The sequence below is a fragment of the Arthrobacter sp. 9V genome (assembly GCF_902506065.1).
GTDB lineage: Bacteria > Actinomycetota > Actinomycetes > Actinomycetales > Micrococcaceae > Arthrobacter.
This window is the reverse complement of the sequence record NZ_LR732912.1, coordinates 963401-1194086: the sequence shown is the minus strand read 5'-3', so window position 1 is coordinate 1194086 and position 230686 is coordinate 963401. Positions and strand designations below refer to the sequence as shown.

The following is a 230686-nucleotide window of genomic DNA, read 5'->3' as shown; positions in this document are numbered from 1 at the left end:
ACTCTTCGATGGTGATGCGGCCGGCTGCTTCAGCAATCGGTGCGACACCCTTCGGAGTACGGGCTTCGAAGAGCTCCTGGATACGGGGCAGACCCTGGGTGATGTCGTCGCCACCACCGGCGGAAACAGCACCACCGGTGTGGAACGTACGCATGGTCAGCTGGGTACCGGGCTCACCGATGGACTGTGCGGCAATGATGCCCACGGCCTCGCCGATGTCCACGGTCTTGCCAGTAGCCAGCGAACGGCCGTAGCAGAGCGCACAGGTGCCGACCTTGGACTCACAAGTGAGCACGGAACGGACCTTGACCTCGGTGATGCCTGCAGCCAACAGCTGGTCGATCACGACGTCACCGCAGTCGGTGCCGCCGGCAGCCAGGACGTTGCCCTGGGCATCGACGACGTCGACAGCCAGCGTACGTGCGTAGGCGCTGTTCTCGACGTTCTCGTCCAGGACGAGCTCACCGTTGGAGTCCGGCACGGCGATAGGGGTGACCAGACCGCGCTCGGTACCGCAGTCTTCTTCACGGACGATGACATCCTGCGAAACGTCCACCAGACGACGGGTCAGGTAACCCGAGTTGGCGGTACGCAGGGCGGTATCGGCAAGACCCTTACGGGCACCGTGCGTGGCGATGAAGTATTCCAGCACCGACAGGCCCTCGCGGTAGGAGGACTTGATCGGGCGAGGGATGATCTCACCCTTCGGGTTGGCCACAAGACCACGGATACCCGCAATCTGGCGGACCTGCATCCAGTTACCACGTGCACCGGAGGACACCATGCGGTTGATGGTGTTCATCGGGGACAGGCTGTCGCGCATCGCCTGGGCGATTTCGTTGGTGGCCTTGTTCCAGATCTCGATCAGTTCCTGGCGACGCTCGTCGTCGTCGATCAGGCCCTTGTCGTACTGGCCCTGGATCTTGGCAGCCATGTTCTCGTAACCCGCCAGGATGGCAGGCTTGGACGTAGGTACCTCGATGTCGGAGATGGCAACCGTGACACCCGAACGGGTGGCCCAGTAGAAGCCGGCATCCTTCAGGTTATCCAGCGTTGCCGCGGTAACAACCTTCGGGTAGCGCTCTGCGAGGTCGTTGACGATCCGGGACAGTTCGCCCTTGTCAGCAACAGCCTCAACCCAGGGGTAATCCTCAGGCAGCGTCTGGTTGAAGATGACCTGTCCCAGGGAGGTTTCAACGAGAGCCGGCTGACCGGGCTCCCAACCTTCCGGAGCTTCCCATCCTGCGTAGGGCACGAAGTCGTCCAAACGGATCTTCACCTGGGAGTTCAGGTGCAGATCGCGGGCATCGTAAGCCATGATGGCTTCCGAAACCGAGGAGAAGATGCGGCCTTCGCCGGCAGAACCGACGCGCTTGGTGGTCAGGTGGTACAGGCCGATGATCATATCCTGCGAAGGAAGGGTCACCGGACGGCCATCGGACGGCTTCAGGATGTTGTTCGAGGACAGCATCAGGATGCGTGCTTCGGCCTGGGCTTCCGGGCTCAGCGGCAGGTGGACTGCCATCTGGTCGCCGTCGAAGTCAGCGTTGAAGGCGCCACAAACCAGCGGGTGAAGCTGGATTGCCTTGCCTTCCACAAGCTGGGGTTCAAACGCCTGGATGCCGAGGCGGTGCAGGGTAGGTGCACGGTTGAGCAGCACCGGGTGTTCGGTGATGATCTCTTCCAGCACGTCCCAAACCTGGGGACGGTAACGCTCAACCATGCGCTTTGCCGACTTGATGTTCTGGGCGTGGTTGAGGTCAACCAAGCGCTTCATCACGAACGGCTTGAAGAGCTCCAGCGCCATCTGCTTGGGCAGACCACACTGGTGCAGCTTCAGCTGCGGGCCAACGACGATGACCGAACGTCCGGAGTAGTCAACGCGCTTGCCGAGGAGGTTCTGGCGGAAACGACCCTGCTTGCCCTTGAGCATGTCGCTCAGGGACTTCAGAGGACGGTTACCCGGACCCGTGACGGGGCGGCCACGACGACCGTTGTCGAAGAGGCTGTCAACAGCTTCCTGAAGCATGCGCTTCTCGTTGTTGACGATGATCTCCGGAGCACCGAGGTCAAGCAGGCGCTTGAGTCGGTTGTTGCGGTTGATCACACGGCGGTAGAGGTCGTTGAGGTCGGAGGTCGCGAAGCGGCCACCATCCAGCTGGACCATCGGGCGCAGTTCCGGCGGGATCACCGGAACGGCGTCGAGAACCATGCCGAGCGGGCTGTTGTTGGTGGTCAGGAACGCGTTGACAACCTTCAGACGCTTCAGGGCGCGGGTCTTACGCTGGCCTTTGCCGTTCTGGATGGTGTCGCGCAGTGACTCAGCTTCAGCCTGCATGTCAAAGGTCTCGAGGCGCTTCTTGATGGCCTCGGCACCCATGGAGCCTTCGAAGTACAGTCCGTAACGGTCGCGAAGTTCGCGGTACAGGCCTTCGTCACCTTCAAGGTCAGCGACCTTGAGGTTCTTGAAGCGGTCCCAAACCTGCTCAAGGCGCTCGATGTCGGCGTCGGCACGCTTGCGGACGTTCGCCATCTGGCGGTCAGCAGAGTCGCGGGCCTTCTTCTTGTCGGCAGCCTTGGCGCCTTCGCCTTCAAGACGGGCAAGCTCGTCCTCAAGGTCGCGGGCGATCGTGGCGATGTCGCTGTCGCGGTTGTCCACCATCTGCTTCTTCTCGAGGTCATGCTCAACCTGGAGGTTCGGCAGTTCGGCGTGACGGCTTTCGGTGTCAACGCTGGTGATCATGTAGGCAGCGAAGTAGATGACCTTCTCAAGGTCCTTCGGTGCCAGGTCCAAAAGGTAACCCAAGCGCGAGGGAACGCCCTTGAAGTACCAGATGTGGGTTACAGGCGCGGCCAGCTCAATGTGGCCCATGCGCTCACGGCGCACCTTGGCGCGGGTGACTTCAACGCCACAACGCTCGCAAATGATGCCCTTGAAGCGGACGCGCTTGTACTTGCCGCAGTAGCATTCCCAGTCGCGGGACGGGCCGAAGATCTTCTCGCAGAAGAGGCCGTCCTTCTCAGGCTTGAGCGTGCGGTAGTTGATGGTTTCCGGCTTCTTGACCTCACCGTAAGACCATCCGCGGATGTCTTCCGCGGTGGCGAGGCCGATCTGCATGAGGCCGAAGGAGGATTCGCTGGACATATGGTCCCTGTTCTCTCTTGTTCTCTAAATTCTGAAGTCTTGGTTACGGGAAGAGGGAGTTGTTCCGACGGACAGCTGATGAAGCCATCCGCCGGAACAGCTGCTAGACCTCTTCTACGGAACTGGGCTCTGCACGAGACAGATCGATGCCCAGTTCTTCCGCAGCCGTGAAGACTGCGTCATCAGAGTCACGCATTTCGATCGTTGTTCCGTCGGTGGAAAGAACTTCCACGTTCAGGCACAACGACTGCATTTCCTTGATCAAGACCTTGAAGGACTCGGGAACGCCAGGCTCAGGGATGTTCTCGCCCTTGACGATGGCTTCGTAGACCTTCACACGACCATGAATGTCATCGGACTTGATCGTGAGGAGTTCCTGAAGGGTGTAAGCGGCACCGTAAGCTTCGAGCGCCCACACTTCCATTTCACCGAAGCGCTGGCCACCGAACTGAGCCTTACCACCCAGCGGCTGCTGCGTGATCATGGAGTACGGGCCGGTGGAGCGCGCGTGGATCTTGTCGTCCACCAAGTGGTGGAGCTTCAGGATGTACATGTAACCGACGGAGATCGGGTCCGGGAACGGCTCGCCGGAGCGGCCGTCGAACAGACGGGTCTTGCCGGAGGAGTCGATCAGGCGGTCGCCGTCGCGGGTCACGTTGGTGGAATCAAGCAGGCCCGTGATTTCTTCTTCGCGGGCGCCATCGAACACCGGGGTGGCAACGGTGGTCTGGCCGGTTTCACGGGGCAGGTTGGGCAGGTTCTTGACCCACTCCGGCTCGCCTTCGATCTTCCAACCGGTCTTGGCAACCCAACCGAGGTGGGTTTCCAGAACCTGTCCAACGTTCATTCGGCCCGGAACACCAAGCGGGTTCAGGACGATGTCCACCGGGGTACCGTCTGCAAGGAAGGGCATGTCCTCGATCGGGAGGATCTTGGAAATAACACCCTTGTTGCCGTGACGGCCGGCGAGCTTGTCGCCGTCGGTGATCTTACGCTTGGCTGCAACGTAGACGCGGACCAACTGGTTCACGCCCGGGGGCAGTTCGTCGTCGTTGTCGCGGTCGAAGACGCGCACGCCGATGACCGTACCGGACTCGCCGTGGGGCACCTTCAGGGAGGTGTCGCGCACTTCGCGGGACTTCTCACCGAAGATTGCGCGCAGGAGGCGCTCTTCCGGGGTCAGTTCGGTTTCACCCTTAGGGGTGACCTTTCCGACCAGGATGTCGCCGGCTTCAACCTCGGCACCGATGTGGATGATGCCGCGTTCGTCCAGGCCTGCAAGGACTTCCTCGGACACGTTGGGGATGTCACGAGTGATTTCCTCGGCACCAAGCTTGGTGTCGCGGGCATCAATTTCGTGCTCCTCGATGTGGATGGAGGAAAGAACGTCCTCAGCAACAATGCGCTGGGACAGGATGATGGCATCCTCGAAGTTGTGGCCTTCCCATGACATGAATGCCACGAGCAGGTTCTTACCGAGGGCAAGCTCACCCTGGTCCGTTGCGGGACCGTCAGCGATGATGCCGCCAACTTCCAAGCGCTGGCCTTCGTTGACCAGGACACGGTGGTTGTAGCAGTTGCCCTGGTTGGAACGGGCGAACTTGTTGATGCGGTAGTTGGTCTCAGTACCGTCGTCGTTGATCATGACAACCAGCTCGGCGGAAACCTCGGTGACCACACCTGCCTTCTTCGCGATGACAACGTCACCGGCGTCGACGGCTGCTGCGCGCTCCATGCCGGTGCCCACGAAAGGAGCCTCGGAACGGACCAGCGGCACTGCCTGACGCTGCATGTTGGCACCCATGAGTGCACGGTTGGCATCGTCATGCTCGAGGAACGGGATCAGGGCGGTTGCCACGGACACCATCTGACGCGGGGAAACGTCCATGAACTGGACGTCTGCAGCGGGAACCAAAACAGGCTCGCCTCCACCACCGCGGGCACGGACAAGGACGGTCTCTTCCGAGAACTTCTTGTCAGGGTCCAGAGGAGCGTTGGCCTGGGCAATCAGGACCTCAGCCTCGTCATCGGCCGTCAGGTACTGGACTTCGTCGGAAACGACGCCCTCGGAAACCAGGCGGTACGGCGTCTCGATGAAGCCGAACGGGTTGATGCGTCCGTAGGATGCCAGCGAACCGATCAGACCAATGTTGGGGCCTTCAGGGGTTTCGATGGGGCACATACGTCCGTAGTGGGACGGGTGAACGTCTCGAACTTCCATGCCTGCGCGGTCACGGGACAGACCACCCGGGCCAAGTGCCGACAGGCGGCGCTTGTGGGTCAGACCCGAGAGCGGGTTGTTCTGGTCCATGAACTGCGACAGCTGGGATGTTCCGAAGAACTCCTTGATTGCTGCCACGACGGGACGGATGTTGATCAGTGTCTGCGGCGTGATGGCCTCGACGTCCTGCGTGGTCATGCGTTCGCGAACGACGCGTTCCATGCGGGAAAGACCGGTGCGGACCTGGTTTTCAATCAGTTCGCCCACGGCGCGGATGCGGCGGTTGCCGAAGTGGTCGATGTCATCGACGTCGACGCGGAGCTCGTGGTCTTCGCCGTCGCGCTTGCCCATGAGGGTCTTCTCGCCGGCGTGAAGCGCAACGAGGAACTTGATCATGGCAACGATGTCTTCAACGTGCAGGACCGAGGCTTCCTTGTCACCAAGGGAGCGGTCGATGCCGAGCTTGCGGTTGATCTTGTAACGGCCAACCTTGGCAAGATCGTAACGCTTGGCGTTGAAGTACAGGTTGTCCAGCAGCGACTGGGCAGCCTCGACTGTGGGCGGCTCGCCCGGACGCAGCTTGCGGTAGATGTCCAGAAGCGCATCTTCGCGGGTTTCGGTGGCGTCCTTCTCCAGCGTTGCACGCATGGAGTCGTACTGGCCGAACTCTTCCAGGATCTGGCCTTCGGTCCAGCCGAGGGCCTTGAGGAGAACCGTGACCGACTGCTTGCGCTTACGGTCGAGGCGAACGCCGACCTGGTCGCGCTTGTCGATTTCAAGTTCAAACCATGCACCACGGGACGGGATGATCTTCGCAGTGAAGATGTCCTTGTCACTGGTCTTGTCAGCGGTGCGCTCAAAGTACGCGCCCGGTGAACGGACCAACTGGGAGACAACAACACGCTCGGTGCCGTTGACGACGAACGTTCCCTTTTCAGTCATGAGGGGGAAGTCGCCCATGAACACGGTCTGCTGCTTGATTTCGCCCGTGTTGTTGTTCATGAACTCGGCCTTGACATACAGCGGTGCCGAGTATGTGGCGTCACGGTCTTTACATTCGGCCATGGTGTACTTCGGGTCAGCGAACTCCGGCTCGGAGAAGCTCAGGGACATGGTGCCCTGGAAGTCCTCGATGGGGGAGATCTCTTCGAAGATGTCGGCAAGTCCGGAGGTGGTGGCGACGCTGAGGTCGCCCTCCTCGACAGCCTTCGCTACCCGCGCCTGCCAGCGTTCGTTTCCGACCAGCCAGTCAAAGCTGTCTGTCTGCAGGGCGAGAAGATTCGGAACATCAAGGGGTTCGTGAATCTTTGCGAATGAGAGGCGGCGGGTGGCACCATCGGTGCTTGCCGTGTTAGCGGTTTCGTTATTAGAGGTGCTCGAGGCGACCAAGAGGGATCCTTCCACAGACCTTCAGGCGTTTTCAGATCTCCCCCGTTTGCATTCTGCAGAGTGCTCCGCAGAATACTTTTTCCGGTTCCGCTATATGACCCGGACCCAGACCGCTTATGACAGTGCACGTTTCGGAACGGCACGTCAAGGACGCAGCTGAGAGGTAAAGCCCACCGCTATATGAAGGCTGAAGGTTAACAGGGAAGACGCAAATATCTACAATACGGCAAAGCAGCCTTCCTGTCTACCCCAGATCGTCCGTGATTGCAAGCACGGTTGCTGCAGGCACCAATGCCCGGGCATGTCCCCCGGAAATCCGCGCGTAAGGCGGGAACCCCGGCCAAGGAATGCGACGAACGGCACAATTGTTGAAGAAATGGGCTGGGGCGCGCTCCGCGATAGCCTTGCTACACCACTCCCGGATCGGAAGAGAGACCATGACCAACTCAGCTGACGACAATGACGTTGTCATCCTTGCTGCTTCCCGCACCCCACAGGGTCGGCTCAACGGACAATTGGCGGGTTTCACCGCCGTCGATCTCGGTGCTCATGCCATAGCTGCCGCGCTGGCAGCCAGCGGGGTTAGGGCCGAACAAGTGGACGCTGTGATCATGGGCCAGGTGCTTCAGGCAGGTGCAGGTCAAAATCCGGCCCGGCAAAGTGCCATCGCCGCCGGTGTTGGCTGGAACATCCCCGCCGTCACCATCAACAAGGTCTGCCTCTCCGGGCTTACCGCAGTCATAGATGCCGCACGCATGATCCGCGGCGGCGATGCCACAGTAGTTGTTGCCGGCGGCCAGGAGTCCATGACCAGGGCCCCGCATCTCCTCCCCGGTTCCCGCCAAGGCTGGACGTACGGAGCCATCCAGGCACTGGACGTCGCCGCCCATGATGGCCTCACCGATGCGTTCGACGGACAGTCCATGGGATTGTCCACGGAAACGAAGAACGTCACCCTCGGCATCGACCGCAAGGCCCAGGACGAAGTTGCCGCGGCCTCGCACCAGCGCGCCGCGGCCGCAATCGCAGACGGAATCTTCGACGTCGAAATCGCTCCGGTAAGCGTCAAACAGCGCAAGGGCGATCCCCTGGTGCTCACCACGGATGAAGGCGTCAGGCCCAACACCACCGTGGAAACGCTGGCACCGCTCAAGGCCGCTTTCGCCACCGACGGCACCATCACGGCCGGCAACTCCTCTCCCCTGTCCGACGGCGCCTCCGCACTGGTACTGACCAGTCGCCGCTTTGCCAAGGACAATGGACTGGACTACCTCGCCGTCGTTGGCAAGCCAGGACAGGTTGCAGGACCTGATAACTCGCTCCATTCGCAGCCGTCGAACGCGATCGCCCAAGCCTTGAAACGTGCGGGATGGACGGCGGAGGACCTGGACTTTATTGAAATCAACGAGGCCTTCGGTTCGGTGGCCGTTCAGTCCCTCAAGGACCTCCGCTACCCCCTGGAAAAATGCAATATCCACGGCGGTGCCATCGCATTGGGCCACCCCATCGGGGCCTCCGGCGCACGGCTTGCGCTCCATGCAGCCCACGAGCTCAAGCGCCGGGGAACCGGAAAAGCCGCTGTCTCGCTCTGCGGAGGCGGAGGTCAGGGTGAAGCCCTCCTCCTGTACCGCGACTGATGGCTGGGGAATTGGCTGCAGCCGGGATGGACGGCGCCGAACGGTTCTTGTCCGACGCCGCCGCACGCGGACTGGACGTTGACGTCGTCGAGCGCCCTGCTGCCCGCAGCTTGGAAGAGGCCGCCGGAATCCTGGGGATCAGCCCCGCAGACATCGTGAAGTCGCTGGTGGTCAAGCACCGGGACGGCAGCTTCTTGTTTGCACTCATTCCCGGGGACCGGCAAATCTCCTGGCCCAAACTGCGAGCCTTGGTGGGGGTCAACAAGCTTTCACTCCCCCACGCCGATGTTGCCCTGGCCGCCACAGGCTATGAACGCGGCACTATCACTCCGCTGGGCAGCACCACACCCTGGCCCGTGTACGCCGACGCCAGCATCACGGGTCGTCGGATCTCCATGGGTGCCGGGGCACATGGCCGGAGTGCGTTTGTGGATGCGGATGCACTCACCACAGCCCTGGGCGCGATCGTCGCGGACATCAGCGAACCCAACTGACTGCGCCGGAGCCATCTAACCCAAGTAGGGGACAGCACTTGCTCCAATGAGGTCTCATAAGAGCAAGTGCTGTCCCCTACTTGGGTGGTTAAACGCAGGAAGCCCCGCCCGGCGAACCGGACGGGGCTTCCACAAGCAAAACGAGTTACTTGAGGGTAACCGTTGCGCCAGCTTCTTCGAGCTGAGCCTTTGCCTTCTCGGCAGCTTCCTTGGTGGCGCCTTCGAGAACAGCCTTCGGTGCGCTGTCAACCAGGTCCTTGGCTTCCTTGAGGCCGAGGGAGGTGATGGCGCGAACTTCCTTGATCACTGCGATCTTCTTGTCGCCAGCAGCTTCGAGAACGACGTCGAATTCGGTCTTCTCTTCAGCAGCTTCAGCAGCACCGCCGGCAGCGGGGCCAGCAACTGCAACAGCAGCAGCCGTAACTTCGAAGGTCTCTTCGAAGAGCTTGACGAACTCGGAGAGCTCGATGATGGTCAGTTCCTTGAAAGCTTCAATGAGCTCTTCGTTGCTGAGCTTCGCCATGGTGGCGTCCTTCCATTAGTTGGTGCAGATCCGGGCTAAACCAGTCCATGCACCAGAGTTTGATTGAGGGGAGAACTTAGTTCTCTTCGGTTGCAGCTTCAGCGGCTTCGGCCGGAGCCGCAACCTCTTCAGCAGCAGCCTCTTCAGCGGCCGGGGCTTCTTCAGCGGCCGGTGCAGATGCGCCGCCCTCTTCTTCAAGCTTGAGGCGCAGGGCGTCAATGATGCGTGCAGCAGCGGATGCGGGAGCCTTGAGGACACCAGCAACACGTGCAAGCTGCAGCTCGCGGGACTCGAGGGCTGCCAGTGCGGCAACTCCTGCTGCGTCCAATGCCTTGCCTTCGAAGACGCCGGTCTTGATAACCAGCTGCTTGTTGGCCTTGGCAAAGTCCGTCAGGCTCTTGGCAGCAGCAACAGCGTCACCCTTGATGAAGGCGATTGCAGTAGGGCCGGCGAGCTGATCGTTGAATGCTTCAACTCCAGCTTCCTTGGCTGCAATGGCGCTCAGGGTGTTCTTGACGACCGAGAACTTGGTGTCCTGGCCGAGCGCAACACGCAGTTCCTTGAGCTGTGCAACAGTGAGCCCGCGGTATTCGGTCAGGACAGCCGCGTTCGATTCCTTGAAATCGTTGGTGATCTCCGCAACAGCGGAAACCTTGCTAGGCGTTGTCATAACCCTCCTTCCGGGGAATAAAGCCGGTCTTCCGGGTCCCCGCTCACGAGAGCTAAAACTAAAAACGCCCCGCGCAGATGCACGGGGCTTGGCTCAACACAGTTTGATCCGTGGAGACTTGCTTCGTTCACCTGCGCCGGCCGCCCTATGTTCAGGGTCCTTCGTCAAGGAATTCACTTTTATCTCACAGGCGCAGCTACAGAATTGAGCTGTGCTCGAAAGAGTGGATTCCCATCAACCGACGGTCTTTGGTACTTCAAGGTTACGGGAGAGTGTTCAGCAAACCAAATCGGCCCTGGCTACTCCGACGAAGATGCTCCCGACAACCTGCCCGGAAGTTCCTTCTGCCACAGTCCCGTGACGCCGGCAGTAGTGAATCCCAGCTGCTTGTTCACGGTCAGGAGGTACCTGTTCTCCGGCGCATTCCACGTATAGATGACGCGTGCGTCCGGGAACTGCTCGCTCAGCCGTTGCATGTTGGCAAGCTTGATCAACAGCCCAAGCTTGTTGCCCCGGTGCTCCTGCAGGACCAAAGTATCGTCCTGGAAAACAACGTCCTGGCGGTGGGCAAGGACGCTGATGGTAGTCAGGCCCACCAGCCGCCCGCTCTCAACATGCTCGACGGCGGTGACCACCGTCCGCCGGCCCTGCGCCAAAGCGGCGTCCTCGGTTTCGCGCAGAACTGCTGCATCGAAAACCATTCCACTCGCTTCAACTTCGGGAGCGTCTTCTTCCCCCTCTTCACGGACCACTTCGCCGGCAGCGTTTTCCAATTCCGCCACAGCTTCCAGCCAAGGCTCGGGGCAACGGTCTGTCCAGTGGTGCAGGGTGTACCGGCCACCGTTGGCTTCCTCGGCTTCAAGCTGCAGATCCCCCACAAGCTTCGAATCCAGGGGCAGCACGCAGGAGCTGAACTGCTCAATGTGCTGCAGCGTGTATCCGGCCCGTTTGGCGAAGTCCACTTCCCTGCTGCTGACAGGCACAAAGCCGGCACCGCTGCCAGGTATCAACTGGTCCTCAGGTATTTCAGTAAGGGACGTTGCCGGATGATTGGTATCCACCAAAGCCATGATGCGTCCCTCAGCCCGGGCGAGCTGCTCCGCGGCTTCCAGCAACTGACGTCCGACGCCCTGGCCTTGGAACTCAGGAAGGATGTCCAAGGTGAATTCAGCCAGGTCAAGGTTGTCCGCCAGTGGCAAGGCGATGTCCACCGTACCCACAATGACGCCGTCCACTTTGGCCACCAGGATCACTTGACGCTCATAGGGGTCAGAAAGCTCCAATAGCTTTTCCAAGGGCGTATAGGCGAGGTCGTCGCTCCCCCAGGTCTCCATGCGGACCCGGCGTCCTACTTCCACGGCATCCAGGAAATCAGCGGCATCGGGGCTGTCCAAGGTGTCAGGCACCCACAGCTGCTCGACGTGAACGGTCTTCGCCTCGTCTAAAGTCATTCCAACCGTTTCTGCCATTCGCCGTCAAAACCGGAAGGCTTGAACCCCAAGGCGATATTAATGGCCAGCATATGCTGGTTTTCATTGGCGTTCCATGTCATTACCGACGTGGCGGCGGGCCACAATTCCTGGATACGCCGGAGATTCGCTATCTTGACCAGCATGCCCAGGCGATGGCCCCGGTGCCTTGGGGCCACCAGAGTGTCCTCCTGGTAGACCATTCCCGGGGTAGCCTCGCGGTGGGTGAGCGTGGTGTAGGCGGCCAGCTCCCCCGTGGAATCGTGGCGGGCAACGGCCACACTGGAAGAGACCCCGCCTGCCAGCCAAGTGGATTCCTCATGTCGGACGCGGGTGGCATCCCACTCCTCGCCCTCCCAACCCAGCCCCGCAATGGGTACCTCGGTGCTCATGAGGCTTTTCAGCTTGGCGAACGCCTCTACAAGATCATCAGGGCAATGGTTCCGCCACCCTATAACGCCATAGCCGGCCGCCCGCTGCGTTGCCTGCGCTTCAAGTTCCTGCAGGAGCGCCTCTCCCACCGGAACGGCCAGCGTGCTGTTGGTTTCCACCTGTTCCAGGGAATACCCGTGGTGGAGGGCAAAGCGCGTGGAGGCCGAATCCAGTGGAACACCGCCCGCGCCGGACTTTGCCTCCAGCAATTCACTGCCCTGAATCAGGAGCCCCAGAGGCTCGGAGCAAAACGCGTCAAAGGACACCCTGTTCCGTCCACGGGCCTGCTGCTCCAGCACTTCGAGGATCTTCGTCCCAATGCCGCGCCGACGGTAGGCGGCGTCTACACGGACGTCCACGCCCGCCGTCGTCGTGTTTTCGCTCAACGGCAACGTCAGGGTGCCGCTGCCCACCACAGATCCGTCGAGGCGGGCCAGGAAGACATGCCGTTCTTCGTATTCGTTGCCCTGCCAGAAGAGCACAGCCTCAGCCAGGGTGGAACAACGGTCCAGGTTGCCCCAAAGATCCAGGTGGTGGGCAACGTCCAGATCATGAAAGGCCCGGAAATCCGTTGCCATGATCGCGTCGGGGTCTTTGGGCACTTGAATCCGTTCTACGGACAGCCCGGCAACGGCGGAAAAGTTCGACGACGACACGCACCACAGCCTACGGCGCACCTCTGCCGGTGAACAGGGAAGGAGGCAAGAAAAAGGACCGCCCGGCAAAGCCGGACGGTCCTTTTATCAGAGCAAGTGCCCGCGAAGCTTACGCGTCGACGAGGACCTTGGTGACGTTCGGGTCAACGGTGATGCCCGGACCGAACGTGGTGGCAACGGTAGCCTTCTGGATGTAGCGGCCCTTGGAAGCGGACGGCTTCAGACGAAGCACCTCTTCCAGTGCAGCTGCGTAGTTCTCAGCAAGCTTGTTGACGTCGAAGGACACCTTGCCGATGATGAAGTGCAGGTTGGAGTGCTTGTCGACGCGGAAGTCGATCTTGCCACCCTTGATGTCGTTGACAGCCTTGGTGACGTCCGGAGTAACCGTACCGGTCTTCGGGTTCGGCATCAGGTTACGCGGGCCGAGGACCTTACCCAAGCGGCCAACCTTGCCCATGAGGTCAGGGGTTGCCACTGCGGCATCGAAGTCGGTCCAGCCGGCTGCGATCTTTTCGATCAGGTCATCGGAACCAACGAAGTCGGCGCCGGCAGCGATTGCTGCTTCTGCTTTGTCACCGGTTGCGAAAACGAGGACGCGGGCGGTCTTACCGGTGCCGTGCGGCAGGTTGACGGTGCCACGAACCATCTGGTCAGCCTTACGCGGGTCAACGCCCAGGCGGAAAGCGACCTCAACGGTTGCGTCGAACTTGGAAGGATTGGTGTCCTTCGCGAGGGTGATGGCCTCGATCGGGGCGTAGACCTTGTCTGCCTCGATCTTGGCTACGGCTGCCTCATATGCTTTGCTGCGCTTTGCCATGCTGCTATTTCTCCTTGTGCAGTTGTGGTCTGCGGACCGCGCTGGGCCCTGCCACAAGCCGCGGATCCGGCAAGGATCCTGCGACATTTCAATGTTTCAGATGCCGGTTGCCCGGCGGGTGAAGGCCACAAGGGCCCTCGAAGGTTACTAGCCTTCTACAGTGATGCCCATGGAGCGGGCGGTGCCTGCGATGATCAGGGCGGCTGCCTTGATGTCGTTGGCGTTGAGGTCTTCCATCTTGGTGGAAGCAATTTCCTCAACCTGTGCCTGGGTCAGCTTGGCAACCTTGACGGTGTGCGGGGTAGCCGAACCCTTGGCAACGCCTGCAGCCTTCTTGATGAGCTCTGCAGCCGGCGGGGTCTTGGTGATGAAGGTGAAGGAACGGTCCTCGTAGACCGTGATTTCAACCGGGATAACGTTTCCGCGCTGGGATTCCGTTGCAGCGTTGTACGCCTTGCAGAATTCCATGATGTTGACACCGTGCTGGCCAAGCGCAGGACCGATCGGCGGAGCCGGGTTAGCGGCACCTGCCTGGATCTGCAGCTTGATGAGGCCGGTGACCTTCTTCTTGGGAGCCAATGTAGGGTCCTTCTCTCAATAGCTTCCTGGGACACAGGAGCGCGTCCCAGGTTGGTGGCCGCCATGGCGAGGCGGCCGGCCGCTCCCGAACTGCTAAGCAGGCAGGACTGGAGCGAAACTTTGGAATCAGCTAGATCTTGGTGACCTGGTTGAATGCGAGCGTAACCGGGGTTTCGCGCTCGAAGATCGAGACCAGAACCACAAGTGTCTGGGACTCGGGCTTGATTTCGGAGATCGTGGCCGGGAGGGTCTCGAACGGACCTTCCTTGACGATGACCGATTCGCCCACCTCGAAGTCGACAGCCACGGGGGCCTGGTTCTGCTTGTTGACGGGCTTGCCCTGCTCTGCCTGCTCTTCTTCGAAGACCGGGGCGAGCATGGAGAAGACCTCATCGAGCCGCAGCGGGACAGGGTTGTGTGCGTTGCCCACAAAGCCGGTGACACCGGGGGTGTGGCGAACGGCGCCCCAGGAAGCGTCGGTCAGGTCCATACGGACAAGGACGTAGCCGGGGATGCGCACGCGGTTGATGACCTTGCGCTGCGCGTTTTTGATCTCGACGACCTCTTCCATGGGCACCTGGATCTCGAAGATGTAATCTTCCATGTCCAGGGTCTGGATGCGGGTCTCAAGGTTGGCCTTCACGCGGTTCTCGTAACCGGCGTAGGAGTGAATGACGTACCAGTCACCCTCCTGGCGGCGCAGCTTGCCCTTGAATTCTTCCGCCGGGTCGGCCGGCGCTGCAGCAGCAGCGGCTGCAAGGTCGTCGGCGTCGGACTCTTCCGAAGCATCGTCGCCGTCAGCATCGGCCTCGGACGAGTCATCAGACTCGGCGTCCACGTCAGCTTCGAAGTCCTCTTCGGAATCTTCGGCGTCGGCAGATTCGGGCGCAGCAGAATCAACCTCGGACTCTTCCACAGCCTCAGCCGTAGCGCCCTCAGTTTCTTCCAGCTCAGTCTCGTTTACCTCGAGCTCCTGCTCAGACACTTGGTCTCCTGCTTCCTCATTGCCTAACATGCCTAGTTAAATGGCTCAATTCCGCAAACCCCGCAAAATCCCTGAATCAACAAGGAATTTCACACAGTTTGCGGACAGATCCGCTTATTGGTCCGTAGCCCCGGAGCCACCAAAGACCCAACTGACTCCTGTGCCAAAGGCCAGATCCAGCAGAGTGACGATGAGCATCATGATGGCCACGAACACCAGCACCACGAGCGTGTAATTGATCAGTTCCTTGCGGGTGGGGGCAACGACCTTCTTCAGTTCGCCAATGACCTGGCGGACAAAGAGTGCAATACGGGCGAAGAAGCCGCGATCGGCTTTCTTGGCGGGACGGCCCTTAGAGCTGCTGGCAGCTGTTTCGGTCACCTGGTCCTCACTCACCTTGCAAAGTCGTTGACCCGACTCTGATCAGAGCCATGGTTGCTGCGCGTGCCCCGGCGTTTCCGCCGGAACAGCTTGCGCAGGGCAGACAGGACTCGAACCTGCAACCTGCGGTTTTGGAGACCGCTGCGCTACCAATTGCGCCACTACCCTATGGATCGAATCCATGTTTCAGGCCGCACTTCAGCCTGTGGTGCTTTTCAACACCGGTGAACCAGTCTACGCAAGAATTTCGCGATAGTCGAACCGGCCCGATTCCGAGCCTCCTGGTCCTAAAAAGCCTGTGACCAGCATTATCAGTCACAAAGTTCTGCAGGCACCCGGGAGCTCCGCAGAACAGCATAAGGTAGTTTACGTCGAATCCCATCATCCAGCCCTCGAGCTGCCTGCGAAGAACGGTACATAGATGTCTGCCGGAACAACTACCGCCCGCATTTCACAGCGAATCTCCGCCATTGCAGAATCCGCCACCCTTGCCGTTGACGCCAAGGCCAAGGCACTTAAGGCCGCGGGACGTCCCGTGATCGGATTCGGGGCAGGTGAACCCGACTTCCCCACCCCCGACTACATCGTCCAGGCAGCCATTGAGGCAGCACGTCAGCCGAAATACCACCGCTACTCCCCCGCCGGCGGTCTTCCGGAGCTGAAGAAGGCAATCGCAGAAAAGACGCTGCGTGACTCCGGCTACCAGGTTGACCCTTCCCAGGTCCTGGTGACCAATGGCGGCAAGCAGGCGGTTTACAACACGTTTGCAACATTGGTGGATCCGGGCGACGAAGTGATCATCCCCACCCCCTTCTGGACCACGTACCCGGAGGCCATCCGCCTTGCCGGCGGCGTGCCGGTTGAGGTCTTCGCCGGACCCGAACAGGGCTACCTGGTGACAGTCGAGCAGCTTGAGGCCGCGGTGACTGACAAGACCAAGATCCTGCTGTTCGTTTCTCCGTCCAACCCCACCGGCGCCGTTTACAGCCCCGAGCAGGTTGCGGAGATCGGCAAGTGGGCCGCATCCAAGGGACTCTGGGTTGTTACCGACGAGATCTACGAGCACCTGACATACGACGGCGTGGAGTTCACCTCCATCGCCACTGCCGCACCGGAGTTGGGCGACAAAGTTGTCATCCTCAACGGGGTGGCCAAGACCTATGCCATGACCGGCTGGCGCGTGGGTTGGATGATCGGCCCGGCCGACGTCATCAAGGCCGCCACCAATTTGCAATCGCACGCGACCTCAAACGTCTCGAACATCATGCAGATCGCTGCCGCCGCTGCCCTCACCGGTCCGCTGACCGCCGTCGATGAAATGAAGGTAGCTTTCGACCGCCGCCGCAAGGCAATTGTTGCCGGCCTGAACGCGATCGAAGGCGTTGAATGCCCGACGCCGACCGGCGCCTTTTACGTGTACGCGGACGTTCGCGGCTTGCTGGGTAAGGAATTCGAGACCTCCAACGGTCCGGTCCGGCCGCAGACTTCGGCTGAGCTTGCCACGCTCATCCTCGACGAAGTTGAAGTTGCCATAGTTCCGGGCGAGGCTTTTGGCCCGTCCGGCTATGTGCGGCTCTCCTACGCACTGGGCGATGACGACCTCGCCGAGGGTGTTCGCCGCATCCAGGAGTTCCTGGGCAAGGCCAAGTAGCTTTCCAGCCAACGCAAACGCTCTTCCACCTTTGGCAGGTGGAAGAGCGTTTGCGTTTAAGCGACGGGATGTGAGTGAGGGTCCGGGAAAAACCAGCGGGATGTGAGGGAGCGTCAAAGGAGGCGGCGTTCGGCCGCCCACTTGGTGAGTTCGTGGCGGCTGGAAAGCTGGAGCTTCCTGAGGACCGCAGAAACGTGCGTTTCCACAGTTTTGATGGAGATGAACAGCTCCTTGGCCACTTCCTTGTAGCTGTAACCCCGGGCGATCAGCCGCATGACCTCGAGTTCACGGGCGGACAGTTTGTCCAATTCGTCGTCGGCGATGTCAGCCGGTGCAGTACCGAAAGCGTCCAGAACGAAGCCCGCCAAACGGGGAGAAAAGACGGCATCGCCATCGGCTACGCGGATGACGGCGTCGGAAATTTCCTTGCCGGAAATGGTTTTAGTGACGTACCCGCGGGCGCCCGCCCGGATGACCGAGACCACGTCCTCGGCTGCGTCCGAGACACTCAGCGCCAGGAAACTGGTGGTGCCCAACAGGGCCGAAGATCCTGCGATGACTTCACGTCCGCCACCGCCCAAACCGCCGGGAAGGTGCACATCCAGGAGCACTACTTCCGGGCGGGTCCCGGCTATGACTTCAATGGCCTGTTCCACGGTTCCGGCCTCACCCACAACATCCATGCGTTCGTCCAGATCGGCCTTCAATCCGGAGCGGAAAATGGTGTGATCGTCCACGATGACCACGCGCACCCGGCGTCCGGCACCGTTCTCAGGGCTGTTGTTCATTGCTTCGCTTCTCCATTCCGCTGTTCGCCGTTGCGCTGCTCCCCGGCATCCGCATGTATCGACGGAAGGGCCAACCGGACTTCCGTACCGTCACTGCTGCTGTTGATGACCGCTGTGCCGCCATGCCGCTTCATCCGGCCGATGATGGACTCCTTGACGCCCAGCCTGTCATCCGGGACAGCGTCAGGATCGAAGCCCGGGCCACGGTCCTTGATGAAGACCTCTGTACTGCCGGCGGTGCTCTCCAGATACACCGATACTGTTCCACCGCCGTGCCGGGCAGCGTTGAGCATGGCCTCCCTGGCCGCCTGGATCAAGGCCTCGTGCCGATCCGTCATCTCGGTGTCTCCTACTGTCACGACCTCCACGGCATGCCCATGGGAGTCCTCCACTTCGGCCGCGACAGCCTTGATCCGGTCTGCCAGAAGGCCCGACTCCTTGGCGGGATCACTGAACAGCCAGGAACGAAGCTCGCGTTCCTGGGCCCTGGCGAGGCGCACGACGTCCTGTTCAGAACCGGCCCTGCGCTGGATGAGCGCCAGGGTTTGAAGAACGGAGTCGTGCAAGTGCGCTGCGATCTCCGCGCGCTCAGTTTCGCGAACGCGGCCTGCGCGCTCAGTTTCGAGGTCCTTCCAGAATTTCAGGCCCCACGGCAGCAGCACCAAGGCAACTCCACCCAGGACAGCCACCGATGCCAGCAATGCCAACCAGGTCTGCTCCCACGATCCCGAGCCGGACACCATCACCAGGACGCCTGCCACCACCAAGGCCAGTCCCGCTGCCAAGCGCGTCCATCCACCTGCCTGATCGGCCTTTGTCTTGTTGACCAAGCCGGCTCGTCGGGTCTCGTCGAGCTGCATCCAGGCGATCGCAGCACCACCCAGGATGGCGGCGGCTGGAATGAGTGTTCCCAAGGGGACGTCAACACCGAACTGGCGGGCGATCAAGATTGCAGCCACCAGGAGCAGCGCCGCTCCGAGCAGGATTTCCTTGCCGTATTGGATCTTGCGGAAAGAGAACCAGGACGCAAGAGTGCCTGCTCCATCCGGGACAGAACCGTTGCCTGGCCTCACACCATTACCGGGAACAGGAAGGTCGCCAGGGACGTTCCCGGGTACCGGGGGTGCGCCGGCCACCGCCGGAGACGCTCCGGCGTCGTACATTTTTGGCGCCATGGAAGAACCGGAAGTTGGGACGGACGCCGGCGGCAGGCTCACCGCAGGAGCAATGGGCGACGCCGGCCGGCGGGCGTTGCGCTTGGCGTTCTCGTCAGCAGTGGGAACCATGGTCCACAGCCACGCGTAAAAGGCCACGCCTGCACCACCAGCGAAACAGGCCAGGATCATGCCCAACCGGACGAACTTGACCGGCCAGCCCAAGTGATCCGCCAGTCCACTGCAGACGCCCGCGATCATGCGGTCGCTGCTGCGGACCAGCGGGGGGCGTTGCACAGCGGTTGTCATGTACCAATCCAAACACGGATCAGGGTGACCCGGACCGGAAACCAGCCTCGTTCGGGGCTCTCTCAGGGATCATTCAGGGTATCCCCCAGTAGAGGGCAGGGTGGCTCGGACGGCAGGATCGAAGTATGAACGCGAACAGCATGAACCCAGAGGAACCCGGAACGCCAGGCACCGCCGGCGGATCCGGCTCCAGCGCCTATACCGGCGCTTCCACCGGTGCCACGGGTGCCACGTCCGGAACGCCTTCGGGGACACCTGGAGAGCCCGGAGCTCCTTCGGGAAGCGGCGCCACCGGCAACACCTTCCCACCGGCCGGCAGCGCGCCTGCCGGTTCCCAACAGAACTTCTTCGACTGGATCCGCAACCAAGGCATCCGCCGTGGGCCGGACCGTTGGATCGGCGGCGTGGCGAGCGGTGTGGCCCACCGGTTCGGCATCGATCCCCTGATTGTGAGGGGCATCTTCATTGTCCTGGCACTCTTTGCAGGCGTGGGCGTGCTGCTTTACGGCGTGGCCTGGGCGCTCCTGCCCGAGCCTGACGGCCGGATCCACGTACAGGAAGCCGCTGCGGGCCGTTGGTCAGGGGGCATGACCGGTGCGTTGATCACCACCATCATCGGACTGCCGAGCCTGGGCCGCGGATTCTGGGGTTGGGGCTGGAACGGACTGCCGGGCCTGTTCTGGACGCTCTTCTGGATGGGCGGCGTTTTCTACCTCATCTACTTCCTGGTTCAACGCAACAAGGCTTCCAAGGGAACTCCCGGCATGGGACAGCAAGACTTCGCAGCCGCTCCCGGCAGCACCACCTACGGCAGCACCGTGTACGGCACGCCAACGTCCTATGCGTCCACCACTACCACCGGCACTAACACCGGAGTGCCTGTCTACGGTGCAGCGGCGCCCGGCACCAAGCATCAAGGACGGCCCAATCCCTCCGGCGGCTACGGTTCCGGTCCGGTTCCGCCGTCGGGTCCCTTTACCTCTTACGGCCCAGGTGCGCCCTCCGGTCCGCGTCCTCCTTACGGCCCTACTCCTCCGCAAGGTTGGCAGCCAAAGCCGGCGGCACCGAAGAAAAAGGGCCCCGGTCCTGCGATCGTGGCAGTCTCTGCGGGCGCTGCACTCCTCGCCGGCGGCACCTTGAAAGCGCTCGACGCCGGCAACGTCATTGAGCTGGGCAACTCGGGTAACGCCGTGGTGTGGGCTGCAGGCGCAGCCGTACTCGGCTTGGGCATCCTGGTGGCCGGGCTTCGCGGGCGGACCTCAGGGTTCCTTGGCTTCCTCGCAGTGGCAGCCCTGATCATTGGCGGAATCTTCAACGTGGTCCCGAGGAACGGCGACCGCTTCACCTTCCACGACGTGAACTGGGCACCTACGAGCCTGGAGCAGGCGCGGCAAGGAATCGACGTCACAGGGGCGCAAGGACGCTTGGACTTGAGAGAGATTGCCCTGAAGCCGCCGCTGATCTCCGAGGTCCTGATTCCGGTTGATGCCACGGCCAGCAACGTCACCGTGATCATTCCCGATGATGTGCCCGTGGAGGTCAGGGCCGACATGACGTTCGGCAACCTCAACGAACGCGGATCAGACCGCGGTGGACGCCTGCAGGACCAGAGGACGCTCTACAACACTGAAAAGCCGGGAGCCAACCTCGTGGTGGAAATTGACGGCACGTTCAGCAACGTGACCATCCAGGAAGGAAACTGACATGAACACCAACGAGCCCGGCAAGGCACGCCCCACGCAAGCAACAGAGCCACTTGACGCGACAGAGCCGCTTCAGGCAACGGAGCCGCTGCCCCGGGAAGCGCTGCCCCGGGAACAGCGTCCCGCTGAAACCCGCCCCACGGACGCGCTGCCGAAGCCAGGCCTCCAGCAGATCCCGCTCACGCCACCGCTGGAACCCAGCTTCACAGTGGAGCACACGGACGACGCCGAACCCCGGCAGGCGCGCATTGGAACAGTGGTGTGGGGGTTGATTGTGATCGCCCTCGCGGCCCTGATCGTCATCTCCACACTTGGCTGGGTCACGCTGAACGGCACGTACGTATTGATCGGTTTGATGATCGGCGCGGGGGCAGCACTGGTGGTCGGTGGGCTCCTGTCAGCCCGTAAGGGTCCGGGCACACCAAAGGGCCCGGCCAAGTGACCGGACGCAACAGCGTGACAAAGCAACCACAACACGGAAGGGTGTAGCCATGGACAAGTTCTTCAGCATCGTCAGGGGCCTCGGCCTGAAGCGTGGTCCGCAGCGTTGGATCGGCGGCATCTGCGGAGGAATCGCAGCAAAGCTCAGGGTGGACGTAGCGTACGTTCGCGTGGCCTTCCTGCTCTTCTGCCTGCTGCCCGGTCCCGCATTCGTGGTCTACATTTTGGGCTGGCTGATCCTTCCGGACCAGAACAACAAGATCGCACTGGAGTCCTTCATCAGCCAACGCTCGCGGTAAGTGACGGTTACATCGAGCCGAACTGCACGAAACGCCCTGCTGACCAGCGGGGCGTTTCGTTGTTTTCATCCAGGTTTCCAATACCGCACGGCCAGGGTCAAAAGTAACCGTTTGTGTCCCACCCCACATGCGCGTCTACAATCATGGGGAGCTCAGCGTGGCGCTCTGCACGTATTCCTCCAAGCCATGAGTGAGCAAACATGAAAATTGGCATTCTTACCAGCGGTGGCGACTGCCCCGGCCTCAACGCAGTGATCCGTGGATCAGTCCTCAAGGGCATTGCCATCCACGGCCAGGAGTTTGTGGGCTTCCGCGACGGTTGGCGCGGGGTTGTAGAAGGTGATGTGATCGACATCCCCCGCACCATGGTCCGCGGTATCGCCAAGCAGGGTGGCACCATCCTGGGTACTTCCCGCACCAACCCGTTCGAAAACGGGGGCGGCCCTGAGGTCATCAAGGCGCACATGGAACGCCTTGGGATTGACGCCATCATCGCAATCGGCGGCGAGGGGACACTGGCAGCGGCAAAGCGCCTCACCGATGCCGGCCTGAAGATCGTCGGCGTCCCCAAGACCGTGGACAACGACCTCGACGCCACTGACTACACTTTCGGTTTCGATACCGCCGTGCAGATTGCCACCGAGGCCATCGACCGCCTCCGCACCACCGGCGAATCCCATCACCGCTGCATGATCGCCGAAGTCATGGGACGCCACGTCGGCTGGATCGCCTTGCACGCAGGCATGGCGGCCGGAGCCCACGCCATACTGATCCCGGAGCAGAAGGCAAGCATCGAACAAATCACCGAATGGGTCCAGGAAGCCCACGATCGCGGCCGCGCCCCGTTGGTAGTGGTTGCCGAAGGGTTCGTTCCGGACCACATGGAATCACCGCACTCAGAACGCGGGTTGGACACCTTCGGCCGTCCCCGCCTGGGCGGCATCGCCGATCAGCTCGCTCCCGAAATCGAAGCCCGCACGGGCATCGAAACCCGGGCTACGATCCTGGGCCACATCCAGCGTGGTGGCGTCCCCACTGCCTACGACCGCGTTCTGGCGACACGCCTGGGCATGGCCGCCATTGACTCGGTGGTGGAAGGCCGTTGGGGCACCATGGTGGCCCTGAAGGGTACGGACATCTCCCACGTGGGCTTTGAGGAAGCCTTGGGCAAGCTCAAGACCGTGCCTCAACACCGCTACGACGAAGCGTCCGTGCTCTTCGGCTAGGCTGAATCCATGACTCTAGAGCCCACGTCCGCTGCCATTATCCAGCTGGCGTGGGCTCGTCGTTTAGGGCTCGACGACGACGCTTTCGCCACCGCTGCAGCCCGGCTCGCCACGTCAGCGGCTGACCCCGGGGACATCAGCAACCGTATTACCCGTGTGGATGATTCAGCGGGAACCCTGGTTTTCCTTCGCCTCTTCGGCATCTCAGCACTCCTGGGACCGCAGTGGGCACTTGACGCGGCAGCATCCATCCCCGATACGGAGCTCGCCCAACACGTGACGTTGTTGACCATCACGCGATCACACGGCGGACACGGGCTTGGATCCTCCGCCTTGTTTTTTGCCGACGATCTGCCACTTCAACAACCTTCCGAAGAGCTCACGGTTTCCCATGGCAACCCCGAAGCTATCAGCCTTGAAAGCTTGTGCCCCCCGGATGACATCAACGAGGTTGGCCTTCAAGGTCTCGAGCATCGTTTTACCATCATGCATCCGGAGGAAGATCAGCCCACGCCCGTGGCCTGCGGCGCCTATTCCGAGTGGGAAGGCATCCTGGCCAATATGGGAGTTCTTGTTGCACCTCCCTGGCGGCGACGCGGACTGGGCACCTTGGCTGCCTCCATCGCTGCGCACGAAGCACTGGCGTCCGGCCTGACCCTGCAGTGGAAGGCCGATGTCAGCAACACAGGGGCGCTCGCGATGGCCCGCAGCCTTGGATTTGCCACAGGCGGGCTCCACGCCAGCGTCATCCTCGGCTGACAAGGAACCGAACCGGCCCATTTTTCAACCCGATGGACTGATTCTGCCCTACAAACACGTCAGGACCAGCCCAAAAGTGGGCTGGTCCCGCCGAATTGCCGGACTACTTGCCTACAGTTTCCTCCACAGCCGGCACTCCAGTGGCCTTCCCGCCCCAACCGCTGACGGACTTCGGCTTGCCAAAGAACAGGGCCACCACGGCGCCCAGCAGAATCGCGCAGGCGGGCAGGATGATGGACTGGCTCATCGCCGTCGAGAAGCCTGCGTGCAGAGCTTCCGGCAAGACGCCGTTCATGGAAGCTTCACCAACAGGAGCACCCGCAGGAGCTGCAGGCAATTCTGCTGCCAGCCGCGACTGGATCAGGGCCGCAATGGCTGCCGAACCCAGGACAGCGCCGATCTGGCGCGTGGTGTTGAAGACGCCGGAACCGGCGCCTGCCTGACGTGGTTCCAGGTTGCGGGTGGTCGCGTTGGATACCGGACCCCAGATGAAGGCGTTGGCAATACCCTGCAAGGCGCTGGGCAGCAGGAACATCCAGATGGGGGTGTCCGGTCCCAGCAAGGCCGCGGTCCAGAACAAAGCTCCGGCCATGCAGACGAGGCCGAACGCCGCAAAGTACCGCGGGTTGGCACGGTCAATGAGCTTGCCAACAAACGGCGCAAGCGCACCCGAAATGACGGCCATGGGAATCATCAGCAACGCCGACTGGGTGGGCGTCAGGCCGCGCACGGTCTGGTAGTAGAAGATGGTGGGCAGCGGGAACGCCGTGACCGTGAAGCCCACGGCCATGATGGTGGTGTTGCCCAGCGAGAAGTTGCGGTCCTTGAACAGGCCAAGGGGCAGCAGGGGTTCCCCGCCCCGACGTTCCAGGAGCCACTGCCAAACGACAAAGAGAACCAGCACAACAAGCCCGGTGACGATCAGTCCCCACACGGAAATGAAGCCGGTGACCGTTCCCCACTTGTACGTCTGGCCCTCCTGGATGCCAAAGACCAGCAGGAACATGCCGACGGCGGAAAGCACCACGCCTACGACGTCGAACGTGTGGCTGTGTGTTGTCAGTTTCGGCACGAAACGGGTGACCAGGATGAACGCTACGATGCCGATGGGAACGTTGACGAAGAAGATCCACTCCCAGCCCAGGCTGTCCACCAGGACACCGCCGAGGATGGGGCCCACGAGCACCGCCATGCCTGCTGTGGCTCCCCACAACCCCATGGCTGCGCCACGGCGGTCCGGAGGGAAGATGCGGGTAATCACGGCCATGGTTTGGGGTGTCATCATGGCAGCGCCCAGGCCTTGCACGGCGCGGGCAGCGATCAACATGGTGACGTCACCGGAGAGCCCGCACCAGAGTGAGGCGAGCGTAAAGACCACCAGGCCGATCAGGTAAAGGTTCTTCGGCCCGAATCGGTCACCCAGCCTGCCGGTAATCAGCAGGGGTACTGCGTAGGCCAGCAAGTAGGCGCTGGTAACCCAAATCACGGCGTTGATGTCCGTGTTGAGGCCCTCCATGATCCGCGGGTTCGCCACCGACACAATGGTGGTGTCGATGAGGATCATGAAGAAGCCCACCACAAGTGACCACAGCGCTGGCCACGGCTTAGCTACGTTTTCCAAGGGATTCCTTTGGCTTGTTTGAAAGTTCAGTTGGAGCTGGCCGGGGTTCATCCCAGGGCAGGCGCCCGTTGCCCAACTCCTCAAGGAGACCGCGGATCCACGCGATCTCGGTTCGGCGCATTGCTTGTTGATACGTGATGTCGATCCAGTACTTGCGGTCCAACCCCTTGGCCGTCACCGTGGCTTCGGCGTGAACGAGGAAATCGAGATCGTCATTCAGGGCTGCAAGCCGCTCCTCCAACAGACCCGTCACCACAGCCGCGGGAAGGTGGTGTGCCTCTGCGATTGCATGGGGAAAGACCGGGTATTCGTTGACGGGAGTGGAGAGCATGGCCTTTAGCCGCGCGTCGAGCGCAACATGTCCGGCAGGGGTGATGCGATACGTGGTCCGTTCGGGACGGTTGCCTTCCCGCTCCGTTCCTGTGGCCTCCACCAGGCCGTTCTCCTCGAGCCGTCCCATTGCGTGATAGAGCGTGCCGGGACGTACTTTTACGAGGCGATCTTCGTGACGAGCCATCAGCAACTGGTACATCTCGTACGGATGCATGGGTTCCTCGGCAAGGAGCGCCAGTGAGGCCACCCCGAGTGGGGTTAGTTCAGCGACCTTGGGCAAAGGAACCCTTTCTCATCGAATATTCCACAACAACTATTCCACGTGGAGTATTGGAGCGCAAGAAAGCCCGGCCGCTAAGCGACCGGGCCGTCCATGCAAGAGCTTCGTTAGCCCAGCAGGGCCTGGATCTCTGCCCTCGCGAACATCGTGGCGGCATCGCGCGCGGAGGGCGTCCCGGCGTCGGGATCCGCTCCCGCATCCAGCAAAACCCGGGCAACGCCGGTATATCCCTTGAAGACAGCCCCGGCCAGAGGTGTCTGTCCGCGGTCGTTGGCGGCATTGGCGTCCGCGCCGTGATGGAGGATGAGCTGCACCGCCTCCTCATGGCCGTGGTAGGCCGCAAGCATCAGCAGGGAGTCGCCGGCGGCGTTGGTGAGCGTGGCAGGAGCACCGGCCTTCAAGTAGCCACGCAGCAACTCGGTGTCACCTTCGCGGGCGGCATCGAACAGGGCATGGGCCAGGGCCAACGTTTCGTCGTCGGGGCCTGTTGCTTGGCTCATCGGTGGGGTCCCTTCAGGAATCCGGTCTGGCGCCCGACTACCTGGCCGGCGTCGGGGGCGACGATCACTTCCTGGGCTGCGATGTACGGCTCTTCACCGTCCATCACCGTCAGGGTTTCCTCCGCCGAAATGGACCGCTTGATCACGGCCAGAGCAACAGGTCCCATCTCAAAGTGCTGCGCCACCGATGTCAGAGTACCTACCTTGCGCTCCCCGGCAAATACGACACTGCCAACAGCCGGCAAGGTGTGCTGTGAGCCATCAAGTTGCAGGAACACGAGGCGCCGCGGTGGATGACCGAGGTTATGGACGCGCGCAACGGTTTCCTGGCCCTTGTAGCAGCCCTTGTTCAGATGAACCGAGGTCCGCAGGAGATCCAACTCGTGAGGGATGGTTTTCTCGTCGGTCTCCGCACCCAAGCGGGGTCGCCATGCAGCAATCCGCAGTGCATCCGCGGCCATGGCACCTGCAAGGGGCAGGCCTTCCACAGCTTGTTCCAGTCCGGCAGCAGGAACAAGGTACTCGAACCAAGGGCGCTCGAGGCCGGGGTGCGATTCCTCAGGGACGATGCTGTAGGCATAGCCGCCGGGGCTGACGTGCGGCCACGGATCTTCCCACACCAAGCCACCGGAAAGCTGTTCCACCGGCTTGGTGGCACCCACCACGGCCCATTGCTCAGAGACGTCCTGGATCTCGACGCGGAGCATGAACTTCATCTTGTTCAACCACTCGGCCAAAGGACCTGCCTCTGCGGTCTCCACAATCAGCCAGGCAGTGCCGCCGTCGTCAATAACGCGGGCATCGAACTCGATCCGGCCCTGGACGCTGAGCAGCAGCAGTTCGCTGGCGACACCGGGCTGAAGGTTGGTGAGCTGCTGGGATGAAAGCGTGTTGAGCCAGCTAAGCCGATCCGGGCCCGCCACCGTCACTACGCCCCGGTGCGAAAGGTCCACGACGGCGGCACCGGTTGCCAAGGCGCGCTGCTCACGCAACGGTTCACCATAGTGGGCCGCTACGCCGGCATCGAGGCCGGTATCTTCAACGGCGCCAGGGCGCGACAACAGGGGGCTCTTGTAAGTCATATGTAGTAGAAGTCCTTGTGGCTCAGCGGTATTCCGGGATCAGCGGTATTCCGGGTTCTCGAAATCGAATCGGGTGCCCGCCTTCCACTCCTCCGGCAGGTTGCCGTAGGCAGGAATTCCCCCGGCATCCCGCAGAAGCTTGGCCATATGCAGCAGGTTCCAGGTCATGAAAGTGGCGTTCCTGTTAGTAAAATCACTCTCCGGCCCGCCTGATCCTTCGTCAAGATAGCTGGGTCCGGGTCCTACGGGGCCGATCCACCCGGCGTCAGCCTGGGGCGGGATGGTGAAGCCGATGTGCTGCAGGCTGTACAGGACGTTCATGGAACAGTGTTTGATGCCGTCCTCGTTGCCGGTGATGAGGCAGCCGCCCACCTTGGGGTAAAACGCCCATTGGCCCTTGCTTGTCAGCTGACCCGAGTGGGCGTAGAGCCGTTCAATGAGCTTCTTGGTTTGGGACGAGTTGTCCCCCAACCAGATAGGACCTGCAACCACCACGATGTCGGCGTCCCGGACCTCAGGGTAGATCTCGGGCCACTCGTCTGTCTTCCAGCCGTGCTCACGCATGTCCGGATACACGCCGCTGGCGATGTCGTGGTCAACGGTGCGGATGAGGCGGGTACTGACGCCCTGCTTCTCCATGATGTCGCGGCTGATCTTGATCAAGCCGTCGGTGTTGCTGAGCTGCGGCGATGGTTTCAGTGTGCCATTGAAGAAGACGGCCTTGAGGCCCTCGTAACCTTCCGGCTTGAGGTGGGTGTTCACTTTCTGCTCCTTCTGCTGGTTGCTGTGGAACGTGCAGTGAGACCTCGGGTCAGGAAACCTTGTGGAGGAACGCGGAGGCGTGAGCTTCAAGGGCCTTGCCGCTGGCGGCTACATCCCAGCGCCACAACAGGTTGCCGTCCACCAGGCCAAAAATCCGTGTTGCGGCCGTGTACTCCTTGGAGTGGCTTCCACGCATCACCATGTCGGTGCTCAGCTGGATCTGGGGCCCCTTGATTTGGCCGTAGTAGAGCTCCGTAATTCCGCCGGGGTGGGAGATCGACACTGAAATGTCGAAACCGCCCTCCTTGTTGCGGCGCTCCTCGACTTCGTCGGCCGTCTTGAGGACGGGAACGATGTCGGCCGGGATCAGGCCCGGGCCGCCGTCGCCCTCTTCAAGCTTCCGTTCCAAAGCCCAGAAGCCCGTCTCCACGGTCAAGGGCCGCAACTTTTCGCCCGCGTCATCGCTGAGCCAGGTCTCGGCCCGGTACTGCAAGTACGGGAGCCCGTTGTGGGTGAATGACACATGCTGGACGAAATGCTCGGAATCCTCGTCTCCGCTGCCGAGCCGGCCGCGGCCTTCCCACTCACCAATGAGCCAGGAAAGAGGGACGAGTTCAGGCGTCAGATCTGTAGGGATCTCAATAGGCACAACGATTACCTCTGTTGGGCTGCAGGACCGGAAGTTTTACTTCTGGCCCTTGAAAAGGCGGTAGACGACAAAACCCGCAAACCACGCCATGGCTACGCTGGCCAGGCCAAGGAGAACGAGGAAGAAGATTTCAAATGCGAGTACAGACATGATGCAATCCTAACCGTTAGTAGATGAGTAGTTTGTCTATGAAGTAAGCCAGGGCCCCCACAGCCCAAACAGGCGCCACGCCCATTCCTACGGCTGCCGGAATATTCAGGCGTCCCCGGCGGAGGGTAGTCATCCGACGGAAACACACCAGGACCGATCCCACCACCGCGCCCACCAAGGCGGCAGGAAGCACGGCGATGTCCGAGAAGACCAGGCCTGCCAGGGGTCCCATCAGTCCGGCCATCACCACTCCGAGCGGAGCCACAATGCGATCCGGCCAGCGAATGATTCCCACCAGAAGGGCCACAGCCGCACTGAGGCCGGCCACGAGCACCATCTCCTTGACGCCGTTGAACCGCGCACTGGCGATCCACCCTGCGCCCAGGCAGTTGAGCAGTACACCGGCCGAGCAGCCCAGTGTGGATTCAAGGCGTTGCGCCTGCCCGGTGCCCCGGATCAGTTGAACCACGAACACCGCCATCACGCCCAGTGCGACGAATGCCGGCGTACCGTCCAGGAAACCGGGCGCCGGCATGTACGCGGCAGCCACAGCCGATCCTGCTCCGGCAAGACCAATCACTGCGGCCAGCGTCTTCTTGGCCGGAACAGCCAGGAAATGCGGCCAGCCGATCCCCACGGCCGCGGACGCCGCAATGCCGGCACCCACCATGGCTTCCCGGGAAACGAAGGTGCTGGCCACGATGGCTGCGAGCGCCACGAGTCCGAATACCCCGATGCTCCAAGACTTCACTGTGTGCCGACCTCAATCCGATGTGCCTTACGACCTCCCGACAATCCTGCCTTAAGCCGGCCCAATATGTCGTAATTCCAGCGCTTGCCCGTCACGAATCCATGTGTCCCAAGGCACTGATGGGTATACTCAGACTTCAACAGCGCACCGTGTTTGTCGCGATCCCGTTACAACGGGAGAGGCCGGACATGCGCTGTGACCGACCGGTGAAACTCCGGTTTCGACGCCCGATGATGCGCGTACAGCCCATTGGAGGAACTATGTCGCACATCCTGCTCCTAACGAACAGCACCGGCTCGTCGGTGGACATTTTGCCTGCCTTGGAGTTGCTGAACCACCGCGTGCACATCCTCCCGGCAGAACCCACCGCGCTACTGGAAACCGATCCCACGGACATCGTCTTCCTGGATGCCCGCAAGGATTTGGTGGGCGCCCGCTCGCTCACCCAGTTGTTGAAGGCCACCGGCCTTAGCGCCCCGCTCATGCTGATCCTTACCGAAGGCGGCATGGCAGCCGTCTCGTCCGCGTGGGCAGTGGATGACATCGTGCTGGACTCCGCAGGCCCGGCGGAAGTTGAGGCCCGCATCAGGTTGGCAATGGCTCGTGCCGTGCCCGGCGAAGAGGAAACCCAGACCGAAATCCGGGCGGCCGGCGTCGTCATTGACGAGGCAAGCTACACCGCCCGCGTGAGCGGACAGCCCCTCAACCTGACTTTCAAAGAGTTTGAACTTCTGAAGTACCTCGCGCAGCATCCGGGCCGGGTGTTCACCCGCCAGCAGTTGCTGACCGAAGTGTGGGGCTACGACTATTACGGAGGCACCCGGACGGTGGACGTCCACATCCGGCGGCTTCGCGCCAAGCTCGGCGTGGATCACGAGAACCTGATCAGCACGGTCCGCAACGTCGGCTACCGGCTCACTCTTGTCCGTCTCACGGACGAAGAGTTGTCCGAAGCGTAAACGGCTTCCGAAGCGCGGACTGAACAAACTCGATCCAAGAAAAAGGCCAGGATCCACACGGATCCTGGCCTTTTTTCTTTCTTGGTGGAGGACATACGGGTCGAACGTATCGAGGCCACCCCACTGGTGGATCCCCCCTGCGCTGACTTGCCGATAATCCGGAAAGCCGAACGAGATATTGAGACTACCTGCCATTTCCGGGGACATCAAATCACGCGCCTTGCACCGGACGTATAGCCTTGCATCATGAGTCACGCGCAACCGGAAAACTGGCCCGTACTGATCATCGATGGCGCCTTGGACGCAGAACTGCTGAGGGATGTCAGGGCCCTGGCCGCCGCCGCCGGGGAGTCCGACGGGAATCCCCCGTTCTCCGAGCAGACGTTGGTCATGCTTCGCGGTGTTGACGCCGGAGACCACTCTGTTTTGTCCTTCGTCCTGTATGCCCCCGATGAAGATTCAGATCCGGCCACCGCCGAAGACCTGGCCGGCGTGGCCGTCGTCGTCGAAAGTGAAGACGGCAGCGGGGTCCTGGAGTTGGCGGTCCATCCCAGCTACCGCAACCAGGGTGTGGCCGGAAGGCTTCTGGACGCCCTGCAGGGCAAGCGGGGCCTGAAGGGGTTGAGTGCATGGTCGCACGGTAACCACGAGGCCGCCGCCGATCTCGCCACACGCTTCGGCTACGGCCCGGTGCGTGAATTGTGGAAGATGCGGTTGATGTCTTCGACTGCCGAGCTGCCCGACGCCGGACTTCCGGACGGTGTTTCCCTCCGCGCCTTTGTCCCGGGCCAGGACGAGCAGGCATGGCTGGCCGCCAACAGGGCTGCGTTTGCCCACCACCCCGAACAGGGGGCCATGACGCTGGCGGACCTTGAGGCGCGCAAGGCCGAAGAATGGTTTGATCCCCAAGGTTTCCTGTTGGCCGTGAATGCCGACGGCGGGTTGCTGGGATTCCACTGGACCAAGGTCCACCCCCGGCAGGGCCCGCACCCGGCAATCGGGGAAGTCTATGTGGTGGGAGTGACGCCGGCAGCGCAGGGTCTGGGCCTGGGCAAGTCCCTCACCGTTGCGGGCATCAAGCACCTTCAGGACCAAGGCCTGCATGCAGTGATGCTTTACGTGGATGCCGACAACGAGGCAGCAGTAGCTCTATATCAGAAACTCGGCTTCGTTCGTTGGGACACCGATGTGATGTATGGGCCTTTAACCAAAAATTAACCTCGCGTCCCCACTTGCCGGAAAGCAGGTGACATCTTGGATTCGAGCGCCGGAATTGATTGTAATGTGGGAGGAAACCCCGTCCTGAGCTTAGGAGAACCCCATGCAGCCGGACCCCGTCGGCACCGCCGGATCCACCTCGAAGGGCGCAACACTGCCCCCGCGCTTCGGATCATCGGAAGTGCCGGCCTCGCGAGCCACCCAGGACCGCATCGATATTCCGGAATTCGCACCGAGCCTTGAGCCCGAAGGCGATATCTCCGCAGACCGGTTCCTGGACCGCGAACTGAGCTGGCTGGCCTTCAACTCCCGGGTTCTGGAACTCGCCGAGGATCCTGACCTTTTCCTGCTGGAACGCGTCAATTTCCTCTCCATCTTCGCCTCCAACCTTGACGAGTTCTTCATGGTGCGCGTGGCGGGCCTCAAGCGCCGTATCGCAACCGGACTGGCCGTCCCTTCCCCTGCCGGCCTGAGCCCCATTGAGGTACTGGAACAGATCAGCGAAGAGGCCCACAGGCTCCAAGAACGCCATGCCCGGGTCTTCGCCGAGCAGATCCGTCCTGCCCTGGCCTATGAGCACATCCACATCATGCACTGGCATGAACTGGATGAGGATGCCCGCCACCGGATCAGCATCATGTTCCAGGAGAAGGTTTTCCCCATCCTGACGCCGCTGGCTGTAGACCCGGCACACCCGTTCCCCTACATTTCGGGCCTTTCCCTCAACCTCGCGGTGATCGTCAGTAACCCGATCAGCGACAAAGAGCTGTTCGCCCGTGTCAAGGTTCCGGACCAGCTTCCCCGCCTCATTTCCGTGGACGGACCGCGGGCAGGCGCCATCCCTGGCCGCGTGGCCCGTTTCATCGCCTTGGAAGAAGTGATCGCTGTCCACCTGGACAAGCTCTTCCCCGGCATGGAAGTCCTGGAGCACCACACCTTCCGCGTTACCCGCAACGAGGACCTGGAAGTGGAAGAGGACGACGCCGAGAACCTCTTGCAGGCTTTGGAGAAGGAACTCCTGCGCCGGCGCTTCGGCCCGCCGGTGCGCCTCGAGGTCACCACGGACATCAACCCGAACATCAAGGCACTGCTGATCCGTGAACTTGGTGTTGAAGAGTCCGAGGTCTACTCCGTTCCTGCCCCGTTGGATCTACGTGGCTTGTCCGCAATCAGCGGCATTGACCGGGCGGACCTCCACTACCCCAAGCATGTGCCGCACACGTCCCGGTACCTCAACGAGTCTGAAACATCCAAGGCAGCCAACGTCTTTGCCGCCATGCGCCGCAGGGACATCCTCCTGCACCACCCGTACGACTCCTTCTCCACCTCTGTTCAGGCCTTTCTGGAGCAGGCGGCAGCAGATCCCAAGGTGCAGGCCATCAAGCAGACCCTGTACAGGACATCCGGCGACTCCCCCATTGTTGATGCCCTGATCGACGCCGCGGAGGCAGGCAAGCAGGTTCTGGCACTTGTGGAGATCAAGGCCCGCTTTGACGAGCAGGCCAACATTTCCTGGGCACGGAAGCTGGAGCAGGCAGGCGTTCACGTGGTGTACGGCATCGTTGGCCTTAAAACCCACTGCAAATTGTCTTTGGTGGTTCGCCAGGAAGTGGACGGACTGCGCCGTTACTGCCACATCGGCACCGGTAACTACCATCCGAGGACAGCCCGCTACTACGAAGACCTCGGTTTGCTGACCGCCAACGAGCAAGTGGGCGAAGACCTGTCCAAGTTGTTCAACCAGCTCTCCGGCTATGCCCCGAAGTCCACGTTCAAAAGGCTGCTGGTGGCACCCCGCTCGGTGCGTGCCGGCTTGGTGGAGAGGATCGAAACCGAGATTCGGAATGCACGCACCGGTGTGCCCGGATTGGTTCAGATCAAGGTCAACTCCATGGTGGACGAAGCCATCATTGATGCCCTCTACCGTGCCTCGCAGGCAGGCGTGAAAGTGGACGTTGTGGTCCGTGGCATTTGCTCGCTGCGCCCGGGCGTGCCGGGACTCAGTGAGAACATCACGGTCCGATCCGTGCTGGGCCGGTTCCTGGAGCACTCGCGCGTCTTTGCCTTTGGCAACGGCGGTGAACCCGTGGTGTACATCGGCTCCGCTGACATGATGCACCGCAACCTGGACCGCCGTGTGGAAGCACTGGTCCAACTGGCCAGCAAGGAAGACACAACCACGGTCATGGACCTGATGCGTCGCTATGTTGACGACGGCACAGCCAGCTGGCACTTGGACAACAGCGGACACTGGACCAGGCACCATTTGGATGAGGAGGGCAAGCCCTTGCTGGATATGCAGTCCTGGCTCCTGGCTTCGCGCTCGCGCCAACGTGCTGCGGCCCGGCGGTAAGGACACCATTGAACAGCGATACTCCCGTGGCGGATCAAACAGACCACCCCGGCGAGCCGGTGGCCGTTGTGGCCGCCGGTGCCATTCCTTGGCGCGTTACCAAGGGTGCCCTTGAGGTCCTCCTGATTCATCGCCCGCGTTATGACGATTGGTCTTGGCCCAAAGGAAAGCTCGACGCCGGGGAAACAGTTCCTGAGTGCGCTGCCCGTGAAGTGTGGGAAGAGATAGGCCTGCAAGCCCCGCTGGGCATACCTTTACCGCCAATTCATTACCACGTCAGTGCAGGCCTGAAGGTTGTCAGGTACTGGGCAGTCAAGGTCAACGGGGCACCGCTTCGCCCTGACGGCAAAGAAGTGGACAGTGTCATGTGGTGCAGCCCGGAACGGGCAGCGAGCTTCCTGAGCAACCCAACAGATGTGGAGCCGCTGGAATATCTTCAGAAGGCGCACGTCCGCGGCGAGCTGGATACGTGGCCGCTGATATTGATCCGCCATGCCAAAGCGAAGCCGCGGTCTTCCTGGACCAAAGCCGAGGGCGACCGCCCCCTGGCCGCCACCGGCCAGCGGCAGGCAATTGCCGTCCAGCGGCTGTTGGAGGTGTGGAAACCGCAACGTGTTGTGACCAGCCCCTGGGCGCGTTGCGTTGCCACCATCGCCCCCTATGCCAAGGCCAGCGGAGCCAAGGTGAAACTGGTGGAGGCCCTCACCGAGCACAACCACCAGCGTTCCCCCAAGAAAACTGCTGCCGCGGTGGAGGCTTTGTTCGACAAACAAGTACCGATCGCAGTGTGCACGCATCGTCCGGCCCTGCCCACGGCCATGAAGCAGCTGGGCCAGCACATGTCCCAGGCGCTGCGTGCACTGCTTCCCTCCGCCGACCCCTTCCTTTCTCCCGGAGAAGTGATTGTGTGCCAGGTGGCACGGGGATCCGAGCGAAAAATTGTGTCCGTGGAGCAGGTCAAGCCGTTCGACGACTGACACCCGCTATGGCTTGACCCTCACGTCTTTGTATCAGTAGGTTGATACAAAAGATGTGGGGGTCTTGCCGTGGTTGTTGCGCCATCGATGTTTTTCCTGGGACCGGTAGTAGGTGCCATCATCGTGTACCTGTTCCTGAGAATGCAGGTCTGGTCCAAGCCGGATGCACAATCCGTTGCCTCACACGGACTCTGGGTGGGCATCATTGGCTGGATGGCCAGCTCCCTGCAGGGGGCCATGAGCACGGGGATTATCCGCGCGAATTCCCTGGGATCAAACGCTCCTGCAACTCCGGACCAGATCGCCAACGCCCTCGCTTGGCCGATTGTGGCCAGCCTCACCGTCCATGCGCTCGGTCAGCTGAGCTACCCCGCACCTAAGGCACCCCGACGGTACGCAGAGCTCAAGGTCCGGAAAATCAGGGACTTCCTTCCCCGCAAACTCGCTTGGACTACGGCCGCCATCTTCGGATACGCAGCTGTGACCATTGCTTGGATCGCAGCCTTGCCGGCGTACACAGCCGTGCCGCCTACGCCTCCTCCGCCACCGGTGGACCCCCGGACACCTACCACCCCTCCCGGCCCCGGCCCGTTCCAGGGACAGGACGGCCGGATTCCGGGATCCGAACTGGCCTTTTGGCTCGGCGGGGCTCTACTTGTCCTGGCCGTGGGAACGTGGCTGGTGCTCGTCCTGATCGCCCGCCGTCGCCAATTGGAAACGCTCGACGGCGAGGACAACCGGACGATTCGCACCGTCGCCACCAACCGGCTGCTGCGGACCGTGGCAACCATTGCTGCAGGCCTGGCAACCGTTGCCGGCAACTTTGCATCACAGCCGGCCCCGGGAGTCACTTGGCAGCAGTCCTGGTTCAACATGCCGGGGCTCATCAACGTGGCAGTTCTGGCTGCAATGTGGTGGTGGCGGGTCCCCGAACTCCCTTCGATCCTCAATGTTCCGCAAGCCACGAGCGCTAAAACACTCCGCGCCGATCCCCATACCCACGGCGCCGCCCGGCTGAGCATCTCCCTCGGCGCAGTGTTGGGCGTAGTGGGCGGTGTTGCGCTTGTGGCGGGAACTGTGACGATCCTGGTCACCTCACGCCCCTTGGAGCCTTGGGCGTTTCCCGTCGTGACCGCCCTTGCCGCGGCCGCGCTCTTGCTGGTTATTGCAGCCGGCGAGCTGCTGATGGCCCGGAATTACGGAGAACCACAAGCGCAGGTGCATTGGCCCCGCCAGCCTGTTTCGCGGGGGCTGCTCTCCTTCGCGATCGGAAGCGCCTTGATTTTTGCCGTGGCCGTGGCTTTCGCCGTGGCCGCGGAAGCGCAGAGTTTCGCCAACAAGACCTGGCCGGCAGCCCTTCTGCTCTCCGCGGTAGTGGCCGCTTCAGGCGCGGCTGCCATCATTGCCGTGCGCCGTCGTCGTGGAATCCCTGAAAGTGGGGCTGACGCAGGCTTGGACGCCGCACTGAGGGCCATCAGCCTGTACAGAATCGTGAGGACGCTGGCAGCTTACTGCCTGGGGCAGGCTGCAGCGCTGCTGATGATCACCGGCGATGCTTGGTACAGCGTGTTTCCACCAGGCAGCGGCGAATATCCGTTGGCACCCAGCCCGGCGAACACGGTGGGCATGGTGTTGGCTGCCATCGCGGTGATCGTCGCTGTGGTGCCGGTCCGAAGCCTGCTCGGCGCCATACCCCGTGGTGAGCCCGCCAACCTTGGCGAACGAGCACAATGACTGCCGGAATCACGGTGGACCTTACCGATCCTGTGCCACCCTTCGAACAAATCCGCCGGCAGCTCAGATCCCTGATAGCCGTGGGTGTTCTGGAACCAGGAAGCCGCCTGCCCACGGTACGGAGCCTGGCCGGGGACCTGGGAATCGCCGCAGGAACAGTGGCACGCGCCTACAAAGAGCTCGAGCAGCAGGGATTGATCGAATCACGACGACGGAACGGGACTGTCGTCGTCGGGCCGCCTCAGGTGCCGCACGGCACTGTCCGGGGAGACGCTGCGGTGATGGCCGCCGTCGACGGTTTGATCCGGACGGCACGTGAGGCGGGCATTGGTGACGAATCGCTCGTGGACCTGCTTCGGGGTCGACTTGCCCAGACCAGTAAGCTGGACTCGTGAGCATCCCCACCCCTTATGAAGACCTCCTGCGCGATGTCATGGCCAACGGCACACACAAGTCGGACCGCACCGGAACCGGGACGCGCAGCGTTTTCGGCCGACAGTTAAGGTTCGATCTTGCCCGGAGCTTTCCGCTGATCACCACCAAGCGGGTCCACTTCAAATCCGTGGCCGTAGAGCTCCTGTGGTTCCTTCGCGGCGATTCGAATGTGAAGTGGATGCAGGATCAGGGCGTCTCCATCTGGGACGAGTGGGCGGATGCCGACGGCGAGCTGGGCCCGGTTTATGGCGTGCAGTGGCGGAGTTGGCCCACACCCGACGGCGGACACATCGACCAGATCTCCGAACTCATGGCCAACCTGGCGGCCAACCCGGATTCCCGGCGCCACATCGTCTCGGCTTGGAACGTGTCCGAACTCAAGGACATGGCGTTGCCCCCGTGCCATGCGTTCTTCCAGTTCTATGTGGCCGACGGTAAACTCTCCTGCCAGCTGTACCAGCGCTCCGCGGACACGTTCCTGGGCGTCCCCTTCAACATTGCCTCCTACGCACTGCTGACCCGAATGGTGGCGCAGCAGCTTGGACTTGAACCGGGTGAATTCGTTTGGACCGGCGGAGACGTCCACATCTACGACAACCATGTTGACCAGGTTGCCGAGCAGCTCAGCCGTGAGCCGTATGAGTATCCGCAGTTGAAGATCCTCCGCAAGCCGGACTCCATTTTTGACTACACCGTGGACGACTTTGAGGTTGTGGACTACCGCCACCACCCCACCATCAAGGCGCCGATCGCAGTATGAGCACATCCTCTCCCGAGACTCCCTCGCAGCTTCCCGGCGTCATCTTTACCCAAGAGACAGCGGCCCGCATGACGGGCATCGGCATGGTGTGGGCGCAGACGAAGTCCGGCGTGATCGGCAAGGACGGCTCCATGCCGTGGCACCTGCCCGAGGACTTGAAGCACTTCAGCCAGCTCACCACCGGCCATCCCGTCATCATGGGCCGCAAGACGTGGCTGTCCTTCCCCGAAAAGTACCGTCCGCTCCCGGGTCGCACCAACATTGTGGTGACCCGCAACGCTGACTGGGCTTCCACACCCGAGGCGAAGGGCGCCGTCGTGGTTTCCTCCCTGGACGCTGCACTGCTGGAATCGCAGTTCGCGCCCGGTGGCCAGAAAGTATGGATCATTGGCGGCGGCGAAATCTTTGAACAGTCCATGGGCATCGCCAACCTGGCGGTCATCACCATCATCGACGCCGACCTGGAGGGTGACACATACGCCCCCGAACTTGGTGATGATTGGACTTTTGACGCCGTAGCCCCGGCCGAAGGCTGGCTCACCGCAAAAAACGGCACCAACTACCGGTTCACCACATGGCGCCGGAACGAAAGCCAGGAAGACTAAGCATGCTGAAAAAACCTGAAACCTTGTTCGTGCTGGGCTACATGCTGCTGCCGCTTTTCGCCCTCATCTCCGCCATTGTGGGACTCACCATGATTCTGGGCGGCAACAAAATTGCCGGGATCATTGTGCTGATCGTTGTCACTCAGGTGTTTACCTTTGGTGCGTTCTTCGCCCTGCGCAAGCGCAAGGCTGTGCTCCTGCAGGAACATGACGCGTCGTAGCGCAGTGCGTGCGTGACGTAACCAACAGCGGCAGATCGCTGCGAAAGTTTAGACTTGTTCAATGACTACAGCAGCTAATCCGTCCGTTGGACTGGTCGGTTGGCGTGGCATGGTCGGCTCCGTCCTAATGCAGCGCATGCAGGATGAGAACGACTTCGCCAACATCAACCCGGTATTTTTCTCCACCTCGAACGCAGGAGGTGCCGCCCCCTCCTTCGCTGAAGGGGCCGGCAAGCTCGAGGATGCGTTCGATATTGAGACGCTGGCCAAGCTGCCCATTATTGTCACCGCGCAAGGTGGCGACTACACCAAACAGGTCCACGGCGAACTCCGCAACCGCGGCTGGGATGGCCTTTGGATTGACGCTGCGTCCACTTTGCGCATGAACGACGACTCCATCATTGTGCTGGACCCCATCAACCGCGACGTCATCGACGCCGGCCTGTCCGGTGGTGTGAAGGACTTCATCGGCGGCAACTGCACGGTCTCCTGCATGCTGATGGGCCTCGGCGGACTGTTCAAGAACAACTTGGTTGAATGGGGCACCTCCATGACCTACCAGGCTGCCTCCGGTGGCGGTGCCCGGCACATGCGTGAACTCCTCAACCAGTTCGGCACACTCAACAATGAGGTCAGCAGCGAACTGCAGGATCCCGCCTCTGCCATCCTGGAAATCGACCACAAGGTCCTGGCTGCCCAGCGCACCGGCGTTGACGCCACCCAGTTCGGCGTGCCGCTGGCCGGCTCCCTCATTCCGTGGATCGATGCCGACCTCGGCAACGGCCAGTCCAAGGAAGAGTGGAAGGCCGGGGTGGAAACCAACAAGATCCTCGGCACCGGAAACGGCACCGCAGGCAAGGACCACATAGCCATGGACGGCCTGTGCATCCGTATTGGCGCCATGCGTTCGCACTCCCAGGCCCTCACGCTCAAGCTGCGTGAAGACCTTTCAGTCACGGAAATCGAGAACCTCCTGGCCAAGGACAACGAGTGGGCCAAGGTTGTTCCCAACACCAAGGAAGCCTCCATGGCTGACCTGACCCCCGTGGCCGCTTCCGGCACACTGGACATCCCCGTAGGCCGTATCCGCAAGCTCGAAATGGGCCCGGAATACATCAGCGCCTTCACTGTGGGAGACCAGCTCCTCTGGGGTGCGGCCGAGCCGCTCCGCCGCATGCTCAACATTGTGACGGGCAAGCTCTAGTCCTGCCCGGCCTAGTACGTCGCGGCCTAGTACGTCGCTAACCCGCTGTTCCGTTGCTGCACGGCAACGGAACAGCGGGTTTTCCACGTTGTTGGCGGTTCCCCTCAGGGCTTACCTGTTCAGCCGGCCATGAACTTCAGGTATTCGCGGCCCTGGGCTTGGAACGAGCGCTCAGCGGATGGTCCCAGCTCCCCCGCAAACGGCTCCGGCACGACGCCTATGGCCTTGCCGGCTCCGGTCCGGGCCCACGTTCCCACCACTTCGCCTCCGGAGACAATGATCCGCTTGAACACCCCGTTCTTACCCGGCACCACCAGCTCCGCAAACCCGGGGGCCAGCACCAGGCTTCGGTCCTGGTAGCCGAGCAGGAATTCATCGAACCCCGGGAGCGCCAGCAACGCACGCGAGCCGGGGACGCCGTCGTCGAGCATGGCTGCCGTCTCCGGTAAGAGCCAATAGCTGGTACCGCCGAGCTGCACGTCCACCAAACGGTCCTGCACCTCTGTGAGGGCCTTGCGCGCTTCGGTAAGGGGAATCTGGCTCCACCAGGAAAAATCCTTGATGGTGGCAGGGCCGTGGCTCCGGACATAGCGGAACAGCAGCTCGGCAATCCCTTCCTCCCGATCCAGCTGCCTGGAGTCCGGAATCCACTGGTCGAACGGCACGAACAGCTGCTGGACGCCCACTTTGCCGTTGGTCCCCGCCATGGGCCCTTGTACCAGCCACGCGCGCTGGCAGAGACTCCCCAACAGGTGTATTCCCCGCTGCGCTTTGGTGATTTGGCCGGCGTCCTCGAAAGCTTGGAACAGCTGCTCCCGGCTTGCTCCCGAGGCACCCGCCGCTTTGAGTTCCTCAGAGGTTTTGAAAGCAATGTCCCGGCAATGGCTAATGTCCTCGGCCGTGATGCCGAGTTCCCGATGGCGACCAGCTACCGCCTTCATCAGCTTCTCGCCCGTGATGCCCAGAATCCAGCGGAGATCCTCGGGAGCGAGCAGATGCAGGGTGCCTCGCATGGGCCATGACCGGACCACGGTGCCGGAGTCGAGGGCCGCACGAACATCTGAGGCAGCCGTTCCCGGTACGCGCTGCCCAACCGCCCACAATGCTGATCCGAGGTCCTGCGCCTGCATGCAGGTCATCCACCGAACAGCGTCTGGCACGGTGGAAAAACCGCCACCCAACAGCCCTTGGCTGGCAAGCCGCAGCCGGCCCATCACACGCGGAGCGGGGTTGGATCTCTGAGCAAGCATGCTTCATCCTAAAAGCACCTGCCAGTACAGGGAATCTTGCCGTGCCTCCCAGCCGTCACCCAGCACCGGATCCTAGGATGGGTTCATGCTTTTTGGTGACCTTGCTCCGTTTGTGCGGCCGATGAGCCGGTGGTTGGCTACCGCCGGCTGGTTCTGCACGCTCGCCGGGCTAGCCGCAGGGCTGATCGTAGCCGTAGGAACAGGGGTGAGCCTTTCCCCTTCAATGCAGGCAATCCAGACCATCAGCCTGGTTGCAACTGCAGCTGCCGCGGTTCTCATTGGAACCGCTGCCGCCACCCAACCTGTATCCGACCGCGACGACGACGCCCCGGAGCCATGGTTCTACCCGGCAGCTGCAGCGCAGGTCCGCAGTTTCCTCCTCGGAGCGATCGTGCTGCTCCTGGGCCTTGTCGGTTTCGCCACTGCCGGGCTGTTCATGCCCAGCGGACCGTCGCCGCAGAGTATTGCGTTCAGCCAGATTTTCCTGCTGGGAGCCGTCAGCTGCGGGCTCACGTTCCTGCTGCTCAACAAAGTCCTGCCGATCGCGGAGCGGCGCACCCGCTAGAGGCTAACGCCGATCAGCAATGGTTCCGGGTGCAGTTCAATACCAAATCGCTTCACGACGCCGGCACGCACCTCACGCGCAATGGCCACCATGTCCGTGGCCGAGGCTGAACCCCGATTGGTGATGGCGAGAGTGTGCTTGGTGGACAGGGAAGCCCGCCCACCGGAGACACTGGAATCCTCGAGCCCGAAGCCTTTGCCGAAGCCTGCCTGATCGATCAGCCAAGCAGCGGAGAGTTTCACCAATCCGTTGTCCCCGGCAGGGTATTTGGGCGCATCTTCGGGCAAAGTGGAGGCAAGATCAGCAGGCACAATCGGGTTGGTAAAGAACGAGCCCGTGGAGTAGGTGTCCCGATCCGCTGCGTCCAGGACCATGCCCTTGGACGCGCGGAGTCGGAGGACTTCCCTGCGCACATCGTTGGAGTACGCACGTTTGCCGGCTTCGACACCCAGCACACGAGCCAGTTCCGCGTACCGGATGGGGGCACTCATCCGGCCCAATGGCAGCTGGAACTCCACCGTCAGCACAACATAGCGGGGCGAGCCCTCAACGGTGGTCTGCTTCAAGATGGAGTCGCGGTACCCGAATTTGAGTTCGGAGTTGGTAAAGGTATGCACCGCATTGCGTTCACGGTCCCAGGTGCGGACGGCAGCAATGGTTTGCGAAACGTCGGCGCCGTAAGCTCCCACATTCTGAACGGGGGTGGCACCGGTTGCTCCCGGGATTCCGGACAACGCTTCGAGCCCGGACCAGGCGTGCAGCACTGAATGTTCCACCAAGGCGTCCCAGTTGTGGCCCGCCTGTACTACCACCGACACGCCCCCGCAACTGTCTTCGGAATTCACGGTGAATCCCTCCGAGGCGACCTTCAGGACGGTACCGGGGTAGCCTTCGTCCGAAATCAGGAGGTTGGAGCCACCACCGATGATCAGGAGTTTTTCGCCGGCAGCGTCGGCAGACCTGACGGCGTCGATGATCTCTGCCTCGGTGCGGGCCTCAATGTAGTTGCCCGCGGGCCCGCCAACGGCAGCAGTGGTCAGTTCAGAAAGCAGCGTTTGGGTCACCAATCAAGCCTAACGGGCTTCTTTGGGCTGCGCAGACTTGGCCGGCTTCCCGCCAGCCAAGGGTGCCAGGAAGAAACTGACCACCAGCATCACCAACGGGGCGAGCAGCGAATGCAGGATGCCAAAGTGTTCAGCCAACAGTCCCAAGAGCGGAGGGCCGCATAGGAACGCACCGTAGCCAATGGTGGACACTACCGACACGCGGGCCGCTGCGTGCACCGGGTCATCGGCGGCTGCAGACATTCCCACGGGAAACCCCAGGGAAGCGCCCAGGCCCCACACCGCCAACGCCACAAAGGCTAGCCAAGGAACAGGAGAAAACACAAAAAGGGACAGACCCACGACGGCGGTGGCCGAGCACCAGCGCATCACCACCACACGCCCAAAACGGTCCAGGATGACCGTCCCGGTGAAGCGACCGATGGTCATGAACGTCACGAAGAGCCCATAGCCCACAGCGCCTGCGGCGTCTGACTGGCCGTAGCCGTCGGCCAGTGCCAGAGCCACCCAGTCCCCCGCGGCTCCTTCGGCCAGTGCCAGGCCGAGGACCAGGACGCCGATCAGCAGAGTCCGCCGGTCACGCCATGCAAGAGCCACGAGCCGCTTATTGTCCAGCGGAGGGGCTGGTTTCCCGGTGTCCGGCTGAGCACCGGCCGACTGAGCACCGGCCGGCTCGCCGGAGAGGACGGGCAGCGGACCCGTGGAGGGATCCTTGAAGGTGTCCGTCTCTTCAGGGCGGTACGCCGGCGTAGCTGCAGCGGTCTTTTCCGCCCGGAACCAGAAGGTTGCCGAGACCACCGAGGAGGTGACAACCACACCCGCAATCAGGAAATGCCAGAACACCGGCATGTGGATGGCAGCTGCCCAGGCACCGAAACCTGCAGCGGCCACAGTTCCTAGGCTGAAGGCACCGTGCAGATGCGGCATGATGTGCCGCTGCAACTCGCGTTCCAGCGAGGCCCCTTCCACGTTGGATGCAGTGTTCCAACTGGCCGTCCCCAGACCCAGAACCACCAAGCCCGCAGCCACCGCCGGAGGACTGGCTAAAAGTGAGGTGCCCACACCCACTGTGACCAGGCCCGCACCCACCATGCTGCTGCCGATCCTGGTGGTCAGCTTGGGGCCGAAACGCAGCACAATCAGGCCTGAAGCTGAGATCGAAATGAACGAGGCCACCGTCATGCACATCAGCAAGAGGCCGATGCCGCCCGGCGTGAGGTTCAGTCCGTCGCGAATGGCGGGCAGGCGGGATACCCACGTGGCGAAGGCAATGCCGCTGGCCGCATAGGAGGCAAGAACAGCGGCGCGCCACCGCGACATTTCAGTCGATGTGGCGCCCGGTTTGCTGCGATGTTGCCAGGTGTTCGCTTGGTTCAAGAGACCTTCACAACCACCTGTGACTTCATGAGGACCTTCTGCCCGCCCGCAACAACCGTGAGGTCGACGCGCGCGGTGCGGGCATCGGCGTCGAGCGCTCCCACAACACCGGTGACGTCAATGACGGCCCCGGCCTGATCGGTGCCGGTGGTGTCCGTGACAAGGATGGGCTTGGTGAAGCGCGTCTGGTAATCGATCACGGCGGCGGGGTCGCCGGCCCAGTCGCTCACCAGCTGCACTGCGGCGCCCATGGTGAACATGCCGTGGGCGATGACGCCCGGCAGTTCCACGGAAGTAGCAAATGCCTCGTTCCAGTGAATGGGGTTGAAGTCGCCCGATGCTCCGGCGTACTTGACCAGGTCCTGACGGGTGACCTCAATGCTGCGGGTGCCGATTTCCTGGCCGACCGTCAGTTCTTCGAATGTAGGGCTCATGGTTACTGTCCCTCTCCGCGGACCAGGATGGACGAGGTTGTGGTGGCCACCTTTTCGCCGGCTTCAGTGGAAATCTCGGAGCGCGTGGTGATCATGGCTCCCCCGCCCATGGCCCGGACGCCGTCGACGTGCAGTTCGGCAACCAGGCGATCCCCGGCGACTATGGGCCGGTGGTGGGTGAATCGCTGGTCTGCATGAACCACCCGGGAGAAGTCGATGCCCGACTCCGGGTCCTGGACCAGCTGGGCATCGGCACGCTGGGCGACGATGATGGCAAATGTTGGAGGGGCAACGAGGTCGCTGTGGCCAAGGGCCCTGGCTGCCTCAACATCGAAGTGAGCCGGGTTGCCGGCTTTTACAGCCTTGGCGAACTCGCGGATCTTTTCACGGCCGACGTCGTATACCTCTGCGGCAGGGTAGCTTCGGCCCTGCAAGTCCGGATTGATACTCATGCTCCAACCCTATCGGCCCCGGGAGCCCGGATGCAGCGCACTATGCCGGGACGTTACTTCTTGTAGCTCTTGCGGATCTTCTGGCCACGAACCACCAGTCCGGTGACATGGAGGAGCAGGCCAACTCCAATGACGGGCAGCGACGCAAGGGCCAAGGCCTGGTTCCCGGAGGTGTTTCCCACAATGGACAGGATTAGCCCAACGGCGATCAGCCCCATGGCGCTGAAAACCAGCACTTTGTACGACGTAGAGGCAGTAGCCCAAAATTGTTCCAGCACCGTCCAAGTCTACCGGCGTGCGTTGCGGGGCCCACTCTGCGGGCCAAAACCCACGAATACCACGCAAAGCGGCCCCACAACGCGATGGGTGTGCGGTTTAGAACAAGGAGTCCTGCAGCGCCGGGATTTCCGTGGTGTGGGGGCCGAACTCGATCTTGCGGCCCTTCAACGCCCCGAGGTCTGCCACGAAGCTGCCCTCCACTTCGTTACCCGCGGCATCGGGGAGCCCGGCCAAGGCGATGGGGCCGGACAGTGAGCGTATCCGCAAACCGTGCCCTCCGGCGTCGAACGTTGCCGGGTACGGATGGCGACGCGCTCCCGCGGCACCACAGAGCTGCTCCGCCAAAGCGGGCCGCTCCCACTCTTCCTCCACAACGGCGTATCCGGTCACTGCCAGGCCACCGAGCAGCTCCCGCACTCTTCCGGAGTGCTGCCGGTTCAGTGCCAAAAGCTCGACGCCGGAACGCGGCTCCACGAGGCCCGCAGCTTTGGAAGCGGAACGGACTTGCTGGACAAGACCGAGCTCGCGCGTGACCATGTCCTCAAGAACACGAACAACACGGCCATCTTCAGCGTGTGCCACATAGGAAGCGTGCACAGCACCCTGCTCAGCGAGCCGGTTCCATTTTCTGGGGGCGGAGGCCGTTCCTACTTTGGTGGCACCGTTCGCAAACGTGGCCACGTAAAGCCAGTGTGGCTGCATCAGGTAAGCACGGAGGCCAGTGGGAACGGAGGTGCCACGGTGGAAGTCGTGCATCAGCCGGGAGTCGTCCCGCGCAAAGCAGGCCCCGCATTGCTTACCGCGCTCGGCCGCAGATCCACTGCGGCACGGCACGTGCGTGCGGTCCCCCGGGCCATGAACTTTGGTGTGCCCCAGGCACCACAAACCGGGGATAACGCGCAAGCCCAGGGCTGAGCCCTGGGCCAACGCAACATCAGTGAACTCCGAGTCAGCCGTGAATAACCGCAGCGTAGGGGACGGAGAATCCCACGCGACTCCGTGGACAAGCACGTTTACCTGACCAGCATGCTTACAAGGAGGGCTGAACTCCGAAGGCTACTGCGAGCTTCATGATCTTCTCGGCACGCCCCAAACGCGGGAGGTCCGAGCCATCACGGATGACTCGACCGTTGGCTTCGAAGTCGCTCATGAAGTCCGTAGCCCAGGCAACGTCCGACGGCGTGGGGCTGATGACCTCATTGATCACGGTGGTTTGGTCGATGGCCAGGCAGAGCTTGCCGGTCATGCCCATGGTCACGGTGATGCCCGTCTGCTCGCGCAGGATGGGGTGGTTGGTGCCAACGGTGGGGCCGTCGATGGGACCCGGCAGATTGCCGACGCGGCTGGCGACAACCAGCTTGGCGCGCGGATAAGCCATGGCTTCCGGAGTGGCCGCCATGCCGGTGTCGCGGCGGAAGTCACCGGAGCCGAAAGCAAGGCGGAAAGCACCTTGAGCACGCGCAATGTGGTTGGCTTCCTCGATGCCCAAAGCGGACTCAACAAGTGCAACAACGGGAGTCTTGCCGTCCATGCGGTGGTAGGACTCGGTGACCTGGTCCGCGGACTCGGTCTTTGCGAGCATCACGCCGAGCAGGCCCGGGGTGCCGCGCAGCCCCGCGAGGTCGTCAGCCCAGAACGGGCTGGTGGCGTCATTGATGCGAACCCAAGCCTTGCCGCCGGCGGTCAGCCAGTTGACCACGTTCTCGCGGGCGATGTCCTTTTGGGAAGGGTCCACGGCGTCTTCGATGTCAAGGATGATGGCGTCTGCCCGTGAACCCGCGGATTCGTCAAAAAGCTCCGTCTTCATGGCATTCACAAGGAGCCATGAACGGGCGATGTCGGCGGGAATATTGCGGGTAGGCCGAACCGATTCGGCGGCGATGCTAGACGTCATGTATCTACCGTATCCGCCCTGCAGCCCGCACAGCGAAGAATTGCGCCCGGTTGTGAGGATCAATACGAACTAAACCCCATATGACTGTGGGGTCCGGCAGTATGAACGCCCGACGGCGGTACCCGCCAGTCATATCCGGCCCTCCTGTAGCTGTTGTTCACAGGGCTCAACACGGCGTCTTTGTGTCCCCGGGTTGCCGGGAATGGCCTCGGATTTCGTTCCGTTTCGGGCTGTTTCGCAGCATTTCCGGCCGTTACCCGGGCACTTCCCACACGCCGTCGGGATGGGTTTACATCGTTCCCAAGCCGTTGCAGGTTCCCAAACCCTTACCTAAGCCGGCCACCCAACACATCCCTACCCATTCGAAAGTAGCTCCCATGAAATTGCACCTGCCCCTGCTGAGCGTCGCGGCCGCCGTCGTACTAGCGCTGACGGTGTCCGGCTGCGGCGGTGCAGCCGAAGCCGGACAAGGCGGCCAAGCCGGCAATGAAGTCACCGAACTCCGTTACCAAGGCTCCGCCAACAACGTCACCTTTCCTGAGCTCGCAGCAGATCTGGGGTACCTCGGGGACCTGAAGTTGAACTGGGTTGGCAACACCACCAGCGGGCCGCAGGACATCCAGTCCGCGGCCACCAACCAGACGGACTTCGGCGGCGCCTTCTCCGGAGCGGTAGTCAAGCTGATCGAAGCAGGCGCACCGGTCAAGGCCGTCACCAACTACTACGGGTCCGATGAGAAGACCTTCAGCGGCTACTACGTCAAAGCCGGGAGCCCCATCAACGAACCCCGGGACCTGATCGGCAAGAAGGTCGCCGTCAACACCCTGGGTGCACATCACGAAGCCGTCATCAACACCTGGCTGACCAAGAACGGGCTCAGCCAAGACGAAATCAAGCAAGTCCAGTTGGTCCCGCTGGCACCGAACGATACCGAGGAGGCCATTCGCCGCGGCCAAGTGGACGCCGGAACACTTGGCGGCGTGCTGCAGGACCGGGCCATCGAGGCTGGAGGACTGAGGTCGCTGTTCAGCGACGTGGAGCTGTTCGGGGCATTCGCCGGAGGCCAGATCGTGCTCCGCACCGACTTCATTCAAAAGAACCCCAACACCACGCGCACCTTCACCACGGGCGTTGCCAAAGCGATCAAGTGGGCAGCGGAAACTCCCCGGGATGAAGTCATTGCCCGCTTCACCAAGATCATCGAAAGCCGTGGCCGCAACGAAAGCACGGCAAACCTGAAGTTCTGGAAGAGCCCCGGGGTCCCGGACGCAGGCGTGATCAAGGACGAAGACTTCACCAAATGGGAGGCCTGGCTCAGCTCGGCAGGAATCGTCAAGGACAAGCTCACACCCTCCAAGTACTACACCAACGAGTTCAACGAGCTCGCTACGAAGAAGGGATAGCAATGACCGCGAAAATCAGCCTCAGGAATGTCACCAAGGAGTTCACGGTCCGGGCCACCAAAACAACCAGCGCCACCCGGCTCACCGCCATCGATTCCCTCAGCCTGGACGTCCGCGACGGCGAGTTCCTCACCCTGGTGGGGCCCAGTGGTTCGGGCAAGACCACGCTCCTGGACCTTCTGGCCGGGCTCTCCACCCCCACCTCGGGCGAGGTCCTGGTGGACGGCAAAGCCGTCACCGGGCCGGGCAAGGACCGTGCCGTGGTGTTCCAGCAGTACGCGTTGTTCCCATGGCGCACTGCGTCGGCGAATGTCTCGATCGGCCTTGAGGGCGTGGGCCCGGACGGCAAGAAGTTGAATCGCCGCGAACGGGCAGCGAAAGCCAGCGAATATCTTGCGTTGGTGGGGCTGGCGGGCTTCGAGGACCGCTACCCTCACGAGCTCTCCGGCGGCATGAAGCAGCGGGTGGCGATCGCCCGCAGCCTGGCTTACGAGCCGGATGTGCTGCTGATGGACGAACCGTTCGCCGCCTTGGACGCCCAGACCCGCGAGCAGCTGCAGGATGAGCTCCTGCGGATCTGGAAGGCCACGGGCAAGACCATCGTCTTCATCACGCACGGCATAGACGAGGCCGTGTACCTCGGCGAGCGCGTGGCTGTGCTAAGTGCCAGGCCCGGACGTCTCAAGGAAATCGTGGACATCAACATCCCGGACCGTGCCGGCGAGGAGGACATCCGCTCCCACCCCGCGTTCGTTGAGCATCGCCACCAGGTGTGGACGCTCCTTCATGACGAAGTCCGCAGGGCCCAGAACGCCGGTCACCGCAAGATTCTGCCCGATGGCAGCGCGCCGGATGAACCCGCAACAACTGCCACTGAAAGGAGTGCGGCCTGATGACCACCACACTGACTCCAAGAGAAGCCGCACCTCAGGCGGGCCGTTCGCCTGAGGCAAGTACCGCCGTCGAACGTTCCCTTGGTTCCCCGGCAACTGAAGAAGGCACGACGCCGGCGCCTGGCTTGGCGCGGCGAGTCACCGGGGCGGTGGGGTCGGGTCTGTGGAAGTCTGCGGCGATCCTGGCGTTCCTGGCCCTCTGGGAGCTTGGGCCGACGTATTTGGCGAGTCCATCAACCCGGGTGTTCCTCCCTCCGCTGCATGAAGTGCTGTTGGCTTGGGGCAAGCTCTTTGAAGCCGGCACCATTCAAGGGCACATCGCGGCCAGCCTCACCCGCTCCGTCACCGGCTTCGGCGCAGCGTTGCTGGCAGGTGTTTCGCTGGGCCTCCTGATCGCTTGGTACGGGCGCCTGAATTCTGTCCTGAACCCCCTGCTGGAGCTTTTCCGCAACACGGCAGCGTTGGCTCTGCTGCCGGTGTTCACGCTGCTGCTGGGTATTGGTGAGGAATCCAAGATCAGCATTGTGGCCTACGCGGCGTTCTTCCCGGTTCTCCTGAACACCATTGCCGGGGTGAAGACCGTGGATCCGCTCCTGATCCGGGCAGCCCGTTCCTTGGGGCTCAACAGCTTCAGGCTCTTCCAGAAGGTCATCCTGCCCTCCGCAGTTCCCACCATCTTCACGGGAATCCGCATGGCCGGCACCGCATCCATCCTGGTGTTGATCGCCGCTGAAATGGTGGGAGCCAAGGCCGGTCTGGGCTATTTGATCGTGAACGCGCAGAGCAGCTTCCTCATCCCGGACATGTACGCCGGCATCCTCACGGTCTCCCTGCTGGGGCTCGGCGTGAACTTCCTGCTGGTAGCCCTTGAGCGGCATTTCTCCCGCTGGCGGACCGCCGTGGGCGCTGCCGCTTCCTGACCCACCCCGCGGCACCTGCCGCATCCATCGCAACAAGATCCATCACAACAAGTAAGGAAAACGTCATGACCGTCATTACCGAAACCAAGCTCGAGTTCGCCAAACTCGGTTCCCGCATCGGCGCCGAAATCCGTGGCTTTGATATCAGCGGAGACCTCAGCGAAGAAACTGTGGCTCAGATCAGGGCAGCGCTGAACGAGCACAAGGCACTGGTATTCCGCGAGGCCAACATTCTGACCGACGAAGCCCAGGTGAAGTTCGCTTCGCACTTCGGGCCGCTGACCAAGGCGCACCCCACGGTTGCTTCGGTGGACGGAGAAGAGAATGTCCTGCCCGTGGACAGCGAGAACGGTTCGGCCAACAACTGGCACACTGACGTCACTTTCGTGGTCAACCCGCCGCAGGCCTCCACCCTGCGCAGCATCGATCTCCCGGCGTACGGTGGCGAGACCCTGATCGCGTCCTCGGCCGGCGCGTACCAGGACCTCCCGGAAGAATTGCGCAGCTTTGCGGACAATCTGTGGGCCATCCACACCAACGATTACGACTACTCTGTGCCCAAGAACCTTGAGCACGCCAACGCCGATGAACGGCGCAAGGAGTTCACCCGCCTGAAGTTCGAAACCGCCCACCCCGTGGTGCGGGTCCACCCTCTGACCGGCGAGCGCGGATTGTTTATTGGGGGCTTCGCGCAGCGGCTTCGGATTGTGGGTTTGTCCAACACCGAATCAAAGGACATCATCCGTCTGTTGCAGGCGTATGTGACGCGTCCGGAAAACGTGGTCCGGGTGAACTGGGAGCCCAACCAGGTGGTCCTGTTCGATAACCGCATCACCCAGCACTATGCCCCGGACAACTACGACGGCCAGCCGCGCAAGCTCAACCGCGTGACCATTGCCGGGGACATTCCGGTGAGCATCGATGGCAAGCCCAGCCAGGCGCTGCAGGGTGACTCGAGCACGTACTCCGTGGTTGCTCCGGCCAGCTCCGCCTCGTAGTCATGTGTTGCTGTCCGCACCCAACTGAGTCGCAGTTCAGGACGTTCTGAGCCTTCCAAACGTCCTCAACTGCGACTCAGTTGGGTTAAAAAGGGATTAGGGGATGTTGTTTCCCCGTGCTGCCACCCACAGTCCGTACCACTGGGCACGGGTCATATGGTCGGCAACGGAGGCGGCGTCAGCGCAGGCCTGGATGCGTCCGGTGTTGGTGGTCCCAATGACCGGCGAGATCCTGGCCGGGTGCTTCATCAGCCAGCCCAGCAGCACTGATTCCGGGGTGGTGTTCTTCTCCCCCGCCAACTGTTCAAGCATCTGCGCCGTAGCCGACTCGGCCGGCGAAAACTCCGCGGACGACGCACCTGTGTACCGTCCTTGAGCCAGGGAACCGTAGGCCTGCAGTTCAATCCCCGTGGCCATGCAGTGCTCAAGGGTCCCGTGCGGGAAGCTGTATTCCAGCCCCTCTGTATGGTTGACCAACACCGTGCTCTCCAGCCAATCCCTGCGCAGCAGGCTCATTTCCAGCTGGTTGACCACCAAGGGCGTCTCCAACTCTTCCTGCAGGTACGCGATCTGCGCGCCGGACATGTTGGACACACCCAGCTGCCGCACCTTGCCTTCGGCCATTAACTGCCCGACGGCGTCCGCCACCTCGCGCGGGTCCATCAGGGGATCGGGCCGGTGGAGGAGCAGCACGTCCACGTACTCCGTTTGGAGCCGTTTCAAGCTCTGGTTGACCCGTTCAAGGATGGCTTCGCGGCTGAGGTCGTAGTGGGTCTGCAGCCCGCGCTCCCCCAGCCGGATCCCGCATTTGGTCTGCAGCAGGATCTTTTCGCGCAGACCCTGCGAACGGGCAAGGACTTCACCAAAGACGGCCTCGGACTTTCCGCTGCGATAGATATCCGCGTGGTCGAAAAGCTCAATGCCGATTCCCTGCGCGGCTTCGATCACCGCGGCTGCCTCATCGATCTCCGACGATCCATAGGACGTTCCGTCCCACGGGCCGCCGAGTCCCATGCAGCCGTAAATGAGGCGTCCCCGCCCGTTCGCATTAGTCATACTTCAGTATTGTCTGCAGCTTCCTTGTTCTGTCGCACCTGTTCAGGCGTTGCTGAGAATCCACGCCGTGGTGTCCGAAGGCAGCTTGCCTTCCTCCAGCGGGCCGCTGGCTACTACGACTTTTCCTTCCGGGAGCTCTACAGGCGTACTGCCGAAGTTGGTCACTGTGTGCCAGCCCCCGGGGCGGCTGAAGTGCAGCACATCCTGGTTGCCGGTCTCCACCCATTGAAGTTCCTCATCGGTTTGGAGCTCGCTGCGCAGGTGCAGGGCCTTCCGGTAGAGCTCCAGGGTGGAACCTTCCGCGCCCTCCTGCTTGGAGACGGCGTAGTCTTTGAACCACTCCGGCTGCGGGAGGTGGGCCTCGCCCGCACCGAAACCGAAGGATGGACCTTCCTCGGTCCACGGCAGCGGAACGCGGCAACCGTCCCGGCCGATTTCGACGCCGGGATTGCGGAAGAAGGACGGGTCCTGGCGTTCGGAGTCCGGAATTTCCGCGACTTCACGCAAACCTAGCTCTTCACCTTGGTAGAGGTAGGCAGAACCGGGGAGCGCCAGCAGCAAGAGCGTCGCGGCGCGTGCACGACGCAAGCCGAGTTCGACGTCGAGCTCTTCAGCCGGCGCACCGGCCAGCAGCCAGCCTTTGCCGTCCTGGCCCTTGGGCTCTCCGCCGGTGATGTCCTGCGCGGCGTTGGTTCCCTGCGCGACGGATCCTCCCTTGGGCAGACCGTAACGGGTGGCGTGACGGACGACGTCGTGGTTGGAGAAAACCCATGTGGATGAGGCCCCGGACTCCTTGGCCGCCACCAGGTTGTCCGTGATGATTTTCCGGAATGAGGAAGCATCGTAGTCGGACTGCAGGAGGTCGAAGTTGAAGGCCTGGCCCAGTCCCTCGGGGCTGGCGTAGCGGGCGCGGCGGGACTCGTGGACCCAGGCCTCGGCGACGGCGGTACGCGGCGGGTTGTACTCGTTGAAGAGTTTGCGCCACTCGGCGTAAACCTCGTGCACTTCGTCGCGGTCCCAGAACGGGTGGGAACCGTCGGTGAAGCCATCCGTACCGTGCGCCTTGGCTTCCAGGTCCGCCTTCATGGGCAACGGCTCGGAAAGGTCCTTGGCCATGCCATGGGCTACGTCAATCCTGAAGCCGTCCACGCCACGATCCGACCAGAAGCGCAGCGTCCTCAGGAAGTCTTCCCTGATCTCCGGGTTTTCCCAGTTGAAGTCCGGCTGCTCCTTGGCAAAGATGTGCAGGTACCACTGGCCGGGCGTGCCATCAGGCTCGGTGATTCGCTCCCAGATGGGACCGCCGAAGACTGAGTCCCAGTCCGACGGCGGCAGTTCCCCGTTCTCGCCCCGGCCATCGCGGAAGATGTAGCGGTCGCGGGCTGCGGAGCCCTTGGGTGAGGCGAGCGCTTCCTTGAACCATTCGTGGCGGTCCGAGGAATGGTTGGGAACAATGTCCACCACGATTTTGATCCCTGCTGCGTGCAGGGCTGCAGCCATCTCGTCGAAGTCCTCAAGTGTTCCCAACTTGGGATCCACGTTGCGGTAGTCGTCAACGTCGTAGCCGCCGTCCGCGAGCGCCGAAGGGTAGAAGGGACTCAGCCAGACGGCGTCGATCCCCAAGTCTTTCAGGTACGGGACTTTGGCCGTGATGCCCTTGATGTCGCCGAGGCCGTCCCCGTTGGCGTCGTAGAAGCTGCGCGGGTAGATCTGGTAGACAGCCGCCTGGCGCCACCAGTTCGGATCGGACATGCGGTCTGTGTCGGTACGGTGTGCCTGAGTGGCGGAAGTGCTCACGAAACTCCTTTGATTTAGAATCTAAATTTATCTCCGGGACCAGTATGAAACGGCGGTCCGGTGAAGGTCAACAATGGTTAGCCCTTAACAGCGCCCTGTGTCACGCCCGCCATGACCCACCGCTGGGTGAACAGGTAAGCAACGATCGCCGGCGCCATGGCCATCAGGTAAGACGCGAAGGACACGTGGTAGTTGTTGCTGAACTGCGTCTGAAAAAGGTTCTGCCGCACGGGAAGCGTCTGCATGGCCGGATCGGAAATAATCAGCGACGGCATCATGAAGTCATTCCACGCATAAAGGAAAGCGAAGATCCCCACGGTGGCGCTCATAGGCGCCAGCAACGGGAAAATCAGCTTCCAAAAGGTTTGCCATGTGGTTGCGCCATCGATCCTGGCGCTTTCCTCCAATTCCATCGGAATAGAGCGGAGGAACGCGGTGAACAGCAGCACGCTGAAGCTCAACTGGAACATGGTGGCCAGGAGGATGACCCCGAAAGGGTTGTCCAGGCCAAGGCGGCCCGTGAGCTGGATCTGAGGCAAGGCAACCACGGGGAACGGAATGAACATGGCTCCCAGAAGGTAGAAGAACGAGTACCTGAACAGCCGCCGTTCCCAGTTCCGCACAATCGCATAGGAGGCGAAAGCAGCAAGCACGATCGTGGCAAGGACGGTACCGGCTGTCACCAGCAAAGACATTGCCGCACCCACCGGGAAGTTCGTCAAAGTCCATGCTTGGATAAAGCCGTCCAGACTGAACGGGGCGGGGAAGGAAAAGGCGTTACCGTCCACCGCCTGGCCCTGGGTCTTGAACGCCATTGAAACGGTGACGTAGAGCGGAAGCAGCACGGTCACGGCGCACAACAGCAGAACTGTGGTTGCCGGCCAGTTGACGCGTTCAACGGTGGAGCCGGATTTCTTGGTGATTACCGGGCGGGTGGTCATGGATTCGTTGGTCATTACAGTGCATTCCGTCCGCGAGTCAGCGAAAGCTGCAGGAGAGAGATCAGGATGGCCACCACAAAGAAGATGGTGGCGTTGGCCATCTGGTAGGCGTAGTCGCCGCCGTTGAAGCCGGAGATCACCGTCATGGCGATGCTCCGGGTAGAGGTTCCGGGGCCACCGTTTGTCAGTCCCACGATGATGTCGTAGGCGTTGAGGAAGCCCTTGAACCCGAGAATGATGTTGATGACCACGTAACCGGCCACCAGCGGGAGCGTGATCTTCACAAGCTGCTGGAACTTGCTGGCGCCATCAATCTCCGCGGCCTCATAGACATCTCCGGGCACCGCAACAAGGCCCGCGATGTAGATGAGTAAGGCCCCTGGAACTGCCTGCCAGGCCGTAACCAGCACAATTGCTATCCACGCCAGGTCAGGGTTGGCGAGCAGGCTGCTTTCCAGCCACGGAATTCCTGCAGCCGCACCCAGGGAGGGCAGGGAGTTCGAAAACAGGAAGTTGAAAACGTAGGCAATGATGATGCCCGAGACCACCATGGGGATCACGAAGATGGTCCGCAGGGCCGACTTCATCCGGATTCGCGAGGTGAGCCCCACGGCAAGAAGGAAGGCCACTACGTTCACAGCGATCACTGTGACGATGGAAAATCCGAACGTGAAGAGGTAGCTCTGCAGGATGGCCGGATCACTGAAAATTGCAATGTAGTTGGTCAGCCCTATGAACTTCCAGTCGCCGATGCCAATGGAGTCCGTGAAGCTGAAAAAGATGCCGATGATGCCCGGGATGGTGATGGCAAGGGTGAAGAGGATCAAGCTGGGCACCAGGAACAAGTAGAAGATGGGTTCCACCCGCCGTTTCCTGTTCTGGCGTTGCGGGCTCCGATCCTGGCGGCCCGGGGTCTGACGAACCCGGGATGGGCGACTCCGGGATGAGCGATTTTCAGGGCCGGTGTGCCCGGAGGTGGCTGGGGTGCTGATGCTGGACATATATCTGACTCCCTATGGCTGCACTACTGGCGGAAGGCCAGGCGCGCCCAATCTGCGTCGAGGGTGCGGAGGGTTGCTGCAGGGGACGCGCCGAACACGATTGCCTGCGTGTAGTTCATGATGGGGATGGTCCGGGGCACCAGCACGGATGGCCCTTGGTACACCTTGCCGTCGTTGTAGTACTCAACCATTCCTTCAATCCGGGGATCGGGGGTGTTTTCCGAATCCTTGGTTGGCGTGAAGCCCAGCTGCGACTTGTTGTAGGCATCAATCACCTCCGGCTGGTACAGGTACTCAAGGAAGTCACGCGCAGCGTCTTTGTGCTTTGAGGCCTCCGGAATGCAGGCCGCGAGGTCCACGTTGACGCGGACGCGCAAGTCCTCAGGATTTTCAGTCATGGGCAGCGGGAAAGTACCCAGCTTCACGTCGGGTGCGGTCTTGGCGATCTCGCTGAAGGCCCAGGGCCCCTGCAGATACATGGCAGCCTTGCCCTGTGAAAATGCCAGGTTGCCATCACCGTACGCCCTGCTTGCAGCATCCTTGTTGACGTATTCCTTGGCCAGGGTCAGCATCTTTTGGACGGGCTGATCAAAGTCCTTTTGGAATGAGGCCGAAGACTCCGGCCCTACATTCACACCTTCGGCATCAAGCTTCTTAAAGAAGTCCAAGGTGTCCAGCTGGCCGCCCACGGAGTAGTCAAACCATCCCTGGGCGATGGTCCAGTCATCCTTCCACGTAGCGTAGAACGGTGTGACCCCAGCGGCTTTCAGCGCTTCGCAAGCGGCGATCAGCCCGCTCCAGGTAGTGGGCACCTCAATGTTGTGGGCAGCGAAAATTTCCTTGTTGTAAATCACGGAGGATGCCATGACCGAGTACGGCAGCGCACTGGTCCGGCCGGGATAGGAGCCGTATTGATCCATGAGCGGCTTGAGGTCCTCACGGATGCGGGCGGAGGCTGCCGTTCCTGAGAGGTCACTCAACGCGCCGCGCTGGACGAACCGGGAAGTCTCCATGTTGTAATTGGCGAGCGCAATGTCCGGCGGATTGCCGCGGACGAAACTCGCGGACACGACGTCCACTCCGGAGGTGTCAAGAACCACCTCAGTGTCATCCTGCGAAGCATTGTAGTCAGCAACAAGTTTGGTCATGAACCCAATGGCTTCACGTTTGCTGAACGTGAAGCGGATGGTCTCTTTTCCCCGTCCTCCTGCGCCCGGGCCTCCCGATCCCGGGTCTCCGGTGCAGCCGGAGACAAGGCCTGCAACCAGCGCCAGGGCAAACCCCGCCGCTGCCATGTGTTTCCAGCGTGTCAGTTTCACAGACACCGTAGCCCTTTCTTCTTGCGGACCTCAGTGGCCGCCTTGCATCGGGCAGCGCAGCAAGCGCATCGTCACCCGGAAGTTTAGATAGGTTCTAAATTTATGGCCTATCGCTAACCATGGTGAGTGATACACGCCACAGCGTCAAGCACGCTTTGAAATGCGTCGTCATATAAATTTATGTACTAAATTTAGGTTTACCGTTCAACGTTCCGATGGACGGCCGAACAATGGGAGCCTTCGAATGCAGCCCGGGACCGCACCGTCAACTCAACTGGTACGCAGGGTCAACGCCAGCGCAATGCTCAAGGCCATGCGCGGGGCCGGCATCGTGACCGGCACAGAACTCATGGCTGCCACCGGACTCTCGCGCGCCACCGTCATCTCCATCTGCGATGAACTGGTCCGCCTCGGCTGGCTCGAAGAACTGGAGAACCAACGAGGAGGCGGTGACTACGTCAAGGGCAGGCCTGCACGGCGCTTCGCTTTTGATGACGGCGCCGCCAGCGTGATCGGGATCGACATAGGCGCCAACAAGATGACCGCGATCGTGGCCGATATGGCCGGAACGTCCTTGTCCCGGGTCACCATGCCTTTCCGCGCCTACAACGTCCCCGCAGATGAACGCGCCGACGTCCTGGACAGGATAGCGGCCGACGCCTTGGAGAAAGCCGGCGTTTCCGCAGATTCTGTTCTTGCCGTCTCTGTTGGGGTGGCCGCCCCGGTCAGCCGACAGGGCGAGGTCCTCACAGCCCAGGAATTCTGGAAATCCTTTGATGTGCGCCGGATCGTGTCCGAGCGCCATGGGTGGCACGTGCTCCTGGAAAATGATGCCAACCTCGCCGCCCTGGCAGAACGGTGGCAGGGCAGCGCGCGGGGAGTGGACAACCTCGTGGTCATGCTCGCCGGTGACCGCTTGGGATCCGGCATCCTCGAGTCAGGCCGCCTGCTCCATGGGCAGGTTGGCGGTTTTGGCGAGCTGGGGTACTTGGACAACGTGGATGGTGTGGGTGACACCTACGGCATAGCCCACTACGCAACGCTGTGGGGCCGGGAAGTCCTTGACTCCGGCACGGAAACTACGTTGCGGGCCCTATCCGGTGGCGAGCCTGAAGCCCTCACGGCAGAAATGGTTTTCAGGGCAGCAGCGGAAGGCGATCAAGCAGCCCGCAACGTCCTGGACCGCATGGCACACCGCATGGCCCGCGTTATTGGATCCATCAGCACGTTGGTCAATCCTGAGCTGGTGGTCATTGCCGGCGCCGTTGCAGCATCTGCCCATGCCCTGATCCCGGCCATGGAAAAGCAGGTTCAGGAGTTCACCTTCACTCCCCCGCGCCTGGCAACTTCCGAGCTCGGCGACGGCATTGTGTCCCTCGGCGCGATCCGCCACGCCTTGGACTACGTGGAAGAGCACGCCCTCGATCTCTATCCGGCATCATTGCCAAAACGGGTCACAGCGGGCTGACTGACTCCGTCCGGAATGGACCTAGTCCGGCATCGACCCTATTCCGGCATGGACATCGTCCGCAGGTCCAGCTGCCGGAGGACCCTGTCAGCTACTTCCGGATCAGTGCCGGGCTCATTGCGGGCTGCCACAACTTCCTGGCGCGCAGCATCCAAGGCGATGGTCTGCACGGCGATGGAGAGTTCCCGTCCACGCTTGCGTTTCTCGGCAACGGATTCGTTCTTTAGCGTTCCGTCCAGCAGCTCCGCATGGAGGCGCCGCATCTTTTCCTTCACCAGGGTGACTTTTTCGGCCGGAAGTTCCTTCATGAGGTCGTGGTCCTTCAACGCAGCCACTGCAGCCGACTGGGCCCGCTTGGCCAGGACCTTGGCGGCGTCCTGTTCATGTGATCCGTCTTCTGTAGCATCCAGTACGCGCATGAGCCACGGCAGCGTCAGGCCAGGGAGGACCAAGGTGGCCAGGAGCACCGCGCAGGCAATCACCAGGATCTCGTGGCGGGCCGGGAAGTCGTTGCCATCCGGCAGCGTCATGGGGAGCGCCAGGGCCAGCGCCAGGGTGGCCAGGCCGCGCATGCCGCACCACGTCAGGATCAGCACTTCCTTGGGCGAAGTTGGTTGCAACAGGTTCCTGCGTTTTTGTGCGGTGAGCGCGAGGAGGCCCAGCCACAGGAAGCGCACCACGAACACCAGGATGCAGACCACCACGGCCATACCGATCATGCCGAAAATGGCTGTGCCTTCATCACGGATGACGTGCCGGATTTCCAGACCCACCAGACCAAAGGCAAGCCCCGTGGCCAGCAGCTCCACCACGTCCCAGAAGGCGGTCCGCGTAATGCGTTCGGCGGCGTCCTGCGGCCGCGTGTGGCGCTGCAGTTCCAAGGCGGTAACGACGACGGCCACCACACCTGAGGCGTGCAGCTCTTCGGCGAGGATGTAGGCGGCGAAAGGAACCACCAAGGTCACAGCACTTCGGGCAACCATTGACGTCACCAGTGTGGTGATGAACCTGGTCAGCCAACCCATCGCGATGCCGATCACCACAGCCAGCGCAGCGCCGATGACAAACTGCGGAATAACCTCAGGACCCACTTCCTTGCCGGACATGGTTGCCGCCACCGCTGCCTGGAAGATCACGATCGCCGGCGTCGTTGAAGAGCCCTTCGCTTTGGAGGACCGTGATAAGCCGGCGCGGCATGTGCACACGGCCCGCCACGGACTCCACAGCAACAGGGTCCGGCGGCGCCACCATGGCACCCAGGGCGATCGCCGCAGGAATGCCGATGCCCGGGACCATAAGCCAGGCAGCACCGGCTACTGCTGCAGTGGACACCACAACCAAAGCCACAGCCATCAGCAGGAGTGTCCGCCAGCGCACCCGGAAAACCGCCCAGGAACTCTTTTGGGCCGTAGCGAACAGCAAGGGCGGAAGGAAGATGGGCAGGATCAGTTCAGGTGAGATCTCGAACTCGGGGAAGCCCGGAATGAACGTGAGGCCAACGGCCAGCAGCAGCATCAGGACCGGATAGGGAAGCCGAAGCCGGTCCCCCAAGCCCACTGCCACCACCGTGGCAAGCAGCAACCCGACAATGAGCGCCAACTGATCCATTTTCCTGCTTCCCCTGATGTTGCACGGCACTTCCCCACCCCGGCCGAAAACCCGGATTCAGAAGAAAAGTTCCCTACCAACATATCCCGGAGCGCAGACAGTCCAGGCGAGACGACCAGTAGGACGGCCCGGCCACATCCCGGCCGGGTAACTGCACCGGCTCAGTCCTCCGTAAGCGCGTCCACCACGTCTTTGGTTCCGTCTTTGAATGCGATGGTCCGGTGGATGGTGCCCGGAAGCTCCAGCACTGCCGCGGCCACCAAGGCAACGTTGGCCCGTGAGGTCTCCGTGCCGTTGCCCGGATTCTCCGGAGCAGTCTGGATCAGACCCGTGGCGGGCTCGTTGGTCAGCGTTCCCGGGCCAAGGACGGTCCAGTCGAGGTCGGTAGAGCGCAAGTAGTCATCTGCAGTCGCTTTAGCCTCGGCGTAGGCAAAGAACGGGTTGTCCGCGGGCACGCCGTGGTCCCTGGCAGCGCCAATGTAGGAAACCATCACGTACCGCTTGACTCCGGCCTCTGAAGCAGCATCCATCGAGCGGATGGCTGCATCACGGTCAACGGCATAGGTCCTGGCAGGATTCCCCCCGCCGGCTCCGGCTGACCAGACCACGGCATCGTGGCCTTTGAACGCTTGGGCGAGTTCCGCCGTCGTCGAATTTTCCACATCCAGCACCTCAGCGGAGGCGCCGGTGTCCGTGACATCTGCCACATGATCGGGATTTCGGATGAAAGACGTGACGTCGTGACCTTCGCCACTCAGAATGCGGGACAGATGCAGGGCCACTTTCCCGTGGCCGCCAATGATTGCGATTCGGCTCATGGACCCATTCTGTCCCACCAAACGAAAAAAGACCCCGCAGGCGAAAGCTGCGGGGTCTTGCTCTGTAGCGGTGGGGAGGCTCGATCTCCCGACCTCACGATTATGAGTCGTGCGCTCTAACCAACTGAGCTACACCGCCACGAATGAGAAAAACCTGTGTCAAGCCGGTCAAAACCGCCTTGACACAGGCCCTCATCCAGAGCCCCCCACCGGAATCGATCCGGTGACCTCGTTCTTACCAAGAACGCGCTCTACCACTGAGCTAGGGGGGCAACGAGTAAATACTCTACCGGACGTTTTCAGAAGCTACAAATCGGCGAAAAATCGCGGAAAAACGGCGCCGACACAATTTGCGAAGACGCCGGTTTCCTGATCTATTTTCCGCTCCAGCGGCTGCCGCCGTTTGCTCCTTGGACGCTCGACGTCAGGGTAGCCGGAGCACCTGTCCGGGGTAGATCCGGTCCGGGTTCGGGACGGTATCCGCGTTGGTGGCGATCAGGGCGCCAAGATCCACGCCGTACTGTGCAGCGATGCCGTTCATGGTGTCGCCCTGCTCCACCACAACCTCCGTGACCCTTGGTGCCACGGGCCCTGGCTGTCCGGTCCCTGCGGCAGCCTCCGCAGCGGCTTCCTGCGCTTGTGGGCGGACTTCCGGGGCCTCGGGCTCCAGCCCCTCATTTGCGGCCTCCTGCGCTGCTGCAGCGTCCGCAGCCTCCTGCTGTCGGGCCGCCTGTGCGGCAGCAGCTTCCGCCGCGGCGTGATCCGATGCAGAAACCTCGACGGCGGCCGCATCCTCGGCTGCTTGGCTCACCGCGGTCCCGTCTACCGGAGCCGCCCCACTCCTCTCCCCGGCGTCCTTTCCGCCAAAGCCCAGGTTCTTCTTCACGTTGTCCAGCAATCCCATGGAGCACCCTCCTGTGTTCTGCGTTGCGTTCAGTAGTGCCGTTAGGTCGTGCCTCGATGGTACGGCGGTGTGATGTCCCACGGAACCCGGTCTTGTTCGATGTCCCCGCAGTACAACTGCGGGGAAATCGGACGGGCCCTGGAAATAGCGGGTTAAACACGTCAGGGGGCCGGCTCGAAAGCCGACCCCCTGACGGGAACTACCTAGTGTTTACCACCAAGCAAGTGTTTACCACTTGCCAGTGTTTACCACTGGCGAGTGTTTACCACTTGCCCTTGCGGTTGAAATCGCGGTGTCCGCCTTCGCCGCCAGTGCGGGGCTTGCGAGCGCCGTCACCGTGGCCGCCGAAGCGGGATCCGCTGGCCTGGCCGCGATCGCGGTCGCCGAAGCTGCCTGCGGTGCGCTCGGAGCGGTCGCTGTAGGAGCGGCCGCCACGGTCAGCGGAAGTACGCTCGCCGTCGGACTTGCGGAAGTCCTTCTTGAATCCGCCGGCACCCTTGAAGTTTCCGCCGCCACGGTTTTCGCGGTCGCCGTAGCCGCCACGACCACCAGCGCCACCACCCTGGTAGCTGCCACGGTCGCCGCTGGGCCTGCGGCCGTTATCCAACTCGAGGTTGATCAGCTCGCCACCGATGCGGGTGCGGGACAGTGCGCGCAGCTGATCGGCGCTCAGGTCTGCCGGGAGCTCCACCAAGGAGTGATCCGAGCGGATGTCGATCCCGCCGATCTGTGCGGAGGAAATGCCGCCTTCGTTGGCAATGGCGCCAACGATGGAGCCCGGCATGACGCGCTGACGGCGTCCCACGGAGATCCGGTAGGTGGCGTTGCCTTCGGTCAGTGCGCGGGTAGGCCCACGGGAACCGAAGCCGTCCTTGGAGCGCTCGCGCTTCTGGTACTCAGGAGCGGCAGGCAGTTCCTTGACCAGCAGCGGCTGTCCGCCCTGTGCCATGACGGCCAAGGCTGCAGCGATCTCGGAAGCCGGAACGTTGTGCTCTTCCTCGTAGGAGGAGATGAGGTCGCGGAAGGCCGCAACATCCTCGGACGCGAGGGTCTCGGTGATGCGCTCGGCGAACTTGCCCAGGCGCAGCGTGTTCACGGTCTCGGCAGTGGGCAGGTGCATCTGCTCCACCGGCTGGCGGGTTGCCTTTTCGATGGAACGCAGCAAGTACTTCTCACGCGGCGTCATGAAGAGGATCGCATCACCGGAACGACCGGCACGGCCCGTGCGGCCAATGCGGTGCACGTAGGACTCGGTGTCGTGGGGGATGTCGTAGTTGATCACGTGGCTGATGCGCTCAACGTCAAGGCCACGGGCCGCGACGTCGGTGGCCACGAGAATGTCAATGCGGCCTTCCTTCAGCGCGTCAACGGTGCGTTCGCGCTGCTGCTGCGGGATGTCGCCATTGATGGCGGCAGCCTGGAAGCCGCGGGACTTCAGCTTGTCAGCCAGGTCCTCGGTAGCCATCTTGGTGCGCACGAAGGCAATGACGCCGTCGAACTCTTCAACCTCGAGGATACGGGTGAGGGCATCGAGCTTGTGCGGGCCCATGACCTGCAGGTAGCGCTGCTTGGTGTTGGCGCCCGTGGTGGTCTTGGACTTCACGGAAATTTCAGCCGGGTTGTTCAGGTACTGCTTGGACATGCGGCGGATCTGGCCCGGCATGGTGGCAGAGAACAAGGCAACCTGACGGGTATCAGGGGTCTGCTGGAAGATCTGCTCCACGTCATCGGCAAAGCCCATGCGCAGCATCTCGTCAGCTTCGTCCAGTACCAGGTACTGGAGCTCGGACAGGTCCAGGGAACCCTTGGCGATGTGGTCGATCACACGGCCGGGGGTACCCACTACAACCTGTGCACCGCGGCGCAGGCCGGCCAGCTGGGGGCCGTAAGCGGAGCCACCGTAAACCGGGAGGACGGTGAAATCGTCAATGTGCTTGGCGTAGGAGGTGAAGGCCTCGGCAACCTGGAGGGCCAGTTCACGCGTGGGAGCCAGGACCAGAGCCTGGGTCTTGCGGGACGGGCCGTTGAGGTCGTGGAGCTCAGCCAGGCGGGAAAGGGCCGGAACAGCGAAAGCTGCGGTCTTGCCGGTACCGGTCTGGGCGAGGCCAACGACGTCGCGGCCTTCGAGCAGCAGCGGGATGGTGGCAGCCTGAATGGGGGACGGCTTTTCGTAGCCGACGTCCTGCAGGGCGGCCAGAACGCGTCCATCGATACCAAGATCGACGAAGCGGACGCCTTCTTCTTCCTCTTCTTCTGCCTTCGGGGCAGGAGCTTCGGTGAAGGCGGGGGCTGCAGTCTGAGCTGCAGGAGTCTCGACGGGGGCAGCGGCAGCGGCCGGTGCTTCAGCTTCGGCGGGTGCGGAGGTCTCTGCTGCAGCAGTGAACTCGGGGGCAGCTGCGTCAGCGGCCTGGGCGTCGAAGTTTTCGTTGAGATTTTCGGTCATAGGGGGAAATTCCTCATCCATAGGGCAGTCGGCGCGGCCCGGTTGGGCTTGGCCGCATTACTCGTCGCAAGAAACAGGAAAAGGTGCCCTGCTCTCGCAAGAAGTCCGGCGCTATCGCAATCCCATGGCAGGACTTCCCGCTGCATCTCTTGGCTGCTATCCCAGCAGTCTGTACAGCGTTTTCTTTAGCCGGCTCTCCCTATGAAAATGCCCGCACACATTTGCGGGCCCCAACACTTACCAGTCCTGCCTCAAGAATTGGGCAGGATAAAGGGATTTCCGGAGTGGGGGATATTACAAGTGTAGGGCACAGAGGCCCATCACCGCGAGTCGAGAGGCAGCAAAGCATGGGTGAGCTTATTCACACCGGACTTTCAGGCCGGCCTGCAACGGTTTTAGAGCCCGTTTCTGCGCAGAACCTTTTCGAAGACGGGGTGGTAGTCCTCCTGCAAACGGATCTCGCCGTCGGCATCAGCATCCAGCAGTATCTGCACCAGTTCCGGGCTGGGTTCGCTGAACCACTGGCCAACGGTAATGCCGTGCCGGGGCACGAAAGTCCGGTGGATGTGGTCTTCTGCAGAAATGGTGCCCGTCTTGATCACCCGGAGGTAAGTGCCTACCCGGCCGGCCTGCGTGAAGCGCTTCACCCACTGCGGCTCGTCGATCACCCGTTGAAAAGTGGCGCACGGGACGCGGGGGGATGTGACTTCCAGTTCCACTTCCAAGCCGATCTTCCAGCGTTCGCCAATGACAGCGCCCGTAGTTTCGATTCCGGCGACGCGCAGGTTCTCGCCGAAAACCCCGGCCGGCATCTCCCGCTTCAGCTCACCTGACCAGTAGTCCGCATCCTCCTGCGAATACGCGTACAGGGCCTGGTCTTCCCCGCCATGATCCAGCCGGTTTGCCTGCACATCCCCGTGCAGCCCCAGCTTGTGAACCTTCACCGGTCCCTCCACCGGGCGTTTGTCCATGCCGGTGACGCCCACGCTTCCCAGGGGGTCGGGCAGCAGCTGGTGCACACGGCAGACGGCAAGAAGGGATGCGGTGTTCATGGACACCAGTGTACGGAGGTGCGAAGCCGAAACGGGTCAGGACTAAGGATCAAAACGGTAGCCCATGCCCGCTTCCGTGTGCAGGTGCCGGGGCTCGGCCGGATCCCGCTCCAGCTTCCGCCTCAACTGGGCTATATATACGCGCAAGTACTGCGTTTCCTTCGCGTAGGCCTGCCCCCAGACCTGGGTGAGGATCTGCTGCTGGCTCACCAGTTTCCCCTTATTACGGACCAGCAGCTCCAGGATGTTCCACTCCGTGGGAGTCAAGCGCACTTCCGAGCCATCCTTGACGATCTTCTTGCCCGCCAGGTCCACCATGAAATCCGTGGTGGCCAGCGTTGGTTCCTCATGTTCGGTAACAACCCGGCGTGAGGCGACCCGAAGCCGCGCAAGCAGCTCATCCAAACCGAAAGGCTTGGTCACGTAGTCGTCAGCACCGGCGTCGAGCGCTTCAACCTTGTCCTCCGAGGCGTGCCGTGCGGACAGCACAATGATGGGCATACTGCTCCAGCCGCGAATGCGCCGGATGATCTCCACCCCGTCCATATCCGGCAAGCCGAGGTCCAGCACCACAATCTCCACGGGGTGTTTGGCGGTGGCTTGCAGGGCGTCCACCCCGTTTCCCACAGTCAACGCCTGGTAGCCATGCGCTTGGAGGGTCACCTGCATGGCGCGGGCAATGCGGGCCTCATCCTCCACAATGAGCACCAGCGTCATTGCGCACCGCCGCTCCATAGCGGCAAGGTGACCACCATGGTCAAGCCGCCACCCGGCGTCGGCTCCGCAGCGAGCCTGCCACCCATCGCCTCGGTGAACCCCTTCGCAACAGCCAATCCCAATCCGATTCCACCGCCGGCGCTGATCCCGCCTCCGGGCGATAGCGACGGCGAATCACCGAAGCGCTGGAACGGCTGGAAAATATCCACCACTTCCTGGTGCCCTACTCCCCTGCCGTGATCAATGATCCGCAGTTCGCTGGCGGGCCGGTCTCCCAAAGTGATCCCCTCTCCTGCACGGGCGGTCAGGACAACATCGGAGTCGGGGGCATATTTCAGGGCGTTCTCCACAATGTTGGCCACCACACGCTCGAGCATTCCGGCGTCGGCCTGAACCGGCGGAAGATTGGGCGGCAGTTCATTGCGCAGCCGCTCCTTTGATACTCCCCGCAACGCCTGCGGCAACACCTCCGCCCACACGATGCCCGTCAACAGCGGATTGACCGCGTCCGCCGTAATGCGCGACATATCCAGGAGGTTGTCCACCAAATGGTCCAAGCGGTCGGCATACTCCTCGATGGTCTCCAGCAACTCGCGTTCCACCTCCTTCGGGAAATTCACATCCTCCTGGCGCAGGCTGCTGACAGCGAGCTTGATTCCGGCCAGCGGAGTCCGCAGGTCATGGGAGACAGCGCGCAGGATGGAGGTGCGCATCTTGTTGCCCTCAGCCAACCGCACATTGTCCCTTCGGCTTTCCACCAACTGCTGCCTGTCCCGGACAGCCACCACGAAAGCCCCGAACGCGGCAAGCATCCGCTGCTGGTGGGCTGACAACGGACCGCCGCGCAGCAACAGGGTGTAGTGGGGATCGACGACGGCGGCATGGTCTGCGGCGGCATGGGTCACCGGCGGGTTCGGGCCGGCACCCGCCAGAACGCGCCACTCCGGCTGCGAACGGGCAGCAGCTTGGGTAGTCAAACCTTGCTGTGAAGCACCCGAATGGGAAACACCCAGCAGCGTCACCGCTTCCATGCCCAGGTTGCTGCGCACCTTCTCAAGGAACGATTCCAGGCTTCCGTCCGAGCTAAGGATGCGCAGGGCGAGTTCGCTCAGGGCCGTGGCCTCCGCCCCGGAGCGGGCTGCTTCCTGGGCCCTGCGGCTGGCAAGGCCCACTGCCAGCGCGACGCCGCAGGCCACCGCAAGGAAAACCACCAACGTGAACAAGGTGGTGGGATCGGCTATGGAGAGGGAACCCACCGGGTCCGCGGAAAAGTAATTAAGGAGGAAACTGCCTAACACGGCGGCCACTACCGCGGGCCAAAGACCACCGATTGCGGCCACTGCAACAGCCACAGCCAACTGCAAGAGCATGATGATCGCGAAATTACGGAAACCCAGGATCGTGACCATCAGTTCGATCCCGGGCGGCAGCAGAACAGCCAGGACCAATCCCGTGATGACCCGTCCGGCGCCAATACCGCGGACCGGCGGGAGCCGCAGCAGCACGCCGTCGTCGCCGTTGCTGTTTGCTTCAGGTCCCGCCATGGCTACATCCTTACATGCTTCCCACCATGGGGACTTATCCCCATTCGCGGCCCTGAGCCGTGCCTGCGGGGCACACAGCGACTAGGCTTGCTTTCAGTATTCTGGTCCGGCGTGGCGCCGGACACTTCAACGGTCTATCCAGGGGGATATACATGGGCCCGAAAGACAGCCCTGATGCAGCCGGCAACAACGGCGGCAGCAGGGACAACAACGACGACTTCGCGGCGGGGAACAATCCGCCCAAGCCGCCTCCGTGGCAGGTGCCCAAACCCGAGCTCCACCCTGAGCTGTTCACGCCCGTTGAAAAAGAGCCCGCGCAGGGCAGCACCGGCAAGCGCAAGAAAATGCCCGCCGGAGGACCCCCTGCAGGGGCCGAAGCACCCAGGCCCGGCCAACCACTCCCCGTGGTTGATCCATTCGCCAAAGAACGCGAACGCGGTGAGGCCGAGGCAATCAAGAAGAAGAAGCGTCTGCAGCGCCGCACCGTAGTGGTGGGCTTGGGCGTGACTGCCCTCCTGGCGGGAACCATCACGGCAATCGTTGCAAGCAACGAGCAGGAAGCCGACTACGCACAGGTCTGTTTCAATGAGGAAACCGGCGAACGCGTTGATGACAACCAGTGCGACAACAGCAGTTCCGCGGGCCGCAGCTCGGGGGTTTACGCATGGTACTTCTATTCCCGCGGAGCCAGTGTGCCCGCCGTGGGACAGAACCGCAGCTCCTACCCCAGCTACACCAAGAACGTCCCTTCCGGGGCGAAGTCCTCAACGGGTTACAGCACCAAGGGCGGCACTGTCAGCCGCGGCGGCTTCGGAAGCAGCTCCAAAAGCGGCGGAAGCTCGGGAGGCTAGGCGTGCGTCGACTGCCCTCCGAGCCCAGGCCGGACTGGAAGCAAAAGATCGAAGAACAGGGCCTGGTATTTTCCACTACCACCATGCCCGATGGCCGGAAGATCGAGTACTGGAACGAATCGGCGTACTACGAGTTCACCGTGGACGAGGTGGAAACCCTCGAGAAAACTGCCGAGGACATGCACATCATGTGCTTGGAGGCCGCGAAGTACCTGGCCACCGGGGCCATGGGAGATATCGGCATCGGGCAGCAGGCTTTGGAACTTGCCGGGGAGTCTCTCCTGGCCGCCGACATGGACATTTACGGCCGCTTCGACTTCATCTATGACGGCAACGGCGGTCCGGCCAAGATGCTGGAGTACAACGCCGATACCCCTACCGGGTTGATCGAGGCTTCCGTGGCCCAGTGGTTCTGGCTGCAGGACGTCTTCCCTGAGAAGGACCAATGGAACGGAATCCATGAGGCCCTGATCCGTCAGTGGAAAAAGCTGCAGTTCCGCACCGGCATGTCCACCCTGCACGTTGCCCACTCGGAGGCGGAGGAATCGGGCGAGGACTGGATGACCGCCGCCTATATGCGGGACGTTGCGAGCCAAGGTGGCTGGACCACCATAGGCATCAATATGTCCGATATCGGCTGGGACCCCAACCTGAACCGGTTCGTGGACCTGGATAACTTCATGATCAGCACCATGTTCAAGCTGTACCCGTGGGAACTGATGATGAAAGAACCCTTTGGTCAACGTCTCCTCCAGCGCGCCCACAACCCGCGCTGGGTTGAACCGGCGTGGAAGATGCTGCTGTCCAACAAGGCCTTGCTGGCTGCGCTGTGGCACCTCTACCCCAACCACGAGAACCTGCTGCCTGCCTACCTTGGCGATCCCGGTCCGCTCAAGGAATGGGTGGCCAAGCCGCTCCACGGACGCGAGGGCGACAACATCCGCATCCATGCCCCGGGCATCGAGATCCAGCAGCCCGGTGGTTACGGCCGCGAAGGCTGGTGTTTCCAGCAGTACCACTCCCTCCCCGACTTCGACGGCAACCATCCTGTCCTGGGCCTCTGGGTAGTGGATGGCGAATCCGTGGGCTGTGGAATCCGGGAATCCGACGGACCCATCACGGACTACTTCTGCCGCTTTGTCCCCAATACCATTGACGCCCCGGCGCCCATCGCGCCCCCTGCTACTTCCTACGGAGCTGCACTATGAGCACTGAAACCTCGACGCCGGGTGGCGGCTCAGCGGGCGGCGACCGTACCGCCGTCGTACCTTCCAAAGGCCTCCACGCCGGGATCCTGGACCTGGGCGACTCCGTCATGCTGGGACTCGCCTCCACGGCGCCCGTCTATTCACTGGCGGCAACGCTGGGGCTCATTGTTGCCGTCAACGGCAATTACACTCCCCTGATCCTGATCCTCGGCTTCATCCCCGTACTGTTCATTGCCTACGCGTTCCGTGAGCTCAACAGCGCCATGCCGGACTGCGGTACTACATTCTTCTGGGCCCGCAAAGCGTTCGGTCCGTGGGCTGGTTGGCTGGGTGGCTGGGGCGTGGCCTTGGCGGGTGTGGTGGTGCTGGCAAACCTGGCGCAGATCGCAGGCAAGTATGTGTGGCTGCTCATTGGCGACGGTTCCCTGGCTGACAACACCTGGCTGGTGACGGCAACGGGTGTGCTGTTCATTGTGTTCATGACGTATGTGAATCACCGGGGAATCCGGCTGGGCGAGCACGTCCAGCGCACCCTGACCTACATTCAGTACATTTCGCTGGGCATTTTCGCGGTGGCCATTGTTTTCCGGATCGCAGGTGGTGCGCCTGAAGGGCAGGCCTTCGACTTCGAGTGGTTCAATCCTGCCGGCGCCTTTGCCGATCCCGGGGCCGTGGTTCACGGGGTCCTTCTGGCACTCTTCATTTACTGGGGCTGGGACACCTGCCTGGCATTGAACGAAGAAACGGAAAACCCTGCCAAGACCCCCGGCCGTGGCGCCGTTATCTCGGCCACCGTCCTGCTGGCGATCTACGTCTCGGTGGCCCTCCTGGTGATGATGTACGCCACGATCGGCACCGACGGCATCGGGTTGGGCAACGAAGCAAACCAGGACGACGTCTTCCTGGCCATGAAGGATGTTGTGTTGGGGCCTTGGGGCTGGCTGATCATTGTGGCCGTGCTGGCGTCCGTCCTGTCCTCCACGCAGACAACCATTCTGCCCACCGCCCGCGGAACCCTGTCCATGGGCGTCCACGGCGCGCTGCCTCCCCGGTTCGGCAAGGTCCACGAGCGCTTCATGACCCCCGGTTTCTCCACTCAGGTGATGGGTGCCGCTGCCGTGGTGTATTACGTTGCCATGAGCTTCCTGAGCGAAAACCTGCTCTCGGACTCCATTAGTGCCATCAGCTTGTTCATCGCGTTCTACTACGCACTGACCGGTTTCTCCTGCGTATGGTTCTTCCGCTCCACGCTCCGGGACTCCGCCAGGAACTTGTGGTTCCGTGGCATCCTGCCGTTCCTGGGTGCTCTGTCCCTGACTGCGGCGTTCTTCATCTCCGCAGTCCAGATGTGGGACCCGGCTTACGGGGACACCCAGATCTTCGGCATCGGCGGGGCGTTTGTCAGTGGCGTGCTGTTGTTGGCTCTGGGCGTTGTTTTGGCTGTTGTGTGCCGTTTCGCACCCTCCACACGTGGTTACTTCACGGGCGAGCGTGCCGAGGTTGGGGTGGTCCGCGGCGAGTAGGCTGCGCTCCTTCCCGGCGGGTTGGCCGCTTAGGATTCTGGAATGAGCGATTCAACGACGAACACCTCCGACGTCCTTGCCCTCGATTCCCTGCTGAGGGCGGACGAGCTGGCCCTCCGCCAGCGGGTCCGCGACTTCACCGCGCAACGGATCCGCCCTAACATCGCCCGCTGGTACGAGGACGCTCATTTCCCGCGCGCGATTGCCCCGGAGTTGGGCGAGCTCGGTGTCCTGGGCATGCATCTGGAGGGTTACGGTTGCCCCGGCCGGACCGCCGTCGAATATGGCCTCGCAGCGATGGAACTGGAGGCCGGCGATTCGGGGATCCGCACGTTCGTCTCGGTTCAGGGCTCCCTTGCCATGACGGCTATCCACAAGTGGGGCTCTGAGGCGCAGAAAGAGCAGTGGCTGCCGCGGATGGCCGCAGGAGAGCTGATCGGCTGTTTCGCGCTGACGGAGCCGACGGCGGGGTCTGATCCGTCGTCCATGACCACTTTTGCGCGCCAAACTGCCGATGGCTGGGTTCTGGACGGTGCCAAACGCTGGATCGGCCTCGCATCCATTGCGGACGTCATGGTGGTGTGGGCCAACACTGATGATGGCATCCGAGGGTTCCTGGTTCCCGCTGGAACGTCCGGTGTGACCGCGACGCCGATTGAGCCGAAACTGTCCATGCGCGCTTCCATCCAGTGCGATGTGAAGTTCGACGGCGTGAGGTTGGCTTCCGATGCCATCCTCCCGGGCGCCTCGGGGCTTCGGGGACCGTTCTCTTGCCTGAACGAGGCACGTTACGGGATCGCGTGGGGTGCCATGGGAGCTGCCCGCGACTCCTACGAAGCTGCGTTGGAGTACGCCGGAACCCGACTCCAGTTCGGCCGGCCGCTGGCTGGCTACCAGCTGACGCAGGAGAAACTGGTGAACATGCTGGTGGAGATTCAGAAGGGCACCATGCTGGCCCTTCACCTGGGCGGCAACGGTGTCACTCTGGATTACTCACCGCTGCGGCACGCCAACAATCTGGAATCCGTGCGGACCTATGAGGGAACGGATGAGGTTCACACCCTGATTCTGGGGCAGCACATCACGGGCATCGGGGCCTTCCGCGGCTAACCCCTGGTGCTGGACCTACGTTGTGGGGCCCACTCTGCGTGCCTTGGTGAGGAAATAGAGCGCAGAGCAGGCCCCGCAACACACTGGACCTACGTTGTTGGGCCCGCTTTGCGCGCCTTGGTGAGGAAATAGAGCGCAGAGCAGACCCCACAACACACTGGACCTACGTTGTTGGGCCCGCTTTGCGTGCCTTGCTGAGGAAATAGAGCGCAAAGCAGGCCCCACAACACACTGGACCTACGTTGTTGGGCCCGCTTTGCGTGCCTTGGTGAGGAAATAGAGCGCAAAGCAGGCCCCGCAACGTTCAGGGAACCGCGACGGGTGCCTTCTTCACCGCGTCCTTGCGGATGGTGGCGCTGATGACCGCGGCCACTGTGCACATGGCGGCCGCTCCCAGCCAGGCGTAGTTGTAGTGCCCGGTGGCGTCGCGGATGAACCCGGCGGCGAGCGCAGCAGCTGCGGCACCGAGTTGGTGTGCTGCGAAAACCCAGCCGAAAACCACGGAACCATCGGCACCGAATACCGAGCGGCAGATAGCTGCAGTGGGCGGCACGGTGGCTACCCAGTCGAGCCCGTACACCACCACGAAAATGATCATGCTCGGCTCCACCGACGAGCCCAGCAAAAGCGGCAGCACCAGCAGGCCGATTCCCCTGAACTGGTAGTACACGGCCAGCAGCACCTTGGGGTTGAACCGGTCGGTCAGCCAACCGGACGCGATGGTCCCAACAATGTCGAAGATCCCGACAACGGCCAACAAACCTGCCGCCGTGGTCTCAGGCATGCCGTGATCGTGGGCAGAAGGAATGAAGTGCGTGCCGATCAGCCCGTTGGTGGTGGCGCCACAGATCGCGAAGCCCGCTGCCAAAGCCCGAAATGTGCGGACCTTGCTGGCACGCTTGAGCACTTGGAGGGCTCGGATGGCGGCGTTTGGAGAATCCCCCAGGACGGGCGACGCTGCTACAGCGGCAGGCTTGCCCGGCGTCGCCGCGGTTGTTCCGACGTCGGCTGCTGCGGCGACAGATTCCTCGGCTCCATAAGGCAGGACCCCGACGTCGGCGGGCGAGTTCCGCAGCCAGCGCAGCACCAGCGGGACCACGGCGAGCGCCCCGGCAGCGATCAGCAACGAAGCACCACGCCAGCCCGGGTTCTGTGCGAGCGCTGCGATGAAGGGCAGGAACACCAACTGGCCGGCCGCACTGCCTGCGGTGAGGATGCCGATCACCAATCCGCGGCTCTTTGCGAACCAGGTATTGGCGACAGTCGCGGCGAAGACAAGGGCCATGGAACCCGTGCCCAATCCGATCAGCAGCCCCCAGGTCAGCAGGATCTGCCAGGACTGATTCACGAACACAGTCAGCGCTGAACCGAGCCCGATGAGGCAGAGAGCCAACGACGTGACCCTGCGGATGCCGAAGCGCTCCATCAGGGCCGCCGCAAACGGGGCCGTCAAGCCGAACAGGACCAAGTTAATACTCACTGCCAGCGACAGCACCGTGGTGGACCAGCCGAACTCTTGCTGCAGCGGAACCATGAGCACACCGGGAGCGGCACGGAATCCTGCCGCCCCAACCAGTGCAAGGAATGCAACTGCTGCCACCATCCAGGCCGGGTGGAGTCGGCGCTTCTTGTTTGCAGGCGGTTCGCCGGCAGGAGCTGCTGTTTTCTCAGGAGTTGTCCCAGTGACGTCGGGAGCGGTCATGCGGGGATCTCCGTTTCAGGGAAAGATGTGATGCCGGGTGCAACCGCGAGCGGGAGTGGATGGTCGCTGCGTTTGAAGCTGTGCCAGCTGGTGTTGGCGGCAGTCAGTCGGGCGCCACAGTTGGTGCAGGTATCCGCTGACATTGTGGCTTGCCCGCAGTCGGTGTGGATGACCTTCATGTGGGACACCTCGTTGGGAGCATCCAGATGTTTCTCAGCCCAGATGATGATTGCGTTGAGGACGGGCAACGCGTCCTCCCCTTTGGGGGTAAGCACGTATTCCTGGCGAGTGCGGGCGCCGTCCTGATACGGGCGCTGGGCGAGTAGTCCGGCGTCGAGCAGCCATCCCAGGCGCTTGCTGAGCACATTGTCGGCTACTTCGAGGCGTTGCTTGATGGCGTCAAAGCGGCCGTTGCCGAAGAAGATCTCGCGAAGGACCAGGCTCCCCCAAGGATCGCCGAGGACATCCAGGCCACGGGCAAGGCTGCAACTGCGGGCAGACCAGTCCGAACGAAGAGGCATGCGCCTAAAAGTAGCTGACTTCCCTAAAGAAAGCTAGATGTTGCTGCGTCGTCCAACAGAAAATCCGGCCCTTGTTCGAACTCCCCGGCGTAGAGCGGCGAGGAGTGCGAACAAGAGCCGGATTGGTCAGCCTTGGTTCGGAGGGGCTAGCTGATCTTGGCGAACGCCTGCTCGAGGTCCGCGATCAGGTCCTCAGCTTCCTCTATACCGCAGGAAAGACGCAGCAGATTGACCGGAACAGCCAGCTCGGTACCCTTCACTGAGGCGTGGGTCATTTCCGAGGGGTAGTTCATAAGGGACTCAATCCCGCCCAGCGACTCCGCCAGCGTGAACACCGAGGTGGATTCGGCAACCGTGCGGGCTGCCGCTTCTCCACCCTTGAACTGCACGGAAACCATGCCGCCGAACTTCTTCATCTGCTTGGCAGCAAGCTCGTGGCCGGGGTGGTCCGGGAGGCCCGGGTAGAGCACGGCTTCAACCTCGGGACGCTGCAGCAACCACTCGGCTACCGCCTGCCCGTTCTCGCTGTGGCGGTCCATGCGAACACCCAGCGTCTTCAAGCCGCGGGTGGTCAGGAAGGCATCCATCGGACCGGACACGGCACCCACGGCGAACTGGATGAAGCCGATCTTCTCGGCAAGCTCAGCGTCCTTGACCACAATGGCGCCGCCAACAACATCGGAGTGGCCACCGATGTACTTGGTGGTGGAGTGGACCACAACATCGGCACCCAAAGCGAGCGGGGTCTGCAAGTAGGGCGAGGCGAAGGTGTTGTCCACCACCAGGAGGGCACCGGCGTCGTGCGCTACGGCGGCGAGGGCCTCAATGTCGGTGATCTTCATCATCGGGTTGGACGGCGTTTCCACCCACACAAGGCGCGTCTTGTTGGCCGCCACGGCGGCAGCCACGGCGTCGAGATCGGACATGTCCACCGGGGTGTTGCCGATGCCCCAATCCCCCAGCACGCGGTTGATCAGGCGGTACGTGCCACCGTAGGCGTCATTGCCCAGCACAATGTGGTCACCAGGCCGGGCAACCGCGCGGATCAGTGAATCCTCAGCTGCCAGGCCCGAGCCGAAGGAGAAAGCAGCCGCGCCACCTTCAAGGGCGGCGAGCTGCTCCTGGAGGGCGTCGCGGGTGGGGTTGCCGCCCCGGCCGTATTCGTATCCGGAGCGAAGGTTGCCAATGCCGTCTTGGGCGTAGGTGGTGCTGAAATGAAGCGGGGGGACCACAGCGCCGGTCACCGGTTCGAAAGCCTGTCCGGCATGGACGGCGCGCGTGTTGAACCCGGCGTTGTTGGTGGCAGACATGGAAGCTCCTCTAGGTTTGATTGGTTGGATCAGCAATTGGATCAAGCGCCGGGCGCTAGTTGCTCAGATACGCCAGGAGATCGTGGCGCGTCAGGATACCCACCGGGGCGCCGGCGAAGGTCACCATGACGGTATCGACGTCGGACAACAGCTCCCGCGCGGCGGAAATGGTTTCCAGTGAGCCGATCACGGGGAGCCGGTCCCCCATGTGCTCGGAGACCTTGTCCGCCAGCTTCGCTTCCCCACGGAAGAGCTTGCTGGTGAGGCTGCGCTCATCCACGGCTCCCACAACCTCACCCATCACCACAGGTGGCTCCTGAGAGAGCACCGGGATGTGGGAGACGCCGAACTCGTTCATGATGTTGATGACATCGCGGACGGTTTCGTTCGGGTGGATGTGGACCAGGTCCGGCATCTCGCCCGTCTTGGATTTGAGCACCTCACCTACGGAAGCTTCCTCGCCGCCGGACAGGAAGCCGTAGGAGCGCATCCATTGGTCGTTGAAAATCTTGGCCAGGTAGCCGCGGCCGGAGTCGGGGAGGATCACCACCACCACTGCGGATTCGTCCAAATCCTTGGCAACGTGCAGCGCAGCAACCACGGCCATGCCGGAGGAACCGCCTACCAGGAGGCCCTCTTCACGGGCAAGGCGGCGGGTCATGGCGAAGGAGTCAGCGTCAGTCACGGCGATGACCTCATCCGGCACGGCGGGATCGTAGTTGCCGGGCCACATGTCCTCGCCCACGCCCTCCACGAAATAGGGCCGCCCGGTGCCGCCGGAGTAGACCGAACCTTCCGGGTCCGCGCCGATGACCTTGACCAGGCCGCCGTCGGACTCCGCGCGGTCCGCCGAAACCTGCTTGAGGTACCGGCCCGTGCCGGTGATGGTGCCGCCGGTTCCGGCGCCGATGACCACGTGCGTGACCCGGCCGTCCGTGTCCTGCCAGATTTCCGGGCCCGTGGACTCGAAGTGGCTGCCAGGGGCGGCGGGATTGGAGAACTGGTCCGGCTTGAAGGCGCCCGGGATCTCCTGGACCAGGCGGTCAGAGACGCCGTAGTAGCTCTGCGGGCTGTCGGGGGCCACCGAAGTGGGCGTCACCACAACTTCAGCACCGTATGCCTTAAGCACGGCGCGTTTGTCCTCGCCCACCTTGTCCGGCACCACAAAGACGCACTTATAGCCTTTTTGCTGGGCTACAAGGGCCAGCCCCACTCCAGTGTTGCCCGACGTCGGCTCAACGATTGTTCCGCCCGGCTTGAGCCGACCGTCCTTCTCCGCGTCCTCGATCATCTTCACGGCGATCCGGTCCTTGATGGATCCGCCGGGATTGATGTACTCGAGCTTTACGAGGACCGTGGCTCTGATGCCCTCGGTGACGTGATTGAGCTTGATGAGCGGCGTATTGCCGATGAGGTCCAACACGGACTGGGCATACTTCATAAGTACAAAGTTACCGTCTGGTCGCTAAGGAACCTGACCCGACGTGGTCCGGGGTTACGTGCCGGCGGTGGTGTCGGTCTGCCACACGCCCAGGACGTTGCCCTCGGTGTCCTTGAAGTACGCGTACCAGCCCATGGTGGGTACGGCGTCCTTGGCCTGGACCACGCTGCCACCTGCCGACTCGATCTGGCCCAGTGCTGCGTCAATATCGTCCACATGGATGGTGAGGATGGGAGTCTTCAGATCTTCCGTTCGGGGAAACAAGGCCCCGTTGATGGCCCCCGGCTCGTTGGGAGCGCCCGTCTCTTCGTTGGTGGGCGCCGTGATCGCGGCCGTATACTCCATGCCCTCCATGGGCCTCAGGGTCCAGCCGAAGGCACTCTGGTAAAAAGTGTTGGCCCGCTCATTGTTGTCCGCGGGGATCTCGAAATGCACCACTCCACCCATGGTTCGCGCTCCTTGATGTTGGCAGTTATTCCTTGGATATGGCGCGGCCCACCCACGCCACATGAGGGAGTCTAGCTCCGTGCCGTCGCTGCCGTTAGGGGTGCCCGGCTGCAGATTGTCAGCCGGGCGTGGGACCATGAAAACATGACCATCGCAGAAGCCCCGCCTGTTGTTGTGGCCGCGGCAGATGCGGCCATCCGCTGGCATCCGGGCGGTTCCTTCCGCTTGGACCAGACCATGTTTCCGCTGATGCGAGGCAATGCGGATCCGTCCTTTGCAGCCCACTCCAGCGGTTTCTGGATGGCCTTCACTACGGATTCGGGGCCGGTCACCTTGAGGTTGTCGGGAGGCGGACTGGGAACCGGGTCCTTCGTGGATGCACAGGCATGGGGACCAGGAGCAGAAGACGCTGTGGCCGGTGTGCCCCGGCTGTTGGGCGCTCACGACGATTGGTCCGCCTTTGATGACCCCGACTTCCATTCCACCCTCCCCCGGCTGGTCACAGAATCACGACGCCGGAACCTGGCTCTCCGGCTGCCTTCCACAGGGCGGATGGTTGACTCACTGGTGCCCACCATTTTGGAGCAAAAGGTCACCACGTTGGAGGCCAGGCGGGGCTACCGGTATTTGATGTATCGCTATGGAACGCCGGCACCGGGCAAGGCCCCTGCCGGGCTCCTGGTCCCTCCCACCGCGAGGCAGTGGCTGGCCGTTCCCTCCTGGGAGTGGCACAAGGCCGGAGTTGGACCACAGCGTTCGGCCACGGTGATGCGGGCGCTGCAGTCCGCCGTCGCGCTTGAACGCCTGGCCAACCTTGACTCCGCACAGGCCGGTGCCAAGCTGCAGACCATTCCGGGCATCGGCATTTGGACCGCAGCCGAAGTAGTCCAACGTACCCACGGCTGCCCGGACTCAATTTCCGTGGGCGATTACCACCTGGCCGCCTACGTGGGATACGCCCTGACGGGTCAAAAGACCGATGACGCAGGCATGATCGAGCTCTTGGAACCGTGGCGTGGACAAAGGCAGCGGCTGGTCCGGATGCTGTACCTCAGCGGCTTCCGCAAACCCACTTTCGGGCCTCGGATGACGGTCCAGGATCATCGCGGCCACTAACCATCAAAAGCAACGGCCCCTAGAGGTGAAGGCGGGACACCGCGTCCTGCCGCATGTCCACCTTCCGTACCTTCCCTGAGACCGTCATGGGGAAGCTTTCGCGGACGTCCACGTAGCGCGGAATCTTGTAATGAGCCAGCTTCCCCCGGCAGTATTCGGCCAGATCCTCAACGGTCAGGGAGGGCGCGCCAGGCTTGAGGATGATGCAAGCCATCAGCTCTTCGCCGTACTTCCGGTCCGGAACCCCAATGACCTGCACGTCCTGGATGGAGGGGTGCAGGTACAGGAATTCCTCGATCTCGCGCGGGTAAATATTCTCCCCGCCCCGGATCACCATGTCCTTGATCCGGCCTTCGATCACCAGATAACCGTCCTCATCCATGCGGGCAAGGTCGCCGGTGTGCATCCACCCTTCAGCGTCAATTGCCTCAGCAGTTTTGTCCGGCTGGCCCCAGTAACCCTGCATCACCGAGTAACCCCGCGTACAGAGCTCGCCGATCACGCCGCGCTCCACCACGTCCCCCGAACCCGGGTCAATGATCCGGCTCTCCAAGTGCGGCATGGTCCTGCCCACAGTGCCGGTCCGCTGCTCCAAGGTGTCCCCCGCGCGGGTCATGGTGGACACGGGTGAGGTTTCAGTCATCCCGTAGCAAATGGCGACGTCAACCATGTGCATTTCATCGATCACCCGGCGCATCACTTCGATGGGACACAGCGAGCCTGCCATCACTCCGGTCCGCAACGTGGAGAGATCATAGGAGGCGAAATCCTCCAGCGCGAGCTCTGCGATGAACATGGTGGGCACCCCGTACAGGGATGTCCCGCCGAAGTCCTGAACCGCTTCCAACGCCGCCGATGCACTGAACCCACGCCCCGGGATAATGGTGGCCGCGCCGAAGCTCAGCGCATTCAAGTTCCCGATCACCATACCGAAGCAGTGGTAGAACGGCACAGGTATCACCACACGGTCGTGCTCGGTGTAGTTCAGGCGCCGGCCGATCGAATGTCCATTGTTGAGGATGTTGTGGTGCGTTAACGTGGCACCTTTGGGGAATCCGGTAGTGCCTGAGGTGTACTGCAGGTTGATGGGATCGTACGGGTCCAGTGCCGCCATGCGGTCACGCAATGCTGAAGGCCCGACGCCGTCCGCCCGGGTGAGGAGTTGACCGTACGTGAGTTCGTGGTTGGTTTCCGGGACGCCTGCAGTAAGTCCAAGCTCCGGTGCCCCCGGGAGGAAGACGATCTCCCGGAGATCGGGACAACTGCGGGCGGCATCCCTGGCCATGCCAACGTAGTCGCTGTTCTTGTCCGATGGTGCAACCACCAGCATCCGCATGCCGTTCTGTTTCACCACGAACTCCAGCTCATGGCTCCGGTACGCCGGGTTCACGTTCACCAGCACGGCGCCGATCTTGGCTGTGGCGTACTGAAGGATGGTCCACTCGGCGCAGTTGGGACTCCAAATTCCTATCCGCTCACCCTTGTCCACACCCATGGCGAGCAGCGCACGGGCGAGGTGGTCGACGTCGTCGTTAAGCTTTTGGTAGCTCCACCGGCGGGCGTCACCACCTGGCACAGCAGCGGCCTCAATCAGCGCATCCCGCAAAGGAAAGCGGGCGGCGATGCGCTCAAAATTGGCACCAATGGTCTCTTCAAGCAGCGGGACGTCAGTGTCTCCGGCAGTGTAGGACAACATGACGGAACGCTACCAAGGGACGGCCCGCAACAGAACCGTAACCACCTCCAGCGGCGCCGTGTCCTGCCGGTAGTGTTGGAGCCATGAGTGAACCCATTGACCTGCAGGCCACGTTCATCCCCAACGAAGGCGAGTTCTTCCGTGTGAAGCTCGCTTTGGAAATCGCGATCGACGAGGTCGTCAACGAGCCCGGCTGCATCCGTTACGAACTGACCGAAGCCACTGAGGAAAAGCTCGTCCTCACTGAGCGCTGGGAATCAGAGGAGCTTCTGGAGAAGCACTCCAAGGGCATCGCTGTCCAGGACCTGAACGAGTCCCTCAGCGCTCTTCTGGCCGAGCCGGTCAAGCTCGAGCGGCTCTAGCCACCGTCATCCGGCGAAATCGCGGCAAGCCTGCGGGAACGCCTTAAAAGCATCGAGGTCGCCGGAATTTTCCGGCGACCTCGATGCTTTCCGGCGCTTTCGATTTCTCAAAAGCCGCCGAGTGGTCTTAGTTTTCCTGAGCCTCGGCACGTGCCTTGGCAACGTGGGCGTGGACCTCATCCATGTCCAGGCCCTTCACGGCCTCGATGACCTGCTCCAGCTGCGGACCGTTGAGGGCTCCCGGCTGCGAGAAGACGAGGACCTTTTCGCGGAAGGCCATGAGCGTGGGGATGGAGGTGATCCCGGCTTCGGCGGCGAGCTGCTGCTCAGCCTCGGTGTCAACCTTGGCGAACACCACGTCAGCGTGCTTCTCTGAAGCGGCCCCGTACGTGGGGGCAAACTGACGGCAGGGGGCGCACCAGGCCGCCCAGAAATCCACCAGGACAATGTCATTGTCCTCGATGGTCGATGCGAACTGTTCTCCAGTGATGTCAACTGTAGCCATGCTTCCACGGTACGCGACCCCGCCCTTGAAGTCCCGCCCTGTTCGCTTCCCGCGTCACCGGGAATAAACGGTGGGACGGGGTTTTCAGGTACCCCTTGTCTGCCATTGAACAAGTGTTTAGTGTATTAAACATGCGTTCAGACGCAGAGGATTTAACCACCCGGGCCCGCATCCGCGACGCCGCCATCCGGCACTTCGGCCGTGACGGATTCGCCCGCGCCACTATCAGGGACGTCGCTGCTGCCGCCGGCGTAAGTCCCGGTCTGGTGATCCATCATTTCGGGACCAAAGCCGGGCTTCGGGATGCCTGCGATCAGCATGTCCTCGCGCAGACAGCTACCCAGGGCCGCGAAAAGGCCGATCCGCGATCCACGGGGCACCTGATTCAGGACTACTTGAACCACCCGGACCAGTACACCGACGAAATCACCTATATCCGGCGAACCCTCAGCGATGAATCCGAGGCCGGCGATGCTTTCTTCGACGCCGTCGTCAGGCAAACCGAGGACATTGTTCGCGCCGGGATGGACGCCGGAACCATCCGGAAGTTCGACGACGTCCGGTCCACCGCCGTCGTCATCGCCTCCAACAGCCTCTCAATCCTCATGCTGGGCCGGCACCTCTCCCGGACGCTGGGAACGGCTGGCCCGGAAACTCACGGCATAGGCCCGGACCTCCTCCGGCAACTGGCCCTGCCCGCCTTGGAAATTTACACGCACGGCTTCTACACCGATTCGCAGTTCCTGGACGCGGCCCGCGATGCCCTACAACAAAACACCAACCCCGGAAGGGAGCATGCCCCGTGACCCAGGCAATCGTCGTGGAGGGTTTGCGAAAGAAGTTCGGGTCCCGGGAAGTCCTCCACGGACTGAATTTCTCGGTGGAACCCGGGACGGTCTTCGGCGTCATCGGGCCGAACGGAGCGGGAAAGACCACCACCATGCGATGCTTGCTGGACATCATCCGGCCAAGTGCAGGGACCATTTCCGTCCTTGGACATGATCCGCGTTCGTCGGGCACCGCGCTGCGCCGGAGGATCGGCTACCTTCCCGGTGAACTGCATCTGGAAAACAGGACCACCGGACGCCGGGTGTTGGAGCATTTTGCGGCGATCAGCGGGCCCGTTGATCCCAAGCACGTCACTGACCTCGCCGAACGGCTGAACCTCGATCTGGATCGCCAAACCCGGAAGCTCTCCAAGGGAAACAAGCAAAAGCTGGGACTGCTCCAAGCTTTCATGCATAAGCCCGAACTCCTGGTATTGGACGAACCCACCAGCGGCCTGGATCCCTTGGTCCAGCAGGTATTCCATGCCATGGTTCGCGAGGCCGTGGATGATGGCGCCACCGTGTTCCTCAGCTCGCACGTCCTCAGTGAAGTCCAGCAGGCTGCGGACGCCGTAGCCATTCTCCGCGACGGCGAAATCGTCACCGTCTCCACCGTTGAGGCGCTCAGGACGGCGGCTGTCCGGCAGTTACGGTTCAACAGCACCGGCACGGAACCGCACGACGTCGGCGCGTTGCTGGCCCGGGTGCCCGGCGTCACCAACGTGGCGGTACGGGAGCTGAATACCGACGGCCACGCCGCAGGAACAGTGGAGGCCACAGCGGCGTTGTCCGGTCACGTTCAGCCGTTGGTCCAGGCGTTGGCAAGGTTGAACCTCACTGATCTGGTCCTTGAAGAGCCGGACTTGGAGGAAGCCGTTTTGACGCTTTATACGGCTCAGACACCTCGGCTTGGCCAAACTGAGGGCGCCGGCCCATCTCCCGGAAATGCTCCGGCAGATGATCAAACTCATGGCCGGCACGCGGAAGGAGCACACCGTGCCTAAGATCCTCCCCCTGTTCACCAAGGCCCTGACCGACTCGTGGCGTTCAACTCTGGCGTGGGCAGTGGGTTTATCGGCGGCCTGCATGCTGTACCTGCCGCTGTATCCCTCGATCGGGGGCAGTGCCCAAATGCAGGACCTGATCAACGCGCTGCCACCCGAAATGACCAAAGCCCTGAACTACGATCAAATCGCCTCCGGACCCGGCTATACCCAAGCCACCCTGTTCGGGCTGATCGGTTTCATGCTGATGTCCATGGCTTCGATCGGCTGGGGCGCCGCGGCGGTAGGTGGGGACGAGGAATCCGGATTGCTCGAACTGACGCTCGCCCACAGCGTTACCCGCGTGCAGGTAGTCCTCGAACGTGCTCTGGCAATCCTGATCCGTATCGCCTTGCTTTCCGCCCTTATTTTCCTGTTGGTGCTGGGACTGAACGGACCCTCCCAACTGGGCATCGACGTCGGACATCTCGCCGGAGCAGTGTTGCTGTTCGCCGCGTTGGCACTGCTGAGCGGGACAGCTGCCCTCCTGGCCGGGGCGTTGAGCGGCCGGAAGGTGTACGGGATCGCGGCGGGCGCGGCCGTGGCTGTCCTCGGGTACGTGTTCAACGCAGTTGGACGGCAAAGTCCCGACGTCGAGTGGTTGCTGAACCTCTCCCCGTACCATTGGGCTTATGGCAATTCCCCGGTGGCCAACGGCGCGGACTGGGGAGCAACTGCGGGCTTGTACGGCATCTCGGCAGCACTGATCGTGTTGGCAGCAGTGGCCTTGCAGCGACGCGATGTGGGGGTCTAGCTCCAAACGTGCGGGGCTGGACGCCGCGCTCCGGGAAGTGCATTGTTTTCGCGCCACTCGTGGATCCACTCGGGAAGCTCAAGGTCAGCCGGTGGCGCGCCGAACTCAGCGATGATCTCTTCCTGCGTTACCGGCTTGCCCTTATGGACCAGGCGGGTGGCGATGTGCGCCCGCGCATAAATTTCACCGTCCACCACCATGCGTTGCTCGAAGTAGATGGCTTTGGTGTCCAGCCCGATAATGCGGGTTTCAATGGTGTACTGCTGCCAGAGCCGGAGGGACTTTCTGAAAGCGATGGTTTCGCCGGCAGCCACCGGGCTCCAACCCCGCTTGCGCATCCGCGTCCAGATGCCGCTGCGGACCATGAGGTCGAATCGGCCGAGGTCCATCAATGAGAAGTACATGCCGTTATTGACGTGCATGGCGATGTCGATGTCAGTTGGGAGAACCCTCAAGGGCAGCGACGATTCCTCCCAGACGCCGAGCGGCGAGCGCTTGGAGGACGTGAACAGCAACATGAGAGTGCGGAGAAGCAGATGCATTCCTCAATGTTACCCATCAGTAACTTTCTTGGGAATGCCGGGACCGCATAGTGGACCCCCTTCCGGCAAAACGGTTTATGTCCAACGTTTGCACTAACGTTTACCGCTGGTTCATCAAAGACGTGCACAATATCTGAAACTCATATTGATGGAATATACAAGGGGGACCCCTTTTGAGCACGCTGCAAACCGCCATCCCGCAAGGCGATGTTTGGCCTGAACTCTCCCGCCACGAGTACGTGGTTCTCCAGGATGCCCGCGGCAACCGGATCGAAGGAACAATCGACGGCATGACCAACGACCGCAGCACTCTGTGGATCCAGCTCAAAGGTGGCCTGGGGCGCCAACTGATTCACCACCTGGACGGTTACTGGCTGGAAACGCCGGCCGCCTGATCGGTTTGCAGTCAGGGCAGGCCTTTGGCTGTGGCTAGTATTCCCGTATGACTCAAGCGCGATACAGGGATCTGGTTGAATGGCCCCTCATGGCCACCGCACTGATTTTCCTCACGGCCTACGCGTGGCAGGTCATTGGTCGTGTCAATGGCGCCGAGGCAACTCCCTTCGAGGTCGTCCTCTGGATCACGTGGGGCATTTTCGCCGTGGATTACTTCGTCAATCTCTGGCTTGCCGAGGACCGGATGCGGTGGTTCCTGTGGAATCTCCACGAACTTCTGATCGTGGTGCTTCCCTTCTTCCGGCCCCTGCGATTGCTGCGGCTGGTCACTTTGCTCTCCGTCCTGCAGCGCACAGTTGGCGAGACACTGCGTGGACGCGTTGCCACCTATGTTGCCGGTGCAGCTGCCATGTTGATCCTCATCGGGGCCCTGGCGGTACTGGACGTGGAGCAAAGCGCCCCCGATGCCAAAATTCAAACTTTCGGGGACGCTGCTTGGTGGGCCATCACCACCATCACCACCGTGGGCTACGGCGACCTCTACCCTGTGACACCGATCGGCAGGATGGTGGCCGCCGCCTTGATGATGAGCGGGATCGCGGTCCTGGGTATTGTCACAGCCTCCATTGCTTCCTGGCTCCTGCAACGTATTGAGGAGAACGCCGAGGACGTGGCAGCTGCTGCGGAAGTCAAGGCTGCCGCTGCCGAGGAGCCGGTTCGCGCCGAGCTGGCGGACCTTGTGACGGAAATTGCGGCTTTGCGGATGGAGATCGCGGAACTTCGGCAAGCCACGGAGCACCGGCAAAGCACCGAATTCAGGCAGGGGCGCGAGGCCTAGCCCGGGCTCACGCTCCAGCCCGTACCCCCACCACCTACTTTGAACATCCCTGTGGCATGACACGCCGTGGATAGCGGCGTGCCCCTCGGCTTGCCGGTTCAATGTGGGCGGTAGCCGAACAGACGAGGCGGGTCAGCCGGCAGAACATTTGCCGGGCATACGAAAAATCCCCGGAACCAGTGGTTCCGGGGATTTTCCTTGGGTGGCAGATGAGGGATTCGAACCCCCGTAGGCGTTGCCAGCTGATTTACAGTCAGCCCCCTTTGGCCGCTCGGGTAATCTGCCGAACTTCAAAAGAAGATCACTTCCGGAGACCGTTTCTTTTCGATCCGGTAACCGAAGGCAGAGACAACCTTACAGAACTTTCAGCGAAGAATCTAATCGGGACTTAGCGCCTTGGATTTCGCGGTATTTCAGGCTTCTCCGAGGATCCGTCCAGCCAGTTTGGCCTCGAACTTTTCGGCTTGCTCGGCGGTGATCTGGTTGAGCTGCACGGCTCGCAGCAAATCCGCGTGCACGCCGTCCATCCTGGAAGCAGCATCGGGAACGGGGCTCAGCACGATCGACGCCGCAACAGCTGCCGCAGCTACAGCACTCGCGGCAGCAACAGCGGCCGTGCCAAGGGTACCTGCTGCTGCAGATGCGGTTTTGCTGATGGACTGGACGGCCTTGCTGCTCATGCTGATCCTCCGGGGATGCGTTCTTCCAACTGGTACAACTCTCAACTGCCAGCCTCAGTTCCAACCCTGCATGCGCTGTGAGCGAACTGTGAAAGAACTCCCCGGCCCCAACGCCCGCCTTCCGTACTAGGCTGGATGCCAGACCAACCCGCCCTCACAGGGCCCCCAACCTAAGGAGAGTCATGGCAGGCGAATCCACATTCGACGTCGTAAGCAAAGTAGACAAGCAAGAAGTCGCCAACGCGCTCAACCAGTCGCAGAAGGAAATCGCCCAGCGATACGACTTCAAGGGCGTTGGCGCTGAGATCGACTTCAGTGGCGAGAAGATCCTCATGAAGGCGAACTCGGAGGACCGGGTCCTGGCTGTCCTGGATGTCTTCCAGTCCAAGCTCATCAAGCGCGGCATTTCCTTGAAGTCCTTGGACCAGGGTGAGCCTTTCCCTTCCGGCAAGGAATTCCGCCTGGAGTGCACCATCAAGGAGGGCATCGCCCAGGACATCGCCAAGAAGATCAACAAGATCATCCGCGATGAAGCTCCCAAGTCCGTCAAGTCCCAGATCCAGGGCGACGAACTTCGCGTGACCTCGAAGTCCCGTGATGACCTGCAGGAAACCATGAACATCCTGAAGAAATTCGAAGAAGCCGACCTTCAGTTTGTGAACTTCCGCAGCTAGCACCCGCGAACAGGCGTCGAGGCGCCTCAGGCTGCAAAGCCGGGATGCACCCGTTACCGGGGCCGCGTCCCGGCTTTTTTGCTGCCTCATGTACATCGATTGTCGTAATGAGCGGGCGCATTAGCGCATGATTAGTTTGCGTAATAGCCAAGTCAAAGTATCCTTTTTCCTTAGGTGAGCCTAAGTACGCCTCCCCTTAGCGAAAGAAAACCCATGACCGCCAATTACCTGATCGGCCTGCGCGAAGGCCTCGAGGCATCACTGATCGTGGTCCTCCTGATGGCCTACCTCATCAAGACTGGCCGACGACACCTGATCCCCCGTGTATGGATGGGTGTGGGCCTGGCAATTGCCATTTCGCTTGGTTTCGGCGCAGCGCTGACGTTCGGCCCCCGCGGCCTGACGTTCGAGGCCCAGGAAGCGATCGGCGGCGGCCTGTCCATTGTGGCCGTCGCACTGGTCACCTGGATGGTCTTCTGGATGGCCCGTACCGCGCGCAGCCTCGGCGGTGAACTCCGCTCGCAAGTAGACAAAGCTGCCGACGGCGCCGCCTGGGGCCTTGTGGTGGTGGCGGCACTGGCCGTGGGCCGCGAAGGCCTGGAAACCGCACTCTTTATTTGGGCCGCTGCCCAGGCCACGGGCGAAACTACGCTCCCCCTACTCGGTGCGCTGTTGGGACTGGTTACGGCAGCCGGCTTGGGGTACCTGCTGCACCGGGGTGTGCTTAAGGTGAACCTTGGCCGGTTCTTCACGTGGACCGGAGTAGGACTGATCATCATTGCCGGTGGCGTTCTGGCATACGGCATTCATGATCTCCAGGAAGCCGGAATCCTGCCTGGCCTGAACAACCTGGCCTTCGACGTCTCCGGCGCCGTCCCGCCGTCGTCCTGGTACGGCACGTTGCTCAAGGGCACCCTGAACTTCTCCCCCGCAACTACGTGGCTCGAGGCCGCCGCCTGGCTGCTGTACGTGGTCCCGGTGCTGTTCCTTTACATCCGGGCCAACCGTTCGTCACCTCCCAAAGTTTCCAGCACCGTCCCCGTCCCCGCTGTCGCTACGCAGGCATAGGACCACCACTGTCTTTCCGGGTACCTCCCGTCACGCCACTCCCTCAACATAAGGACCCACCATGCTCGGATCCCCCAAACTTCGCAGGACCCTTGCCGTCATCGGCGCAGCCGCGGCCGTGCCGCTGGCACTTTCAGGCTGCACTGACAACGCAAAGGCCACAGGTGCCGCGGACGGCCCCATCCAGGTCAGCAGCACCGCCAACGAGTGCAAGGTGTCCACAGGCACAGCGTCGAGCGGCAACCTCACTTTCGCTGTGAAGAACGAAGGCACCGAGGTGACCGAGTTTTACCTGCTGGCCGAGGATGGCCTGCGGATTCTGGGCGAAGTGGAGAACATCGGCCCCGGCATCACCCGGAACCTGGTGGTCACTGCTCCTGCCGGCAAGTACAACACGGCCTGCAAGCCGGGCATGCAGGGCGATGGCATACGTGCTTCGTTCGAGGTCACCGAGTCCGGCAACAAGCCCAGCGTCGACGCGGACCTCCAGAAGCTCCTGGACAACGGCTCCCAGCAGTACGCCGCCTACGTCAAGGATCAGACGGAGCAGCTCATTGTGGGGACCAAGGCCTTCGCCGAGGCGTTCGCCGCAGGTGACGCCGCCAAAGCCCGTGAGCTTTATGCCTCCACCCGCATGCACTGGGAGCGGATCGAACCCGTAGCTGAATCTTTCGGCGACCTCGACCCCAAGTTGGATGCACGCGAGGCGGATCTTGAGCCAGGACAGGAATGGACGGGCTGGCACCGCGCCGAGAAGGATCTCTTCCCGCCGGCTGAGTACACCGCCATGACGCCGGCCGAGCGTACGGCCATCTCCACGCAACTGGTAGCAGACACTGAAGACCTTGTTACCCGCACCCGCACGGTTGAACTGACCCCGGACAAGCTCGGCAACGGCGCCAAGGAGCTCTTGGACGAGGTTGCCACCGGCAAGGTCACGGGCGAAGAGGAAATCTGGTCCCACACCGACCTTTGGGATTTCCAGGCCAACGTTGACGGCGCACGCATCGCCTTTGAGAACCTGAGGCCGGCGCTGGAGCAGAAAGACGCCGAGCTGGCCACGTCCTTGGACGAGAAGTTCACGGCCCTTCAAACCGAGCTCAAGAAGCACGCCAAGGGCGACGGTTTTGTTTACTACAACGAGCTGAGCCAGGACCAGGTCCAGCAGCTCGCAGCTTTGGTCGACTCGCTGGGTGAGCCCCTCTCCAAGCTCACCTCAGCCGTGGTGCTGTGAGCGGCTGCCCTTTCGGGCACACCGGTGAGCCCGCTGAGCATGACCGCGGGCGGGACGGCGCTCCCGGTGAGGCTGCCGCCGTCGTGACCTCACGGGAAGCCGACGACGGCGGTGCGGCCGCTGCCGCTGAAAGCCGCCGCAAAGGTGTCTCCCGCCGTGGCCTGCTCTCGCTCGCGGGAGTGGGCGGCGCGGGCGCGGTTGCCGGCCTGGCTGCAGGATTCCTGGGGCATGACGCACTGTCCGCCGCCGCTGCATCCACGCCGGACACCGAGGCCGGCGAAGCAGTGGTTCCGTTCTTTGGCGACCACCAGGCCGGCATCACCACTCCGGCCCAGGATCGCCTGCACATGGCCGCTTTTGACGTCACCACCGAGGACCGCAAGGAACTCATCAAGCTCCTCAAGGAGTGGACTTCAGCGGCACAGGCCATGACCACCGGGGTGCCCACCGGCACCACGGGCGCTGTGGACGGTCCGTACGATGCTCCGCCCGAGGACACCGGCGAAGCTTTGGATCTTGCGGCTGCAAAATTGACGCTGACTTTCGGTTTTGGTGCCGGACTGTTCGAGAAGGACGGGAAGGCGCGCTTCGGCCTGGAGGGTCGCCGTCCGGAAGCCCTGATCGATCTCCCGCACTTTCCTGGAGACGATCTGCAACCGGGCCGCACAGGTGGCGACATCGTCATCCAAGCCTGCGCTGACGACCCCCAAGTGGCAGTCCACGCCATCCGGAACCTTGCAAGGATCGGCTTTGGCAAAGTCCGGGTCCGGTGGTCCCAGCTGGGCTTCGGGCGAACTTCCTCCACGTCCCGGGCACAGGTGACTCCCCGGAACCTGTTCGGGTTCAAGGACGGCACCAACAACCTCAAGGTCGAAGACAACGCACTGCTTGATGAGCACGTGTGGGTAGGAGCGGGCGCCGCAAAGGAAGCCTGGATGACCGGCGGTAGCTACCTGGTGGCCCGCAGGATTCAGATGCACATAGAAATCTGGGACCGGACGTCACTGCGCGAACAGGAAGGGCTGATCGGCCGCACCAAGGGGGTTGGCGCGCCGCTGTCCGGTGGGGAAGAGTTCAGCACACCCGATTTCTCCTTGGCGGGCCGCAATGGAGATCCGCTCATTCCCATGGACTCACACATGCGACTCGCCCACCCGGACCAAAACGGCGGCGTGAGGATGCTGCGCCGTGGTTACAACTTCACCGACGGCTCGGATGGGCTGGGACACCTCGACGCCGGGCTGTTCTTCATTGCCTTCGTGAAGGATCCCCGGACCCACTATGTCCCCATGCAGCTGGCCCTGGCCAAGGGTGACACCCTGTCCGTGGAGTACTTGAAGCACACCGGCTCGGGCCTCTTCGCGGTTCCGCCGGGTGTCCAGGCGGGCGGTTTCATCGGCGAAGGGTTGTTCTCCTAGCCTTGGGCCGGCAACTACGTTGTGGAGCCGCTGTTCCGTTGATGGCCACCTCAGTTGATGGCCCGCAACGGAACAGCGGGTAACCGACCTGCTGAGCGGCTCAGGAATATGGAGCTCAGGAAAGCGGGCGCCCGGCCATCCGTTCCAGTCTGCTGATCCGTTCCTTCATGGGCGGGTGCGTGGAGAACATCCGCCGCATGCCGCCGCCGCGGAAGGGGTTGGCGATCATCAGGTGTGAGGCGTTGACCAGCCGCTGGTCCTGCGGGAGCGGCAGCTGGGTGACGCCGGATTCAATTTTGCGCAGGGCTGAGGCGAGCGCCAGCGGGTCCGCGGTGAGCTCCGCCCCGTCCTCATCGGCGTCGAATTCGCGGGTGCGTGAGATGGCCATCTGAATCAGTGACGCAGCGAAGGGCGCCAAGAGGGCCATCGCTATGGTGGCCAAGGGGTTGGCGTTGCGCCGGTCCCCGCTGCCGAAAATCAGCAACATCTGCCCCACGGAGGTAATCACGCCGGCAACGGCCGCCGCTACTGACGACGTGAGGATGTCGCGGTTGTACACGTGCATCAGCTCGTGCCCCAGGACGCCCCTAAGTTCGCGGGCATCCAGCAGGTGAAGGATGCCTTCGGTGCAGCACACGGCAGCGTTCTTGGGGTTGCGCCCGGTGGCGAAGGCGTTGGGCGTCATGGTGGGTGTAAGGTAGATCCGCGGCATTGGCTTGTTGGCACGCACGGACAGCTCCCGAACAATCTGGTACAGCTGCGGTGCCTGCGCCTCGGTGACCGGATAGGCAGCCATGGACCGGATGGCAATCTTGTCGCTGTTCCAGTAGCCATAGGCAGTGGTCCCAACGCCGATCAGCGCCATGATCCAGATGGGCGTGGTGCTGCGCGTTCCGGCCGCGATTATGGCGCCCAAACCCAACAACACCGCCCACAGCACACCGAAGAGCGCCGCGGTCTTGAGTCCATTGTTGTGTTTATGCACGGTTGTTCAGGTCGCTTTCCTCGGCTTTTGTGGCGGTTCTGTACGGATTAACGCCGACGACGCCCGCCATGTTCCGTTGTCAGCCTACGTCGGCGCGGGCCCGGCGGATGCCCGGCAAGCTCAGGGCAACGGGTGTTTGGCGTCGTATGCCACGAATCCGGGCTGCATTCGTGAAGCCACCCAAGCGAGGACAATGCAAAGAAGTCCGCCAAGGAGCAACACCCCTCCTTCACTCAGGAACCGGGCGACACCGCCGGCCAGCATGTCCCCCACCCGGGGCCCTCCGGCCACCACCACAATGAACACCCCCTGGAGCCGGCCCCGCATGTGGTCCGGCGTGGCTGATTGCAGGATGGTGGTGCGGAAGACAGCGCTGATCGAGTCCGAGATCCCGGCGAGGGCACAGCACAAGGCAGCCGGGATCAGCCAGGCCGTGACGCCGTCGCGCCCTGAATCCCCCGCCAGCAGGACCACAAGCCCAAAGCCGGCAATGGAAGCGCCCCAGCCAATCACTGACCACACTACGGCGCTGCCCTGCTTGCGGACCCTCCCCAAGGGCCCGGAAAACAGCCCGGCAAGGAAAGCCCCCACGGCCGTGGACGCGAGCAGCACGCCCACGGTGGTTTCGCCGCCGCCAATCATCACCGCCCCGATTGCAGGCATCAAAGCCCGGGGTTGGGCGCAGATCATGGCGATGAGATCGATGATGAACGTCATGCGAACATTTGGACGTGTCCCCAAGAAGCGGAAGCCCTCCACCACCGAGCGGAGTCCTGGCCGCACGGCATCCTTGGACGGCGGCAGGGGCGGGAGTTTGAAGAGCCCCCATAGTGCGAACGTGAAGCTGATGACGTCAATGGTGTAGGTCCAGCCGAAGCCGATGGTGGCCACAAGGACGCCCGCCAGGAGTGGCCCCGCAGTCATGGACAGGCCAAAGGTCAGCATGCTCAGGGCGTTGGCTGCCGGCAGCAGATCCTTACGGACCAAGAGGGGGATGATGGCGCTGCGGGCCGGGCCGTTGATGCCTTGGGCGCCGCTTTGGACGGCCACCAGCGCGTAGAGGAGCCAGATGTTGCCGATTCCCAGCCACGCCTGCAAAGCCAGTGCGGCCGTGGTGACCCATAGGACCAGAGAGGCAATGAGGGCAACTTTGCGGCGATCGTACGCATCGGAAACGGAACCCCCATAGAGCCCGGCAATGACCAGTGGAACCAGTGCAAAGATGCCCAGGAGGCCTACGTAGAAGCTCTCCTGCGTGAGCCGGTAAACCTCCAGGCTGACAGCTACCAGGGTGAGTTGGGTCCCGATCGCAGCCACCGAGGCCCCCAGCCAGAGTCGCCGAAATGCGGGGCTTTCCTTCAATGGGGTGATGTCTGCCAGTAGTTTCGCCACCGTCCTACCTTAACGAGCATTGCGGCAAGCTCCCGCAACTCTCCCTGGCTGTGGGAACTGCTTGGTAGGCTCAGCCGGGGGAAGGAGTTGACATGGGCTTGGAGCGACGTTTGCTGTACCGTTCGGGTTTTTGGGAAATCGCCCGGCCCCGTCATCCCCTCACGGCCGGGCACATTCTGATCAGGCTGTCTGATCCCTCCATCGAGTTCGCGCAGCCCTCAGCGTCCGACTGGCTCTTCTGCCACAACCTTGTACGCGCCGCCCTCCACGATGTCCTGGGGGCGACCCGCTATGCCGTGATGTTCGCCCACCAGTGGCACCCGCTCGGCTCCGCGATAGGCGAGCCCGTGGCTGAGTCTTCAACACCCACCTTCCATCTGTTTGGGCGCTGGAGCGGAGAAACCACGACGCCGGGAGCTCAGCTTTCGCTGCCGGCCCACCGTCGCCTCGGGGAGCCTGAACACCACCTGGAAGCAACCGATGCCGCCCTGCGGGAGGCGCTGCGGCGAAGGCGGCCCGAGGCCGCCGTGAGTTCCGGACCTGAGGCAGGCGACGCCGTCGGGCCTTCAACTGCCCTTGGTTCGCTGGTGCGGGCGTTTGAGGCGGGACCCCGCCATACAGTGATCGAACCCGTTCGGGCTGTGGCATCGGTGCGTGAAATCTTCGCGGCGGAACTGCTGGCCATGGGCGCTGCGTTGGCTGGGCTTCCCCTCAGCGGGGGCCTGAGCGGTTTCAGTTGCCTGGCCTTGGAATCGGAGACAGCGGGTGCACGCCTGCGGGTTCATGCCTTGGGCCGGTCCGCCGCTGAGACGGTCAATCCGCTGGAGGTTTTGCTCCGTTCACCGGAAGTTAGCCTTGCCTTATTGTGAACTCCTCAAAATAAGTGTTTCAATGAATGCATGACAGATCACACCGCCGAGCAAGCAGGATGGGCAGCAGCCCTGCATGCCCATGGCCGGCGTGTGACCAAACAGCGGCTGGCAGTGCTCGCCGCTGTTCAGCACCATCCACATTCCCCGGCAGAAGGCATCCTTGCCGCTGCCCGCAAAGAGCTCCCTGAACTGACGGCGCAGTCCGTTTACGTGGTGCTCAGCGACCTCACGGACTTGCAGATGCTGCGCCGCTTTGAACCTCCGCACTCCCCGGCGCTCTATGAAACCCGGGTGGGCGACAACCACCATCACGCCGTCTGCATCAGCTGCGGCAAGGTGGAAGATGTGGATTGCGCCGTGGGCCACGCACCCTGTCTCACCCCGCATTGGGACGAAAATTCCAAGCCCATGACCATCCAGATCGCAGATGTCCTGTACCAAGGCATCTGCCAGGACTGCCAGTCCAAACAACAGCTTCCCGTAACTTCCGTAACTCAGAAATAAGAAAAAGGAGAACAATGACTGCCATTTCAACAACTCAGTCAGGTGCCCCCGTAACCTCCGACGCGCACTCGAAGTCCGTCGGCGCTGACGGTGCCATCATCCTCACCGATCACTACCTGGTGGAGAAGCTCGCGCAGTTCAACCGCGAGCGGGTCCCGGAGCGTGTAGTACACGCCAAGGGTGGCGGCGCATTCGGTACGTTCAAGACCACCTCGGACGTTTCTGCCTACACCAAGGCAGCTTTCCTGCAGCCGGGCGTCGAGACGGACATGCTGATCCGTTTCTCCTCCGTTGCGGGCGAGAACGGTTCTCCCGATACCTGGCGTGACCCCCGCGGTTTCGCCGTGAAGTTCTACACCTCCGAGGGCAACTACGACCTCGTTGGCAACAACACCCCCGTCTTCTTCATCCGCGACGGCATCAAGTTCCCGGACTTCATCCACTCCCAGAAGCGCCTCCCGGGCAGCCACCTGCGTGACGCTGACATGCAGTGGGACTTCTGGACCCTCTCCCCCGAGTCCGCCCACCAGGTCACCTGGCTCATGGGCGACCGCGGCCTCCCGGCTTCCTGGCGTGAAATGCAGGGCTACGGCTCGCACACCTACCAGTGGATCAACGCCGCCGGTGAGCGTTTCTGGGTCAAGTACCACTTCAAGTCCAACCAGGGCGTCAAGACCATCACGGGCGACCAGGCTGAGCAGCTTGCCGGCTCGGACGCTGACTTCTACATCCGCGACCTCCAGGAGAACATTGCCGACGGCAACTTCCCCTCCTGGGAGCTGCACGTCCAGGTCATGCCTTACGAGGATGCCAAGACGTACCGCTTCAACCCGTTCGACCTCACCAAGGTCTGGCCGCACTCTGACTACCCGCTGATCCACGTGGGCACCATGGAGCTGAACAAGAACCCGGAGAACTACTTCGCGCAGATCGAGCAGGCCACCTTCGCGCCGTCGAACTTCGTGCCGGGCATTGCTGCTTCCCCGGACAAGATGCTGCAGGCCCGCATCTTCTCCTACGCAGACGCACACCGCTACCGCGTGGGCACCAACCACGCACAGATCCCGGTGAACCAGCCCAAGAACCAGGTGAACAACTACAGCCAGGATGGCCAGGGTCGTTTCCTGTTCAACTCCCCCTCCACCCCGGTCTACGCACCGAACTCTGTTGGTGGCCCGGCTGCTGTTGAGCCCACGTCGCCTGCCGGTGGTTGGGAGAACGACGGCGAGCTCACCCTCTCCGCCCACACCCTGCACGCTGAGGACGACGACTTCGGCCAGGCCGGTACCCTGTACCGCGAGGTTTACGATGACGCTGCCAAGGCCCGCCTCCTGGACACCATCACCGGTGCCGTTGGCGGCGTGAAGAACGCCGACATCAAGGAACGCGCCATCCAGTACTGGACCAACGTTGACTCCGAGCTTGGTGCCAAGCTCCGCGCCAACCTCGGTGCAGGTCAGACCGAGTCCGACGCCGAAGCAGCCAACAAGCTCTAAGCGTCTTTGCTCTACAGCATTTCCTGGAACACCCCGTTGCGGATTCTCTCCGCGGCGGGGTGTTCTTTTTGTTTTCCACATAGCTCACCCCGGCTATGGCTGGGGTGGCGTTGCCGTCCCTAGGATCCTTGTATGAGCACATTCGAAGGTATCCCGGCTGCAGCGTTCCATTTCTACGCCGAGCTTGAAGAGAACAACAACCGTGAATGGTGGCTGGAGCATAAAGCCACGTACGACGCCGAGGTGAAGGAACCGCTGGTTGCGCTCCTTTCGGAGCTGGAGCCTGAGTTCGGGCCGGCCAAGATTTTCCGGCCCAACAGGGACGTCAGGTTCTCCCAGGACAAGTCTCCCTACAAGACAGCCCAAGGGGCTTTCGCTGCCGGCCAGGAGGGGGTGGGATTCTATCTCCAGATCAGTGCCGACGGCCTGCTGATCGGCGGCGGGTACCATTCCCACACGCCTGCCCAACTGGCACGTTTCCGCGCTGCGGTAGATGCTCCCGAGAGTGGATTGGAGCTCCGGAATATTGTGGATGCAGTGGCGGGGGCAGGTTTCACCATTCAAGGCGAAAAGCTCAAGACCGTTCCGCGGGGCTTCGATAAGGACCATCCGCGGGCGGAACTGCTCAAGCACAAGTCGCTGTCAGCCGGCGTGGAGGTGGGTCAACCCGATTGGCTTTCCACTCCTGCAGCCAAGGACGAGGTTGCGGCCCGCTGGGAAGTCCTGAGGCCGCTGGTGGAGTGGGTTGGTGAGCATGCAGCGCCGTAGCTGACGCTGGCCCTGCTGAGACGTTTCGCCGGCGCTGGCGGGCAGCACGCAAAAGCGCCCGGAAACCTATGGTTCCCGGACGCCCTTGGAGCTAATCAGACCGCTACTACCACGAGATCAGCCAGCTGTCAGACAAGCTGCTCGCATTGGTCTATACCTTGGTAAAGGTATCTTCGTCCTCGTCGCCCTTGCTCTGGCGGCTCTCGGGCGTGCTGTTAACAGAGGCCTTGGCCGCGGCGAACTTCTCATTCAGCCGGGAATGACGCTGGCCGTAGGCGAAGTAGATGCCCATGCCAATGACCAGCCAGATTGCGAAGAAGATCCAGGTTTCAACGGCGAGGTTGGTCATGAGGTAGAAGCAGAGTACTGCGGAAACCCACGGCAGAACCTTTCCGAACGGCACACGGAAGGCCGGTTTCAGGTCCGGACGCTTCTTCCGCAGCACCAGGATGCCCAGGCTCACCATCACAAACGCCGAGAGCGTTCCGATGTTGATCATTTCTTCGAGCAGATCCACCTTGGTTACGCCCGCCACCACGGCCACAGCCGCACCACAGATGATCTGCAGACGGGCCGGCGTGGAGCGCTTTTCGCTGGTTTTGGACAGTGAGCGTGGCAGGAGTCCGTCGCGGCTCATGGCAAGGACCACACGGGACAGGCCCATGAGCAGCACCATGATCACGGTGGTCAGGCCCACCAGGGAACCGAACGCGATGATCTTGGCAGCGTCCGTATTGCCCACGGCCTCGAAAGCTGTGGTCAGGGTGGGGTTCTTCACCTCGGCCAATTGCGTGTAGGAGACCATGCCGGTCAGGGCCAGGGAGACGAGGATGTAGAGCAACGTGACCACTGCGAGGCCACCGAAGATACCGCGGGGCAGCGTCTTCTGCGGGTTCTTCACCTCTTCTGCCGAGGTTGCCACCACGTCAAAGCCGATGAAGGCAAAGAACACCAAGGCTGCACCGGCGAAGACACCCAGAGTTCCGTACTGCGCCGGAGCGGCACCGGTGAGGAAGCCGAAGAACGACTGCTTCATAACGTCCGCGGCACCGGAGTCGGTGGGCTGGGAGGCAGGAATGAAGGGGGTGTAGTTGGAGAACTTCACGTAGCTGAAGCCCACAACGATCACGAAGAGCACCACGGCGATCTTGATCAGGGTGAAGACGTTGCCGACGCGGGCGGACAACTTTGTCCCCAGCACCAGCAGCACGGTGAAGATGGCAACAATGAGGAACGCACCCCAGTAGAGGTCAACACCGGCCACCTGGATTGACGGCGGCATCTCCACGCCCATCAGCCCAAAGACCGTGCTGAGGTAGATGCCCCAGTACTTGGCGATCACGGCTGCGGCGGTGAAGAGTTCAAGGATGAGGTTCCAGCCGATGATCCATGCCAGGACCTCGCCCATGGTGGCATACGTAAAGACGTAGGCCGAGCCCGCAACCGGGATCGCGGTGGCGAATTCGGCGTAGCACATGATGGCCAAGGCACAGGTGACGGCGGCGATGGCAAAGGAGATGGTGACGGCGGGGCCGGCAAAGTTTGCAGCAGCTTTGGCACCGACGGAGAAAATCCCGGCGCCGACGGCAACGGCGACGCCCATGATCATCAAGTCCCAGGTACTGAGGCTTCGCTTCAGCTTGCGCCCGGGCTCGTCGGCATCGGCGATCGACTGCTCGATCGGCTTGGTCCTGAAAATGTTCATAAAAATGCCACATTCTGGAGGGGGGTGGTATAGGACTCATCAAGAATAGTGTCCGGCCAATGGACGGCCATATTTATCCCAGATAGTGAGACGAACCACGAAACGCCGTGACGGGTGTGACTGGTGGGACGAAGGCCGGTTAGCCTCGTCACACCAGTCGACTACCCCTAAACGCTGGGTACGTCCCAGTCCATGAGGGTGGAACGGATAAGGAACCGCTTGCCCTCGGGTGACTCCACCGAGAATCCACTACCGCGTCCAGGGACCACGTCAACCGTTAGATGAGTGTGGGACCAATAATTGAACTGTTCTTTGGACATCCAAAACTCGAGGGGCTGTGGCTCCCCGCCGGTTCCGATATCGAAGCGGCCCAAGAGGACGTCGGAGTCACCGGTGAGAAACTCCCCCGCCGGGTAACACATGGGCGCAGAGCCATCGCAGCAACCACCGGACTGGTGGAACATGAGCGGCCCGTGCTGCTCCCAGAGCTTCCGGAGGAGTTCCACGGACACCGCGGTGAGCGCCACCCGGGAAAAGTCTTCCCCGGGCAGCGTCACCGCAGCTTCCACGCTGATGTTGTGCATCAGAACTTCAGCACCACACGGCCGTCGATCTTGGCGTGCTTCATCTCGTCAAGGACTGCGTTGACTTCGTGGAGCTCCCGGGTGGAGACCGTTGGCTTGATCTTCCCCTGGGCGTAGAACTCCAGCGCTTCTTCGAGGTCCTGCCGCGTTCCCACGATCGAGCCGCGGACCGTGAGGCCCTTCAGGACGATCTCGAAGATGGGCGCCGGGAAATCTCCCGGGGGCAAGCCGTTGAACACGATGGTTCCACCACGACGCGCCATGCCGATTGCCTGCCCGAACGCCGATGGGTGGACCGCGGTCACCAGGACACCGTGGCAGCCGCCCGTTTCACGCTGGATGACCTCCGCCGGATCTTCATGCAGAGCGTTGACCGTGAGCTCGGCGCCGTGCTCCCGGGCCAGTGCCAGCTTGTCATCGGCAATGTCCACAGCCACCACCCGCAGCCCCATGGCCACGGCGTACTGGACAGCGATGTGCCCCAGTCCGCCGATGCCGGAGATGGTGACCCACTGTCCCGGCCTGGTCTCAGTCATCTTCAGGCCCTTGTAAACAGTGACCCCGGCACACAGTACCGGCGCAACTTCCACGGGATCCGAACCTTCGGGAATCCTCGCGGCAAAACGCGTATCCACCAGCATGTACTCGCCGAACGAACCATCCACGCTGTAACCACCGTTTTGCTGGGACTCACAGAGAGTTTCCCAGCCGGTACGGCAATACTGGCAGTCTCCACAGGCGGACCAGAGCCAGGCATTTCCCACCAGCTGGCCAATCTCAACGTCTGTGACGCCCTCGCCCAGAGCCACCACTTCGCCCACACCTTCATGGCCGGGAATGAACGGGGGCGTCGGCTTGACCGGCCAGTCGCCTTCGGCGGCGTGCAGGTCCGTATGACATACCCCCGAGGTGATGAGGCGGACCAGCGCCTGGCCGGGACCCGGCGTCGGGCGTTCCACCTCCTTGACCTCAAGGTCGCTTCCGAATTCCGTAACTACTGCTGCTTGCATGGTGCTCATTGACGATCTCCTTTGATCTGTACGAATGATGGGAGTTTTTGTACAGCTGATGCCCCTAAAACCGGCTCAAAGGGGCATCTGCTGTACAAGAACTTTTAGAAGAAGCCGAGCTTGTTCTCGTTGTAGCTGACCAGGAGGTTCTTGGTCTGCTGGTAGTGGTCCAGCATCATGGCGTGGTTCTCACGGCCGATACCTGAGGACTTGTAGCCACCGAAGGCGGCACCTGCCGGGTAGGCGTGGTAGTTGTTGACCCACACGCGGCCGGCCTGGATCTCCCGGCCTGCACGGTAGGCCACGTTTCCGTTGCGTGACCAGACGCCGGCACCCAGCCCGTAAAGGGTGTCGTTGGCGATGCCGATTGCGTCGTTGTAGTCACTGAACTTGGTCACGGACACCACCGGGCCGAAGATCTCCTCCTGGAAGATCCGCATCCGGTTGTGACCCTCGAAAATAGTGGGCTGGACGTAGTAGCCGCCGGCCAGGTCACCGGACAACTCAGCCCGGGCACCGCCGGTGAGCAGCTTGGCGCCCTCCTGCTTTCCGATGTCAATGTAGGACAGGATCTTCTCCAGCTGGTCATTGGATGCCTGGGCACCAACCTGCGTCTCGGTATCCAGCGGGTTGCCCTGAATGATGCTCTTGGTCCTGGCCACCACATCGGTCATGAAGGAGTCGTAGATGCCTTCCTGGACCAGCGCACGGGATGGGCAGGTGCAGACTTCGCCCTGGTTGAAGGCAAAGAGCGTGAAGCCCTCCTGGGCTTTGTCGTAGAAAGCGTCGTTCTGGTCAGCGACGTCATCGAAGAAGATGTTGGGGCTCTTACCGCCAAGTTCCAGCGTGACCGGAATGAGGTTGTTGGACGCGTACTGGCTGATCAGGCGTCCGGTGGTGGTCTCACCCGTGAAGGCGATCTTGCGGATCCGGGAGCTTGAAGCGAGCGGCTTTCCCGCCTCCACACCAAAGCCGTTGACCACGTTCACCACACCGGCCGGGAGGAGATCGCCAATGAGTTCCATGAGGACCAGGATGGATGTGGGCGTCTGCTCTGCAGGCTTGAGCACTACGGCGTTGCCGGCTGCCAGCGCCGGTGCCAGCTTCCAAACGGCCATGAGGATGGGGAAGTTCCAGGGGATGATCTGGCCAACAACGCCCAACGGTTCCTTGAAGTGGTACGCAGTGGTGTCCTCATCCAGCTGGGAGAGGTGGCCTTCCTGTGCACGGACGGCGGAGGCGAAATAGCGGAAGTGGTCCGCAGCCAGCGGGATGTCAGCGTTGAGGGTCTCACGGACGGGCTTGCCGTTGTCCCAGGTTTCCGCCACTGCGAGGAGCTCCACGTTCTCGTCAATGCGGTCGGCGATCTTGTTCAGGATCGCAGCGCGTTCAGTGGCAGAAGTCTTGCCCCAGGAGGGTGCAACCTTGTGCGCGGCGTCCAACGCCAACTCGATGTCCTCGGCGGTGCCGCGGGCAACTTCGCAGAAGGCCTTGCCCGTAACGGGAGTGATGTTCTCAAAGTAGGCGCCCTTGACGGGGGCAACCCATTCGCCGCCAATCCAGTTCTCGTAACGGTCCTTGAAAGTGACCTTCGAGCCCTCTGCACCCGGCTGTGCGTAAACGGTCATTGCTAGCTCCTTTGCTGCGAATCACGGTGGCTATCGCCATTGATCCGAGCCTAGGAGCCGGGAGGTTGCAGCTACGTTGCAACCATGTGAGTCAGCTCACTCGCTATGGTTCACAACGTCAGGTCCGCTTCGATCCGTTCCAAGTCAGCCACGACGGCGGCCCGCTTGGGTGAGCGCGGCGGCAGCAGCTTCAGGACGGCAAGGCGGAGATCGACGTCGTACTTCGCCTCCGGCAGCTCAGCGTACTTCAGGAGCGATTCGACGCTCCCGTCGCTGAGCAGCGCCTCCCGCAGAAGGTGCGAGACCCTCTCACGCAACTGCACGACGCCGGGCGCCTCCGAACGCGGCAACAGCCCACCTTTGTAGATTTCCAAGGCAATCCGGTGCGCGCCGCGCTGGAGGCAACTCAGGACCTGGCCGGAATCCGGCAACAGCTCCACTGGCAAACGGTACGGACGGGACTCCGGGACAGCGTCCGGGCTGAGTTCCTGCATGACTTTACGGAGGCGCACCATTTCCGCCCTGAGGGTCACGGCCGAACCATCCCCGGGGTACAGCAGGCTGCAAAGATCTTCAGCACTGAGCCCAGCCGGGTGACTGCTGAGGATGGCCAGGATCTCGCTATGCCTCGCGGACAAAGAAACCGTCCTGCCATCGATGCTGAGCAAGGCCTGATCGCGGCCCAGTAATTGCAGACTGTTCCGGTACAGCGTGTGACCGGAGACGGCGGCCGCACTCCGGCGTCGAGGTTTGTCCTTGACGGCGGCGGCCAGCGTCAAACGTTCAATGCGCAGCTGCGCCTGGGCCGCGGCAACCGTTGCCTCCACCAAGGAAAGGGTATGCGCGGCCACCGCGGTTTCGGTGCCGGTGATATCCACAACGCCGAGTACCGCGCCGGAATCGGGATCGTGGAAGGGCACAGCAGTGCAACTCCAGGGGTGGACGGAGCGTTTGAAGTGTTCCGCGCCCGAGATCTGGATGCTACGGTCCAAAGCCAGCGCGGTGCCGGGTGCGCTGGTGCCAACAGAGGCCTCGGACCAGTCAGCACCGGCCACGAACATCATGCCTTCAGCGCGGCGTTGCATCACCGGATCGCCATCAACCCACAGGAGTCGGCCGACGTCGTCGCCCACCGCAACCAACAAGCCGCTGTCATGGCTCGGTTGAACCAGGAGCTTCTTGATGACAGGCATGATGGTGGCCAGGGGATGCTGCCGGCGGTACTCCTCCAGCTCATCCCGGTCCATGGCAAGAGGTGCCTCGGCTACATCCGGGTTTGCTTGCAGGCTCGCCGAACGTTGCCAGGACTCACGGACCAACCGGCGTAACCCGGCGATGTCCTCAGGCACACCAAGACGCAAAGAATCCAGGCGCTCATGCCCGGTGAGGGCGTGCTTCTGCAACAGTTCCGCGGCCTCGCTGCTTGGAACCGGCGGATGAATTGGATTCCTCATCGAACTCCCTGATAGTCCGCAACAACAGTGCGCTGCACGTGTGGTGGGCGGGACAGTACCGTGAAGTCTAGTTCGGAAATCGGACTTTTTGTACAGCTTAAGCCCCTAAAACGGCTGCATAAGGGCATCACCTGTACAAAAACTCCCCGGTTAGCCGCGGGAGATCCTGATCATTTCCTCACGCGGAACAACCTTGATGCGCTCGCGGACCACACCGTTGCCGTTTTCCTCGCCGCCGTGCTCTCCGGCGGAGGTCCATGCAGCACCCAGGGCGGCTTCGTGGGCATCGAGCCTGTTCCAGCCCTCCCAGGTGGTGTACTCGATTCCGCGTTCCTCAAGGAGGTCGATAATGGCCTGCGGATCCGGGTTTTCAGCCGGGGGAAGGTTGAGCCTGTCCTCCAGGAGGAAGCCAATGGTCTCCAGGGCGTCGCCCTTGGTGTGCCCGATCAGCCCCACCGGTCCGCGCTTGATCCAGCCTGTGGCATAGATTCCCGGAACGGGCTCGCCGTCGGCATCCAGGACGCGGCCGCCGTCGTTCGGTATGACGCCGCGGCGGGCGTCGTACTCCAACTCCTCCAACGGCGAACCGTGGTAGCCGATTGCACGGTACACAGATTGGACCGGGTACTCGATGAACTCCCCCGTGCCTTTGACGTTGCCCGTTCCATCCAGTTGCATGCGCTCGAACTTGATGCCGGACACTTTTCCAGGCGTTTCGGGCGAGTCCAGAATTTCAACGGGGCTGTGCAGGAAGTGCAGGTGAAGTCGCCGGGAGGAAGGCTGCTCCGATTCTGCGTGATCCTCCACCAGCCAGTTGGTCATGGTGTTGACCATGGTCTTGATCTGGTTGTTTGACTTGATGGCCTCATCCGAAGCTTCGTCGAACTCGAAGTCCTCCGGGTACAGGACAATGTCCACATCCTTGCAGTGGGACAACTCCCGCAACTCCAACGGCGTGAACTTCACCTGCGCAGGACCTCGCCGCCCAAAAACGTGCACGTCAGTGACCGGCGACTTTTTGAGCCCTGCATAGACGTTGTCCGGGATCTCGGTGACCAGGAGTTCCTCGGGGTGCTTGACCAGCATCCGGGCCACATCCAAGGCCACGTTTCCGTTGCCGATCACTGCGATTTCCTTGGCATGGAGCGGCCAGTCGCGGGGAACGTCCGGGTGACCGTCGTACCAGGAAACAAAATCGGCGCCGCCAAAGGAACCCTCAAGCTCAACGCCCGGGATGTTCAGGTCGGCGTCCTTAATGGCCCCGGTGGAGAAAATCACGGCGTCATAGAAAGCACGGAAGTCGTGCAGCGTGAGGTCCCTGCCGTAGGTGACGTTGCCCAGGAAACGGATATCGCCGCGGTCCAGGACCTTGTGCAGCGCATTGACGATGCCCTTGATCCGCGGGTGATCCGGAGCCACGCCGTAGCGGATCAAGCCGTACGGCGCCGGATACGCCTCGAAGAGATCAATGCTGACCTCCACATGCCCGTCCTTGACCTCGTTGGATTTGGTCAGGATATCCGCGGCATACACGCCTGCGGGTCCCGCGCCGACGATCGCAACGCGAAGCGGACGATTGGGGGTTGTTGCGGCTGAGTTGGACACCGTTAGCCCTTCCGAAGCAGTGAGCCACGCCATTGTTGGGGCGCGCAGATTCCAATTCTAGATGTCCGCCCAACACCGGACCGCTTATATGGCAGGAGTCACAGAAATTGGCAAAGATTGCGGAATATTGCGGGGGCAGCTGGTGTTGGCGACAATGTGTCGACTCCGGATCAGATAGCTGCCAACTCACCCACGTCAAACCAGCCAACGACGACAGCCGGGGGCGGTACCGGCGGTTCCGGCGGCTCGCCGAAATCGGGCGGCAAGCCTGTGAGAAGCGAGTCGACGGCGGGAATCCTGTTTGGCATCGGCGCGTACGGCCTGTGGGGCCTGCTTCCCCTGTACTTCTTCATCCTCATGCCCGCCAGTGCACTCGAGATCGTGGCCAACCGGATCGTCTGGTCCTTGATCTTCTGTGCTTTGCTCATCACTATCACGCGGGCTTGGCGGGTTTTCGGCGCTGCAGTGAAGGACCGAACTGTTTTCGGCCCACTTGCCGTGGCCGCGGTGCTCATTGCCATCAACTGGCTCACATACACCTTCGGCGTCACCACAGGGCATGCCGTTGAGACGTCATTGGGTTACTTCATCAACCCCCTGGTCTCAGTTTTGCTGGGAGTGTTCGTCCTCAAGGAAAAACTGCGGCCCCTGCAGTGGGCAGCAGTTGGCATCGGGTTTGTGGCAGTCGGCGTTCTGACGTTCTCCTATGGCCAGCTCCCCTGGATTGCCCTGATCCTTGCGTTCAGCTTTGGCCTCTACGGCTTCGTGAAGAAACGTGTTGGCCCCAAGGTTGACGCCCTCACCAGCCTCAGCGTGGAGACCGTTGTGTTGGCGCCCTTCGCCGCCATCACCATGGTGGTCCTGGGAGCCACCGGCGTTGCCACCTTGACCACCCAGGGAGCGGGGCACCTATGGTTGCTGGTGGCCTCCGGCATCATCACAGCCGTGCCGTTGCTCTTCTTTGGCGCTTCAGCCCGTCGTTTGCCGATGACGACCATTGGCCTGCTGCAGTACTTCGCCCCCGTCCTCCAGTTCATTGTGGCGCTGACGGTGTTCAACGAGACCATGACCACGGCCCGCTGGATCGGTTTCTGCGTGGTGTGGTTGGCCCTGGTTCTGCTGACTGTGGACATGCTCCGGACAACGCGGAAGAACTCGGTCCTCAAAAAGCAGGCCCGCCGCGAGGCGGCGTCCACAGCGTAGTCCCATGGCCGCCTGCCTGCCGCGCCGGGAGAGTTAAGCAAAGGAGGGCCGGGTTCACGATGTGAACCCGGCCCTCCTTGTGCGAAGCGGTGAAGCTTACGCGTGTGCCTTGATGGCCGCTGCGAGGACCTCGAGGCCATCGATCAGCAGTTCGTCGCTGATGACCAGCGGCGGGAGCAGGCGGATGACGTTGCCGTAGGTGCCACAGGTCAGGATGATGACGCCTTCCTTGAGGCAAGCGGCCGCAACGGCCTTGGTGAGCTCAGCGTTCGGCTCCTTGGAACCGGGCTGGACCAGCTCAATGGCCAGCATGGCGCCGCGGCCACGGATGTCGCCGACCACGGAGACTTCGCCAGCCAGTTCGCGGAGCTTGCCCAGGGCGAGCTCTTCGATGTGGCGGGCGCGGCCGTTGAGGTCGTGCTGCTCCATGGTGTCGATTGCTGCAAGTGCTGCAGCACATGCCACCGGGTTGCCACCGTAGGTGCCGCCGAGGCCGCCCGGGTGAACGGCGTCAAGGAGATCGGCGCGGCCGGTGATGGCGGACAGCGGGAGGCCGCCGGCGATGCCCTTGGCCATGGTGATGATGTCCGGGACAACACCTTCGTGGTCAACAGCGAACCATTCGCCGGTGCGGCAGAAACCGGACTGGACCTCGTCAGCGATGAAGACGATGCCCTTTTCCTTGGCCCACTCGGACAGTGCCGGCAGGAAGCCTTCGGCCGGGACAATGAAGCCACCTTCACCCTGGATGGGTTCAATGATGATCGCGGCAACCTGGTCGCCACCGATCTGCTTCTCAATCATGGTGATGGCACGCTTGGCGGCCTCTGCACCGGTGATTTCCGGGTTCTCTTCACGGAACGGGTAGCTCATGGGCATGCGGTAAACCTCGGGCGCGAACGGGCCGAAGTTGGTCTTGTACGGCATGGCCTTGGCAGTCAGCGCCATGGTCAGGTTGGTGCGACCGTGGTAGGCGTGGTCAAAAGCTACGACGGCGTCGCGGCCGGTTGCCAGGCGTGCAACCTTGACGGCGTTCTCCACAGCCTCTGCACCGGAGTTGAAGAGCACGGTGCGCTTGGCGTGGTCGCCCGGGGTGAGGCGGTTGAGCTGCTCGGCAACTGCAACGTAGCCCTCGTACGGGGTGACCATGAAGCAAGTGTGCGTGAAGTGCGCAGCAGCTTCCTGAACAGCGGCGACGACGGCGGGATCGGACGCGCCGACGCTGGTCACGGCGATGCCTGAGCCGAGGTCAATGAAGGAGTTGCCGTCGACGTCGCGGATGATGCCGCCGTCGGCGTCTTCAACGTAGACAGGAACGCCGGAGGCGACGCCGGCAGCAACGACGGCGGAGCGGCGCTCGGCCAGTGCCTGCGACTTGGGGCCGGGGAAGGCGCCGTTGATGTTGCGCTTCTGCTCGATGCGGTACGAGAGTTCGTTCGCGGTTGTAGTCATGGGAAATTAGCCTTTCTGGGAAGCTCTGGTGAAGGTACGGGTTACGCGAACGCGTTATGCATTCGGGTTATGCATCGAGTGCAGACATCACGTGCTTGATGCGCGTGTAGTCCTCGACGCCGTACATGGAGAGGTCCTTGCCGTAGCCGGACTGCTTGAAGCCGCCGTGCGGCATTTCTGCCGTGAGGAGGATGTGGGTGTTGATCCAGACGGCACCGAAGTCAAGGTCGCGACTCATGCGCATGGCCGTGCCGTGGTCGGTGGTCCAGACGCTGGAGGCCAAGGCGTACTCGACGTCGTTGGCCAGCTCGAGCGCTTCTTCTTCAGTGCTGAACTTCTGGACGGTGATAACAGGGCCGAAGGTTTCCTTCTGCACAATGTCATCGGTCTGCTTGGCGCCGGAGACGATGGTGGGCTCGAAGAAAAAGCCCTTTTCCCCTGCGCGGTGGCCGCCGGTTTCGATCTTGCAGTTGGCCGGCAGGTTCTCCACTACGGAGGTCACAGCGTTGAAGTGGTTCACGTTGTTCAGCGGTCCGAAGTAGTTGTCTTCGTCGTTCTGCGAGCCGGTGTGCAGGGTCTTGGTGTGCTCCACCATTGCTGCCACGACGTCGTCGTGAACCGAGTCTTCCACCAGCACACGGGTGATGGCCGTGCAGTCCTGGCCTGCGTTGAAGAAGGCGAACTCGGCGATAGCCGCGGCGCTCTTCTTGATGTCGGCATCCTTGAAGACGATTGCCGGTGCCTTGCCGCCAAGTTCCAGGTGAGCACGCTTGAGGCCCTTGGCTGCGCCGCTTGCCACGGCGATGCCTGCGCGGACGGAGCCGGTGATGGACACCAGGCCGGGGACCTTGTGGTCAACCATCATGGCGCCGGTTTCGCCGGTGCCGAGGACAACGTTGAGGACGCCGGCCGGGAAGATCCCGCCGGCGAGGCGTGCCAGCACCAGGGTGGACTCGGGGGTGGTGTCCGAAGGCTTGAGGACAATGGTGTTGCCTGCGGCCAGGGCGGGGCCGATCTTCCAGATGGCCATGAGGAACGGGTAGTTCCACGGGGCAACCTGGGCTACCACGCCGATCGGTTCGCGGCGAACGTAGGAGGTGTGGCCTTCGAAGTACTCCCCAGCGGACTTGCCTTCCATGATGCGTGCTGCACCAGCGAAGAAGCGGAGCTGGTCTGCACCTGCAGCAACTTCTTCGGAGGCGATCAGGGAACGGACCTGTCCGGTGTTGCGGTGCTGGGCTTCGACGAGTTCCTCGCTGTTGGCCTCAACGGCGTCGGCGAGCTTGAGGAGCATCAGCTGGCGCTGGCCCGGGGTGGCCTTCTTCCAGGATTTAAAGGTCTGGTTGGCCGCGGTCATGGCGGCATCCACATCGGCCTGCACCGAAATGGGCGACTTGGCAACGATTTCCCCGGTGGCGGGGTTCACGATGTCCAGAAGACCCGTACCTGCCGGCGTAACGAATTCGCCGTTGATGAAGTTCTGCAAGGTTTGAACCACGGTGTGCAACCCTCTTTCGGAGTCTGGGCATGGGTTTAGCTGATCAGAGCCTATGCCAGGGAGGGGGTCCAAGGAATAGCCAGCTGCACACACAAGAACCCCCCGCTTAGTGCGCTTGACCAGTGCCGGGTTACGCTTTAAAGCATGGCAATGTCCCTCGCTTCGCTCGTAGCTGTCCCCTCCCTGAAACTCCGCCAGGCCGGCCTTGCCGAAACCACCTGGAACCAGGACATCAGCTGGGTGGCCGTAACGGAACTGGAAGATCCGCAGCGCTTCCTTAGCGGCGGGGAATTGGTCCTGACCACAGGGCTCCGCCTCAAGAGCGCCGCGGACCAGCGGCGTTTTGTTCGTCAGGCCCAACGCGCCGGCGCAGTGGGGATCGGTTTCGGCATCGGGCTGACCCACGAGTCCGTTCCGGAAGCACTCATCGCCGAAGCCAACCGCTGGGGCCTGCCCCTGGTGGAAATCCCTTATGAGATTCCGTTCATTGCAATCGGCAAGTTGGTGGCGGAATCGCATTCCGCGGACCATTACTCCAATTTGGAGCGGCTCCTCGCCGGGCATCAGATTCTGGCTCGCTCCCTCCTGACCGGCGGCGGGCTGAATGAACTCCTCAAGCAATTGGGCAGCATGCTCCGCACTGACGTAGTGCTCACCCAGTTCAGCGCCCAGCTTTACAACAGCGTGGCGGGTAAACCGGCTCCGACGGCGGAGGGCTGGGCTTCGTATCCGATTCCCACCGGCCGCAGGGATGCTTGCACGCTGTGGCTCCGGCAGCCTTTTGTTGACTCCGGAATCGTCAGCTACGCGCAAAACCTCATCAGCGTTGAGCTCAACAACATGGTCAAACAACGCCAAGCGCAGCGAGCCATGGCCGGGCAGGTGCTGGACGACGTCATCCACGGCACGTTGGAGAGCATCGAGGCCGCCCGGCGTTTGGCCGGCGTCGGCATCAACAGCACCCGCAAGAACGTGGTGCTCGTTGCGGAGTCCGCGGCACACCATAAACAGCTGATCAGTATTTCCCTGCCCCAGACACTGGAGGCCGGCGTCAGCGCCGTCGTCGGGAAGGACCTGGTGACCGTCATCAACGACGACGGCAGCTCGGCCACCGCTCTGGCCAGGAGCCTGAGTGATCATCTGCAGGAAGCCGGCATCCACGCGGTCATTGGTATCGGCGGCGCCTACACGAAGCCGAACGGCCTTCGGTGGAGCTACTTTGAAGCGCGCGACGCCGTGGCGCACGGCTTGCCGGTCAACGAGCCGGAGCGCCTGAGCCTGACGTCGCTTTTGCTGGCCAGCGAGGACGTTCCGTTGGCGGACATGGCCAGCGAATCCCTCACCCCATTGCGGAAATTCGATGCAGCACATGGGGCCGAACTGGTGGCCACACTGGAAAGCTACCTGAACCACAACGGCTCCGTTGCCGCCGTGGCCGAAGCCCTGACGCTGCACCGCAACACGGTGCGTTACCGCTTGGCTCAGATCACCGAGCTAACCGGCTACGACCCCTCCCAGACTCCGGACCGTGTACAGCTCTGGCTCGCGTTGGCGGTCCAGAGACTGGGTTCGCGCAACCCTCGGTAGTCTCTCCGCGAAGGGAGCCTGGAGAGCTTCGCCACAAAACCCTAGACATTAGACGTCAAACGTCTAACCTTTATTTATGGCCGCGACGACTCCCTATACTCCCAGCACTGGAAACATCCCTACTGTGAGCCCTGCCCGGGTTGCTCCTGCCCAGGTGGCCGCCGCCCAAGCAGGCGCTGCGCTCCCGGCAACCTCGGCTGTTCCCAAGACGCGCGTCGTGGCCGTCGTCGGCATCATCGCCGTGGTGCTCATCGGGCTGAACCTGCGCGCGGGCATTACCAGCGCCGCTGCTTTGTTCCATGACCTGCAGCAGGTGCTCGGTTACGGCGCCCTGGTGGCGTCCATCCTGCCCTCCATTCCCCTGTTGTGCTTTGCGGTTGCGGGCATGGGAACGTCCTGGCTGACGCGCCGCGTTGGCGTGGAAAAGGCAATTGCAATCGCCCTTGCACTGCTGGCCGGCGGCTTGCTGGTGCGCGGCGTTCCGGTGACCGGCGCGCTGCTGGGTGGCACAGTCCTGGCGATGTCCGGCCTGGCTGTATGCAACGTGGCCATGCCCTCCTTCATCCGTGAGCACTACTCCGAGCGAACGTCCATGATGACCGGCCTCTACACGTTCACCATGTCCGGTGGTGCTACCTTCGCTGCGGTGGTCAGCGTTCCGTTGGCACAGGAGCTCGGCTCACCCTCCATGGGCCTGGCTGCCTGGGGTCTGCTGGGTGTCGCAGCCCTCCTCGGCTTCCTGCCCATAGTCCTGCACACGCACAGGAACGCCACAAAGATTGATCGGCCCCGGGTCTCCATGTGGCCACTGCTGCGTACCCGCCTGGGAATCCTCATCACCGCAATCTTCACTTTCCAGGCTTTCCTCGCCTACGCCGTGATGAGCTGGTTCGCCTACATTCTTACCTCGCAGGGACTCAGCGCTTCGGACAGCGGCCTGCAGTTCGGCGTGATGCAACTGGTTTCCGTCGCTGCCGGCATGATCCTGCTCGCCTTCGGTTCCCGCCCCGGCATGCTCCGACCCGCGCTGTATTTGGCCAGTAGCTCCACATTGCTGGCCATCGCCGCCATGGTCTGGCTGCCGACGTCGTTGGCGGTTGTTCCGGCCATCCTGTTCGGCTTTGGCTTGGGTATCTTCCCGCTGGTTCTGGTGATCATCAGCCGCAGCGGGCGCTCGACGGCGGAAACCACCGCGCTCTCCACCATCGCCCAGTCGCTGGGCTACTTGATTGCAGCAATCGGACCCTTTGGCATGGGCCTGCTCCACAGCGCCACCGGCGGCTGGGTGTTGCCGCTGAGCCTGCTGTCCGTGGTGGCCGTGGCGCTCATGGTTACCTGCCACCTGCTCACCAGCAAGCGCACTGCCACCAAGACCGGACCGAGGACAGCATGACCCTGACCCCTTCGCATCGCCCGGCCCTTGCCGAGGAGATCACCGCCAAGCTGCGGGACATGATCAAGTCCGGTGAGTGGCCGCTTCAGGAGCGCATTCCTGCCGAGCCTGAGCTCATGTCCACTTTGGGTGTTTCGCGGGGAACCCTGCGCGAGGCCATCAAAGCCTTGGCACACTCGGGCATGTTGGAGGTCCGTCGCGGGGACGGCACCTATGTGCGGGCCAACAGCGAAATGTCCGGCGCCGCCCAGCGGATGTACCTGGAACACACCCAGGAACACATTGTTGAGGTTCGCCTCGGCCTGGACACCCAGGCCGCCCGTCTGGCCACGAAGCACGCCACCATGGAGGATCTGGACGAAATGCGCCGACTCCTGGCACTCCGCCACGACGCCTGGCAGGCCGGGGACTACCCCACATGGGCCAGCTCAGACTGGGAATTCCACGAGCGCGTGGCCCTGGCATCAGGGAACCCTTTGCTGCATCAGTTGTATGTGTCCTTTGGCGGCGTGTTCCACAACGACCTCCTTCGGCAGCAACGCAAAGGTGGCTTCAACGGGATTCCCCGCGAAGGCCATGACGAACTAGTGGATGCCTTGGAAGCCCACGATCCCGATGCCGCAGTTCAGAGCGTGTACCGGAACCTGGATTACTGCTCGGACCAGTCGCCGCGTTAGCCCTGCTGGTGTTACGGCGCCATTTCGATCCCGGCCCCAGTTGCGTCCTTGAACCTCGCATTGATCAGCACAACATCGCGCCCGGCCCGGTCCAAGAGGCTAGCCGCAACGCTCGCGCGGTATCCCGTGGCACAGTGCACCCATAACCTGGCGTCCGGCAGTTTGGTGATTCTGCCGGGGAGCTCGTAGACAGGAACGTTGAGCGCGCCCGCTACGTGCGAAGCCGCGAATTCGTCCGGACGGCGAACGTCCAGCACCACCTCCCCCGACTTCCGCTCCGCCAGCAAGAAGCTCCAGTCCCCGTGCGGATAGCTCGTCCTCGGAGACTCCGGTGACCACTGACCAGGATCAGGCCCGACGGCGGCATCCGGGTTATCGATGCCGATCCTCGCCAGATCACGGATCGCCTTCTCAACCTCCTCGCGTTGCCCCAACAGCGTGAGCGGCTGGTTCCACGGGATCACCCAGCCAAGGTAGCTGGTGAAATTCTCCCCGCGGCCGTACTCGAAGCTCACGCTGCCTTGAAGATGAGCGTCAGCGAAAGCTACCCGATTCCGGAGGTCCACCACCCACTCCCCTGCGCTCAGCCGCCGGCCCAGTTCCTCCGGAACAACAGAGTCGGGCACGTCCAGGTTCGCCGGACCCACACCCGCCGCATTGAGTGGGCTCATGTGGGCGTAGTACGCGGGATAAGCCGTGAGGTTCGCCAGCAACTCTGAAACGAAGTGGTCCTCATTGGAATCCGTCAGCGCATGATTTGAGCTCACTTGCTCGCCAAGGGTGGAGGCGTCCTGATGACTCGCCGGGCCGATGGAACAGAACGATCCAAAGCCGTGGGTGGGGTAAAGGGCAGCATACGGCGCCGCCGAATCCACCAAGCGCCGGACTGAGGAGTACTGATCATGGGCCAGCCGGGCGGTGTCATGTGGCGAGACCAGGTCCGTCCGCCCCACTGAACCGTAGAGCAAGCTGCCACCGGAAAACACGGCCTCAGCGCCGTCGTCGTGCGCTTCATCCCGCACCACGTACGAAAGGTGCGTGTGCGTGTGGCCCGGCGTGGCCACCACAGTGACAGCAAGCCGGCCAACGCGAAGAACCTGGCCGTCTGACACCGGGACACGGGTGAAGGAGACTTCGTCAGAGGCGTTCACCCAATACTCAGCGCCGTGCTTCTCCGCCAGGATCAAACCGCCGGTGACGTAGTCGTTGTGCAGGTGCGTTTCGGCTACGTGGGTGATCCGGACGCCGGCATCCCGGGCAGCGGCTTCCACCCGGTCGATGTCCCGTTGGGGGTCGATCACCAAGGCCACAGAGCCGTCGTGCACCAAGTAGCTGCGATCGCCCAACGGGGGAGTTTCCATGACAACGACGTCCATGCTTCAGGTTAAAGCAACGCGGGGTCACTTATGCACCTTCCGGGTGCCCGGAAAGGTGCATAAGTGACCCCGCGTTGTTGTTAGACCTGTGCGGCTACGCCATCGCGGGAGATGTTGACCATGTCCTCGCGCGGCACCACCTTGATGCGCTCACGCTTGACCTCCACACCGTGGGAGGTGCCTGCCTCGGTTGCTGCTGCGCCGAGAGCGAGCTCGTGTGCATCCAGTGCCAGCCAGCCTTCCCAGCTGGTGAACTTCACACCACGGGAATCGAGAAGATCCACGACGGCATCTGCCGCGGGAACCTCTGCGACCGGCAGGTTTTCGCGGTCCTCCAGCAAGTACGTGACGGTTTCGAGGGCATCGCCCTTGGTGTGCCCGATCAGGCCTACCGGACCGCGCTTGATCCAGCCCGTTGCGTAGAGGCCCGGCACGTGCTGGCCGTCGGCATCCAGGACGCGACCGCCGTCGTTGGTGACTACGCCCTTCTTGTGGTCAAACTCGACGTCGGGCAGGGCCGAACCGAAGTAGCCGATAGCGCGGTACACGGCCTGGACCGGGTAGTCGATGAACTCGCCGGTGCCGCGGGCGTTGCCCGTGCCGTCCAGTTCGGTGCGCTCGAACTTGATGCCCGCAACCTTGCCCGGAGTTTCGGCGGAGTCCACGATCTCCACCGGGCTGTGCAGGAAGTGCAGGTGCAGTCGCCGGGAAGCCTTGAGCTCGGAGAGGTCCTCGGGCTGCTCGGCGATCCAGTTGGTGAGGGTGCCAACCATGGTCTTGATCTGGTTGTTGGTCTGAACCTGGCGGTCGGACTCTTCATCGAATTCGAAGTCCTCGGCGTAGAGGATGATGTCCACGTCCTTGGAGTGCGAGAGTTCACGGAGTTCCAGCGGGGTGAACTTCACCTGGGCAGGGCCGCGGCGACCAAAGACGTGCACGTCGGTGACCGGTGAGCTCTTCAGGCCTGCGTAAACGTTGTCCGGGATTTCGGTGACCAGGAGGTCATCGGCGTGCTTGGACAGGACGCGGGCCACGTCCAGGGCCACGTTTCCGTTGCCGAGGACTGCGATTTCCTTGGCCTCAAGCGGCCACTCACGCGGAACGTCCGGGTGTCCGTCGAACCAGGAAACGAAGTCGGCGCCGCCGAAGGAGCCCTCAAGTTCAATGCCCGGGATATTCAGGTCCGCGTCCTTGATGGCACCCGTGGCGAAGATGATGGCGTCGTAGTGCTTGCGGAGGTCCTCGATTGAGATGTCCGTGCCGTAGTCCACGTTGCCGAAGAAGCGGATGTCGCCGCGGTCCAGCACCTTGTGAAGGGCGTTGACGATTCCCTTGATGCGGGGGTGGTCCGGTGCCACGCCGTAGCGGATCAGGCCGTAGGGTGCGGGGTAGCGGTCAAAGAGGTCGATGCTGACGGTGAGTTCGCCGCTCTTGACGGCTTCGCTCTTGGTCAGGATGTCCGCTGCATACACGCCGGCAGGGCCGGAGCCGATGACGGCGACGCGAAGCGGACGGTCCGCAGAACCTACGGGGGTGCTAATTGACACGGCTGTGTTCCTTCTTCTTCTCAGTTACTGCGGACGCGGGGACGATTTGGGGTGATGGTGCTGTAGTCAGCGGTCTTGAAATGCTGCGGTGCAAAGGGGCTGACACGGACAACATCGCCGATCACGATGACCGCCGGGTTGGCCACGCCGACGGCTTCCGCCTGGTCCGCGATGGTTCCCAGAGTGCCGATGGTGACGCGCTGGTCCGGCAAATACCCGCTCTCTACGATACCTACTGGTGTGTCCAAAGGCAGACCCGAGGCGGCAAGCTCAGCCGCGGAATCGCGCAATTGGCCCACTCCCATGAGCAACACCACAGTGTGATCCGGACGCGCGGGGACCTCGGACAGCTCTTCATGGCCGGTCACCACGCTGAAGCCCTTGGCCAGCCCGCGGTGCGTCACGGGGATTCCTGCGGCAGCCGGCACGGAAATCGCGGACGTCACGCCGGACACCACTTCAACCTCGACGCCGTTCTGGCGGCAGAACTCTGCTTCCTCGCCGCCGCGGCCCAGCACGTAGGGGTCGCCGCCTTTGAGTCGGACCACACGGTTGCCCTTGAGGGCTTCGTCCACAAGGATCCTGTTGATCTCCAACTGCGGCACAGGGTGGTGGCCGGGCGTCTTGCCAACCTCGATCACGCGGACATCCGGCGCGAGTTCCTTGAGCAGCTCACGCGGGCCAAGACGGTCCGTAACAACGACGTCGGCCTGGCCCAGGAGGCGCCGGCCGCGGACTGTGATGAGGCCCGAGTCGCCGGGACCGCCCCCCACCAAAGCAACCGAACCAACGGGCGTCTTGCCGTCGGTTCCCGGTTTGCGGTGCCGACGGAGCGGCAGGTCCCCGGTTTCCAATGCGGTGGCCACTGCGTTCCGAAGTGCCATGGCGCGGCGCGGGTCTCCCCCGGCGTTGATGGCGATCTTGACGTCGTCCACCACGGCAACGGCCGGTGTCCACGCGGCGGAGGCTTCGTGGTCCGAAGCGTTGACGCACCAGATGCGCTGCGCTTCGGCGTCGGCCGCTACTTGGGTGTCCACAGCGGCTGCGCCGGTGGCGGTCTGAACGAACCAGACGCCGTCGAGGTCTGATGTGCAGTACTCGCGCTGCGCCCAGGTGAGGAGGCCGGAGGCGGCGAGTCCGCGAAGTGTTTCGGTGGCAACGGGAGCGACCACGGTGACTTTCGCACCGGCGTCGAGCAGCCCCTTGGCGCGGCGCTGCGCAACGGGCCCGCCGCCAACCACCAGCACCGGGCGGCCGAGCAGCCGCAGCGCGGTGGGGTAAATGTCCTGTATTGCCATGAAAAAAACTGTAGGGCGGCGTCGTAACATGCTTCAAAGGCTCGGAAACACCCGGTAACGCTGGGTAATCCAACGTCACATAGTTCCCGCCTTAGTTCGGGGAAACTGTGTCCTTGAGCCGTAAGTAATAGGCCCGCTGCTCCTTGCCCAGATGCTCGATCGCGTAACGAAGCGCCGTCCGGGGCATGGTGGCCGCGTGTTCGTCGAGGAACGCCAGCAGACGTTCACGGCTGCTCCGCCCGGCATCGCGGACCCAACCGCCCACTGCTTTGTGGATGAGGTCTTCCGTGTCTCCAAGAAGGATTTCGGCGATCGCGAAGGTGTCATCCAGCTGGCCTTCACGGATGAACGCGGACGTTGCAACAATCGCCGTCCGCCGCTCCCACATGTTCTCCGAACGAGCCAGCTCATACAGTGGATCGCGTGGCTTATCCATGAGCCAACCCCCCACTACCCGCCCTGCGCCCAAGTCCACCAGGTCCCAGTTGTTAATGCGGTCATGCCTGCGCAGATACAGCTCGTACAGTTCCCTGCGCCGATCTTCGGTGGTCTTCTTTTTCTGCGCCTGCAAGGCCATGATCTTCACAGCCCCCGCCCGGGCCTCGTGAATATCCTCCTCCAGGAGTTGCTCAATCTCCTCCGGAGGCATGGCCGCGAACTCCTTGCCGAGCGTGAAAACCTCGCCCATGCGGACGCCCAGAAAGAGATCTCCCTCGGCATAGTCACCCTTGCCGGTCTTGAAGTACCGCTGGTACTTCACCTGCTCCACGTCGGATTGCCTCGCATGGAGCCGCGAAAGGAACTCGACGGCGGTGGGTTGGGTACCTGTCATCCCTCAATCATGCGCCTAAAAAACGGACCAGCCAGTACGGGTAGTGAATTCGTCCAGCGCGGCCACCCCCGCCACGGAATTTCCGGACCGTCCCAGGCCAGGGCTCCACACACTGATGGAGCACTTGTTGGGTACAACGGCCACGATCCCTCCGCCCACTCCACTCTTCCCGGGAAGACCAACGCGGTAGGCGAACTCGCCCGCAGCATCGTACGTTCCACAGGTGAGCATCACGGCATTGATCCTCTTGGTCTGCGCCGGTGAAAGCAGCAGGGTCCCATCGGTCCCCAAACCGTTGGCGGCCAGGAAACGGGTTGCGAGCGCCAGGTCTTCGCAGGTCATGGCCAGCGCGCACTGTTCCGCGTAGGAATTCAGTACTTCCTCCACCGGGTTTTCCAGGTTGCCGCAGCTCGCCAGGAAATGCGCCAGCGAGGCATTGCGGTGACTGTTGGCCAGTTCCGAGCCGGCCACGTGGTGATCGGTATCGATGCTTTCCTTGGTGGTTTCCTGCCGCATCAGATCCCTCACGGCGTGTGCGGCGTTTCCTGTAATGCTGAGCAGCCTGTCCGTCACCACGATCGCACCGGCGTTGATGAAGGGGTTCCTGGGGATTCCTTCCTCACTTTCGAGCTGGATCAGGGAATTGAAGGGGTTGCCGGAGGGTTCCCGGAAGACGCGCTTCCAGATTCCGTCGCCGTCGAAGGCCAGCACCAGGGCGAGCGCGAAGACTTTGGAGATGCTTTGGATGGAGAAGTCCACATGGGCGTCGCCGGCTGAATAGACTTCCCCCTCCCGGGTCGCCACCGAGATACCGAACTGTTGGGGGTCAACGGCTCCGAGCTGCGGAATGTAGTCAGCCACGTTGCCTTGGCCGACATGCGGCTGCACGGCCCCGACGATGTCGTCGAGGAGATTTTGGATGTCCACGGTCCTAGCCCTTGGTCCCTGCGTAGGTCCAGAGCCGGATCTGGAGGTGGGCAAGCAGCCGTTCGTCGGCGGAGTGGAGGTCCAGGCCCGCCACTTCGCAGGCACGGCGAAGCCTGTAGTGGACTGTGTTGCGGTGGACAGCCAGTTCTTCGGCGCAGCGGTTTACATCGCCAAAGAACTCCAGGTAGGTAAGGAGTGTCAGCGCGAATTCCGGGTAGCGGGTGCACAGCCGGGCGATTCCTGCATGCCTTAGGGTGGTCCTTGATTCGAGCAGCTCCAGCAGTTCCTTGGTCAGCACTGTTGTTTCAACGTCACTGTAGGAGGCCACGCGCACTGTTGGCGTTGCTTCCATGACTTTGAGGACGCTGCGGACGTGATCAAGGGTGGCATGCAACGCATCCAAGCGCGGAACGATGGGCCCGACGGCTGCCTGCACTTGAAAATGAAGGTGGGTGGTGGCGTCACGAACAATGGTGTTGACCAGCCTGTTAATGGCAGGGAGGGACTTGAGCGGGTCCAGATCGGGCAGGATAATGGCCGTCTCCATGCCGAGTGCGCCCACCACGGCGCCCGGCCGATACGCCGCTGCGTGGATCGATGCAACTTTGGAAAGCTCGCCCCTGCGGAGTTGAAGTCCCGCGGCGCTCTGGCTCAAGCCACCAGCGGAGATCAGGACCAGGGCAGCGGGTTTGGACGGATCAATGCCTGCCGACTGGGCCTGCGAATGCACTTGGGCCGTGCCGCTCAGGAGGCTGGACACCCGGTCTTCGCGCATGGATTGGGACTGCTCATTGCGGTGCCGGACCAACTCGATCGCCGCGTGGCGGGCCGCTCCCACCATGATGCGGTCCGTGTTCGCGGCCAAAGGTTCAGCGCCTTCCTGCAGCCAGATGTACCCCATCACGCGGCTGCCGGCATGAATGCCGATCGCCACGCGCTCGCGGAGCCCGGCATCCGGGTTGGCTTCCACGTGAACAGGCGCTTCAGTGGCCTGCAAGTGCTTGTAAACCCCTGATTCCTTGAGGAGCTTTTGGTATTTTTCAGGCCCTCGCCGCGCCAGGATGGACAAACGGCGGAGCTCGTCAACATCATTGGAGGCCGGCGAATAGGCAAGAACTTTGTTCCCCGGATCTTCAATCACCACGTGGCCGTTGGTAAGGGTGGCAGTAGTTTGCGCGATCGCGAAAAGATCCCGATGCACTGCCGTGGGGCTGTCCCCCGGCACATCGCTGAAACGGCCGTCATTCTCGCGGACACGGTTTTCATGGACACGGTCCAACGCGATGCCCTCAAATTTGTCCCACCGCAGGCCGGGCGCCACCGCTACCAGTCCTATGCCCGTAGGTTGCAGCAACTCCGCGGCGGCTTCCAACTCCCGTTCGTTGCCCTTCACTGCTACAGCTGCGGGGCGGTGGGCAATGATCCGGCGCAAGGCAGGCAGCGCCGCGCGCCCCCGGACGCCGATCAGCATAACCAAGGCGCCGGAACGGATGGCATCCTCGTCTTCAGCGTCAACAATCACTGTTTCGCGAACGTTCCTGTTGTCCTCGGCCGGGGCCACCAGCAACCGCGCGTTGTCCACGCCAAGGTCTTCAAGGACATCGCTCAATAAGGTGACGACGCCGTCGTCGTCAATTTCCAAAGCTTTCAACGAAGCTATCGCTTCCTCTCCTCATCAGTTCACAACAGCCGAGCGCGCCCTCGCCATTGAGGGGCTCGCCGGTACCTGTACGCAGGCACGCACAGCGAGAAACATTACCGGCCCTTCAGAACACCAGTGTTGTCCCCCCGGCACAAGAGCCGGGCCCTGAATTTGGTTCGCCAGCCAATTTGTTGGACGCGGCGGACACCTAGAGTTGGTGACTGTCCCAAACACCACAAAGACTGCCTGCAGCGCGGCCAATTTCAGGCGCAGTAGTCAGCAGTCAGCCCCACGTTTTGGAGTATTGAGCCACCCCGCGTGGCACCGGAGTCAAAGGAGACCCCCGAAGTGATACCCACCCCTGCATCCACCAAAACCCTTCCCTCCCCCACAGACCTGGCCGCCGCTCCGCCGTCGAGCGCTTTCGCCCAAGAAGAAGCCGGCTACCGGAAGACCCTCAAGCCCCGGCAGATCCAGATGATCGCCATTGGCGGTGCAATCGGCACAGGGCTTTTCATGGGCGCCGGTGGCCGCCTCAACGGATCCGGGCCTGCCTTGGTCCTTGTTTATGCCGTCTGTGGATTCTTTGCCTTCCTGATCCTCCGGGCACTGGGCGAGCTGGTGCTGTACCGTCCCACGTCCGGCTCGTTCGTTTCCTACGCCCGGGAGTTCTACGGCGAGAAAATGGCTTACACCGCAGGTTGGCTCTACTTCCTGAACTGGGCCATGACCTCCATAGTGGACGTCACCGCAGTTGCCCTGTACGTGAAATTCTGGGGCCAATATTGGGCACCCATCAATGACATCCCGCAGTGGTTGATCGCACTCATAGCGTTGGTAGTGGTGCTGTCCCTGAACCTGGTATCCGTGAAGATCTTTGGCGAGATGGAATTCTGGTTCGCCCTGGTCAAAGTGGGCGCGCTGGTGGCGTTCCTCGTGGTGGGCATCTGCTTCATCGTCTTTGGCGGCCGGACAGATGTTGGTGTTCCGGGTTTCAACGTCATTGCAGAGCACGGCGGCATGTTTCCCATGGGCGCCGTGGCACCGTTGCTGGCCATCAGCGGCGTGGTGTTTGCCTACGCTGCCGTGGAACTTGTGGGCACTGCGGCCGGTGAAACAGCCAACCCCCACAAGGTGATGCCGAAAGCCGTGAATACGGTGGTGATCCGCATTGGAATCTTCTACGTGGGTTCGGTCCTGCTGCTTTCGCTCCTGCTTCCCTTTACGTCCTACAAAGCCGGGGAATCTCCCTTTGTCACGTTCTTCTCGCACCTCGGCGACCCACAGGCAGGCGCCATCTCCGCGTCCGTGATGAACTTTGTGGTCCTCACCGCAGCACTCTCCAGCCTCAACGCGGGCCTCTACTCAACCGGCCGCATCCTGCGCTCCATGGCGGTCAACGGCTCGGCTCCCCGGTTCACAGGCCGGATCAGTGCGTCCGGCGTGCCCTACGGCGGCATCCTGCTCACCGCTGTCATCACCCTTGCCGGCGTTGGGTTGAACGCCGTAGTCCCGTCCCAGGTGTTTGAAATCGTTTTGGAAATTTCTGCCGTGGGCATCATCGGCGGCTGGGCCACCATCATGCTTTGCCACATCAAGCTCCAATCGTGGGTACGCAGCGGCAAGGTTGTCCGTCCCGCGTTCCGGCTGTTCGGTGCACCGTTCACGTCCTACCTCACCCTCGCCTTCCTGGCCTTCGTCCTGGTGACCATGGGGTTCTCAGAGACCGGCCGATGGGTGTTGGCCTCCTTGCTGGTACTGGCTCCCGTGCTCGTTGCCGGGTGGTACGCCTACCGCGGCCGCATCCAGGCAGCCAAAACACACCCCTAGTTTGAAAGTGAAACCCATGAGCAACCCTTCCCCGTCCCTCAAAATCGGCACTCCCAGCCGGGCCTGGCGGTCCCGTGCCGATGCGTGGGAGTTCCTGGGATACGCCCTCAGGCAGCTTGCCTCCACCCGTGACCAGGAGACCGGCTTGCTGCCCCAGATCGAACGGACTTTCGCCCTCCTGGAGGCGGTGGAACCGTATTGGGCTGAGCCCGGGGTTGATGCCGTGGCGCAGTTGCGCCAATTGATCGACGACGGCGAACCCCAGGCCGCGTTCCAGCTTCTGGGCGGCTTGGCCAACCTTCCGCTCGCCTCCTCCGGGGAAACGGCTGCCGTGCCGCGCGGAGAAACAGTTGACGATGAAGCTGTTGACCAGGCCGAACCATCCGAGCGCCCCCGCTTTGAGGTACTGGTGGTGGACAGCGTTGAACCTGAAGAGGCCGAGGCACTCAAGAACACCATGGCCGCCCAACGGCGCCCCTCCGACTCTTTTACCTACACGGTGAACGTGGTTCCCAGCTACGAAGACGCCTTGGTTGCCGTCATGCTCAACCCCGCCATCCAGTCAGTTGTCCTTCGTCCGGGCTTCGCCATCAGCAGCTCACATCTGCTGGGCAGCGACCTCCGGAGATTCCTTGCCCGGCATACCTCCACGGAGCTGCAGGACTCGCGGCCCATCAAGCGGATTCTTGGCTTGGCCGAGGCTATCTCCGGGCTGCGTCCCGAGCTGGACGTGTATCTGGTGGCAGGGGTTTCCATCGAATCGCTGGCGGGATCGCTCACCAGGAAGTTCCGGCGGATCTTCCGGAGGCAGGATCATTTGGACCTGCATCTGTCTCTTCTGTCCGGGGTTGCCGAGAGGTACGAGACACCGTTCTTCACGGCGCTCCAGGACTACAGTCGCCGCCCGGCCAGTGTCTTCCACGCGCTGCCCATTTCCAGGGGTGCGTCCGTTGGAAGTTCTCCATGGATCCGGGACATGGCCGATTTCTACGGAACCAACCTCCTGCTGGCTGAAACGTCCGCCACATCCGGCGGACTGGACTCTTTGCTCGATCCCCACGGGTCCATCAAGCAGGCGCAGGAGCTCGCAGCCCGCGCCTTCGGTGCGCAACGAACCTACTTTGTCACCAACGGCACGTCCACGGCCAACAAGATCGTGCACCAATCGCTGCTTGCTCCGGGAGACGTAGTCCTGGTTGACCGTAATTGCCACAAATCGCACCACTACGCTTTTGTGCTCGCCGGTGCCCGCGTGTCCTACTTGGACGCCTATCCCTTGGACAAGTACGCCTTTTACGGTGCCGTGCCGCTGGCCAGCTTGAAGCGCAGGCTCCTGGAATACCGGCGGGCGGGCCGGCTTCACGAAGTGAAAATGGTGACCCTCACCAACTGCACCTTTGACGGCGTCGTGTATGACGTGGAAAGGGTCATGGAGGAATGCCTGGCCATCAAACCGGACCTGGTTTTCCTGTGGGATGAGGCGTGGTTTGCCTTCGCCCGCTCCCATCCGGTGTACCGGCGTCGAACCGGCATGGCGGCTGCTGCCGCCTTGGAAGCTTCGTTCGGCAGCCCGGCCTACGCTGCCAGGTACGCCGAACAAGCCGCTGCCCTGCATGACCCTGTTAGCGGAGAACCTGCGGACGACGAAGCGTGGCTCAACACCCGCCTGATTCCGGATCCATCGAAGGCTCGAATCCGGGTCTACTCCACCCAATCCACCCACAAGACCCTGACGTCACTGCGCCAAGGTTCCATGATCCACGTCTATGACCAGGACTTCGCCGGGTCCAACCAGGAAGCCTTCCGCGAGGCGTACATGACCCACACGTCCACCTCCCCCAACTACCAGATCCTGGCTTCCCTGGACATTGGCCGGCGACAGGTGGAGCTGGAAGGTTTCGGCCTGGTTCAGCGGCAATCCGACCTCGCAGTGTCCGTGGCCCAGGCCGTGGCCCGGCACCCGCTCCTGAAGAAGTACTTCCGGGTACTGACCTCGCGGGACCTCATCGCTTCGAAATACCGTGAAACCGGTTCCAGCATGCCGCTGCGGGACGGGCTGGCTGAGCTGGAAGATGCCTGGCAGCGGGACGAATTTGTGATCGATCCCAGCCGCCTAACGCTGGACATCAGCAAAACAGGGATCGACGGCGACACTTTCCGTCACAGCTACCTCATGGACGATCACGGCATTCAAGTGAACAAGACGTCACGGAACACGGTGCTGTTCATGACCAACATCGGTACGTCCCGCAGTTCCGTGGCGTACCTGATCGAGGTCCTGGTGAAGCTCGCCGAGGGTTTTGAGAACCCGCACCCCTCGGCACGGCGCCGGACTCTTCCCGCCTCATCCGATGCACCCCGCCCCACTCCCCCGCTCCCGGATTTCAGCACCTTCGCCGAGCGCTTCCGTACCGACGATGCCTGCGAGGACGGGGATATCCGGGCCGCGTACTTTGAAAGCTACAAGCCCGACTCCACGGTGTACCTGTCCACGGCCGAGGTAGCTGCGGCCGTGGCTGCGGGGCAGGAAGTGGTCTCGGCAGGATTTGTCACGCCGTATCCGCCCGGGTTCCCCATCCTCGTCCCGGGTCAAGTAGTCACCCGGCAAACGCTCGAATTCATGGCTGCCTTGGACACCCGCGAAATCCACGGGTTCGATCACGAACGGGGGTACCGGGTATTCGTGGAGCCTGTATCGTCTTCGGTTGCCGGTCTGGTGGCGGTGGCTTCCTAGGGTTTTGTCAGTGCTGAGCGCTCCAGCCGAAGGCGGGGGCGACGTGTTTCGCGACGTTGCCCAACAGCTTGGCGTTGTAGTCTACGCCAAGCTGGTTGGGCACCGTGAGCAGGACCGTGTCGGCTGCCTGCACGGCGGCGTCTTTGGCCAGCTCCTCGGCCAGTTGATCCGGCTCGCCAATGTAGCTCTTACCGAAACGGGACAACGCGCCGTCGAGAATTCCTACCTGGTCCTGGCTGTCCGCTTGGGCGCGGAGCCCGAAGTAGTGGTTATCGATGTCGTCAACGATGGGGATTACACTGCGGCTCACGGAAATCCGTGGCTCAAACTCGTGCCCGGCAGCTGCCCACGCTTCACGGAACATCCGGATCTGCTCTGCCTGGAGTTCATCAAAGGGCACACCAGTGTCCTCGGTGAGGAGGGTTGAGCTCATCAAGTTCATGCCTTGCTCGGCTGCCCATACAGCGGTTTTCCGGGTTCCGGCACCCCACCAGATCCTCTGTGGGAGACCAGGCGACTGGGGCTGGATAGGCAGCAGGCCTGTGGCCCCGCCGGCGTAATGCGGATCCGCTTCGGCCACCCCGTGCCCGGCGATTGCTCTGCGGAACAGAGCAGTGTGGCGGCGGGCCATGTCTCCGCCGTCCTCACCGTCCCCGGGCACGTAGCCGAACTTTGCGGCACCGTTCCGGGCAGGTTCGGGTGAACCACGGCTCACGCCGAGCTGGAGTCGGCCGTCACTGATGAGGTCAGTAGCTGCTGCTTCCTCGGCCATGTAGAGGGGGTTTTCGTAGCGCATGTCGATCACGCCGGTACCCATTTCGATCCGGCTGGTCCTCGCTGCGATGGCTGCGAGCAGCGGGAACGGCGAAGCTTGCTGCCGGGCGAAGTGGTGGACGCGGAAGAACGCTCCGTCAATACCCAGTTCCTCCGCGGCCACGGCGAGTTCGATTCCCTGTTTCAGGGCATCGCCGGCCGTTGGGACGAGGGAGCCTGGGACACGTGCCCAATGTCCGAAGGAAAGAAAGCCGATCCGTTTCTTGTGCATGTTGAGGACAACTCCGCGAGGGGTTACGGAATTCCACATACGCTGGTTTGGCCTTCGAGAAGATACCCACCCGGGGTATCCTGAGATGAAGGGTCGCTTAGGTGGGACTGTCGGCAGAAAGGGGCACAGGATGACCAAACCAGAACCTCTGGCGCTTCTTCGTCATGCTTCGTTGTTTCTGCTGGTGGCCGCCGTGATTGCCGGAATTTTCGGCATGCATGTGGTGACGGGTTCGCATTCGGCGCATTCGGTTCCTGCTATCGCCCAAGCCGCAGCTCTCCCAGCCGATCATCACGGGCATTCCACGGCGGGATCCCTGAACATCACTGCGCCCCATGACGCTACGGCTTCCGTCAACGATTCCGAGTCCTGCTCTTCCGGCAGCTGCCCAGGTGCGGGCTCAGCCGAAGAACACTGCATCCCGTCGCTGAAGACAGGTTCTCTGACCGCTCCCCTTCCGGGCACCGGAGTTGCATCTGTGGCTGCTGGCCCGACGCTGCTTCTGGAGTCGCCGAGCACGTGGACTTACACCCCGTCCGGGCCGTCCCTGAACCAACTTTCGATCAGCAGAACATAAGCAACGCGCGCAGGAGGCCCCGCAGTTTTGTGCCTTCGCCGCGTCTCGCCTCCGGCCATTTCCCGGCCCAGGAGGCCACCACCATGCTTATCGCCAGGATGGCTCGCTGCTCCGGCCGTCCCCTGATCGAAAGACCACAATTCTCATGAACAAAACCCAACTCACCTTTAGCGTCACCGCTTTTGCAGGCCTCCTCGCCATGGCCGGCTGTGCCTCACCCGCAGGCTCCGGCTCCATGCAGGGAATGGATCACGGCAACGCCAGCATCAGCGCGACGCCCAACAGTACCTCTGCCCAGCACAACGCGGCCGATGTCATGTTCGCCCAAATGATGATCCCCCATCACTCCCAAGCAGTGGAGATGTCCGATTCCATGCTGGCGAAAGCTGACATTCCCACTGAGGTACGTGACCTTGCCGTCAAGATCAAAGAGGCTCAGGCACCCGAAATAGAGAAGATGACCGCTTGGCTCAAGAGCTGGAACATGCCGGTGATGGCATCCTCCGGACACGGTGGTCACAGCATGGACGGCATGCTCACCGAGGCCGATCTCCAAAAGCTCGATTCCGCTCGAGGCACTGAAGCTGCCAAGCTCTTCCTGACCCAGATGATCGGGCATCATGAAGGCGCCGTGGCCATGGCCAAAACTGAAATAGCCCAAGGCAAGAACCCTGAGGCCGTCCAGCTCGGCAAGGACATCGTCACGTCCCAGGAAGCAGAAATTCAGGAAATGCGGGGGCTCCTGGCCGGACTCTAGCCGCAGGGTTCCCCCACGCAGACGCCCGACGGCGGGAGGTCGCCGTCGGGCGTTTTGCAGTGGTGCTGCCCGCAGCACCGCACCTGTTTCCGCCAATTGCGCCCGTAACCACTGGTGCGGATGGCGCGAAAGGGAGCGACCCCGGAGCCGAAGGGGTGCCTCCGGCGGGAACGGGTGCCTTCGGCGCGAACTGGTGGGGACCCGACGTCGAAATTGGTGTGTGCGGTGAACGGGAGCGAGTCCGCGATATTGGCCTGTGCGGGTGAACCCTCACGCCGCGCGTCGGTAGTGCATGGAAACCGCGCCGTTGCTGAGGGGCTCTGCCGAGATCAGTTCGAGGCGACGTGTGCGGGGCAGTCCACCCTGGTAGAGGGTTGGGCCGTGGCCCGTGATCATGGGGTGAACAAGGAATCTGTACTCGTCGATCAGATCCAACCGGTCCAGTTCTGTGGCAAGTTTGCCGCTGCCCACCAGCACCCCCTCGGGAGTGCTGTCCTTGAGTTCCTGCACCGTGGTACGCAGATCGCCAACCAAGTGGTGGCTATTGGTCCAGGGGAAGTTTGAACGCGTTGCCGATACGACGTACTTGGGCATTGTTTCCAGTTTCAGAGCCCACTCCCGCAATGCCGGCGGTGCATCCACCTCACCGCTAGCGACCAATGGCCAATAAATCTCCATCATTTCGTAGGTAGTACGGCCCCACAGCATTGCCCCGCTCTGCTCCAGTAGGTTAGTGAAGAGGGCATGCGTCTCGTCGTCGGCGATGCCCTCTTGATGATCGACGCAGCCATCGAGCGTGACGTTGATGCTGAACGTTAGTAGGCCCATTGCACGATTCTAGGCCGGGTGATCAGAAAGGGTTAGCGGCTGCTACCAGCCAGCAACCCCCGGCGCTGGAGCAAACGCTTCTCGATCGGCCCGAACACCAGGAGCTCGATCAGGATGCCCACAAACAGGATCAACAGGATCGCGGACATCACAATGGTCATGTCGGAGAGCAAACGGCCCTGGTCCAGCAACGAACCCAACCCGAAACCAATGGTGCCGCCCACTGCGATGATTTCCGCGGCCATGAGCGAACGCCAGGAGAAAGCCCAGCCCTGCTTCAAGCCGCCGATGTAGCCCGGGAGCGCCGCGGGCAGAACAATCTGCAGGGCCATCTGAAGACGGTTGGCGCCAAGGACTGTGCCCACGCTGCGGTACTGCGGCGGGATCTGGTCCACACCGGAAATGAGCCCGTTGATGATGGACGGGATGGCACCCATGAACACCACGAAGTAGACGGTGGCGTCGGTCAGGCCGAACCAGATGATCGCGGCGGGGACCCATGCCACCGACGGGAGCACCTGCAACCCGGAAATCAACGGACCAAAGGCACGGCGCAAGGGAGCCACCTGAGCCAGGATCAGGCCCACGGGAGTAGCGATGACCACTGAGATCAGGAAGCCGATCACACCACGTTGCAGCGATGTCCACACTGCTTCCTGGACTTTGCCTTCGCCCCACATGGACACGAACTGGGTGAGGACATCCAGCGGCCCGGGAACGAGGTCACGCCGTTTGAACTCAAGGGAAACGTAGAACTGCCACGCGAGGATCAGGACCACCAGAGCGGCAACGGGCAGCAGCACCCGCTTCCATTCGATGCCGGCTTTGCGTCCACTGTCCGACTGAAGATTGTCCAGCCCGGCTTCGAGGTCACGGAGTTCGGAGGCATTGCCTTTCAGCGACGGGGAGGTGATGTGCTCTTTGGATTCAGTCACGGGAAGGGTCCGCTCGTCAGTGGTAATGGGGTTACTTGGCATGGCGGCGGATCTCCTCGCGAAGACGGCGGGTAATAACTCCGGTCAGCTCCCCGGCGCGGCCGGCATCGGTTCTGTGTTCTTCGGTAACATCCCATTCGGCCACCACACGGCCGGGGCGGGAGGACAACAACAGCACTCGCTGGCCCAGACGGACGGCCTCGCGGACGTTGTGCGTGACGAACACGATTGTCCGGCCGGTTTCCTTCCAAATCCGCTCGAGCTCGTCGTGCAGAAGGTCACGGGTGATCGCATCCAGTGCAGCGAACGGCTCGTCCATCAGCAACAGCTGCCGGTCCTGGGCCAGCGAACGGGCCAAGGCCACGCGTTGCCTCATACCGCCGGACAGTTCGTGGGGACGCTTGTCCCCCGCGCCGCCCAAGTGCACCAGTTCCAGGAGCTCGGTGGCGCGATCACGTCGGCTCGCCTTGGTGCTGGTCTTGTCCGCAAGCTGTAGCGCCAACTCGATGTTGCCGCGAGCGGTCAACCACGGAAACAGGGACGCGTCCTGGAACATGAAGGCGGCACCGTCGCTGGGTACTTCAAGAGCGCCCGACGTCGGCCGTTCCAGTCCCGCCATGATGTTCAGCAGGGTGGACTTGCCGCAGCCGGACGCACCGAGGAGGGCGACGAACTCGCCTTGAGCGATGGTGGCGTTGACGTCGTCCAGCACCGGGGCGCCGTCGCCGAAGCGCTTGCCCAGGTTCTCGAGTACGACTGGCATGGTCCCGTCCTTCATGTTGATGGGTAGAGCTGATGTGGCCAAAGGCCGGTCCGCTTCCCCTGCAAAAGAAGGGGGAAGCGGACCAGCCTGTTACTGCTTAGTCCTGGCCGAGTCCTGCAGCCGAGGTTTTCTTGCCTTCAACCTCGTTCAAGGTCCGGAGGTCGAAGATGCCGTTGATGTCGGCCTGCTTGGTGGTGCCGGCCTTCACTCCGTCTTCAAGGAGCTTGGTGTACGTTCCGGCCAGCGGGTCGGTGGTGAACTTGATGTTCTGCAGCGCCCGTTCAATCACGTTCGCCGGAAGCGGCTTGCCGGCAGTGTCCTTGAGGACCGCGTTGATGGTGGTGGCCTTCTCCGCAGCAGAAGCCGAGTTGAGCCAGTTCACCGATGCCACGTGACCCTTCAACAGGGCCTTCACGGTCTCGGGGTGTTCGGCGGCGAACTTCTTGTTCACGATCAAGATGGTGGTGGTGAAGTCACCGTTCTCCCACAGATCCTTCTCATCCACCAGGACCTTCGCCCCGGCTTCGAGCACCAGGCGGGAGGCCCAAGGCTCCGGCAACCACGCGCCGTCGAGCTTTCCGTCGGTGAAGAGCTTCAGCGACTGGGCGTTTTCCGTGGGGTTGATGTTCACGTCGCCGCTGCCATCGGTGTTGGTCTTGAAGCCTTGGTCACCGAGCCAGGCGCGGAGGGCCACGTCCTGGGTTCCGCCGAGCTGCGGGGAGCTGAGGACCTTGCCCTTGAGGTCGGCAGCGGAGTTGATCTCCGGCTTGACCACCAGCTGGGCACCGCCGGACGCTGCACCGGCGATGATGCTGATGGACTCGCCCTTGCTCTTGACGAAGGAGTTGATGGCCGGGTTCGGGCCGATGTACGTGGCGTCGATGGCGCCGGCGTTCAAGGCTTCGATCGCGGCGGGGCCGGCATTGAAGACCTGCGTGCTCAGCTTGGTATCGCCAAGTTCCTTGGCGATCAGGCCCTTGCTGGTGCCTACCAGCGCCGGGCCGTGCGTGACATTGCTGAAGTAACCGAGTTTGAGCTCAGCAGCCGGGGACGTGGTGGGCGCCGGGGCGGCCTGGTTGTTCTGCGAAACAGCGGAAGCAACTGCAGCGCCTGCGCCGATGAGGAGCACCAGGCCGACGGCCAGGGCGATCTCTACTGTGCGGCGGCGCTTGGGCTTGGCTGTGGTCTCACCGGCGACGATGCGGGTGGTGCCGGTGTTGGGCGACTCGGGTGTGTTAGCCATGGGGGTGGGTCCTTAGGGAGGTGGGATGCGAGCGGGGCGAAGATCAGGCCCCGTGACATCGCCCGTCGAGGGCAAGCAAGGACCATTCCGGAGAGGTCATGCCTTCACAGTAGGGACTGTCATATTTCCGCTTCAATCCCGCAGAAACCAAGGTTCACGAAGGTTCACGTGGCGTCATATTCGCTGCCAGGCCTTCAATGTCGCGCGGAGTTGTGCGGCAGCATCCACCTATGAGATGGGCGCCGCGGTTCTGCCAAGCTGCTGCGTTGCCGGCCAAGGTTCCGTTGCCCTGAACACCCGCCGACGGGCTCCAGGTTTTAGTCACAGCATCGTAGGTCTCCCCCGAATTCGGGTACGCCACCAGCGGTTTGTCCGAGGCTTGCTGGAGGGTGCCCAGCGCTTCGGTCACCAGTTCCAGCGGCACACAGTTGATGCCGACGGCGGCCACCCGCGGTTCCGCGCTGAGCAACGCAGCCACGTCCGCGAGTGGCGTCCCATCACTGATGTGGCCGCTGTCCCGCAGCGTGAACGTAAACCAGGATTCGACGTCGAACTCCGCCACGAGCGCCAACAGGGCCTCCGCTTCGGCGTAGGACGGCAGGGTCTCGCACGCCAGGAAATCTGCCCCGGCTTCCACCAGCGCAGCAATCCGTGGGCGGTGGAAGTCCTGGAATTCCGCGGCGGAAAGGGTGTAATCGCCGCGGTATTCGGAGCCGTCGGCAAGGTAGGCGCCGTAGGGACCTACGGATCCAGCCACCAGCAATGGCCCGTTTGCTGAGCCCTCCGCCAAGGCTTCCTGACGGGCTTCGTCGGCCAGCCGGACACTCAACGCCACCAGCTCCAAGGACTCTTCAACGGACAACCCGCGCCGGGCAAAACCCTGCGGAGTGGCCTGATAGCTGGCCGTGATGGCCACGGAGGCACCGGCGTCGAAATAGTCCCGGTGAACCTGCTTGATCAGATGCGGCTGCTCCAGCAGGACCTTGGCGGACCATAGCGCGTCTTCGAGGTCGCAGCCATGGGCTTCCAGTTCCGTGGCCAACGCACCGTCCAGGACAAGGTCCTTGCCGGCGTTGAGGAGCGTGCTGAGCGTGGTGTTCTGTGGCATGGGTCCTTCCCAAAAAGAAAACCGCAGCTTGTCCGAAATTCCCGCCGTACAACGTGAGGAGTCGCGAACAAGCTGCGGTTTTGTGACTACGTGGGACCCTAGATGACGTAACGTTCGTCTTCATGGTCGCCCGGGTGGTCCTTCACCAGACCGGCAGCAAGGGTGTTGCCGTCAATGGGATCGATCACCAGGAAAGCGCCAGTGCGGCGGTGGTGCAGGTAGTTCTCCAGCGGCAACGGAGCGGACAAGCGCAACTGGGCGTGTCCGATGTCGTTGAGCTCCAGGTTGGACGCCGGCTCCACGTTGAAAGTGGCCAGGTCCAGCTTGCCCGTGACGTTGCGGACCAGTGCCTGGACCGTGCGTGTACCGTGTTTCACCAGGACCTTCTGACCTTCACGGAGCGGCTTCGGGGAGAGCCAAGCCAGCGACGCATACAGGTCTGCCGTGCTTTCGCGGACCGTTCCGGCTGCAGCGATGGTGTCGCCACGGGCGATGTCGATCTCGTCAGCCAAACGGACGGCCACGGACTGCGGAGCAGCGGCCTCCTCCAGCGACTGGCCGGCAAAATCAATGCCGATCACCGTGGTGGTGCGCGGCTCGTGGCCCGGGCTGATGACGGAAACTTCATCGCCAACCTTGACCGAGCCCTCAGTGATCTGGCCGGCGTAGGCGCGGTAATCGCGGTACGCCTCAACATCCAGCCCGGCAGCAACAGCATCCGGAGCCAGGGCACCCTGGGGACGGATTACCAGCTGGACCGGGAAGCGGAAGCTCTCCAGTTCGGCCTCGAGCTCGTCAGCAGCCGGGAGGGTCTCGAGGACCTCCAACAGAGCAGGACCGGTGTACCAGGGGGTGCGCTCGGATCGGTCCACCACGTTGTCGCCGTCAAGGGCTGAAACGGGAACCACCAGTAGATCTGCAACGCCGTCGGAACCCAGACCGAGCTCGCGGGCAACCTTCTGAACATCAGTCTCGATGTCGCGGAACACCTGCTCGCTGAACTCCACCAGGTCGATCTTGTTCACGGCCACAATCACGTGGGCAACACGCAGCAGCTGCAGAACAGACAAGTGACGACGGGTCTGCTCCAGCACACCCTTGCGGGCGTCAATGAGTACGACGACGGCATCCGCAGTAGACGCCCCGGTCACCGTGTTCTTGGTGTACTGAACATGGCCGGGGCAGTCCGCCAGGATGAAGCTGCGGCGATCCGTTGCGAAGTAGCGGTAGGCGACATCGATGGTGATGCCCTGTTCACGCTCGGCACGCAGGCCGTCAGTCAGGAGGGCGAGGTCAATCCCGCCCTTTTCGCCGCCGAAGCCGCGGTCCGCGGAGGTGCGGGCAACGGCGTCGAGCGTGTCAGCAAGAATCGCCTTGGAATCGTGAAGGAGGCGGCCCACCAAAGTGGACTTGCCGTCGTCCACTGAACCTGCGGTAGCGAAACGGAAGAGGGTTGTGGGCAGGGCTGTTTCCAGTCCGGCAGCCAATGTTTCGGTGCTCATTTAGAAGTAGCCGTCCTTCTTGCGGTCTTCCATGGCTGCCTCGGAGATGCGGTCATCTGCTCGGGTGGCGCCACGTTCGGTCAGGGTGGAGGCAGCGACTTCAACAACGACGTCGGCCACGGTGCGGGCGTCAGACTCGACAGCACCTGTGCAGGACATGTCGCCCACCGTGCGGTAGCGCACAAGCTTGGTGATGACTTCCTCGTTAGGCAGCGGCTGGGAAACCTCGCCCACAGCCCGCCACATGCCGTCGCGGGCGAAAACTTCGCGCTCGTGGGCGTAGTACAGGCCGGGGAGCTCGATGTTCTCGCGCTCGATGTAGCGCCAGATGTCCAGCTCGGTCCAGTTGCTGATGGGGAACGCGCGGACGTGCTGGCCCACCGTGTGGCGGCCGTTGTACAGGTTCCACAGTTCGGGGCGCTGGTTGCGCGGATCCCACTGGCCGAACTCGTCACGGAGGCTCAGGATGCGCTCCTTGGCGCGGGCCTTGTCCTCGTCACGGCGGCCGCCGCCGAATACGGCGTCGAACTTGTTGTTCTGAATCGCATCAAGCAACGGAACAGTCTGCAGCGGGTTCCGGGTGCCATCGGCACGCTCAGCCAGTTCGCCGCTGTCAATGAACTCCTGCACGGAACCCACCACCAGCTTCAAACCAAGTCGCTCAACGGTGCGGTCCCGGAAATCGATGACCTCAGGGAAGTTATGGCCCGTGTCCACGTGCAGGACGGGGAACGGAACCTTGCCCGGCCAGAACGCCTTGGTGGCCAAGTGCAGCATGACCACGGAATCCTTGCCGCCGGAGAACAGCAGCGCAGGCTTCTCGAACTCGGCAACCACCTCGCGGATGATGTGAATTGCCTCGGACTCGAGTGTGTCCAGGCTGGAGAGACGCTCGGCTGCGGGCGCGTCGACTGCCGCTGCAACTTCCACCGTGGACTCCTCTGTTGTGTACGTGCTCATGTGTGTAGTCCGCATTCTGTCTTGTCGGATCCTGCCCAGCGGCCGGCGCGGGGGTCTTCACCCGGGGCCACTTTGCGGGTGCAGGGCTGGCAGCCGATTGACGGGTAGCCCTGGCTCAGGAGGGGGTTGACGGGAAGGATGTTGTCCTCGGAGTACTCGATCAGCTGATCGAAGGTCCAGTCCACCATCGGATTCACCTTGACCAGGCCGAAGCCCTCGTCCCAGGTGATCACCGGCGTGTTGGTGCGGGTGGGGCCCTCGTCGCGTCGGACACCGGTGAACCACACCTCGTAGCCGGCCAGCGAGCGGCGCAGCGGCTGCACCTTTCGCAGCGCGCAGCACTGTGCGGGGTCGCGGGCGAACAGGTCCTTGCCCAGGAGGCGGTCCTGCTGTTCCACGGTGTTTTCCGGAAGGACGTCCACGACGTTGACGCGGAGATTCGCCGCGACTTCGTCGCGGGTCTCGTACGTTTCCTTGAAGTGGTAGCCGGTTTCCAGGAACAAGACGTCGACGCCCGGAAGCTGGTCCGCCACCAAAGCCGGGAGAACGGCGTCGGCCATGGAGCAGGCCACCGTGACCGTGGGCAGCTCGAAGTTGCGGGCCACCCAGGCGATGACATCGCGGGCAGGTGCGTTCCAGCCGAGCTCAGCGGCGCCCTGTTCGGCCAAGGCCTTGAGTTCCTCGTGGGAGCGCAAGGCAGCGGCAGGCGATGCCGCCCCCGCCCCTTCGCCGCGCGGCTGATCTCCGATCAGCCCAGCGCGCGGCTCCGACAGGCCCGATGCCACTCCCTGGGCGGCATCGCCTGCCACTCGCTGATTTGTGCTCATTGGAGATCTCCTTCATCTGCCGAGTGTGCCCACTCTGCGAAGGTCTGGCCCTCTGCGCCTACAGCGACGAACTTACGGACAACGCGCTCCACATAATCGGGCAGGTCTTCCACCGTGACCTTGAGGCCGCGGACGGTACGTCCCAAGCCGGCTTCCTCGCGCTCGTTGTTTGCCAGCCCGCCACCGAGGTGGACCTGGAAACCCGGGGTGGGGTCGCCGTCGGGCGTTGGCAACATCATGCCCTTCAAGCCGATATCGGCCGTCTGGATGCGAGCGCAGGAGTTCGGGCAGCCGTTGATGTGGAGGGACAGTGCCGACGGCAGCTGCTTGGTTTCCACGAGGTCGGCCAGACGGCGTTCCAGCTCAGCGATGGCCGTAGCTGCAGTGACCTTGGTTTCCACAATGGCCAGCTTGCAGAATTCGATACCCGTGCAGGCAATGGTGCCGCGGCGGAACACGGACGGACGGGCGGAGAGGCCCAGGGTGTCCAGCTCTGCAATGAGCGGCTCAACCTGTTCCTTGGCCACGTCCAAGATGACGAGCTTCTGGTGAGGAGTAGTGCGCAGGCGGTAGCTGCCGTGCTTCTCCAAAGTGTCCGCCAGCGTAACAAGTGCCTCGCCGGACGTGCGCCCAACAGTGGGGGTCACGCCGATGAAGAACTTGCCGTCCTTCTGCTCGTGAACGCCGATGTGGTCGCCGGGAGCCGTGGGCTTGGGAGCGGCAGGGCCGTCCGGTAGCTTGAAGCCGAGGTACTCGTCCTCAAGGATCTGGCGGAACTTGGCCGGACCCCAGTCGTTCATGAGGAACTTCAGGCGGGCCTTGGTGCGCATGCGGCGGTAACCGTAGTCGCGGAAGATGCTGGTGACGCCGAGCCACACTTCAGCGGCGACATCAGCGGAGACGAACACCCCAAGGCGTTCGGCCAGGCGCGGGTTGGTGGACAATCCGCCGCCGACCCAGAGGTCATAGCCGGCACCGAGTTCGGGGTGCACGACGCCAACCAGGGCGAAGTCGTTGATCTCGTGCACCACGTCCTGGGACGGGTGGCCCGTGATGGCGGTCTTGTACTTGCGCGGCAGGTTAGCCAGCTCGGGGTCACCGATGAAACGCTCAGCGAGCTCGTGGATCAGCGGCGTGGGATCGATGATCTCGTCCTTGGCGATTCCCGCAACCGGGGAGCCAAGAATGACGCGGGGGACGTCGCCGCAAGCTTCAGTGGTGGAGAGTCCGATGCCTTCAAGGCGGCGCCAAATCTCCGGCACATCCTCAACACGGATCCAGTGGAGCTGAATGTTCTGGCGGTCCGTGAGGTCCGCCGAGCCGCGGGCGAAGTCCACGGAAATCTGGCCAATGACCCGGAGCTGCTCGGTGGTGAGTGCACCGCCGTCGATGCGAACGCGCAGCATGAAGTACCTGTCTTCGAGCTCGTGCGGTTCAAGCGTTGCCGTCTTGCCGCCGTCGATCCCGGGCTTGCGCTGGGTGTAGAGACCCCACCAACGGAAGCGGCCATGAAGATCAGTGCCATCGATCGAGTCGAAGCCCTCTTTGGAGTAGACAGACTCAATACGCTCACGGACGTTCAGCCCGTTGTCTTCCTGCTTCCAGGTTTCGTTGGCGTTCAGTGGAGCGGTGCCGTCAACCTTCCACTGGCCGTGGGGCTTGGCGGCAGGGCGGGTGCGCGCCGGACGCGAAGGGACTGCGGCGTCCGCGGACGCACCGGCTACAGCTGTATCTGTCATACATCGACTGTAGGTCTGGCCAGTTTTCGCCAGCAAAGGTCCGGAAACGCGAAGTCACCTAGGGAAACATTTCGTCACGAAGGCTTCATTGGCCTTGTTGCTGAGGGCTTCTTGTGCAGGTTCCTATTGTGGCGCTGTGGCCCGTTTCGTGACGTTTTTCGGGGTCCCAGCGTGTGACAAGACGGATTTGTCCAATCGTTGTAGCGTCTTTCGGGGACCGGCCTAGTCCGAGGACACTATTGGGGGAACCATGACGCTTAACTGGAATATTGATACCGCTGGCACTCACGCCGTGCTGACCACGGCGGCCTCCAACATAGACGCCCAAAATGACGCGGCTAACGGTCTGGGGAGCGCCCTGGCCGATGTCGGGGCGACGCTCGGCACGGGCCTTGTATCTCAGGCGCTAACTGAGTACGTAGAGCAGTCGCTGGCACTCAAGCTCAAGTTCATTTCCGGTAGGTCCACAGCAATCGTTCAGGGAACCAACGACGCCCTGGTGGCCTACGTGCAAGCAGACGGCATCATGGCGCAGCAGGCCCAGGCATCAGCTATCTCTGCCGGTAACCACGCGTACGACGCCGGTCCTCCTCCACACCGGGCAGGTCATCGTCCGGCGCAACTCGGCTAAAGGGACGTCATGACTACCTTTAATGACGTTTGCGTTGCCCCTGGTGGTGGGGTCCCGGGCCTCGACCTCACGGCGCTGCCAGTTGTGCCCAATCCCGAGGCTTTGGATGCGCAGGCTGCCGCCTTATCAACTGCCGGAGCGACTTATCAGGCATCAGTTGAGGCCACAGCCTCGGGCTGGAATGCCTTGGCCGGGCCCTTTCACACACCCGAGCAGCCACAACTGCTGGCGGCATTTTCGCCAGTAAAAACCATGGCGGAAGATCTCAAGAGCGGAGTTTCGATGGTTGCCTCCGCGCTGTCGGCCTTCGCTTCAGCTTGCCGCGACATCAAAACGAGAAGCGACCTTCTGAGGAGCGATGCCGGAAATCTCAGTTCGCGCATTGAGCTCAAGGGCGACGAGTGGGCCACCGTGCCCGAACTCGTCAGCGAGCAGAACCGGCTATTCGCTGAGCTCAACAACATTAAGGCTCGGTTCATAAAGGCCGAGCAGGAGTGTGCTAATAAGATCACGGCCCAGTACGGCGGCACACAGTATGTGAACATCAACGATTCCCACGCGAAGCCGGATGGATCCAACGTTCATGCCGTTGACGCCGGCACTCTGAATGCCTTGGCAGCGCAGGGCGATCTCCCGTGGGGTGCACCAGTGGATCGGGCTAGACACCGGGGCTGGATGGGTGCCGGCCAGGGCTTGGCGGAATCGGGCTGGGAGTTAGTGGCCGGTGCCTACTCGTTGACCCCCCTGTCGCTGGCGTGGAAACCCGAGATCAAGGAAATGGGCCTCACCACCCAAAATTTCGGCGATGCGTGGAGTGGCGTGGGCAGCATGCTCTGGAACGTCGGCATGTTTGTATCCCCCGGCATCTGGCTGGACCGGGCAATTACGGGGAAGCAAGAGGAGCAGGACGCTGCGGCCCAACAGTTGGGAAAGGTCATCCCGGACTTGGTCCAGGCGGACGCATGGTCAAAGGGCGAATGGGAATATGCCCTGACCCGCAACTCAGCGGATGTTGGCGCCTTCGTTGCCTCCTTCGGTACGGCTGGCGTCCTGAAAGCCGGGTCCCTCGCCGAACGGCTGGGTTTGCGACTTGCCACTGCGGGTAACCTGGCAAGCCTGCCCGGCACACTGCCGGGCCTTGCCAAACTCGGAGAACTCCGGTCAGTCACGGTAGCCAAGATCACTGACGTGATGACTACGGTCAAGGTGGCCACCTGGGAGAACCTGATCAAACCACCGTTGCAGGGATCCGCGGACCTCCTCAACCACCTCGACGACGGTGCCGGCGCAGTCCGCGTGGCGGACGGCGTCTCCGGGATGGGACGTGGGCCTTTGGGTGGCTTGGCTGACGAGGTCCTTCATGGCATCGACCGCCTGGACCAGGCCGCCTACCGACCCCCGGCAATGGGCACCCTCGGCAGGGCCGCGGAGCATCACGAAGTCATCGCCCAACTCGAACCTTCGCCGCTCCACGACGCCTCGAACCCTGCAGTGCAGCAAGTGGTTCGTGTCCCCGATTCCATGGTTCCCGGACCCAGGACACCCTGGACCAAAATCACCGAAGGCTTTGCACCCAACACGGAATACAGGGTGCCCGGCCGCGGTACGTTCATTACGGATGCGAACGGGACCATCAAAGAAGCCGTCATCACCAAGGTTAAGGACAAACTGAACCCTGACCTAAACAACCCGCTGCCGGACATGACGTACAAGGTGGAGGGGCTCAAGAGTGAATTCACCTACAAGACCAATGACGAGGGACTCACAGAGTACGCGAAGGTTAAGGGTCTCGAACTTGGCGACGGACGCCGGTCTGGCTGGATTCAGGGTTTGGTCGGCCGCGAAGCGATGGAGGAGTTGCGCCGCCTGAATCTACTCCCGCCAGGCGTGAAATACGACGGCGGACACCTCATCGCGCGGCTCTTCGACGGAATCGGAGAACGCATCAACGTGATCGGCATGCTACGCGAACTGAATCAGAACTCGGCCAACGTTGATAGCTTCTACATGTTCGAGCAGGCTTTGAAAGAAAAGGCGTCCCGGATTCCCCCTCCTACGATTGATGCCGAGATCACCTTGATTAGGACCCCTGGTTTGAAGACCCCTGAAACAATCAGCGTGCGGGCCCGGGTAGACGGAGCGCTCGTCGCCGATGAAGAATTCGAGAACATCATAGGAAGTTGGAAACCTTGACTGAAGCAGATATCGACGAGGCATTTGAAGAGGCCCAGGAACAAGAGCGCATCATCGCCGAAGACATGTGGTCGCTCCGGCCGCTGGACGCTCAGTGGGACGCTATGGAATACGTTCGGTCTCAAATTGGCGGCCGCGGCAGCTCGGTTGCGAAGGTCTACGTTGATGGCAAAGAAATTGATCGCAAGGGCACAACTCCGGCCGTCATTTTTGCTGTCAAGAGACTGCGTGAACTGATGTATCTCCCCGGAAAGGGTACTTGGTTCTCGATGCGCTTGCGCGTCGAGCCCACCGGCGATGGCTGGGAAGCTTCCTACAATTACAACGACAGGCCGCATTGGGAGCTCGGCGAACCGTCCGCTGACTCTTATGCTCAGGAACTGTACCTCTATCCCCGGGACGATAAACACATCCCCGACTGGTTCAAAGAAGAAATGAAGGGCGCCACCTGGACCCCGGATTCCGACTAGGGCTTCCAGAATGACGCAAGGAGCCGCCTCAAAGGACACTTTCGAATCGACTCGAGAACTAGAGAGAACCATTGCGGAAGGACTTTGGACGGCACGGCCTTTTGACATTGAGTGGGACAGCTTTGCTTATGTATATATGGAGACCGGCGGTACGGGCGGCGCCATCGCAAAGCTCTACCGGGACGGCCTGGAGTTGGAACGCGCCCGTCCACGAAAGGATGTGCTCGTATCAGCTATGAAACTGCGGGAAGTTACCTACCAGCCTGGCAAGGGCGCGTGGCTATCGATGACGCTGACAATCACCCCCACTGGCGACGGCTGGGAGACCAGCTACAACTACACCGACAAACCGGACTGGGAACTCGGAGACCCGGGACCCAGTGCATACGCCCAAGAGCTGTACCTCTTCCCCCGGGACGAAGACCACATCCCCGACTGGTTCAAGGAAGAAATGAAGGGCGCCACATGGACCCCGGAGGATGCCTAACCGCTGTGGTCAGCGGCTAGCCAACACTGCGTCGTACCGTTCCAGCGCGATCTCCGCCAACACAGGAGACGGCAGCAGGGGTGCCGCCACAATGTCTGCGCCTGCCTTGGCCAGCTGGTCGTGGAAATAGCCGGTTGCCAGCAGGTAGGAGGCAATGAAAACCCGGCCGGTCCCACCGTCAGCGGCGAGCTCGGCACGCAAGGAGGCGACGCCGTCGGGCACTGTCGGTTGGGCACTGGCGCCATAGGCGACCCGCACTTTGTTGGGCAGCAGCTCACCGAGGAGCCGCCCCTGCTCTTCAGAGTCAACCGAGCCGTCCGGAAGGGACGATCCCGCGGCGGCCAGCAGCACGCCGTCGTTCTCCTGCAACCCGGCCGCACGCAGGTGGGTGGCCAACAACTCGGCCAGACGCGGGTCCGGACCCAACGGCCTGGCAGCAACTACCTCAGCGCGGCTCTTGATGGCCTTGGGCACGTCCACCTTGATGTGGAAGCCGGTAGAGAGCAAAAGCGGTACGACGACGGCGGCAGTCCCCTCCGGCAGGCCCTCCACCACGCCGCCCAACTCGGGTTCCTGCACGTCCACGTAGGCCTCAACAACGCGCAAACCGGGGCGGAGAGTTTCAATTTCCGCCATCACGCGCCGGATGGCAGCTTGGCCTTCGGCATTGCGGGTTCCATGGGCGCAAGCGATCAAAACAGGGCTGTTCATGGGAGCTAGCGTAACGTTGAGCCAGCACCTGTTGTTAAGCACGTTAAGAAAGAACCCGTCCACTTGATTTCCTTTGACATTGTTCTTCTTTGGCTTGACCTCATCGGCGTGTTCTTTTTTGCTGTGTCGGGCTCGTTGTTGGCCGCCCGGAAGCAGTTCGACTTTGTCGGATCCATACTGCTCGCGTCCATTGCAGCGCTGGGCGGTGGCGTAATCCGCGACATCGTGATCAACGCCGGTCCCCCGATCGCCTTCACAAACCCCGCCTACCTCGCCCCGCCTGTGCTGGCAGCCTTGCTGGTCTACTACCTTTTCTCGTCGGTGCAGCGTTTCACGTCCCTGTTGACGCTGTTCGATGCCGGTGGATTGGCGTTGTTCTGCATCACCGGCACCCTGAAGGCCATTAGTGCGGGCATGAACCCGGTGGCCGCGATCCTCCTGGGTGTGACCACAGGAGTGGGCGGCGGACTGCTCCGTGACATCACGGCAAACGAGATTCCTACCCTGTTCAACAACCGCGATATCTATGCGCTGCCTGCCTTCGTGGGCGCCGGTTTGACCACGTTGCTTTGGCATCTTGGCCTGTTCAGCGGGCTTACGGCGTGTGTCATTGCCGGTGTTGTTTTCACTTTCCGGGTGACCGCCTGGCGCCGCGGCTGGTACGTCCCCCTGGCTGTCCGGGGATGGCATCGCGCAGGGACCGGTGGGGGCGCAATTTCCGGTGTCCGGGATTAGCTAGGATAAGAGCATGACTGACATGTTCCTCGAGAAGTTCCGCGCGCTGGTCCCAAAGTATCTCGAGGATGAATGGCAGGAAGAAGACGGCCTCACGTCGGATGAGCTGGACGACGCCCTCTCAGATCACTCCTTCACCATCCCGCTGGTCCTCCGCGAGTTCTACCTTGCTATCGGCGGCTGCGAGGACCTCATGGAGGCCTACCACTACTTCTGGGACCCCGAGGAACTCGAGGTGGACGACGAAGGATTCCTCATGTTCCTTGAGGATGAGGACGAACAGTTCACCTGGGGCTTCCGCACCGCCGATCTCAGCATCCCGGACCCCATCGTCTGGCGCCGCAACAACGCCCGCGGCCAGTGGAAGAGCGAGGAGGGCACGTTCTCCGAGTTCGTGTTCGACATGTTCGAGTGGGCATTCAACGACGACGAAGACTAACTTCCAGGCCCCCGTGGCTTCCTGACCCTGTTTGAACTGCTTTCGGCCTCTACGCAACCTTTATTGCTTGCATAGAGGCCGTTTTGCTTTTAAAGAAGGTCACGATGCCACCGGGTTTTGAGGTTAAACGGAATGGCCCCGGCTCGCTGCAACGTTACGAGTCATACGCTGCACCGAACCGGGACCACAATCTCCGTTCGCATCAGACCCACCGGAGGCATTTAGTGGATCCGTGAATAGCTTATGACAATCCTGTCACATGTGCAACTCTCTGGGTCAACGTAAATTCAAGTTGCAGCGTCCTCTTTACGGCCTCGTGGAGTTATCCACATAGGCCCGCAGGCAGGCGCGGAGCAGTCTCTAACACCGTAACCATGGCTTGATGGACCTCAACGACTTCCTTCGATCCAGACACGGTGCTGCCAGGACCGCTGACCTGAAGCGCGCGGGCTTCTCCGAAAGGACGCTGGCAACAGCTGTGAGTTCCGGGATGATCACCAGATTGCAGCGCGGCGTCTTCGCTACCAAAGGAGCGGACGCCGACGTCGTAGCCGCCTTTCGGGCAAACGGCCGCCTCACATGCATCTCGGCAGCCAGGTTCTACGGCCTTTGGATTCTTCGCGAACCGGAGGCTGTACACCTAAGCTGCGGGAATGGACTCCCCCATCAAGGGATTGTTGACCATGCCTCCGGGACCCATCCGCAGCATCCCTACCTACCTGTTGCCGGGGTTGCTGACGCTCTGATCCACGCACTCCGCTGCCCCCCGGAACTGGAGTCTCTGGTGATGGTGCAGAGCGCTGTTAGTCAGGCGTTAGTCAGCCCGGAGTACTTGAGGTCGAAGCTGGCGGGAACCCGAAATGGCCGGGCGCGGGCAACTTTGGGATTGATCATCCCACGGGCAGATTCTTTGCTGGAGGTTTTGGCGCATATCCACTTCATCAGGGCGGGGCTGAGCGTAAGGATGCACGTGCAGCTACCCGGCGTCGGTGAAGTCGACTGCCTCATCAACGATTGCCTGGTGATTGAGCTCGACGGTGGTACTCACTTTGAGGGCAAACAAGTAAAGAAGGACCAGTACCGGAACAATGCCAGCATCCGAGGCGGACTTCTCGTCCTTCGCTATTACTACTCCGACGTCGTCTACCACCCGGGGAAGATGGTGGCCGAGGTCCTCGCAGTTCTGGGCAACAGGGATGCCGGCCACTTCGGACCGTCGCGTTGGACGCAGAAGTGGGTACCGGCGTCGTAATTCAAACGTTTGCCGTGGCGTCCTGACCTTCTTTGGAAAGAGAACGGCCGCTATGCAACCTAAAAAGGGTGCATAGCGGCCTACATAGCCTCAAACAGGGTCAGGAAGCCACAACCCAAGGAGAGAAACCTAGCTGCTGCGGTCCACCACAGCATGGGCGAAGTTGGTCAGCGACGCCTTCACAACGCCCTCGGGCAGCGGGTCCAAAGCTGCAACGGCCTCGGCGGACCACTGGCGTGCAATCTTCCATGACTCGTTGGTGACGGGGTGCTCACGGAGTCCGGCCACAGCCTCAGCAAGAGCCGCGTCGGAGGATAGGTCGCCGTCGATCAGTTCCAGGAGTGCAGCAGCGGAGGCATCCCCCGCGGCAGCATCCCGGCGAAGCAGCAGGACGGGCAGGGTGGGAACGCCTTCGCGAAGGTCGGTGCCCGGTGATTTGCCGGACTTGACCTTTACACCGGTGACATCAATGACGTCGTCGGCAAGCTGGAAGGCAACGCCAACTTTCTCGCCGTATTCCACCAGCAGGTCCTCGTAAGACTCGTCGGCTCCGGCGAAGATCGCGCCCAGCTGGCCGGACGCTGCCACCAGCGAGCCGGTCTTGTCAGCGATGACGGAAAGGTAGTGCTCCACAGGATCTTCGTCTTCGCGCGGACCAACTGTTTCGTGGAGCTGGCCGAGGCACAAGCGTTCGAAGGTGCGTGCCTGGATGCCCAGTGCGCGGGAACCGAGCTCGGACACCAGGATGGAGGCTCGGGCAAAGATGAGGTCGCCGGTAAGGATGGCCACCGAGTTACCCCACACTTCGTGGGCGGTGGGAGCACCGCGGCGGAAGGGCGCGGAGTCCATCACATCGTCGTGGTACAGCGTGGCCAGGTGGGTCAGTTCCACCACAACAGCGGCCTGGACAACCTCCGGACGTGAAGCATCACCGAGGTGCGCACACAGCAGGGTCAGCAGGGGGCGAATGCGCTTGCCACCGGCTTCCACCAGGTGACGCGACGTCGCGTCAGCCAAAGGGTCCGAGTTGGAGATGGCTTCGCGGAGCTTCTTCTCAACCCGGGCAAGGTTGGTGGTAATGGCCGGTCCGAGCTCGGCATCGCCGGCAATCGCTGCGAATCCGGCGGGCAGCTGGAGTCCCGTTGCGATCGCGGTGGTGTTGGGAGCAGGCTCAACAGCCTGCGGCAAGCCGTGCCCGGCATGCGTCCAGCTGTGTTCGGCAGAGTTCGTCACGGGTTAACCCTAACTAGTTGTTGCGGAAACCGCGGTGTTGGAGCCTGCCGGCGTAAGGGCGCGGGCGGCGGAAGTGTTGGAGGTAGCGGGAACCAGCATCTCGAGGACCCGAATAACCCGGTCTTCGAAACCCTTCGCGGAAGGATCCGTGAGGTTCGCGAGCATTCGAACCACAAAGCGCATGAGCACAGGAATAGGCATGCCTGTGCGCAGTGCCAGCTTCATCACGGCAGGCTTCCCGATCAAAGACGCAAACATGCGGCCCAGTGTGAAGTGCGAACCCCACTGGTCCCGCACATAGTCCGCGTACCGCGCGAGGTGGGCATCGGCGTCGCGCGTGGACCAACCAGCCGAAGCCGAGCGCGACGAAGCGTCAATCAAGAACTCGGCCGCGAACCGGGCTGACTCCATGGCGTAGGAAATGCCCTCGCCGTTGAACGGGGACACCATGCCGCCAGCGTCGCCCAGCAGGAGCAACCCGGGTGAGTAGTGCGGTGTGCGGTTGAAACCCATGGGCAGAGCTGCGCCGCGGATCTCCCCCACCTGGTTTTCCGGACTAAACCCCCACTCCGAGGGCATCCCGGCGGTCCATTCACGGAGGACCTGTTTGTAGTCGAGTTTGCCGAATTCCTTGGAAGAGTTCAGGATTCCGAGGCCAACGTTGGAGGTTCCGTCGCCAACCCCGAACACCCAGCCGTATCCGGGCAGCGGCTTTCCGGACTTGCCGGGGAGTTCCAGCCAGCCTTCCATCCAATCGTCCTCGTGCCTCGGGGAGGTGAAGTACGTGCGCACAGCGACGCCAAGAGGCCGGTCGTCACGCTTGTGCATCCCCAGCGACACAGCGGTTCGCGTCGAGTTGCCGTCGGCGGCGAGTACGACGTCGGCATGGAAGTCGCGTGTTTCACCGGTCTTGCGTCCGGACTCGTCCAGGATGGAAGACCGGGCTCCGATCACGCGGCCGTCCTCTGCGGTCAATGCGGAGGTGACGCTGTGGCGTTCAAGCACGACGGCGCCCGCGGCCTCAGCGTGGCGGGCCAGGTCCTCGTCAAAACCGAGCCGGGTCCGGATCAGTCCGTAGCCGGGAAAGTCGGCCACCTCGGGCCACGGCAGCTCGATGGTGCGGCCACCGGCGATCAGGCGAAGGCCCTTGTTCCGCCGCCAACCTTCCGAGGCAGCGTGAGGCAGGCCGAGCTTCTGAATTTCGCGAACGGCGCGGGGAGTCAGGCCATCGCCGCACACTTTTTCACGCGGAAAGGAAGTCTTTTCCAGCACCGTGACATCGATGCCCGACTGGGCGAGGTAATACGCAGCGGTGGACCCGGCGGGACCCGCGCCAACTATCAGTACTTTCACGTCGTCCTAAATCAGCAGGCAGTACGAAGTCAGCCGGCTTGGTGGCGCGGCTTGATCTGGCGGCGGAGCTTGGCCACGGGAACACTTTCGCGGTGTTCGGCGGGCTTCTGCGCACGGTGCACGGCAACGATGCCGCCGCTGAGGTTGCGGTAAGTGACATCCGTCCAGCCGGCATCCTGCAGCCACTGGGCCAGGTGGTCCTGGTCCGGCCAGGCGCGGATGGACTCGGCGAGGTACACGTAGGCGTCCGGGTTGGAAGAGACCTTGGTGGCGATGGCCGGGAGCGCGCGCATCAGGTACTCGGTGTAGAGGTTGCGCCACAGGGGAACTACGGGGTGCGAGAACTCGGCAATGACCAGGCGGCCGCCGGGCTTGGTAACGCGCAGCATTTCCTCGAGGGCCTTGCGGGGTTCCACAACGTTGCGGAGGCCGAAGGAGATGGTGGAAGCGTCGAAGCTGTTGTCAGCAAACGGCAGGTTGGTGGCGTCACCGGCAATGAAGTCGATGTCCGGGCGGCGGCGCTTGCCCACCTTGAGCATGCCCAGGGAGAAGTCGCAGGCCACTACGTCCACGCCCGCATCGGCGTAGGGTTCGCTGGATGTTCCCGTTCCGGCGGCGAGGTCAAGGACCTTCTGACCTACCTTCACATCCATGGCATCAACCACGATCCGGCGCCAACGCCGTGTCTGCCCCATGGACAGGACATCATTGACGACGTCGTATTTTGGGGCGACATCATCAAACATCGTCGCAACTTCGTCCGGACGCTTTTCCAAGGATGCTCGGTTCACCTTGTAATTGTCTCAGACATTCAACCGACTTTGCTGCGTTGTAGAAGTCGGCTCAGATTCTGGCTGCGCGCGGGAGTACTGTTGTTCCATCATGACGAGCACGCTCCGTACCTTGACAGTCCCCCTCGATGTTGAATCATCCTCAGGGGGGCTGCCGTCGTTTCTGGTCCGGGACGACGTCCTGTGCTGGTCCCGCCGCGAGGCCGGCTTGGTTGGCTACGGCGAGCTGACCCGTTTCAACGCCACCGGCCCCGACCGATTCCTTGAGGCCGATATTTGGTGGCGGCACCTCATAATTGAGGCGGAAATCACGGATCTGGTAGAGGTTCCGGGTACTGGTCCGGTGGCTTTCGGCTCCTTCGCCTTCTCCAAAACCTCCCCGCATGTTTCCCGCTTGATCCTCCCCGAACTCGTAATCGGCATCCGGGACAGCGTTGCCTGGGCCACGCAGTTGACGTTCGACGACGCCCCCCTCACCGAGGCGACCGTCCTCGCCTCGGTGGACCGTTGGCTTACCGAACCGGAGCCCAACGGCGACAGTCCAGAGACCGGAGGGCCCGACGTCGGGCTCTCACCGGACGCTATTGCCGCGGACGGCTCGGCTGGTCACCTCAGCCGCGGTTCCCTGACTGAAGCCGATTGGATGCAGGCCGTTTCCAACGGCGTGGAGGAAATTCGCGCCGGAAAGCTGGAGAAGCTCGTGTTGGCGCGCGACGTCGTCGCTAACCTTCCGCAGGGCGTCAACGCGGCAGAGGTTCTTCGGCAGCTTGCCGCGAGGTACCGCGAATGCTGGACCTATGGTGTGGACGGCCTGGTGGGCGCCACGCCGGAGATGCTGATTCAGGTGGAGGGCCGCACCGCCCAGGCGCGCGTGCTGGCAGGCACTCTGGATCGACGCGACGCGGACGGCATGGACGGATCCCCCATGGAATACGCGGAACGGGTCCTGGCTGGCTCGGAAAAACAGCGGCACGAGCACGAGATTGCCATTGATTCGCTGACACGGCAGCTCGCCCCCTTCTCGGAAGCCATGAATTCCCACAGCGAGCCCTTCATTCTGGAGCTGCCCAACGTGTGGCATCTGGCATCGGATGTGAAGGCTGAGTTGGCTGACATCGAGGGACACGTTCCTACTTGCCTGGCCCTGATCAACGCGCTGCATCCCACGGCGGCAGTCTGCGGAACACCTACGTTGGTAGCCGGTGCCCTGATCCGCAAACTTGAGCATTTGGACCGTGGACCATACGCGGGGCCGGTGGGCTGGCTGGACGCTGCCGGGAATGGCGAATGGGGAATTGCACTCCGCGGTGCTGTGATCGAAGACGCCAATACAGTCCGCTTGTATGCCGGCTGCGGAATCGTGGAAGGCTCCGTGCCTGAGGCCGAATTAGCGGAGACCTGGGCCAAATTCCGGCCAATGTTGGAAGCACTGGGCATCAAGCGCTGAATCTGGGATTCCGGACAGCACCCCTTCTGGCGGGCTTGATAAGTAGGTAAACTTGTTATCCAATAGTGAAACTTAGTTTCCTGTGATGCACATCTCACGTTCGGCGCTACACTAAAACCGACTCAGTTCAGCATCCACCGCAACAAAAGGTAAACAACATGCAGATCTCCCGTTCGGTACTGTCCGGCACCAAGATGGCCGCCGTGCTCGCCGCCGGCGCCCTGGCCCTGACCGCCTGTGGTGGTTCCTCCACCCCGGCCGCGTCCTCGGACTCGGGCCTCAAGCTCATCAACGCCGGCAAATTCACTGTCTGCTCGGACGTTCCCTACGAGCCTTTTGAATTCCAGAAGGACGGCAAGATCGTCGGCTTCGACATGGACATCGCCGCCGAGATCGCCAAGGACGTCAAAGCCGAACTCAACGTGGTGGACAGCTCCTTCGAAGCAATCGAGACCGGCACCGCGCTGACCGGCTGCGACGTCTCCATCTCCTCGATCTCCATCACGGACGTCCGCAAGAGCGTCATGGACTTCTCCACCCCGTACTTGGACGACGACCTGACCCTTGTGGCCACCTCCTCCTCCGGCATCACCAACATTGACGGCGCCAAGGGCAAGAAGGTGGGCGTCCAGCAGGCAACCACCGGCGCCCAGTACGCCAAGGACAAGGGAATCGACGCACAGCAGTTCGAAGACTCCGGGCTCCTGGTCCAGGCCCTCAAGGCCGGCACCATTGATGCCGCAGTCGGTAACCAGTCCGTACTTGGCTACGCCATCAAGGACGATTCCAACCTCAAGCGCGTTGAAGACTACGCAACAGGCGAGAAGCTGGGCATCTCCATCAAGAAGGGCAACACCGCCATGGCCGATGCCGTGAACGCCACGCTCAAGCGCATCACCGACGACGGCTCCCTGAAGAAGTTCGAGACCACCTGGTTCGGCGAAGCCACCAAGTAGTCCGGGCTCCGGCTCCCAAGATCACGTAGGCGGGCCCCGAAACGATCTGTTCAGGTCCTTTCGGGGCCCCACCTGCGCAACATGAATGTGAGAACCCCATGGCAATGACTGCACGTCAACGAGCCAAAGTCAGTTTGTACGTCCAGGCCGGAATCTTCGTAGTGGCCGTGGTCGCAGTGATCCTTGCTGTGGACTGGAAGACCATTGGTACCAGTGTCTTCAACTTCGCCAAGATCGGGCCGATGTTCCCCGACATCTTCCTGGTGGGCCTCAAGAACACCCTCATCTACACGGCTCTGGCATTCGTGGTTGGTTTGTCGGGCGGCCTTCTGCTTGCCCTGATGAAGCTCTCCTCCTTCCCGCTGTACCGCTGGCTCGCCACTGGATACATCGAGTTCTTCCGCGGTGTTCCCGCACTGCTGGTCTTCATCGCTTTCGGTTACGGCGTGCCGTTGGCCTTCGGTGTCCAATGGGACGTCAACATCGTGGTGATGGTTTCACTGGGCATGGTTGCCTCGGCCTACATCGCCGAAACATTGCGCGCCGGCCTTCAGGCTGTCCCCAAGGGGCAGATGGAAGCAGCACGCTCCCTGGGCATGCCGCACTGGCGGGCCATGATCTCAATCGTCATCCCGCAGGCTTTCAAGATCGTCCTGCCGCCGCTGACCAACGAGATCATCCTGCTCACCAAGGACTCCTCGCTGATCTACGTCCTGGGCCTCACCGCTTCCCAGTACGAGCTCACCAAGTTTGGCCGCGACGGCATCTCCAGCCTCGGTGCAGGCCTGACGCCACTACTCGTGGCCGGCGCCTTCTACCTGGTCATCACCATCCCGTTGAGCCTCTTGGCACGGAAGTTCGAAAGCCGCTCCGCGCGGACCAAGCGATAGGCAGGACAGTCATGAATAACTCCACCGGGAGCACGTCCACCGTTCAAGCCGCCGGCGTAAACATCAAGGATCTCCGCAAGTCCTACGGCAGCAACGAGGTCCTCAAAGGCATCTCCCTCACCGTGGAACCGGGCCAGGTTGTTTGCCTGATCGGGCCTTCGGGTTCGGGCAAATCCACCCTCCTGCGCTGCGTCAATCTGCTCGAACAGCCCAACGGGGGCACCATCAACGTGGGCTCCTTTGAAGCCACGGACCCTGATGTAGACCTCAACAAGATGCGCCGCAACGTTGGTATGGTGTTCCAGCACTTCAACCTGTTCCCGCACCTGAGCGTCCTGGACAACTGCACCATCTCCCAAATGAAGGTCCTTAAGCGGTCCAAGACCGAGGCTGGCCAGGTAGCGCGCCACAACCTGGAACGCGTTGGCTTGGGACACCTCGCCGACCGTTTCCCGGACCAGCTCTCCGGTGGCCAGCAGCAGCGCGTAGCCATTGCACGCGCACTGTCCATGGACCCGCAGCTCATGCTTTTTGATGAGCCCACGTCCGCGCTCGACCCCGAAACCGTGGGCGATGTCCTGGCCGTCATGCGCAAGCTGGCACATGAGGGCATGACCATGCTGGTGGTCACCCACGAGATGGGCTTCGCACGCGAAGTTGCTGACCGAGTGGTGTTCATGGACGCCGGCGTTGTGGTGGAAGAAGGACCCGCTGAGAACGTCATCAGCGCCCCCACCCAGCCACGCACCAAGGAATTCCTCCGCCGTGTCCTGGACCCCACGCATATTGACGTGGTGGAAAACTAACCCCTTCGCTTGGCTGAGGGGCGGGCGGCACCCATCTTCGGGTGCTGCCCGCCCGTTTTTGCGTTCGGCGCACGGTTCGTTTGCTCGCCCGGCGCACCCTTTCGCGCCTTTCGCGCCACTCCTTCGTGGGCAGCGCACCCTTACCCGCCATTCGCACCAGAGGTTACGGGCGCGATCCGCGGAAACGGGAGCGACACCCATTCCCACACCGACAACCCGCCGAGGCCGGGGTTAGTCCGAGGTCAATACCTGGCCCACTGCGGCCGAGATGGCCTCCTTGATCCGGGCATGAAGTTCGCGGAGACTTGCCCGGTCCACACGCACCTCCACAATGGTGCGGCCCTTCACCGGTGACTTGAGCGCAGAGGCGAGTTCCGCCGTCGTGGTTACTGCTTGGTGTCCGACGCCGTAAGCCGCCGCGAGTGCCGAAATGTCCACTGTGTGCGGGGTTCCAAAGAGGCGCTCGACGGCGGTGCCGTAGGCCCCTGAGTCCTCCACCGCGCCGTGTTCGAGAAGACTGAAAATGGCCCCGCCGGAATCATTGAGCACCACGATCCGGAGGTCCGGCACGGGCTCTCCGTGTCCGAGGAGCAGTCCACCGGCGTCGTGAAGGAAGGTGACGTCACCCAGCAAAACCGTGGTTTCCCGGCCGCTGCCCAGGGCAATGCCGGTGGCCGTGGCGATAGTCCCGTCGATCCCGGCGAGACCCCGGTTGGCATGAACTGTGGCGATGGGTTCGGGGTGCGGGTGGCCCGCGAGGTCGACGTCGCGGATCCCGTTTGAGGACCCGAGCACCAATTGTCCGCGGGTGTGCTCCCATACGGCCGCCCCTACCGATGGGCCGTTTGCTTGGTTCTCCCCCGCGAGCACCCCGTCCAGGCCGTGCTGAGCTGCGGCGCCTGCCAGGAGCCAGGAATCGAGCCATTCAGCAGAGCCGCGGCCCGCGAAATCCGCGAGTTCCGGCAAGGTTTCCATTGGGGTTTCGCGGCGTCGGCCTGCTTCGTACCAGGCAACTGGGACGGGCTGGTAAATCGCGGATTCAACAGACTCACGGGCCAACAGGGCAGCTACGGGACGTGACAGAGTTGCCCGTCCGAACAGGACAACCCGTTCAATGGGGACGGGCGAATCAGGACCGAAATGTGCCAGCAGGACCCGGTATGGGCCCACCGCATTGGGCCCGAAGCGAGCGTTGGAGGACGGTTCGGCGAGAAGGGGAAGTCCATGGGCCCGGGCGAATGCTTCGGCTACGGGGCCGGCGTCGTGGCCGGCGAGGACCACGGTGCGTCGCTCGGTGAGTTCGCTTGAAGCTGCCGGGAGGTCCAGCGCCTGGGGTCCGGCGTCGTAATGGAACACGCCCCTGCCCGCTGCTGCGGGAAGTGCGTCACCGTCCGCAGGAACCAAGGGATCCCGGAACGCGAGGTTCACTTGGACGGGACCGGGCGGGGTATCTTCGAGGGCGCCCGTGGCTGCGTAGAGCGCAGTAGCAACCGCTTTTTGCGGATGATCGCCTGCCGGGACGCCGACGGCGAACCTCACGTGATCGCCGAAAAGGTCCAGTTGGATGGTGGTCTGGTTCGCTCCGGTGCCGTGAAGTTCTTCGGGACGGTCAGCCGAGATGACGATCACTGGAACGGCTGAATGATTGGCTTCCATGACCGCGGGCAGGAGGTTTCCTACCGCCGTACCGGAGGTTGTCACCACTGCTACGGGGGCTTGTGTGGAGAGCGCCAGTCCCAGAGCGGTGAACCCGGCGTCCCGTTCATCGATGCGGACGTGGATCCGAACTCGGCCGGCAGTTTCAGCTTCTGCGAGCGCGTAGGCCATGGGCGCGGAGCGCGAACCGGGCGCCACCACCACGTGCCGCACACCGCCGTCGAGCAGTGCCGTAACTGCGATGCGGGCGGCGCCAATGGATGTCAGAGAGTCCTGGGAAGTCACCGTTCCAGTCTATTGGCGCTCCGGGCACCAAACGCCCGCCCACATCCCGGCCCCTTCCAGCGGACCGTCGCTCACATCCCGGCCCCTTCCGGCCGACCGTCGCTCACATCCCGGCCCCTCTAGGGTTCCTTGACGTCCAGCACTACCTCGTTGTGGCGTAGGAACCAGGGCTTGAAGGGAGGATCGAAACGCGCGAACCGGGGCAAACCGATTGGTGTCAGATCAGCCAGTTGGAGGGCCTCCTGCAGAGCGACAGTATGGCGTTGAAAGGCCGCGGCCGATCCATTGCCGGTAAACCTTGCCACAGCAGACAGCGTTCCAGGTACTTCACGAATCTTGACCCTGGGCTCCTCAGGCACAGGGGCAGTCTCCGCTGTCAATCCGGCCGGCAAAACGAACGCAACAACGTAGTCCTCATCTGCGCCTCCCGGGATAGGACCGCTCTGCAGGACCGGTGCCGTCATGACCAGTTCCTCTGACGTTCCGCTCTCCTGAATGACGGGGGCCGTCATGGACAACTTCTGCCTAGTGGTGTTGCTGCCGCTGATGTAGTTGAAAAGATACCGGAATGCTTCGTTCCCGGCGCGATCAAAGGCGGCGTGGACTTGTACCTCCGCGAGTACATGCGTGGGATAGCGACGCAGCTCGAAATGTGGGTACTGCTGGACCAGATCATACGGCTGCTGTTCAGTCATGGTCCCAGTGACCCTACGCCGTCGTGGTGTCAGCCGCTAGTGCCCCGTCGGTGAGAGAGTGACGGCCCCAAACCCCCCGGGATTGAGAGAGGGAGGGGAAACGAAATGCTCCCCCACCCGTCATCACGGGAGGAGGAGCATCCGTCAGTATCGAATAAAGCTGGTGCTACTTGCGGAAGACCTGCACCACCGAGGGGCGGGGTGCCCGCACAGCGCCGGCAGCAGGGGTGGATCCGGCGGGCACGTAGTCCGGGAAGAAGGAGTTCTGGGCTTCGAACGAGCCGTCCTCACCGGGGTGCTGGACGGCTACGAACACTGTGCGCTCTTCGTCGTGGATGATAGGGCCGGACGTTTCGGCGTCGCGGGGAACGGCGAGGAACTGCTCCACCTTTCCGCGCTCGGGGCCGTCGAGGGTGACCTTGAACAGGCCGTCCGCGTAGCCGATGGTGCCGGGGGCGCCGTCGGTGGAGATCCAGAGGTTGCCCACGGAGTCGAAGGCCACGTTGTCCGGGCAGGAAATGGGCGAGACCTTGTCCGCCGGGAATCCGGAGAAATAGGTGGAGGTGTTCTTAGCGGGATCGCCGGCCACCAGCAGGAGGTTCCAGTTGAATTTGGTGCCCGTCTGTTCGCGTCCCTCGGTGATCTCCACAATGTGTCCGTCACGGTTCAGCGTGCGGGGGTTGACCTCGGTGGCGCTTTCCTTGCCCACCTTGCCGCGGTCCGTGTTGTTGGTGCAGGCCACATAAACCTTGCCCGTAAGCAGGCTAGGCTGCACATCTTCGCAGCGGTCCATCTTTGTGGGGCCAACCTTGTCCGCGGCCAGGCGGGTGTAGACCAGAACCTCCGGCACCGTCATGCCAGGCACTGCCGAGGTTCCGTTGACCACAAGCGGCAGCCATTCACCGGTGCCATCGAATGCGCCGTCGACGGGGAGCTTGCCGGTACCGTCGATGTCCGCGGGCGAGTCACCCGTGAAGCGAGCCACGTAGAGGTCGCCCTCGGAAAGCAGGTTCATGTTGTTCTTGCGGGCTTCTTTGGAGTCACCGGCCTGGTACTTGCCCTTGGAAACGAACTTGTAGAGGTAGTCAAAGCGCTCGTCGTCGCCCATGTAGGCAACTACGTGACCGGAAGGAGCCACGATGACGTTGGCGCCCTCATGCTTGAAGCGGCCCATGGCGGAGTGCTTCTTGGGAGTGGAGGTGGGATCGAGCGGGTCCACTTCCACGATCCAGCCAAACCGGTTGGTCTCGTTGGCGTAGCCGGCGTTACGGGTATCGAAACGCGGCTCGTCGAGCTCCCACTGACGCGTGGTTGCCTTGGCGGAGATTCCGTAGCGCTTGTCGCTGTCGCTGGTGCCCGGGGCAGCGAAGTAGCCGTTGAAGTTCTCTTCGCCGGAGAGGATGGTTCCCCACGGGGTGGTTCCACCGGAGCAGTTGCCCAAGGTGCCCTTGATCCAGCGGCCGGCGGGATCGTCAATGGTCTTGACCAGGTTGGTGCCGGCCGCGGGTCCGGTCAGTTCGTAGACAGTGTCCGTGAGGAAGCGCCGGTTCAGCGGTGCGCCCTGAACGTAGCTCCACGGCTTGTTCTTGTTCTTGCGCTCGAGTTCCACCACTGCCAGCCCGTGCCCGGCACGTCCGATTGCCCGTGCCTCGGCGGGGTCGAAGCCTGCCGGGAGCATGATGTTCTCGTTGGTGTACTCATGGTTGGTGAAGAGCACGGCACGGCGGTCCTTTGAGCCCGGGATGGGCAGGATGTCCGTGTAGTCGTTGTTGTAGCCGAACTGGCGTGCCTGCGCTGCAGCGGTCTGAGCGTTGAGGTCAAAGGCCGGTGAATCGGCGAAGAGGGGATCGCCCCAGCGGATGATGGGCTTCCAGTCGAACCCCTCGGGCACGGTGAAGGCATCCACTGCTGCGTCGACGGGCTTGATGGCGGTGAACTGGAGCTTGGACTTTTCGAAGCCCTTCTTGGCGGCGTCGGAGAGCCCGTTGCCGGAGTCGGCCACAGCGGTGTCACCACCGGTTACGGCACCACCGAGCACTATGGCCAACGCTCCTGCGGCACCGAATCCAAGAGCTGCGCGGCGTGACATGGCCGTTGAAGCGATGTCGCGGAAGTATCCGTTGGTGCTGGTGTTGCAGACATCGCCCGAGCAGGCGTTGTCGCACTTCAAAGCACACGTGACGGCGCTGCGCTTGCCTTTGGTGTGACCGAGCATGGGAAGCAACGGAAAAGTGCGTCCGGTGGTTTCAGACATGGGGGTAGACCTTCCAGAGATGTACGAGGTTCCCGCTGAGCCTTTCAGCGGAATCCAAAGCTGAAGGGTCGCCCTGGTTAAGAAGCGGTGAACAAACCGTGCTGGTTTCGCGCCAATACCGAATGCACGCGGCGGAGCCTGTCCAGCCACCAGTCCCGACGCTCCCTTGGTGCCGCATACTGCTCAAGCAGTCCGGCATCGGCAACGGAATCGCGCAACCGGATGGCGCCGTCGTCGGCTACCAGTGGGTCCAGTGTGATGTCCGAAGCGAACAGCGAAACGGTGCCAAGGCCGCAAGCATAGGGAAGAGACGGCAGTGCGGCTGCGAGCGCCAGGCCGGCACGGATGCCCACCGAGGTATCCAAGGCGGAACTCACGACGGCGGGCAGCCCTGCCTGCTCCACAATCTCCAGTGCACGCGCGACGCCCCCAAGCGGCGCGACTTTGACCACGATGAGGTCGGCCGCGCCGGCCCGTGCAACGCGAAGGGGGTCATCTTCCTTGCGGACGCTCTCATCCGCAGCGATGAGGACTGGTGTGCCTGCGGCAGTCAGCCGACGGCGGACCTCCGCCAAACCCTCGATGGTAGGAACGGGTTGTTCGGCGTATTCGAGGTCCACTGCGGAGAGTGTGCCCAAGGCTTCAACGGCCTGGTCCAAGTCCCATCCCCCGTTGGCATCCACCCGGATGGCAGCATCGGGAAGGGCTTCGCGGACTGCATGCACCCTGGCGACGTCGTCCGCCAAGCCCTGGCCCCGCTCGGCAACTTTGATTTTGACCGCATCAACCCTGCCGAAGCGAGCCAGCACTTCAGGCACTCGCTCAGCCGCAACGGCAGGAACCGTGGCATTGACCGGGATGCTGTCCCTCAGGGGCTCGGGGAAACCCAGCCAAGCCGCTTCCAAAGCTGCGGCGAGCCAGCGGGAGGATTCGTCGTCGTCGTATTCGGGGAAGGGACAGAACTCACCCCAGCCGAGCGGTCCCCGCAAGAGGAGGGTCTCGCGTTCCATGATGCCGCGGAACTTAACGCGCATGGGCAGCGAGACGACGTGGGCGGAATCGAGGAGTTCTTCGAGGGAGGGAAGTGCAGGCATATTGCCACTGTACCGGCGGCCTTCCACCCGGAATGCAGGCCAATTAGGCTATGTGGAAAAGTCAGTCGTCCCAGTACTTCTGCACTCCGTCCAAAGCCGCATTCAACTGCTGACCGGACAAGACAAGCGAACTTTCCGGTATTCCCAAGGCTTGCCATCGCACCACCAGCGTGATGTCCTCCAAGGGCAACGGCCACAACCAGTACCGCCCGGTGAACTGTACAAACCCGGAGTTGTTGCTTCCTCCCCCGCCTCCCAAGGTCGCCAGCACAGGGCCCGCCACATCAAGGGGATCTTCGAAGGCCGACGGCCCGTGAATGGCCGCCACGGCCTTTCGTCCGTCCGCAAAAGCGACACCCACTTCCAAACCCGTCCGGGTGTCCAGGCTTGACCGCGGGTGGTTGTAGCCCTCCTCCACCACCTCACGCCATTCCTGGTCCGATTCGCTGCCCCGCTGCACCGACCACACCAGATCCAGCAGGCAACCCGTGGAGTACACCTCCACTAGTTTCAGCACCACCACTTTGTGCTGGCTCTTGTACACAAACCCGCCGACTCGCGCGATTCCGGGCAACTCGTCCGACGGCGGGCCGAACCATCCGGGCTGGACAGGCTGCGGTTCCCGTGGCTGCGCGGGAGGCTCAGGGAGGTCACCGAAGAAGCTCATGCTCCATCCATACACCACCCAACCGACACTTGGGAGGGGCTCCTGACAAGCGAAAGGCTGCAATCACGATATTCTCAGAACCACGACTCAATACGGGGGAATAATGACTCAATCAATGCCCGGTTCCACGACACCACCGGGCTGGTACCCGGACCCTTCGGACCCACGTTTCGTCCGGTGGTGGGATGGTCGCGCCTGGACGGCTCAGCAAGCGCCTGCTCAGTTCCAGGGGCCGGGCCAGTTCCAGGCGCCTGTTCAGCCGCCGCGTCCCGAGCTCAGCCCTGAAACGCCGGTGTACAACCCGTTCATTTGGGCGATCACCTTATTGCCGTTGCTTTCCATACTGTTCCTCCTTACCTGGCAGCCGGAGTTCAGGATGATCACCACCCGGCAGGGCGTGACCACCATGGACCCGTTCTCCATGTACACCCCGAGCTATTTCTTGCTGATGGGATCAAGTTTCCTGTCCTACGGACTCTCAGTGTTGTTCGCATTCCTTGACCGTCAACGCCTGCTCAAGTCCGGCGTCGTCCGTCCTTTCCACTGGGCTTGGGCATTCCTTAGCGCGATTGTGTACGTCATCGGCCGCTCGGTGATCGTCAACAAAGTGGCCCCCAAGCGCGGGCTTTGGCCTGTGTGGGCCTCCATCGCCGTGTTTGTGATCAGCATGGTGATTACCGGCATCTGGATGTCCAACTTCATGCAGTCCATGTACTCCCAGTTGGCGTACTCCGTCTCGACGTGACAACTGCGCCCGGCTGGTACCCCGACCCGACTGATCCCCGCCATTTGCGCTGGTGGAACGGCACCTGTTGGACGGGCAACGCGGGACCTCCGGTAATCCAGCCAACGACTGCCCAACGCCCGTTGCTGGCCAAGGATCAGGCCGTGGGAAACCCGTTCATCTGGCTACTCGCATGCCTGCCCTTTGGCGTGGGTACCCTGATGCTGTCCTGGAACCCAGAGGTTCACGCCTACATCGCAAGCAGCGGGTACCTTTCCATCGATCCCACGTATATCTTCACAGCAGCCTATTTCGCGATCATGATCGGCTTGGTTCTCACCTACGGCGCAACAGTGGTCCTCGCTGTGTTCGACTACAGGTGGCTTTCCCGCAAAGGCGTTGTGCGGCCCTTCAGCTGGGCTTGGTCGTTTCTTGGCGGTGTGCCCTACGTGATCGGGCGAGCCGTAGTGATTCATAAGGTGGCACCACGAAGAGGGCTGTGGCCGATTGCGGCCATCGTTGCCGGGTGGGGTCTCTATTTTGTGGCTGGGTTCGCCAAGGTGCTGCCCTTCATGCAGTCGGTGTTCCACGAACTGGGGTACTAAAAGCCCGTTCCCTCACACGCGTTAGGTAGACTGCTGATTATTCGGCAGGAGAGGAAAGCACCATGAACCGCAAGGCCACCGCGCTGGACGTCGCCAAACGGGCGGGCGTCTCCAGGAGCGCAGTCTCGCTGGTTCTGAACGGTCGCGGCGACGGGAACGTTGCCAAGGAAAGCCAGGACCGGATCCGCCAGGCAGCGTTGGAATTGAATTACTCCCCCAATGCCATAGCACTGAGCCTGCGCAACCAGCGCTCTCGCGTGATCGGCATCCTGTCCGACGAAGTAGTGGTCAGCCCCTTTGACGGCAACATCATTGGCGGTGCCGACGACGTCGCCCGGAGCCGCGGCTTCGTCACCGTGGTGATGGACACCGAACGCGATGCCGCCAGGGATGCGAGCGCCATTGAAACCCTCCTGGACCGGCAGGTTGATGGGCTTATGTACGTGACCGTTGGCCTGAAACCCATCGAGATTCCGCACGGCATGCTCCGCGTCCCCTCGGTCCTGGCCAACTGCTACGACGACCAACCTGAGCCGCAATTGCATCACGTCATTCCGGACGAGGTTGCTGGCGGCAGGGAGGCCACTGAGCATTTGTTGGAGCTTGGCCACCGGGACATCGCGTTGCTTGCCGGATTAGAGGATTCGCCCGCAGCGCCCCTGCGTGTTCAGGGTTACCGGGATGCACATGCCGCGGCCGAGATCCCGGTTGGGGAGGACCGGATCTTCATGGCCGGTTGGGATATCGACGCCGGCTTCCGCGGCGCCATGAAACTGCTCGACGGCGTGTCCCCGGCCGATCGGCCCACGGCCATTATGTGCGCGAATGATCGCCTGGCTGTCGGGGTAACCCTTGCCGCAGCGCGTCTGGGACTCAGCGTTCCCGAGGACCTGTCCGTCATGGGCTACGACGACGAAACCCGCATTGCCGACACCATGGTTCCCGCCCTCACCACCATGGCGCTGCCCCTACGGGAAATCGGTCGTGCCGCCATGACTACGCTGCTGGACGCGCTCGAGGGCACGGATGAAATCGAAGGCGCCGATGAAACGGAAAAGGGAACCGCCGTGGAAACGATGGTTCCCTGCCGCTTGGTGGTGCGTGAGTCCACGGGTCCCGTACCCAAACGCTGACACACCACCCCCCCGTTGCGAGGCCCACTCTGCGCCCCAAAACGAGCATCAAGCGCGCAAAGCAGGCCCCACAACACACAACACCCCCGTTGCGAGGCCCACTCTGCGCCCCAAAACGAGCGTCAGGCACGCAAAGCAGGCCCCACAACGAACGCACGACGCCGGCCTGCCGCCTACGCGGGGAGCGTCAACTCCCACACATCGGCAGTCGCGCCAGCGGGCATGGTGAGCTGCCATTCCTCCCCCGGAGCCGGGTAGGCCCGGAGAGTCGTAGCGACTGAGTCTGAACGGTATATCTCCACAAGGGATGCATCGATGAAGATCCGCAGTTCCTCGCTCGAAGCCAAGGATCCCGTGTAAACCGGCTGAGCATCTGCCCCCGATCCAAGCACCAACTCCACGGAACCAGCCACGGAACCAGGACCAGAACCAGCACCACCCCGTACCAGCACTTCGGCGAACCCCGGAACAACTAGTGAACCCGTAGCCCCCGTACTAACAGCAGCACCCCGGTACGCCTCGACCTCGGGCACTGGAGAAACCACCAGCGCTCCGTCAGCTACAGACACAACGCGGGGATGCGTCAACACACCCGACCACCCGGCGTCGTCGATTTCTTCTTGCGTCCGCCCCCGGCGACCATCACGCCCGGGCCCTTCATTGGCCCAACCCCACAGCAGCGCCGCAGGAGAAGAACCAGGAGAAGAACCAGGAGAAGAACCAGAAGAGGAACCGTAAGCGAGCTGCATCATCTGGGGCGCGTAGAAGTCGCGGCCAAGATCGGATTTGCCGCCGGAGGTTGGAGTGAACACCGGCAACCCCGACACGGGATCCAATGACAGGGACCCGATCAGGTGCCCTACCCCGTTGGCGTGCTCGTGATCGTCGCCGGAGAGCCACAGGGAGAACATCATGACCCAGGCCGACCCGCCGGAAGTAGAAGGAACTTCCACCAGCTGCGGGCATTCCCAGATCTCGGCCGGCGTATGAGCGGCAGCCACGGGATCGGCGGTGGTGAACCAGATTCCCTGGTACTTCCAGTCGTCAAGGGATTCCACTGTGTAGAGCAGCAGGGCGGCGCGGCCGTCGGAAAGCCCAGCTCCCTGCATGGCGTAACGTGCACCGCCAAACCAGAAAATAAAAGGATCCCGCACAGCAGTCACCAGCGGATCGGCGGGCATGGAGGCTGCAACGTGCCCGTCCTGTTCCCAGGTCACCAGGTCGGAGGAACCGCGGGCAATGACCACTTGGGAGTGACCACCGTGATCGCGAACCCCGGAGTAAGCAGCCGTGGGCACGCCGTCGTCCGAGGTCACTACGCCGGTCCAGCATCCGGCTGAGTCGGGCCCGCCTTCCTGCGGCGAAAGAGCCACGGGGTGCTCTTCCCAACTCACCAGGTCCGGGGAGCTCACGTGCCCCCAGGTGATCTGCGAGTGCCGCGCGGATGAGGGGTTGTACTGGAAGAACACGTGGTACCGGCCGTTGATGTAGCTGATGCCGTTGGGATCGTTGATCCAGCCCTGCGCCGGCCGCGGGTGGAAGCGCGGGAAGGCGGGATCCGGGTGCGTTGCCGCCATGGCCAGGGAGGAAGAGAGTGCAAGGTCCGTCAACGGAACCCCTTTCAAAAGAGAGGAAAAGAAACTACTTGCCCGTGCCTGCGGTGAGCCCGTCCTGCAGCGCGCGCTGGCCGAACATGAACACCACCAGCGCGGGAATCATGGAGAGGACAACACCGGCCAGGACCACGGAGATGCTTCCGGTGCCGAGGTTGCCTTGGAGCGAGACCAAGCCCAGAGGAAGGGTGAAGTTCTGCTCTGAGATGGTCATGATCAGCGGTCTGAAGAACTCGTTCCAGTGGAAGTTGAATGCCAGGATGCCCACGATCGCCAGGCCAGGCATGGCCAGTGGCGCATACACGGAACGGAACGTCCGCCACGGGGAGGCGCCGTCTATGGCGGCCGCTTCAGCGAGCTCACCCGGCAACCCCATGAAGTACTGGCGCATCAGGAAGGTTCCGAACGCCGTCGGGATGGCCGGAATGATCAGCGCCAGCAGCGTGTCCGAGAGTCCTACTCCGCGGATCAGCATGAACACGGGAACTATGGTGACCTGCGCGGGCACCATCATGGTGGCCAGCACGATGGAGAACAGAGCGCCCCGCCCTCGGAAACGGAGGTGCGCAAACGCGTAGCCCGCCAGGGCAGCAGTGATCATTTGCCCCACCGCGATCAAACCGGTCACCAACGCGCTGTTCACCACCAGCGCCACGATGTTGAGCTGCTTGAACACTTGTTCGTAGGAGGCCAGGTCCGGGTTCAGCGGCAGGAAAGCGGGCGGCAGCTTGAAGGATTCCGACGGAGGTCGCAGCGAGGTGGACAGCGTCCACAACACAGGCCCCAGAACAAAGACGGACGCAATCAGCAAGACGAGCACACGGATGGCCACTGACCAGTCGCGCTTCTTCCGCTTCACCAAAGGCGCCGTGGTGGTGACACGTTCTTGAAGGATAGTCATGGCGGGCCTTACTGGTAGAAGACGAATCGTTTGCTGAGCCGGAACTGCGCGGCGGTGATGGCCATGATGATCAGGGTCAGGATCACTCCGATCGCCGAGGCCTCGCCGAATTCAAGCCGTTGGAACGCGGACTCGAAGATCACCATCACGGCTGTGCGCGTTGAGTCGCCGGGCCCACCCCGGGTGAGCACGTAGGGCTGGTCAAACACTTGGAGAGCATTGATGATCGCCATCACCGAGGCCACCAAAGTGGTGGGGCTCAACAGGGGCAGGGTGACGAACCAGTGTTTGCGCCAACCCGTCGCGCCGTCAATGGACGCCGCCTCATATGTCTCCACCGGAATGGAGGCAAGGCCACCGATGAACAGCAGGAACGAGAACCCGAAGTTCTGCCACACATAGACAAGAATCACGACGGCGGCGGACCCGGTTGGCGTCGTCAGCCAGGGAACCGCTGGGATGCCAACCAAGGAAAGTAGCCAGTTCACTACGCCGAATTGCTCGTTGAAGAGGTACCGCATGAAGATCGATACCGAGGCTGCTGAGAGGATCAACGGGAAGAAGAATGCCGAGCGGAAGAACACCCTGAGCCAGGCCGGGAGTTTCTCCTGCACCATGATTGCCAGGCCAAGTGCCAGTCCGAGCTGGAGGGCCACAGCCACCACAACAAACACGATGGTGTTCAGGAATGAGACTCTGACCGTGGGGTCCTGGACTACTTCGGCAAAGTTGTCGAAGCCCACGAATGTTGGTGCGGAAATGATGTCCCAGCGGAAGAACGCGAGTGCGATCGAAGCGACAATCGGCAGCAGGGTAAAGATGCCCATGCCCACGATTGTCGGCGCCAGGAAGGCCCACGGAAGCCAACGTTGCTGCACACGGCCGCGCTTGGAGATGTGCCCGTTCTTGTGGGCGGCTTGGCGACGGCCCGGCTCGTTCCCCGTCCCCTTTGACGTTCTGGTTGCCGTGCTCATGGCTGCCTCCTCAGGGCCAGTTCAAGATCGCGCTGCATGGAGGTCAGGGCGTCTTTGAGTTGGCGCTCATCACCGCTGACAGCCAGGCTTACGTTTTTCATAAGGGCGGTCTCGACGGCGGCCTGCTGGGGTGGCGCTGGAATGGGACCTGTGGTGGGGAACCTGTCCAGGGTGTCGTAGAAGACCTTCCAGTTGCGGGGACCGGTTCCTGCGTAGAGCTGCTCGTTGACCATGGAACGACGGGCGGGCGTGGTGTTCGGTGTGGGGAACACGATCTGCATGGCTTCACGGCTGGAGCTGAATTTCACCCATTCCCAGGCGGCGTCCTTGTCCTTGGCGGTCTTCATGATCGCGTAGCCTGCCGTGCCGAACTGGTGACGCTGGCTCCGCCACTTCGGGAAGAACTGGACGTCGAAGTCCTCTTCCGTCATCCCCGCCTCGTGGAGGCCTTGGACCCAATAGCCGCCCGCCGGCGTCGTACCTATTCTGTTGGAGGCGAAGAGGCCGATCAGGGCGCTGCCGCCGCCTTCCTCAGGCCGGACACCCAGCCCGTCCTTCACGAGCCCGCGGAGGTAGTCAAAGGATTCGAAGACGCGGGGATCATCGGCGTTGGGTTCGAGCCATTGGTAGCCGCCGGAGCGGAGGCTGCGTGAGGGATCGTTGGCATAAAAGCCGTCCCACAGCCATTCGCCGCCCGGGGACTTGGTTTCCTTGAGGAAGCTGGTGTCGTTGGCGTAGAGCCACGGCACCACCCCACCGAAGAGCCGGTTGGTCCAGTAGTACGGGGTGAAGTCCTTGGGATTGGCCTTCTTCATTGCCGCGAGCGTGTTGCGGAAGTCTGTGTGCGTCCAGTTATCGGAGGGTCGCTCCAACCCCGCTTTGGTGAGCGCAGTGGTGCTGTAATACATGTTGGCGGCGTTCCAGTCGATGGGGAGCTGGAACAGGCTGCCCCTGTACATGAACGCTTCCACCAGGCTGGGGTGGACGTCCTGGAAGTATTCCCTCATGTGGTCGGCGTCGCGGCGAAGGTACTCATCCAACGGGTGGGCGAGCTTCTCTGCGAAGAGCTGGGCGCCTTCGGTGGCAACATATACGACGTCCGGCGGGGTGCCTGCTGCAACCATGGTGAGGATCTTGGTGAAGAAGTCCTTCCAGTCCACAGCCTGGATTGCTTGGACCTTGACCTTGATGTCCGGGTGGACCTTGGCGAAAGCGTCGATGACCTTCTGGCGGGCTGCAGCATCTGCGGCGGTGCCCATGATGGCGATGCTCAGGCTGTTGTCTCCGCGGCCTGGAATGTCGGCGCCGGTCAGGCGCGGCCACGACGCCGCGGTAACTCCAACAATTCCCGCGCCGAGGGCTGTGAGGGCACTTCTTCGTGTGAATTCACGCAAAGCTCCGTTGGTTCCCGACATGTAGATTTCCTTCCCTAACACGTGTTAGGAAGCCTATTCTTGGTACTTAACACGTGTCAAGCTTCACAGGAATGTTGCCGACGTCTCACCAGCAGCCGCCACGCTCAAGGGAGACTCACACCAGCCGTCCAGAGAACTGTGGCAGTCTAGTCAGAATGAGTTCCCAGCAATTCCGCACCAGCGGGAGGTCGAGCAAACGGCCGCTACAAGGACGCGCCGCAGGAGCGGGCACAGGATTTCTGTTCTGCCTCGCCACGATCGCCAGCGCCATTGGCTTGGCTGCGACGTACTACTTCTTTGTGCGCACCACCGCGGGCCAGTTCATCGACGAGTCCGCACTGGTTGAAGCTACCGTACTGGCCGGAACAGCCGGCAGGGCCTCCACCGAATTCCTGGACATGCTCCCCATGCTCTCGCTGGCCATCGCCGCCATCATGGTGCTCTTCGTAACCATCGCCCGCCGACGCTGGACCGCCGCAGGAATCGCCGTGGCAGCATGCATCGCCGCCAACGCAGCCACACAAGTACTCAAGCTCCTCATTCCGGACCGGCCCGACCGCGGCGTCCAAACCCTGGAACTGAACTCACTCCCCTCCGGACACACCACACTGGCAGCATCCGCCGCAGCAGCGGTCTTCCTCATGGTTTCGCCCCGCTGGCGGCCCCTGGCAGGCTTCCTCGGCAGCACCTTCGCCGTAGCGACGGGGGTCTCCACGCTCATCAATCAGTGGCACCGCCCGGCCGACGTCGTGGCCGCTTTCCTGGTGGTGGCCGCCGTTATGCTCCCGGCTGGTTGGCTCATCCTCCGCACCGGCAACAAATGGAACGTATGGAAGGGGTACGGCGAACATTGGGCCGCCTCGCGACTCTGGGTATGGCTCACAGTTTTTGCCCTGGTCATCGCCGGCTTCGTGGCAGCCTACTCATTGCTCCAAGTCATGCCCGGCCTGAGCACCGACAGCACCATCGACTACTTCTGGGCCGGCACCGCCTTCATCGTGATCGCCGGATACTTGTCAGCCCTCGGCGGCACGTGGCTGTTTGGGCTGGCGGCGCGCAAGGCGTAACGGCTTTCGGTGATTTGGGCGCTTTGGGCGCACGCTGCGGCAAGTCAAAGCACGACGGCGGCGCACCCGTTCCCGCCCCACGCACCACTTGCACGACGGCGGCGCACCCGTTCACGCCCACGCACCACTTGCACGACGGCGGCGCACCCGTTCACGCCGCACGCACCACTTGCACGACGGCGGCGCACCCGTTCCCGCCCCACGCACCAGAGGTTACGGGTGCGATCCGCGGAAAAGGGAGCGCTGGCCTGGGCCTAGTCCTCCGGGCCGACCGAGTCGAAGAACTTGGGCTCATCGGAAGATGCAGCTCCGAGTCGAGCCTGCTCGTGAATGAAGAGACGATCCTCTTCAGTGAGCGCGGTGCCGCCATGGGCGTCCATAGTCTCGTCCTCCCCCGTTTCGCCATTGATGATCGCAGTGACTGTCCGCGGCACAATCATGGTTCCCGGGTTGTCTATGAGCCATTGCTGCGTGTCGGGCGAGAGTTGGTCCCAAAATTCTTTGATGTGCACAACGATCAGCACTGCCCTTCATTGGTGGGGGGGTGGATTCGCGGGAGATGCGCCATGTGCGCTGGAGAAGATACTCGATTAATCGGGGCGGAGGTCCTCTTCTAGGCTACGCCCGGCGAGGCCGATCCCACCCTGGCTGCACCAACTTTTCTGAGCATTACGTGACTGCCTGCTCCTCATGGGCTACAGTTATTCCAATCGATGGATAAACAGTGGCTAATCCCAGGAGCTTCCATGTCATCTACCTTCAGATTCACCTCGCGCCGGAACACCGCACCGGCCGCCGCCCCCGCTTCCCGCGATTTGGTGGTGGACTTCATCCGCGTAGCCTGCATGTTTGCCGTTGTTGCCGTGCACTTGCTCATGATGGGGATCAGCGTTGGTGACTCCGGCATTGGTGTGGGCAATCCCCTGACGTCCCTGAGCTGGTTCGCCCAAGGTACCTGGTTCGGCCAGGTTATGCCGCTGTTCTTCATCGTGGGCGGTTTCGCATCGCTCACCTCATGGCGCAGCCTGAAACGCAAGGGCGGTGACGGCGGCGACTACCTCAGGAACCGGGTGCTGCGACTGGTGCGGCCTACGGTCGCCCTGTACATTTTTCTCGCCATAGCGTTGTGGAGTGCGACGGCGGCCGGTGTCCCCGCGGACCTGCTCGCCGTAATCGCTGCGGGTGCCGGAGTGCAGCTCTGGTTCCTGGCCGCGTACCTGATCTGCCAGGCAATGGTTCCCACCATGGCCAAGTTTCACGAGGCAGCGCCGTACCGGACTGTCGCAGCGCTGGCCGCTGTCGCCGTCGTCGTTGATGTCCTTCGCTTGGGCTTGGAGCGCAATCCGTGGGGTTTCGACTCGAACCCGATCGGTCTGCTGAACATGGTGTTTGTGTGGGGCCTTCTGCAACAGCTGGGGTTCTTCTATGCCGATGGGTTCTTTGACCGTTTCGCCAAGTGGAAGCTGGTTGTGGCCGCTGCCGGCTGCTATGCCGTGATGGTTCCGCTCACGCATGCCGGGCCGTATCCGGTGGACATGCTGACCAGCCAGAACCCGCCAATGTTTCCGCTGATTCTGGTTGGGCTGGCACACATCCTGCTAGTGAAAGCCGCGTATCCGGTCCTGCAGCGATGCGTCCGGGTTGGCTGGGTGCAGAAAGTGATGTTCGTGGTGGGTAGTCGGGCGATGACCATCTATCTGTGGCACCTGCCTTTGATCATCGCGATGTTTGGGATTGCGCTGGTCCTTCGCCTGCCGTTCCCCGAGCCCGCCAGCACCGAGTGGTGGCTCAGCCGGCCGCTGTTTTATGTTGCAGCCTGGGCGCTGGTGCTGCTTGTGTCCACCCCGCTGGTCCGGCTCGAACTTGCCAGCACGGCGCTGGCACCGGGTGCGGTCCGGCCGGCCATGTGGCGTATTGCCCTCGGAACCGTGTTGGCCATCATTCCGCCGTTCGTGGTGATGAGGTCGGCGCTGGACGTCTCAAATGCCACCTGGGGACTTGTGCTCCTGGTGATCGCTGTGGCCATGGTGTCCGGCAAAGTCCCGGACCGGGCGTGGAAGACCCCGAGGACTATTGCAACGGGGCCTGCGGCTTCCTGACCCTCTTTCAAAGCCGAACGGCCGCAGAACAACCTGATGGGGTTGTTCTGCGGCCGTTGTTTGTTCAAAGAGGGTCACGAAGCAGCGACCTCCACGAGCAGCTATGGCAAACGGTAAAGGAACGCTGCCATGGCGTCGCGGTTGATGGGCTCCATCGGCTGGTACCAGTAATTGTTCTCCCCTAGCTGCCAGCCAGAGGAAATTCCCGCAACGCTCATCCAGACCATTTCTTTGTAGAACAGCTGGCCTGAATCAAGGTCCTTGAAAGGTGGATTCATCGGCGCTTCATAGTCGGGCTTGTTGACCAACCTGTACAGGAAGGCAGCCATCGCGTCGCGTTTGATCGGGGTCAGCGGTTTGTAGTACCGCGCCCCGCCCTCAGTCCACCCGGATGAAATGCCGGTTTCTGCCAACCATGCCATCTCCTTGTAGAACTGCTGCGTGGTTGCAACGTCCTTGAAGGGGGATTGTGCGGGAGGTGTGTAGTCCGGCGAGCCGGCCGCACGGTACAGGAATGCTGCCATTGCGTCACGGTTGATGGGAGTCACCGGTCGGTATGAGACGGATTTGTCCGCCTCTATCCAACCGGTAGAGATCTTGCGGTCTGCAAGCCAGGACATTTCCTTGTAGAACTGCTGGGTGGTTGCCACGTCCCGGAAGGGTGAAACCGCAGGCGCCGTAAATTCCGGTCCCTTTGCGCTGAAGTATGCTTTCCACTCCGAAGTCGCCCCGTTGAGCACTGCAAAACCGTTCTTCGGAACGGCCGTAATTTTGGCCTGTCCTCGAGCGGGGTGGGTTCCGGCTTGGAGCGTTTTGCCATCTACCTGGTAGTCCATGGTCTCTGACTCCGGAATGGTGAAGCGATCGTTGCCCATGTACGGAGCTTCGGCGAACACTACGGCTTCAGGCGTTACAGCCTTGTCAGCGGCAACTACAACAGCTGTCGGCTGGCTGAACATGTCCAACAGTGAGTAAGGGGTTTTGGATCCCATGACGTGCACTGAGAGTGTGCTGCCGATGTCTTCACTGGTCAGGGTATAACTAGGCGCGTTGGATACGTTCTGACCGGTGGTGCCAGGCTTGTTGCGGGTCCAACTATATGTCAAGTCCACAGGGGCCGGGCCCCACGTACCCGGGTTGGCCGTCAGAGTGCTTCCCTCGTATGCCGAGCCCGTGATAACAGGCACGCTACCAAACAAGGTCCCTGGAGCCACCTGAGCTGTCGGCTCCGAGGTTGCGGAAACGGCCGGTACGAACCTCTTGGTGGCAGTAACAGTGACCGTGATGGTGGCTTGGTAGTCATCCTCTGTCACCCAAAAACCGGGGCCGGTTGCTCCGGGAATGGGTGTCCCCCAACGGTTCCATTGATAGTTCCACGTGGCATCGTAGGTGTTGCCCCAGTTGCCAGGTTCAGCAGTCAACAACTTGCCGACAGCAGCCTCGCCTGAAATTGTGGGGGTGCCCGCTGTGATCGGTGCAGCCTCAGCAGCGAGGTTGGCAAGAGTGGCGTTAGCATCAACCAAGCCGGCTCCGCAGCCGCAGCCGTTGATTGGCCGAGCTTTGGCCTTGAGCCTCTGCTCAACATCTGCAGGCGTTAGAGCAGGCAATGTTGAATACATCATTGCTGCCACCGCCGCTACCTGCGGGGCGGCCATGGAGCTGCCCTCCATGTAGAAGTAGCCCTCGGAGTTAGGGGTAACCGAACCGTCATTGAGTGTGGACAGGATTCCGTCGGAACCGATGCTGGTCATGTCTCCGCCGGGAGCTGCGACGTCTACATTTATGCCGAAGTTGGAGTACGACGCCTTGAGCCCATCGCGTGTGCTCGCACCAACCACCAGCACATTCTTACAGTTGGCAGGGCTGACCTTTGATGCGTCGACGCCCTCGTTGCCCGCAGCCACCACAACTGAGGCGCCCTTGCTCCGGGCAAAATCTGCTGCGTTTTGGTAAATAGTGGAGCAGGGCGCAAGGCCGCCGAGGCTCAGGTTGATGACGTTCGCTGGATTCGCGTTGGCCGGGGCTCCCGAAACAGTTCCGCCCGCAGCCCAAACGATCGAGTCTGCGATGTCGGAAGCGTATCCGCCGCAGATGCCCAGTGCGCGCACTGGAACAACTTTCGCCTTCGGAGCCACGCCTGCGACGCCCTTATTGTTTCCCGCAACAGCTGCCACAAGTCCAGCCACATGGGTTCCGTGCCACGAGGAAGCATAACCGGGCCATCCGGGCTCGCACTCCCCGTAGTAGGTGGCGTCGCCCTCATCTGCCGGATTCGAATCGCGTCCGTTGGAGTCACCGGCAACGAAAGGATCGTGAATCATGTCATAGCCAGGCAAAATGTTGGCGTTCAGATCTGAGTGGTTTGTAATTCCGGTATCGATGACCGCAACCACGCTCCCTGTCCCCTGGCTGACATCCCATGCCCCGAGGACCCGCATCCCGCCGCTGGCGGCGCTGCTGTGCGCCCATTGGTAGGAGTACAACGGGTCGTTGGGTGGTGTAGCGAATGGCCTCATGATGACGTCCGGTTCGGCGTACTCAACGCTGGGATCAGCGGCTAACGCGGAGACCAGTGCACCCGCCTCTTGAGCACCGAGCTTCTTGTCCGTTTTCACCACCTCTTCACCTGTGGCAAGGGTGCGTACGGCTTCCACGGGGACACCAAGTGTTCCAGCGGCTCGGTTCAAGGATGATTTCCGGTCAAGCGATTGCACGCCCGCGCGTTCCTTGAATTTCACGATGAATTGGTCGGTGGGAAGGACCGAGGATTCGGTGGACATAGTCCGTGGTGCCGCACTGGGCACAGGTACCGGGGTCTCATCCGCTATGGCCGGGAGCGCCGGTAGGGCAGCTCCAACAATTGCGATAATGCCGGCAAGAATTACTTGAGAGCGCATACTGGCTCTCCGTCGGATCTGCATGAAACAGCGCCCTCTGCTCAAACGCCCCCAAGAGCGCGGAAAAATGGCCGCGAGAGTGCGGCCAGCATGAGTTTAGCTACAGTTTGGACTTTCCTGCGAATTCCCTGTGAGTCTCTCTCGGCTTGGCGTAAACCTTTAGCCCTCCTCAGGGGAGCAAACCAACCATTTCAGGTTTCAAGGCCTCTGCGGTGCGCTCCAAAAGGAGCAGGAAGCCGCTCCTAAAATGATTAATAGTTACGCCGGTGCTTCAGCCGCGGAATGGCGACGGCGAACACCACCGCCGCTGCGAAGCCCAGTACGCCAGTGGCCCAGACACCCGCCGACAATGAGAATGCAGCCGTTAAGCCGGACAGCAACACGGGTCCTCCGGTGCCGCCTGAGTCGGCCATGAATCGCCAGATCCCCAGAAAGTGGCTCCGGCCGTTGTCCGGCGAGAAGTCTGCACCAAGCGTCATGATGAGCCCCGAGCTGATGCCGTTGCCGAACCCGATGAGCAAGGCCACCAAGAGGAGCGGGACGAACCCTGCGGTGAAAGGCACCAAAATCAGCGCGGTTCCCATGATCAACGTTGAGGGAATGGCAACCCACTGACGCCCCTTCCTGTCCATGAGTTTCCCGGCGGGGTAGAACACCAGCATGTCGATCGCTCCGGACAGGCCGAAGATGAGTGATGCATGCGTGGCGTCGAGCCCCAGGTTGTCCGCCCACAGCGGGATGACTACCTGTCTCGATGCTCGCAATGCACTCAAGAGCAGGATGCCGAAACCAACCGTCAGGAACACACCCGCATGGGAAACCGCGACGCTCCGCAAGGTGGACGCAGGAGGCCGTGGACCGCCGTCGGATGTTCCGGGGGCGACCAGGTCAGGGATGCTGAGCGACAAAACGGCCGCGGCCATCATGCCGCCAAAGCCCACCCAATACGCACCGCTGATCCCGGCGAACTGCATGACGCCCGCACCCACGAACGGCCCGATGAAAAGGCCGATCCTGGTTACACCGCCCAAGGTTGAGAGGGCTCGCGCGCGGAACATGACCGGGACTGCCTCGGTGAGGAACTTCTGCCTTGCTAGGTTGAAGACGCTGGCCGACATACCCACCAACGTCATGGACGCGGCCAACAGCCATAGTCCCTGCTCCATTTGCGGGGCGAACGCTGCCGCGCCCAAGGCAATCGCACCCACAGCGCCGGCTCCGACGATCGACCAACGCTCACCGAATTTCTCGGTGATGATCGACGCCGGAATGTTGAATAGCCACGAGCCCAACCCGATCAAGGTCACGATCAATGCCGATACCGCCACCGATGCGCCGAGGTCGCGCGCCGAGAGCGCTATGACCGGGAGGACGGCCCCTTCGCCGATGCAGAAGAGCACAGCCGGCCCAAATGCGGGTAGGGCTACGCTGCGGAGGCTGAAGGTTTTGTCTGCTTGGGTGGTGGTCATCCCTTTCATCCTATGACCGCCCCCTCTACGTGGAGGGGCAGCATTACGTTTCACGGTTCTGCTCGAGGGCTCGCACCCTTTACCGCTGGGCGCTCCCCTTCGTTGCCGGGAGCGCACCACTTCCCGCCAAACGCACCAGAGGTTACGGGGGCAATCGGCGGGTACGGTAGCGACGGGCAAAGGGGTCGGGCGTTAGGTCGGGCGTTGGGAGTGGCTTGCAGGACTGGAAGCTCCTACCGACCCCGTGGCGCACCCTTTACCGCCCGGCGCTCCCCTTCGTGGTCCGGGTCGCACCACTTCCCGCCAACCGCACCGGAGGTTACGGGGGCAATCGGCGGGTACGGTAGCGACGGGCAAAGGGGTCGGGCGTTGAGAGTGGCTTGCGGGACTGGAAGGTCCTACCGACCCCTGTGGCGCACCCTTTACCGCCCGGCGCTCCCCTTCGTGGTCCGGGTCGCACCACTTCCCGCCAAACGCACCAGAGGTTACGGGGGCGATCGGCGGGTACGGTAGCGACGGGCAAAGGGGTCGGGCGTTAGGTCGGGCGTTGGGAGTGGCTTGCAGGACTGGAAGCTCCTACCGACCCCGTGGCGCACCCTTTACCGCCCGACGCTCCCCTTCGTGGTCCGGATCGCACCACTTCCCGCCAACCGCACCAGAGGTTACGGGGGCGATCGGCGGGTACGGTAGCGATGACCAATGGGAGAGCGCGGAAGTGGGTGCGCGGGAGTTCGAGAGTTCGGAAGTTCGGCCGGATGCTCGCAGTTGTTGCGGCTCCGGAAGGCCGGAGCCGCAACAACTACATGCGATGTGAGATTACTTCCTTGGCTTAGCGGCGGTTAGCCACTGCCTTGCGGCGACCGAATGCTGCCAGCACCAGCCCCATCAGGAGCAGGGCTCCTGCGATGAGAACCCACTGACCGTTCAGGCCCGTGTTAGCCAGGGTGTTGGCACTTCCGACGGCGGTGGAAGCTGCCGCGGTCCGTGCACTCTGGTGGGCGCTTTGGACCGCCACGGTGCTGGTTGTGCTGGTTTGGGCGGCAACACCAGTGTTCGTGGTGCCCACAGGAGCGTTGATTCCCGTTTCTCCACCAGCGTCAAGACCACCACCAAGAGGCGGGTTGACGGCGGGCGGGTTCACAACCGGAGGAGTAACTACCGGCGGGTTAACCACAGGAGGAGTAACTACCGGCGGGTTAACCACAGGAGGAGTAACTACCGGCGGGTTCACAACCGGAGGAGTAACGACCGGCGGGTTCACAACCGGAGGCGTAACCACAGGAGGAGTAACAACCGGCGGGTTCACAACCGGAGGATTCACCGTGCCCGTGGATCCTCCTCCAATTCCCACCGAGGTGGAACCAATGGTTACCGGAGCCGTGATCGGAATGATCAGTTGAGTGCCGGAAAGGATACCGTCGCTGCCGGAGGTGGTGCTGCCGGACGTGGTGCCGGTCGGAGCGGTTCCGCCGGTGTTCGTGGCGGAGGAGTCACCGAGCACACCAGCCGAGGTGGAACCCAAGTCGATCGGCACAGTCACAGGAGCAACAACCTGGGTACCCGAACCAATGCCATCCGAACCCGAGGTGGTGCTGCCCGACGTGGCGCCGGTCGGAGTGGTTCCGCCGGTGGTGCCGGTCGGAACGGTTCCGGTGTTCGTGGCGGAGGAGTCACCGAGCACACCAGCCGAGGTGGAACCCAAGTTGATCGGCACAGTCACAGGAGCAACAACCTGGGTACCTGAACCAATGCCATCGGAACCCGACGTGGTGCTGCCGGAGGTGGTGCCGGTCGAAGCCGGAGCCGAAGACCCGGTGGTACCGGAAGACCCGGTGTTCGTGGCCGAGGAGTCACCCAGCACACCAGCCGAAGTGGATCCCAAGTTGATCGGCACAGTCACAGGAGCAACAACCTGGGTACCCGAACCAATGCCATCCGAACCCGAGGTGGTGCTGCCCGACGTGGTGCCGGTCGAAGCCGGAGCCGAAGACCCGGTGGTACCGGAAGACCCGGTGTTCGTAGCGGAAGAGTCACCCAGCAGCCCAGCCGAGGTGGAACCCAGGCTGATCGGCACAGTCACAGGAGCAACAACCTGGGTACCCGAAGCAACACCATCCGAACCCGAAGTCGAAGCACCGGAAGCGGAAGAAGGAGCCGTAGTACCAGCAGATCCAGCCGAGCCGGAGGCGGTGGAACCGGAGGTGGCGGATGAGTCGCCGCCGACACCCACGGCAGTGGCTCCGATGTTAACAGGGACCGAAATCGGAGCCACTACCTGAGCGCCGGACGCGATACCCTCTCCCCCCGACGTCGTTGCCTGCGCCGGAGCCGCAGCCGGAACCGCAGCGGGAGCCGGAGCAGGAGCTGATGATGTAGCAACCGTGTCGCCGAGTACACCGGCGGAGGTGGCTCCCAGCGTGACGGGAATAGTCACCGGCGCAACTACTTGGGTTCCCGAGGCGATACCGTCGGAACCGCTGGTGCTGGCTGCCGGCGTCGAACTTGTTGCCGCCGCAGGTGCGGGAGCGGCAGGTGTGGCTGAGCTCGCCGCAGTGGAGCCCCCCAGCAGACCCACTGACGACGAGCCCAGGTTTATGGGCACCGTTACCGGAGCGACTATCTGCGTTCCGGAGCCGATGCTGTTGGAACCGTTGGTGCTGGCAGCTGGAGCAGAAGCACCTGAACCTGCAGCAGGTGCCGGCGCGGACGTCGTAGCTGCTGAATCCCCCAACAGTCCAAGTGAGGTTCCGCCGAGGCTGATCGGCGCTGTTACTGGCGCCACCACTTGCGTGCCGGACAGGAGCCCGTCCTTGCCGCTGGTGGTGTCCGCGGCGTTTGCCGCGGTGGCGCTGAGGACGATCATGCCCCCGGCAAAGCATGTGCCGATGAGGCACTTGCGTATGGTCGTGTTCATTGTGATTCTCTCCTGAAGACGTTGTTCCCATGGGCGTCCGAGTGACGGATCGCCTGAATGACCGTCTGCCGCGAAGAGCTGCGCGGCTGGTTTGGGAACTAGTCAGGAGAGGAGCCGGGATCGAAGCACACCGGCTTTGGATGTTGTTCATCGCCGGCCGTTGCCAGGCCGGGAAGAGCGTCGACGGGAATGATCAGGGCGCCCTGCAAGAATGCTGCTGCCGGGCTTGGCGGACCGTTTTGGGAGCTCCCGGAACCAGCCCCCGTGAGGCTACCGGGTACTGCGGCGGGGTCGGATGGCAGTTCCACAGGCGACGCGGGATCGGCGGGTGAGGAAGTGCCGCCGAACACCGCGGTGATCCCGGTGGGACCGAAGTTTCGAGCGGGGTTCAGCAACGCTGACACGCCGGCGTTCACCCCTGGCGCCGTGGCGCTTAGGCCTGGTTTGCCGGTCTCAAGAACCGTTGAATTTACGACGCCGGTAGTCGCCTGAGCGCCGGCGTCCGCCGTGGCGGGGGCAACAGCAGCGTCATTTCCGGAAGCCCCGGGAGATGCAGGTGCTGCGACGGGAGCTTCAACTACCGGAGGAGCCGGCGGGACAGCTACCGGAGGAACTGCCACCGGGGGAACCGCTACAGGCGGAGCCACGGGTTCGACGGGAGTCAGCACGGTGTCCACCACGCCCACAATCGGATCCACAATCGGGGTTACCACGTCCGTGACGGGTTCCAGCCGAGCGGGTTCCAAAATCTGATTCACCGGCGGCACAACTACGTTGACGGTGTGATCCACGGTGTTGGTGACAGGTGCCACCACCGTATTCACAACCGTTCCAGCAGTGTCCGGCGGGACCACATGGTTGACAACGGGCACTGCTGAAACCACCTGATCAACGTTGCCGCCGACGTGTTCCACGAGGGGTGTCACGGCAGGTAGCTGAACGTTGATCTGGTTGGTGGGTACTAGTCCCTTGACCACGTTGGGCAGCGGCACGTTCGGCACCGGAATACTCACGGATGTTGAGGACGTGACACTGCCCAAAAGGGTTTTGTCAGTAGTTCCGGTATCCGCACTCGCTGCGGTTGCGGAAAGTGCCATCCAGATTGCGGTTCCAGCACCCGCGACCATGACTGAGCGGAGAATGCTGGTAGCACGCGGGAAAACGCGTGAACCCTTCATCTCGACACCCCCAGGTAGTCGCGAACCAATGGTCGCCTTCATCCTAGGACGGGTTTAAGCGATTCGTCCATGGCTGGGAGTAAACAAAATGACAAATTTGTCAGGAACCTTGTTTTATGAAGGATAAGAGCCGGTCTTTCCCGGCCCGAAGTCCGGAGTGCCCAATGAAGAACGTCCATGTGTGTTGGTTTCCTGAAGCCGCTTGATGAACCAGCGCGATTGTTCCGGGCCATAGGGCAGCACGGGAATGGCCTTTGTTGCGTCGGAAGGCATATCGCGAATGGACTGCGTTGCTTGCCTTACCGCGGTGCTCATGGTGTCAGCCATGGTTTTGACGAACTCGTCGCTGGCAGGTTCACCGTGCCCCGGGACCAGGAATTCGTACCGGTGGCGCAGGGCCGAGATGTGCCGCAGGGCATCGGCCCATTCCTCCGGATACGAGTCCTCGAACGAGGGGTGCGCCCCCTGCTCTACGAGGTCGCCCACATACAGGGTGGAGCTGGTGCCAACAAGGAGGTCGCCGTCTGTGTGGGCCCGGCCCAGGTAGAAGAGCGTGGCTGTGATGCCGCCGAGGTCAACCAGGACAGGCTGGTCGTGGACCAAAGCGTTGGGGACAACGATGTCGACGGCGTCGCCCTCCCCCGCCGCCATCTCGGGTTCATTGGTGGCTACGAAGCGTCGCTGGTTATCGGCGTCCCGTTCGATGGTTGCCGCACAGTTGGCGTGCGCCCAAAACTCCGTGACGCCGTCGTCGGCAAATACTGCGTTGCCGAAGAAGTGGTCGTAGTGGGCGTGGGTGTTCACCACCACCAGCGGAAGCTGGGTCTTTTCGCGGACTGCGGCGAGGATCTCCCGGCCTTGGCGGGGGCCGCAGCCGGTGTCGATGACCATGGCGAGCTCTGAGCCCACCACAAGCCCGGTGTTGAGTAACGATCCCTCGGTTTCCAAGACGTAGTTGTCCGGTCCGAGTTCTAGCCAAGCTGACAATTCGTGCTCCGTATCCACTGCAATCCGGCGATGTTCAGGCCTCTACTCTACCCACGGAAACCGTGCGGATGCTGGAAGGCAGGCGGATGTTCGTTAGCGCCGCAGCAGCCTGAGCTTTCGACCCACACGCACCAGCAAGGACGACTTCAGGGTCTGAAGCTCGTGGTGAAGGTGGTCGCGTTCTGCCTGGAGGTGGTCGCGTTCCGACTCTTTTGCCGCCAGCGATTGCGTGAGTTGGTTCAGTTCGTCCCGCTGCCGATCTCGGTCCGCTTCCGCCGCGCCAAGGCTTCCACGGGTGTCTTCCAGCACGTGGGTCAGCCCATAGAGCTCTACGGACTGGTGGCCAATGTGCAGTTCGTTGTTGGCCGTCAGCCGGGCCACAGCGGGGTGCTCACCGGATGCGAGTTCCAGCAGGGCCGGTTCCGGCGTGACCAGAACCGGCGCCTCCGGCTGGGCCCCTTTCAGGGTCTCGACGACGGCGTCCCACCAGTTGCGTTGGAAGTCACGTTGCCCAGGGCTTTGTTCCTTCAGGTAGGAACGGATGTGGTGACGGTCCGACCAAAACTGATCAACGAACACGTCGAACTCCGGAGTGGCCAAGTGCCGCAGGGACCGCATGGTGTGGCCGAGTCCCCAGTTGGCCAGTGCGCCGCCGATGCGCACCTCGCCGTAGTAGTCAACAGCGATGCCCAGGCAAGGAACACCTGCCGAGAGTGCGAAAACGATGGGGTGGTACCGGCTAGCCACCACAATCTCGGCCCGCATGGTCAGCGACGCGGACTCCTCTGCGGACAGCTGGCCGCAGACCATCACGTTCTCAGTGGTCATCCTCTGCCGGATGTCCTGGTGCATCTCGATGTCGATGTCTGCTTGGCCCGGATGGGACATGTGCGGGATCATCACCACGTCCAGATCCCCGGCGTCGGCAATCCTGTCCAGCACCTCTGCCATGCGCTGGTTGAAAACGTCCTTATCCATGGCTCCGGTGCCCGGCGCGAACGTGGCTACCAGGAAAGGTCGGCCCGGTTGTGGCTTGTACGTTGCCTGATCCAGCTCCAGAGCGGCGGGAAGGGCGTGGTCCACCTCAAAGAAGCTCGCGTCGTCGAGCGTTAAGCCAGCCGGAACGTCAGCGTTCCGCATCAGTTCCCACGAGGTTTGTTCGCGGACACTGGTAAGTGTTGCTGAGCGGAAAAGCTCCACTACGGTCTCGTGGTCCGGGCCTGTGAGGACGGGCCCAACCGTTTGTCCGGAAATGATGAGCGGCTTACCTAGGGCCTTGGCGATGGCGCCCACTGCTGCCCGTTCGTAGAGCAGCCAGCCGTAGGGGGAGGTCATGTTCCCGCCGCCGGCGATCACCACGCCGTCGCAGGTCTTTATGGTCTGGATGAGCGCGTGGACCTGATCCTCGGCGGGCAGGGCACTCATGTCTCCCGCAAGGATGGCCCGGATTTCACGTAAGTATGTTTCGCGCCGGTGAGGGGGCCACGGGAATTCGAGCGTCTTCACGGACGAGGTGCCAAAGATCCGGGTGCTCTGCTCCGGGTCCCGGGACAACAGCACGATGTCCGAAACTCCCCTGGCGCGCAGTTCGTCCACCACGGCATGGGTCATGGCTTCGTCGCCCACGTGATAAACGGGCTGGCCAATATCTCCCAGAACTACAACTCGCACGACACTCCGGTGGTAGAGAAGCAAAAAACAGCTTCCAGCGTACCGGGTTATTGGTGAGCGGGTAGCTCAAAGGGAGGAATCAGGATCCGATACTTGCTCGGAATATCCCGAGCCCGGAGGTAGATCCGGCAGGAAGCAAATCATTTCCGAACGTCGAAAAGACTACGTACCGCCCATCGCCGGACATCGACTGTTGAATGTGCCATTCGTTCACAGCATCACCGGACGGTGTGGCACTGACCAGTCGCAAACTACCCGTCGTCATATCGCGAACATACACGTCTTCAGCTTCCTTGCTCTCACCAGTGAGCATGTCATAACCGCTGGCAATGAAGCTCACAAAGCGTCCATCATCTGAAATGGAGGGGCCAAAGGACCAGTCGTTGGCGGGTTTACCCTCCGGCGGCACAGAAACGGTCCTCGTCAGGTTCAAGACCATGTCCCTTACGAACACGTCGTTGGTGTCTTTGACCTCTGCTGGTTCATCCCCGTCGAGGTCTGAAGCGAAGGAGCTGAACGCAACGTACCTGCCGTCTCCGGAAATCGAAGGAGCATACGAGGAGCTATCTGCGACTCCACCGCCGGGGTTTGCGGAGACAAGCCGCGTGGTGCCGTGCTCCAAGTCGCGTACAAACACGTCGCTGTAGGTGGCAGGCGAATCACCTTCCGCCAGATCATCGCTGGATGACGAAAATGCTACGAATCGCCCATCTGCGGACATGGAAGCAGAACTCGACCAGCCGTTACTTGGTACACCTAGCGAGGTCACTGAGACGAGACGTGACGTCTGCGTGGCGGTGTCCCTAACAAACACATCGCTTGAGGAATTGGCGTCACCGGCCACTAAATTCTGGGCAGTTGAAGTAAAGGCAACGAGCCGACCATCGGCTGAGATCGACGGGCCGATGGACTGACCGTTACCTGCAGTGCCCGTCGGGGTAGCTGAGACCAAGGCAGTGTGGCCAGCCACCATGTCGCGAACAAAGACATCGCTCAACTTACTGGAATCTGCCGGAACGAGGTCTGAAGCTCCGGAGGTAAACGCGATGTAGCGGCCATCTGCTGAAATGGACGGTTCATGTGACTTTGCATTTCCAGTGGCTCCCGAAGGAGTGGCAGAGACCAAACGAGTGACACCAGTCTGCATGTCCCGCACGAAGACATCCTCCACGTCATTGCTGTCCCCGCCTGGCGCCAGATCGGGAGAAGCAGATATGAAAGCTACGAATCGACCATCCGCGGACACAGCAGGTGTGGCTGGCATGTCTACGCCAACTGTGCCTCCAGCCGTTAGGTTCACCAGATCGATCGTCCCCTGACCTGGCACGGTCGGTGTTGGCGTTGGCGTTGGTGTCGGCGTGGGGTTGGGGTTTGTTGGTTCGGGTTGGATGACAGTGGTGCCTTGGCAAGGGTTCGCGGTGAACAGGGGCCATGATTTTGTGATGGTGGCTTCCCATTCGCCGAGGTTGAAGCCCATGATTTCGATGCCCGCGGTCACTCCGAGCCGGCCTTCGACGCCGAGTTCCAAGGGGCAGGTCCAGGAGAGGGGCTGCCCGCTGGCGGCGGTGACGGTGATGGTGGTGGTGGCGTAGGGTCCCATTCCGAACGTGATCCCGACGATGCCGTAGAGCTTGATCGTGGCGTCAAAATCCAGGGACGCCCGCGCGGTCAGGGATGCCGAGGCTTTGTATTGATTCTGGATCCCTGCAGTGGAGGGCTTGTCATTGACCAGGTTGAACGAGCCATTGTTGTATTTGAACCCGTGGTTACTGGAAACCGTCTGCGACGAGGAAAACACCACCTGCGCGTTCCCGTCCAGGGAGAAGTTCGCATTCATTACTGCCTCGGCGTTGACTGCCACCGGGACCGGGCCGGCCATGAACGTGAACACTGCGTTTAGCTGACCTAGCTTGGCGGTCACCTGGCCTTTCAACGATCCTTCTGCTGCGACGGAGTTTTCGGCTTTGATCGAGGGTGTGATGACCACGGAGACTTCCTTCAAGCTCAGGAAGGCGGTTTGTAAGGTCATCTTCGCGGTGGCCTTTGCCGTGACCGAGGACTTCAACGTCACCGATCCGTCGCCGGTCAGGGGTGCGCCGGGTTTGCCGAACTCGCCCTTCACGGTCTTCTTGAACGTCATCGACTTGTTGAACACATCGGCTGAAGTTTCCGCGAACGGCCGCGCCATCTCCTCGCCCGGTGCTGGGCCGGTTCGTGTTGCGGCAGGGGCGGCGTCAGGTTCAACCACGACGTCGGGCTCCGGGACGAACTCCGAACTCACCGGAGTGGCGGCTACTTCGAGCAAACCCCCGGTGGAGACCACCGCTTCGGGCAGGGTAGCGGGCTTGGTCTTGACCAGGGTGGTTCCGCCCGGATCCCTCACTACCTGGACCACCCGGACCAACAACCCGTCCGGGGTGCCGGTAGTGACACCGGAGACCAGCACGTCATTGGGTTTGATGTCCGTGGCCTGATCCGAGGGAAGGACCACGGTGTTCGCGCTGACCTGCGCGGTTTGGAGTTGGGCTGGTTCCAGGATCTCAACATCCGGGGCCACCGTCACCGTCCCGGCCGCGGGATTGGCCGGGTCCGCAGGTGCTTTCTGCCCCGCGTACCGGTAGAGGAACGCGGCCATCGCATCACGGGCGATCCCGGTCAACGGCCGGTACTCCCGCACACCATTACCAACATCCCAGCCCGTGGAAATCCCGGACCCGGCCAGCCAGGTGATCTCCTGATAGAACCCGCCACCAGCCGGAACATCCGCGAACGGAGACACCGCGGGGGCTGTGAACGCTGGCTTGTCCGCGTACCGGTACAAGAACGCGGCCATCGCGTCACGGGCGATCGGGGACAACGGCCGGTACTCCCGCTTCCCGCCACCGAGAGCCCAGCCCGTGGAAATACCCTCCGAGGCCAGCCAGGTGATCTCTTTATAGAACGCAGCCCCTGCCGGGACATCCGTGAATGGGGACACCGTGGGCGCGGTGAACGCCGGTGATCCGGCATGACGGTACAGGAACGCGGCCATCGCGTCCCGGGCAATGGACTCTAACGGACGGTACTGCCGCACCCCGGACCCGGCATCCCAACCCGTGGAAATACCCGACGCCGCCAACCACGAAATCTCCGTAGCGAACTGCGATTCGGTTGGGACGTCAGAGAACGACACCACACTCTCCACCACCGGATCCGCAGCCACCGCCGGCGGCAGCACCACCAAACCCGGCCCCACCACCAACACCACCACAGCAACCAACCACGCCACACCACGACGAAACACCGCAACCCCCACACATTTTGAAAGTATTCAGGACTAAAGAAGGAGCTGCCATGGACGGCGACACCTGGAGGTACGAAGCGGCCGGCACCAGATTTTTGGTGCCGGCCGCTTCGCTGGAAGGGAACTAGCTTGGATTGAACTTCGAGTTGTAGCGGTACATGAAGGCCGCCATGGCATCTCGGTTGACCGCGTTCAGAGGACGGAAGGTTTTACTGCCGTCCCCTTCTGTCCAACCTGTGCTGATGCCTTGGGCTGCCAGCCAAGTGATTTCCTTGTAGAACTGGCTGCTGGTGGGCACATCCGCGAAGGGTGAAGTAGCCGGCGGAGTGAACGCCGGTTTGCCTGCCAGCCGATACATGAAGGCTGCCATCGCGTCACGGTTGACAGCCTGAAGGGGACGGTAGGTTTTGCTCCCGTCGGCTTCGGTCCATCCGGTAGAGACGCCCTTGTCAGCCAGCCAGGTGATTTCTTTGTAGAACTGGCTGCTGGTGGGCACATCCGCGAAGGGTGAAGTAGCCGGCGGAGTGAACGCCGGTTTGCCTGCCAGCCGATACATGAACGCTGCCATCGCGTCACGGTTGACGGGTGAGAGCGGCCGGAAGGTCTTGGAGCCGTCCGTTTCCGTCCAGCCGGTGCTGATGCCAGCCGTGGCCATCCAGCTGATCTCCGTGCTGAATTGCCCGCCGGCGGGTACGTCGGCGAAGCCGGTTCCGGCGTTGCCTGCTGTGGCGAAGCTGAGAGTCCCGATGTCAGTGTTGGTACCCACTGTGGTGGCAACGGTCGAGGCAGCCCCTTCGGTCTTCACGTTGCCGGAGAAAATGGTCCCCAGGGAACCTGAAGGACGGGTAGGAATCATGTTGGCCGAGACGAGGTAGCTTCCTGTGCTGAGCCCTGTCACCTTAAACGTGCCGTCGGCGCTGGTGTTGGCACCTCGGGTAACCAGCGAACCATCTTTGGTGTACACGCGGACAGGAACGTTATTCAACGGCTGGCCATCCGTGCCCACAATCTTGCCCGTGAGCGTGCCTCCGATCTTCGCTGTGGTGGTTAGCCCTGATTTGGCTTCACCCGTAGCCACTGTGACCTGTGTTGCCGAAGCGGCGCCCAATGACTCGGCCTTGTCCTTGTAAAAGGATGCTTCCAAGTCGGTGCTGAGGCCGCTGGAACGGTTGAACTCAATGGAGTAAGAGCCGGCGGGAAGGCGGTTGAAGGAGAAGCTTCCGTTGTCCGCCACCGCAGTCTGCCCCATAACACCGGAGCCACCAACGAGTGAGGCGTATTTGTATTGGCTGGAAGAGCCCGCTGGAATAGCCAATGTTCCCGATACCACCGCGCCGGAAACGAGGGTCTCGTCTGAAACCGACTGAATCTGCCCGGTTGTGACAGTCACGGCTGCAGACGAGGCTGCATCCAACTTTTGGCCGAGCCATTGGTGTACCAGGTTTTGGTCTTGTGCTGTGTAGTCCAACTTGTATGAGCCGGCGGCCAGGCCGCTGATGTTGAATGCCCCGGTACTGTCCGGTACGGCGCTGCCACCATAAGCCTTGGTCTCCGCGTTTGTTGCCGTTACGCGGACTCCAGTGACAGAGAAGCCTGAAGGCACTATCACCTTGCCCTTGACTTGGGCCCCCGCAAGCAGCGTCTGGCTAATGCCTGTTACCGGGACAGAGGGCGGCACCTCAATCGGAGTGGCTGTTGCAAATGTTGCCCCTTGAGGCCCGTAGTAGGCATCTACAATCGGGCGGAAGTCTCCTCCGCCGTTCCAGTAGAAGTTTGCCTTGTAGGTAGCGGGCTCGAGTCCACCGATGCTGTAGTCGCCGTTGGCTTTGACGAAACCGTATCCGCTATAGCCGGAGGGTACGCTCGAGAGACTGACAACAATCTTTGTGACGTCCACGCCGCCGGGAACAGTCACTTTTCCGGAGACGATGCCGGCCGCTGCCAACGTGATGTTCTGGCCCGTGACATTGCCTTGTTTGGGAACGTTAACCAGCGTCGCTGAGGACCACTGCTTTCCGCCCAGGAAGCTTGAAATGATGGGGCTGGGACTGGAATCCTGGTTTTCGTTACCCCAGTAGAAACTCAGCCGGTACTGCCCGGCAATCATATTCGCGAGCGAGTAGGTACCGTCTGCTTTCAGGGAAGCCCTGTAGGTGCGATATTCACCCTCCCGCGAGGCCTCCACAGTGATCTTTGTGGCATCTACGCCGGCAGGGACCGTCGCCTTACCGCTTACGGTAGCGCCGGTGTTCAGGACTGCGGAGACATTTGCTTGTGTCTGCCCTGCGGCCAGCGTAATTGTCTGGGCTGTGGATGCCAATTCCTTATCGTCATACCATTCCACAACATTGACCGGGATCCCACCGCCTTCCCCGTAGGCACTGAACTGGACCTTGTAGTTACCGGGTGCCAACCCGTCCAGGGTGTAAGACCCGGAACCGCTCCATATCCGGGTTTCGCCTACGTACATATCGTCCTTGTAAGCGTCGACGATGATCATGCTGGCGCTCAGACCAGCCTGCATTTGCACGCTGCCGCTAATGCTGGCAGTTCCAACAGCGACGGCGGCCGGCGCGCCGAGGAACGATGCTGCGAGGAGTGATAAACCGGCCACGGGCACAAGTAATTGCCGCGAAAGTTTGCTTGGTTTCAAGAGTGCCCCCATATATTTGGTTTTCGACGCCGAGTCAAGTCAAGTTGTTGCGTCAGCCACATGCTATTTCTTATACGGCGGGCCTGTCGATCATGGGGGAAAATTGTGCAATCATTACGCCGCATTCGGGAGTCAACTTCCGGTAATGGTCGGTTGGCACTCATTGTTGTGACGTTATTGGTCGCAGCACCATTGTTTATGCTCCCCGACGGGCTCTACAGGTTCGTGCTGCCAAAACTTGCCATTTTGTTTCTCGCGCTGTGCCTAGGCCTCCTGGTCCCCCCGACTTCCAGACTGGGTGGTCCTGCATCGCTGACTCTGGCCGCCCTGGTAGCCAGTTATGTCATTGCCGCACTGAGTTCGGCGGATCCGGGAGCTGCCCTCCTTGGAAGGTGGCCGCGGTACGAAGGTCTTCCCGTCCTGCTGTTGTATGTGGGTCTATTGGTGGCAGGTGCGAGGATGCTTAGTGGTTCTTCGGCTTCGAAAACCAGGCGGTATCTGGTTTATGGACTGTGCTTCAGCATGCTCATTCTGGTGCCCATTGCCGTAGCGGAAGCCGCTGGTCTCAGGCCCCTGGGCGGGGGCGACGATATACGTCCGGGAGCCACCTTGGGGAATGCCACAGATTTGGGCTTGGTGGGCCTGGTGGCGTGCTTGCTGCTTCTACCCTCGGCGCTATGGTCCAAGAATAGATTGGTGCAAATAGGTGCGGCTGCGGCGGGGGTTGTGACGGTGGCTTCCGGTTCACGCGCTTGCATCCTTGTTGTGGTTCTTTGCGGAATTGTGCTCATCGGGACTAAGGCGTGGCAGTTGTTCACCTCCGGAAGAAGGGTTCAGGCCATTGCTGCTGTAACAGGATTCTTGATCGTCGCTGCAGCTTTGTCATGGTCCATTCCTTCGGTCGCGGAGCGTTTGTTTAGCACAGGAACCGTTACTGGTCGCGTGTACCTCTGGGAGGCATCCATCCAAGCTTTGTCCAGCAACGCATTTTTAGGGCTCGGCGCAGGACAATTCGTTGATGTATTGCCTTCCCATCTCTCTGACGCATTTGCCAAGAACGTGGGAACTGAGTTCCCGGCGGATAGCCCGCATATGATCCTGTTGCAGTTGACCAGTGCCGGGGGACTGCTGTTCCTCCTTGCTGCCGCAGCGCTCATGGTGATAGTGATCGCGGTGGGAATCAGCCGTATCCGCGCCAAACCAATGAACGAGCACAGACTGTTTCTAGTCGGTGCCCTGACAGCTGTATGCGGTTACGGATTCGCCCTCATGACCCACTTCACCTCGCCCGGAACAACCGCGCTGGTGTGTGTTTTAGCGGGCGCCATCCTTGGCAGGTCTCCCGTCAGAGAGGAGACCACAGAGGCTCGTCCGGGGAGAGTTCTTCACACCACACGCCTAACCGCGGCCGGGCTGGCACTGGTGGGAGCTATCGTCGCTGCTGTTGGGGCGAGTGCAGAGTTGCCCATGAAGATGGGAACTGACTTGGCTGCCAAGGGCGGGATTTCGCAAGCGGCTCAGGCATTCGAACAAAGCAAAGCCATACGTCCCTGGGACCAGGACGTCGATCTTCTTGCCGCACAAGCGTTCGCTGTCCGGGCTGTTAAGGGCGATGCCACAGCGGGAGCCGCCGCAGTCACGTGGGCGAGCGCCGCCGTCGAGCGTCATCCGTCCTCTACGGAGGCACTTACTGCACTGGCCATCGGACAGCTGGGGACCGGCGATGTTGAGGCCGCCAGGAAAACCCTGGACAGCCAGATTGACCGCTCACCCTGGACGTCAGAGCCCTACCTGCTCCGTGGTCTGTCCAAAGCAAGCGAGCAAGACCTGTCAGGGGCCCTCGCCGATCTTGAACGTGCGGCAGCCCTGACGCCGAAGCCGGAACGAGCGCTCGCAATCCTCTCCGAGCTGTACGTTGTGGCTGGTGAGCCGGAGAAAGCCGCTGAAGTAGAGGGCCGGCTGGCCCGGCTTCGGTAGCACCTCAAGAAGCGGCCGGCTTTGGTTCCTACCAAGGCCGGCCGTTTTGGTGCAACGGGCCACTAGTTTGCGTTGAACTTCGAGTTGTACCGGTACATGAAAGCGGCCATGGCATCACGATTGACGGATTCGTTAGGCCTATACGTTTTGGTGCCGTTGTCCTCGGTCCAGCCTGTGGAAATGCCGGTGGCGGCAAGCCAACTGATTTCTTTGAAGAACTGCCTATCCGGCAAAACGTCAGAGAACGGTGAATTCGACGGCGGGGTGAAGTCGGGGGATCCGGCGAGTCGGTACATGAAGGCAGCCATTGCATCGCGGGTGACAGACCCGGCTGAGCCGAACAACAGCGCCCCGCCAAAGCTGACGTAGCCCTGGCTGATGCCCTCGTCGGCCACCCAACAGACTTCCTTGTAGAACATGGATTCGGCGTAGATGTCCGCGTACGGCGATTCGCTGGGTGGTGTGTATTCGGGTGAGCCCACCAAGCGATACATGAAGGCGGCCATGGCGTCGCGGTTAATGGACTGAAGGGGCCGGAACATGCTGGTCCCGTCGGGCTGGAGCCAGCCAGTGGAGATGCCGTTCTCGGCCAGCCACGTGATTTCCGTGTAGAACTGCGAATCAGTGGCCACGTCCGTAAAGACTGGAACATCGGTGTCTGCAGCGGTTGCTTGGACTCGGCCCAGGTTCGAACCTAGGGTCACAGAGCTCGGCTGCGCCGAAGCTGATCCTGCGGCCAGGCCGGAGGACGCGATGGCCAGGGCGATCACGGCAGCCGCCACTCCCGCAGATGCAACTCTCATGATGGAGCCTTTCGCTTTCTTGACGAGTGCTATGGAAAGCGTAATGTGCGTGCGTAATTCCAGAACCTGTTGCTTCGCCGGTCATTGATGCCGTGTAGTTGGTTTTCTGAGTGTTTTCTGGGTGTCGCCGGTGTGTGGGGGTTGCGGTGTTTCGTCGTGGTGTGGCGTGGTTGGTTGCTGTGGTGGTGTTGGTGGTGGGGCCGGGTTTGGTGGTGTTGCCGGCGGCGGTGGCTGCGGATCCGGTGGTGGAGAGTGTGGTGACGTTCTCTGACGTGCCGGAGTCCTCGCAGTTCGCTACGGAGATTTCGTGGTTGGCGGCGTCGGGTATTTCCACGGGTTGGGATGCCGGGTCCGGGGTGCGGCAGTACCGTCCGTTAGAGTCCATTGGCCGGAACGCGATGGCCGCGTTCCTGTACCGTCATGCCGGATCACCGGCGTTCACCGCGCCCACGGTGTCCCCATTCACGGATGTCCCGGCAGGGGCTGCGTTCTATAAAGAGATCACCTGGCTGGCCTCGGAGGGTATTTCCACGGGCTGGGCTCTCGGTGGCGGGAAGCGGGAGTACCGGCCGTTGTCCCCGATCGCCCGTGACGCGATGGCCGCGTTCTTGTACCGGTACGCGGACAAGCCAGCGTTCACAGCCCCTGCGGTGTCTCCGTTCGCGGATGTTCCGGCTGGTGGCGGGTTCTATCAGGAGATCACCTGGCTGGCCGGGTCCGGGATTTCCACGGGCTGGGATGCTGGTAACGGGGCGCGTCAGTACAGGCCGTTGACCGGGATCGCCCGTGATGCGATGGCCGCGTTCCTCTACCGCTACGCGGGCCAGAAAGCACCTGCGGACCCTACCAACCCCTCGGCCGGGACGGTCACGGTGGCCCCGGACGTTGAAATCCTGGAACCGGCTCAACTCCAAACCGCGCAGGTCAGCGCGAACACCGTGGTCCTCCCGTCGGATCAGGCCACGGACATCAAACCCAATGACGTGCTGGTCTCCGGCGTCACCACCGGTACCCCGGACGGGTTGCTGGTCCGGGTGGTCCAGGTAGTGAGGGACCCGGGCGGAACCACCCTGGTCAAGACCAAGCCCGCTACCCTGCCCGAAGCGGTGGTCTCCACCGGGGGTTTGCTCGAAGTAGCCGCCACACCGGTGAGTTCGGAGTTCGTCCCGGAGCCCGACGTCGTGGTTGAACCTGACACCGCCCCTGCCGCCACCAAACCCGGCCCAGCAGCGGGCGAGGAGATGGCGCGGCCGTTCGCGGAAACGTCAGCAGATGTGTTCAACAAGTCGATGACGTTCAAGAAAACCGTGAAGGGCGAGTTCGGCAAACCCGACGCACCCCTGACCGGCGACGGGTCGGTGACGTTGAAGTCCTCGGTCACGGCGAAGGCCACCGCGAAGATGACACTACAAACCGCCTTCCTGAGCTTGAAGGAAGTCTCCGTGGTCATCACACCCTCGATCAAAGCCGAAAACTCCGTCGCAGCAGAAGGGTCGTTGAAAGGCCAGGTGACCGCCAAGCTAGGTCAGCTGAACGCCGTGTTCACGTTCATGGCCGGTCCGGTCCCGGTGGCAGTCAACGCCGAGGCTGTAATGAATGCGAACTTCTCCCTGGACGGAAACGCCGACGTCGTGTTCTCCTCATCCCAGACCGTCACCAGTAATCACGGCTTCAAATACAACAATGGCTCCTTCAACCTGGTCAACGACAAACCCACCACCGCCGGAATCGAAACCGAGTACAAAGCCTCCGCATCCTTGACCGCAAAAGCATCCCTGGATTTTGACGCCACCATCAAGCTCTACGGCATCGCCGGGATCACCTTCGGCATCGGCCCCTACGCCACCACCACCATCACCGTCACCGCCGCCAGCGAACAAAACCTCTCCTGGACCTGCCCCTTGGAACTCGGCGTCGAAGGCCGGCTCGGAGTCCTCGCAGGCATCAAAATACTCGGCTTCGACCTCGGCGAATGGGAGGCCACAGCAACCAACTCATGGCCCCTCTATACAGCAAACCCCTGCGAAGGCACGCCAGTCGTCAAACCGTCCGACCCAGTGCCAACCGGCGTCATCGGAATAGCCGCGGGGATTGAGAGCGCTTTCGCCCTGAAGGCCGACGGGACCCTCTGGGCATGGGGTTTCAATGCCTCTGGAAATCTGGGGACTGGCTCGGATGCATATGCCACCTATGTACCGGCTCAGGTTTTGGGCCTTCGTAAGGTGACGGGTGTCGCAGCGTACGGATACAACGCTTACGCGCTCAAGAGCGACGGATCCGTGTGGGCTTGGGGAAGCAACTATTACGGCCAACTCGGCAACTCAAATGGTGGGCAGTATTCATCAGTTCCGCTCGAGGTCCAGGGCTTGAACAGCGTCAGGAGTATCGCCACTAACGGAAACACAGCCTACGCGTTGCGCTCGGATGGCACTGTTTGGGCATGGGGAAACAACACTAAGGGCCAGCAAGGGCAGGGGCACACCTTTGGGACAGGCCATACGCCCCTTCAGGTGCAGAGTCTCACGGATGTCACCCAAATCTCGGGAGGCGGGAGTTCGGGCTACGCGCTCAAGAGCGACGGTTCAGTGTGGGCGTGGGGATACAACGGGGAGGGCCAGCTCGGCAACGGAACCACCGTCGACTCCCCGGTCCCGGTCAAGGTTTCTTCGCTAAACGGCGTGCTGCACATTGTGGGCACCAGTTATGGCGCCCTTGCCCTGCGCGACGATGGAACCGTCTGGGCTTGGGGGCACAACGGGCTTGGCCTATTGGCAAACGGAACTTATCAAGGCTATAGCGATGTCCCCGTTCAGATACCTGGGCTGAGTGGAATGGAAAACATAGGAGCAAGCGTTTATAGCGTCTTCGCCTCGAACGGTGCAGATGAGTTCTGGGCATGGGGCAACAACAACTCAGGAGAACTGGGAGACGGGACCCGCAACACTACCAACGTGCCGATTCGCGTACAGCAGCTAAGCGGCGTCCAGTTTGTCACTGGAGGTCTTTACACGTCTTATGCCCTTACCAGCGACGGCAGGCTCTGGTCCTGGGGAGAGAACGGTCTAGGACAGCTAGGCAACGGCGCAACTAAGGACTCATACGTTCCGCAGGAAGTTCCGGCCTTCTGATCAAGGGTGCATGGGAATCTAGCCGACCCGCTCAAATACCATGGTGGCCTGAATACGGTCCCCGCCGCCGATCACTCCTTTACTCCCGCTGCTGGCAGTGGTGATGGTGTGGAGCCGGTAGCCCTTGGCGGCTTGATCGTTGATGGCCTTTTCCAGGGAGGGAAGGTTGCCCGAGCCGGCGCCCCACATCTTCTCTTTCAGGATCACCTGGAGAACTACGTACTGCTGCATTGCACCACTTCCTTCTGTTGCTGGCCGGTTGAGGTTGGCCGGTTGCGTGCAAGGCTACTCGACGCCGGCGGGGAACCTTAGGGTTTCAGCCCGGTTCGCGCAGCCCGGGTCACGGGTGCATTCTTGCGCCCTTCACAATCCGGTCAACCACGTTTTTGGGCCCGCGGAGGGCAATTCCCACCAGGTCAAGGTCTTGGGCCGCCACTGCCGCTACCGCTGCCCGGTTCGCGTCGTCGTGGCCGGTGGAGAAGAGGTCCCGTGTATATAAGGCGAGGGGGATCTCCCGAGCAAGCGCCCGCTCCCGTGCTGCCGCCAAGAGTTCCTGCCCGGCGGTGAGGACCAGGACGGGCTGGCGAAGCATGGGAAGGTAGCCGTTCCCGTCCCGGTCCTGGTAGGGCTCCCCCGTCAGGCCCGGGGCGCTGGTGGCGATGGCACTCATGAGGAATGCTGTCACGTTGAGCTCTTGCCATGGGAGGAGATCGTCAGAGAGGACCACCACCACTTTTGTGTCGAAGCGAACGGTGGTGGAAGTAGGGGCATCAATGGTTGTTGTCGCGTTTTCTTGCATGAACCCAGCATGGCCGCGGGCAGGAGCCGTGGTCTTGTACATTTCTTGCATGGGTAACTCAGTGCAGGCGTGGCATCCGGCCGTGCCGTATGTACGCGAGGTACTCCACGCAACGTTCGAAGATCACAGCTACCCGTCCCATACCCATGAGGATTGGACTGTGCTTCTGATCGATAAAGGCGCAGTCACTTACGATCTTGGGCGCACCGAGCATCAGGCCGTTCCCGCCTCAATCACCCTGCTGCCCCCGCATGTCCCGCACGACGGTCGCTCCGCCGTCGGGGGTGAATCATTCCGTAAGCGGGTCCTGTACCTGAGCGAAGACTGGCTGCCCGCGAAGGCGACTGACGCGGCAGTGGCGCAACCACTGCTGTTGGATCCGCAGACCGTAGCAACCGTGATCGGCATCCACACGGCGCTGACCTCGCCGGCGGATGCGATGGAAGCCGAATGTGGCGTTCTGGCTCTCCGCGAATCCGTGCGATCACACTTGGGAGCGCCGTCGTCGCCGGCGCGGGACGCTCCCCTGGCCCGCCGGTTGCGCGAGATGCTGGATGACCGCCTCTTTGAGTCCTTCACTATTGCCGAAGCAGCTGAGCTACTTGGTGCCCACCCGAGCCATTTGGTGCGCGCGTTTTCCAAGGCTTACGGCATCGCGCCCTACCGCTACGTCACGGGTCGCCGCGTGGACCGTGCCCGGCGGCTGCTGCTGGACGGCCAGCCGGCTTCCGTTGCCGCTGTTGAGGCGGGCTTCCATGATCAGTCGCATCTCACCCGGCATTTCCGACGCGTCCTGGGCACAACGCCGGGGGCATTCACCCCCTGACGGGTTCTGGCATTGCGGCTATGACCGGTCGTGAAGAGTTACGTGGTAGCCGTCAGGATCGGCGAAGGTGAAGGTGCGGCCGAAAGGGCCATCGATTGGGTCCGTGACAATGGTGTGGCCGTCGCCAACGAGAGCGTCGTGAATGGATTGGACATCTGTAGCGTGCAGCCAGATCGCTGCTCCGATGCCCGGCTGGTCAATCGAAGTCAGGTCCGTCCCGGGAGCAATGGTTCGGAGTGCGAAAGCGATTGGCTTTGTGTCGAAGACGACGGCGTGGGGCGGCCCTGCTGGTGAGCGGACAAGGCCGAGGTACTGCTCGTAGAACGCTTGAGACGCGTCCAGGTCTCGCGTTTGGAGGGAGATGAAGTCAGGGCCGGTGACGGGCATGTGATGCTCCTTCGATTTTATTGTCAGTTATCTGACACGCACAATCTATGTCAGAATACTGACATGAGTCAACGCGGGATCGACCTCACTACGTCGTTGGGGTATCTGCTAAAAGAAGCGTCCAGCGCACTTCGCGCCTCCATGGAAGCAGCACTGCGGCCCCTGGGAATGACCATCACCCATTACTCCTGCCTGGAACTGCTGGCGCAGCGGCCCGGCCTGTCCAACTCCGAGCTTGCCCGGGGAGCGTTCGTCACCCGACAATCCATGAACGTCCTGCTCCAAGCCCTGGAACGCGACGGCTACGTGACCCGCCCGGAGGAGGCCCGTGTTGGTAAAGTCCTACCCGCGCAGCTCACGCCGCTGGGTCGCAGCAGCCTCGCAACGGCGAGCGCCGCGGTCCGCGCCGTCGAGAACAAAATGCTCGCCGGCATGACGCAAAACGAACAAGCCACCGCTTTCAAGGCGCTGCAGAGCATGATTCAGTCCTTGCGCGATCACGACGGCGACGACACTCAGGACGTAACTCATGAGCATCAGTAGATCCATCAAGCTCGGCGTTGCCGCAATCGCAGTAGTGGGTCTGCTGAGTGGCTGCACCACGGAGAACCAGACCACTCCCCCGTCACCTGCCGCCTCCAGCACACCCTCGCGATCAATGTCCGCTGCGGAGGCAGTAGTAGCCGAGGTCCCGGGGGCGAAACTTGAAGCGGCGCGGGCCTGGGACGGCACCACCGCGTACGTCACTGCAACGCTGTCCGTGACGGAGGCCTTCACCGGTGACGCGGCTGCTCTTATCGACTACTCGTTGGCGCAGCTCGCCTCCCAGGACGAGGTGGACCGGGGACGCTTTGTGCGCTTCAGCTTCGAGGCGCCCGGGCAGACTTTGGAGACTACAAAGGCGCTCCTTGCCTCCCTGAGCATCGAGTCCACTCAGTACGCCGGTGGTTCCTCGCTGGAACTTGCCAACCAGGACATGGACGACCGCTACGGCACGTGGCCCGCAGCGGTACCCGACCTCCCGGCGTCGCTCATTACAAACTGAATCCGGCGGATGGATTGCTGTGCCCATCGCAGCCTCCCCTCTTCACGCTTAGGGTTGAAGGTGCCCGGGACAATCCCGGGATACTTTGGGGGATTTGATGCGCAGTAGGGCTTTACGACGTCGGCACCACCGACTGCTTTCAGGTACCGCCTTGATGGTGCTCACCGCAGTTACGGCCGGAGGGCTTTCCGGGTGCCGGGTTGAAAAGCGGCCGGCGCCGCCCTACCCGGCAGTGGAGTGGCAGGGCGCAGCGCCGAGTGGACCGCTTGAGTCCGATCCTTGGGTACAGGCCACCCGCAAGTTCCTCGAGGCCGAGGCTGTAGCCCGCAATATCAACGATTTCTCCATACCTGAGCTGGTCAAAACTGCCAGCAGGGACGCGCGAAGCCGCGCAGCAAGGCCAGCGTTCGAGGACGTCAAGCAAAGACGACGCCCGGACATTCTTCCCGGCCCAACACCGTTCCTTCCGCTTAGCGTGACGCCCAACTTTCGAGGTGACCCGGACCGGGCAGCCGTGAGGGGTTGCAAAGCGTCTGAGTGGTCCTCGGAGGAGGGCAAGGTGCCCGCCGAGTTGAAGGGCTATGGCGTGGAGTACCGGATGGAGCGGCTGCCCGATGGAACCATGCGGGTTGAGTCCACCGCCGGGATCTCTGGTTCGGAATGTTCGGACGTTACCCTTCCCATGGCCTTGTTTGTGCCAGCGCCTGAACCGTCGGACGTTACTGACGTCAGGGACATCGTCATAGCTGAGCGGACCGACCTCGATCCTGCGGGTTCGTGATGGGGCGGCGTCCAGGTGTGGGAGTTGGTCTTTTGTTGCTTTGGGGTGCGTTGTTGGCCGGATGCACGGTGCCCGCCGACAATTCGGAGCCTCGTCGCAGCACTTCCGAGGCCGAAGCTGACATCGCCAAAACACCCGGCGTTACAGCGCGCATAGGCAGGGCATACGACGGTTTCACCCCATATCTTTCCGTGAATGTGGAGCTCTCCGAAGCTTTCACCGGCGATGAGGCAGCCCTACTGGATACCGTGTTGGCCCAGGTCTGGTCCCAGGACGAGGACGCACCGGAAAAGTACGTCACGCTGGGAGTGAGCGGTGCGGGCCATACAGCAGAAACAACATCGGCCGCCCTTTCCAGCCTTGGGATCAGCTCGCTGAAGTACGCCGGCTCGGCGGTCAGCTTGATAGGGGCCGATCTTGAGGCGCGATACGGCGACTGGCCTTCGGCTGTGCCGGGCGGCTGAGGCGAGGAGCGCCACATAGCCGTCTCCTTGGCTCCAACCCTCCCGCAATCCGAGCGAACGTTCGAGCCCACTGGTCGACCAACAGAGTGACCAGTACGAGGATCCGTTACCGGAGGGTGGCAGTTATGGCTGCATGAGCCCGCTTGCCCGGGTCCTGACGCGTCTCCACGTCGATCACCTCGAAACCCGCGTCGCTCAGCAAGCGCCCCATGTGCTCCGGGGACCAGTAGTACGCCATTGTAACAGCGTGTGGGAAAGAATCACCCGGAGACCCATCAAAGAATCCAACGAGTACTTGCCCGCCTTGGGCAAGGGCGCGAGAGATCTCCCTGAGCACCAAGGACAACTCATCGGGTTGCACGTGGATGAGGGAGTACCAGGCCAGCACACCATGCAGTGATCCATCTGGTACGTCTAGGTTATGGAAGGATGCAACCCGAAACGGCACTTCGGGAAAGCGTACGCGGGCGCACTCAATGAATTCGGGAACAAGATCGATTCCTTGCACAGACGCCCCGCGTTGATACAGGAAGTCGGTCCAATGACCGGGCCCACACCCGGCATCAATCAGTAGTCCGTCGATACTTGATGCCCAACGTCCGATGCGTTCCCGATCTTTCTCGTGCATGTCCTCAACGGAACCAAGAATGCGCGTGTACTCTGCGGCCCGCACCCCATACGCGGCTCGGATGGATTCGCTCCCCATACTGACGAGCGTATCGGTGAAAGAACAACCCTGAATTTCCGACCGTCGGCGTCCGCTCCTGGCTCCTCTCATGGTTCATGGCGGCTGGTGTGGTTCTCTGGGTGATTGGGGCCATGTCAGCTCTCCGGGATTTCCGGCGGGCCGGCAGGTTCCTTGACCGCACGGCAGAACGGGGTGCCAAGGCACCACCAGCGTGACCAGTACGCGGATCACTTACCCGACACTTAGGCCTCCCTGTGGGCGTGCGAGTGCTGATTCCTCCCTTTGCCATCACTGGACTTCTCGTGTGGCTGATGCGGGACGTCTGGCACATGTTCTAAAGGTCGATGGGCGGGGCTGCAAAGTTGGAAACTAGCTCATAATGCCGGGGCTAAAGCCCCAAAATGGGCGTGCCAAAATATGCCACACAAGCCGCACGCAAAGGATCCCTTACCGGTCAGCTGCGCTTTCAGGCCCCCTCTGCCGTGAGTGTTCGGGCTTTTTTGTCGAACGAGAGGAGTGCGCCGGCGATGAGTACTGGTGCAGCTGCTGCGAGGAATCCCCATTGCAGTGAACCGGCGAGAACCAGCCCTAGCAAGGCTATGGAAACGGGTTCCAGAATGACTCTGGGCAGTTCAAGGACGGAGCTTACCCGCCCTAGTAGGTGGCTTGGAGTGCGCGTTTGAATGAACGTTGGGAGGGCAACATCTGTGCTGTAGGCGACGCCTACCCCGACCAGGGCAAGGATGGAGGCGGCTACCCATGGTTCGGTGGTCAGGCCTAGGAGGGCAAAGGCGATGCCTTCCACCAGTGTCATGGAAATGATGAGTAGGCCCCACCGTTGGGGAAGACCGGTCACGGCCGCTGCCACGGTTCCGAGCAGCTGCCCCGCGCCCCATCCGGAAACGAGGATGCCAAGGGCAATCGGTGAGTCACTAAAGGAGGTTGCCAGCATCGGCAGTCCGATGGCGAAGAGGCCGCTGTAGCTCAGCGTGGCAGCACTGATAACCAGAAGGACGATGCGGGTCTCGTGGGACCGTGCCGCGTGCTGAAGACCCAAGCCAATCTCGCGGATGACTTCAGTGGCGCTGCCTGATCCACTCCCGATGGGTCCACGGGGGATGTTCAGCGATGTGAAGGCTGCAAACGTTAGCGTTAGGGCGTTAACGGCAATGGCCAGTCCGGCACCTCCCCAACCGGTTAGGACGCCCCCAACCATGGGGCCGGCGATGAAAGCAGCCTGCGCGACGGCTCCTTGAACTGCGTTGCCTTGCGGTAGGTCCTTTCCGGGGAGCAGGCGTGGGAGCACAGCTTCACTGGCAGGGGCAAAGAACGCCGAAGCAGTTCCCGTGATAGCGGACAGGACGTACAGTTGCCACAGTTGCACCGTGCCGGTGAAGCTAAGGGTCGACACTAATGCCATCGCACCGGCACGCACCAGGTGACACACGAGCATGACGCGGCCCGGCGAGAACCGGTCCGTCAGCGCACCACCCAGTAGCAGCAGCACTCCTCGGGGTATCGCTTGTGCCAGCAGCACACCAGCAAGGGCAACAATCGACCCGGTTTCACTAATCACGAGCCAAGCCAGTGCAATGGAGAATGCAGCCTCGCCTGCCATTGCCAAACCCTCACCGAACAAAACACGACGGAAATTTGGGTACTGCTTCAGCAGGATAAAAGGGCTGCGCACGTCACTCCTGCGGGTTATAGGCTGGGGTCACAAGAGCCACTAGCCCCGGCCCTGGGTCCCCATCCCATTCCCGGTTGCAACCCGTCACATAACCCGACGATTGCTGTCTGCGGCGCTGCTAAGTTACCACGAGCAGGAGAGAGCTGCCCCAACGTCCCACTCTAGGTCGAGGCACCTGTTAGTGACGCCCGTAAGCCGATCCCTTGCCGTGCGCTTAAACGCTCGGTGGACCACCGCCTCACGGGAGGACCGGAGCTATTTACGCCCACGGAAGGGCAGCGACGCGTTTACCGCGAGGAAAGTAAGGACGAAGCACCCGGCCGTGAGCAGGCCCGAATGGGGAGTGGTTACGTCAAAGGGAATTCCGTCTATTACGCCAACTTGGCGCTCCGGTATATTGAAGCCGGAAATCAGGAGCGCAGCTCCGGCTGCCGCAATGAGAATGTACACCCACCAGTTTCCCAGCCACCACCGGCTCAGCCGGCGGTTCAGGCGAACAGGAAGGCCAAGCGCCACGCCTGCCCCCATCACGAAAATGGGCCCGATCATCAGGAAAATGACCGTGCCAAGGAACTCATATCCAGGGCTCGCGGCCATCATGCAGACGAACCACAGAACGGTAAGGAATGGATACGCGATGGCCAATTGACTGATCGGGGCGATATCGGGCATGTCTTGTGGTCGTACCCAAGCGCGCGGTGGCTCCGCTTGCGATTCCACGTTCACTCGCAACCGCGCATCTGCGTGTGTTTGTTCCCCATCCCGCAATTATGCCGGAGAGAAGTCCCCGTCGCTCAGCGCCGGTGTGGCTTCTAAGAATGGCAGATAGCGTCTCAACTTAAAGACAGCCGCCGTCCGGTAAAAGATGCCCCAGCGGGCAATAGGCTACTCGAGGAGAGTCTTCACTCGCTCGACATACTGCTGGCACAAGAGTTCGTAGTTCCTCTCATACCTGTCTAGATTTTCGGATTCGTCGGGCGGCAGTGTGAAGTACTTCCCGATTTCGAAAACTGACGTGCCGTCATCCGCAGTATGCACAGCGTACTGGAATCGCGCTGCCGGATCTTCGTCCCCCATATAACGGGTGATTGCCAGTTCGCATGGAATCTCCTCCATCACTTCCACTGCGGACACGTTTTCGACCCCGGCACGCACCGAGATGAATACCTGAATCTCACCGAGACCTTCCACGTCAGGAGCACGAAAACCACACACAACGTCCGGTGAAAGGAGTGGACCTTTCTCCGCTGGTTTGATGAGGTCCCAGATCAGCTCGGGTGAGGCCCGGATCGCGGTGGACGCTGACACGAAATACACCGGGGCTTCGGTCAGGGGCGACGTTACTGCTGATCTTTTGAACCAAGGACTCATGGCGTGAGTGTATCGACACGGGGGACCAGTAAGGAGCCCCCTTGGTTCTTCCGGAGTGAAGGTTCTGGTCCCATCTGCGTCCGGTGATGGATCCTCTTCCGGCCGGTAGCGCCGAAGCAATTATGGAGGTGCCAGCGCGAGTGGAAGAGTTCCGTTAGGCCACAAACGCAGGTGGATGGTTTGTACGTATAAGGTCGACGTCTTGAATTTCTGGTCTCCAGATGAGTGCAAGCCTTTGTCCATCGGCAATTATGCTCAACTCCACGCTGTCTCCCGTGCGTACGGGTCCAACAGGGCTAGCGAATCGATAGAAAATACCAAAGGTGCTTGGTTCTCCCGACACGCCGTCGGCCTTTAACCAGAGGATAACGCCAGCGCGGCCACCGGACTTACTTACAACCGTGGCTCTAATTTTCCGCCATTGAACACCGGAGGCGACGAGTTTGCGGGCTGCGGCAAAATCGGTGAGTTCCGTCCACAGCGCGAAAGCGATGGCGAGCGGTGCCACCACAAGAAACACCGCAAAGAGTATGGGGTTTGGATGGCCCGCATCATCGATCCCGTCGAGCCAGATATCGTGAGGATCAGATGAGGCGACGTTGATCCTGGCGTTCGATCCAACCGGCGGCAGGGTGTTGCAGTAAGCACTAGTTTTGGCGACGCCGTGCAGCTCTTGCCCATCTATGGTGTAGCTCATGTCGAGTTGGCAGGAGGCCGTGCGGCTACGCGGACTTTCCGTTTGTGCCGTAACCGTTCCCTCGATTGTGGTGTAGGTGGCCGTTGCATGATTGATGCCAGCAATTACGCTCCAACCTAGCAATGCGGTGACGGTTCCGATGACCAGTATGGCTGCGGAGCGCTTTATCAAAAGCTTTCTGCGAAGTCGACTGCCTTCCCAGGCTGGCTGTTCGCGGTCGGGCAGGGGGGAGGCTTGAAGGCGTGTCTGCTCAGTTATCTGTACCCAGTGGCTCCCTGAACCTTGGGATTCCGAGTTGATCAAGGTGTCCGGTTCTTCCCGTCGATGCACAGCATTTCCTCCAATGGAGTGCGTCCTGGATGCATCAGTGCGCGTACAGCACAGGCCCCTTGAATGAAATCACCCTACCGGGAGCGCGGGCGAGCGTAACTATTACACGCTCTAGCGTGGCTGCCCGTAAGCCGGTCGGTCACCGGACGCTCTGGCGCACGTTCAAGGATCCCCTACCGGACGCGTAAAGCGTCCGTTGAGCCGCCGGCCTTCGGGCATGCGTGCACAGAATCTAAGGCGATTCCAGCGACCCGGACATAGGCCATACCTGAACGGAATCAGAGCCCTCTCCGTGTAACCTCATTTCATGCTTGTACAGGTCTAGGAGGCATGCGTGGTTCGAGCGGAAAACGGGACTCTCTCGGGGGTTTTGGAAGGAAAGAAGCAGTACCAGGTTCCGCTCTACCAGCGCGTGTACTCGTGGGGGAAGAGGCAACTCGACCAGCTATGGTCAGACGTCGTCGAATTGGGACGAGTTCTTGGCGAGGATCCGAAGGCTTCGCACTTCATAGGTTCCCTGGTGCTGGCAAGCAGTCCTGATTTCGGCGCTATCGGGGTCAACAAATTCCTTGTCGTGGATGGCCAACAGAGATTAACCACGCTGACTCTTCTCTTGGCGGCGCTCCGCGACCATTTGATTGAGACCGGCGATACCGATCGGGCGAACGGTATCGACGCGCAGTACCTAATCAACCTCTTCGACAGCGGCAAGCCGCTCAAGGTGCTTCCAACCCAAGCGGATCGGTCCGCATATGCTGCGGTGCTGCATCGTTCGCCTCAGGCTGGCGGGGAGGACGCAGTGGGAGAGGCTTATCGGTTTTTCCGGTCCAAGATCGCCGCAGCTGACGATCCGGACGATCCACATGACCTAGAGATGCTCGAAGCCGCCGTGGTCCGCGGTCTCGCACTCGTGGTTGTTACGGCTGAGCCGTCCGACAATGCGCATCGCATTTTTGAGTCTCTGAACAACACTGGGCTCCGGTTGACCCAAAGTGACCTACTGAAGAACTACCTGTTCATGCGGCTCAGTGACCGTGCGGAGAGGGTTTATGAGAATATTTGGCTTCCGTTGGAGAAGAGGCTCGGCTCTGAAAATCTCGAGCTTCTGTTCTGGTTGGACCTCGTTCAACGAGACGAACGTGCGAAACAAGCAGACACATACGTCGGACAACAAAAACGTTTTGAGACTCTCAGAGGCATCGACGAGGTCGAAGCTGAAGTGGTCCGGATCGCCGAGCTCGGTGATGTGCTGGCAACGATTCTCGCCCCTGAAGGAGAGAAACACCCAGAGATACGTCGGCGCTTGACCAGGATCCGGGCGTGGGGGTCCACGACCGCGTATCCGGTGGTGATGCAGATCCTTACTCGGCGTGCCGCCGGTAGGGCTGGTGACGACGAAGTCGTTCGCGCTCTGACGTATCTAGAGTCATACTTCGTGCGGCGCGTCGTTATTGGGCGTGCCACAGCCAACCTTAACCGCACTTTGCTCCAGGCCGTGGGTGCGATTAGCGACTCCGACGCAATCGACAATGCACTGCGCGATTACCTGTCCCGGGGCCGCAAGTACTTCGCAACCAACCTCCAAGTGCGAGAAGCCGTCACGACAATTGCGTTCTATTGGCAAGGCCGCGGCCCGCAGAAAAAGCTCATTCTTCAGTGGCTTGAAGAGGCTTACCGGCCGAAAGAAATCGTGGGAATCGACCCTAAGCGGCTGACCATCGAGCACGTTTTGCCGCAGACGCTCTCGGCGTCGGTAAGGGAGACATTTGCTGAGGGTTTCGGTGCCGACGCTGACATCGACTACGAACATGAACGGCTCGTGCACACGCTCGGCAACCTCACTCTGAGTGGTTACAACAGCGAACTAAGCAACAGGCCATTCCACGAGAAGCGTGAGATGCTTGCCCAGAGCGGCTTGTTCATGAACCACGAAATCGCTGAACACGCTTCCTGGGGTGCTGAGGAAATCAACGCCAGGAGCTGCGCTCTTGCCGAAAAAATCATTGAACTGTGGCCGGGCCCTGATGAAAACATTGCGACTGGTGATGATGAGCCGTCGGCGCTGAGAAGCCAGATCGCCGGGATACTCGCTGAGATACCGGCCGGACGCTGGACTTCTTACGGTGACGCGGCCATCGTGGCCGGCACCTGGGCCCAGCCTCTGGCTGCGATTGTCGCGAACCACCCGATGCCCAACGCTTGGCGAGTCCTGCAGAACGGCGGGACTATATCTCCCGGGTTCCGGTGGACGGAACCTGGCCGGAGTGATGACCCCCGCGTGATACTTGAGAAGGAGGGGCTCCGGTTCGACGCACGAGGACACGCCGACCCTGCGCGGTTCATGGGTGCTGAAGAACTCGCGGATGCTGCAGGTCTTGACGTCGACGAGGATGCGATCACCGCACGACGCACGAAAACGCTGCCGCAGCCCAAAGCGGGGAGACGCATATCCGTAAGTGACGCCCAACTAGAGTTCTTCGAGCGGGTGCGCGAATACGGGCGCTCGAATGCACTGACCATCAAATCTTGGGGGAAGGCAGGTGCTCGGAACTGGTACGACGTCAGAATTGGCGACCCACGCGGCCTAATATCACTTGCCGTTAACTCTCAGAAAAAACTGGCCCACGCATCGTTTTGGATCCACGATGACAAGTACCTCTTCAACGAGTTACTAGCCCGCCGCCAGGCGCTCGAAGCCGAGCTAGGCTTCGACTTGGAGTGGGACGACAAACCTGGTCGCAAAGCATCCTCGCTGGGAATCACACGTCCCGGAAACTTCTTAGCTGCGGACCAATCGCAAGAACTCGTCGAGTGGCTAGTAGCAAAGGCAGAAACGTTTGCGCAGGTATTACCGAAGTTCCTATGAAGCGTGGCGCTCAACACCACGCGAATGAGAGCAGACACTCGAAAAAGGTGACCGGAAGTTTGTCCCGTCCTGCACTTGATGCCAGGGCCCAAGCAATCCACAAACCCATCAACCCTGACGGTGGAGACGCACGCTGGAGGACCGGCTAACGGGCGCTGCTTTTAGGGTTGGACGGACGGCGTAATGGCAAAGTTGATGGCGGACTCAACTGCATCGCGGTGTGCGTCGGTTGATTGATTGAGAAGCGACTGGATGGCTTGAATCAGTGCCACGAGCGCAGGTGCCCGGACGGCTGAGAAGCGTCCCATCGAAGTGGCGAGCGATTCAGTGACGAGGACGTCTACGTGATCTCCGTAGGCGCCTGAGTGAGACCCGTGGGGAGCTACGCAGCTTCCTCCGATCGAGATGTCACCCAGGAGCGCCAGCAAAGGTACGCGGATCTCGTCTGTGACATCGCCCGCGGCAACTGCTGCGATGAAGGGCACTGCATAGGCTGTTGCTTCATAGACCGTGCCCTGGTGGCAGATGTTGCAGTAGAGCCCGTCACCGATTGCGGAGAATGGTCCGGACAGATCCTCGTTCGAACGCACCACGTGGGAGGACAGCAAGATTCAGGGCTTCCACATGAAAGGGAACCGAGAGGCAATACAGTTTCACTCATGGCAATTTGGGACCCGGCCGACGAGCTGAATCATCCGATGGACTTTCTCTTGGTCCAGAACGGTTTCATCAATCTATTCCATCAGCAAGCGATCCTCGACGAAACAATGTCGTGGCTACGAAACCACCGCTACAAAGTCGTTCAAGTTGACGCTGCTGCCTGGCAATCCCGGGGTGACCTTCACCAAGATCTTGCCCGTGCTCTGAATTTCCCGGATTACTACGGCTCGAACCTGGCTGCTCTAAACGACTGCCTCAGCGACGTGGCCGTTCAAACCTATGGATGGACGGCCACGGATACCGGGCTAGTTCTCGTGATTGACGGGTATGAAACCTTCGAAAGCAAGGACGCATCTGCAGCCCATCACCTCTTAGACATCTTCGCGAGGCAAGCGACTTATGCCGCTCTTTTCGGTCACCGCATGATGTGTCTGGTTAGAACCGGGGACCCAGAGCTGGAAATCCCTCGGGTTGGTGGCCTTCCTGTTGCTTGGAATCATCGTGAATTCCTTAAACTCCGGTGAGGGGGCCTTCAATGGGCCAACAACGGCGCCCTGTTACCGTGGTCAATTGTGGAACCACTTAGAGCTGAGCGCCGTGTCATTGATGCTGCGGAAGCCTTAGCGCGAAGCCTCGGAGACAACGACAATCACACTGTTGCGGCAGCGGCAATGGATGTTGACGGACGCATTCACCAGGCAGTGAACGTCTACCACTTCACCGGTGGTCCGTGCGCCGAGCTCGTTGCCCTGGGAGTTGCGGCCGCTGCAGGAGCAAAGCAGCTTTTGACTATCGCCGCTGCTGGTGACCGAGGGCGAGGTTTGATTCCTCCATGCGGCCGATGCCGACAGGTTCTCCTCGAACATCATCCGGATATTCTTGTCGCGGTCCCTGCGGAGAAGGGCCCTGCCGTTCGGCCCGTCCGCAAGCTCCTGCTCGATACTTACTTCTACCCAGATGCTCAGGGGCGCCGTATCTTCCGCTTCAACAAGCGGTATCACGACGCCGTCATATCAGGTGAGAAGACCACGACCATCCGCTGGGATGAATCAGTAGAGGCGGGGCCTGCGACGTTCGTTTTCGAGGACCATCCCGAATTTGCGCATGTTGAGGGAGAGATCATCTCTGTCGGGCAGACAAGGTTGCAGGATCTCGATGCTGAGCGCGCACGCGGACTGAAAGCCCACTACCCATCGATGCCCGACGACGCTGAGCTGTCGCGCGTCTCCTTCCGCGTTCATGGTGTCCGGTAGAAGATCCCTTAGAGGCACGGTTTCTGGACGCCGGGTGATGATGAAGTTCCTTGCGATCTAAGCGGGCCTTTGAATCAGGAGAGGCTTGGAGCCCTGCTCGCGCAGGGCCCCCGGACTCGGCCTGACTCGAACAGGCTGCCACCCTCTCCATCTGGGTGCGGTCATCCGGAGCCAGCGCACCTTGAGCGAGGACAAACCCATTCACTCATACTGCCGTGCGGGGTGCTAGCCAAGACACGATAGTCACGACAGTTGAGGTGATGTGCGGCCGACGTCGATCCGACGCGCTACACCGCCCGTTCAAAGATCCTTTACCGGGCGTTTGGGCCGTTGCAATCCCGGCTCTCGTTCAGTCAATAATTGCAGCGGTTGCTTCGAGCTCCACCAACTGGCCTTCGTAGCCGAGCACCGTGACTCCCAACAGTGTGCTGGGCACGTCGTGCTCGCCAAAGGCTTCCCGAACCACGCCCCAAGCCGTGACCAGGTCGGCCCGTTCGGTCGATGCCACCAGGATGCGAGTGGAGATAACATCGCCGATGCCGGCGCCGGCGGCTTCCAGGGCAAGGCACATGTTCTCAATCGCCTTTGCGGCCTGTGCCGCGTAGTCCCCGATGCCTGCGGTCGTACCGTCCTTATTCAGCGGGCATGATCCGGCTAGAAAAATGAGGCGTGCGCTGGCGGGAACGGTGGCCGCATATGCATACTCTGCGGTGGCGCTGAGGGTGTTCGTACGAACGAGGGTAACTGCGCTGGGCATGGGCGTCCTCTTGTTGGAGTGCACTGGCCAGTCCCACCCTATCCGTCCTGATACAGAGACAAACTTCTAGGACCGTATGCCGATCCTTCACCGGACGCAGATAACTCGCTGAAGTCGTGCACAACGCCGCAGTCCATCCGACCAAGTTCAACGTACCGTGTTCGGAGTTGCATGGGGGACTTACTCTGGCACGTAAGGAAGGGTGTTCACCAGGCGTGCAAGTTCAGCCTGAACCCGTCGGACCTCTTGGGACTCAAACCCAACACGCGTGTGAAACTCCCGTTCATCGAGAGCCTCCAGGGTCTCGCGCAAAGATCCCCAAAATATTTCAAGCTCATCTACGGTTAGCGTCAGCCTGACTTCCGCTACAGGTACTACCTCAGGATCAAATTCCAGCTGCATAGTTCACTTCCAAAATTCCGGCTAGGGACGTGAAGCAATCGTAGCCATCTCGTTGCTGCCGAGCTTCAGCCCGAAGGCGTACGAAGTTGGGTTTTCCGCGTCCGGTGAAGGATCCCTGACCGGGCACTCGACTAGGTTGCTGTTGACTGCATGGGGGCGTGTCATTTACCGAAGTAGGGGCCGCTGATCGGTATACCGGGGCGGAAGATTCAGGTTGGCGCGGCGCAGCTGCGCCGTGAGTGTGATCTACGAGTAGAACTGTTCGTACTGCGCTTTCATCTGCGGTCCTAGAAGAAGAACAACGTCAGCTCCTGGCTCCGACAGCAAAGGGAGATGCTCGATGAAGGAAACCGCAATGGCGTTGTCAACGTCGTCTTTCGTATCTGACATACCCGCAAAGTGAACCTCTAGCCAGGACAGAAGTTGGAGAATCTGAAGGGGTTGAGAGTCTTGTTCCGCGACTACCCATCGGCAAATGTCAGCGATCAGCAAATGAGGCAGGAGATCCCCGTCATTGTCCTTGATGTGCTCGTCATAGCTCGGACGGAGATGAGGATGATCGGCAATCAGATCGCGCATAAACTGCCGGGAATCTCGATTGCTCATACTCGTACATCACATCCCTCGTTTCCCGCACTACCTGCTGGTCTCTGACGCTCATGATAGGCCTTCCAAGGCCAAGACAAGCTGGGCCGACCATCAGACGCGCTGCCGTCCCGTTGCAGGATCCCCCACCGAGACGCGCATCGCGAACGCCACTACAACCCTGCCCGCCTCAAGTGATTGGCTGCAAAGAGAGTTACCCAATTGGTGCAGAATGAGGTCATGGATGAAGTGTTCATCGGTCATCAGGGCGCGTTCCACTTCCATGTTGAACAAAGTGAGCGCAATTCGGACGGGACGTCCGATTACCTCATAGTCACGGTGGACCTTGAAGGACTTCGAGCCAGTAAACGGGTCTACGACTACGACAAATGGTCGCCCCTTCTTTCCTACTTCGAGGAACTCGAACATAACTGGCGGGGCTGGGACGGCGACAAGAGCTTCAAGTCTCTGGAGGGAGACTTTGGACTCTCCGCAAAACACGATGGTCACGTCCGTGTCTTCTTCGAGCTAGAGGACTTCGACCGGCCGAATGCCTGGGCGGCCAAGGGAGAGATCATTTTGGATCCAGGCGAAGAACTGACAACTGCCGTGGAAGAGCTGCGGGCCTTACTTTCTGCACGGTGAGGGACCAGCTTACGGGCGCACCAGGGGCCCTAGAATCAAGAGCAGTAGCTTCCCGGTACGCGCCTAGCCCCGAACCCAGAAAGTAAGGCATGACATCTTATTGGCGACAAGACGCGCCCTCGAACCTCGTAGAACTCGCTGTCGGGAAGTGCCTCATAGCTGAGATGGACCAAGATCGCTGGACCACTCTCGCGGAGCTTACGGGCACAAAAGACCAGACTCACAAGCATCCCCGGCTGCTCCGAGCGCTACGCTTCGGTGACGATGATTACGACGGACATGTCTACGAAATGGTTCCCATAATCCTTGGTGCCGAGGTGACCTGGGGAGAGCCATATTCGTCTCAGGACGTTCAGACACGCTTTCCCAGGCTCGCGATGGTCGCCGACTTCATCGACCTGCCAGCGTGGCTAGCCCTCAACGAGCCCGACCTCTACGAGAGGTTGTTGTCCGACGATGGCAATCAAGCAACTCTGCCGGACGGAACGGTGCTGTCCCAGGCCGAAGCGATCGCGGTGCGTTTAGGTGTCGCTGAGATGCGAAGGCAAGTCGAACGTATTAGACGCGACTATGCCAGCGACCCTGAAGCGGCGATCGGCCAGGCCAAGGAGTTGATCGAGAGTACTTGCAAAACGATTCTCGATATCACAGGTGACAGCGACGAAAAACATGACGTTCCCGCCTTGGTAAAACAGACCCTCCTGCACCTTGGGCTGGACCCGAGCCAAGTTACCTCGGGTCCAGATGAACGGGCTGCGAAACGCCTTCTTGGTGGGGTTGCAAGCATCCTGACTGGCGCTGCCGAGCTGCGAAACGCACGCGGAACCGGTCACGGCCGCAGCGGGGCCGAGCTCGTTAACCCATCTGTCGCTCGGATGGCTGTCGGCGTTGTGCTGCCGGCAGTGATCTTTCTTATTGAGAGTTGGGAGGCTTTGGTGGCGATGCCGTCCGAGCCGCCGTTGGCCGACAGCGTACCCGTGATTGCCGCGAGAATCGGCGGGACGCTTCGACACGAAACATATGGAGAGGGACAAGTCCTGAATTCCGAAGCGACACGACATGGAACAGTCGTAAGCGTCGACTTCGGTCCAAGGATTGGAAAACGCCGCGTCCTGATCCATGGAAAGTGATTAATCGTTCAAGGGCACTGACTGCAATCCATCGAAGATGCCCGGTGAACCATCCCTTAACGGACGGTATCGTTTCGACTTTGGCAGCAGGCCACCGGCCGGCAGCGGGCGGAGCTCAGGTGTGCCGGCTTCGGGCACGAGAGCCTAACTGGAGGTTCAGTGCAAAACCGCAGTGTCAATCTGTGCCCGAGCTGTGCTTTTAGGCTGCTCGCCACGCGGGCCGGGCCTATCCCGAGCAGCTGGCGATTGCGTAGCCTCCGCTTGATGTGTTGGTTGAGACAACGGTGCCGTCAACAGTAATTCTGCACGTGACTGTTCCAGAGGCACCATTATTCTGAGCGGAAATATAGGTGAAACTACCTCGGTTCATCGTGTACGTGATGCCTCTTGTCCCCGTAGTTCTGTTCGCGAGCGGAACAGCCTTGCCGTTGAGCTGGACGGTCCCACTTGTCGACTGCAGGGTGACGTCAACACCCCCAGCTGTGCCTTCGACCTCATAGAGAACCTCAACAGTGCTCTTGTAGCTGGACGAGCTGCTGGTACTCGTTTGAGACCGGGAGGAACCCAGAACCATGCCGAAAATAATGCCAATTGCAGCGGCAATAAAAAGGATTACACCGATGATTTGCAGCACCCTCGTCCACTTCGGTCCCTGATACTGACCTGCCGGTCGCTGTGCTGTCTGGTAATTGCCGTCGGTCATGGTGCCCCCAAAAGTGTCGGATGTCCGGGCTCAGATTACTCGATGGCAGCTCGAAACGGCCGGTCCTTGTCGGCGAGCATACGCTGGCCGAACTGGCCGAGCTGTTTCGGGTGTCCCGGACCAGCGTTTACCGTGAGCTCCAACGACGCTCCACCTGAAGAGCGGTGGGGGCCAACTACTGGCCAAGAATGCCCATTTCACAGCGCTAAATGTCACCCTCGATGGCTAGGCTGATCCTTCAGATGCTGCAGGACGCACGCCCCCGAGGCGGACACTCACTGCATGCTCCTGTCGACTGCCTTGAAACGCTAGAGTTTCGAGGCGCCAAGGTTTCGAGACACGTTGAGTGCGGCTACTCCCAGTTTGGGGTACCCGTAAGGGGATCCCGTAACGGGCGAACGTAGGCTGGTTCTTGCCGGACCAAGCCCATTCTTCCCACACCTCCGATACGGGGACCGTTCGCTGGGCTTCAGGCCTCATTCCAAATCATGGCGGCGAACCAGTCTGCCGTCATAGACCGCATCTCGATGTCGCCGTCCGGTTCGAGGACGCAAAGCAGAGCACGGGCCGTTCTCCCTTCCGGCGTCTTCAGATCAGCGCCTCTGGGGAACAAGTGTAGGTAGTCCCAAGTTTCGGACTTAGCCGACTCTAAATCATCGGCGCTGACGGCGCTGTCGCCGCGCCAATAAGCTTCAGCGATCCGCAGGGGTGATTGAATCTCCGACGGAATGGGAAGAACCGACAGATGCTGAAGCAGCAGCTTCATCAGGCCATGCCACTGATCTATGCCTTCCGCAATTGATATCGCTTCGGCAGCTGCTAGAAGCTCCACATTTTTCAATACCGCACTCCAATCTGGTCCAACACATTCCTACATCCGGAACACAGTGCGATCGCCCGTTCTTGCCGGCCTGTTGCTCCGTTGGCTAGTTACCGCTGGGAGGGCCGTCCCGAACGTCGGCCTCATCATGCGACAGCCTCAACCGCGACGTAAAGTCGACTTTCCAGCTGTCGAGTTCAAAGAGGTCGTCTTCCCGGTCCACATACAAGGCCAGCGCCACAGGAATACCGTCTATGTCCTTGAACCACCCTTCCGCGATGGTTCGTCCGTAGCGTGGACGGATCTTTCCCGAAGCGAAGCGGAGGCTGCCCATTCCCCCGTCATCCATGTCGGACACTCTCAGCGCCGTAAGATCAACGGGACCACGGTTCCATCCGGTTGCCCGGACCAAAAGTACCGACAGTATTAGGATTTCTCCGTCTTCTAGTGGTCCCTCCTTCATTTGAAGATCCTAGTGCTCAGAACTTTGAATATGTCCTTGGAGAGACCGCCCGTAAGCCGGTCGATCACCGTGCTGCCAAAGCCTGTTGCCACGCTCGGCGCCACTGCGGGCTTGGCCCATGTACGTAAGACCCGCACGATGAGATGCACGGTGACGGGGGGATTACTGCAACCATGTTTGTTCTGGCTGGAATGAAGATCGGCTAGGGCCCGGGCCTCGACCAAACGACCAGGACCTGATCGCACAGTCAAACGCTCTGCTGGCCCCTCGGTATTGAACGGAAACAGATCATCGTCGCCCACGGACTGACGGGAGCGAACCACGCCCGCCTGGCCTCCGTGCAGCGTCATGCCGACCACGCGACGCGTTCGGGGTGACCGAGCCTGACCGACTGGCGCTCCCTTGCGGATGCCCGGACATAGCCGATGACCTGACGGCTGTTGGGGTCACACCGTTGAACGCCAAGTGACAGGTTGTCGAGGCCGCCCGAATGAAGACTGCCAGCTAATAGAGTCCCATCTATGGCGACCTGGGATTTGGCTGAGGAGCTGAACCATCCGTTGGATTTTCTATTGATTCAGAACGGCTTCATCAGTTTTGTTCGTCGACAGGCGGTCCTCGTTGAAGCAATCTCCTGGCTACAAAACCACAGTTATAAAGTCTTGCAGGTTGACTCTGCCGCGTGGCAGACGCCGGACGACATGCACCGTGACATCGCCCGGGTTCTTGAGTTTCCCGCCGCCCTATTCGGACACCGCATGATGTGTCTAGTGAGTACCGCTGAGGCGGGGTTGGAGATCCCTCACGTTGGGACCGCCGTCGTTTCTTGGAATCATCGCGAATTCCGGAGCACCCGGTAAAGGATGCTCAATCGAGCGCCAAGCCGTACGGCAGCACCACAGGCTTACGGACAAGCAGTGGCTTCTGTGCATCGTGAGAGTATCAATGAATGACCCACAGCACCTCGCTTGAACTGCCGCCCCTCTACGAGTCCCTGACCTGGCTTACCCCGCTCTCCGAGGAACGCGCTGCACACCTTGTGGCGTTCCTATCCGACCCCGCGCCGGATGAGGTTCTGGACATGGGGTGCGGATGGGGTGAACTACTGCTTCGGGTTTTGGCGTCGGCCCCGGAGGCACGGGGACGGGGAGTGGACAGAGCTTCTGCGTTCATCGAGCGAGCGCGGCAACAAGCATTGACTCGTGGGCTGCTCGACAGAGCGACGTTTGATTCGATGCTTGGGCTGGAAGCCCAGGGTCGCCCGGCCCACGCTGTCATCTGCATCGGTGCGAGCCAGATATGGGGGCCGCCGGTAGAGGACGCGCAACCGCTCGACTACGCCGCAGCCCTGCGTGCCCTTCGGTCTCTGGTGCTTCCCGGAGGGCGGCTCGTCTATGGCGAGGCGATCTGGTCAGCAACACCTCACCCGGCTGCCACCGCCCCTCTGGCAGGACGTGATGACGAGTACCTAACAGAAGATGGGCTACGCGAGCAGATCCTCGCTGCTGGTTTCGAGGTGGTGACCCAGGACCAGGCAAGTGCTCAGGAGTGGGACGACTTCGAGGCCGGGTTCCGCGGCAGGTTTACCCGTTGGCTAGAAGCCCATGAAGCGGACCATCCCGCCGCAGAGCAGGTCCGCAGGCAATATGAGGAACAGCGCGCTGCTTATGAAGAGGGCTACCGAGGCGTACTTGGGATGGCGTATTTCTGCCTCCGGGGGTAGGAGTGCTCTCCCAATGTTTGTGAAGATCAGTTAAAGGTGAAGAAGGTCCGTTCCTGCAGGTCGATCATGGCGGTCCGCAGCTCCGGGTTGTCCCGCCAGGATGGCAAATTGGCCAAGATGCTGGAGCTGATGAAATCCATCATCTCGTTGACCGTGAATATTCCTACGCCTTGGGGAGACCACCGGACCTCGGGGGTGATCGGCAGGTTGCGGCCGTAATCCACGTTTGGTATCGGACTGACGTGCATGCCCAGTATTGAGGTAACTTGCTGGATCCCGGGGAGGGTCATGAAGCGGCGGGCCCCGTCGATGAGGCCTTCGTGGTTGTAGCTGAAGTACGCCTTGGGGCCGACGCCGTACCGCCCGTTCTGCTTCTGCGTCCATCCCAAGGGCGTGCTGGGCCAGTAGGAGCCGTTGGGGTCAACAAGGTAAACGTTGGAGCCATGCAGGACTGCGTGCTCAATGGGGAACTTCGTGTTGAGCGGTTTTCGTGGTGTGCCGGGAGCCCTGAGTCGGTGGAAGACGGTGACGCCAGGAATGACAGTGAGCATGTTGAGAAGTGCCGCGCTGATCCAGATGTGGCTGATAACGCCTTCGCCGCTACCTCTCCCCCAGGGAGACGTGACTTGGCGGTTGCCGTAGATGCGCTGGCCTATTGCCGCATTTCTGGCCTGATATTGGCTGTAGTCGGCGTTCCTCCATGCCCAGGTTTCGGGGTGGATGCTGTGCTTGTATAGCTGCGTTTCGAGACTGTAGGGGTCGGCGGCGCCGTGCTTGGACAAGGCGGTCCTCTCTCATGAGTGGGCGTGCAGGAGGGCGGCTTGGCCTCAGGCTGGTCTTCTCTATCCATCCAAACATGTGTCTAGGCCGCCGGATGATGCGGAGATCATTAGAGCTTTAAGGTTCCGGAGCGCCCTTAGACCAGTCCTCCCCGCCCCAGCGTTCTAAGGCAACGATCGCCTCCCGCAAGGCCAGCCCTTTATCGGTGAGGGCGTAGGCCCTGGTGTTGTGCCGAAGGGGCAGGCGGGACAATACGCCTGCGGCTTCAAGCTCACGCAGTCGGGTGGCGAGCATGTTGGTGGGCACTCCGAGGTCGCGTTGCAGATCGCCGTAGCGCTGTGGCCCGTCGAGCAGCCGCTCCACGATGAGCAGGGCCCACCGTGGTCCGACGACGTCGAGGGCCGCGGCGAGGTTGCTCACGCCGTCGGATCGACGTCCGGCTTCATCCAAAACGGCGAGTAGTGGTAGCCGTCGGGGTCATCGAATTGGCGCTGGTACATGAACGGGTAGTCGTCGGTGTCACCGATCCGTCCTCCGGCTGCGCCCGCGCGTTCGATGAGCTCGTCCACCGCCTCTCGGCTGCCGAGGTCGAAGGAGACGGTGACCTTCGAGGGAGTGTCGGGTCCACCGACCAGTTCCTCGGCGCCGCCGACGCTCGCGTACATTTCGCGGCTGCCGAGCATCACGTACTGCTCGGGAGCGATAGCGAAGCACGACACGTTGTGATCGGACATCTCGGTGTTGATGGTCCACCCGAGGGCGGTATAGAAAGCTGTGGCGCGCTCGACGTTGTCAACTGGGCAAGTGATAAATAGGCTCATGCGGCTCATACTTGCAAAATGCAAGTGCGACGTCAAGACCTGCCCGGCTTCACAATTCATTGCCTTTTTGTCCATGCGGCTATGTGCCCACGGACTCATCGGTGGAATGCTGTGTTAATGGATATCCAAGCGTGGTGGCCCTTGCTTGATGCGAAAACCCGCGACTGGCTCGTTGAACACAATGGCGAACCGCTGCCGCCAAACGTTGCCGCAAGCATCAGCGCTGTTCAAGGCACCCCTGACTCCAGGTACTGGGCAGCGGAATCACCAGATGGCCCTCAGCTTTCCGACGAAGCCGTGGACTGGATCGAGGCTGTAGCGAACCACGAGGATCCGACTTTCAGCTGAACCGCCCTACTACGGACTTTGCCATGGTCACTTGGATGAAGCGTGAACGCCGAGAGGGTTTCGCTCAAGCCCGCGGGACGTGAGCGAGCGTCACGCTCAAACCCGAGGGAAGTGAGCGAGCGTCACGCTCAAGCCCGCGGGACGTGAGCGAGCGTCACGCCCAAACCCGCGGGAAGTGATAGAGCATCACGCTCAAGCCCGCGGGACGTGAGCGAGCGACGCGGTGAAGCCCGCGGGATGTGAGCGAGCGTCGGGGTTACATGTCTGCGAGCGCGCCGCCCGGGTTTTCGATTGCGTCGGCGACGTACCTGAGGAAGCCGGCCGCGGTTTCGCCGTCGCACACGCGGTGGTCGAAGGCGAGGGTCAGCTCGGTGACCTTGCGGACGGCCAGCTCACCGTTGACCACCCAGGGCTTGTCGATGATGCGGCCCACACCCAGCATGGCAACCTCAGGGTAGTTGATGATCGCGGCGGAGCCGTCCACACCAAACACGCCGTAGTTGTTCAGCGTGAAGGTGCCGGAGCCCAGTTCCGTGGGGGTCGCTTTTCCTTCACGCGCGACGGCGGTGAGTCGGCGGATCTCTGCGTCCAGTTCTCGGGCACTCAGCTCATGGGCGTTCCGCACGGACGGAACCACGAGTCCGCGGTCGGTCTGGGCAGCGAAGCCGAGGTTGATACCGCTAAACCCGACGATCTCCTGTGAGCCGTCCGAAGCAGTCTCCAAGCGCGTGTTCAGGGCCGGGTACTTTTTTAACCCAGCCGTGACAAAACGAGCAATGAAGGCCAGCAGTCCAGGGGTGTCGTGCGGTGCACGCTTCTTGAGCTCCGCCCGCATCTCCAGCAGCGCGGTGGCGTCCACATCCACCCAAACCGTGGCTTCGGGGATCTCCGAACGGCTACGGGTCATGTTGGCCGCCACGGCCTTGCGGACACCGCGAACAGGCGTCCGCGCAGACACAGACAGACCAGTCCGGCCATCAACGGCACCCGTATCAGCAGAAGCGGCAACGGGAGCGGCAGCCGGAGAAGAGACAGGAGCGGAGTCAGGAGCCGAGTTAGGAACAGCAGGAGCAGCAGGCGCAGTAATTGCCGCCTCCACATCCCTGCGCATGATCAGCCCACTGGCACCCGAACCCTCAATCGCGTCGAGGGAAACACCATGGTCACGCGCCATCTTCCGCACCAGCGGCGAGATCACTGCACTGAGCTTGCCAGGGATCCGCGTCCCAGCCACGGAAGGCTCCATCACCGGCGCAGCAGCAGCAGGCTCAGCCACGGAAACAGCAGAAGAAGAACCAACCCCCACACTCGCCTTCCGCGGGCGGGTCCGTCCACCGCTCACTCCCCCGGGCGTTCCGTACCCAATGAGCACGTTGCCCGAGCCGGCTTTCTCCTCGGTCCGGTACGTCTCGGCCGCAGCTTCCACGGCGGACGAAACGTCAAGACCGGAGGACACCGGCGAAGGATCAACAGAACCAGCCGGAACAGCAACAGGAGCGGCAGCGGGCGAAGCCGCAGCAGAACCAGCGCGAGCGATCGAGATCAGCGGCTTGCCGACGTCGAGCGTTTGACCGGCTTCACCGTGCAGTTCGGCAACAGTGCCGGCGTAAGGCGAGGGCACCTCAACCATGGACTTGGCGGTTTCAACCTCGGCGATTGGCTGGTCAACCACAATCTGGTCGCCCACGGCAACGAGCCAGTTCACCAGTTCGGCCTCGGTGAGGCCTTCGCCGAGGTCGGGCAGTTTGAAGACCTGCATATCTGAGCTCATGGTTAGTCCTCCCATTGAAGGTCGTCTACGGCGTCGAGGATACGGTCGACGCTCGGCAGGTAGTAGTGCTCCAGCTTGGGAGACGGGAACGGGACGTCGAAGCCGGTCACGCGCAATATGGGCGCGGCGAGGTAGTGGAACGCGCGTTCCTGGACGCGGGCCACAATCTCGGAGGACACGGATGCGAACCCGTGGGCTTCGGCGATCACGACGGCGCGTCCCGTCTTGCGTACGGACGCGCACACGGTTTCGTCGTCGAAGGGGACGAGGGTGCGGACGTCGATGACTTCCAGGGACCGGCCCTCTTCGGCGGCGGCAGCTGCGGCGGCCAGCGCGGTGGGAACGGACGGGCCGTAGGCGATCAGTGTGGCGTCCGTGCCGGGACGGGCAACAGCTGCGCGGCCCTCGGTGGAGGTGCCGGCGTCGTGCTCTGCTCGGAGGGCGCCCAAGTCCACCTGGTCCTTGGACCAGTAGAGCTTCTTGGGTTCCATGAACATAACGGGGTCATCGGAGTCGATTGCTTCGCGGAGCATGCGGTAGCCGTCGGCCACGGTGGCCGGGGTGTAGACCTTCAGGCCGGCGGTGTGGGCGTAGTAGGACTCGGAGGAGTCGCAGTGGTGCTCCACTCCCCCGATGCCGCCGGCGTAGGGAACACGGATGACCATGGGCATTTTGAGTTTGCCCTTGGTGCGGTTGTGCATTTTGGCTACGTGGCTGACGATCTGCTCGAAGGCCGGGTAGGCGAAGGCGTCGAACTGCATTTCGATCACGGGGCGCATGCCGTTGATGGCCATACCCACGGCCATGCCCACGATGCCGGATTCGGCCAGCGGGGTGTCGAAGCAGCGTTGTTCGCCGAATTCGGCCATGAGGCCGTCGGTGATGCGGAAGACGCCGCCCAGCATTCCCACGTCTTCGCCGAAGACCAGGACGGAGGAGTCGGCGCGCATGGCGTCGGCCATGGCGGTGTTCAGCGCCTTGGCCATGGTGAGGCTCTGCGGGCCGGTGGCTTCAGCAGTGGCCGCGGCGGAAGCGGCGGCGCTGGCGGTGGCCGCGCTGACGTTTCCGTTTACGGTGGTGGTGACGGTCATTTTGCGCTCTCCGTTCCGGAGTGGTCGGTGTTGCCGCTTGAAGCGCGGGCAAGTTCGCTGGCGAGGAGCTCGGACTGTTCTTTGAGCTGCGGCGTTTGCTTGTCGAAGACGTACTTGAAGAGGTCCAGCGGCTGGACGGGAACATCCTCACCCAAGCCTTCGCGGAGCTGGGTGGCCACGGCCTCTGCATGCGAAGCGATGCGCTCACTTGCGGCGTCGTCCAGCAAGCCCTTGTCCGTGAGGTAGGACTTCATGCGTGCCAGGGGATCCTTGGCCTGCCATTCGGCAACTTCGCTGTCCGGGCGGTAGCGGGTGGCGTCGTCGGCGTTGGTGTGGGCCTGCATGCGGTAGGTGTGGGCTTCGATCAGCAGCGGGCCGGAACCGTCGCGGGCCAGCTTCACGGCCCGGTCCATCACTGCGAGCAATGCGACGAGGTCGTTCCCGTCAACGCGCTCACCGGCCATGCCGTAGCCAACAGCCTTGTGGGCCAGCGACGGCGCCACGGACTGGTGGCTGAGCGGTACGGAGATGGCGTACTTGTTGTTCTGCACGAAGAAGATGACGGGCAGGTGGAAGACGGCGGCGAAGTTCAGGGCTTCGTGGAAGTCGCCTTCGCTGGTGGCGCCGTCGCCGCACATGGCCATCACTACCGTGTTTTCGCCGCGCAGCTTGGCGGCGTGGGCAACGCCCACGGCGTGCAGCAGCTGGGTGGTCAGCGGGGTGCACTGGATGCCCACGTGGTGCTCAGAGGGATCGTACCCGCCGTGCCAGTCGCCGCGGAAGATGGTCATCACCTCAACGGGGTCCACCCCGCGGGTCATGACGGCGACGGCGTCACGGTAGGTGGGGAACAGCCAGTCGCCTTCGCTGAGGCACATGGCAGCTGCAACCTGGCAGGCTTCCTGGCCGTGGCTTGAGGGGTAGACGGCCATGCGGCCCTGCCGGACCAGCGCAGAGTTCTGATCGTTGACGCGGCGTCCGACGACGAGCTGCTCGTACGCGGCCATCAGTTCAGAGTCGCCGGGCGTAGGGTATTCGTGGCCGGGTTCGGTGCCTTGCTCGTCATGGGAGCGGAGGGTGCCGTCCGGGTTCACCATTTGGATCTGGTGCCGGGCGGGGAGCATGTAGTCCTCAACGCTGATGCCGAATTTTGTCCGAACGTCAGCAGCCGGGTCCTCTACAGCCGTTTCCGGCGCAGAGTGATCTGCGTGGATCGTCATTGGTCCGTCCTTCTCTAGCCACTATGTGCTTCCAGTATGTTCCCCGGGCTTGTTTCGTATCCAGCTTTCGGCCAAATCATGGAAGCCCTTGCCTAAACTGGGTACTCTGAAAGACGAATTGCAATTGTGAGCTGGGTAACGTGCCCGTGCTGTAGACGAATTGGAGAGCCAGTGAGCGAGGCCGAGGCGGAGCAGACCGCCGTACCGCTGGACAGTGTGGACCAGGACATCATCCGCGAGCTGACCACCGATGGGCGCATGTCCATCACACAGGTGGCGGAGAACGTCCATATCAGCCGCGCCCACGCCTACTCCAGGATCGCCAGGCTCACCGGTGAGGGGGTGCTGACCAAGTTCACGGCGCTGGTGGATCCCATCAAGGCGGGCCTGCGGTCCTCGGCGTACGTGACGTTGAAGGTGCAGCAGCATTCGTGGCGCGAGCTGAAGGAACAGTTGCGGGCCATCCCGGAGATCCATCACATTGCTTTGGTGGGCGGCGACTTCGACGTCATCCTCCTGGTCCGCGCCACGGACAACATCCACCTCCGCCGCGTGATCTTCGATCAACTGCAATCCATGGACGGCATCCTGGACACCCAAACCTTCCTGGTGTTCGAGGACGTAGATACCCGGTGACGTTTCAACGGAAGCTCGCCTGGACACTGGTGGCTGCTGTTTTGGCGGGTGTGCTGTGGCTGATTGCCGCCTACCAGCTCTTTCACAATCCGCCTCACTCAACTCCCCAGCGGACCGACGCCATTGTGGTGCTGGGCGGCATGAGCAGCGAACGCCTCCTGGTGGGCCTAGCCTTGCGGGACCAGTTGGGCATTCCAGACCTGGTGGTGATCACCACGGCCTGCCGGCCAACGCCGGTTCGGATGAGTTTTGTGAAGCGCACGACGGCGACCCTCACCTTGACTGCTTCCGTCCGGATCCGCTGAACACCAGGGGCGAGGCCTCCCGGCTCCGGGATCTTGCAGCGGAACGAGGATGGACGTCCGTGACCGTGGTGACGTCGGATTACCACCTTCAACGGGCTGGCACTTTGATGCAGCAGTGCATCACTGCCGATGTGCACATGGTGGGCACCAAGCCGGAGCTCTCCCCCGCTGGTTGGCTGGGGCGCTTTGTGGTGGAAACGGGTGGGCTGTTTGATGTGTGGTTGCGGCCTGAGTGCTGAATGTTCGGCACAGTCTCAGCATTCCGGTGTCCATGTTGAAGCTGAGACCCTGGCGCGGGGCTCGCCGGGTAAAGAGTTCGGGGTGCAGCGTGTGGCCTAAGGACCACAGGGAAGGAGACGGCTGCTAACGGAAGTGTGCGGTGTCCGTGTCTATCTTCATTAGCAGCGGAGAGGCTTCCGCCCGTAGCGTCGGAAGAAGGGTTTCCTGTGAGCGGTCAGGAGCAAACCATTCTTCAGGTCATTTTCTCGTGACATCCCCGGCTATCGAAAAGTTGAATTGTAGTGTTCAGATCACGTTTAGGGGTCTGGAGGGGTGACCGACAAGTGAGCCCGCACTGCTCGAACGACTTCCAATACCGCCTAACGTGCTAACTCGTCATTTTGTGTCATGGGCTGAACGATCATGAAACATTCATGACACTGGTGACCGCTACAATGATCAGGACTCGTACGCTGGGTGTGGCCGGGAAGCGCCTGCTGACTAAAGCACGACCGCAAAAACAAGGGGACCCTGACTTTGGAAATTCGTGACTACTTGAGCGTTCTTCGGCGCAACTGGATTCTGATAACGGCGCTGACGCTCTTGGGGCTACTTTGTGCAGGCGTAGCAACCGTGCTCATAAAGCCCACCTACACTTCTGAGACGCAGCTTTTTGTTGCGATTCAGAACTCGGGGTCTGTGCAGGAACTGCAGCAGGGCAACACGTTCAGCCAGGCACGCGTGCAGTCATACGTCAAAACCGCGACAACACCCGTGGTTCTTCAACCAGCTATTGACAGTCTTGGTTTGGATCAAACCCCGGTTCAGTTGGCATCAAGAATCAAGGCAACCACAGACCTAAACACCGTTCTCATCAACATCTCGGTGACGGACCAATCACCTGTTCAGTCCGCAGCGATCGCTCAGGCTGTGGGTGACAGCCTCATCAGGACCGTTGAGAATCTAGAGAAGCCTTCTACTGACGGTGTTTCTCCGATCAGACTCTCCGTCGTCACGCCTGCTGTGGCCCCAGCACAACCGTCTGCACCCAATGTCCGCGTGAACTTGGCCGTTGGCTTACTGCTCGGACTTGCTTTGGGCCTCGGAACCGCCCTTCTGAGGTCGACTTTGGATAGCAGAATCCGAGGTGAAGCCGACTTGCGTCGAGTCACCAGCGCCCCTGTCCTTGGTGGAATTTCTTTCGATCCCCAGGCTGCTAAAACACCGCTTTTGACACAATCGGCGACTCAATCTCACCGTGCTGAGTCCTTCAGGCAGCTCCGCACGAATCTCCAATTCGCCAATGTGGGTGGAAAAACAAAAACAATCCTCGTGACATCCTCGGTGCCCGGAGAGGGCAAGAGTACTACGGCCACTAACTTGGCAATTTCCCTGGCACAGGCCGGTAAGACCATATGCATTATCGACGCTGACCTCAGACGACCGATGATCAACACCTATCTGGGCTTGGACAGGAATGCCGGACTGACAACTGCTCTGGTGGCTGAAGCTGACGTAGCTGACCTGTTGCAGCCTTGGGGCGAAGACAACTTGTACGTGCTCACGTCCGGGCAGATTCCTCCCAATCCGAGTGAACTTCTCGGCTCTGAGGAGATGCGGCAGCTCCTTCAACGGCTCGGACAGTCATTTGACACGATTATCATCGATGCACCGCCGCTTCTGCCTGTCACCGACGCTGCCGTACTTTCGCAGTACGTCGATGGTGTTGTCATGGTGGTAGGCGCCCAAAAACTCACCCACCATGTACTCCAGAAGTCCCTTCAATCGCTGGAAATGGTGGGGGCCAGGTTGCTGGGAGTCGTCCTCAACCGTTTGCCCACTAAGGGCCCGGACGCGTACACGTACAGCTACACCACCTATGACGCCTCCGAGATTCGAGAAACCAACCGGACTGCGCGCAATACTCGACGCAACGCTCAGGCGGTTGCTCCTGGCGCGCAAGGCTCAGCAGGGCGCAGACTCCTTGTCGGAGGCGGGCCGGAGGATGCCGACGTTTATGCACGCTCAAACAACCGCCCTGAATAGCGCCGGCCATCTGCGGCCCGTCATTTGGGTTTTGGCACCGGGTCGGGCCCGAGGCAGCTCGATCCTCCATAGCTTCATATCTGGTGACGCCTCAGTTGGTGGCCCGTGACAAGCCGGAGGATTGCAGGACAGTTCCTTTGGGTGTCAGCAGGTCGGGTTCTCGGAGCACTTTTACAGACCATTACGTTCGTCCTCGTTGCCCGCAACGCCGGACCCGTGGAATTTGGACTTCTGGGAGCTGCATTCGGCATCGCTACCGTGATTCAAACCGGGTTTGATTTTGGACTTTCCACGCTGATCGTTCGAGAACGAGCGACCGAAAAACACAATCCGATAGTCACAGACGCCCTAAGACTTGCCGATGTGAACGCCCTCTACCTGTCAGCGGCCGCTGCAATACTCCTCCTTGGCGCCGGGCTCTTCTTAAATCCGGTCTTTTTCATGATGCTCCCATTGGCTGTCTGGGTGGGCGCAGAGCGGCAGGCAGACACCTGGCTGGGGGTCCCCTTGGCGGACGGCGATGCAAAGGTCAATACGGTTAATCTCGTCCTCCGTAGAGCGGCTGCCCTTGGGCTCTATTCAGCAATGATTGCCCTTAGCGTTCCAGCCATTCTTGCGTTTTCCGTATCCCTTGCGATGGCATCACTAGCGTCGTCCGTGGCCGTAAGGCGATACGTGGCGGGCTTGATCATGGTCCGCAGGATCGAGCATGGTCGTCAACATATTTTTTCTGTTGCTCGCCCATACTGGATCAACTCCTTGGGAACTCAAGCCCGGAACTTGGATTCAGCTATAGTCTCTGCCGTGGCGGGCCCGTTTCAGGCTGGGCTCTACGGCGTGGCCAGCAGGACAACGGGTCCGATGAGGATTTTGTCTACATCGTTGGCTACCGTCATACTCCCTGCTGCAGCTAAGGCAAGTCCACGGGGGGTTCGTCGCTTGGTCGCACTCACCCTAGGTGTTTGCTTATGTTTGGGTATCCTCTACTCCGCGATCATCTTTCTCACCCCATGGCTTGTCGTTACGTTTCTAGGAGATGCGTACGGTGAGGCGGTATTACCGATCCAACTTGCAATCGGTGGGTTGGTATTCGCGGCGGCCGCATCTCTCTTTGGATCCATACTTCAAGGTGTAGGAAAACAGAGATTCGTTGCGAAAACCGCAGTTGGCACCACGATTGTGTGCCTATTGGGTGCCTCCGTGGGATCCGTTCAATTTGGTGCCATCGGGGCAGCCACAGGCCTTGCTGCTTCATTTACGTTTCAGGCCTTAATCCTTGCGATCGGAATACTCGCCTGGTTCAGAAAGAGCGCCTGACTTCCTGAGGAAAAAATGACAAATACACTACATATCAGCATTGCTGCACAGTCAGATAACTTGGGTGATGTAGAAATTAGGCGTCAACTAATAGAGCAATTTCTGCAGCGCGGATACCATCTTGTGGTATTCACTGGAAACATGCCCCAGACATATATTGATGCGTTCCGCCTGCCCTCCGGAGCTAAAGTGGTCTCTAATCCACTCGCCTTCCAAGCATCGGTACTGCGTAACGCACTTCTAGGGCGAGCTAGCCTGGCCTACGCACCCGGACCACACGTTCTCACCGACTCGCCAAAGGCTTTGGCTAAGGCTGCTGCGGTCTTGGGCCTATGCGCATTTGTGCGCCTTCGTGGGGGCTCGCTCAGCGTGATTGGACGCTCGCTACGAGGTACAGGACGCCTTTCAATTGGCCTGGAGCGAGCCCTAAGTGCCATGGCTACCAGTTATGCAATGCGCGATACCGCTTCAGCACCTGTCCTTGGACGTTCCGCTGACGTCATGCCGGATATGGCATTCATGCGCAATGCATCCGTCGACAACTCTGTTGCTGGACAACGCGATATCGTTGCTCTGTCATTCCGGAGCGATCGTGCGGTCAACCTTGACGGCTTAGTCTCCTTGATCGAAGCGAGTCAGGCGCGGGGACTGAAGCCTGTCTTCATTACCCAAGTACGCCGCGATGACGAAGTCCATGCGGAGCTAAGTAAGATTTTGGGCATCGATGCGGTTCTGTGGGAAAACAGAACGCATTCCGAACAAGAGGAAGTGATCGAGCATTACTACTCACGTTCGCACGCGGTTGTCAGCAATCGTCTTCATTCTCTGCTGTTCGGCGTGGCCCATCAGGCATTCCCAGTTGCACTCCACGAAGAGAATCACAACAAGATACCCACGACCCTAAAGCCCTGGGTTGACTTCGATAGTTTGGTACTTGATGACCCGGACTTCGCATTCCTAAGCCGGACTGAAAGTGATCGCAAAGTCCTAAGCGACTCGGCAAAAGCTGCAGGCACTGTCCTCGGAAAGTACATATCTTCCAAAGTCCCGGACCATTCTTGAGCGGCCGGCGAACGGCGGACCAGGTGCCGCCGTTCGCCCCCACGCAGTCTTTGTCGCATCAAACTCGGGAAATTGCCTCGCTGTGCCGCTTTTGGTCGAGAATATCCGTGAAACGGTCACCGACTTTCCTTGCGGGGTTCCCGACGACGATTGAATACGGAGCCACGTCCTTAGTGACAATTGCACCAGCTCCGACGATGGCCCCTTCCCCGATAGTCACACCACCTAGAATGATGGCCGAGGCGCCAATCCAGACATCGTTACCGATATCAACACGGTCCCGGGGTTCTTCGGCGCGATCTCCGACCCAGGTTGCGTGAAGCATGGGCACGCCGACTTCGTCAACCGCATGATCGTTACGGCCGATTATTTGCACGTGCATGCCGATCATGACGTAGTCTCCGAACTTTCCGTCGACTTGAATTACTGAGCGCGGCCCGATCGCGACATCTGCGCCTACCTCCAGGCTGTGCGGGGGCGACACAATGGCGCCGCGACCAACTCTGAAGTTGTCGCCGTGCGTTACATTTCCGCGGGTGGCCAAGAACGACAGTAGCCGGCGTGCTGTCCGAGTCAACGGACGCGGTATCACAGACCTAGTCGATAGTGTCATCTTAGGGAATACTCCGTTCAGTCAGGCAGGGTTTGGGGTAGGCCTTGGAGAGCTGTCCTAAGCCCTTCAGCCATTGCCTCAGCCGAGTATCGTCTCTTCGTGAATTCGCTGATAGACACATTGGGCAGTTGCTCACGCTTTTGCCACGCTCCACGGATCGATTCCGCCAGTGCCTCAGCAGAATCCGATTCGAACCACGTCACGCCGCCAGAGTCGGCCAACTCGATTTCAGGAGAATGTTGCTCGTCCTTCGCGACGATCATGGGAATGCCGAAACCCAGACTTTGGGTCAAACCTAGGCCTGCGAAACCAGTTGATGTCGTAGCTATCGCAGTACTGTAGTGGGATTTCAGAGCTTCGGGTTCGTCTATCCAGCCAGCAAATTCTACTTTTTCTTCTATTCCTAGCTCACTGACCTGATTCTCTAACTTCGATTGCTCGCTACCACCCCCCACGAGAGTGAGACGAAGCTCGGGAATACTGGCCGCAGCTAACGCAAACCCCCGAACCAATAGATCAACCTTCTTTGCAGGCTCAAAGCGTCCGACATAAAGAACAGAATTGCGCTGGAGCCCTGGCGTCTCAGCTGGCACCATCAGGTCAAGGGGATACAAAGAGTTCGGAGCAACCCAGACAGGCCCCTCGGGCAAGTCCGACATTGCCTTTGCCCTATCCCTGTAGGTGTACGAAATCGTTCCGTCCGCCAAGCGCCTCATTGCGAGTCGCAGCGGTGCAGTCTTGGCGTCTGAGCCCGCCTGTGGATGAATGTGCCCCCATACCAAGGTGCGCTTACCGCGTAGGACTCTTCGCGCAACGAGGAGCCCCCATGATGAGAGACTTCTCGGGTTAAGATCAAGCACCAAATTGGGAGTTGCGACTACGCGGTGGAACCCGCCCTGGACAAATAACTTCTTCCGCAACAACCGAGCCATGGGGACTCGGCGGTAGAGATCAGGTGAAATACCCGTTTTCACTGTTTCGTCCAAGTGACTCTCGGAGACGAGGATTTTCAAGCTGTCGCCGAGGGAACCTACAAGGTTATTTATGCAGGCTTGACGATACTTCGGCAACACGGCCAAGAAAAGGGCATATTGAGTCGGGGATGTTTCAGATTTCAAGATCGTTCACTTTTCGTTGCAAAGCGGTGGTCCAGAACCTGAGGAGGGTTCGGGCTTCCGAAGATGGCATTGGGCGGTATGACGGTCTTGGCCGGCACAACTGTATTTGGTGTCACGACTGATGAGGCACCCAAGGTTGCGCCACCCAGCACCATACAGCGGGAAGTAACCCACACACCCGACTCAATTGTGACGGGACTCGTCATCAGCGCCATGTCGGTACGAAGCGCATGACTGCCGGTGGTTATGAAGGTCTCTTGTGAAATAACACAATTGTCTCCGACTGTTACTACGTCCTGATTGTGAAACCAGACGCCTTCGCCGATCCAGCAGTTATCCCCGATGGTCAGGTTCCATGGGAAAGAGACGCGAGTTCGAGGACGGAATGTGACGTTTGAGCCGATCTTGGCCCCGAACTTCCTAAGAACGGCGGTACGCAAACGAGAGCTGATCTGCCAAGAGTTAGTGACCAGCAGGCGTTCAGTGACGGCCCACAGATAGATGTGTGACTTAGGACGACTCCAAGCCATCCGCTCCCCCGGAGCGCTAGCCAAGTCGATTACGGGTACGTCCGCTGTCATACCCGTCGCCTTATCATCTGATGCGTCCATTGCGCCTCTCAACAAATATGTAGAGTTGTTTACACAACTGTGACAGAGACAGCATATTCTTTGACTGTGAACAATCCCAAGCTCCGAGTCACAATCATAGGACTCAACTACTCCCCCGAGCCCACAGGCAACGCGCCCTACACAACGAGCTTGGCTGAGGGGCTGGCGGCATCAGGCCACCAGGTCACGGTGCTCACCGGCTACCCACATTATCCGATGTGGGAACGAAGCCCCGAATACACAGGCTGGGTGCGCTCGGAGCTCACTAATGGTGTGCGGGTAAAGAGGCTCCGCCATTACGTTCCACGAAAACCCACCATGGTCAACCGTATGCATATGGAACTTAGCTTCGGGCTCCGTGTCATGTTCGCCAGGTGGGGCAAGCCTGACGCAGTTCTGGTCGTCAGCCCAGCGTTATTTTCTAGCGGGATGGCCATAGCCCGAGCCAAATTGCGACCAAAGCGACCTGCCGTCGGACTGTGGGTACAAGACATATACAGCAGGGGCATCGTAGAAACCAGGTCTGGCGGGAGTGTTGTCGCCAAACTCATGGGCACCTTAGAATCAGCAATCCTCCAAGGTGCAGATGGAGTTGCGGCCATCCATGACCGATTCAAGAACTTCATCGTAGATTCACTTTCAGTTTCACCGGAACGAGTGAAGGTCATCAGGAACTGGACACATCTGCCTGCTGCTCCAGTAAGTGGGCAGCAAGAAATGCGCGCGAGGTTAGCCTGGGAACCTGACGACATTGTCGTGTTGCACGCCGGCAATATGGGCATGAAGCAAGGCCTGGAGAATGTCGTTGACGCAGCTCGTATCGCGGAAGAGTCTGACAGCCGGCTGAAATTCGTACTCATGGGCGATGGCAACCAACGTCGGAAGCTTGAGGAAATGGCCGTGGGTCTGCGGCGCATTGACTTCTTGGATCCTCTACCCGGTGACGAGTTTCAAGTCGCGCTCTCAGCGGCTGACTTTCTGTTAGTAAACGAACTTCCCGGTGTTAAAGACATGGCCGTGCCAAGCAAGCTGACGTCCTACTTCAACGCTGGAGTACCCGTAGTTGCTGCAACAGACGATGGAAGTGTCACAGCCGCGGAAATCGCCGCCTCAGGAGGCGGACTGCGCGTCGACGCGGCCTGTCCAGCGAAATTAGTGGAGGAGCTCGAACGGTTATCCCAAGAAACTCAAGAAAAACTGGACATGGCCGCTAACGGCCTGAAGTTTCGCCAAGTCACATTGTCCGAAGATACTGCCATCGCCCACTATGATGAGTTCCTGTCGAGCATCGTCTCGACACGGAGCCGCTAGGCCCACCCGACTCTTCAACGCATAAATTCTCTAATGGGGGGATCCATGGTAAAGCGCGCGCTAATTACTGGTATCACTGGTCAGGACGGGTCGTACCTGGCCGAGCTTCTTCTCAAGAAGGGCTACGAAGTCCATGGTCTTATTCGACGGGCTTCAACATTCAACACGGCGCGAGTCGATCATCTCTACGTTGATCCTCATGACCCTAGCGCCAAACTCTTCTTGCACTACGGTGACCTGAGTGACGGCGCCCGTCTGGTGACGTTGATTGCAGAAATTAGGCCGGATGAGGTTTATAACCTTGCAGCCCAATCCCACGTAAGAGTTTCATTCGACGAACCTGAGCACACCGGTGACACCACAGGCATCGGTTCCATCCGCCTGCTCGAGGCCGTACGGATGTCCGGAATTAACACCAGGTTCTATCAGGCTTCCTCCTCTGAAATGTTTGGGGCGACACCTCCGCCCCAAAATGAAGAAACTCCGTTCTACCCGCGCTCTCCATACGGAGCCGCAAAGGTATACAGCTACTGGGTAACGAAGAACTACCGCGAAGCATATGGCATGTTTGCAGTCAACGGGATTCTGTTTAATCACGAATCACCGCGTCGCGGTGAAACTTTCGTGACGAGGAAGATCACCCGTGCCGTGGCAGCCATCAAAGCTGGCAAGCAAGACCTGCTGTACATGGGCAATCTGGATGCAGTTCGTGACTGGGGTTATGCCGCAGAGTACGTAGAGGGTATGTGGCGGATGCTTCAGGTCGACGAGCCCGACGACTTTGTGCTGGCAACTGGCGGCAACTACACAGTCCGTGATTTTCTGCAGATCGCCTTCGAGCACGCGGGCTTGAACTGGGAAGAGCACGTTCGCTTCGATGAGCGCTACCTCCGTCCCACTGAGGTCGACGCACTCGTGGGTGATGCATCGAAAGCTCACGAAAAGCTTGGTTGGAAGGCCACCGTTGAAACGCCTGAACTAGCTCGAATCATGGTTGACGCGGATATCGAAGCTCTTAAGCACGCCGGCAACCACTGGATCGACACGGTGGACCTTGAAAGCTGGAAGAGCTGATGACCGATTCAGTAGGCTTCCGGCCAGGTCCGCTTGAACGGGACGCAAGTTTCTATGTGGCAGGCCATCGGGGACTTGTCGGGTCGGCTATTTGGCGAAAGCTGGAGGAAGAAGGCTTCGAACGATTGCTCGGCCGAACTTCTTCCGAGCTTGATCTAAAGAATCGGGACGATGTGTTCGCATTCTTCGCAGAACACAAGCCACGCTACGTAGCCTTGGCGGCAGCCAAAGTCGGCGGGATTCTCGCCAACAGTACCTACCCTGTCGATTTCCTGAGTGACAACTTGAGAATCCAGGTAAATGTTCTTGACGCAGCACGCGAACACGGTACGGAGCGGTTGCTCTTTCTGGGATCCTCATGCATCTATCCGAAGTTTGCTGATCAGCCGATTCGGGAAGATTCACTTCTGACCGGACACTTAGAGCCCACAAATGATGCCTACGCAATCGCGAAGATCGCCGGCATCATGCATGTCCAAGCAATCCGACGCCAGTACGGCTTGCCATGGATTTCTGCAATGCCAACAAACCTTTACGGACCTGGCGACAACTTTTCTCCCAACGGATCGCACGTCTTGCCTGCCCTTATCCGCCGTTATGACGAGGCTGTTGCAGAAGGTGTCTCTAGCGTTACGAATTGGGGGTCGGGGTCGC

General features: G+C 61.7%; 210 protein-coding genes, 4 tRNA genes and 3 pseudogenes (2 of these 217 cut by a window edge). 92 read left to right on the top strand and 125 right to left on the bottom strand.

Features of this window, described 5'->3' with window-relative positions:
• A protein-coding gene (locus BACI9J_RS05595) for a DNA-directed RNA polymerase subunit beta' (protein ID WP_011775600.1) crosses the window boundary here: on the bottom strand, positions 1-3145 show its 5' portion. The gene continues 755 nt to the left of window position 1, outside the view; the window shows 3145 of its 3900 coding nt (coding positions 1-3145); the start codon lies at positions 3143-3145; its stop codon lies off the left edge, out of view.
• A 103-nt stretch (positions 3146-3248) separates the two neighbouring features.
• Entirely contained in the window at positions 3249-6755 is a 3507-nt protein-coding gene (rpoB, locus tag BACI9J_RS05590) for a DNA-directed RNA polymerase subunit beta (RefSeq protein ID WP_159733544.1), read from the bottom strand.
• A 437-nt stretch (positions 6756-7192) separates the two neighbouring features.
• Here rpoB and BACI9J_RS05585 point away from each other — a divergent pair, with 437 nt between their 5' ends.
• Both BACI9J_RS05585 and BACI9J_RS05580 read left to right on the top strand, forming a co-directional pair.
• Complete coding sequence (locus BACI9J_RS05585; protein WP_159733543.1) at positions 7193-8392, top strand: acetyl-CoA C-acetyltransferase; 1200 nt, start codon at positions 7193-7195, stop codon at positions 8390-8392.
• Positions 8392-8886: an aminoacyl-tRNA deacylase gene (locus tag BACI9J_RS05580; RefSeq protein WP_159733542.1), complete on the top strand. Its 495-nt coding sequence runs from the start codon at positions 8392-8394 to the stop codon at positions 8884-8886. Before BACI9J_RS05585 ends, BACI9J_RS05580 begins: the two co-directional genes overlap by 1 nt.
• Positions 8887-9031: 145 nt before the next feature.
• Here the strand turns inward: BACI9J_RS05580 and rplL are convergent, their stop codons facing one another.
• The 9 genes from rplL to BACI9J_RS05535 all read right to left on the bottom strand — a co-directional run bounded on the left by rplL (position 9032) and on the right by BACI9J_RS05535 (position 15566).
• Positions 9032-9409 carry a 50S ribosomal protein L7/L12 gene (gene rplL / locus BACI9J_RS05575; RefSeq protein ID WP_011775604.1) on the bottom strand — a complete coding sequence of 126 codons (378 nt, stop codon included), beginning with the start codon at positions 9407-9409 and terminating at the stop codon, positions 9032-9034.
• A gap of 76 nt (positions 9410-9485) precedes the next feature.
• The gene (gene rplJ / locus BACI9J_RS05570; RefSeq protein ID WP_062073190.1) at positions 9486-10079 is read right to left on the bottom strand and encodes a 50S ribosomal protein L10; all 594 of its coding nucleotides are present in this window, start codon (positions 10077-10079) and stop codon (positions 9486-9488) included.
• Positions 10080-10378: 299 nt separating this feature from the next.
• Entirely contained in the window at positions 10379-11548 is a 1170-nt protein-coding gene (locus BACI9J_RS05565) for a GNAT family N-acetyltransferase (RefSeq protein WP_159733541.1), read from the bottom strand.
• A complete protein-coding gene (locus BACI9J_RS05560; RefSeq protein WP_159733540.1) occupies positions 11527-12636 on the bottom strand; it encodes a GNAT family N-acetyltransferase in 1110 nt (369 codons plus the stop codon). Before BACI9J_RS05560 ends, BACI9J_RS05565 begins: the two co-directional genes overlap by 22 nt.
• Positions 12637-12745: 109 nt before the next feature.
• The gene (rplA, locus tag BACI9J_RS05555) at positions 12746-13453 is read right to left on the bottom strand and encodes a 50S ribosomal protein L1 (RefSeq protein WP_011775608.1); all 708 of its coding nucleotides are present in this window, start codon (positions 13451-13453) and stop codon (positions 12746-12748) included.
• Positions 13454-13600: 147 nt separating this feature from the next.
• A complete protein-coding gene (gene rplK / locus BACI9J_RS05550) occupies positions 13601-14032 on the bottom strand; it encodes a 50S ribosomal protein L11 (protein ID WP_011775609.1) in 432 nt (143 codons plus the stop codon).
• Positions 14033-14162: 130 nt separating this feature from the next.
• Positions 14163-15017, bottom strand: coding sequence for a transcription termination/antitermination protein NusG (gene nusG / locus BACI9J_RS05545; protein ID WP_159733539.1), 855 nt, complete (start codon positions 15015-15017; stop codon positions 14163-14165).
• Positions 15018-15131: 114 nt separating this feature from the next.
• Positions 15132-15413, bottom strand: a complete 282-nt coding sequence (gene secE, locus BACI9J_RS05540) for a preprotein translocase subunit SecE (protein WP_159733538.1) — start codon at positions 15411-15413, stop codon at positions 15132-15134.
• 80 nt (positions 15414-15493) lie between these two features.
• Positions 15494-15566, bottom strand: a tRNA-Trp gene (locus BACI9J_RS05535).
• A gap of 253 nt (positions 15567-15819) precedes the next feature.
• Between BACI9J_RS05535 and BACI9J_RS05530 the strand changes: the two genes are divergently transcribed.
• Positions 15820-17049 carry a pyridoxal phosphate-dependent aminotransferase gene (locus BACI9J_RS05530; protein WP_159733537.1) on the top strand — a complete coding sequence of 410 codons (1230 nt, stop codon included), beginning with the start codon at positions 15820-15822 and terminating at the stop codon, positions 17047-17049.
• Between the two features lie 113 nt (positions 17050-17162).
• On the opposite strand, the gene BACI9J_RS05525 is transcribed toward BACI9J_RS05530, so the two are convergent.
• Both BACI9J_RS05525 and BACI9J_RS05520 read right to left on the bottom strand, forming a co-directional pair.
• Complete coding sequence (locus tag BACI9J_RS05525) at positions 17163-17837, bottom strand: LuxR C-terminal-related transcriptional regulator (protein WP_159733536.1); 675 nt, start codon at positions 17835-17837, stop codon at positions 17163-17165.
• Entirely contained in the window at positions 17834-19300 is a 1467-nt protein-coding gene (locus BACI9J_RS05520; protein WP_159733535.1) for an ATP-binding protein, read from the bottom strand. Before BACI9J_RS05520 ends, BACI9J_RS05525 begins: the two co-directional genes overlap by 4 nt.
• A 125-nt stretch (positions 19301-19425) precedes the next feature.
• Here BACI9J_RS05520 and BACI9J_RS05515 point away from each other — a divergent pair, with 125 nt between their 5' ends.
• From BACI9J_RS05515 to BACI9J_RS05495, 5 genes are all read left to right on the top strand, one after another.
• Positions 19426-21003, top strand: a complete 1578-nt coding sequence (locus BACI9J_RS05515; protein WP_201296514.1) for a PspC domain-containing protein — start codon at positions 19426-19428, stop codon at positions 21001-21003.
• 190 nt (positions 21004-21193) lie between these two features.
• Positions 21194-21445 (top strand): hypothetical protein, encoded by a 252-nt coding sequence (locus BACI9J_RS24295; protein ID WP_236558832.1) that lies wholly within the window; start codon positions 21194-21196, stop codon positions 21443-21445.
• Between the two features lie 49 nt (positions 21446-21494).
• Entirely contained in the window at positions 21495-21743 is a 249-nt protein-coding gene (locus BACI9J_RS05505; protein ID WP_159733533.1) for a PspC domain-containing protein, read from the top strand.
• Positions 21744-21943: 200 nt separating this feature from the next.
• The gene (locus BACI9J_RS05500) at positions 21944-22969 is read left to right on the top strand and encodes an ATP-dependent 6-phosphofructokinase (RefSeq protein WP_159733532.1); all 1026 of its coding nucleotides are present in this window, start codon (positions 21944-21946) and stop codon (positions 22967-22969) included.
• A 9-nt stretch (positions 22970-22978) separates the two neighbouring features.
• Positions 22979-23728, top strand: coding sequence for a GNAT family N-acetyltransferase (locus tag BACI9J_RS05495; RefSeq protein WP_159733531.1), 750 nt, complete (start codon positions 22979-22981; stop codon positions 23726-23728).
• 103 nt (positions 23729-23831) lie between these two features.
• Here BACI9J_RS05495 and BACI9J_RS05490 read toward each other — a convergent pair whose 3' ends face one another.
• The 7 genes from BACI9J_RS05490 to BACI9J_RS05460 form a co-directional block, all read right to left on the bottom strand.
• On the bottom strand, positions 23832-25349 hold the full coding sequence (locus tag BACI9J_RS05490; protein WP_159733530.1) for a DHA2 family efflux MFS transporter permease subunit: 1518 nt from the start codon (positions 25347-25349) through the stop codon (positions 23832-23834).
• The gene (locus BACI9J_RS05485; protein ID WP_159733529.1) at positions 25333-25962 is read right to left on the bottom strand and encodes a PadR family transcriptional regulator; all 630 of its coding nucleotides are present in this window, start codon (positions 25960-25962) and stop codon (positions 25333-25335) included. The genes BACI9J_RS05490 and BACI9J_RS05485 overlap by 17 nt, the downstream gene beginning before the upstream one ends.
• A 107-nt stretch (positions 25963-26069) precedes the next feature.
• A complete protein-coding gene (locus tag BACI9J_RS05480; RefSeq protein ID WP_159733528.1) occupies positions 26070-26462 on the bottom strand; it encodes an ankyrin repeat domain-containing protein in 393 nt (130 codons plus the stop codon).
• Positions 26459-27544 carry a CAF17-like 4Fe-4S cluster assembly/insertion protein YgfZ gene (ygfZ, locus tag BACI9J_RS05475; protein WP_159733527.1) on the bottom strand — a complete coding sequence of 362 codons (1086 nt, stop codon included), beginning with the start codon at positions 27542-27544 and terminating at the stop codon, positions 26459-26461. The genes BACI9J_RS05480 and ygfZ overlap by 4 nt, the downstream gene beginning before the upstream one ends.
• 39 nt (positions 27545-27583) lie before the next feature.
• Positions 27584-28306: a flavodoxin family protein gene (locus BACI9J_RS05470; RefSeq protein WP_159733526.1), complete on the bottom strand. Its 723-nt coding sequence runs from the start codon at positions 28304-28306 to the stop codon at positions 27584-27586.
• 49 nt (positions 28307-28355) lie between these two features.
• Positions 28356-28955, bottom strand: coding sequence for an FABP family protein (locus tag BACI9J_RS05465; protein WP_159733525.1), 600 nt, complete (start codon positions 28953-28955; stop codon positions 28356-28358).
• A gap of 166 nt (positions 28956-29121) precedes the next feature.
• Positions 29122-29856: a permease gene (locus tag BACI9J_RS05460; RefSeq protein WP_159733524.1), complete on the bottom strand. Its 735-nt coding sequence runs from the start codon at positions 29854-29856 to the stop codon at positions 29122-29124.
• Positions 29857-30116: 260 nt separating this feature from the next.
• On the opposite strand from BACI9J_RS05460, the gene BACI9J_RS05455 reads away from it, so the two are divergent.
• From BACI9J_RS05455 to asd, 10 genes are all read left to right on the top strand, one after another.
• Positions 30117-30815 carry a winged helix-turn-helix transcriptional regulator gene (locus tag BACI9J_RS05455; RefSeq protein WP_141281671.1) on the top strand — a complete coding sequence of 233 codons (699 nt, stop codon included), beginning with the start codon at positions 30117-30119 and terminating at the stop codon, positions 30813-30815.
• A 246-nt stretch (positions 30816-31061) separates the two neighbouring features.
• Complete coding sequence (mshD, locus tag BACI9J_RS05450; protein WP_159733523.1) at positions 31062-32033, top strand: mycothiol synthase; 972 nt, start codon at positions 31062-31064, stop codon at positions 32031-32033.
• Between the two features lie 103 nt (positions 32034-32136).
• Positions 32137-34386, top strand: coding sequence for an RNA degradosome polyphosphate kinase (locus BACI9J_RS05445; RefSeq protein WP_159733522.1), 2250 nt, complete (start codon positions 32137-32139; stop codon positions 34384-34386).
• An 8-nt stretch (positions 34387-34394) separates the two neighbouring features.
• Complete coding sequence (locus BACI9J_RS05440; protein WP_159733521.1) at positions 34395-35363, top strand: NUDIX hydrolase; 969 nt, start codon at positions 34395-34397, stop codon at positions 35361-35363.
• 69 nt (positions 35364-35432) lie between these two features.
• A complete protein-coding gene (locus tag BACI9J_RS05435) occupies positions 35433-37097 on the top strand; it encodes a hypothetical protein (RefSeq protein ID WP_159733520.1) in 1665 nt (554 codons plus the stop codon).
• Positions 37094-37492 (top strand): GntR family transcriptional regulator, encoded by a 399-nt coding sequence (locus BACI9J_RS05430; RefSeq protein ID WP_159733519.1) that lies wholly within the window; start codon positions 37094-37096, stop codon positions 37490-37492. Before BACI9J_RS05435 ends, BACI9J_RS05430 begins: the two co-directional genes overlap by 4 nt.
• Positions 37489-38292, top strand: coding sequence for a thymidylate synthase (locus BACI9J_RS05425; RefSeq protein WP_159733518.1), 804 nt, complete (start codon positions 37489-37491; stop codon positions 38290-38292). Before BACI9J_RS05430 ends, BACI9J_RS05425 begins: the two co-directional genes overlap by 4 nt.
• Complete coding sequence (locus BACI9J_RS05420) at positions 38289-38897, top strand: dihydrofolate reductase (RefSeq protein ID WP_159733517.1); 609 nt, start codon at positions 38289-38291, stop codon at positions 38895-38897. Before BACI9J_RS05425 ends, BACI9J_RS05420 begins: the two co-directional genes overlap by 4 nt.
• Positions 38898-38899: 2 nt before the next feature.
• Positions 38900-39118, top strand: coding sequence for an NF038396 family protein (locus tag BACI9J_RS05415; RefSeq protein WP_159733516.1), 219 nt, complete (start codon positions 38900-38902; stop codon positions 39116-39118).
• Positions 39119-39179: 61 nt separating this feature from the next.
• Positions 39180-40322 carry an aspartate-semialdehyde dehydrogenase gene (gene asd, locus BACI9J_RS05410; RefSeq protein WP_159733515.1) on the top strand — a complete coding sequence of 381 codons (1143 nt, stop codon included), beginning with the start codon at positions 39180-39182 and terminating at the stop codon, positions 40320-40322.
• Positions 40323-40441: 119 nt separating this feature from the next.
• Here the strand turns inward: asd and BACI9J_RS05405 are convergent, their stop codons facing one another.
• On the bottom strand, positions 40442-41572 hold the full coding sequence (locus BACI9J_RS05405) for a winged helix DNA-binding domain-containing protein (protein WP_159733514.1): 1131 nt from the start codon (positions 41570-41572) through the stop codon (positions 40442-40444).
• Between the two features lie 85 nt (positions 41573-41657).
• On the opposite strand from BACI9J_RS05405, the gene BACI9J_RS05400 reads away from it, so the two are divergent.
• Entirely contained in the window at positions 41658-42137 is a 480-nt protein-coding gene (locus BACI9J_RS05400; RefSeq protein WP_159733513.1) for a hypothetical protein, read from the top strand.
• Here BACI9J_RS05400 and BACI9J_RS05395 read toward each other — a convergent pair.
• The 7 genes from BACI9J_RS05395 to BACI9J_RS05365 all read right to left on the bottom strand — a co-directional run bounded on the left by BACI9J_RS05395 (position 42134) and on the right by BACI9J_RS05365 (position 47637).
• Positions 42134-43201 carry a UDP-N-acetylmuramate dehydrogenase gene (locus tag BACI9J_RS05395; RefSeq protein WP_159733512.1) on the bottom strand — a complete coding sequence of 356 codons (1068 nt, stop codon included), beginning with the start codon at positions 43199-43201 and terminating at the stop codon, positions 42134-42136. The genes BACI9J_RS05400 and BACI9J_RS05395 overlap by 4 nt on opposite strands.
• Before the next feature lie 9 nt (positions 43202-43210).
• Positions 43211-44521 carry an MFS transporter gene (locus BACI9J_RS05390; protein WP_201296513.1) on the bottom strand — a complete coding sequence of 437 codons (1311 nt, stop codon included), beginning with the start codon at positions 44519-44521 and terminating at the stop codon, positions 43211-43213.
• 53 nt (positions 44522-44574) lie between these two features.
• Positions 44575-45012 (bottom strand): MaoC family dehydratase, encoded by a 438-nt coding sequence (locus BACI9J_RS05385; protein WP_159733510.1) that lies wholly within the window; start codon positions 45010-45012, stop codon positions 44575-44577.
• A 2-nt stretch (positions 45013-45014) separates the two neighbouring features.
• Positions 45015-45464: a MaoC family dehydratase N-terminal domain-containing protein gene (locus tag BACI9J_RS05380; RefSeq protein WP_159733509.1), complete on the bottom strand. Its 450-nt coding sequence runs from the start codon at positions 45462-45464 to the stop codon at positions 45015-45017.
• A 53-nt stretch (positions 45465-45517) separates the two neighbouring features.
• Positions 45518-45742, bottom strand: coding sequence for a DUF3188 domain-containing protein (locus BACI9J_RS05375; protein ID WP_159733508.1), 225 nt, complete (start codon positions 45740-45742; stop codon positions 45518-45520).
• 97 nt (positions 45743-45839) lie between these two features.
• A complete protein-coding gene (locus BACI9J_RS05370) occupies positions 45840-46754 on the bottom strand; it encodes a DUF2797 domain-containing protein (RefSeq protein WP_159733507.1) in 915 nt (304 codons plus the stop codon).
• Positions 46755-46773: 19 nt separating this feature from the next.
• Positions 46774-47637, bottom strand: a complete 864-nt coding sequence (locus BACI9J_RS05365; RefSeq protein WP_159733506.1) for an HpcH/HpaI aldolase/citrate lyase family protein — start codon at positions 47635-47637, stop codon at positions 46774-46776.
• A 377-nt stretch (positions 47638-48014) separates the two neighbouring features.
• Here BACI9J_RS05365 and BACI9J_RS05360 point away from each other — a divergent pair, with 377 nt between their 5' ends.
• From BACI9J_RS05360 to BACI9J_RS05345, 4 genes are all read left to right on the top strand, one after another.
• Positions 48015-49040, top strand: coding sequence for an ABC transporter substrate-binding protein (locus tag BACI9J_RS05360; protein WP_236558489.1), 1026 nt, complete (start codon positions 48015-48017; stop codon positions 49038-49040).
• A 2-nt stretch (positions 49041-49042) separates the two neighbouring features.
• The gene (locus tag BACI9J_RS05355) at positions 49043-49933 is read left to right on the top strand and encodes an ABC transporter ATP-binding protein (RefSeq protein ID WP_159733504.1); all 891 of its coding nucleotides are present in this window, start codon (positions 49043-49045) and stop codon (positions 49931-49933) included.
• The gene (locus BACI9J_RS05350) at positions 49933-50853 is read left to right on the top strand and encodes an ABC transporter permease (RefSeq protein ID WP_159733503.1); all 921 of its coding nucleotides are present in this window, start codon (positions 49933-49935) and stop codon (positions 50851-50853) included. The genes BACI9J_RS05355 and BACI9J_RS05350 overlap by 1 nt, the downstream gene beginning before the upstream one ends.
• 65 nt (positions 50854-50918) lie before the next feature.
• Entirely contained in the window at positions 50919-51851 is a 933-nt protein-coding gene (locus BACI9J_RS05345; protein ID WP_159733502.1) for a TauD/TfdA dioxygenase family protein, read from the top strand.
• A gap of 96 nt (positions 51852-51947) precedes the next feature.
• On the opposite strand, the gene BACI9J_RS05340 is transcribed toward BACI9J_RS05345, so the two are convergent.
• The 5 genes from BACI9J_RS05340 to BACI9J_RS05320 form a co-directional block, all read right to left on the bottom strand.
• Positions 51948-52907 carry an aldo/keto reductase gene (locus BACI9J_RS05340; protein WP_159733501.1) on the bottom strand — a complete coding sequence of 320 codons (960 nt, stop codon included), beginning with the start codon at positions 52905-52907 and terminating at the stop codon, positions 51948-51950.
• Positions 52908-52949: 42 nt separating this feature from the next.
• Positions 52950-54704, bottom strand: a complete 1755-nt coding sequence (locus tag BACI9J_RS05335) for a glycoside hydrolase family 13 protein (protein WP_159733500.1) — start codon at positions 54702-54704, stop codon at positions 52950-52952.
• Between the two features lie 77 nt (positions 54705-54781).
• A complete protein-coding gene (locus tag BACI9J_RS05330; protein WP_159733499.1) occupies positions 54782-55660 on the bottom strand; it encodes a carbohydrate ABC transporter permease in 879 nt (292 codons plus the stop codon).
• Positions 55660-56646: a carbohydrate ABC transporter permease gene (locus BACI9J_RS05325; RefSeq protein WP_159733498.1), complete on the bottom strand. Its 987-nt coding sequence runs from the start codon at positions 56644-56646 to the stop codon at positions 55660-55662. The genes BACI9J_RS05330 and BACI9J_RS05325 overlap by 1 nt, the downstream gene beginning before the upstream one ends.
• A gap of 23 nt (positions 56647-56669) precedes the next feature.
• Entirely contained in the window at positions 56670-57971 is a 1302-nt protein-coding gene (locus BACI9J_RS05320) for an ABC transporter substrate-binding protein (RefSeq protein WP_159733497.1), read from the bottom strand.
• A gap of 238 nt (positions 57972-58209) precedes the next feature.
• Between BACI9J_RS05320 and BACI9J_RS05315 the strand changes: the two genes are divergently transcribed.
• A complete protein-coding gene (locus BACI9J_RS05315) occupies positions 58210-59433 on the top strand; it encodes an ROK family protein (protein WP_159733496.1) in 1224 nt (407 codons plus the stop codon).
• 38 nt (positions 59434-59471) lie between these two features.
• On the opposite strand, the pseudogene BACI9J_RS05310 reads toward BACI9J_RS05315, so the two are convergent.
• The 9 genes and pseudogenes from BACI9J_RS05310 to BACI9J_RS05270 all read right to left on the bottom strand — a co-directional run bounded on the left by BACI9J_RS05310 (position 59472) and on the right by BACI9J_RS05270 (position 68519).
• Positions 59472-61041, bottom strand: a pseudogene (locus tag BACI9J_RS05310) (Na+/H+ antiporter).
• Between the two features lie 161 nt (positions 61042-61202).
• Positions 61203-61859 (bottom strand): NAD(P)-binding oxidoreductase, encoded by a 657-nt coding sequence (locus BACI9J_RS05305; RefSeq protein ID WP_159733495.1) that lies wholly within the window; start codon positions 61857-61859, stop codon positions 61203-61205.
• 65 nt (positions 61860-61924) lie between these two features.
• Positions 61925-61998 (bottom strand) — tRNA-Met (locus BACI9J_RS05300).
• A gap of 61 nt (positions 61999-62059) precedes the next feature.
• Positions 62060-62131, bottom strand: a tRNA-Thr gene (locus tag BACI9J_RS05295).
• Positions 62132-62283: 152 nt separating this feature from the next.
• Positions 62284-62763, bottom strand: coding sequence for a LysM peptidoglycan-binding domain-containing protein (locus tag BACI9J_RS05290; RefSeq protein ID WP_159733494.1), 480 nt, complete (start codon positions 62761-62763; stop codon positions 62284-62286).
• A gap of 262 nt (positions 62764-63025) precedes the next feature.
• Positions 63026-65206: a DEAD/DEAH box helicase gene (locus tag BACI9J_RS05285; RefSeq protein WP_159733493.1), complete on the bottom strand. Its 2181-nt coding sequence runs from the start codon at positions 65204-65206 to the stop codon at positions 63026-63028.
• A 395-nt stretch (positions 65207-65601) separates the two neighbouring features.
• On the bottom strand, positions 65602-66258 hold the full coding sequence (locus BACI9J_RS05280; protein ID WP_159733492.1) for an MOSC domain-containing protein: 657 nt from the start codon (positions 66256-66258) through the stop codon (positions 65602-65604).
• Between the two features lie 42 nt (positions 66259-66300).
• A complete protein-coding gene (locus BACI9J_RS05275; RefSeq protein WP_159733491.1) occupies positions 66301-66975 on the bottom strand; it encodes a response regulator in 675 nt (224 codons plus the stop codon).
• The gene (locus BACI9J_RS05270) at positions 66972-68519 is read right to left on the bottom strand and encodes a sensor histidine kinase (RefSeq protein ID WP_159733490.1); all 1548 of its coding nucleotides are present in this window, start codon (positions 68517-68519) and stop codon (positions 66972-66974) included. The genes BACI9J_RS05275 and BACI9J_RS05270 overlap by 4 nt, the downstream gene beginning before the upstream one ends.
• A 152-nt stretch (positions 68520-68671) precedes the next feature.
• Here BACI9J_RS05270 and BACI9J_RS05265 point away from each other — a divergent pair, with 152 nt between their 5' ends.
• From BACI9J_RS05265 to BACI9J_RS05250, 4 genes are read left to right on the top strand one after another with little or no spacing between them, the layout of a single operon-like run.
• A complete protein-coding gene (locus tag BACI9J_RS05265) occupies positions 68672-69370 on the top strand; it encodes a Tat pathway signal protein (RefSeq protein ID WP_159733489.1) in 699 nt (232 codons plus the stop codon).
• A gap of 2 nt (positions 69371-69372) precedes the next feature.
• Positions 69373-70578 carry a glutathionylspermidine synthase family protein gene (locus tag BACI9J_RS05260; RefSeq protein WP_159733488.1) on the top strand — a complete coding sequence of 402 codons (1206 nt, stop codon included), beginning with the start codon at positions 69373-69375 and terminating at the stop codon, positions 70576-70578.
• A complete protein-coding gene (locus BACI9J_RS05255; protein WP_159733487.1) occupies positions 70575-72101 on the top strand; it encodes an APC family permease in 1527 nt (508 codons plus the stop codon). Before BACI9J_RS05260 ends, BACI9J_RS05255 begins: the two co-directional genes overlap by 4 nt.
• 42 nt (positions 72102-72143) lie before the next feature.
• Positions 72144-73211 (top strand): acyl-CoA dehydrogenase family protein, encoded by a 1068-nt coding sequence (locus BACI9J_RS05250; protein WP_159733486.1) that lies wholly within the window; start codon positions 72144-72146, stop codon positions 73209-73211.
• Between the two features lie 304 nt (positions 73212-73515).
• Here the strand turns inward: BACI9J_RS05250 and BACI9J_RS05245 are convergent, their stop codons facing one another.
• From BACI9J_RS05245 to BACI9J_RS05225, 5 genes are all read right to left on the bottom strand, one after another.
• Complete coding sequence (locus BACI9J_RS05245; protein ID WP_159733485.1) at positions 73516-74913, bottom strand: MFS transporter; 1398 nt, start codon at positions 74911-74913, stop codon at positions 73516-73518.
• Positions 74910-75434 (bottom strand): winged helix-turn-helix transcriptional regulator, encoded by a 525-nt coding sequence (locus tag BACI9J_RS05240; RefSeq protein ID WP_159733484.1) that lies wholly within the window; start codon positions 75432-75434, stop codon positions 74910-74912. The genes BACI9J_RS05245 and BACI9J_RS05240 overlap by 4 nt, the downstream gene beginning before the upstream one ends.
• Before the next feature lie 146 nt (positions 75435-75580).
• Positions 75581-76744: a cystathionine gamma-synthase gene (locus BACI9J_RS05235; protein ID WP_159733483.1), complete on the bottom strand. Its 1164-nt coding sequence runs from the start codon at positions 76742-76744 to the stop codon at positions 75581-75583.
• Positions 76745-76799: 55 nt separating this feature from the next.
• The gene (locus BACI9J_RS05230; protein WP_159733482.1) at positions 76800-78185 is read right to left on the bottom strand and encodes a cystathionine beta-synthase; all 1386 of its coding nucleotides are present in this window, start codon (positions 78183-78185) and stop codon (positions 76800-76802) included.
• Positions 78186-78239: 54 nt separating this feature from the next.
• Positions 78240-78632 carry a VOC family protein gene (locus tag BACI9J_RS05225; RefSeq protein ID WP_159733481.1) on the bottom strand — a complete coding sequence of 131 codons (393 nt, stop codon included), beginning with the start codon at positions 78630-78632 and terminating at the stop codon, positions 78240-78242.
• Positions 78633-78776: 144 nt separating this feature from the next.
• Here BACI9J_RS05225 and BACI9J_RS05220 point away from each other — a divergent pair, with 144 nt between their 5' ends.
• On the top strand, positions 78777-79748 hold the full coding sequence (locus BACI9J_RS05220; RefSeq protein ID WP_159733480.1) for a DNA-3-methyladenine glycosylase family protein: 972 nt from the start codon (positions 78777-78779) through the stop codon (positions 79746-79748).
• A 19-nt stretch (positions 79749-79767) separates the two neighbouring features.
• On the opposite strand, the gene BACI9J_RS05215 is transcribed toward BACI9J_RS05220, so the two are convergent.
• Positions 79768-81444, bottom strand: a complete 1677-nt coding sequence (locus tag BACI9J_RS05215) for an AMP-binding protein (RefSeq protein ID WP_159733479.1) — start codon at positions 81442-81444, stop codon at positions 79768-79770.
• Between the two features lie 83 nt (positions 81445-81527).
• Between BACI9J_RS05215 and BACI9J_RS05210 the strand changes: the two genes are divergently transcribed.
• Positions 81528-81806 carry a putative quinol monooxygenase gene (locus tag BACI9J_RS05210; protein ID WP_024817673.1) on the top strand — a complete coding sequence of 93 codons (279 nt, stop codon included), beginning with the start codon at positions 81528-81530 and terminating at the stop codon, positions 81804-81806.
• Between the two features lie 127 nt (positions 81807-81933).
• Here the strand turns inward: BACI9J_RS05210 and BACI9J_RS05205 are convergent, their stop codons facing one another.
• Positions 81934-82311, bottom strand: coding sequence for a thioredoxin family protein (locus BACI9J_RS05205; RefSeq protein WP_159733478.1), 378 nt, complete (start codon positions 82309-82311; stop codon positions 81934-81936).
• A 131-nt stretch (positions 82312-82442) separates the two neighbouring features.
• Here BACI9J_RS05205 and BACI9J_RS05200 point away from each other — a divergent pair, with 131 nt between their 5' ends.
• Genes BACI9J_RS05200 through BACI9J_RS05190 form a run of 3 tightly spaced genes read left to right on the top strand, consistent with a single transcriptional unit; the run spans position 82443 to position 84935 of the window.
• Positions 82443-83117 carry a TetR family transcriptional regulator gene (locus BACI9J_RS05200; protein WP_159733477.1) on the top strand — a complete coding sequence of 225 codons (675 nt, stop codon included), beginning with the start codon at positions 82443-82445 and terminating at the stop codon, positions 83115-83117.
• Positions 83114-84142: an ABC transporter ATP-binding protein gene (locus BACI9J_RS05195; RefSeq protein ID WP_159733476.1), complete on the top strand. Its 1029-nt coding sequence runs from the start codon at positions 83114-83116 to the stop codon at positions 84140-84142. Before BACI9J_RS05200 ends, BACI9J_RS05195 begins: the two co-directional genes overlap by 4 nt.
• Positions 84135-84935, top strand: a complete 801-nt coding sequence (locus tag BACI9J_RS05190; protein WP_159733475.1) for an ABC transporter permease subunit — start codon at positions 84135-84137, stop codon at positions 84933-84935. The genes BACI9J_RS05195 and BACI9J_RS05190 overlap by 8 nt, the downstream gene beginning before the upstream one ends.
• Here the strand turns inward: BACI9J_RS05190 and BACI9J_RS05185 are convergent.
• A complete protein-coding gene (locus tag BACI9J_RS05185) occupies positions 84932-85477 on the bottom strand; it encodes an acyl-CoA thioesterase (RefSeq protein ID WP_159733474.1) in 546 nt (181 codons plus the stop codon). The genes BACI9J_RS05190 and BACI9J_RS05185 overlap by 4 nt on opposite strands.
• A gap of 173 nt (positions 85478-85650) precedes the next feature.
• On the opposite strand from BACI9J_RS05185, the gene BACI9J_RS05180 reads away from it, so the two are divergent.
• Together BACI9J_RS05180 and BACI9J_RS05175 are read left to right on the top strand one after the other, a co-directional pair.
• Positions 85651-85872 (top strand): hypothetical protein, encoded by a 222-nt coding sequence (locus BACI9J_RS05180; RefSeq protein WP_159733473.1) that lies wholly within the window; start codon positions 85651-85653, stop codon positions 85870-85872.
• A gap of 47 nt (positions 85873-85919) precedes the next feature.
• Complete coding sequence (locus tag BACI9J_RS05175; protein WP_159733472.1) at positions 85920-86711, top strand: potassium channel family protein; 792 nt, start codon at positions 85920-85922, stop codon at positions 86709-86711.
• A gap of 203 nt (positions 86712-86914) precedes the next feature.
• On the opposite strand, the gene BACI9J_RS05170 is transcribed toward BACI9J_RS05175, so the two are convergent.
• Positions 86915-86996, bottom strand: a tRNA-Tyr gene (locus BACI9J_RS05170).
• A 128-nt stretch (positions 86997-87124) separates the two neighbouring features.
• Complete coding sequence (locus tag BACI9J_RS05165) at positions 87125-87391, bottom strand: hypothetical protein (protein WP_159733471.1); 267 nt, start codon at positions 87389-87391, stop codon at positions 87125-87127.
• A gap of 182 nt (positions 87392-87573) precedes the next feature.
• On the opposite strand from BACI9J_RS05165, the gene BACI9J_RS05160 reads away from it, so the two are divergent.
• From BACI9J_RS05160 to efeB, 4 genes are all read left to right on the top strand, one after another.
• The gene (locus BACI9J_RS05160; protein WP_017200185.1) at positions 87574-88065 is read left to right on the top strand and encodes a YajQ family cyclic di-GMP-binding protein; all 492 of its coding nucleotides are present in this window, start codon (positions 87574-87576) and stop codon (positions 88063-88065) included.
• Positions 88066-88278: 213 nt separating this feature from the next.
• A complete protein-coding gene (gene efeU / locus BACI9J_RS05155; RefSeq protein ID WP_159733470.1) occupies positions 88279-89133 on the top strand; it encodes an iron uptake transporter permease EfeU in 855 nt (284 codons plus the stop codon).
• A gap of 61 nt (positions 89134-89194) precedes the next feature.
• Complete coding sequence (gene efeO / locus BACI9J_RS05150; protein ID WP_159733469.1) at positions 89195-90367, top strand: iron uptake system protein EfeO; 1173 nt, start codon at positions 89195-89197, stop codon at positions 90365-90367.
• Positions 90364-91785, top strand: coding sequence for an iron uptake transporter deferrochelatase/peroxidase subunit (gene efeB / locus BACI9J_RS05145; protein WP_159733468.1), 1422 nt, complete (start codon positions 90364-90366; stop codon positions 91783-91785). The genes efeO and efeB overlap by 4 nt, the downstream gene beginning before the upstream one ends.
• A gap of 115 nt (positions 91786-91900) precedes the next feature.
• Here the strand turns inward: efeB and htpX are convergent, their stop codons facing one another.
• A complete protein-coding gene (gene htpX, locus BACI9J_RS05140; RefSeq protein ID WP_159733467.1) occupies positions 91901-92770 on the bottom strand; it encodes a zinc metalloprotease HtpX in 870 nt (289 codons plus the stop codon).
• Between the two features lie 120 nt (positions 92771-92890).
• Positions 92891-94162: an MFS transporter gene (locus tag BACI9J_RS05135; RefSeq protein WP_159733466.1), complete on the bottom strand. Its 1272-nt coding sequence runs from the start codon at positions 94160-94162 to the stop codon at positions 92891-92893.
• Positions 94163-94254: 92 nt separating this feature from the next.
• Between BACI9J_RS05135 and BACI9J_RS05130 the strand changes: the two genes are divergently transcribed.
• From BACI9J_RS05130 to BACI9J_RS05115, 4 genes are all read left to right on the top strand, one after another.
• Positions 94255-95031 carry a hypothetical protein gene (locus tag BACI9J_RS05130; protein ID WP_159733465.1) on the top strand — a complete coding sequence of 259 codons (777 nt, stop codon included), beginning with the start codon at positions 94255-94257 and terminating at the stop codon, positions 95029-95031.
• A gap of 30 nt (positions 95032-95061) precedes the next feature.
• Complete coding sequence (locus BACI9J_RS05125; protein WP_159733464.1) at positions 95062-95538, top strand: Fur family transcriptional regulator; 477 nt, start codon at positions 95062-95064, stop codon at positions 95536-95538.
• Between the two features lie 14 nt (positions 95539-95552).
• Positions 95553-97034 carry a catalase gene (locus tag BACI9J_RS05120; RefSeq protein WP_026539710.1) on the top strand — a complete coding sequence of 494 codons (1482 nt, stop codon included), beginning with the start codon at positions 95553-95555 and terminating at the stop codon, positions 97032-97034.
• A 132-nt stretch (positions 97035-97166) separates the two neighbouring features.
• Positions 97167-97802 carry a DUF2461 domain-containing protein gene (locus BACI9J_RS05115; protein ID WP_159733463.1) on the top strand — a complete coding sequence of 212 codons (636 nt, stop codon included), beginning with the start codon at positions 97167-97169 and terminating at the stop codon, positions 97800-97802.
• A 151-nt stretch (positions 97803-97953) separates the two neighbouring features.
• Here the strand turns inward: BACI9J_RS05115 and BACI9J_RS05110 are convergent, their stop codons facing one another.
• The 6 genes from BACI9J_RS05110 to BACI9J_RS05085 form a co-directional block, all read right to left on the bottom strand.
• Entirely contained in the window at positions 97954-99507 is a 1554-nt protein-coding gene (locus BACI9J_RS05110) for an APC family permease (protein ID WP_159733462.1), read from the bottom strand.
• Positions 99508-99674: 167 nt separating this feature from the next.
• Complete coding sequence (locus BACI9J_RS05105; protein ID WP_159733461.1) at positions 99675-100091, bottom strand: DUF779 domain-containing protein; 417 nt, start codon at positions 100089-100091, stop codon at positions 99675-99677.
• Positions 100091-101101: an alcohol dehydrogenase AdhP gene (adhP, locus tag BACI9J_RS05100; protein ID WP_159736365.1), complete on the bottom strand. Its 1011-nt coding sequence runs from the start codon at positions 101099-101101 to the stop codon at positions 100091-100093. The genes BACI9J_RS05105 and adhP overlap by 1 nt, the downstream gene beginning before the upstream one ends.
• 104 nt (positions 101102-101205) lie before the next feature.
• On the bottom strand, positions 101206-102729 hold the full coding sequence (gene exaC, locus BACI9J_RS05095) for an acetaldehyde dehydrogenase ExaC (RefSeq protein ID WP_159733460.1): 1524 nt from the start codon (positions 102727-102729) through the stop codon (positions 101206-101208).
• Positions 102730-102839: 110 nt separating this feature from the next.
• Positions 102840-104183, bottom strand: a complete 1344-nt coding sequence (locus BACI9J_RS05090; protein ID WP_159733459.1) for a GAF domain-containing protein — start codon at positions 104181-104183, stop codon at positions 102840-102842.
• 150 nt (positions 104184-104333) lie between these two features.
• Entirely contained in the window at positions 104334-105788 is a 1455-nt protein-coding gene (locus tag BACI9J_RS05085; RefSeq protein WP_159733458.1) for an FAD-dependent oxidoreductase, read from the bottom strand.
• A gap of 117 nt (positions 105789-105905) precedes the next feature.
• On the opposite strand from BACI9J_RS05085, the gene rarD reads away from it, so the two are divergent.
• The gene (rarD, locus tag BACI9J_RS05080; protein ID WP_159733457.1) at positions 105906-106991 is read left to right on the top strand and encodes an EamA family transporter RarD; all 1086 of its coding nucleotides are present in this window, start codon (positions 105906-105908) and stop codon (positions 106989-106991) included.
• 96 nt (positions 106992-107087) lie between these two features.
• Here the strand turns inward: rarD and gabT are convergent, their stop codons facing one another.
• Positions 107088-108443: a 4-aminobutyrate--2-oxoglutarate transaminase gene (gene gabT / locus BACI9J_RS05075; protein WP_026539700.1), complete on the bottom strand. Its 1356-nt coding sequence runs from the start codon at positions 108441-108443 to the stop codon at positions 107088-107090.
• A 67-nt stretch (positions 108444-108510) separates the two neighbouring features.
• The gene (locus BACI9J_RS05070; protein WP_159733456.1) at positions 108511-109941 is read right to left on the bottom strand and encodes a gamma-aminobutyraldehyde dehydrogenase; all 1431 of its coding nucleotides are present in this window, start codon (positions 109939-109941) and stop codon (positions 108511-108513) included.
• Between the two features lie 144 nt (positions 109942-110085).
• Here BACI9J_RS05070 and BACI9J_RS05065 point away from each other — a divergent pair, with 144 nt between their 5' ends.
• The 3 genes from BACI9J_RS05065 to BACI9J_RS05055 all read left to right on the top strand — a co-directional run bounded on the left by BACI9J_RS05065 (position 110086) and on the right by BACI9J_RS05055 (position 113598).
• Positions 110086-111528, top strand: coding sequence for a PucR family transcriptional regulator (locus BACI9J_RS05065; RefSeq protein WP_159733455.1), 1443 nt, complete (start codon positions 110086-110088; stop codon positions 111526-111528).
• A 76-nt stretch (positions 111529-111604) separates the two neighbouring features.
• Positions 111605-112921 (top strand): MFS transporter, encoded by a 1317-nt coding sequence (locus BACI9J_RS05060; protein WP_159733454.1) that lies wholly within the window; start codon positions 111605-111607, stop codon positions 112919-112921.
• Positions 112918-113598 carry a FadR/GntR family transcriptional regulator gene (locus BACI9J_RS05055; RefSeq protein ID WP_159733453.1) on the top strand — a complete coding sequence of 227 codons (681 nt, stop codon included), beginning with the start codon at positions 112918-112920 and terminating at the stop codon, positions 113596-113598. Before BACI9J_RS05060 ends, BACI9J_RS05055 begins: the two co-directional genes overlap by 4 nt.
• A gap of 11 nt (positions 113599-113609) precedes the next feature.
• Here BACI9J_RS05055 and BACI9J_RS05050 read toward each other — a convergent pair whose 3' ends face one another.
• The 6 genes from BACI9J_RS05050 to BACI9J_RS05025 all read right to left on the bottom strand — a co-directional run bounded on the left by BACI9J_RS05050 (position 113610) and on the right by BACI9J_RS05025 (position 121229).
• Positions 113610-114974: an MBL fold metallo-hydrolase gene (locus BACI9J_RS05050; RefSeq protein ID WP_159733452.1), complete on the bottom strand. Its 1365-nt coding sequence runs from the start codon at positions 114972-114974 to the stop codon at positions 113610-113612.
• Between the two features lie 80 nt (positions 114975-115054).
• On the bottom strand, positions 115055-116521 hold the full coding sequence (locus BACI9J_RS05045; protein ID WP_159733451.1) for an FAD-dependent oxidoreductase: 1467 nt from the start codon (positions 116519-116521) through the stop codon (positions 115055-115057).
• Positions 116522-116541: 20 nt separating this feature from the next.
• Positions 116542-117819, bottom strand: a complete 1278-nt coding sequence (cobA, locus tag BACI9J_RS05040; RefSeq protein ID WP_159733450.1) for a uroporphyrinogen-III C-methyltransferase — start codon at positions 117817-117819, stop codon at positions 116542-116544.
• 91 nt (positions 117820-117910) lie between these two features.
• On the bottom strand, positions 117911-118651 hold the full coding sequence (locus BACI9J_RS05035; RefSeq protein ID WP_159733449.1) for a DNA alkylation repair protein: 741 nt from the start codon (positions 118649-118651) through the stop codon (positions 117911-117913).
• A gap of 15 nt (positions 118652-118666) precedes the next feature.
• A complete protein-coding gene (locus tag BACI9J_RS05030; RefSeq protein ID WP_159733448.1) occupies positions 118667-119578 on the bottom strand; it encodes a glutaminase in 912 nt (303 codons plus the stop codon).
• Positions 119579-119582: 4 nt separating this feature from the next.
• On the bottom strand, positions 119583-121229 hold the full coding sequence (locus tag BACI9J_RS05025) for a PucR family transcriptional regulator (protein WP_159733447.1): 1647 nt from the start codon (positions 121227-121229) through the stop codon (positions 119583-119585).
• Positions 121230-121568: 339 nt separating this feature from the next.
• Between BACI9J_RS05025 and BACI9J_RS05020 the strand changes: the two genes are divergently transcribed.
• Both BACI9J_RS05020 and BACI9J_RS05015 read left to right on the top strand, forming a co-directional pair.
• On the top strand, positions 121569-123050 hold the full coding sequence (locus tag BACI9J_RS05020; RefSeq protein WP_201296512.1) for an amino acid permease: 1482 nt from the start codon (positions 121569-121571) through the stop codon (positions 123048-123050).
• Positions 123051-123066: 16 nt separating this feature from the next.
• Positions 123067-125784 (top strand): aminotransferase class I/II-fold pyridoxal phosphate-dependent enzyme, encoded by a 2718-nt coding sequence (locus tag BACI9J_RS05015; RefSeq protein ID WP_159733446.1) that lies wholly within the window; start codon positions 123067-123069, stop codon positions 125782-125784.
• A gap of 7 nt (positions 125785-125791) precedes the next feature.
• Here the strand turns inward: BACI9J_RS05015 and BACI9J_RS05010 are convergent, their stop codons facing one another.
• Entirely contained in the window at positions 125792-126829 is a 1038-nt protein-coding gene (locus BACI9J_RS05010; protein ID WP_159733445.1) for an LLM class flavin-dependent oxidoreductase, read from the bottom strand.
• A gap of 130 nt (positions 126830-126959) precedes the next feature.
• On the opposite strand from BACI9J_RS05010, the gene BACI9J_RS05005 reads away from it, so the two are divergent.
• The gene (locus BACI9J_RS05005; RefSeq protein WP_159733444.1) at positions 126960-127406 is read left to right on the top strand and encodes a DUF6153 family protein; all 447 of its coding nucleotides are present in this window, start codon (positions 126960-126962) and stop codon (positions 127404-127406) included.
• Positions 127407-127551: 145 nt separating this feature from the next.
• Entirely contained in the window at positions 127552-128163 is a 612-nt protein-coding gene (locus tag BACI9J_RS05000) for a DUF305 domain-containing protein (RefSeq protein ID WP_159733443.1), read from the top strand.
• 270 nt (positions 128164-128433) lie between these two features.
• On the opposite strand, the gene BACI9J_RS04995 is transcribed toward BACI9J_RS05000, so the two are convergent.
• The 9 genes from BACI9J_RS04995 to BACI9J_RS04955 all read right to left on the bottom strand — a co-directional run bounded on the left by BACI9J_RS04995 (position 128434) and on the right by BACI9J_RS04955 (position 138068).
• Positions 128434-128991, bottom strand: a complete 558-nt coding sequence (locus tag BACI9J_RS04995) for a dihydrofolate reductase family protein (protein ID WP_159733442.1) — start codon at positions 128989-128991, stop codon at positions 128434-128436.
• A 32-nt stretch (positions 128992-129023) separates the two neighbouring features.
• Positions 129024-129968, bottom strand: a complete 945-nt coding sequence (locus tag BACI9J_RS04990; RefSeq protein WP_159733441.1) for an ABC transporter permease — start codon at positions 129966-129968, stop codon at positions 129024-129026.
• Positions 129958-130689 carry an ABC transporter ATP-binding protein gene (locus BACI9J_RS04985; protein WP_159733440.1) on the bottom strand — a complete coding sequence of 244 codons (732 nt, stop codon included), beginning with the start codon at positions 130687-130689 and terminating at the stop codon, positions 129958-129960. The genes BACI9J_RS04990 and BACI9J_RS04985 overlap by 11 nt, the downstream gene beginning before the upstream one ends.
• Before the next feature lie 97 nt (positions 130690-130786).
• Positions 130787-131932, bottom strand: coding sequence for an ABC transporter substrate-binding protein (locus BACI9J_RS04980; RefSeq protein WP_159733439.1), 1146 nt, complete (start codon positions 131930-131932; stop codon positions 130787-130789).
• A 154-nt stretch (positions 131933-132086) separates the two neighbouring features.
• Entirely contained in the window at positions 132087-133040 is a 954-nt protein-coding gene (gene mmuM / locus BACI9J_RS04975) for a homocysteine S-methyltransferase (protein ID WP_159733438.1), read from the bottom strand.
• Positions 133041-133138: 98 nt separating this feature from the next.
• The gene (locus tag BACI9J_RS04970; protein ID WP_159733437.1) at positions 133139-134542 is read right to left on the bottom strand and encodes a sulfate adenylyltransferase subunit 1; all 1404 of its coding nucleotides are present in this window, start codon (positions 134540-134542) and stop codon (positions 133139-133141) included.
• Positions 134543-135502 (bottom strand): sulfate adenylyltransferase subunit CysD, encoded by a 960-nt coding sequence (gene cysD / locus BACI9J_RS04965; protein WP_159733436.1) that lies wholly within the window; start codon positions 135500-135502, stop codon positions 134543-134545.
• Positions 135499-136329, bottom strand: a complete 831-nt coding sequence (locus BACI9J_RS04960) for a phosphoadenylyl-sulfate reductase (RefSeq protein ID WP_236558480.1) — start codon at positions 136327-136329, stop codon at positions 135499-135501. Before BACI9J_RS04960 ends, cysD begins: the two co-directional genes overlap by 4 nt.
• Complete coding sequence (locus BACI9J_RS04955) at positions 136326-138068, bottom strand: nitrite/sulfite reductase (RefSeq protein ID WP_159733435.1); 1743 nt, start codon at positions 138066-138068, stop codon at positions 136326-136328. Before BACI9J_RS04955 ends, BACI9J_RS04960 begins: the two co-directional genes overlap by 4 nt.
• A gap of 250 nt (positions 138069-138318) precedes the next feature.
• Between BACI9J_RS04955 and BACI9J_RS04950 the strand changes: the two genes are divergently transcribed.
• Genes BACI9J_RS04950 through BACI9J_RS04935 form a run of 4 tightly spaced genes read left to right on the top strand, consistent with a single transcriptional unit; the run spans position 138319 to position 141849 of the window.
• On the top strand, positions 138319-138699 hold the full coding sequence (locus tag BACI9J_RS04950) for a DUF6507 family protein (protein WP_159733434.1): 381 nt from the start codon (positions 138319-138321) through the stop codon (positions 138697-138699).
• 9 nt (positions 138700-138708) lie between these two features.
• Positions 138709-140892: a DNA/RNA non-specific endonuclease gene (locus BACI9J_RS04945; protein WP_159733433.1), complete on the top strand. Its 2184-nt coding sequence runs from the start codon at positions 138709-138711 to the stop codon at positions 140890-140892.
• Positions 140889-141362 carry a hypothetical protein gene (locus BACI9J_RS04940; protein WP_159733432.1) on the top strand — a complete coding sequence of 158 codons (474 nt, stop codon included), beginning with the start codon at positions 140889-140891 and terminating at the stop codon, positions 141360-141362. The genes BACI9J_RS04945 and BACI9J_RS04940 overlap by 4 nt, the downstream gene beginning before the upstream one ends.
• A 10-nt stretch (positions 141363-141372) precedes the next feature.
• Positions 141373-141849, top strand: a complete 477-nt coding sequence (locus BACI9J_RS04935) for a hypothetical protein (RefSeq protein WP_159733431.1) — start codon at positions 141373-141375, stop codon at positions 141847-141849.
• A 9-nt stretch (positions 141850-141858) separates the two neighbouring features.
• Here the strand turns inward: BACI9J_RS04935 and BACI9J_RS04930 are convergent, their stop codons facing one another.
• Complete coding sequence (locus BACI9J_RS04930; protein WP_159733430.1) at positions 141859-142623, bottom strand: sirohydrochlorin chelatase; 765 nt, start codon at positions 142621-142623, stop codon at positions 141859-141861.
• Between BACI9J_RS04930 and BACI9J_RS04925 the strand changes: the two genes are divergently transcribed.
• The 3 genes from BACI9J_RS04925 to BACI9J_RS04915 all read left to right on the top strand — a co-directional run bounded on the left by BACI9J_RS04925 (position 142624) and on the right by BACI9J_RS04915 (position 144986).
• Positions 142624-143295, top strand: a complete 672-nt coding sequence (locus BACI9J_RS04925; RefSeq protein ID WP_159733429.1) for a trimeric intracellular cation channel family protein — start codon at positions 142624-142626, stop codon at positions 143293-143295.
• A gap of 13 nt (positions 143296-143308) precedes the next feature.
• Positions 143309-143734, top strand: a complete 426-nt coding sequence (locus tag BACI9J_RS04920; protein WP_159733428.1) for a hypothetical protein — start codon at positions 143309-143311, stop codon at positions 143732-143734.
• A 382-nt stretch (positions 143735-144116) separates the two neighbouring features.
• Positions 144117-144986: a type IV toxin-antitoxin system AbiEi family antitoxin domain-containing protein gene (locus tag BACI9J_RS04915; protein WP_159733427.1), complete on the top strand. Its 870-nt coding sequence runs from the start codon at positions 144117-144119 to the stop codon at positions 144984-144986.
• A 129-nt stretch (positions 144987-145115) separates the two neighbouring features.
• On the opposite strand, the gene BACI9J_RS04910 is transcribed toward BACI9J_RS04915, so the two are convergent.
• The 3 genes from BACI9J_RS04910 to BACI9J_RS04900 are packed head-to-tail and all read right to left on the bottom strand — an operon-like array spanning position 145116 to position 148363.
• The gene (locus tag BACI9J_RS04910; RefSeq protein ID WP_159733426.1) at positions 145116-146219 is read right to left on the bottom strand and encodes a polyprenyl synthetase family protein; all 1104 of its coding nucleotides are present in this window, start codon (positions 146217-146219) and stop codon (positions 145116-145118) included.
• A gap of 9 nt (positions 146220-146228) precedes the next feature.
• Positions 146229-147572: a geranylgeranyl reductase family protein gene (locus tag BACI9J_RS04905; protein ID WP_159733425.1), complete on the bottom strand. Its 1344-nt coding sequence runs from the start codon at positions 147570-147572 to the stop codon at positions 146229-146231.
• Between the two features lie 29 nt (positions 147573-147601).
• Positions 147602-148363: a demethylmenaquinone methyltransferase gene (locus BACI9J_RS04900; protein WP_141281872.1), complete on the bottom strand. Its 762-nt coding sequence runs from the start codon at positions 148361-148363 to the stop codon at positions 147602-147604.
• A gap of 91 nt (positions 148364-148454) precedes the next feature.
• Between BACI9J_RS04900 and BACI9J_RS04895 the strand changes: the two genes are divergently transcribed.
• The 4 genes from BACI9J_RS04895 (at position 148455) to BACI9J_RS04880 (ending at position 152462) form a co-directional block, all read left to right on the top strand.
• Positions 148455-149810 carry an isochorismate synthase gene (locus tag BACI9J_RS04895; RefSeq protein ID WP_159733424.1) on the top strand — a complete coding sequence of 452 codons (1356 nt, stop codon included), beginning with the start codon at positions 148455-148457 and terminating at the stop codon, positions 149808-149810.
• A gap of 158 nt (positions 149811-149968) precedes the next feature.
• Complete coding sequence (locus BACI9J_RS04890; RefSeq protein WP_159733423.1) at positions 149969-150766, top strand: ABC transporter substrate-binding protein; 798 nt, start codon at positions 149969-149971, stop codon at positions 150764-150766.
• Positions 150767-150864: 98 nt separating this feature from the next.
• Positions 150865-151656 carry an amino acid ABC transporter permease gene (locus BACI9J_RS04885; RefSeq protein ID WP_159733422.1) on the top strand — a complete coding sequence of 264 codons (792 nt, stop codon included), beginning with the start codon at positions 150865-150867 and terminating at the stop codon, positions 151654-151656.
• Between the two features lie 11 nt (positions 151657-151667).
• Complete coding sequence (locus BACI9J_RS04880; RefSeq protein ID WP_159733421.1) at positions 151668-152462, top strand: amino acid ABC transporter ATP-binding protein; 795 nt, start codon at positions 151668-151670, stop codon at positions 152460-152462.
• Positions 152463-152693: 231 nt separating this feature from the next.
• Here the strand turns inward: BACI9J_RS04880 and menD are convergent, their stop codons facing one another.
• From menD to BACI9J_RS04855, 5 genes are all read right to left on the bottom strand, one after another.
• Positions 152694-154403 carry a 2-succinyl-5-enolpyruvyl-6-hydroxy-3-cyclohexene-1-carboxylic-acid synthase gene (gene menD, locus BACI9J_RS04875; protein ID WP_159733420.1) on the bottom strand — a complete coding sequence of 570 codons (1710 nt, stop codon included), beginning with the start codon at positions 154401-154403 and terminating at the stop codon, positions 152694-152696.
• A gap of 119 nt (positions 154404-154522) precedes the next feature.
• On the bottom strand, positions 154523-155098 hold the full coding sequence (locus tag BACI9J_RS04870) for an SOUL family heme-binding protein (protein WP_159733419.1): 576 nt from the start codon (positions 155096-155098) through the stop codon (positions 154523-154525).
• A gap of 166 nt (positions 155099-155264) precedes the next feature.
• Entirely contained in the window at positions 155265-157352 is a 2088-nt protein-coding gene (locus tag BACI9J_RS04865) for a PhoX family protein (RefSeq protein WP_159733418.1), read from the bottom strand.
• A gap of 77 nt (positions 157353-157429) precedes the next feature.
• The gene (locus tag BACI9J_RS04860; protein ID WP_159733417.1) at positions 157430-158446 is read right to left on the bottom strand and encodes an o-succinylbenzoate synthase; all 1017 of its coding nucleotides are present in this window, start codon (positions 158444-158446) and stop codon (positions 157430-157432) included.
• Between the two features lie 61 nt (positions 158447-158507).
• Entirely contained in the window at positions 158508-159113 is a 606-nt protein-coding gene (locus tag BACI9J_RS04855; protein WP_236558478.1) for a hypothetical protein, read from the bottom strand.
• A gap of 115 nt (positions 159114-159228) precedes the next feature.
• Between BACI9J_RS04855 and BACI9J_RS04850 the strand changes: the two genes are divergently transcribed.
• From BACI9J_RS04850 to BACI9J_RS04840, 4 genes and pseudogenes are all read left to right on the top strand, one after another.
• Positions 159229-159858 carry a DUF2510 domain-containing protein gene (locus tag BACI9J_RS04850; protein ID WP_236558476.1) on the top strand — a complete coding sequence of 210 codons (630 nt, stop codon included), beginning with the start codon at positions 159229-159231 and terminating at the stop codon, positions 159856-159858.
• Positions 159855-159941 (top strand): annotated as a pseudogene (locus BACI9J_RS24290) (DUF2510 domain-containing protein); the annotation flags it as partial. The gene BACI9J_RS04850 and the pseudogene BACI9J_RS24290, both read left to right, overlap by 4 nt.
• A gap of 60 nt (positions 159942-160001) precedes the next feature.
• On the top strand, positions 160002-160442 hold the full coding sequence (locus BACI9J_RS04845; RefSeq protein WP_236558830.1) for a DUF2510 domain-containing protein: 441 nt from the start codon (positions 160002-160004) through the stop codon (positions 160440-160442).
• Between the two features lie 62 nt (positions 160443-160504).
• Positions 160505-161575, top strand: coding sequence for a LacI family DNA-binding transcriptional regulator (locus BACI9J_RS04840; protein ID WP_159733414.1), 1071 nt, complete (start codon positions 160505-160507; stop codon positions 161573-161575).
• Positions 161576-161748: 173 nt separating this feature from the next.
• Here the strand turns inward: BACI9J_RS04840 and BACI9J_RS04835 are convergent, their stop codons facing one another.
• Genes BACI9J_RS04835 through BACI9J_RS04820 form a run of 4 tightly spaced genes read right to left on the bottom strand, consistent with a single transcriptional unit; the run spans position 161749 to position 166478 of the window.
• Positions 161749-163185, bottom strand: coding sequence for a glycoside hydrolase family 32 protein (locus tag BACI9J_RS04835; protein ID WP_159733413.1), 1437 nt, complete (start codon positions 163183-163185; stop codon positions 161749-161751).
• A 31-nt stretch (positions 163186-163216) separates the two neighbouring features.
• Entirely contained in the window at positions 163217-164089 is an 873-nt protein-coding gene (locus BACI9J_RS04830) for a carbohydrate ABC transporter permease (RefSeq protein WP_159733412.1), read from the bottom strand.
• Between the two features lie 8 nt (positions 164090-164097).
• A complete protein-coding gene (locus tag BACI9J_RS04825) occupies positions 164098-165063 on the bottom strand; it encodes a carbohydrate ABC transporter permease (protein ID WP_159733411.1) in 966 nt (321 codons plus the stop codon).
• Positions 165060-166478 carry an extracellular solute-binding protein gene (locus BACI9J_RS04820; RefSeq protein WP_159733410.1) on the bottom strand — a complete coding sequence of 473 codons (1419 nt, stop codon included), beginning with the start codon at positions 166476-166478 and terminating at the stop codon, positions 165060-165062. The genes BACI9J_RS04825 and BACI9J_RS04820 overlap by 4 nt, the downstream gene beginning before the upstream one ends.
• Positions 166479-166531: 53 nt before the next feature.
• On the opposite strand from BACI9J_RS04820, the gene BACI9J_RS04815 reads away from it, so the two are divergent.
• Positions 166532-167545, top strand: a complete 1014-nt coding sequence (locus tag BACI9J_RS04815) for a phosphatase PAP2 family protein (RefSeq protein WP_159733409.1) — start codon at positions 166532-166534, stop codon at positions 167543-167545.
• Between the two features lie 254 nt (positions 167546-167799).
• Here BACI9J_RS04815 and BACI9J_RS04810 read toward each other — a convergent pair whose 3' ends face one another.
• Positions 167800-168069, bottom strand: coding sequence for a hypothetical protein (locus tag BACI9J_RS04810; RefSeq protein ID WP_159733408.1), 270 nt, complete (start codon positions 168067-168069; stop codon positions 167800-167802).
• A 222-nt stretch (positions 168070-168291) separates the two neighbouring features.
• Between BACI9J_RS04810 and BACI9J_RS04805 the strand changes: the two genes are divergently transcribed.
• Complete coding sequence (locus tag BACI9J_RS04805) at positions 168292-169644, top strand: acyltransferase family protein (RefSeq protein ID WP_159733407.1); 1353 nt, start codon at positions 168292-168294, stop codon at positions 169642-169644.
• 101 nt (positions 169645-169745) lie between these two features.
• On the opposite strand, the gene BACI9J_RS04800 is transcribed toward BACI9J_RS04805, so the two are convergent.
• The 8 genes from BACI9J_RS04800 to BACI9J_RS04765 all read right to left on the bottom strand — a co-directional run bounded on the left by BACI9J_RS04800 (position 169746) and on the right by BACI9J_RS04765 (position 186567).
• The gene (locus tag BACI9J_RS04800; RefSeq protein ID WP_159733406.1) at positions 169746-172565 is read right to left on the bottom strand and encodes a S8 family serine peptidase; all 2820 of its coding nucleotides are present in this window, start codon (positions 172563-172565) and stop codon (positions 169746-169748) included.
• 227 nt (positions 172566-172792) lie between these two features.
• Positions 172793-174010 carry an MFS transporter gene (locus BACI9J_RS04795; RefSeq protein ID WP_159733405.1) on the bottom strand — a complete coding sequence of 406 codons (1218 nt, stop codon included), beginning with the start codon at positions 174008-174010 and terminating at the stop codon, positions 172793-172795.
• Positions 174011-174839: 829 nt separating this feature from the next.
• Positions 174840-176924: a cell wall anchor protein gene (locus tag BACI9J_RS04790; protein WP_201296511.1), complete on the bottom strand. Its 2085-nt coding sequence runs from the start codon at positions 176922-176924 to the stop codon at positions 174840-174842.
• A gap of 98 nt (positions 176925-177022) precedes the next feature.
• The gene (locus tag BACI9J_RS04785) at positions 177023-178021 is read right to left on the bottom strand and encodes a hypothetical protein (protein WP_236558472.1); all 999 of its coding nucleotides are present in this window, start codon (positions 178019-178021) and stop codon (positions 177023-177025) included.
• 195 nt (positions 178022-178216) lie between these two features.
• On the bottom strand, positions 178217-179089 hold the full coding sequence (locus BACI9J_RS04780) for an MBL fold metallo-hydrolase (RefSeq protein WP_236558470.1): 873 nt from the start codon (positions 179087-179089) through the stop codon (positions 178217-178219).
• Between the two features lie 93 nt (positions 179090-179182).
• Positions 179183-180760: a polysaccharide pyruvyl transferase family protein gene (locus BACI9J_RS04775; protein WP_236558460.1), complete on the bottom strand. Its 1578-nt coding sequence runs from the start codon at positions 180758-180760 to the stop codon at positions 179183-179185.
• 79 nt (positions 180761-180839) lie between these two features.
• Positions 180840-183791 carry an S-layer homology domain-containing protein gene (locus BACI9J_RS04770; protein WP_328699818.1) on the bottom strand — a complete coding sequence of 984 codons (2952 nt, stop codon included), beginning with the start codon at positions 183789-183791 and terminating at the stop codon, positions 180840-180842.
• 376 nt (positions 183792-184167) lie between these two features.
• On the bottom strand, positions 184168-186567 hold the full coding sequence (locus BACI9J_RS04765; protein ID WP_159736361.1) for an S-layer homology domain-containing protein: 2400 nt from the start codon (positions 186565-186567) through the stop codon (positions 184168-184170).
• Positions 186568-186849: 282 nt separating this feature from the next.
• Here BACI9J_RS04765 and BACI9J_RS04760 point away from each other — a divergent pair, with 282 nt between their 5' ends.
• Positions 186850-188673, top strand: a complete 1824-nt coding sequence (locus tag BACI9J_RS04760; protein ID WP_236558457.1) for an O-antigen ligase family protein — start codon at positions 186850-186852, stop codon at positions 188671-188673.
• A 62-nt stretch (positions 188674-188735) separates the two neighbouring features.
• On the opposite strand, the gene BACI9J_RS04755 is transcribed toward BACI9J_RS04760, so the two are convergent.
• Entirely contained in the window at positions 188736-189476 is a 741-nt protein-coding gene (locus tag BACI9J_RS04755; RefSeq protein WP_159733397.1) for an S-layer homology domain-containing protein, read from the bottom strand.
• A gap of 146 nt (positions 189477-189622) precedes the next feature.
• On the opposite strand from BACI9J_RS04755, the gene BACI9J_RS04750 reads away from it, so the two are divergent.
• Positions 189623-192604 carry an RCC1 domain-containing protein gene (locus BACI9J_RS04750; RefSeq protein WP_159733396.1) on the top strand — a complete coding sequence of 994 codons (2982 nt, stop codon included), beginning with the start codon at positions 189623-189625 and terminating at the stop codon, positions 192602-192604.
• Positions 192605-192622: 18 nt separating this feature from the next.
• Here BACI9J_RS04750 and BACI9J_RS04745 read toward each other — a convergent pair whose 3' ends face one another.
• Positions 192623-192835, bottom strand: a complete 213-nt coding sequence (locus tag BACI9J_RS04745) for a DUF4177 domain-containing protein (protein WP_024817767.1) — start codon at positions 192833-192835, stop codon at positions 192623-192625.
• A gap of 109 nt (positions 192836-192944) precedes the next feature.
• A complete protein-coding gene (locus tag BACI9J_RS04740; RefSeq protein ID WP_159733395.1) occupies positions 192945-193403 on the bottom strand; it encodes a DUF2000 family protein in 459 nt (152 codons plus the stop codon).
• Between the two features lie 49 nt (positions 193404-193452).
• Between BACI9J_RS04740 and BACI9J_RS04735 the strand changes: the two genes are divergently transcribed.
• A complete protein-coding gene (locus BACI9J_RS04735) occupies positions 193453-194229 on the top strand; it encodes an AraC family transcriptional regulator (RefSeq protein WP_201296509.1) in 777 nt (258 codons plus the stop codon).
• Between the two features lie 18 nt (positions 194230-194247).
• Here BACI9J_RS04735 and BACI9J_RS04730 read toward each other — a convergent pair whose 3' ends face one another.
• Positions 194248-194616, bottom strand: a complete 369-nt coding sequence (locus tag BACI9J_RS04730) for a VOC family protein (protein WP_159733393.1) — start codon at positions 194614-194616, stop codon at positions 194248-194250.
• A 63-nt stretch (positions 194617-194679) separates the two neighbouring features.
• On the opposite strand from BACI9J_RS04730, the gene BACI9J_RS04725 reads away from it, so the two are divergent.
• The 4 genes from BACI9J_RS04725 (at position 194680) to BACI9J_RS04710 (ending at position 196906) form a co-directional block, all read left to right on the top strand.
• Positions 194680-195159, top strand: coding sequence for a MarR family winged helix-turn-helix transcriptional regulator (locus BACI9J_RS04725; protein ID WP_159733392.1), 480 nt, complete (start codon positions 194680-194682; stop codon positions 195157-195159).
• Positions 195146-195661, top strand: a complete 516-nt coding sequence (locus tag BACI9J_RS04720) for a hypothetical protein (protein ID WP_159733391.1) — start codon at positions 195146-195148, stop codon at positions 195659-195661. The genes BACI9J_RS04725 and BACI9J_RS04720 overlap by 14 nt, the downstream gene beginning before the upstream one ends.
• Before the next feature lie 154 nt (positions 195662-195815).
• On the top strand, positions 195816-196442 hold the full coding sequence (locus BACI9J_RS04715) for a hypothetical protein (RefSeq protein WP_236558455.1): 627 nt from the start codon (positions 195816-195818) through the stop codon (positions 196440-196442).
• A gap of 68 nt (positions 196443-196510) precedes the next feature.
• Entirely contained in the window at positions 196511-196906 is a 396-nt protein-coding gene (locus BACI9J_RS04710) for a hypothetical protein (RefSeq protein ID WP_159733390.1), read from the top strand.
• A gap of 106 nt (positions 196907-197012) precedes the next feature.
• Here BACI9J_RS04710 and BACI9J_RS04705 read toward each other — a convergent pair whose 3' ends face one another.
• The 5 genes from BACI9J_RS04705 to BACI9J_RS04685 form a co-directional block, all read right to left on the bottom strand.
• The gene (locus BACI9J_RS04705; protein ID WP_159733389.1) at positions 197013-197612 is read right to left on the bottom strand and encodes a class I SAM-dependent methyltransferase; all 600 of its coding nucleotides are present in this window, start codon (positions 197610-197612) and stop codon (positions 197013-197015) included.
• A 448-nt stretch (positions 197613-198060) separates the two neighbouring features.
• A complete protein-coding gene (locus BACI9J_RS04700; RefSeq protein WP_201296508.1) occupies positions 198061-199284 on the bottom strand; it encodes an MFS transporter in 1224 nt (407 codons plus the stop codon).
• A gap of 255 nt (positions 199285-199539) precedes the next feature.
• Positions 199540-199956, bottom strand: coding sequence for a hypothetical protein (locus BACI9J_RS04695; RefSeq protein WP_236558443.1), 417 nt, complete (start codon positions 199954-199956; stop codon positions 199540-199542).
• 213 nt (positions 199957-200169) lie between these two features.
• A complete protein-coding gene (locus BACI9J_RS04690) occupies positions 200170-200655 on the bottom strand; it encodes a hypothetical protein (protein WP_159733388.1) in 486 nt (161 codons plus the stop codon).
• Between the two features lie 154 nt (positions 200656-200809).
• The gene (locus tag BACI9J_RS04685) at positions 200810-201655 is read right to left on the bottom strand and encodes a hypothetical protein (protein ID WP_236558439.1); all 846 of its coding nucleotides are present in this window, start codon (positions 201653-201655) and stop codon (positions 200810-200812) included.
• A gap of 361 nt (positions 201656-202016) precedes the next feature.
• Between BACI9J_RS04685 and BACI9J_RS04680 the strand changes: the two genes are divergently transcribed.
• Positions 202017-204548 carry a DUF4268 domain-containing protein gene (locus BACI9J_RS04680; protein WP_159733386.1) on the top strand — a complete coding sequence of 844 codons (2532 nt, stop codon included), beginning with the start codon at positions 202017-202019 and terminating at the stop codon, positions 204546-204548.
• 161 nt (positions 204549-204709) lie between these two features.
• Here BACI9J_RS04680 and BACI9J_RS04675 read toward each other — a convergent pair whose 3' ends face one another.
• Positions 204710-205141, bottom strand: a complete 432-nt coding sequence (locus tag BACI9J_RS04675) for a hypothetical protein (protein ID WP_236558437.1) — start codon at positions 205139-205141, stop codon at positions 204710-204712.
• Between the two features lie 66 nt (positions 205142-205207).
• On the opposite strand from BACI9J_RS04675, the gene BACI9J_RS04670 reads away from it, so the two are divergent.
• Positions 205208-205732, top strand: coding sequence for a barstar family protein (locus BACI9J_RS04670; RefSeq protein WP_201296507.1), 525 nt, complete (start codon positions 205208-205210; stop codon positions 205730-205732).
• 48 nt (positions 205733-205780) lie between these two features.
• Positions 205781-206461: a hypothetical protein gene (locus BACI9J_RS04665; RefSeq protein WP_159733384.1), complete on the top strand. Its 681-nt coding sequence runs from the start codon at positions 205781-205783 to the stop codon at positions 206459-206461.
• A 349-nt stretch (positions 206462-206810) separates the two neighbouring features.
• Here BACI9J_RS04665 and BACI9J_RS04660 read toward each other — a convergent pair whose 3' ends face one another.
• The gene (locus BACI9J_RS04660; protein ID WP_159733383.1) at positions 206811-207218 is read right to left on the bottom strand and encodes a RidA family protein; all 408 of its coding nucleotides are present in this window, start codon (positions 207216-207218) and stop codon (positions 206811-206813) included.
• A gap of 648 nt (positions 207219-207866) precedes the next feature.
• On the bottom strand, positions 207867-208226 hold the full coding sequence (locus BACI9J_RS04655) for a DUF7674 family protein (RefSeq protein ID WP_159733382.1): 360 nt from the start codon (positions 208224-208226) through the stop codon (positions 207867-207869).
• A 219-nt stretch (positions 208227-208445) separates the two neighbouring features.
• Between BACI9J_RS04655 and BACI9J_RS04650 the strand changes: the two genes are divergently transcribed.
• Both BACI9J_RS04650 and BACI9J_RS04645 read left to right on the top strand, forming a co-directional pair.
• Positions 208446-208850 (top strand): DUF6228 family protein, encoded by a 405-nt coding sequence (locus BACI9J_RS04650; RefSeq protein WP_159733381.1) that lies wholly within the window; start codon positions 208446-208448, stop codon positions 208848-208850.
• Between the two features lie 89 nt (positions 208851-208939).
• Positions 208940-209980: an abortive infection family protein gene (locus tag BACI9J_RS04645; protein WP_159733380.1), complete on the top strand. Its 1041-nt coding sequence runs from the start codon at positions 208940-208942 to the stop codon at positions 209978-209980.
• Between the two features lie 226 nt (positions 209981-210206).
• Here the strand turns inward: BACI9J_RS04645 and BACI9J_RS04640 are convergent, their stop codons facing one another.
• The 4 genes from BACI9J_RS04640 to BACI9J_RS04625 all read right to left on the bottom strand — a co-directional run bounded on the left by BACI9J_RS04640 (position 210207) and on the right by BACI9J_RS04625 (position 212316).
• Positions 210207-210683, bottom strand: coding sequence for an MmpS family transport accessory protein (locus tag BACI9J_RS04640; RefSeq protein WP_159733379.1), 477 nt, complete (start codon positions 210681-210683; stop codon positions 210207-210209).
• 469 nt (positions 210684-211152) lie between these two features.
• Entirely contained in the window at positions 211153-211524 is a 372-nt protein-coding gene (locus BACI9J_RS04635) for a hypothetical protein (RefSeq protein ID WP_159733378.1), read from the bottom strand.
• 85 nt (positions 211525-211609) lie between these two features.
• A complete protein-coding gene (locus BACI9J_RS04630; protein WP_159733377.1) occupies positions 211610-211966 on the bottom strand; it encodes a DUF6984 family protein in 357 nt (118 codons plus the stop codon).
• Positions 211963-212316 carry a hypothetical protein gene (locus BACI9J_RS04625; RefSeq protein ID WP_159733376.1) on the bottom strand — a complete coding sequence of 118 codons (354 nt, stop codon included), beginning with the start codon at positions 212314-212316 and terminating at the stop codon, positions 211963-211965. The genes BACI9J_RS04630 and BACI9J_RS04625 overlap by 4 nt, the downstream gene beginning before the upstream one ends.
• Before the next feature lie 171 nt (positions 212317-212487).
• Between BACI9J_RS04625 and BACI9J_RS04620 the strand changes: the two genes are divergently transcribed.
• Positions 212488-212826 (top strand): hypothetical protein, encoded by a 339-nt coding sequence (locus BACI9J_RS04620; protein WP_159733375.1) that lies wholly within the window; start codon positions 212488-212490, stop codon positions 212824-212826.
• An 89-nt stretch (positions 212827-212915) separates the two neighbouring features.
• Positions 212916-213689 (top strand): SAM-dependent methyltransferase, encoded by a 774-nt coding sequence (locus tag BACI9J_RS04615; RefSeq protein WP_159733374.1) that lies wholly within the window; start codon positions 212916-212918, stop codon positions 213687-213689.
• A gap of 26 nt (positions 213690-213715) precedes the next feature.
• Here the strand turns inward: BACI9J_RS04615 and BACI9J_RS04610 are convergent, their stop codons facing one another.
• The 3 genes from BACI9J_RS04610 to BACI9J_RS04600 all read right to left on the bottom strand — a co-directional run bounded on the left by BACI9J_RS04610 (position 213716) and on the right by BACI9J_RS04600 (position 215290).
• Positions 213716-214471: a hypothetical protein gene (locus tag BACI9J_RS04610; RefSeq protein ID WP_159733373.1), complete on the bottom strand. Its 756-nt coding sequence runs from the start codon at positions 214469-214471 to the stop codon at positions 213716-213718.
• 115 nt (positions 214472-214586) lie between these two features.
• A complete protein-coding gene (locus BACI9J_RS04605) occupies positions 214587-214889 on the bottom strand; it encodes a winged helix-turn-helix transcriptional regulator (protein ID WP_159733372.1) in 303 nt (100 codons plus the stop codon).
• Positions 214886-215290: a VOC family protein gene (locus tag BACI9J_RS04600; RefSeq protein WP_159733371.1), complete on the bottom strand. Its 405-nt coding sequence runs from the start codon at positions 215288-215290 to the stop codon at positions 214886-214888. The genes BACI9J_RS04605 and BACI9J_RS04600 overlap by 4 nt, the downstream gene beginning before the upstream one ends.
• 117 nt (positions 215291-215407) lie before the next feature.
• On the opposite strand from BACI9J_RS04600, the gene BACI9J_RS04595 reads away from it, so the two are divergent.
• Entirely contained in the window at positions 215408-215638 is a 231-nt protein-coding gene (locus BACI9J_RS04595) for a hypothetical protein (RefSeq protein ID WP_159733370.1), read from the top strand.
• A 256-nt stretch (positions 215639-215894) separates the two neighbouring features.
• Here the strand turns inward: BACI9J_RS04595 and BACI9J_RS04590 are convergent, their stop codons facing one another.
• From BACI9J_RS04590 to pdhA, 3 genes are read right to left on the bottom strand one after another with little or no spacing between them, the layout of a single operon-like run.
• Positions 215895-217409, bottom strand: coding sequence for a dihydrolipoamide acetyltransferase family protein (locus BACI9J_RS04590; RefSeq protein ID WP_236558433.1), 1515 nt, complete (start codon positions 217407-217409; stop codon positions 215895-215897).
• Between the two features lie 2 nt (positions 217410-217411).
• On the bottom strand, positions 217412-218500 hold the full coding sequence (locus BACI9J_RS04585; RefSeq protein WP_142938199.1) for an alpha-ketoacid dehydrogenase subunit beta: 1089 nt from the start codon (positions 218498-218500) through the stop codon (positions 217412-217414).
• On the bottom strand, positions 218497-219720 hold the full coding sequence (gene pdhA, locus BACI9J_RS04580; protein ID WP_159733368.1) for a pyruvate dehydrogenase (acetyl-transferring) E1 component subunit alpha: 1224 nt from the start codon (positions 219718-219720) through the stop codon (positions 218497-218499). Before pdhA ends, BACI9J_RS04585 begins: the two co-directional genes overlap by 4 nt.
• A 171-nt stretch (positions 219721-219891) precedes the next feature.
• Between pdhA and BACI9J_RS04575 the strand changes: the two genes are divergently transcribed.
• From BACI9J_RS04575 to BACI9J_RS04555, 6 genes are all read left to right on the top strand, one after another.
• Positions 219892-220356, top strand: coding sequence for an Lrp/AsnC family transcriptional regulator (locus BACI9J_RS04575; protein WP_159733367.1), 465 nt, complete (start codon positions 219892-219894; stop codon positions 220354-220356).
• On the top strand, positions 220353-220661 hold the full coding sequence (locus BACI9J_RS24285; protein ID WP_236558877.1) for a hypothetical protein: 309 nt from the start codon (positions 220353-220355) through the stop codon (positions 220659-220661). Before BACI9J_RS04575 ends, BACI9J_RS24285 begins: the two co-directional genes overlap by 4 nt.
• A 59-nt stretch (positions 220662-220720) precedes the next feature.
• Positions 220721-220900, top strand: coding sequence for a hypothetical protein (locus BACI9J_RS24740; RefSeq protein ID WP_442858633.1), 180 nt, complete (start codon positions 220721-220723; stop codon positions 220898-220900).
• 517 nt (positions 220901-221417) lie between these two features.
• Entirely contained in the window at positions 221418-222926 is a 1509-nt protein-coding gene (locus BACI9J_RS04565; protein WP_159733366.1) for a polysaccharide biosynthesis tyrosine autokinase, read from the top strand.
• A gap of 105 nt (positions 222927-223031) precedes the next feature.
• Positions 223032-224243 (top strand): lipopolysaccharide biosynthesis protein, encoded by a 1212-nt coding sequence (locus tag BACI9J_RS04560; RefSeq protein WP_328699792.1) that lies wholly within the window; start codon positions 223032-223034, stop codon positions 224241-224243.
• A 15-nt stretch (positions 224244-224258) separates the two neighbouring features.
• Positions 224259-225305: a hypothetical protein gene (locus tag BACI9J_RS04555; protein ID WP_159733364.1), complete on the top strand. Its 1047-nt coding sequence runs from the start codon at positions 224259-224261 to the stop codon at positions 225303-225305.
• A 58-nt stretch (positions 225306-225363) separates the two neighbouring features.
• Here the strand turns inward: BACI9J_RS04555 and BACI9J_RS24735 are convergent.
• The 3 genes and pseudogenes from BACI9J_RS24735 to BACI9J_RS04540 all read right to left on the bottom strand — a co-directional run.
• Positions 225364-225573 (bottom strand): annotated as a pseudogene (locus BACI9J_RS24735) (DapH/DapD/GlmU-related protein); the annotation flags it as partial.
• A 362-nt stretch (positions 225574-225935) separates the two neighbouring features.
• Positions 225936-226577, bottom strand: a complete 642-nt coding sequence (locus BACI9J_RS04545; protein WP_159733363.1) for a glycosyltransferase — start codon at positions 226575-226577, stop codon at positions 225936-225938.
• Positions 226578-227032: 455 nt separating this feature from the next.
• Positions 227033-227617 (bottom strand): acetyltransferase, encoded by a 585-nt coding sequence (locus BACI9J_RS04540; protein ID WP_159733362.1) that lies wholly within the window; start codon positions 227615-227617, stop codon positions 227033-227035.
• Positions 227618-227713: 96 nt separating this feature from the next.
• Between BACI9J_RS04540 and BACI9J_RS04535 the strand changes: the two genes are divergently transcribed.
• The 3 genes in view from BACI9J_RS04535 to BACI9J_RS04525 are tightly spaced (at most 45 nt apart) and all read left to right on the top strand, a layout consistent with a single transcriptional unit that may run on beyond the window.
• On the top strand, positions 227714-228958 hold the full coding sequence (locus BACI9J_RS04535) for a glycosyltransferase family 4 protein (protein WP_236558432.1): 1245 nt from the start codon (positions 227714-227716) through the stop codon (positions 228956-228958).
• Positions 228959-229003: 45 nt separating this feature from the next.
• Positions 229004-230032, top strand: a complete 1029-nt coding sequence (gene gmd, locus BACI9J_RS04530; RefSeq protein WP_159733361.1) for a GDP-mannose 4,6-dehydratase — start codon at positions 229004-229006, stop codon at positions 230030-230032.
• Positions 230032-230686, top strand: the 5' portion of a protein-coding gene (locus BACI9J_RS04525; RefSeq protein WP_159733360.1) for a GDP-L-fucose synthase family protein. Its footprint extends 320 nt past the window's final position; 655 of the gene's 975 nt are visible here — the first part of the coding sequence; it begins with the start codon at positions 230032-230034; the stop codon falls past the right edge of the window. The genes gmd and BACI9J_RS04525 overlap by 1 nt, the downstream gene beginning before the upstream one ends.

What these genes read in the sequence shown, in the direction of transcription:
- BACI9J_RS05210 (WP_024817673.1), top strand. Translation starts at nt 81,528, where the DNA reads ATGAGTGAACCCATTGACCTGCAGGCCACGTTCATCCCCAACGAAGGC.
- BACI9J_RS04745 (WP_024817767.1), bottom strand. Translation starts at nt 192,835, where the DNA reads ATGCAGCAGTACGTAGTTCTCCAGGTGATCCTGAAAGAGAAGATGTGG.
- BACI9J_RS05055 (WP_159733453.1), top strand. Translation starts at nt 112,918, where the DNA reads ATGACCCTGACCCCTTCGCATCGCCCGGCCCTTGCCGAGGAGATCACC.
- BACI9J_RS04785 (WP_236558472.1), bottom strand. Translation starts at nt 178,021, where the DNA reads ATGGCACTTTCCGCAACCGCAGCGAGTGCGGATACCGGAACTACTGAC.
- BACI9J_RS04885 (WP_159733422.1), top strand. Translation starts at nt 150,865, where the DNA reads ATGGCAATGACTGCACGTCAACGAGCCAAAGTCAGTTTGTACGTCCAG.
- BACI9J_RS05005 (WP_159733444.1), top strand. Translation starts at nt 126,960, where the DNA reads ATGACCAAACCAGAACCTCTGGCGCTTCTTCGTCATGCTTCGTTGTTT.
- BACI9J_RS04840 (WP_159733414.1), top strand. Translation starts at nt 160,505, where the DNA reads ATGAACCGCAAGGCCACCGCGCTGGACGTCGCCAAACGGGCGGGCGTC.
- BACI9J_RS05200 (WP_159733477.1), top strand. Translation starts at nt 82,443, where the DNA reads ATGCGTTCAGACGCAGAGGATTTAACCACCCGGGCCCGCATCCGCGAC.
- BACI9J_RS04555 (WP_159733364.1), top strand. Translation starts at nt 224,259, where the DNA reads ATGACAAATACACTACATATCAGCATTGCTGCACAGTCAGATAACTTG.
- mshD (WP_159733523.1), top strand. Translation starts at nt 31,062, where the DNA reads ATGAGTCACGCGCAACCGGAAAACTGGCCCGTACTGATCATCGATGGC.
- BACI9J_RS05580 (WP_159733542.1), top strand. Translation starts at nt 8,392, where the DNA reads ATGGCTGGGGAATTGGCTGCAGCCGGGATGGACGGCGCCGAACGGTTC.
- BACI9J_RS04820 (WP_159733410.1), bottom strand. Translation starts at nt 166,478, where the DNA reads ATGTCGGGAACCAACGGAGCTTTGCGTGAATTCACACGAAGAAGTGCC.
- BACI9J_RS04765 (WP_159736361.1), bottom strand. Translation starts at nt 186,567, where the DNA reads ATGCAGGCTGGTCTGAGCGCCAGCATGATCATCGTCGACGCTTACAAG.
- BACI9J_RS04790 (WP_201296511.1), bottom strand. Translation starts at nt 176,924, where the DNA reads ATGAACACGACCATACGCAAGTGCCTCATCGGCACATGCTTTGCCGGG.
- BACI9J_RS04735 (WP_201296509.1), top strand. Translation starts at nt 193,453, where the DNA reads ATGGGTAACTCAGTGCAGGCGTGGCATCCGGCCGTGCCGTATGTACGC.
- BACI9J_RS04660 (WP_159733383.1), bottom strand. Translation starts at nt 207,218, where the DNA reads ATGCCCAGCGCAGTTACCCTCGTTCGTACGAACACCCTCAGCGCCACC.
- BACI9J_RS05205 (WP_159733478.1), bottom strand. Translation starts at nt 82,311, where the DNA reads ATGGCTACAGTTGACATCACTGGAGAACAGTTCGCATCGACCATCGAG.
- BACI9J_RS05115 (WP_159733463.1), top strand. Translation starts at nt 97,167, where the DNA reads ATGAGCACATTCGAAGGTATCCCGGCTGCAGCGTTCCATTTCTACGCC.
- BACI9J_RS05035 (WP_159733449.1), bottom strand. Translation starts at nt 118,651, where the DNA reads ATGACAGGTACCCAACCCACCGCCGTCGAGTTCCTTTCGCGGCTCCAT.
- BACI9J_RS05175 (WP_159733472.1), top strand. Translation starts at nt 85,920, where the DNA reads ATGACTCAAGCGCGATACAGGGATCTGGTTGAATGGCCCCTCATGGCC.
- BACI9J_RS04985 (WP_159733440.1), bottom strand. Translation starts at nt 130,689, where the DNA reads ATGCCAGTCGTACTCGAGAACCTGGGCAAGCGCTTCGGCGACGGCGCC.
- cysD (WP_159733436.1), bottom strand. Translation starts at nt 135,502, where the DNA reads ATGAGCACGTACACAACAGAGGAGTCCACGGTGGAAGTTGCAGCGGCA.
- BACI9J_RS05050 (WP_159733452.1), bottom strand. Translation starts at nt 114,974, where the DNA reads ATGGACGTCGTTGTCATGGAAACTCCCCCGTTGGGCGATCGCAGCTAC.
- BACI9J_RS04865 (WP_159733418.1), bottom strand. Translation starts at nt 157,352, where the DNA reads ATGTCTGAAACCACCGGACGCACTTTTCCGTTGCTTCCCATGCTCGGT.
- BACI9J_RS04585 (WP_142938199.1), bottom strand. Translation starts at nt 218,500, where the DNA reads ATGACCGTCACCACCACCGTAAACGGAAACGTCAGCGCGGCCACCGCC.
- BACI9J_RS04770 (WP_328699818.1), bottom strand. Translation starts at nt 183,791, where the DNA reads ATGGCCGCGTTCCTGTACCGTCATGCCGGATCACCGGCGTTCACCGCG.
- BACI9J_RS05010 (WP_159733445.1), bottom strand. Translation starts at nt 126,829, where the DNA reads ATGCACAAGAAACGGATCGGCTTTCTTTCCTTCGGACATTGGGCACGT.
- BACI9J_RS05305 (WP_159733495.1), bottom strand. Translation starts at nt 61,859, where the DNA reads ATGAGCCGAATCGCAATCATTGGCGGCCACGGGAAAGTGGCCCTGCAT.
- BACI9J_RS04640 (WP_159733379.1), bottom strand. Translation starts at nt 210,683, where the DNA reads ATGACCGACGGCAATTACCAGACAGCACAGCGACCGGCAGGTCAGTAT.
- BACI9J_RS04825 (WP_159733411.1), bottom strand. Translation starts at nt 165,063, where the DNA reads ATGAGCACGGCAACCAGAACGTCAAAGGGGACGGGGAACGAGCCGGGC.
- BACI9J_RS04830 (WP_159733412.1), bottom strand. Translation starts at nt 164,089, where the DNA reads ATGACTATCCTTCAAGAACGTGTCACCACCACGGCGCCTTTGGTGAAG.
- BACI9J_RS04870 (WP_159733419.1), bottom strand. Translation starts at nt 155,098, where the DNA reads ATGACTGAACAGCAGCCGTATGATCTGGTCCAGCAGTACCCACATTTC.
- BACI9J_RS05125 (WP_159733464.1), top strand. Translation starts at nt 95,062, where the DNA reads ATGACAGATCACACCGCCGAGCAAGCAGGATGGGCAGCAGCCCTGCAT.
- cobA (WP_159733450.1), bottom strand. Translation starts at nt 117,819, where the DNA reads ATGGCAATACAGGACATTTACCCCACCGCGCTGCGGCTGCTCGGCCGC.
- BACI9J_RS05430 (WP_159733519.1), top strand. Translation starts at nt 37,094, where the DNA reads ATGACTGCCGGAATCACGGTGGACCTTACCGATCCTGTGCCACCCTTC.
- gabT (WP_026539700.1), bottom strand. Translation starts at nt 108,443, where the DNA reads ATGACTACAACCGCGAACGAACTCTCGTACCGCATCGAGCAGAAGCGC.
- BACI9J_RS04670 (WP_201296507.1), top strand. Translation starts at nt 205,208, where the DNA reads ATGGCAATTTGGGACCCGGCCGACGAGCTGAATCATCCGATGGACTTT.
- BACI9J_RS05130 (WP_159733465.1), top strand. Translation starts at nt 94,255, where the DNA reads ATGGGCTTGGAGCGACGTTTGCTGTACCGTTCGGGTTTTTGGGAAATC.
- pdhA (WP_159733368.1), bottom strand. Translation starts at nt 219,720, where the DNA reads ATGACGATCCACGCAGATCACTCTGCGCCGGAAACGGCTGTAGAGGAC.
- BACI9J_RS05240 (WP_159733484.1), bottom strand. Translation starts at nt 75,434, where the DNA reads ATGCCTCTTCGTTCGGACTGGTCTGCCCGCAGTTGCAGCCTTGCCCGT.
- BACI9J_RS05275 (WP_159733491.1), bottom strand. Translation starts at nt 66,975, where the DNA reads ATGACGCTGGTGCTCATTGTGGAGGATGAGGCCCGCATTGCCCGCGCC.
- BACI9J_RS05380 (WP_159733509.1), bottom strand. Translation starts at nt 45,464, where the DNA reads ATGAGTATCAATCCGGACTTGCAGGGCCGAAGCTACCCTGCCGCAGAG.
- BACI9J_RS04595 (WP_159733370.1), top strand. Translation starts at nt 215,408, where the DNA reads ATGGATATCCAAGCGTGGTGGCCCTTGCTTGATGCGAAAACCCGCGAC.
- BACI9J_RS04995 (WP_159733442.1), bottom strand. Translation starts at nt 128,991, where the DNA reads ATGGGCCTACTAACGTTCAGCATCAACGTCACGCTCGATGGCTGCGTC.
- BACI9J_RS05220 (WP_159733480.1), top strand. Translation starts at nt 78,777, where the DNA reads ATGACCATCGCAGAAGCCCCGCCTGTTGTTGTGGCCGCGGCAGATGCG.
- BACI9J_RS05235 (WP_159733483.1), bottom strand. Translation starts at nt 76,744, where the DNA reads ATGTCTGCCACCAACAACGCCGGGTTCAACACGCGCGCCGTCCATGCC.
- BACI9J_RS04895 (WP_159733424.1), top strand. Translation starts at nt 148,455, where the DNA reads ATGACGAGCACGCTCCGTACCTTGACAGTCCCCCTCGATGTTGAATCA.
- BACI9J_RS05495 (WP_159733531.1), top strand. Translation starts at nt 22,979, where the DNA reads ATGACTCTAGAGCCCACGTCCGCTGCCATTATCCAGCTGGCGTGGGCT.
- BACI9J_RS05160 (WP_017200185.1), top strand. Translation starts at nt 87,574, where the DNA reads ATGGCAGGCGAATCCACATTCGACGTCGTAAGCAAAGTAGACAAGCAA.
- BACI9J_RS05285 (WP_159733493.1), bottom strand. Translation starts at nt 65,206, where the DNA reads ATGACCGAAAATCTCAACGAAAACTTCGACGCCCAGGCCGCTGACGCA.
- BACI9J_RS04880 (WP_159733421.1), top strand. Translation starts at nt 151,668, where the DNA reads ATGAATAACTCCACCGGGAGCACGTCCACCGTTCAAGCCGCCGGCGTA.
- BACI9J_RS04655 (WP_159733382.1), bottom strand. Translation starts at nt 208,226, where the DNA reads ATGAGCAATCGAGATTCCCGGCAGTTTATGCGCGATCTGATTGCCGAT.
- efeU (WP_159733470.1), top strand. Translation starts at nt 88,279, where the DNA reads ATGACCGCCAATTACCTGATCGGCCTGCGCGAAGGCCTCGAGGCATCA.
- BACI9J_RS05400 (WP_159733513.1), top strand. Translation starts at nt 41,658, where the DNA reads ATGCTTTTTGGTGACCTTGCTCCGTTTGTGCGGCCGATGAGCCGGTGG.
- gmd (WP_159733361.1), top strand. Translation starts at nt 229,004, where the DNA reads ATGGTAAAGCGCGCGCTAATTACTGGTATCACTGGTCAGGACGGGTCG.
- BACI9J_RS05245 (WP_159733485.1), bottom strand. Translation starts at nt 74,913, where the DNA reads ATGACCGCTCCCGACGTCACTGGGACAACTCCTGAGAAAACAGCAGCT.
- BACI9J_RS05000 (WP_159733443.1), top strand. Translation starts at nt 127,552, where the DNA reads ATGAACAAAACCCAACTCACCTTTAGCGTCACCGCTTTTGCAGGCCTC.
- BACI9J_RS04730 (WP_159733393.1), bottom strand. Translation starts at nt 194,616, where the DNA reads ATGCCCGTCACCGGCCCTGACTTCATCTCCCTCCAAACGCGAGACCTG.
- BACI9J_RS04545 (WP_159733363.1), bottom strand. Translation starts at nt 226,577, where the DNA reads ATGTCGGACTTGCCCGAGGGGCCTGTCTGGGTTGCTCCGAACTCTTTG.
- BACI9J_RS04590 (WP_236558433.1), bottom strand. Translation starts at nt 217,409, where the DNA reads ATGAGCTCAGATATGCAGGTCTTCAAACTGCCCGACCTCGGCGAAGGC.
- BACI9J_RS04615 (WP_159733374.1), top strand. Translation starts at nt 212,916, where the DNA reads ATGACCCACAGCACCTCGCTTGAACTGCCGCCCCTCTACGAGTCCCTG.
- BACI9J_RS05120 (WP_026539710.1), top strand. Translation starts at nt 95,553, where the DNA reads ATGACTGCCATTTCAACAACTCAGTCAGGTGCCCCCGTAACCTCCGAC.
- BACI9J_RS05090 (WP_159733459.1), bottom strand. Translation starts at nt 104,183, where the DNA reads ATGAGGAATCCAATTCATCCGCCGGTTCCAAGCAGCGAGGCCGCGGAA.
- BACI9J_RS05390 (WP_201296513.1), bottom strand. Translation starts at nt 44,521, where the DNA reads ATGTCGCGGTGGCGCGCCGCTGTTCTTGCCTCCTATGCGGCCAGCGGC.
- BACI9J_RS05505 (WP_159733533.1), top strand. Translation starts at nt 21,495, where the DNA reads ATGGACAAGTTCTTCAGCATCGTCAGGGGCCTCGGCCTGAAGCGTGGT.
- exaC (WP_159733460.1), bottom strand. Translation starts at nt 102,729, where the DNA reads ATGACCGTTTACGCACAGCCGGGTGCAGAGGGCTCGAAGGTCACTTTC.
- BACI9J_RS05530 (WP_159733537.1), top strand. Translation starts at nt 15,820, where the DNA reads ATGTCTGCCGGAACAACTACCGCCCGCATTTCACAGCGAATCTCCGCC.
- BACI9J_RS05255 (WP_159733487.1), top strand. Translation starts at nt 70,575, where the DNA reads ATGAGCACTGAAACCTCGACGCCGGGTGGCGGCTCAGCGGGCGGCGAC.
- BACI9J_RS05525 (WP_159733536.1), bottom strand. Translation starts at nt 17,837, where the DNA reads ATGAACAACAGCCCTGAGAACGGTGCCGGACGCCGGGTGCGCGTGGTC.
- rplL (WP_011775604.1), bottom strand. Translation starts at nt 9,409, where the DNA reads ATGGCGAAGCTCAGCAACGAAGAGCTCATTGAAGCTTTCAAGGAACTG.
- asd (WP_159733515.1), top strand. Translation starts at nt 39,180, where the DNA reads ATGACTACAGCAGCTAATCCGTCCGTTGGACTGGTCGGTTGGCGTGGC.
- BACI9J_RS05330 (WP_159733499.1), bottom strand. Translation starts at nt 55,660, where the DNA reads ATGACCAACGAATCCATGACCACCCGCCCGGTAATCACCAAGAAATCC.
- BACI9J_RS04945 (WP_159733433.1), top strand. Translation starts at nt 138,709, where the DNA reads ATGACTACCTTTAATGACGTTTGCGTTGCCCCTGGTGGTGGGGTCCCG.
- BACI9J_RS05500 (WP_159733532.1), top strand. Translation starts at nt 21,944, where the DNA reads ATGAAAATTGGCATTCTTACCAGCGGTGGCGACTGCCCCGGCCTCAAC.
- BACI9J_RS05270 (WP_159733490.1), bottom strand. Translation starts at nt 68,519, where the DNA reads ATGGCGGGACCTGAAGCAAACAGCAACGGCGACGACGGCGTGCTGCTG.
- BACI9J_RS05480 (WP_159733528.1), bottom strand. Translation starts at nt 26,462, where the DNA reads ATGAGCCAAGCAACAGGCCCCGACGACGAAACGTTGGCCCTGGCCCAT.
- BACI9J_RS04630 (WP_159733377.1), bottom strand. Translation starts at nt 211,966, where the DNA reads ATGAAGGAGGGACCACTAGAAGACGGAGAAATCCTAATACTGTCGGTA.
- BACI9J_RS04805 (WP_159733407.1), top strand. Translation starts at nt 168,292, where the DNA reads ATGTCATCTACCTTCAGATTCACCTCGCGCCGGAACACCGCACCGGCC.
- BACI9J_RS05455 (WP_141281671.1), top strand. Translation starts at nt 30,117, where the DNA reads ATGTCGCACATCCTGCTCCTAACGAACAGCACCGGCTCGTCGGTGGAC.
- BACI9J_RS04950 (WP_159733434.1), top strand. Translation starts at nt 138,319, where the DNA reads ATGACGCTTAACTGGAATATTGATACCGCTGGCACTCACGCCGTGCTG.
- BACI9J_RS05315 (WP_159733496.1), top strand. Translation starts at nt 58,210, where the DNA reads ATGCAGCCCGGGACCGCACCGTCAACTCAACTGGTACGCAGGGTCAAC.
- rplA (WP_011775608.1), bottom strand. Translation starts at nt 13,453, where the DNA reads ATGGCAAAGCGCAGCAAAGCATATGAGGCAGCCGTAGCCAAGATCGAG.
- BACI9J_RS04970 (WP_159733437.1), bottom strand. Translation starts at nt 134,542, where the DNA reads ATGAGCACCGAAACATTGGCTGCCGGACTGGAAACAGCCCTGCCCACA.
- BACI9J_RS05415 (WP_159733516.1), top strand. Translation starts at nt 38,900, where the DNA reads ATGCTGAAAAAACCTGAAACCTTGTTCGTGCTGGGCTACATGCTGCTG.
- rplJ (WP_062073190.1), bottom strand. Translation starts at nt 10,079, where the DNA reads ATGACAACGCCTAGCAAGGTTTCCGCTGTTGCGGAGATCACCAACGAT.
- BACI9J_RS05585 (WP_159733543.1), top strand. Translation starts at nt 7,193, where the DNA reads ATGACCAACTCAGCTGACGACAATGACGTTGTCATCCTTGCTGCTTCC.
- BACI9J_RS05360 (WP_236558489.1), top strand. Translation starts at nt 48,015, where the DNA reads ATGAAATTGCACCTGCCCCTGCTGAGCGTCGCGGCCGCCGTCGTACTA.
- ygfZ (WP_159733527.1), bottom strand. Translation starts at nt 27,544, where the DNA reads ATGACTTACAAGAGCCCCCTGTTGTCGCGCCCTGGCGCCGTTGAAGAT.
- BACI9J_RS04650 (WP_159733381.1), top strand. Translation starts at nt 208,446, where the DNA reads ATGGATGAAGTGTTCATCGGTCATCAGGGCGCGTTCCACTTCCATGTT.
- BACI9J_RS04625 (WP_159733376.1), bottom strand. Translation starts at nt 212,316, where the DNA reads ATGACGCTGCACGGAGGCCAGGCGGGCGTGGTTCGCTCCCGTCAGTCC.
- BACI9J_RS05515 (WP_201296514.1), top strand. Translation starts at nt 19,426, where the DNA reads ATGAACGCGAACAGCATGAACCCAGAGGAACCCGGAACGCCAGGCACC.
- BACI9J_RS04915 (WP_159733427.1), top strand. Translation starts at nt 144,117, where the DNA reads ATGGACCTCAACGACTTCCTTCGATCCAGACACGGTGCTGCCAGGACC.
- BACI9J_RS04620 (WP_159733375.1), top strand. Translation starts at nt 212,488, where the DNA reads ATGGCGACCTGGGATTTGGCTGAGGAGCTGAACCATCCGTTGGATTTT.
- BACI9J_RS05280 (WP_159733492.1), bottom strand. Translation starts at nt 66,258, where the DNA reads ATGAACACCGCATCCCTTCTTGCCGTCTGCCGTGTGCACCAGCTGCTG.
- BACI9J_RS05165 (WP_159733471.1), bottom strand. Translation starts at nt 87,391, where the DNA reads ATGAGCAGCAAGGCCGTCCAGTCCATCAGCAAAACCGCATCTGCAGCA.
- BACI9J_RS05520 (WP_159733535.1), bottom strand. Translation starts at nt 19,300, where the DNA reads ATGACAACCGCTGTGCAACGCCCCCCGCTGGTCCGCAGCAGCGACCGC.
- adhP (WP_159736365.1), bottom strand. Translation starts at nt 101,101, where the DNA reads ATGCAAGCAGCAGTAGTTACGGAATTCGGAAGCGACCTTGAGGTCAAG.
- BACI9J_RS04980 (WP_159733439.1), bottom strand. Translation starts at nt 131,932, where the DNA reads ATGGCTAACACACCCGAGTCGCCCAACACCGGCACCACCCGCATCGTC.
- BACI9J_RS04960 (WP_236558480.1), bottom strand. Translation starts at nt 136,329, where the DNA reads ATGAGCACAAATCAGCGAGTGGCAGGCGATGCCGCCCAGGGAGTGGCA.
- BACI9J_RS04990 (WP_159733441.1), bottom strand. Translation starts at nt 129,968, where the DNA reads ATGCCAAGTAACCCCATTACCACTGACGAGCGGACCCTTCCCGTGACT.
- BACI9J_RS04860 (WP_159733417.1), bottom strand. Translation starts at nt 158,446, where the DNA reads ATGCCTGCACTTCCCTCCCTCGAAGAACTCCTCGATTCCGCCCACGTC.
- mmuM (WP_159733438.1), bottom strand. Translation starts at nt 133,040, where the DNA reads ATGCCACAGAACACCACGCTCAGCACGCTCCTCAACGCCGGCAAGGAC.
- BACI9J_RS04600 (WP_159733371.1), bottom strand. Translation starts at nt 215,290, where the DNA reads ATGAGCCTATTTATCACTTGCCCAGTTGACAACGTCGAGCGCGCCACA.
- BACI9J_RS05225 (WP_159733481.1), bottom strand. Translation starts at nt 78,632, where the DNA reads ATGGGTGGAGTGGTGCATTTCGAGATCCCCGCGGACAACAATGAGCGG.
- BACI9J_RS05015 (WP_159733446.1), top strand. Translation starts at nt 123,067, where the DNA reads ATGAGCAACCCTTCCCCGTCCCTCAAAATCGGCACTCCCAGCCGGGCC.
- BACI9J_RS05405 (WP_159733514.1), bottom strand. Translation starts at nt 41,572, where the DNA reads ATGCTTGCTCAGAGATCCAACCCCGCTCCGCGTGTGATGGGCCGGCTG.
- BACI9J_RS05445 (WP_159733522.1), top strand. Translation starts at nt 32,137, where the DNA reads ATGCAGCCGGACCCCGTCGGCACCGCCGGATCCACCTCGAAGGGCGCA.
- BACI9J_RS05265 (WP_159733489.1), top strand. Translation starts at nt 68,672, where the DNA reads ATGGGCCCGAAAGACAGCCCTGATGCAGCCGGCAACAACGGCGGCAGC.
- efeO (WP_159733469.1), top strand. Translation starts at nt 89,195, where the DNA reads ATGCTCGGATCCCCCAAACTTCGCAGGACCCTTGCCGTCATCGGCGCA.
- BACI9J_RS05365 (WP_159733506.1), bottom strand. Translation starts at nt 47,637, where the DNA reads ATGACGTCTAGCATCGCCGCCGAATCGGTTCGGCCTACCCGCAATATT.
- BACI9J_RS04690 (WP_159733388.1), bottom strand. Translation starts at nt 200,655, where the DNA reads ATGAGTCCTTGGTTCAAAAGATCAGCAGTAACGTCGCCCCTGACCGAA.
- BACI9J_RS05215 (WP_159733479.1), bottom strand. Translation starts at nt 81,444, where the DNA reads ATGTTGTCCTACACTGCCGGAGACACTGACGTCCCGCTGCTTGAAGAG.
- BACI9J_RS04720 (WP_159733391.1), top strand. Translation starts at nt 195,146, where the DNA reads ATGAGCATCAGTAGATCCATCAAGCTCGGCGTTGCCGCAATCGCAGTA.
- BACI9J_RS05420 (WP_159733517.1), top strand. Translation starts at nt 38,289, where the DNA reads ATGAGCACATCCTCTCCCGAGACTCCCTCGCAGCTTCCCGGCGTCATC.
- BACI9J_RS04645 (WP_159733380.1), top strand. Translation starts at nt 208,940, where the DNA reads ATGACATCTTATTGGCGACAAGACGCGCCCTCGAACCTCGTAGAACTC.
- BACI9J_RS05105 (WP_159733461.1), bottom strand. Translation starts at nt 100,091, where the DNA reads ATGCACAACATCAGCGTGGAAGCTGCGGTGACGCTGCCCGGGGAAGAC.
- BACI9J_RS04795 (WP_159733405.1), bottom strand. Translation starts at nt 174,010, where the DNA reads ATGACCACCACCCAAGCAGACAAAACCTTCAGCCTCCGCAGCGTAGCC.
- BACI9J_RS05250 (WP_159733486.1), top strand. Translation starts at nt 72,144, where the DNA reads ATGAGCGATTCAACGACGAACACCTCCGACGTCCTTGCCCTCGATTCC.
- BACI9J_RS05350 (WP_159733503.1), top strand. Translation starts at nt 49,933, where the DNA reads ATGACCACCACACTGACTCCAAGAGAAGCCGCACCTCAGGCGGGCCGT.
- BACI9J_RS04890 (WP_159733423.1), top strand. Translation starts at nt 149,969, where the DNA reads ATGCAGATCTCCCGTTCGGTACTGTCCGGCACCAAGATGGCCGCCGTG.
- BACI9J_RS05340 (WP_159733501.1), bottom strand. Translation starts at nt 52,907, where the DNA reads ATGACTAATGCGAACGGGCGGGGACGCCTCATTTACGGCTGCATGGGA.
- BACI9J_RS05355 (WP_159733504.1), top strand. Translation starts at nt 49,043, where the DNA reads ATGACCGCGAAAATCAGCCTCAGGAATGTCACCAAGGAGTTCACGGTC.
- BACI9J_RS04740 (WP_159733395.1), bottom strand. Translation starts at nt 193,403, where the DNA reads ATGCAAGAAAACGCGACAACAACCATTGATGCCCCTACTTCCACCACC.
- BACI9J_RS04755 (WP_159733397.1), bottom strand. Translation starts at nt 189,476, where the DNA reads ATGAGAGTTGCATCTGCGGGAGTGGCGGCTGCCGTGATCGCCCTGGCC.
- BACI9J_RS04715 (WP_236558455.1), top strand. Translation starts at nt 195,816, where the DNA reads ATGGTGCTCACCGCAGTTACGGCCGGAGGGCTTTCCGGGTGCCGGGTT.
- BACI9J_RS04920 (WP_159733428.1), top strand. Translation starts at nt 143,309, where the DNA reads ATGACTGACATGTTCCTCGAGAAGTTCCGCGCGCTGGTCCCAAAGTAT.
- BACI9J_RS05565 (WP_159733541.1), bottom strand. Translation starts at nt 11,548, where the DNA reads ATGGCAGAAACGGTTGGAATGACTTTAGACGAGGCGAAGACCGTTCAC.
- BACI9J_RS04725 (WP_159733392.1), top strand. Translation starts at nt 194,680, where the DNA reads ATGAGTCAACGCGGGATCGACCTCACTACGTCGTTGGGGTATCTGCTA.
- BACI9J_RS04855 (WP_236558478.1), bottom strand. Translation starts at nt 159,113, where the DNA reads ATGAGCTTCTTCGGTGACCTCCCTGAGCCTCCCGCGCAGCCACGGGAA.
- BACI9J_RS04800 (WP_159733406.1), bottom strand. Translation starts at nt 172,565, where the DNA reads ATGCAGATCCGACGGAGAGCCAGTATGCGCTCTCAAGTAATTCTTGCC.
- BACI9J_RS04935 (WP_159733431.1), top strand. Translation starts at nt 141,373, where the DNA reads ATGACGCAAGGAGCCGCCTCAAAGGACACTTTCGAATCGACTCGAGAA.
- BACI9J_RS05060 (WP_159733454.1), top strand. Translation starts at nt 111,605, where the DNA reads ATGGCCGCGACGACTCCCTATACTCCCAGCACTGGAAACATCCCTACT.
- BACI9J_RS05185 (WP_159733474.1), bottom strand. Translation starts at nt 85,477, where the DNA reads ATGCATCTGCTTCTCCGCACTCTCATGTTGCTGTTCACGTCCTCCAAG.
- BACI9J_RS05065 (WP_159733455.1), top strand. Translation starts at nt 110,086, where the DNA reads ATGGCAATGTCCCTCGCTTCGCTCGTAGCTGTCCCCTCCCTGAAACTC.
- BACI9J_RS04540 (WP_159733362.1), bottom strand. Translation starts at nt 227,617, where the DNA reads ATGACAGCGGACGTACCCGTAATCGACTTGGCTAGCGCTCCGGGGGAG.
- BACI9J_RS05345 (WP_159733502.1), top strand. Translation starts at nt 50,919, where the DNA reads ATGACCGTCATTACCGAAACCAAGCTCGAGTTCGCCAAACTCGGTTCC.
- BACI9J_RS04695 (WP_236558443.1), bottom strand. Translation starts at nt 199,956, where the DNA reads ATGCCCGATATCGCCCCGATCAGTCAATTGGCCATCGCGTATCCATTC.
- BACI9J_RS05325 (WP_159733498.1), bottom strand. Translation starts at nt 56,646, where the DNA reads ATGTCCAGCATCAGCACCCCAGCCACCTCCGGGCACACCGGCCCTGAA.
- BACI9J_RS05290 (WP_159733494.1), bottom strand. Translation starts at nt 62,763, where the DNA reads ATGGGATTGCTGGACAACGTGAAGAAGAACCTGGGCTTTGGCGGAAAG.
- BACI9J_RS04955 (WP_159733435.1), bottom strand. Translation starts at nt 138,068, where the DNA reads ATGACAGATACAGCTGTAGCCGGTGCGTCCGCGGACGCCGCAGTCCCT.
- BACI9J_RS05385 (WP_159733510.1), bottom strand. Translation starts at nt 45,012, where the DNA reads ATGAGCCCTACATTCGAAGAACTGACGGTCGGCCAGGAAATCGGCACC.
- BACI9J_RS05110 (WP_159733462.1), bottom strand. Translation starts at nt 99,507, where the DNA reads ATGAACATTTTCAGGACCAAGCCGATCGAGCAGTCGATCGCCGATGCC.
- BACI9J_RS04850 (WP_236558476.1), top strand. Translation starts at nt 159,229, where the DNA reads ATGCCCGGTTCCACGACACCACCGGGCTGGTACCCGGACCCTTCGGAC.
- BACI9J_RS04705 (WP_159733389.1), bottom strand. Translation starts at nt 197,612, where the DNA reads ATGGGGAGCGAATCCATCCGAGCCGCGTATGGGGTGCGGGCCGCAGAG.
- BACI9J_RS05230 (WP_159733482.1), bottom strand. Translation starts at nt 78,185, where the DNA reads ATGAAGTATGCCCAGTCCGTGTTGGACCTCATCGGCAATACGCCGCTC.